Below are 217,257 nucleotides of genomic sequence, written 5' to 3' on the forward strand. Positions count from 1 at the left end.
GGCAGTCCGCATGGCGCCCCAGGTGTCGTTGCGGTAGGTGGCCACGAGCTCCCGCCCGTCGTCGCTCTCGGCCTCGACGTCCATGTGCCCGGCGGACGAGAACACCTCCCGCTCGGTCCACTCCCCCAGGTCCCGTTCGGACCCGTCGTCGGCCATGGTGGCGTCCGGGCTGAGCACGCCGAAGAACGCGGCCCGGTCGTTGGCGTTGAGCGCGGTGACGAAGGCGCGCACGGCGGGATCGCTGAGCTGCTCGACGGGAATGGTCATGAGACGTGTACTCCTCCGGTAGGGGCTGCTGGACCCCCACCGGTACACCTGAACGCCCCCCGCCGCGTGGACGTTACGCCGCCCGTGGCGCGTCAACAGGCCCCTAGACTGGGCGGAGTCGACCCGTCACTCATGGGCGCCGCCGGAACGGCTGCGCGGGCCGGTCGGCTTCAGGGTGCAGAACAGACTGGGAAGGGTGTGTCGGTGTGACGCGCTACGGGTCTCCGCTTCCGGAGAAGCCCTCGCTCGACGAGCTGGAATCGAAGTGGTCCACGTTCTGGAGCGAGGCGGACGTATACCGCTTCGACCGGCCGGGCAGCCGTGACGCCGTATTCTCCATCGACACCCCGCCGCCCACGGTCAGCGGTTCGCTCCACGTGGGGCACGTCTTCAGCTACACCCACACCGACATCGTGGCGCGCTTCCAGCGGATGCGCGGCAAGCACGTCTTCTACCCCATGGGCTGGGACGACAACGGTCTGCCGACCGAGCGCCGGGTGCAGAACTACTACGGCGTGCGCTGCGACCCCTCGCTGCCGTACGACCCGGACTTCACCGCGCCGACGCCCGTGTCCGAGCGGACCGGCAAGGACAAGAAGGCCCCCGCGGTCAGCATCTCTCGGCAGAACTTCGTCGAGCTGTGCGAGACCCTCACCGCCGAGGACGAGCGCGTCTTCGAGGAGCTCTGGCGCAAGCTGGGGCTCTCCGTCGACTGGTCGATGACCTACACGACCATCGGCAAGGAGGCCCAGCGGGTCTCGCAGGCGGCGTTCCTGCGCCTGCTCGAGCGCGGTGAGGCGTATCAGTCCGAGGCGCCCACCATGTGGGACGTTTCGTTCCAGACCGCGGTCGCCAACGCCGAGGTGGTCGACAAGGAGGCCACCGGCGCGTACCACCGGCTGGCCTTCAAGCACGAGTCCGACAACGGCGTCGAGGACGTCCTGATCGAGACGACCCGCCCCGAACTCCTTCCGGCCTGTGTGGCGCTGGTCGCCCACCCCGAGGACGAGCGGTACAAGCCGCTCTTCGGCAAGGAAGTCGTCTCGCCGCTGTTCGGCGTCCGCGTGCCGGTGGTCGCCCACACGGCCGCCGACCCCGAGAAGGGCAGCGGCATCGCCATGGTCTGCACCTTCGGCGATGTGAACGACGTGTTGTGGTGGCGCGAGTTCCGGCTTCCGACGCGTACCGTCATCGGTCGCAACGGCCGGCTGCTCGCCGTCGACTTCCAGGCGCTGCCGACCGAGGACGCCGAGCGCGCGCAGACGGTCTACGACAAGATCGTCGGCAAGACCGTGCACAGCGCCCGGGAGCTCCTGGTCGAGGAGCTGCGGGCCGACGGCAGCATGATCGGCGACCCGCGCCCGACGACCCGCGCGGTGAAGTTCTTCGAGAAGGGCGACAAGCCCCTGGAGATCGTCAGCAGCCGGCAGTGGTTCATCAAGACCGTCGAGCACCGCAAGGATCTCCTCGGCCGCGGCGCCGAGATCCAGTGGCACCCGCCGCACATGCAGTCGCGCTACAACGACTGGGTCCAGGGCCTCAGCATCGACTGGCTGATCAGCCGCCAGCGCTTCTTCGGCGTGCCCTTCCCGCTCTGGTACGCCCTGGACGACGAGGCGCAGCCGGACTACGACAAGCCGATCGCCCCCGACGAGTCGACGCTGCCCGTCGAACCGTCCAGCGACTGCCCGCCCGGCTACACCGAGGACCAGCGCGGCAAGCCGAACGGCTTCATGGGCGAGCCCGACGTCATGGACACCTGGGCGACCTCCTCGCTCAGCCCCCAGCTGGCGTGCGGCTGGCTCTCCGACCCGGAGCTGTACGCGCAGGTCTTCCCGATGGACCTGCGTCCGCAGGGCCACGACATCATCCGCACCTGGCTGTTCACCACGGTGGTCCGCTCGCAGCTGGAGTCCGGCACGACCCCGTGGAAGCACGCCGCGCTCTCCGGCTGGATCCTCGACCCGGACCGCAAGAAGATGTCCAAGTCCCAGGGGAACGTCGTCACCCCCGGGCACCTGCTGGACGAGTACGGCGCGGACGCGGTCCGGTACTGGGCGGCCAGCGGCCGTCCGGGCACGGACACCGCCTTCGACCCGCAGCAGATGAAGATCGGCCGCCGGCTCGCCGTGAAGCTGCTCAACGCGAGCAGGTTCGTGCTCTCGCTGCCCTCCCCGGGCGCGGGCGCGACGACGACGGAGCCCCTGGACAAGGCGCTGCTCGCGCGGCTGACCGACACCGTGAACACGGCGACGGCCGCCCTGGAGGGCTTCGACTACACCACGGCGCTGGACGAGACCGAGCGGTTCTTCTGGTTCTTCTGCGACAACTACGTCGAGCTGGTCAAGGAGCGCGCGTACGGCAAGGCCGGCGAGGAGGGCGCCGAGTCGGCGAGGATCACGCTGCGCCGCGCCCTGGACGTCGTCACTCGGATGCTCGCGCCCGTGCTCCCGTACGTCACGGAGGAGACGTGGTCGTGGACCCACGACTCCACCGTGCACCAGGCCGCGTGGCCGGCCGTGGAGGAGCTGGCGGAGGGCGCCGGCGGCGGTGCGCCGGAGCTGGCCGAGGTCGCGGCTTCGGCGATCTCCATGATCCGCAAGGCGAAGTCGGCCGCCAAGCTCTCGATGCGCGCCGAGGTGGCCCGCGTCGTGGTGACGGCCCCGGCCGAGGTGCTGGAGAACATCGCCCTGGTGGCCGGTGACCTCAAGGCGGCCGGCAACGTGGCCGAGCTCGAGTCGCGCGCCGAGAACGACGCGGAGCTGTCGGTCGAGGTGGAACTCTCGTAACGACGACGCACAAGGGGTCCCGTCGCGGTGAGCGGCGGGACCCCTTGCGTTGGTCGAGCGGCAGACGAGTCGGGCTGTACGCCGGGTTCTGTCGCCCGGTCTCTTCTCACCTGGGACGCCTCTCGGAGCATCCATCTCGCACCACGTTTTGCCTGTTCCGATGGGTTCCGATCCGTTCCGATGGGGAGCGATAGCGGGTAGACGGGTTCTGATCCGCCCCTCCCCCGACTCTCCCCACCCCCCAGATCCTCCCCACAGACTCCCCCGGAGAAGCCCGCAGCCACTGCGTCTACAGCAGGTCAGGGGCAATCCGGGGGGCGTCGAGGCCCCTGTCTACGCTCATCGCCGCCCCAGCTCGCCAGCCACGTAGGGGAACCCTTTGCGCTCCGCATGATGCCGGCGCTCCTCCTCCATGCCGAGTACGCAGATACCGCACGCCGAGAGTTCGTAGCGTTCCCCTCTCGGCGTGACGATCTCGTCGATGCGTGTCACGAAGGCGTCCGCTGCGCTGCATCGAAAGCAGGCTCCGATCTCCCAGTCGTACAGGGCGAGGATGGCGTCCGGGGTCATGACAGTCTCCGCTGCAGCTGTCGCATGGCGGCCGAGGGCCGCGCTCCTACTCGGGGTGGCCGGCCTGTCGGCACGCACCCTCACATGCCCAACGGATGCAGCTGTCACGTGGTTGCTCATCCTTTCGAGTGAACGCGTGTTCTATTCGGGACGGTACCTCTAGCCCTGCGGCATATGCCAGAGGGCCGCAGGGCTGGGGTGGATGGATCGATTCCGGTCATACCCTTTCGGTCCCGCTTGAACCATGATCATGAAAAGCCGCAAAGTAGCTGCTGACAAACGATCTTGATCGGTCGAGCGTTTTGACCCGTGCCCGCCGACCAGCCCGAATGGATCACCAGCGCCCAGCAGGCGCTCGGGCAGCGAGTCCGCGACGCCCGGGTCTACGCAGACCTCACCCAGGAAGAGCTCGCCGACCTCGCCGGCATCGACCGATCCACGATCCAGCGCATAGAGCGCGGCCAGAACGATGCGAAATTCAGCCATCTCCTTCGAGTCGCGAATGCGTTGAGCATGTCCGCGCGCGACCTGCTGCCCTGACGGCAAACAACGGGAGCAGCCCCGCCCTGCGCCGGGCGCTGTTCCGGGCAGGGCGGGTTCGAGTGCCACGCCACAAGCAGCAAGCGTGGATGGGATGCGCCCACGGTAGACCCGCCCACTGACAGCGCTCACGCTCACGACGCCTCCAGTCCGGCGAGGAGCGCCATGGCAATCCGCTCGGGTTCATCGCCTGCCGCGGCCCGGGTTGCTGTCACGAGGCGGGCGCCGGCAGCCGGCCGCGCGCCCACGACACGCCAGCCCCGCACCTCGTCCCAGAGGGCTGCGGTGTCGTCAGCCCATCGAACGGCGGCGCACAGCACGCTTTCATCAGGGGCGCTGCCCGTACCCGGCGGTGCAGCCCAATAGACCTGAACGCGCTCCGGTGCCGGGCGCCCGGCGGCGATGAGGGCAGCGAGGATGGCGGCGACGTGCGGCGGGGGCGGCTCCTGCTCGGGGTTCACGGCACCCCTTCCTGTCCGCGACGACTCCCGGCCCTAGAATAGAACACGTGTCCGAAGATCTACCTCCTGACTTGCCGAGGCTCCGCACCCTGGAGACCTGGCTCGCCTACTCGCTGCACCGCGTCCAGGCGCGCATCAGCGAGGTCGAGCAACGGGAGGCGGACATGCGACCGCAGCGCCAGCTGCCGGACGGGCCCACGTGGGTGCTGTCCTACCTGCGACAGCGGGGGCAGCCGGTCGCCGACTCCGTGCACGTCGGCGGCTGCAGGATGGCCAGCCACCACACCCGGCCCCTCGACCGCGAGCAGGCGCTGCGGGCCATCACCGCGGAGGGCATCCGGGCGTGCGAGATCTGCCGGCCCGACTCCGAACTCGGCGTCCTGGAGTGAGTAGCGGCACCCTGGAGATATGAGCAGTGCGCCGATAGTCGTGCACCGACCAAGCCCGACCGGCGGCCGTCGAGTCACCGTGGGCGACGAGATCCTCGGGCTCGCCCACAGTGACCGGGACGTGCTCGAGTTCCTCCGCCGCGCCGGCCTGCCCGACGCCGCTGAACTCCTCGACGACCCGCAGTGGGTGGAGTGGCGTGGCAGCCGGGCGCATGTGTGGGACGCGGCTTGAGGCACCCAGTCAGCGGACGCGCGCGTCGCGCCAGGCCTGCCGCAGGCTCGCCGCTGCCTTGCAGTCGAGTCCCCAAGTGCGGCAGTCGGAGCATTCGGCGACGTGGGCGATGAAGTCGCGGTACGCCTGCGCGGCAGCTGCGGCTTTGGCGCGTAGGGCGCGGGCGAGTGGTCCGTCCTCTGCCGCTGCGGTCTGGGGGTTCGTAGAATCCGCCATGGCGACTCCTGCTGTCGTCCGCGCCCCGGGGCCGGTGACACGGCCGCCGGGGTCTTTCTGTTTCCGCAGGGTATCGCCTGTGTGCTATGGCGTGCTACGCATGCCATATCTCGCCTGATGTGCTGTGGCGTGTCAGCGTGGGGAACGTGATCGAGTTTGCTCCTGACCAGCCACGATGGCGTCAAGTGGCCGAGGTGGTCCGGCAGCGGATCACGGACGGCACCTATCCGCCGCGGACGCGAGTGCCGTCGGTGCTCCAGCTGCAGGCCGAGTTCGGGATCGCCGCAGCGACCGGGCAGAAGGTCCATCGCGCCCTCCGTACAGAGGGGCTCATCTACACGGAGCCGGGCCTGGGCTCGTTCGTCGCGAACCGGCCGGCTGACAGACCCCGCGAGTAGCCTGATCCCATGACTGGGGTGGGGCGGTCCGCGGCTGAGGTGAACGAGGAGATCCGGCGCCTGTGGACGTCCGGCGCGCTGGCGGTCGAGGACCGCGGCCGGTACCGCGCGCTCCTGGTGGAGTGGGCCGCAGCCATGGAGGCGGAGCGGCAGCAGGCCGGGCAGCAGCTCGCGGCCTGAGCCTCCACGGGAATGTCAGAGCCGGCGCTTACGATCCGGCTCGTGGCAATCGAACTCTCTGACGATCTGATCCAACTCCAGCGTTCGGCCGTCGAGGCGCAGCGTGAAGCGACCGTCGGCGCGTACAGCGCCGAAGCGTGGAAGCCCTGGCTGGAGGCGGCCGAGAAACTCCATGCCGAGATCACCGCGCACGCCGAGGCGACCGGGCAGAGCCGGTTCGCTGTGGAGGCCGCGCTCAAGAAGGCCGTGCTGCACTCCGAGGCGGACAGCGAGAGCTAGGACCTCGCGCTGACAGGCATGCGGCAGGCATGGCCTGACGCATGGACACTCGCAGTGGCTGTGGGCGCATCCGCCTACTCGAAACCGAGAGCCTTGGCCGCCGCCTTCCTAAATGCTTCGTGAGCCTCGTCTCGGCTGTTGGCCGCGTTGTTGATGGCCTCCATCGTCGTGCCCTCGTCCCCCATGACGTCGGTCATCAGCGCCAACGCCCTGGTGGCTGTGTCACGCAGTTTGTCGGCGGCAAGCCGAGCTTCCGCCGGCCCGCAGATGTCGACTCGGGCGGCTGCAGCACGCAGGTCGTTGACTGCGGCTGCCACCTGATCCATCACCGCGTCCGTGAGTCCATTGACCACAACGCTCAAGTTCACGTCCTGCTCGAGCGCGATGGACCGGTCGGCGACCTCCAGCAGGTGCGTGTACGCGTCGCGTCGCTGTCCTCGGATCCAGTGATCCAGGTTGTCGGCGCGCTGGCTGGCAACCTGCGCGATGGCCGCCTTCGCCGTGAGCCTTGCCCCGAGCACGGCGCCGCCAGCGCCAGCCAATGCACCCGCAACGCCAGCGGCTGCCGCTATCCATTCACTCATTGCCGCATTGTTGCGCAGGCGGGACGGCGGCCCCCAGCGCATAACGTTCCCTTAAGCGCCAGGATTTGAGGTCTCGGGCGGGCCGTCCGCAACCCCTCGCTCGCGTCGCCGGCGGGTCACGTACCGATGCAGGTCTCCGAGGATGACGTCCGTGAGGCTGCGCCCCTCAGCGGCGGCCTCTTGCTTTGCCGCCTGCCAGAGGTCGTCAGGCACGCGGATGTTCCGGAGTGGTGTCTTGCCTGTAGCGGGTCGGGCCACGTCTCCCCCTCGTAGGTGTGGGTACAAAAACTAGCATCCATCTGGGAAGGGAGGTTGACAAGGGTCCACGCTGAAGGCATTCTGTAGGTACAGAAACCAGCGGCTACCAGGGGAGAGCTAAATGCGCATGGGGCAGAAGGTCACCGGTCACATCAACAACCGTGAGTTGGGTCGAGTCGAGTTCACCGGCACCGTCGTCGACATCTACACGACCAACGGTCAGTCCATGGTGACCGTCGCCTGCGCCGACGGCGTCGAGCGCTACGCCCTGGAGGGCAACGTCGAGCTGGTGAAGGAGCCGCCCGCTCCCGAGTGGCGGACACTGAAGGGCGTTGCGACGCCGTTCCTCGTTCAGGCCGAGGCGCAGGAGAACGGCCGCGTCTACCTCGCCCGCGACCGCAAGCAGGTGACCGGGCAGCCGGTCAAGGTCGTCCGTCTGGAGATCAAGGCCAGCTGCCGGTACGGCTACACCGAGACCGGCGCGCGCGTCGACTTCGTTGGCGTCGCCACCAAGGCATGGGTGACCCAGCTGTGACCTCCGCCGAACGCCTCATCGCCCGACTTCGGCATCTCGGCATCGACCTGCCGGAGGGATCCCGACTCGTCCGGGTCTACCCGAGTGAAGCCGCGCGGAACGCGGGGGCCTGGTCCTGGACGGCGCTCGACCGCGATGGGCGGGACCTGCGCATAGGGTCGCAGCACCCCATGGGCGAGCTACTCAGCGCCACCAACCTTGCCGCGGAGACGGCGCAAGTCGGGTTGGACGTTCACATCGTGCCAGCAATGCCGTGCCGCGGCTGCGAGGCGGCGGCGGATACCGAATGCCGGATCTGCCGGCATCCGTTCTGCCGGGACTGCCTTACCGACCACCACCACGAGGGCTACGGAGTGCATGCCGAGTCAAGTTGGTAGACAACAATGCGGCGCCCCACCCAGGTCTAGTGGGTGGGACGCCGCCGCATCAGGGTACGGGAGTAGCTAGTCCTTGCGCAGCAGCGGGTTGTTACGTCGCTTGTCGGCTGGGCGGACGTAGCTGAGTACCTGGGTTGAGTTCTTGCTCCACCGCCCGTGCTCGGCGATGAATGGGACAGGTACACCGCGTTCGGCCGCGTCGGTCGGGCCGCCGGCGCGGAGCCCATGGGCCGTGGTCCGCTCGGCGTCGGTCAGGTTGGCGGCCTTGGCCAGCTTCTTCACGATGACGTTCACCGACTCTCCCGACATGCCGTCGCCGACGTTGCCCCACATGTCGATGCGACGCAGCAGGGGGCCGTCGGTGACGCCGTGCTCCGCCAGGCCCGCAAGGTACGAGCCGACGACCGCGCCCGCGTCGATGTCCGGGGCGACGGCGCGAGGGATGTCGACGTCCTCGCCTTGAGCGTTGGTGTCCGTCTTCGACATGGGGATGAACACGGTGACCCAGTCTTCCGAGACAGTCACCTGGTCGATGGTGCACGCGGCGAGTTCGGAGCGGCGACCCATGAGCCCATAGCCGAGGGCCAGGATGGAGGCGTCACGCCGGCCGCTCAGCGAATCCGTGTCGCACTGTGCGAGAAGGAGGCGGAGCACGTCGAGAGTGACGGCCTTGGCTCGGCGGGGACGCCATCCGTCCCGGGCGCGGTCCTGCCGGTGGACCTTGATGATGTCGCGGGCGGCTCGGGAGTGGGGTTGCCCTTCGAAGCCTGCGCGGAAGTGCGCGGTGCGGATTGCGGACAGGGCTTGGTCGAGGCTGGCGGGCGAGTAGGGCTTGCCAGTCTTCGGTGAGACGGACCGCTTGAGGTGACCGATGAACTCGGCGACGGTCTGGGCAGTCATGGGGAGAGGGGTGCGTCCCTCTTGCTCGCACCAGTCGAGGGCCATGTGCCACCAGCGGGCGTATGCGCGGTCGGTGTTGGCGGCGGTCGCGCGCTTGAGGTCGTTGGCAGTCTCGTTAGAGATCTGATGGTCGCGTTCGACGCGAGATGCGTCGTCGCTGACGATCTCTACGTCTTCAACCGGTACGAGTTCGCTTGCCAAGTTCGCCTCCTTCTCGGTGGTTTGTCCCGAACTAGCGTACTCCTGACTGGTCTTGATATGTGTGGGTTATCGAGAGTCGTGCGGTCCAGCCTGGCGCGAGAGAAGGCCCCCACCGCCAGTGGCGGTGGGGGCGTTGTCATGCGATGCGGGTCAGCCGGATCCACGAGCCAGCCTTCAGGATTGTCGGGGTGAGCGAAGAGACGGACTGAGCCCAGCGGAGCCGCAGCGTTCCCGCGGTCCCGGCGACGCGGAGGACCCCGGCCGGACGGACCGCCGAGCCTGCAGCGACGATGCCGACCCCGGACGAGGTGGCCACGTCCAACCTCGACTGCTTCAGCGAGCCGATGTTGCCTGTGTTCCCCGCGCTGATGCCGGTCTCCGTCCACGACAGCGTCGCACCAGCTGGCACCGACCAGCCGAGGGTGATGTCGGCGGCTGGATCCGCCTCGACGTCCAAGTAGGCGTCGAGGGCGTACACGCCGTTCGCTACCACAGGGAGGGTGAGGTGATCGTCGTCCTGGAGCACGATGCTGCTGGCCACTTGCTCGTCCGCGGTCTTGTACGCAAGCAGGATGTCCGTCGACCGCAGAGCGATCGTGTCCCCCGCGCCCTGTCCCCCGAGCGACGGCTGCGGCCCGGTCGGGCCTTGCTGGCCCTGGATCCCCTGCGGTCCTTGTTCGCCTTGAGGGCCTTGCTCACCCTGTGGGCCCTCCTCGCCTTGTGGACCGGCCGACCCAGTCTCCCCCTGCACGCCCTGCGGACCGGCCGGACCGGCCGGTCCCTCGACCGGGGTGTACCCGACCGCGCCCGGGTCCGCAGCAACGATGTCGGCGATGCTGATCGGCGACCCGTCCCCCGTCGGCAGGGCGAAGTGCCGGGCCCGGATCGGGAGTCCGGTCAGGCGTTCCTCGATCCGCCACAGCCGGCCGGACGTCGGCTCGACCCCGCTGGCGTCGGTCGTCACCAGCGCCTGCGAGAACTCGCCCGCACCGTCGAGCGTGACCTCGACACTGCCCGCGAGAATCTGGTTGCCCGCGGTGTCGGTCCACACAGTCGGGACCGGCGTGAAGGCCACGGTGCCCGTCGCAGCAGCCCCAGTAGCGGGGCTGACGTACAGGCCCGTCACGGTCCTGGTTGTCGGCAACGGCATCTGAGCCTCCTCACACGATGTGGTCGAGGTAGGTGCGGACGCCGTCGGGCATCGGCGGGGCGGGCGGCGGCTCGAGGCCGGCCTGTCTGATGTAGCCGACGAGGGTTCCGACCCAGCGCTGCAGGTAGCCGAGGGCCGCGTCCTGGTCGGCGAGGCGCTCGCGTTGCTTCTCCATGTCCTCTTCGCGCTGGCGGTCCCGCTTCTCCAGCCGCTCGATCGCAGCGCCCTGCTGTGTGGCGATTGCGGTGAAGTCGTCCCGGCGCTCTTGCGGCTTGGTGCGGCGGGCGGAGCGGGCCGCCCACACACCTGCCCCTGCTGTGGCTACCGACACGCCCAACGAGGCCCATGTTTCAGGATTCATAGGGTGGCTCCGCTCTTTTACCGCGGGGCGGCTCGGGCCATCCCGCGACGACGAGGACCGGGACGGTGATTGCGGTCCAGACTGCCGCTGCCACCCAGCCGCGGGGGAACTCGCCGAGCATCCAGGTGACGAGGTAGCTCGCCATCCACGGCACGACCACAAGCGGCAGGGCGAGGAAGGCGGCTGCGTCTCGGCCTGGCGGAGCCCATGCGCAGACGAGGGCGATGACGCCAGCGGCGATCCAGCCGCAGGCCCACACGGTGAGGGGGACGATGTTGAGGAGGACGCTGAGCCCTCGCTGGTCGGCTGCCGGAGTGAGGAGCTGTGCTGTGCCGTACAGCGTCCACACGGCGCCGTAGCAGGTGAGGATCGCCCCGCGGCGGCCGAGCTGGCGCTTGAGCCGCCGCAGGAGTGTGCACCTCACTTACACCCCTGACAGGGGCCGGCTCGCGGGCGTGGGGCTGACCTGGCCGCGGGTGAGGAGGCCGAGGACGGCGAGGACCACGGCGTTGAGGGCGCCGACGGTCTCGGGGCTCACGTTGAAGCCGTAGGCGGCGAGGAGGGCGACGCTCGCGGCGACGACGCCAGTGAATGCTGACGGCGCGATCGGTCGCGTCATGGCGGCGGTGACGGCGGCCAGAACTGCGGAGATGGCGGCGACGATAGCGCCGGCCTGTTCACCGGAGAGACCGACGTTGAAGGTCACGAGCAGGGACAGGGCGGCGCTGATGGTGGCGATGACGAGCGCGGGCTCGCGGCCGAAGATACGCATCGAGGTTCTCCGTTCAGGCTGTCCAGCGCAGGCTGCGCAGGACTCGGTAGGTGATGGTCGCGGGCTTGTCCGCCCAGACTTCGAGCTTCAGCTGCACCCGGTCGGCGAGCTGGCCGGGGCGGGCGATCTGGGCGTCGAGGACGCCGTCGGGGCCGACGGTTCCGAGGTCGATGGCGAGGTCCTGGGAGCCGTGCCCGTCGGGGTACTGGTCGTAGAACCGGCCCTTCACCTGCGTGCCCGGCGTCCCGCCGATCCGCAGGTACGCGGCGACCGAGTAGGCGACTGGGCCCTGCAGCAGCGCGGTGTCGGTGGCCATGGCGACGGTGGTCCAGGTCTTGGCCTTCAGGCCGCTGTCGGTGTCGCTCGACTCGGTGATCACCTTGGGCATGGGGTCGTCCTCCTCGGACGGGGCAGGGGCGGGAGTCTGGCCAGAAGCGCGGGCGACAATCCCGGGGAAGACCAGCTCGCGGAACTGGCGCACTCGGGCGTCACCGGGGCAGTTGGTGCCGTCCTTCGCCCACTCGTCGTGCAGGCGGTGGTAGCCGAACCCGGGGTCATCCCAGGTGCGGCAGATCCGCAGCGGGATGTCGTGGGTCTCGTGCAGCCACACGCCGAGCCGGATCAACTGCTCGATCTGCGCGGGCGTCCACGGGTCCGTGCCCTTGGTGTTGGACGCGGTCTCGATGCTCACCGCGCCGGTCCCGTCCGGCCGCCGGTTCGCCTGGTAGTTGGCGTCCGCGCGGGTCTCGGTCCCGATGAACTGCCCGAGGTCGCCCTCGTACCCGAGCCCGAAGTGGGACTCCAGGTTGGTCGAGTCGCGCCAGTACTCGTAGGTCCGCTTCGCCGTCCACGGGGCGATGATCGAATGCACGATGAACTGCGTCGGCCGGATCGCCGGCTGGGAGTCCGACTCCGGCTGCAGCTCCATCTTCACGGCGCCGGGGTACCAGGCCATGGGCCCTCCAACAGAAAGGCCCCGGCCGGAGGCGCGGGGCGTGCGGGTGGGGCGGGATCAGGCGGGCGGCGGGGCCCAGTGGCGGACGATCAGCTGTCCGTATCCCGGGTCGACGTCGAGGGTGTGGCCCGGCTGCCACGCCGTGGAGTGGGCGTCCGCGCGCATGACCACGACGGGCCGGTGCCCGGGCGGCCAGTCCTCCGGCATCCGGTACAGGGTGCTGATGTGCAGCGGCATGTGGTGCATGTCCGGCGTCACGTTCTCCCCGGAGAACGCGCTGATCCGGGTCCACGGGCCCGCGGTCTTCAGCGGGTTGTCGTAGTCGTAGATCCACAAATGCCACGCGACGCCGATGTTGTAGCCGCAGTTGTTCGTGACTCGCGCGTCCGCGTCGATGTCGAGCGCGTCGCCCGGTTGCACCGGCCCGGTCACTACCCGGTACAGCGTCCGGAAGGACGACGAGGACAGGTCGACGGGGATGTCCGTGGTCTCCAGCGCGCCGAGCGCGAGAGAGCCGCTCGCAGGCTGGAACGGGTCGGTCGCCAGCGCGCCCTGCAGGGTGAGGCCGGCGGTTGTCAGGTACGGCAAGGATGCTCCTTAGAAATACGTGGTTACGACCACCAGGCCGGGGCCGCCGGCGCCGCCGCCGCCCTGCGCACGGGACGGCCCGTTCGCCGCGCCGGAGCCGCCGCCGCCGAAGGAAAAGCCCGTGACGCCGGTGCCATTGGTGGCCACGCCGCGCGCTCCGCCGCCGAGGTGCGCGGACCCACCCTGGCCGCCGAGTGCGCCAGCGGTGCCGCTCTTGAACCCGGCGCCGCCGCCCTGCCCGGCGACCTGGATGTCGCCGGTGAGGGTCTGCGTGGACGAGCCGCCCGCGACCGCAACGGCGGTGCCGTCCGCAGCGGACGCCGCGCCACCGCCGCCGCCGGTCGCGGACACGTGCGCGCCGAACGACGACGTGCCGCCGGTGCCGCCGCCGCCAGCGCCGCCAGTGCCGACGGTCACCGACTCCGACGAGCCCACCGCCGACGCCAGGAGCTTCGACTCGGCGTACCCGCCGCCCTGCCCGCCGCCGCCGCACGACGTCTGCGACGCGATCGTCAGGACCGCGTTGTGGCCGCCGCCCCCGCCGGCCTGCACCTGCACGTGCACCCACTTCGCGCCCGCGGGCTTGTTCCACGTGCCGGAGCTGGTGAAAACCTGCCGGTCCGGCGGGGTGAGCTGCGGGTCGATGGATTCGGCGAGCGTCTCCAGGTGCTCCCAGATCCGGGTATGCCCGGTGGAGTCGGGGTACTCGATGCCGTTCGTGGTCTCGGGCATGGGGGCCTTCCTTATCCTCGGCGCCAGGAGATGGTCAGCGCCCACGCGGCCGACCAGCTGCCCCGGCCCGCGAGCCGGATGTACGGGGTGTCGGAGTCGACGTGGATGGCGAGCCCGCCGCGGGTGCCGTCGACCATCGCCTGCGCCCAGCTGTTCGGGATGACGAACCCGGTCGTCGTCGCGCCGACCGCGAGACTCGGGCCGCTGGTGGTCTCGTTGAGGGTGGGCGCGCCCGCCGGGCGGGTCGCCTGTGTGACGAGGCGGAGGGTCGCGGTGCGGGCGGCGAAGTCGCCGCTGGACAGCCGCCGGAGCTTCACCGTGGCCCGGGTGACGGTCGCCCCGGCGAGGCTGCGTGGCTTGGTGCCGTAGAACGCACACCCCGTCATCCGGCCGAAGTTGCTACCGGAGTAGCGGCCCTGGTAGGTGTCGAAGCTGTTGAGCGGGTCGCCGTCGGAGCGCCAGCCGGAGCGGTACGTGGCCGTAGCCACCGGCGCACACAGCAGTGTCCCCGTCGTGACGGTCGGCTTCGGCGCGGGGGCCGGGTCGCCACTGACGTCGTCGTCGCCACCAGGATCTGGCGGCGTCGGCGCCACGACTGGCGCGGCCGGCGTCGTGCCGATCGCCCAGTACACGCTGCCCATGCGGGCCATCAGGACCATGTTCCCGACGGAGATGGACACGCCGTTCATGACCCGCGTCGTGACGTCGATGCCCGCGACCCGCGCGAGGAATGCACCGCCGGACGGGGCCGTGATCGCCTTCCCCACCAGCGCTCCCTGTCCCGCGAGGGAGACCTTGGTGTCAGCGAAGTCGGGCATCAGAGGACCCTCACCGTCATGGTCATCTCGCCAGGCGAGTACGGCAGCGACAACCGCTCGACCACCGCCAGCGCCCCCGTCAGCCCGGCGCCGGTCACGCTGATCACGTCACCGGGGACCAGGCCCGGGTGGGGAACCATCGTCACGTTCAGCTTCCGGAACGCGGTCCTGCGCAGCCGCAGCAGAGTCGACTCAGCCGCGGCCCGGCACGCTGCCACCGTGCCCAGCAGCGGCGAGTGGTAGAAGTACGGCACCGGCAGCGGCGAGTAGGGGCCGCCGATCCGGTACGGCGACGCCCCGTCGCGGTCATACGCGACGCCCTGCACCTGCGCGCCCGAGCTGTCCTCGCCCTGAGCGACGACGACGTTGAACGCGCCGTCCCGCGTCGTCGCACCCTGCCAGCGGATCACTGTGCCGCCGACACCGTCCGTCAACTCCAGCACCGCAGTGTCGGAATCCGTCAACGGCTCGATCGACAGGTAGCCGTCCTCCGTCACCCGTGCGTCCGCGGGCCAGGAGTTGAGGACTTCGCGGAGTGCGCCCATGCGGTCGGTGTCCCACTGCATGCCCTGTGGCACCGCCCGGTCGGCGAGCGACGACACCACCACCGTCAGCGCAGGCTCGACGAGTTCCTGTGCCACCGACGCAAGCGTGTCCCCGGCCGCCGGCTGGAAGGGGGCCGCCAGCTTCGCCTCGTCGATGAGCTTGAGCAGCCCGTCGGCCTTCACGGTGACGGTCTCTCCGTTGGTGTCAGAGTCGGTGATGAGGAACCAGCCGCGGTTGATCCACTCGGTGTGCTGGCCGACGTCGACGCCGTAGTCGATACGGAGCAGCTGGCCGTAGGCCGCCAGTGGATGGTCCGGCGTGACCGGTTCCCATGACGTACCGCGGTCCTCGCGCGGCACGGTCAGGCTGACGCTCTCCGGCACGGCAAGGGACCGGTCTCGCTCCTCGCCACCGTCCGAGACGGGAATGTCTGCCGTGAGGAGCTCGCCGCCGAGCCAGGCCTCCGCGCGGATCCGCATGGTGGTGTCGCCCTGGACGACGGCGAGCGCCTCGTCGGACATGTCCAGCATCGGTCACGCTCCAAAATCGAAGAGTGCGATGTCGAGGAGCGTGCCGGGCGTGAACGCATCGGCGAGGTCCTGCAGCGTCTCGAAGTTGTCGGCGACGTCGGCGAGGGTGTAGCCAGCGGCCTCGAGCACGTCCGGCCAGGCTTCGGCCTCGACGGTCTCCAGCTGCCAGAACCGGACCTCGTTGTGCCACATGCGCTCCTCGTCGTCGGCGACCACCGCGAGGTACCCGTCGACACCCGACAGCGTCGACTGCTTCCGGATCAGGACCACACCGGACGTCGCCGCGTCGAGAACCGCCTGCAGCGCCTCGCCGTCCTCGTCCGTCTCCGTCCGCACCGTCACCTGCGCCTGCGCACCCGACCGCGGCTTGCCCACCGACACGAGCCGCCCGCCGACGTTGAACACGGTCGCCTCGCGCGTCCGCCGCTTCGACGGCCACGCCTGGATGGTGACCGCGGCGCCGATCCCGCGCACCGCATCGGAGATGACGTCCGCCGTGACCGTCGACGTGATCGCGTCGGAGACGAGCTCCCACTGCCCGCCAGTGCTGTCGGTCAGCGTTGCCACGTAGGTGACCGCCACCCCGAACGGCTGCTCGCCGTCGACACGCAGCAGCACGTCCTCGCCGGTCACGTCCACACCAGACGCCGCCCGCACCGCGGTTCGGTCGGTGTCGACGTCCCGCTCGATCGTCGCCGACACGATGTCCTCAGCCGCCATTCCCGTCAGCGAGACAAGGTTCCGCGGCGGGAACACCGACTGCGCAGCCACGTCGATCTCTGCCGACGCCTCACGGATCCGCAGCACACCGCCCACACCAGTGTGCGACGCGGAAAGAGTTGCCGTGAGCGTCGGAGCCTGCGTGCCAGAGCCGGAGGACACCGACCCCGTGGCGATACCGAGACGCGCCGTGTGACCCGTAGCCACGGCATCGTCAGCCCGCTCGGTCACCGTGCCGAACGTGATCCCGCTCGCGGCGATGCCCTCCGCCGACATCGTCGGGGTGCTCGACCGCAGACCGTAGCCGAGGATGACGAAGTCGCCCGCAGCCCACGGCAGAGCAGCAGCCCCGGCCGCAGAGAACGACGTGTCCGCGCTCGTGTCCTCCCCGGCCGACATGGCCCAGCGCCACCCCGTACCGGCCGACCGAGACAGCACGACGATCCGGCCGGCGATGTGCGAGCCCGTACCACCCGACGGGATCAGGGTGGTCGGAGCCGACTCCGTACCGTCGAGCACCCGGGCAAAGTGCGTGATCCGCCGCGGACCCGTCCCCGACCCGAACGACCCGCCGCCGCCCGACAGCGTGCCCGCCCGCGACCAGCCAGCGGGGACCGTGGGGATCGACTCGTCCGGGTGCCCGGACACCACCGTCAGAACTGCGAGCCGGTCGGCCGTCGCACCGGCCGGGAACGCCGGGCTGATCGTGTCGGCGTGCGAGGACAGGGCCCCGATGCCCACGTAGGAGATCGTCACAGGGCCCTCCCCGTCTTCGCACGCCGTGCCTGCCGCTGCTCGGAATCACGCAGCATCGGACGCACCACACCCCGCACCGCACCAAGGAACTCACCGCTGTCGAGATACAGGTCACCCTCGAACCGACCGCCGCCGGCCTCTACCCCAGGCTGCCCTGCGACTGGGACCATGCGGCCCGCAGTGGGGGCGGCCATCGCCTGAGTCCGGGACGGCAGTGGGACCGGCAGACGCATCGCGTTCAGCGCGTCGAACATGGCCACGCCGTACCGCTGGACCGCGGCCGCCCGCACCACGTATTCGCGGTTCGAGACACGAGCCCGGGCGCCGCTGCCCATTAGGGCGACGATGCTGTCCGACATGGTGCTACCCGGGCCGGTAATGAACCCTCCCTGCGGGAACGCCTGCAACGGGCCGCCGCCCGCGTAGCCAGGGACGAGTCCCCCGCGTGCCGCCCCGCCCAGCTGCGTACCGTGCACGCCCTCCTTGCGGGCCTGCAAGTGCGTGATGACGTAGGTGTGGGCCTTCTTGCCGTCAATGGCGTCCAGCTGGCTGCGGGCCTTCGCCAGCGCCTGCTCCAGCTGGTAGATCTCCGCCCGGACCTGCGCCTTGCGCGCGTCCGGTACCGCAGCCAGCTTCCGCTTGGCGGCCGCGAGCTTGGCCTCCAGGTCGTCCATGTTGCCCTTGAGGCGGGCGGTCTTGTCCGGGGTCTGCAGGATCTGGTCCGCCAGCTGCCTGGCCTGCTCCTTCGTCAGGCCCATCGCCTGCGCCGAGGCGAGCAGTTGCTCGCGGCCGCGGGCGTAGATCCCGTTCACCGTCGACCACGACGCGCCAGACTCCCGCGCGGACGCGGTCGCCTCATCGGTCTTCGCCGCCAGATCGTTCAGCGCCGTCGCAGCGTTCCGCGCCTTCTCCGAGTTCAGGTTCAGCTGGCCGCCGGACATGGTCAACGCACCGGCGTTCTCGCGGGCGGCCTTCGCCGTCGCGTCGATCGCCGCCTCGAACCCGATCATCCCGCCGATGCCCTGACGCTGAACGTCGTTCAGCGCTTGCAGTGACTGCCGCAGCCCGTCGGCACTCGCCTTCTGCGCGTTCAGCTTCTGGCTGGTCGCCAGCGCCTGCTGCCCGAACAAGCCCTGCGACTCGGCGACGAGCTGCTGCTCGAATGCCACATCAGCCAACGACTGCTTGTACCCGTCCAGCTGCGTGCGCAGTTCCTCCGTGGTCAGGCCCTGCGACTCGGCCCGCTTGGCGAGCTGGTCGAAAGCCGCAGCCGCAAGCTGCGCGTTGCCGGACTTGACCATGCTCGCGAGCGCCTCGTCGACGCCTTCGAGGACGCCCTTCCACCGCTTGACCGGTGTGGAGTCCTGCCCCACGAACTGGGTGATGGACTGCTGGATCTGGTTCAGCGAGTCCGGACGGGCCATGCCGCGCAGCGCCTCGTCGAACTCCTTGAAGTCGGAGCTCAGAATCCGGGCGGCCTCGCCGGACAGCTGCCCCGTCCGCCCGAACTGGGCCAGCGATGACGACATCTTGTCCATGTCCGCCGGCGCGGCCTGCCCGATGGACATCAGCTCGGACAGAGCGATGACCAGCAGCCCGATACCGGAACCAATGAGCGCCACCCGGGCGGTACGCGACAGCGACGTGAACGCCGCACCCAGCCCGGCGAGCCCTCCCGATGCGCCGGCCGCCGCGGCCCGCATGGTGAGAATCTGCGCGCCGAACGCGGCCACCGCCGCACGGCCCGCGCCCAGCCCGACTGCAGCCAGCTTCGCCAGCTTCAACGCGATCGCCAGCTGGAACAGGGTCGTCAACGCCCCGGCCGGGACGGCGGCGACCAGCTCGCTCAGGACGTTGACGACCTGCAGCATGCCGACGCCGACGTCCGACCCGGCGCGCAGCACGTTGGCCAGCGCCTCGCCGATGTTCCGCAGCGTCTCCCCGACGACCGGCCCGTTCGCGCGGGCGTAGTTCATGAAGTCGGCGAACCCGGCGCCGATCTCCCCTGTGTCGAGCGTGCGAGCGAGGCGGACGATGTCGTTGTTCACCTCGCGAAGCACACCGGTCGAGAACGCGGTGAACTGCTTGATCACCCGATCGAGGCCGGGCGACTGAATCCCGCCGGCCAGCAGCGTCATCATCCGCTCAAGCTCGGTCGACGTGCCGCGCACCAGCGGGGACAACTTCGGCAGCAGGCCACCGACCGCGCCCAGGCCCTTGATGACCGGCCCGGTCGTGTCCTCCGCGAGGGAGTCCGACCAGTCCTTGTACTCGTCCTTGAACACCGACAGCGCGGCCGCGGCCTCGCGAGTCGCGGGCGGAAGCTTCGCCACCGCCTTGGCGTAGGCAACCTGCGCCTGAACGGCCTCCTCCGACTGCTTGCCGTTCTCGGCGACCGCATCGGTGTACTTCTTCTCCGCCTGCGCGGCCTCGCTCAGCGCCGCGATCTGCGGACCCAGCGCAGCCGCGTACACGCCGACCGCGACACCGGCCGCCGCCGTGGCGGCCACGAGCGGCGCCATCGCCGCCGCGGCAGGGATCGCCGCCGGCGCGAGTGAGATCAGCATGGCGCGCAGCTGCTCGCCGACCTTCCGCGACCGGTCCGCGACGTTCGCCCAGTCCGCCATTGGCCGCGCCGCGTCACCGGTACGCGTGGCCATCAGGCGGGCGGCGTCCGCCGCGTTGACGAACCGTCCCTCGAGGTCGCGGAGCCGGCCGTCGGCGTCGCGGGTCAGGGTGAGGATCGCCCTGTTCGAGCCGTCGGTCGCGTCCTGCATCGTGCTGCGCAGGCGGGTAGCGGAGTCTCCGGCGTGGCCGAGGACGCGGGACAGGTCGTCGCGGCCGTCGAGGACGAAAGTGAGCCGCTCGGCCATCATTCACCCCCTGCTGCTGTGGTGTTGGCGATGTGGTAGTCGAGCCAGTCGGTGAGGACGTCGAAGTCCTCGACTGTCAGCGCGTCGACCTGAGTGGGGGTGATGTGGAGCAGGTGGGCGAACAGCCCTAGGTAGCTGAAGCGTCGGGCGACGATGTCGGGGTCCCGCTGGGCAGGCTCGTCGTCTCCGGGGCCGCCTGGTCTTTTGGGTTCGCGGCGAGTTCTTCAACGGTGCGTCGCGCGTGCTCGGGGTCGAATGCGAGGTTCGGCAGTTCCGTCAGCGCCTCGCGGATCTGCGCGGGAGTGGCGTCCGGGTTGTTGGCCGTGGTGAACGCGATCGCCTGCCGGACGTAGGCGACGACCTCGTCCGGGTCAAGGCGCATCCCCAGCTCGTCGATGCCGGGGTCGAAGTCGTCGTACCGCAGGCTCGGCGCGACGCGCTTCTTGATGACCCAGGCCACCGCGCGGAGATCCTCGAGGTCTTCCTCGCGGATCCCGGCCTCGACCTCGCCCCACTTCCGGGACAGGAGCCGCTGGACGATCGACGCCTCCGACACCCGCAGAGTCCGCGCGTCGAAGTGCTCCGGCTCCCCGTCCTTCGGCACATAGATGATGATCAAACGGGGCTCCTAGGTCAGGGAGTTGCGCACATCGTTGATGACCCGCTCGACCTCAGCCCGCATCCGCGGAGTGTGCTTGTCGACGGTCTTGTTCCACCACAAGGGCGTAGTCCATTGGTTCACCCAGCGGCGCTTGTTCCCGAACACCGGATGCCTGATCCGGCCGTTCGCCGAGTTCATGACCCACGGCATGTTCCGCAGATCCGACGGCAGCGAGGAGCGGTCCACCCAGATCCGGGCGCCCGGGTTGCCGCCGGTACGCACCGACAGGCGGACCGCATCCGCGATCGTCGCCCGCAGCGGACGAGACGTCGACGTCCGCCCGCCACGGCTGCCCGACTTGCGAGGCTCCGAGCGGATCGGCAGCGCCCGGATCGTCTGCTGCATGTCACGGTGCAGCGGCTCACCAGCACGCCGGATCCGGCGCGCGAAGTTCGCCTTCAGCCTGGGGCCACCAGCAGCCCTCAGCCGGCGGGACAGCTCGATCAGCTGCCCCGTGCCGGTGATCCGGACACTGCCAGCCATCAGGCGGGGATGGTGACGTTCTCGGCCGGCTCGCTCGTGACAGCGAACTGGACCTGCACCTGAGCGGCCTCCTCCATCTCGCGGAGCTTCGCCTGCGACAGGACCCGCACGGGGAAGACGTCCATCTTCCGGCCGGCGGTGTCGCCCTCGTCCATCCACACGATGTAGCCGTTGGTGCCGCGGGCGAGGAGGTCGCGGATGTCGGTGCCGGTCTGCGACGCGTACAGCGTCAGCGAGGAGTCGTCAGCACTGATCGCACCGTCGATCTTCGCGTTGAACTTGGAGCCGAGCGTCGGAGTCTCGACGACGGCCGACACGATCTGCCAGCCCTCGACCGCACCCACCTCGACGCTGAGCTCCGTGCCGGCGTTCAGCTCGGACCGGGTCGGAGCGGCCTTGTTCGTGATCGACGGCACCCACGACACGCAGGTCAGGCCACGGCGGTAGTAGCGCACCGACGAGGCGATCGGAGTTGCGGGCATCAGTCACTCTCCTCAGAGACGGCACGCCGGCGCTTGCGGGCGGGCAGATCGGACGTGTCGTCGGCGGGCGCCGGCAGCACAGGGGAAGGGGCGGGAGCGTCCTCCACAGCGACCCACCCGGCGGAGCGGTGGATCGGGACGGCCGCCGTGTCGACGTGGATCTCCTGCGCGTCGGGCAGGTCGGGGTGCCGCATGCGCACGGTCGTCATGACGTCGCCACCCGGACCACGGCGACCGTCACGGAAGTGACGCCGTCGTAGGTGATGGCGCAGCGGCCGGTCGACGGGTTGCGGTACCGGCTGGTGACCGGGATCACCGCCTCGGCTCCGGCCGCCACGACCACGGCCCGGTCCGCCACAGCGAGGTCGCCGTCGACGGTCTCCGGCGTCGCCAGGGTCACCGTGTGCGGGCTGGCGTCCCCGTTGCTGACGACGAGCAGCACACCGGCGCCCGTCGCACAGTCGTCACCGCCGCCGGCAGCAGCGGTGAGCAGGTTGTCGAAACGCAGCCCCGTCAGCGGGACCACGTTCGTAGTGAGCGCGGCCATGTCTCTCCTTAGATGGTCCGGCAGGCGAGGGTGAGCACCAGACGGGTCTGGATCCCCTGGTCGGTCTGCGTCTGGAACAGGCCCGTCGAACCGACAGCGCTTTGCACGCCGGGCAGGCCGATGGTCGGGTCGGCGCGCAGGATCGTCCTGACCACGTCGCCGAGTTCGTACACCCGCACGCGAGCGGCGCGGACGTCGGTGTCGCCGCGGCGTGCGAGCAACGTGATGGGAAGCTGGATCGTCTCCTCGCGAGAGACGCCCAGCCCCGCCCACTCCTCCTCTGCGGCCGCCGCCAGGAACCCACCGCCAGGGTCGCCGTCATAGCCGACGAGGACCCAGTCGTCCAAGTCCTCCTGCGTGATCTCGGGGCCGTCGGTGACACCGACGCCCGAGAGGCCCTCCCCGGTCCGCAGCCGGGCCACCAGGGCGTCGATCAATTCGGGTACACGGGACATCAGCCCACCACCGGAGGAAGCTTGTAGGACGCCAGGAGTTCCAGCACACGGTTCGGAATCGCGTACCCCCACCCGGCAACGGGTTCGTTGACGTCGTAGTCGTCGCCGCCCGCAATCACCGGGCCGCGCGCCGTACCACGCTGCGTCCGCCACAGGTGCTGCAGCATCAGCCGCGCGGCCAGGTTGATCGTCGGCGGGACCTCGGACCGGCCGGCCTGGTACGAGACGCTCAGCGGCCCGTGCAGACGGCCACCGTCTAGGCGGCGCACCGCTCCGGTAGCCGGATCCAGGACGAGGCTCGCAACCTCATACCCGGCACCCGCAGTGAGCACGGGCGTCACGCTGGTCAGTGAGAGCACGGGCGTCTGGTGCAGCACGAGGACCCGCGCGCCAGCGCTGGGTGTCTCGTGCTGCTCGACGACCCCCCGAGCCTCCACGGGCCCGACATGCGCCTCGATTGCCGTCGTGACGCCGTTGATGTACGCCTCCAACTCAACGTCGCTACCGCTGGAGGTGATGTTCAGCTGAGCCTTCGCCTCAGCGAGCGTCAGCAGCGCCACGGCGGCCTCCGATCAGGCGCGCGACGGCGGCATCTTGCGCGGCCAGCCCAGAAGGACCGTCGCACCGTAGATTCCGCCCGTGGCCGGGGACCCAGACGGCGTGATGACGACCCGCAGATACCGCTGGTGGCCCGTGTAGCCGATCTCGTGGATCCGATCGTCGTTGGACGAGGTGATCGCCGGCTCGGACCCCTGCAGGTACTGATCAGCGACGGCAGTCCAGTCCGACCCGTTCGGCGAGTCCTGAACCTCCACCGTGTGCGTCCCGTCAGTCACCGCTCCGGCGTGGATCACGACGAGCGCGGAGCGAAACCCGCCCTCGTCCGTCATGCGGTCCACCGTCGACCCGGTGGTGGCGGTCGCCCGAGGACCAGCCGGCAGGATGCTCGACTTGGCAAGGGCGACGCTGTACAGGCTCGGCCTCACTGGGTGCCTCCCGCATCACTCACGCCCGCAGACTTCCCGTCGGGCTGGACAGCCGCCTTCTTGGGCGAGGCCGCACTCTTCTTGGCGGCCGGCCGGCCCACAGAACGCCTCTCACCCGGCTCGGCAGTCGCCTGCTCCACCCGGGCCTTGCGTTCCGACACGTAGGTCTCGACATCCTCGAAGTTCACCTCGCGGCCCCTAACGATCGGGTCGTTCTCATCCACCAGCTGGCCGGCGGTGACGACCCGGGGCGCGCCGTTCACGACAACCGCGAACGACGCCTTGCATCGCTTGATAGCCATATCTCCTTCTCTCAGCACGAAGGGCCAGAGGATGACCTCTGGCCCTTCTGGCGTTCGTTCGCTACATCACTTCAGGCGGCAGATCCGCGTAGCGCGCAAGGATCTGCCGTGCCCATGCCACCTTGTCCGTGACTCGCTGCCCCGAAGGCTGCGACTTGGACCAGAGCTCCAGGTTCTCGATCCGGTTGTCCGACCTGTCGCCGTTCTTGTGGTGAACGTTCTCGTCAGCGAACAACTCGCGACCAAGGTAGGCCTCTACGACGAGGCGATGCTCGGCGTACCGCTCGCCCTTTCTCAGAGTGTGATAGCGGTAGCCACGCGGGTCAGTTGTCCCACCGCTGAAGTCGCCACAAAGGAGACGAGCCCGGAGTTCCTCCAAGGACCTTTGCGGACGGGGAGGCGCTGAGCCCAACGGATCTCCGTAGAGACGCCATCGTCCCAAGTGGGCGGGGCAGTAGGTGCGAGCATGAGCGGCTGTCTCGCAGCCTTCCACAGAGCAGATGGTGTTCGTCCCATTGGGGGCCCGTCGGTGGCCTGACTCGCCCGCAGCTCCGGTCTTTCGCCAACGTGTGTAGTGCATGGCGCACATGCGGCGCGCCAGCTCGCTCTTCTCGCAACCATCAATCGAACACGGCTCGTTGCCCTTGCGTCCCATGCCTTCAGTTTAGCTAACTGAAGGCATGGGCATTGCCGAATCGACTAGGCAGCAGTCGCGACGTTCAAGAGCCTGAACGCGCCATCCGAGACGGAATCGGCCCCGACGCGGTAGTAGGCGTACCACCCGCGCTGCCCGGTGGGCCGCTGGTTGGCGCCGACCAGGTGCGGGATGAACTCCACCGTCATTCCGACACGGTCGGCGATGACGTAGTTGGAGAAGTCGCCGTACACGGCCAGGTAGTTGTTCGCCGTGGCCGCAGGGTCGAACGTGCCGTCCATGTCCTCCGCCTCGAGGGCCGGACGGCCCAGGAGCTCGGGCGGGACGTCGGCGCCGATGCGCTCCCACATCTGGGCGCCACCGCCGGTGTCGAACTGGCGGATCAGGTTGTAGATGGCCCGGTTCGCCAGCCACGACGCGCCGGCCCGGTAGCGGGCCGGGAGGGCGTTGTCGAGCTTGTAGATGTCCGCTGCGGCGAACGTCTCCGCGGTGGTCGGGGCGACCTCGGACGCGCCGCCGGCGAGGGCGGTGACGATGCCGGTCGGCTGGTTCGAGCCGGAGCCCGTGGTGAACGCGGCGGCCTCGAGGGTGTCCCGGCCGAAGGCGAGCAGGCGGGCGACCTCCTGGGTGACGTTGGCCTCGTCCTCCAGCGCCTCGATGGAGATCGGGACGAAGCCGGCCGCCTTGTGGACCGGGACGGTCGGCTGGGCGAACGTGGTGGCGTCGTCGGAAACCTGGGCTCCCTCCGCGTCCCAGCTCCAGGACACGGCGCCGGAGGAGACGCCGTTCCAGACGTCGCCGGTGGCGACGACCTGGCGGGCGACCTGACGGATCTGGTTGCGGCTGCCGTTGGCAGTGATGATGACCGTCGGGTCGAGCTGGAACGGCACCAGGTAGCCGCCGGCCGAGTCGGTGAGCGACATGGCGCGCTCGAGGGCCCGCTGCTCGTCCGGGGTGATCATGTGGCCCTTGCCGGCCGCGACCTTCGACCAGGCCCGGAGGTACTCGGGGCTGGAGGTGGCCAGGCAGTGGCGGGCGATCCGGCCGTCGCCGTCGTCCCACTTCTCGATGATGTCGGTCGCGGCCGCGCGGACCCGGTCGCTGGCGCCGCCCATCTTCGTGATGGCCGACAGGGCGCGGGCGCGCATCTCGCGGGCGACCTGCCCCTTCGACTGGCCGAAGGTACGCACCTCGGACAGGTCCCACGGGTTGCGGAACCGGCAGTCCTCGACGCTGTCGGGGTTGAGGATCGGGTCGGCGTCGTAGCCATCGCTGCCCACGGCAGTGCCGCCGATCGCGCGAACCGAAGTGGCCGCGGGACGGCGCTCGGTGGACGCGGTCGCCGAGCGGACCCGCTCGAGCGCGGACTTGCGCTCGAGCTGGCGCCGGTGAGCGTCGACCTCGGCGAACTCACGGGTGAGCTCGTCGAACGATGTCTCGTCCTCGGCGGTCAGGTCTTCCTTGTCGCCGAGCCGCTCGAGCTCGGCCTTGATGTCCTGCAGGCGGATGACGGCCTGCTGGTGCGAGAGCTCCATCAGCTCTGCTCCTTCTTTTCGTCGATGAGCGCCAGGCGCTCGCCCATGAGGCCGGTGATCTCGCGGATCTCGTTCCGGAGGGCGGCTGTGCGCGGGGATGGCGACGGGTGCCCATCGGCGGGCGGCGCGTCGGTGGTGCTGGAGGCTGGCGGGTGCTCGCGTTCGAGCGGCGCGCCATGAGGGGTGGTCTCGGTGGCCGGGTGCCCATCGGCGGGCGGCGCGGCCTCGGTGACGGCCCGCGGCGAAGCGGGGCCGCTCATCACGGTCGGGAAGAGGAGTGCGGTCGCGACCTCGCGCCGCAGTTCCGGGTCGTCAGGAACGTGCGGGACCGCGGCATCCCTGGCGAGGGACTGCCGGATCTGGCGGGCCATGTCGTCGCTGCGGACCAGCTCCGTGGCGAGTCCTGCGCTGCGGACACTGACCGCGGTGCCGGCGTAGGCGGGGAAGACCACAGGGCCGAGCTCGCGGCACTTCAGTTCGATGAGCTCTCGCCGGAGCGGTCCACGGTCGCCCGGCATCCACAGTAGGTCGAGAACCTCCTCGGGCTTCACCAGCTTGCCGGCGGCGTCGCGCCACTCTTCGCGGACGACCTCGAACCGGAAGCTCATGCCGTTCACGGAGCCTTCGGCAATGGCGTCCCGGACGGGCTGCATCAGCCAGTTGTCGGTGATCCGGCCCTCGACGTACAGGCCCTGGTCGTCCTCGCGGAGGTCGACGATGGAGCCGATCGGAAGCGACCCGATGAGCGGGTGCCGGCCGTGGTCGAACTGCATGACCGGCGTGGACTCGCGGATCGTCTTGCGGAAGGCACCCTTGCGGATCGTCTCCGTGAACCGGCCCTCCCAGGAGTCGATCTCGGTGTCCTGGCCGAAGACGGCGGCGTAGCCGGTGAGGCTACGTCCGTCTCCCTCGCCCTCGTCGTCGGCTCGCTGGAATGAGAACGGCGCGGACCTTTCCAGGTCGCGCGCCGCGGGATGCTGGGTGCCCATCAGGTCCCCTCCTCAGGTGGTGTGGGCTCGGCAGGCGGCCCGTTACCGCCCGGTTCCTGGAGCTGGACCGAGAAGAGGCCGGAATGCCGCAACAGGGTGGGGTCCTCGGCCTCGACCGCTGCGATGACGGTGTCCGGCAGATAGCCGGCGTCCACGAGCGTGCGGATCGTGCGGGCCTGGATGCCCTGGATCTCGGCCGCGTCCTTGCGGTCCTCGCGCAGGAACGGCACGTCGCGGGCGTCGTACCAGAGCCGCACCTGACCGTTCCCGCCGCCCGGCGGCGCGACGAGCCGCGAAAAGCTGCCCGCTGCGTTCTGCCACAGCGGGTGGATCGTCCCGTCCGCGAACCGGCGCCGCGCCTGGCCGTAGTTGGAGTACGTCGCAGCCTTCAGCCCCTCGGACAGACCGACGATGATCGGCGGCACGCCGGCCGCCGCCGCGATCCGGGTCTCACCGGCACCCTGCACCGAGCTGAAATCGAGCTGCTGGAAGTCCTTGCCGACGACGGTCACATCCGCGCCGCCGCCCAGGTACAGGGTCTTGTAGGCGTTCTCGACGCCCCGGTGGGAGGCGTCCATCTTCGCCTTGAACTTCGCGAACGCCTCCGGTGTCACCTCACGGCTCAAGCTGACCACGAGGTTGGGTGTCGCCGCGTTCTCGAAGAACGTCTTCTTGTGCCTCGACATCAGGTTGTCGTTCGACGACTCCCGGATGACCGGCGTCAGCCACGACATGCCCCGGTACGTCGCCAGCGGATCCGGCGTCGGCGCGAAGTGCGCCACCTCGTCCGCCAGCAGCGGCACCGGCTCCTGCCCCGGCTCCTGGAACAGATAGCCCAGCTTCTTCCACCCGAGCGTCCCCCCGCGCAGCATGCGGCGTTCCAGCACGATCTGCACCCAGTCCGGACGCAGCCGCACCAGCTCGCCCTCGACCCGTGTCCAGTAGCTGTTGCCCGCAAGGTCAGCGTCCTGAATGAGGCGCGCGAGGAGATCCTGCGTCGTACCGCCCACCCACGGCTCCTCCAGCAGCCGCAGATCCGCCGTCCCGAACATCTCCGACGGCCGGCCCCGGTTGATCCGCTGCCACTGGAACCGCGTCGCCGAAAACACCGACTGCCGAGCCACCATGCACGACCACACCACCGGATTCGTCGCGAACAGCATCGCGTACCCCGGCAGATCGCCCGGAGCCTTCTCCGCGGCCTGCCCCGGCTGCGTCTGCGTCATCCCCAGCGGCGACCAGCCGCTGTAGCCCAGCGACTGCTGCAATGCCGCGGCGTAGTCGTCGATCGTCGTGATGTCCCGCTGCCCCTCGGAGGGACGCCGGCGGGAGGCCCGCCACAGGCTCGTCACCAGCGTCCCTCCGTCCTGCCGCCCTCAGCAGGGTCCACATCGGCCAGGAACAGGCACCAGACCGCCAGCACGACGCCCGCGGCCACCAGACCGAACGCCAGGCCCGCAGCCAGGCCCACACCTGCCGCAGCCGTCCAGCCGCCGACGAGGACGCCGACACGGGCCCGCGTCGCACGGCTCACACGAACTCGCCCCATGGCTCGACCTCCTCCTCCGGCTCCTCGATCTCGGCCCCCAGGCCCCACTTCGCCAACGTCGCCGCCACCAGCGGGCTGATATCGACGCTGACGCCTCGCCGGGCCCACGCCCACGCCTCGCCCAACGGGCGCTTCTGCGCGCCCGCCAGAGCCACCGCGAGAGACGGCGGGTCGAGGTGGCTGAGGGACTGGTCCGCGACCGCGTCGTAGAACTGGCCGGTGGCCTGCGCGATCTCCCGCGTCTTCGGCTGCACGACCTCGACCCGCGCCTCAGGGTTCCCGGTGAGCTCCTGCTCGACCGCCGACAGGGCGTCCTGCAGGTCCGGAATCAGCGACCCGGCCGGCCCGCCGCCGTCGACGACCCAGCACCGCGGCCGCCACTTCCTGTGCAGCTCCTTGGCTCGCTCGACGACCCAACCCATGCCGGGCCGGTGCTCGATGACCTCGACGTGCGTGCCGCCCCGCCACGGGCCCGCCACGGCGATAGCCGCATGCGACCGCTCCGGCGTCGCATCGACCGCGAACGCAATCGGGCCCTCCGTCGTCGAGTCCCGGTCCGCCAGCGCCCGCCAGGCGTCCTCACCGATGACCTGCCACGTCTCGGCAGAGTCCGACGGGTACTCGCCCACACCGAGCCGCTCACGGGCGTACAGGGTGTCCCCGAGCGTCAGCCGCCGGTTCAGCGACTTCTCGACCTGCAGCCGATACCCGACCGCCGGGTTCGCCCTCAGCAGCGACTCGACCGACGCCACGTCGTCGTGCTTGTCGCAGCCCTGCACGCACTCGTCGACGTGCGGGTCGATCGACCACTCGAAGTACGCCAGCGTCGGATCCGGCACGCCCGTTTCCGCGGCCGCCAGCGCCCGGCGCCGCAGCCGGCCGAGTTGTACGGACGGCTCACCCAGGCCAGCCGATCCGAGGTACCACAGCTGCGCGTTCTCAACAGCGTCTGTGGTCGGGGCGAGCGCGGCCATGGCGTCGTCGCCGAGGATCATGCACTCGTCGAAGATCACGCAGCTCGCCGTGAAGCCGCGACCGGAGCCGCGGGAGCGGGCGATGTACCGCAGGTGGCGGCCGTCGTGCAGCTCGATGCCTTCGCGGCCCACAGTTTTGTGGTACGCCTTGACGCGTTTGTGCAGGTCGGGGCATCCGCGGACCAGGGACTCGATCCGCTTCTGAGCGTTCATGGCGGTCTTGAACTCGTGGGCCGACAGCAGGATCTCCTGCTCGCCGCCGAGGAACAGGCCCCACAGCACCCTCGCTTCGATGATCGCGCCTTTGCCGTTCTGCCTCGGAAGGTTGACGGCGACGTCCGGCGCGATCCAGTCCCCGACGCTGTTCTCGGACATGGCTACGTTGAGGACGTACTGCTGCCATGGGTCGAGCTTCAGCCCGGCCCGTGCCGCTAGGTTGATGGCCTCCTGGCCTGCCGTGGAGACGGTGCCCGGGGGGACGGTCTCGATCCGCGGTCTCTGTGCGCCGTAGAGCGGCCCGTCAGCCCGACTGCTTGAAGAGCTCGGAGCGGCGGCGCTCACGCTCACGGGTGAACTCATCGACGCTGTCCCCCTTCTCCTGGACGGGCGCGAGACCGCGCAGGCGGATCATGAGGGCGTGCAGCTTGTCGGCGACGTGGGCCTGTGCTGTCGGAGAGTCACCGTCTGCGATCTGGTCGAGCGCGCGGGCGAGCTTCAGCGCGGTTGCCGCGAGGCCCGGAGCGACAGTGGTCACGCCGAGTTTGTCAAGCTCATCTTGGACTTGATCTTCGACCATGATCCACCCCCGTCACCCTGCGTGACGTTACGGAGAGTCACTAATTGGGTTAGATCTTGGACTCGGGTCAAGATCTTTTTTGGCCGCGCAAAAAATCGGGCGAGAAGGGCTTTTGGGTCGCCCGCTCTCCGAATCTCACGATGCCTCAAGGCCCCCCTCCCTAGGGGGTTCGACCGATCCGGATCACGCTTCGCAATGCGTTCGCGTGACGGATTGTGGTGAGTGCGCCGGCGTGTGTCCGTGTGTCACCAGGTCCGTGATGCCTGCGGCATGGTCTGCCTGTGTGCCTGGGGGCGGTGCCGGTACCAGCGGGTGGCGACCCTGCGCATGTCTGGGTCTCGCATGGCGTCGATGCGTTGCATGACGATGTCCTGACCAGGGTCGACGGTCACGATCTGTGCGTCGAGGCGCTTGTACTTGGCCATGGCCTTCGGGCTCGGCATGGTGTGGATGAGGTAGACGTCGAGCTTGTCGCGTAGCTCGAACGCTTCGTGCATGGCCGCGAACCTGGCCTTGTGAGCGACGCGCAGGACCAATGCGTCCTGGTTCCACTGGGGTGCTCCTGGCCCGGTGAGGGCGACGGCGATGCGGTCGAGGTCGATGACGATGTCACGCGCTGTGGCGTGTGCCTGGATCCATGACGTCTTGCCCGCGGCCGGCGGGCCGGTGATGACGTAGAGCACGTCACCACCTCCCCGTCAGCTCAGTGGCAGCGGCGGTGTGAATCGTGGCGGCTTGGTGAGCCCGGCCTCGGCCAGCGCAACGCCCAGGACCTCGGACATGGGGACCTCGACATACTCGGGCGTGAGCGTGGGCTCGGGTGCCCGGCCGAACCACGTCTCGGTCATGTCCTGCCCGTTGACCGTCTCGGCGCGGATCGGGTTGTGGATGGTCTCCACCTCGACCACGGTGATCGGCTGCTCGATGCGGGGCAGCAGGTACTGGCGGACGAGAGCGACGAGGGGGAAGCCGAGGACGGTGTAGTCGATGCCGCGGGCCTCGCAGTAGTCCAGCCAGTCGCCCGGGTCATCGCCGTCGCTGAAGCCCCACTTCGAGAGCAGGCTGCTGCTGAACAGCGTCACGTGCGGTTCGGTCATGGCTACCACCTCCGTGACGACCGTACCGGCTGATGCGGGGCCGCGCGGTTGCCCTTGGCGCTGTTGCACCGTCGGTGTGCTGGGCGGGCGTTGGCGGGGTCGAGGAGCTTGCCGCCGCGTGACAGTGGGACGAGGTGGTCGAGGGTGAACGACAGCGGGTGCCGGGCGTCGAGTTGGTAGCCGATGTTGTGGCCGCACAGCCAGCACGGCAGGCGTTGGGCGCGGAGCTGGTCAACGAGGCGGCGGTAGGGGCGCCCGTTGCGGGGGTTACCGGCCACGGGCGCCACCTCCCGGAGTTACGGTTCCTGCGTCGCCGCGTCTTCGAGGATCTCGTCCTTGTGTGCGGTGAGGACTTCGCCGACGGCCTTGACGTACTGGTCGTTGGTGAGGTGCGCGCACTCGGGGTCCTTGGACGCGTCTTGCGGTTTGCCTTGCTGGTAGTCGTACTCCAGGAGGGCTACGCAGTCCTCGTATGTGTACGTCTTGCTCGGGCTCGGGCTGGGTGCCGTGGTGGCGGGCTTGTCCGCGCTGGCGGTGCTTGCGGAGCTGCTGCAGGCGGTGAGGGCGAGGAGGCCGGCTGCGATGAGAGCGGCGAGGGTGGTGCGTCGCATGGTTACCCCAGGACTGTGCGTGATGAGGGGGTTCATCATGGTCCTGGCGGGCTGGATGCGGGGGCGGAGTGCCCGTTCCGTTACCTATGCGGCCTTGCGTGCGCGCTGGGGTGTGGGGCGGTATGTCGCGGCCCTGGCTTCGACTTCGGGGAGGGCGTACATGGTCCTGTATTCGTGTCCTTGCCCGGAGTACTGGCGCGGGTCGCCTTGGAAGCGGTTGATCTGCCCGCGGCTGGCCCATTTCCGTATGACGGTTTCCGGGACGCCGGTGGCGGCGGAGGCTTCGTGGCCGTAGACGAGATCGTCTGGGTAGAGCTCGACTGCTTCCATCGCGCCCCCTGGAATGCAGAAAGCCCCCGGCGGAAGCTGGGGGCTTGAATTGGCGGCGGGCACACGTGTGTTCCGCTGGGGGCAGTGTGACATACAGGTGATCGTCACGTCCAGGGAAGGCGAATTCGCGCCGTGGCGTGCGGAAGGGGCTCTATGCGGGCTTCTGGTAGACGACACTCTGCCCATGGCTACGGTCTTCTCGGTGCAGGCGGATTCCCGGTCTGAGTGTGTGGCCGCCTTGGAGCGTCTGTGCCGGGATTACGGTCTGGTGCCGGTGATGCGGCCGATGGAGTCGCTGGGTACGGGCCGATGGATGGCTCGGGCTACGCCGAAGGCCCCCGCCACTGTGGGCGAGGGCCGATAGGTGGCGCTCAACTGCTGACCGACTGCCGCTAACAGGCGGCGATGCAGCGGCTGCACAGGTCTCCGACTTGGCCGGCACCTCTCAGATCAGGATGTGGTCGGCTTGTGGGGTCGGCGTCGGGTGTCGGGGTATTCGCTGCTCTTCGGGGCGGTGTTGGGGCGGGATCCCATGTAGGCGAGCCCGCCGGGCTTGGTGGATGCCATTCCGGGGTGCTTCTTGGGCGGCTTGCTGGGGCCGGTGTGGCTCATCTGCGCCTCCTAGACGCCGCGGGTTGCGGCGAGGTCGGCGGCTTGGCCGAGGATGCGGAGCGGGGTGGCGGGTCCGGTCTGGCGGTCGTTCCAGCTGGGCACGGTCTCGGCGTCGGCGAACTCCCGGCGGATGACGTCGAGGAGGAACGCGCACGCGGCCCCTTCGAGGGTCGAGCCCTGGCCGGCTTCGGCGCGAATCGCGGCGACGAGGCACATGCGCCCCTGCTCGTCGCGCTGGCCGGCACACCAGCCGGCTGTGGTGAGCCGGGTGTGGGCGCGCTGCAGGACGGCGGCGATCGGGGTGGTGTGCGGCTGGAGCGGGACGACCGCCGGCGCCGGGACCAGTGCCACATCCGGCAGCTCCACAGGCTGGCTGGGGATGTGTGCGGTGTTGACCTCGAAGGCGACCGCGGCCTGGTCGAGGCGGTGGTCCATCGTGTGGGTGGTGAGGGCGAGTCGCTCGTCGAGGCTGAGCGGGGCGGCCGGCGCGAGGGCCGGGGCGAGGATCGTGCGGGCGAGGGCGGTCATCACCACCACCGGCTCTTCTTGCCCGCGGCGACCGGCTGGCGGCGGCTGGCGCGGTCCTCTTCGAGGGCGCGGTTCATCGCGCGGGTGGCGGCGTTGCCGACCTGCTGATCGGTGGCGACCTGCGGGCCGCGGCCAGCCATGTCGCGGATGCCGGCGGGCAGCTGGGTGTAGACGGTGCGCTCTCGCGACAGGAGGCCGCCGACGCTCTCGACGCCCTGCCCGGACGGGTCGGAGGCGCTGCACACGGTGAGCTGGCCGGAGGCGATGGCGCGCTTGCTGGTGACGATGTACTCGCTGTACAGCTTGTTGGCCTCGTAGCGGGCCAGGTTGCGGGCGATGTTGTGGACGACGTAGAGCCGGTCGCCGGGGCGGACGTCCTTGACGAGGCGCTTGAGGTCGCCGCGGGTGGCGTTGTACTCGGACTTGAGGGCCATGATCAGTTCTCCTTCAGGATGTGGATGTTCTTCACATATAGGGCGTGACTGGGCGCGTGACGGCCCGTGACGTTGCAGGTCAGGGGCTTACGGGTGGGTGTGGTGGGGGCGTGACGCGTCACGGGCAGCAGGCGCCCGTCACGCCCCCGTCACGAGGGGCGTCACGGCTGTGACCTGCGGCGTCACGCCCCCGGTCCGGCGGATTCGCCTCTAATCGGCGGTGTTCTCGCCGGTCAGTTCGATCAGCGTGTCGAGGTAGTAGCCGCGGCCTCCGCGCCACTGCCGGGTCTTCATGTCGATGTCGGGGTTGATGGTCGCGGCCTGGTCGCGCAGGGCCTTCTGGAAGCGGGCGAGGGCCTTGTCGGTGTCCTCGTCCTCCTGCGGCGCCCACGCTTCGGAGGCTGCGGACACGTACTCGTAGATCTCTTCGCTGGTCATCCGCTCGGGGTCGTTGGCGGCGGTGAAGGCGAGGCGGGCGAGCTCGACCGCCTCGGGCAGGGCCGTGCGGGGCTTGACGGTGTGGAGGTCGTCGAAGGTGACACCGGCAGCCTTGAGCGAGTCCTCGTCGATCCAGGGGCGACCGGCGGCTGCGCGGGCAGCAGCGCGGCGCTTGGCCTCGGCGATGTCGAGCGGGATGAACTTGTGGATGAGCGGGTCACGCTGGCCGGCACCCATGATGTACGCCTTGCCCGCGTCGGCAGGGTCTTCGCCTTCGGCAGGGTGGAGCTTGTCGGGCCGCCAACCGTCCGCCCCGGCCCCAGTGCCAAAGACGAGCTGGACGTCCTGCTGACGCGCAGGGCCCATGATCTTCAGCGCGACGCTGTTCGCGACGGCTGCACCGATGGCGTCCTTCGTCGCCTTCTGGGCGGCAAGACCAACGTGGACTCGGCCGGCACGTCCGACTTGCAGGATCGCGATGACGAGAGCCTTGCCCCGCTCCGACAGCTGCGGGTACTCGTCGACCAGCACGAAGATCGCAGGGTGAGTCTTGCTGGGAATCCAGTCTTCGCCCATGCCGAGCTTGATGGTGAGGAGCTTGCGGGCCTTGGCAATCGCCAGGACCCGCTCCAGCACGGCTTCGATCACGTGCATCTGGTCGGCGCCGACGGCCCGGATTCCGACTGCGTCGGCGAGGGCTTCGAGGCCGTTTCCGCCGGCGTCGAGGTCAATGACGACGACGTCCTCGCAGGCGGTGAGGACATCGCCGATGGAGCGCATGGTGACGGACTTGCCGCCGCCGGATTCCGCGATCAAGACGAAGTGCAGGCCCAGGAATGACATCGCGGTGTGCGAGCCGTCCATGCGCATCGCCACCAGGGCCTTGTCGCGCATGCGGCAGCTGTTCGGTGCCCGCTCGGGCAGGGCGGGCATCTTCGCGAACGGGTCGCCCTCGACGAGCCGCAGTACCACGCGGGCCCGGTGGGACCGGAGCGGCTGGCACAGCAGCCCGTCCGCGGGAAGGTCGAGCGGCGTCTCCAGCTCGGCGGCCTTGGCGATGAGGTCGGCGGGGGTGCCCTTCTTCAGGCGGACGTTGATCTCCCAGCCCCAGTCGTAGCGTCGGCCGGCCTCGACCTCGGCGACGGCGATGCCTTCGGAGACGAGGGCGCGACGCACACACTCGGCGGCCTCGGTACGGGTGGTGGCGTCGGCGATCGGGAACGGCTCGCCCTCGGCGGCCAGGATCTCGATGCGGCCCGGGTCGTCCTCGCCTGCGATCATGGCGGGCTGGCCTCGCCAGGCGCCGAAGGTGATGGCGGCCATGCCCATCAGGATGGACGTCCACAGTCCCCCAGCGGCGATGCCGATGCCGGCAGCGGTCCCCGCAGTCGCAGTCCAGGCACCGGACTTGGCGGCGAAGACGAGGCGGTGGTGCTTGTACGCCTCGCGGAGACGGAGCACGTCGCGCTTGGCGTCCTGCTCGCCGCTGGCGTCGCCGCGGGCGGCCTTCACGTTGGCGCGGGCGGTGCGGATCATCTGCGGGTAGTCGTCGCGGTAGGCGTCGATCCACCGTCCGCCGAGCCGCCAGTAGCCGCGGGCGGCCCAGCCGAGGTACAGCCAGTTGTCGGTGGCGTGCTGCCGGGCGAGCTTGGCGCGCTCCCCTGCGGACAGGGCCCACGTCGGTCGGGTGTCGACCGTGGTGCCCTGGTGCTCGACGACCGTGCCCTCGACGGCCGGCTCGGCGTGGTCCTTGACGAGGGTGAGCGGGGGGCGCTCGACGGTCTGCTCGGAGTACGGGGCGGTGGTCACTTCGACTCCTTGGTGGCGGTCGGGCGGGTCTGCTCGAGGGCGGCCTGCTTCTTGGCCACGGCGGTGTACGGGAGGGTGTCGCCCGGTGTGCGGCGGGGCGGCGTGCCCCCGTTGAAGCGGCGCCCGTCAGGGGCGTCAGGGTCCTTCTTCGGGCGGACTTCCTTTTGGGAACTGACCTGCGAGAAGTCACCGATTATCGGAACGTCCGTGGCGACCTTCATGCGGGTTTGCGCAGCCCGGGACTGGGCCTCGATCTCGGGGGTGATGCCGACCACCTTGGAGCCGGTGACGCGGTACCAGGCGTCGGCCCAGATCTGCTCGGTGACGTACAGCGAGCCGCGGGCGGACCGCATCGCGTCGGCGACCTTCCACACGTCGTCGTGCGCCGCCTTGCGGTCGTTGTCGCGTCGCTTCTGCTCCTCCCGGTCACGCGACTCCGCCAGCGCCTTCGCGGCCGTCGCAGCGTGCTCCGCGTCTTCCTTCTCGCGACGCGCTTTCGCCTTGGCGGCGTCCTCGCGGGACTTGGCGCGCCTGGCCGCACGCCGCTCGCGACGGGACGGGATGCCGTCGGCCTTCTGCGCGATGCCGTGCTCGTAGGCCATGAGGACGATCGGCCCGCCGAGGGATGCGATGGCGCCGATGAGGCCGGCGTTGAGGCCGATCGCCGGATCGGTGATGCCGTGCCACAGGTTGATCGTGGCGGCGACCGCAGCACCGAGCATGATGCCGATGCGGTACGGCATGACGTCCCGCCGGTGCGCGACCGCCCACGCCGCTCCGCAAGCAAGAACGAGCGCGAGGCCTTCGAGTAGCGCCGGCGCGGCGACCATGAACGGCCGCTGCTCGTCCCAGAAGGCGAGGAACTGGACCGGGGCGGCGATGACGAGGCCTACGGCGTAGATGCCGCGGGCGCCCCACTTCCACAGGTTCTCGGTCCGCTGCTGTTCCTTGGCGCGAGCAGCTTCTCCGGCCTCGCGCTCCGCCTCGGCCTGCTCGGCCCGCTCCTTCTCTGCGTCCGACTTGGCCTTCTCCGCAGCCTTCTTCGCGAGGTGGGCCTGGTGGTCGGCGCGCTCCTTCTCCAGACGCATGTTGGCGCGCTCGTTGGCGATGCGCTGCTTCTCGGCTTCCTCGGCAGCGAGGGTCTGCTCGGCCTTCGCCTTGCCCTCTGCCTCGACGAGGATGGCCTTGGTCTCGGCTTCGGTGCGGGCCCGGATGGCGTCCGCCTCGGCGAGCGCAACCGGGTCGAACCGCGGCTCGGTCACGGTGCGCCCGTTGACCCTGTCGATGGCGGTGCTCACGGCGATCAGTCCTTTCGGTGTCAGATGTGGGTGCGCTGCGGCGGGACGGTGGCGGTCTTGGCTGCGTGGCCGATCCGCTGCTCGTCGAGGTAGCCGTCGAACAGGACGGCGACGATGGCGAGTCCGACGATGACGAGCCGGGTCAGGACGGGGGCCTCCAGGCCGACCACCCACGCCAGTCCCGCGAAGATCGCGAAGACGCGGAGACGGGTGAGGCCGATCAGCCAGCCGATGCCCATCAGGACCACCGCCACGGTTCGCGTGTGCTCGCGGCGCGGAGGGCGGACTGGCCGATCTGGGTGGCCAGGCCCTGCCAGTCGTCGTCGCGCGGCAGGAGGGGCGCCAAGTCGATCAGGGTGGCGCCGATGTCGGCAGCCGTCCGGGGTTCGACCGTGAAGTAGGCCTCGCCGCGGCGCTGGGACAGGATCGGCTTCAGGGTCCTGCGCTGCCTCCAGGTGGCGGCCTTCTCAAGGCGGGCGAACAGGTTGTCGACGGTGGCGTATGAGCAGGTTCCGTGCGGCGTGCCGCCGTGCGAGATGTTCCAGCCCATGACGGGCTCCCTTCAGGTCAGAAGTGGCGCTTGAGGTTGGACAGCTCGGACTTCGCATTCAGCAGCTCGGTCTCGGCTCGCCGCAGGTCAGCCTTGGCGTCATCCCGGATACGGATGGCCATGTCGCGGCCTTCGTGGTCCTCGCCACGACTGGTCATGCTGCGGACGATGCGATCCCACTTGGCGATCCGCTGCCGGGCGTCATCAGCGGCCTGAGTCGCCGCCCGTTCCCGAAGCACCAGCCCCGCGGCGAGCTCCCGCATGCGGTCGACGTACTCCGGGCTCTTGCTCTTACGGTTGAACAGGCCCATGACGGGCTCCTTCCGGGTTAGCGAAGCTTGCGGGCGAGGGACTCGAGGCGGACGGCCTCACGTTCGTGGGCGGCGACCTTGCGGTTCTCGAACTGGGCCTTCAGCCATCCGCCGACCTTCTCGATGCCGTGGTTGTTACGGATCCCGGCGAGGACGAAGTCGCGGACCCCGGGCCGGCCGAACTGGGCGGCGTGCACCAGCTCATGAACGACGGTCTTGTCGATCTCCCGACTCGGGGTGGCCTGCAGGTCGACCAGGATCAGGACACCGGACGGGCTGAGCGTGGTGTGGGCGAAGCTGGGCGGTGTGTCGAACTTGGATCGGCTGCGGGTCCCGAGGATCTGCTGTTCGGCGGCGACGATGCTGTGGTGGTAGCCGCGGGTGTCGGAGGCGACGATGCGGACGTTGCCCACGGACTCGCCGAGCTTCTTCTCGACGAGCCGTGCGGCCTGGTCGGCGATGGCCTCGACCCGGTCCAGGCCGGATCCGTACCGGGCCCCGAGCTTGTAGGCGGTGACGTTCATCGGACCCTCCAGGTCGGCTGAATCTCGACGGGCTACCACCAGCGGATCTTCCGCCGGTCGGGGCAGCCGTTGCGGGCGTGGTCCTCGCAGGGCTCGCACGGTGTCCTCTGGTCGCCGAGGCCGAGCAGATTGCCGCGGTGGAGCTCGGCGTGCTCCTCGCACTGCGGGCACTTGTCGGCCATGAGTCAGGCTGCGGCGGGCTGGGTGAGGCCGGCGAGCTCGTCGAGGAGCCGCGGGCCGTGCGGGTTGTGGGTGTCGTAGTCGGCGGCGATGGCCTCGACGCGGGCGATCTCGAGGGCGTCGTTGGTGCGGAGGGCGGTCAAGTACTGGCTGATGAGCCGGTTCACGAACTGCATGACGGGTCTCCTTCAGGTCTGTGGGCTGGCTGGGTGGAGTGCCCCGGGCCGGATCCGATCCGGCGGCATCACGCCGGGTCCGGGGCTGGGTGGGTCAGGGGCGAATGTCGGTGACGAGGCCGAGCTCGTTGATGTCGACGGAGGAGCGGCAGTTGCCGCAGGTGAACCGGATGCCGGTGCCGCCGGGGCGACGGGCCTTGTCGCTGCTGCAGCAGACCGGGGCGGCGTCCAGGCCGGCCTCGTCGCCGGGGGTCAGTTCCATGCCGTGGAGAGTGGGCTCGCTCATGAGGTGTCTCCTTCAGGTGGATCAGTGGATTCGGCGGACGGTGACCTGGAGGTCGCGCGGGTCGTTCTCCGCGGCGGCGATACGCCGGTCGAGGTCTTCCTGGCTGTGCACGGTGATCGTGTCGGTCGGCTCGCCGGTGACGATGTTGACCTTCTGGCCGGTGCGGCTGGTGGCGGTGAAAGCCCACTTGGGCATGACAGATCTCCTCGCGGCAGATGCGGGTGTGGATGAGGTGGGGTGACGGGGCCGGCGGGCGGGGGAATGGACTGCCAGCCCCGGCGGCTCTGGGGGTGCGCGTCGGCTAGCGGCCGGAGCTGCGCTTGTTGACCTCGGAGACCTTCTTCGACAGGTCCTCGCGCTCCTGCTCCGTCATCGCGGACGGGCGGACGTGGGAGGCGGCAGCGTGGGCGTCGATGTCGGCCTGCGTCATCGGATACGACCAGACGAAGCTGCCGCCACCGCGCTTCTTGCCGACGGCGATCCCGCGACGCTGCGAGGTCACGGTCTTCTCGACCGTCGGGGCGCTCACTGGGCACCGCCGATGCGGGCAACACGCGCCATCTCACGGATCCGGGCCGCGAACGCCTCAAGGTTGTCGGCGAACCGGTCAGCCTGGTCGGGGCTCATGTGGTAGCCCTCGCCACCATCCTCGACCAGGACGAACGGCTTCCGACGGCCCGGGATCGATGACGTGGGGTCGAGGCCGAGGTAGGCGTAGGTGAACAGGTCGTCCGAGTCGCCCAGGTGGGGCAGCTTGAGGTCGACGTGGTCACTGCTGTGCCAGACATCCTCGATGCAGCCGTTCGAGTCGGCGACGTGGTCGATCGTGCACCACGCGGGGCACTGGATCTGGATCTCCGTACCGGACACGACGGCCGGGACGAAGCGAGTGGCGAGCGGGGTGGGGCTGTTCTCGCGGGAGCGAGTCGATACAGTGGTGCTCATAGGTTGGACTCCTTGGTCAAGAAGGGTCTGAACCTCGCCCCGCTCGGTGTTCCCGCACCAGCGGGGCATTTTCATGCCCTGGCCTTGCGGCCTGGTGAGACCTATAGTTGCAACATGACGCTTCAAATGCAAGCGGTCGCGCACAATGACCGCAGACGAGTCGCCCTGGGTTGCAACCTGGTGTGGGAAACTGCGGAGATGACGGACGAGGAGCGAGCAGCACAGGAAGCTGCCATGCGGGAGCTCGACGACCTGACGGCGGCATTCAGGGCCACCGAGAAGGCGCATGAGCAGGCCAGGCAGGCACTGCGCGCGGCGATCATCGACAAACTGATGACGCGGACGCTCCGCCCCAGCGAGGTTGAGGCGCACACTCCTTACGACCGGGTTCACATCGGCCGGATCGCCCGAGAGGCCGGGGTCCCGCCGTTGCGCACACGCGGCAGCAAGAGCGCCAGCTAGTCGATTCACCATGCCGTTACTGGACCGCTTGAGGGACCTGTGACGGCATGCTGAGACTCGATCACTCACCGTTCACTCACACTCACAGGGGGAAGCGATGTCTGAGCTCGGCCCTGCGGAAGAGTTCGTCGCCGAGCTGAAGAGATGGCGCGACGTTCGAGGCCTGTCGCAATCGGCCCTGTCGCAGCTCGTTGGATACACCCCGTCGTACATCTCGAAGGTCGAGGGCCAACAGCAGCGACCGTCACGCGAGTTCGCCGCCTCGGCAGACGAGGCCCTGCACGCTGGCGGGGCGATCCGGAGGGCCTACCAGGCGTTGCACGCGAAGCCTCGACCTGAAGGCCGGCGAATGCCCACGCCCGACCCGCCGGCGAGTCTGACTGTGGAGCACGAGGACACGTCGCTGCACTACGACGGCCGCGTCTACCGGGCGACTCAGCGGCGCCGCTTGTTCAACGGCGGCTCCGAGCCGATCACCAGCTACCTCATCCGCATCTCCGTCGACCGCTACCCGGGCGACCCGGAGCGCTCGAACGCGCACTACCGCGAGAACCCGCTGACCTGGGAAGAGATCAACCTCAGTGCCAGCGTCGCCGGCGAGCCGCTGAAGTGGCGCGTGCAGCATGACCGAGACGCTTTCAAGGAACTCTGGCTGCTCTTCGAGAACGAGGACGGCCGCTACCCGCTCTACCCTGGCGAGTCGGCATGGCTGGAGTACAGCTACACCGTCGGGTCAGACAAGTGGGGATCTTGGTTCCAGCGTGCGGTTCGCCTGCCGACCCAGCGTCTCAGCGTCCAGCTGGACTTCCCTGCCGAGCTGGAGCCGGCGGTGTGGGGCACCGAGACGACGATGACTGCGACGGGCAACCCCTTTCGGAATCCCATCAGTTCCTCCACGGAGGGCGGACGCCGCGTGTTCTCCTGGAGCACGGATGAACCGCCACTTCATGCCCGATACCGCCTCGAATGGAAGTTCCGGGCCAAGACCCCTCAGGAGCCGAATCTGACCAGTACCGCCGACACGGCCAGCGGACGCATGCAGGCGATCGGGATCGTCCAGGAGGGCGACCCGATCCTCGCGACGCCGGCCCGACTGTTCGCCCTGCCCGATGAGGCCGAGGACGCCCGTCGCGTCGTTGCCGAGCTGAACTCGGCCGCCGACCGGGCCGCAGGGGTGCACCCCTTCGGGAAGGGCATGGGCATCGCCGCCCCGCAGATCGGCATCAACCGCGCCGCTGCGATCATCCGCACGCCCGAGGGTGAGTCGATCACGCTGTTCAACCCTCGGATCATCGAGGAGGCCGGCGGCTTCGACGAGCAGTACGAGGGCTGCCTGTCCTTCTTCGATGTCCGCGGGATGGTGCCGCGCCCGATGTCGATCCACGTCGAGCACACCGACATTGACGGCCAGCAGCACATCACCATCTTCGAGCGCGGCCACGCCCGGCTCGTCGCCCACGAGGTCGACCACCTGCACGGAACGCTGTACCGGTCGAAGATGCGGCCTGGGGTCGAGCCGATCCCCGTGTCGGAGTACCGGGGCACCGGGCAGACGTGGCAGTACGGGAAGACGCCTCAGTGACTGCGGATCCAGGAGTCTCCGTCGCCGTCATCGCCAACGCTGGCCGTGTCCTGATGATCCGGCGCAGGGAGCGCGAGGGACGGCTGCTGTGGGCGTTCCCGGGTGGCGGCATCGAGGCCGGCGAGACCCCGGAGCAGGCCGCGGTACGCGAGACGGCGGAGGAGGTCGACCTCGAGGTGAAGGCTGTCCGGTCCCTCGGCAACCGGGTGCACCCGCAGACCGGCCGGCACATGTCCTACGTGGCATGTGAGGTCGTCGGTGGCGAGGCGCGGGTCGCGGACGAGGAGGAGCTGGCCGAGGTCGCATGGATCCGGCTCGAGGAGATCCCGGACTACGTGCCGTGGGGGCCTTTCGGGCCGGTGCAGGAGTACCTCGACGAGACGCTCGGTGCCTGACGCGCAGCACGAATCGGCCCCTCCCGCCTTCAGGCGGGAGGGGCCGAGCCAGTACTAGGCGGCGGGCAGTTCCTCACCCATGCCGAACTTGTTGGCAAGCCAGTCCATGCCCTTGTGGGTCAGGAACGTCTGCTCGACCATCTTGAAGCCGGCCTGCACGAACTTGACTTCCGCGCGCCTGTTCTGGATGTGCACCTCGTAGGGGATGCGCGGGTTCTGGACCTGGAGGAAGCGGATGTCGTCCTGGCGCAGACGCTCCATGAACTTCGTGCGCCCCATGCCGCCGGTGACCTTGGTGAAGGCCTTGGCCGCGGCATTGAGGTCGATGAGACCCTCGTCGTTGCAGAAGGCGTCCCACTTGCCCGCCTTCGGAGCGGCGACAGCGAGTTCCTTCTTGGTGGCGACGAGCTCGCGGGCAGCGGCGAGGTACTGCTCGGCGAGTACGACGACGCCCTCGGGGCTCGACAGGTCGGGCGCGGCAGGCTGGGCAAGCTCGGCCTCGCGCGCCTTCACCGCGAAGTAAACCTTGGCTGCCGCGATCAGCGGCTTACGGCTGTCCCCCGCGAGTGCGACCTGGTAGGCGCCGAAGCGGGTGAGACGGTAGTCGGCCACGCGCTGCTGCCCCCAGCGGCCACCCTTGATCACTTTATGGGCACCCATAAAGTGATCACGAGAGTCCAGGTCTGTGGTGTCGATCCCTTCGCGGGCCTTGTTGATCACCCGCTCGAACTCCTGCCAGTTGGCGTAGCCCATGACGATCTGGAGATCGCGTGCGGACCAGCGCTCCTGCCCGTTGTGGTCCAGAAGCATGATCTGGTCGAAGGGACTGACCCCCCGGTGGTTGACCGCGGGCAGGGGTGCGTTACTGTTGGGGTGTTGCATGGAGCTGTTACCTCCGTGTTGAGCCTTCATTGGATTCCAGTCCGCCTGAAGGCAGGTTGATATTCGCGTGCGGCATAGGCGTGCCGCACGCCAAGAGCATACCTGCGCTGAACAACTTCCCGGGATTCGGGCACTAGTTGTCGCGCGTCAAGCCCCTCCATCGTTATGGCGATGGAGGGGCTTCGCCGTTCACGCCGCGGCCCGCCTGTCCGCGAGCGGCAACCGCAGCACCTCGCTGTGTCCGTACTCGGTGCGGCATCCCCGGCAGGTTTCGCCGCGCGTGTTGAGCGTGGTCCGGATGACGTTGCCGCAGGGGCATGCGACGGGGATCTTCCGTGGCGGCTTCTCGCCGCCCGTGATGCCGGCCAGCGTGCGCGTGATGTCGCCGACCTCGCGAACGAACTCATCGGCGGCGGGATGCACTTCGGCGCACCAGCGGAGGTTGTAGCGCAGGGTCCGGCATGCGTGGTCGACGCGCTGCTGCAGGGTGCCAGCCTCGTTGAGGTCGGCGTGCCCATAGGTTTCCCAGTCCCGGACCCAGGTCTCGAGGGGGCCGAGAACCTGGCCGCTGGCGGCCTGGAGGCTGACGACGTCGATCCGAAGCGGGATGGGCGCCGTCTTGCTGCCGGACACGGCCGGCCCGCCGCTGTTGCCGCCGCGCTGGAGGTGGTGGGCGAGCTGGGCGTACAGGCCGTGGGGGCCGGGGATGGCGGCCAGGTGCCGGGCGGTCCGGTCTTCGCAGCGGAAGCAGAGTTGGCGGCCCTGCTCGTCGGTGCGGAGTTCGTAGGTGCAGCGGAGGCAGGTCGGGAAGGCGTTCACGGCGTCTCCTTGCGGCGGTGCGGGCTGGGCGGGTCAGGCGGTGGGCTGCTGCGGGTCGAGCGCGTCGAGGAGCTCCTGCAGACGGATGGGGACGTCGCCGTCGTGGCGGAGGTGGTTGGGGTCGATGCCGTGGCGGATGAGGTGGACACGGATCTCGTCGAGGTAGCCGGTGATGGTGCGGCGGGCCTTGTGGGCGAGGTCGAGGCGGGTCTGGAGTCGTTCCGTGTCGGCGACGGCAGGGAGTGTCAGCACGGCGTCGGCGTGCGCGTACCAGGCGTTGCGGGCGTGTTCCCATTCGGTGCCGTCGGCGAGGAAGGCTTTCGATCCGGCGTGTCCGGCGAGCGCTTCCGCGATCTGGTCCCGCAGCGGGGATGAGGCGGGGGTCGGTGTCTGTTCTGTCATGGTCTGCTCCGTTGTGTGGGGCGGCGGTTGGGGTCGCGGCCCGCTACGGGGCCTCTGAGCGCCTCGTAGCGGGCCCGGCGAACTTGGGAGTCGCGATCGGCGTTTCAGGCCCTCACGCGGGCACACAGCCCCTCTGGCGGGGTCGAGTTGAGGTTCACGCCGCCTCCCGGTTCCGGTCGTTGCGGTTCTTCCGCCCGTTCCGGTAGGCGCGTTCCCCGGCCCAACAGCCCTCCTGGCACTGCTTGGGGTCCTCGCCGCGGCGGATGTGCGCCTCGTAGCCGGCGTGGTCGCCGTGACGCTGCGGCCGGCCGTCGAGGATCCCGGCCCGGCAGGCAAGCAGGACCGCGTGGGCGATGTTGCGACCGCCGAGCTTCCGTGTCGCCCGAAAGGCGATCTTGTTGACGCTCTTGGCATGCAGCCCATGGCGGGCGGCGATCACCGCGTAGGTGTCGCCCTGTGCGGCGCCGCGGATGACGGCGAGTTCGTTGTCGGTGAGTTCGGCCATCAAAGGCTCCGGATGACGTTGGTGACTGGCCGGTCGGGTATTTGGTGGCGGGTTGGGGAGCGGCCGTGGTCGGCAGGTACGCGCTTGGCCCAGCGGCGCCGGCGGCGGGTGCCGGCTTTCGCGTCGGCCTCCGCCTCCCAGCCGTCGAGCCACAGCGGCGGTTGCACCGCGGTCACTGGCCGGCCTCGTCGGCCATGCGGCGGAGCAGTCGGACGGTGTCGCGGATGGCGTGCAGGTAGCCGGTGGGTGCGCCCGGGCCCGGGGTGAGTTCAAGGACGATCTTGTCGGCTGCTTCGCGGAGGACGTTGACGCGGTGCTGGCGGGCAATGCCGCGGGCATCGGCCATGGTGAAGCTGGCCCGGTGTTCGGCGAGGACCTCGGCGCGGTAGGCGTCGAGGAGGCGCTTCACCTCGGCACCGACGATCGGGCCGCGCGGCATGAGCGTCTCCAGGTCCTGGCGGGCCGCGGTCTGCTGCTGGGCGGCCGGCTGCCCGGCGGCGGGCTGCTCGTCGATGGCGGCGAGGACGGCGTCGGCGAGTGCCTTGCGGATGCTGAGCGGCAGCCAGGCGTCTTGGTCGAAGAGGACGGGCCCGACGGCGTTGAAGGCGAGCGCGTGGCGCTGGTCGGTCATGGTCTGCTCCTGATCGTGTCTAGGCTGGTGGGGTGGCCGCCCCGCAATGCCCGCGGGGCGGCCGTCTTGCGTCGTGCGGGCAGTCAGGCAGCGGGCGGGTGAGCGAGGAACGCCTGACGGCATCCGTTGCTGCGGCACCGAATGGGTTGGGGCACCTGCTCGGGAATCCACTTCATGTCGTCGTCGAGAACGGACCGGCCGCATTGGGATGCGGTGCCCTCGCGGATCCGCTGTCCGGCCATGTGGACGACCTTGCTGCTGTGGACGTTGGGGCGGTCGTACCAGGACGCGTCACGTCCTGCTGCCCACGGCGCTTCGTCGGTCATGCCGTGTCTCCTGTGTGCGGGTCGGGTGGAACCGGATGACGGTCAGGCGGCGGTGAGTTCGTCGGCGTCGTAGGAGGCGGCAAGGCCGCTCGGGTCGTCGTCGAGGGTTACGCCGTAGCCCCAGCTGGGGCCGAAGGGCTGGCGGGTGATGGTGCCGAGGCTTCCGGCAGGGAGGTCGAGTGCTCCGGGCCAGGCGCCGGGGGCGTTGACGGTGGTACGGACGCGCTGTCCGACGGTGAACTCGGGCTCGGGCATGTGGTTCTCCTTCAGGCGGCGGGGGCGAGTGCAGGTCGGCTCACGTGGATGCCGGTGGCGACAGCGATGGCGTGGGCGGCGAGCAGCGGGGGGACGGCGTCGCCGATCTGGCGGGCGACGCGGGTCTTCGGGCCCTGCCACGGGTAGTCGGCGGGGAACGTCTGCAGCACGCCGGCTTCGGACGGGGTGACCGACCGGGTGCCGGTGTCGTCCTGCCACTTCCATCGCCACACTTCGCCGGTGATCGTCGGCGCGGGTTCGGTGGCGGTGCGGTTGCGGCGGGGTCCGTGGGCGGCGAGGCGGGCGACGGAGTCTCGGCGGGACACGAGGACCGTGTCGGCGGTGACGGCGTCGATGGCGTCGTGCATGGGCACGTGGCGGCCGGCGTGACTCGGGGCGGGGGCGTGGACGGTGCGGGTGCGGGAGGCGAGGAGCACGGCGCGGCGCCGGGACTGCGGGACGCCGTAGTCGGCCGCGTTGAGGACGCCGGTCCAGGTGCTGTAGCCCCAGGCGGTCAGGTGGCGGGCGTATTGCTGCCACAGCGGAAGGACCGCGGGTACCTGCTCCATGGCGACCCACTGGGGGCGCAGGGCGCGGATCCAGCGCATGGGTTCGGCGGCGAGGAGGCTGTCCGGGTTGGCGCACGCGGCGCGGTGGCTGTTGCGGGTGTCGTGGCCGGCGGCGAGGTCGTCGATGGTGGCGGCGACGAGGCTGCGGTCGAGGTGGCCTTCGCGGAGTCCGCCGGGCGACCAGGGCCGGCAGGGCGGGGACGCGATGAGGCCGTCGGTGGCGTCGTAGTCGGCCAGGTTGGCGAGGGTGACGTCGGCCTGGACGGTGCCGTGGCCGGCGGCACGGCGGGTGGCGCAGGCCCAGGGGTCGAGCTCGATGCCGGTCTCGATGAGGCCGAGGGTGCGGAGTCCGGTCGACCAGCCGCCGGGTCCGGCGAAGAGGTCGGTGATCTGCATGTGGTTCTCCTTCCGGTGGTAGTCGAGTGCGAGTTGTCCGGGGATGGCCGGGGTGGGGGTGTCGAGGAGTGCGCGGGTGGCGGTGAGGCGGGCGGTCATGCGGCTTCACCTCGGAGTGCGGCCAGCAGCGCGGCCCGGTTGGCGGCCTGCTGCTGCGGGCTGGTGGGCATGCGATCGGGCCGGTAGTCGTGGACCTTGCCGGTGGGTGCTTCCTCGGCGTACAGCCGCTGCAGGGCACCGGAGGGCGGGAGTTGGAGGGCGCGGCGGACTTCGTTCGCGGTGCCCCGGCCGCACTGGAGGCGGCGGGCGATGGAGGCGTCGGAGTGCCCGGCGCGGACCAGCGCGGCAATGTCGGCGCGGATCTTCACGCGGCGGTCTCCTCAGCCTCCAGGTGCCGGCGGGCGTGGACCTGGTCGCGGAGCGGAATGCCGTCGGTGTGACACGGGAAGCCGGGGGTCACCTGACAGCGGGGGCAGCAGGCGGTGGCCTCGGCCCAGGCGGTACGGCGGGCGGGGTGCGGGTCGGGGAGGGTGCGGCCGGTAGAGCGGACGCGGCACGGCTTGTGCTCGCCGGCACCGCAATGGGGGCAGGCAACGGATCGGGACGGGTGCTGGCCGGCGCGCATGAAGTGGCGGAGCTCTGCGGGCATCGGGGCGTTGGGGCGGATGGTCACTGGTCCTCCTTGGGACGTAGCTGGGTGGTGCCGTGGCAAGCGGTAGTTGTCACTCATCGGGCAGCGCTTCAGCGGCTGCCAGGCTGGCCAGACGGGCCGCGGATGCGGATCGTCGGCTCTCGATCTCGGCCGGGGATTCGAGCAGCGCGGGTCCGCCCTCCGCGACGCGGCTCCGGGCCGCGTGCGGTGTGCGGAGTTCGCGGCGCCGTTCACCGATCTCGACCCGGCACGGCCGGCCCATGGCGGCCTGACACGTCGGGCAGGCGATACCGAGCGGGCCGGGCCTGCGGACCTCGACGACTTCCTCCGCCTGCTGCCCCGGGATGGCCGGCAGCGCCTGGACGACGCCCGAGATGAGCTCGGCTACGGGCCGGCGCTTCAGCTCCATGCCATCCGCGGCCCTCGTGCGCTGATCGCGCAGGGCGGCGAGGTACGCCTGGACGTCGTCGGGGTCGGCATCAGGAACCTCGGCCGGGAGTCCCGGCCCTTGGAAGTCGGTCGCGCGGTTGCCTCGCTGCTGCTTGATCTCAGCGATGATCTCGGCGGGGCTGACGAACGGCTGCCGCTTGGCAACAGCCGCGGCAGCGGCACGGGCGGCATCGAGGCGGTAATCGCCGAGGACGTCGTGCCAGGCGTCGGGGGTGTACTCGTCGAACTTCTGCTGCGGGCAGAGGGCCCGCACGTAGCGAGCCAGCACCACCGTTTCGTCCGGGGTCATGATCCCTCCTGGTTCATGCGGTTCTTGGCCCGCTGCATGGCACGGTCGAAGAGGTCGTTGGTCTCCTGTTGATGCCGGCCGACGGGTCCGCTTTGGCCTACGGCCGCGGGCAGATAGGCGACTCCGTCCTGCCGCTCGGGAGGCTCGAGGGAACGCCACCCCTGGACCCAGGCCGAAGCACCGGCAGGCTGTCCCTTGAGCCGGGACGAGTTGACGGCGTAGGCGACCATCGCGGGGACGCCGACGCGGTCCATGGCTTGGCGGGTGATCTCCCAGCCGGATTCGCGGAGGTCCCAGGCGACGCCTGCGAGACCGGCGTTGGCGATGCTCCGCTTCAGCTCGGCAAGGCGGTCAGGGAAGCCGCTCGGTCTCTCCTCGCTAGCAGCACCAGTACTTCCGTAGGAAGTACTGGGGTGAGGAGTGGCACCGGCATGGATACCCGTGACGGAAGCGTCACGGCGTGACGTACCACTCTGACCTGCACGTTCGTCTGAGCTTTGAGATTTTTCCGAAGCACTTTCGCTTTTTTTCGAGGAGGAATCGAAGGTAAAGTCCTTCGATTCCTCGTCCTTTTGGTCGCTGTTTCCAGCGCCTGCCACTCCCTCGCGGTGCCTCGCCTGGCGGTCCCGCGCCTTCTTCCTTTCCGCCTCATGCCGGGCGCGGGACGTGTTGCGGCCGTCGTCCAGGAAGTCGTGGAAGACGTAGTCGCCTGGAGTTGGGTTGGGGCAGCCCCCGCCGCAGTCGTGGCCGTGCTCGTGCCATAGGCCGGCCTTGACGAGCTTGGCCGCCTGGGGCTTGGTGCCGTAGAGGTCGGCAACAACCCCAGGCACGATGCCGTCGGTCAAGTGCTGGGCCGCGTAGGCACCGCAGCGCAGCCACAGGCCGAGCGCAGCGTTCCCCGCCTTGATCAGCTTCGGGTGGGTGTGAGCCTTGTCGTCAATCCGGAACCAGGGCATCAGCTCTCCAGTGACTTGAGAGCGTGCTCGACGCGTGGCGACCAGCGAGGCAGGTAGTGCGTGATGTTGGGGTCGTTGAAACGGCCGGCGAGAGCGGTCGCAGCCACCACGTCGTCGATGCTGAAGCCGCGGGAGAGGGCGGCGAACGTGGACTGGGCCAGGCGCCCGCTCTCCACTTCGTCAAGGTCGGCAGCCTTGCGGGCGCTACGCCACGTCAGCAGGATCGTCCCCGCTGCTGCCTGCTCTGCCTCCGTCAACTTGTAGTCGTCACGGGCAGACAGGAAGACGGTGATATCCGGCTCCTGTAGAACACCGCCCCACGTGGCAGCTCCGACAATGTCGTCCACGGAATAGCACTCGAAGATTGCGGTCTGTACAGCCAGGTAGAGCTCTCGGAAGCCACCCACTCCGGGCGACCAGGTACGGCTCAGAGCCACTGCTGCCGCGACGTGGATCTCATCGTCTTCGTCGAGGTCGTCCTCACCTTCCGGCTCGGTCGCCTCACCCTGGTTGAGGAGAATCGCTCGCGTGCGCTGCTCAATCCCCTTCAGGGCGCTCCAGCAGCAGCCGGCGAGGTACCGCCACTTGTTGTCCGGGGCGACTGCGGTCCTGCCGACGGTGTAAGCGATGAGTTCGACGATCTTCTCCTGGGGAAGCCCCAGCTCCAGCCAGCGCACCACAGAGGCCTCTGCATCCTGCGGCAGGTGGGGGGCAACTCCGTACCTGGCTGTAACGCTGCGGGTGAATACCTCCATGACCTCGGCGGTCCTGGCTGCCCGGGTAGCGCTGCTGAGGCGCTCCTCTTCCGCGGCCTGCTTCCATGCGACGGACCATCTGACGGTGTCGCGGGCTACGTCGGCGACGGTCGCAGCGTCCGGCGGGACGCTGCTCTTGCCGCTGTTGCAGGGTTCGCAGCTGGTGACGAGGTTGTCGGGGGTGTCGGTGCCGCCGAGAGCCTTCGGAACGACGTGGTCAACTCGGAGAGGCACGCCCGGGGCTGTGGCTCCGCAGTACCGGCAGGTGTGGTTGTCCCTGCGGAGGATCTCGTAGCGGAGGCGCTTGGAGACGGCCATGGGAGGTCTGCTTCCTGACGTAAGGGGTGGGTGGTCTAGGCGGCGGTCTGGCGGCTGCCGGTGAGGCGGTAGCGGCGGTCCGCGGCTGCGTTGGCGGCTCGGCAGACGTCGCAGCTTTCGCCGTTCTGGAGGTGCCGGCGGTACATGCGGGGCTCTCCGCACTTCGGCGGGTCTCGCCGCGGCTTGACGACCGCGGCCGGCTTGCCGGGCTTCCATCCGTTGGCCTTCCAGCCGCTGACGGTGGAACGGTCGGAGCCGATGCGATGGCCGATGTCGGTGACCGAGTGCCCGCGGGCGTCGAGCACCCGAGCGGCGTGAATCTTCTCGGGGACGGTGAGAATGGCGGGCTCGCCGTTCAGGACACGTTCGATGGCGATGTAGTCGAGGTCGTGGGCGCTGTCGTAGGTGTCTGTGGTGGAGGTGTAGAGCCGCTCGCGGGCGCCGGCCCCGACGCGCTTGGCGTTCATCAGGCTGCCTTTCCCATGTCGCGGATGAGGTCGTGGACGTAGGCGCGTGCCATGCCGAGCCGCGCGGCGATCTCGTGCTCGGGGACGTTGCTGGCGGCGAGGTGGGCGATCTCCCGGCGCCGGTGAGCCCCGAGCTGCAGGACGTTCAGGGCGTCGCTGGTCGCTGGCGTGAAGTCCGGGTTGCCGAAGTCCTCGTCGTCCCAGTACTCGGGGCCGGCCCAGCCCTCGGCAGAGGCCCGTTCCCGTACCCGGCTGTTGCCGGGGATGTCGGCCAGCTGCATGTACGCCTCGGCGATGGCGTTGTGGTTGGCGACGGATACGCGTTGGCGAGAACCGCGAACGATGTACTCGACGCTGCGGACCTGCAGGTGAGGGTGCGCGGCGGCGATCGTGTCGGGTGCGTGGCCTGCGGCGTAGAGGGCCTGGCAGCGGCGCGTGCTGGCGAGAGCGGGGACGAAACCGATCGACGCCTGGTGGCACGGTCGGACGGCGAGGATCTTCTCGGCGGTGGTGCGGTGGATGGTGGGGAAGGCGCCGCGGGCGTGGTCTCGGACGGTGCTGGCGTTCACGCCGCTGGCTTCAGCGACCTGGCCCGTGCTCATCCCTGCGGCGTGCAACTTGGCGATGTGGCGGGTGACGGGTTCTGCGGGGATGCTGGCGGGCTGGCCGTTGAGTCGGCTGAGGAGTCGCTTCTGGCCGGCCCTGGTCCATCCGTCGACGCACTTCGTGCAGTGGCACGGCGGGCGGTTGGCGGTGCCCTTGTAGCGGCCCTGTGTGCCGTGCGCGGGGATGCTGCGGGTCACTGTCCTGTCTCCTTTCGCTGCCGGGGAATGGTGGGGAGGGCGTAGATGGCTTCGCAGGTGGCGTGGTCTTCGCGGGCTTCGTGCTTGCGGCGGTTGGCTCGCCAGCGGCGGGCGTCGTCCATGACCTGGTCGGCGGTGCGGACGCGGTGCCGGTAGGCGGCGATGCGGCGGGCGTCGGTGCGGCGGGCCCGGAGGAGGGCCGCGAGACCGACCGCGAGGGCCGCGGCGACAGCGGTGGCGGTCATGCGGCTGCCTGCCTCTGGCTGGCGCGGCCGCGACGCTGCTCGGCTATGACGAGGCCCTTGACGCTCAGGCGCCAGCAGGCGATCCGGTGCCCGTGGGTGGAGCCGAGAGTGGAGGGGACGACCCGCCCGGTGTGCTCGATGACGCCGGCAGTGCGGAGGCTGTTGATGACGGCGCCGAGGAAGCCGTGCGCCAGCTCCGGCAGCACGTCGCGCAAGTCGTTCGCGGACCACTCGTCGTGGCGGGTGCCGTAGTGGAAGACGGCCTGCTCAACGAGGAACCGGTCCCACGAGGACTGGTCGGCGATGTCCTCGAGCAGCAGGTCCTTCTCGGCGGAGGCGAGACGCTCGGCCGGAGTGAGGTGACGGGTCATGGCGGTGGTCCTCTCTGCTGTGGTCTGCTGGGTGGTGGCTCGCCCCGCTTGCCTCGGGGCGAGCCGTGGCGCTACTGGGGGCCGGCTTCGAGCTCGGGCCGCTGCGGGTCTTCGAGGTACTCGGGCGGGACGTCGATGGCGTCTGGCTGCCAGTCGGTGCGGACGGTGCCGTCGTGGGCCAGTGCGCGGGCGAGTTCGGCACTCTTCGGCAGGGCTTTGAAGTGGTTGCGCAGGACGGTCTTCTTGGCCATCTCGTCGTAGTTGTTCCGCCAGGCCGGGCTGTTGCCGGACGGCATCTTCTGGCGGCGCTCTTCGATCTCGGACGGGTACATGACCTTGAAGGTGCGGCCGCCGTTGACCAGCCGGGCGATGGAGTAGTAGGCGACGGCGCGACCGCGGGGACCGTCCTGGCAGGGCCGGTGGACGAGCTTCTCCTCGAGGCCTTCCTCGTGCTCGAAGTGGTCGTTCTCGCGGACGGTCTCGACCTTCACCGACGACGCCATCGGGTGCTGGTAGAAGAGCGTCACCATGCCCTGGTAGCCCAGCTGGAACTCCGCCTGACCCTTGCGCGGGACGATGTACGCCTCCTGCGTCGGCGAGCCGGGTTCGAAGCCGAGCTGCGAGCAGGTCATCAGGGCGCCGAGGAACGACTCCGTGGTGCAACCGGCCAGGTCCGGGTTCTTGCGGATCAGCGTCAGCGCGATGCGGGCAATGCGGTCGGCGTCCATGTGCTTGGGCAGGGCGCGAGCGATCTCGGGCTTCATGCGCTCGATCTGCTGCGCCATGGTCGGCTTGGGCTGCTCGCCGGCCTGCTCGACCTGGCCGACGTTGGCGGCTCGGCGGGCGACGGCGTTGCGGGCGTCGGAGGTCACAGGTTCTCCAGGTGGACGTTGAAGACGCGGGTGGGTTCGCCGCGGTACTGCTCGGCGTCGATATCGGGGTCGGCGGCGAGGGCGGCGTCCTTCCAGTGGATGGAGCCGCGTCGGGGCCGCCACGAGTAGGCGAGTTCGCCGCGGATGTGGACGTCGGTGGCGTTGCCGGCGATGGCCTTGAGGTGGTTCTCGGCTTCGGTGAGGGCGATGTCGGCGGCCTCGGCCTGTTCCTTCGCAGTGGCGCGGATCTTCAGCCACTTCTCGACCTCGGTGGGGTCGGCGACGACGATCTGGTCGACGGGGGTGGCGTGCAGGCGGTCGAGGAGTTCGCCGGTCGCGTGGCTGCCGTCGAGCGGTGGCTGGGTGCCGGTCTGGACCCATCCCCAGAACTCGCTGCCGATGGCGATGAGATCGTCGATGAGCTGCTGGTCGCGGTCGATGCGGTGAACGATGGTGCGCTGTCCGCCGATGAGGGCCGCGGTCCAGGCGTAGCGCCAGCCGGTGACCGCGAGCTGCCACTGCACCTGAACCTGCACCTCGACGGGGGTCTCGTCGATCCAGTCGGGCAGGGCGTAGGAGGAGCGGGTCTTCAGCTCGACGGCGCCCATGTCGCCGGCGGGCTCGACGGTGGCGCGGTCGAGGTTGACGAGCATGTGCGGCAGGCCGGGGTGGCGCAGGGTGCCGGGGTTCTCGATGACCGGGAGGCCGGTGGCCTTGGCGAAGCGGCGGGCGACGACGGGTTCGAGTTCGTGGCCCATCTCGGCGGCCTCGGAGAGGATCGGGTCGTGGCGGCGGGGCACGGTCTCGCCTCGCTTCTTGAGCCAGATCTCCAAGGGGCTGGTGTACGGGTTGAGTCCGCAGATGGCGGCGATGTCGCTGCCGCCGATGCCGGTGGCGCGGACGGCGTGCCACTCGTCGGCCGACGCGTCGGGCCCAAGGACGATCTGCGCACCGGACGGGTAGTTGAGCGTCACGCGGCCACCTCATCGGTGGCGCAGGTGTTGCAGCTGTCGATGCCGCAGCTGACGCTGTGGGCGTGCTCGGTGGGCTGGGTCCACGCGTAGCCGTGGTGGAGGACGACTGCGTACAGGGGGATTGCGTGGTCGCCGTCGCGGAGTCGGAGTTCGGCGAAGGCTGCGTTGTGCTCGGCAGCGAACTGGAGCGCCTCGTCGAGGCTGGGCTGCGGGTGGACGTCGTCCATGCCGAGGATCCAGACAGACCACTCGTCGTCGGCCCAGCCGACGCGAGCGCGGTCCTCTCCGAAGAGGCGGGTGGGATTGGCGTGGCTCACTACGGGCTCCATGAGGGTGTGGAAGGGGAGGCCCCGCGCGGTGCGGCGGTGTGCGGGGCCTGGGTGGAGTGGCTTGACCCGCCGGGCGTTGGCCGGTGTCATCCAGCGGCCGGCGGGTGGCTCAGGCGGCGTAGTGCTCGGGGTGCACGATCCGCATGACCTTGCCGAACGCCTCGTTGAACGAGTCCGTGTCGAGGCCGGCGAACTTCGAGCTCTGCGCCATGGAGCTGATGACGGCGAGCCCGTCGGTGGTGTCGCCCTCGTGGTAGGCCGCGGCCTGCCGGATGTCCTCGTCGGTGTACGTCGACGACAACGGCTCGTAGCGCTCGGGGACGACCGCGCTGGCCTCGTAGCTGATGAGGAACCTCAGCTCGTCCATCCCGGCCATGACGTCCTCGTTGCCGCGGATGTCGTCGGCGCTGCGGGTCCAGTCGGTGAAGTCGGCGATGAGGCGAGCGGTGTGCTCGGCGTGCTGCTGGTCGCGGCAGTAGGCGAGCGCGAGGCCGGAGTGGTGGGCGAGTCGCCACTCGGTTCGGCCGGGGACCTGGTAGGTGATGAGGCCGGGGGCGGTCTCGATGGCATCGGCGGTGGGGCGGGTGCTGATGGTCATGGCGTCTCCTTGAGGCTTGTGCGCCGGGGCGGCGGGGCGGTTCACCGCCGGCCCGGCGAGTCAGGCGGCCTTGGGGGCCGTGATGGGGCGGATGAGGTCGGCCTGGTAGCTGGCGCTGACCTCGGGCAGTCCGTGCGCCTCGATGAGGTGCCGTTCGAGGTCCTCGGTCGGCGTCAGGGTCTTGGCGATGTCGACGTGGTGTGTGCAGTGGGCATCGGGCAGCGCAGGTAGTCGCTCACGCCGCCACCTCCTTGCGGTGCTCGCACTCGCCCATGAGGCATGGCTTGGCCTGCTGGTCCCACTGCTCGCGGGTTACGAGCCGCATAGCCCACCCGTCCCGAATCTCCCGGTCGCGGTCCCGCTGGCGGGCCCGGAACACCTTGTGGGCGTCGTCGGCGGTGAGCGCCTGGTCGCCGTGGCTGCTGCCGCAGACACAGCCGTTGGGGGCGACGTGGATCCAGAAGCACTGGGCCAGGGGAAGGATCTGGCCGTCGAGTTCGACCATGAGCTTCACGCCGCCACCTCCTCCGGCTCGTTGAGGCCGAGGGCCCGGGTGAGGTCCACGTTCTCGGCGCGGAGTTGAGCGTTCTCGTCGCGGAGTCGGACGAGCTCAGGATCGAGCCACTCGAGCTGCCGTTCGGCGATGCGCAGCCTGCCGCGCAGGTCCTGCACCTCGGCGAGGAGTTCGTGCTCGCGGTCGGTCATCGGTGGTCTCCTCAGTTGAGGTGTCGCCCCAGTGCGAGGAGCGCGAGGGATGCTGCGGCAGCGGCGGCGAGGGTCAGCCAGGCGCGGGTCATCGGGTGCCCCGCAGGTCGTCGGGGATGTTGACGAAGCCGGCGAGGATGCTGGCGATGACGTCCGGGTCGGTGACCCAGGCCGGGACCACAGTCCGCGGGGCGAGGTCGGGGCCGGTGCGGAGCTGGTGGCTCGCGGCGGGCGGTATCTCCGGCACCGACAGCAGCGGCGACAGGACATCCACCGTCCGGCGGGTCATGACACGGCCTCGTACACCGGCGTCGGGCCCTGCGGGAACGCCCGCCGGTACCGGTAGCGCGGGCTGGGGCTCTTCGTCTCGGTCCACTCGATCGGACCGTGGCAGCGCCGGTACGGGCTGTGGTACCAGGCCCGGCTCATCGACAACTTGCCGCAGTCCGGGCAGGCGACCTGAGGCCCGATCGGTGCACCGGTCAGGTTGTCGAGGTCGTACCGATCCGGCCGGGACACCTCGATCCCGCCGTCGATGGCCTGCTCGTGGCTGAAGTCGGGGAAGTCGGAGTAGTCCTCGTACTGACGGAGGGCGGCGTCCTCGCTCTCGGCGGAGACCGGGACGAGGTAGACGTTCGTGACCTCGAACCTCACGTAGTACTCGCGCTCGTTCAGGTCCCACCGCTGGTGCCGGGGGACGCCGCGGTCGATGAAGTCGAGGATCTCCTCGGCGTCACCGCTCGGCACAGGCCGCGGGTACTTCCGGCCGCGGGCGTCCTCGTGGGCGCCGGGGTGGCCGAGGTCGCGGACGCAGTCGTAGATGCTGATGGTCTCGCCGTCCTGGAACAGCGGCTCGCCGCACTTCATCGGTCGCCTCCCGCGCGGTTGCGGTTGGAGGTCTCAACCCACTCGGCGATGCCGTCTCGCCACTTCTGCACACCTGCGAGGACGCGGTCAGCGACGATCAACTGCTCCTCGACCGACATGCTTGACGGGAACTGCATCTGCAGCGAGGTGCCGCTCGGGTCGTCCGTGGAGCAGAGCGTCAGGCAGGCGATCGGCGGCTGGTACGAGGCGGCGGTTCCCGTCCTGGTCCAGTACGCGTATGAATGCATCATCAGACACCTCGGGTGTAGTCGCGGCCGGCGAGGTCGGGGTCGATGTCGAGGAACGCGTGCCAGTCCTCGAGGTGGGCGCCGTCCGGGTCAGGGCACGCCTTACGGGCGGTGGCACGGATCTCCGCGATCTGCCGCTCCAGCACGGCCGTCGGCGTGTCCAGGCGCTCGATCGGGTTGACGGTCATCGGGCCACCGCCTTCGGAGTCACCACGAGCCGCGGGTCGTACTTGGCGAGCACCTTGTTCGCGCGGGCCAGCGTGGCGAGGGCCTGCTCGCGGTCCTGCTGGTCCTCGGCGCACAGCGGGCCGCGGAACCGGAGAACCTCACGGACGGCGCTGACGGCGTCGAACTCGGCCTGCAAGACGGGCATCGGGACGGTCGAGCCGATCAGGGCCGCGACTCGGTCGGGGATCGGGACGGGCACCGACGCGGGGTGCTCGTGCGACAATCGGGGCATGAGAAGCCTCTTCTTCCTTCGACTGGTGAGGGGTGGATCTAGGGCGCCGTCGGGCTCTGACACACCGGCGGCGGCCCGCATGCCGCTCTAGGCGGCGGGGGTGAGCCGGCTTTCAGCGGGGCGCATGGAGTGTTCGATGGCCTGGACCGCGGCGTCGAAAGAGGAGAGCGCCTCGCTCTCTCGCTGCTCGTGAAAGTGATCGATCCAGGTGATGCGGGTCGCGAGCCGCGTGCCGATGCGCATGGCGGGCGGGCCTTCTCCGCGCATCCGCCACTTGCGGTACGTGCTGTAGGAGATCCCGAGACGGCTGGCGGTGCCCTTCACAATCCGGCCGTCGTCGTCGCGGTAGTCCTGGGCCCAGACGAAGCCCTCGGGCGGGGGCGGGGTGCTGCGCTTTCGGTTCTCGGACACTGGGTTCCTCTCTTGGCGTGGGGGCCTGGGGTGGCCGGCGGGGCTTTCTAGCCCTCCGGAGCCGTTGCGTTCTGATTCGGAGACGCGGGAGGCGCGAAAAGCACCAGGAGGGCTACGCCGACGGCCTCCGCTATGGCTTGGGCGTCCTCGGCTGCGGCGTCACGCCTCTCGCCGGTCAGCAGGTGACCGATCAGCGAGTGGTGGCGTTGGATCACGGCGCCGAGAGTGCGGGTGGTGTAGGGGACCCCCCTACCGGGGTGTTCCATGCACCACCGAAGGATGTTCTTGTCGCGCAGTTGGTAACGCACATGCACCGTCTCCCGATCGGAACAGCTCGCCTCTCGATGGGAACATCGAAGCACATCCGAATACGACTCGTCTACGGATTGGAACGGCCGGATGTGAAGTTTTCCCCAAGAACCCCCGGCGGTAGCATCAAGCTGTAGACGCTTCGTCTTCGAGGCGAGAAGGTTGTACGGCCTGACCTGCGATTTGCTGGATCAGAACGGATCAGACGAGAGACGGCATCGTGAACGAGACCCGAGGAGAAAGCGGCATGGAGGCGTCAGCCCCCGAGCGGAATCGCACTGCCCCCTCGCACGACATCCCCGAGAACCTCGCCAGGGACATGGACCGTGACGCACTGAGCCAGCTCGTCCGGACCGTCAACGATGACGGCCGCGGAGTCTCCTACCAGGACATGGCCGACAGGGCAGCGACAGCCGGCTTCCCTCTCTCGAAGCCGTACTTCCAGAAGATGGCCACGAACGCAGTCCCGACGGCGCCCACGCCCGACCGACTGCGTGCACTCGCAGCTGCCCTACAGAAGCCGCTCGCTGTCGTGCAGCGCGCCGCGGCGATCCAGTACCTCGACTACCAGGCGACCGAACTCGCCGGCTACGACGACGACATTCGTGTCATCGTGGCGCACCTGGCGGGCATGGAGCGCTCGGAGCGGCGCCGGTGGCAGGCGATGATCGAGGCCGACGAGCGCGCCAAGCGGGATGAGGGCTGACTGGCCCGGGCAGAACGTCTCTGAACACGGATCGAATCGGATTCGCAACAGACCGTTGTAGCCGCAGGTGAGTGCGACTATTTTCGGATCTGACCTCATCCGTCCCAGGGACCTCCCGTTCCCTGAATGCCCCTAGGGGGTGGATCCGTGCTGTCCGTCACCTATGAGCTCGCTGATCTTCCTGAGGACGCGCCCGTGAGAGTCACGGAAGGGCCTGGCTGGATCAGGTTCGAGCTCTCGCAGAGGCTGTTCGTCCCCGAAGGCGTGGCTGCTCTCAACTCGGCCGCGGAGGCGGTCATAGCTGGTGGACAGTGGTTCCAACTGTGGAGAGGTGGGGTGATGTCGCTCAACTCCCCGCCGGAGGAAGGAGTCCCCCATGCCCGGGTACATCGAGGACCGCTGGTTTAGGAAGGGGCCCGCCGACCCTGCCAGTGGCAAGCCGACTCGGCTGAAGACGGCTCGCCATGGGCAGGGGAAGCGGTGGCGTGTCGCCGGCATTCCAGGCGTCCGCGACCGGTCGTTCGAGAAAGAGGCCCAGGCGAAGGCCTGGCTGAAGTCTTCGGCCACCGACGCCAGCCGCGGTACCTTCTACGACCCGCGCGACGGCACCATGCTCCTCGACGAGTACGTCCGGGTGCACTGGTGGCCGCATCTGCGTAAGCCGCCCGGTACGAAGCAGTCGATGCAGCCGCGGGTCTTCCGGCACATCCTTCCTCACATCGGGCACCTGCCGCTGAACAGGATCGGCCACGACGAGATCCGGGCGTGGCTCACCCGAGTTGAGCAGGACATCGACGTCAACACGGTCCGCACCACGTGGCGGCACTTCTCGTCCATCATGCAGGCCGCGCACAAGGCGAAGCGCATCCCGGAGAACCCGTTCCGGGACGAGGATCTCTCACCGCCTTCCGCGCCTCCGTCGAAGGCGAAGGCGTGGACGAAGCACAGAGTCGCGGCCGTGCGTCGCGAACTCCCTGATCGCTACCAGGTGTTGCTCGACCTTGCCGTCGGTGCCGGTCTGCGGCAGGGAGAGTGCTTCGGCTTCTCCCCCGACGACGTGGAGGACGACGACACCATCGCCGTGACGCGTCAGGTGGTCCGGGTGGGCGGCAAGCTCGCGTTCGCGCCTCCGAAGGGCAACAAGACACGCACGGCGCCGTGTCCGCCGGAGCTAGCGCGTGCCATCAAGGCATTTGCCGCGGCGTTCCCGCCGGTCGAGGTGACACTGCCCTGGGTGGACCCCGACAGGCCCAGCCTGGAGTGGGAGAAGCGCCCCACTCGGACAGTACGGCTCCTTGTGACCACGGCACGCACGTCAGGGAAGAGCGGCGGAGCGATGAACCGCACCTACTTCGACGACAAGCTGTGGAAGCCGGCGCTGGCCGCAGCGGAGGTGATTCCGCGCCCTGAGGTCGAGTACGTGCAGGGGAAGGGGAAGAAGCCGTGGCGGCGGGTCTCGTGGGCCATGCCGCGGGAGGACGGCTTCCACGCCACGCGCCACACGTTCGCGAGCATCGTGCTGGCGGAGGGCGAGACGGTCACACAGCTGGCTTCCTGGCTCGGGCACAGCGATCCGGCGTTCACGCTGCGGACCTACGTGCACTTCATGCCGAAGTCAGGGAAGAGGGCACTGACCGCTCTTGGCTCGTGGATGTCCCCGTCGACACCCTCCAGCGAGCCTGGCGACTCCAGCGCCGACGATTCTCCCCAGATTCTCCCCGGCGACTCGGATGAGGCTCCAGAAATGAGCTAAGCCCCTGGTCAGGGGCTTAGGCGGCAGACGAGTCGGGCTGTACGCCGGGTTCTGTCGCCCGGTCGCCTCGCGGCGGCCGGGGAGACGGCCATCCATCTAGGACCGGTGTTGCCACCGGCCTCGTGCGGTCTACCCGCGAACTCGGGCGGGCCGCCCTCGAACGTTCGCGCAGGGCCGTCCGGAGACGACCCCTCTTGACCTTGCTCCAGGTGGGGTTTACCTAGCCGCCTGAGTCACCTCAGGCGCTGGTGGTCTCTTACACCACCGTTTCACCCTTACCGAGGACCGAGGTCCCCGGCGGTCTGCTTTCTGTGGCACTGTCCCGCGGGTCACCCCGGGTGGGCGTTACCCACCACCCTGCCCTGTGGAGCCCGGACGTTCCTCGGGGCGATCCGAAGATCGCCACGCGGCCGTCCGCCCGGCTCGTCTGCCGTGCCGACCATGCTACCCGCCGTCGTGGGCCGGCTTGACCTTGTCGCAGCGTCAGGGTTTGTACTGGGGTCATGCGAATCGGCGAGATCGCCGCGCTCGTCGGGGTCACCCCGCGGGCCGTGCGGCACTACCACCACCTCGGGCTGCTGCCCGAGCCCGTGCGGCGGGCCAACGGGTACCGCCGGTACACCGTGCGCGACGCGGTGCTGCTCGCGCGGATCCGGCGGCTGACCGAACTGGGGCTCGGGCTCGACGAAGTACGGGACGTACTCGCGGACGAGGGCGGACGGGAGCTCGTCGAGGTCCTGGAGGAGCTGGACGAGGACCTGCGCCGGCAGGAGGCCGTGATCCACGAGCGGCGGGAGCGGCTCGCCGGGCTGCTCGTCCAGGCGCGGGAGGGCATCCTGACCGCCGAGGGGCCCGTCTCCCCCGCGCTCGCCTCGCTGTTCCACGACGTCGCCCGGACCGGCGCCGGGCGGCCCGAGTCGCCCATGGCCGCCAAGGACCGGGAGATGCTGACGCTGCTTGAGACCGTCGCCCCCGAGGGCGAGGCGCGGGACCGGCTCATGGAGACCATGCGGCAGCTGGCCGAGGCGCCCGGCGCGGTGGAGCGGGCGCACGAGCTGTACGCGCGGCTCGACGCGCTCGCCGAGGCCGCGCCGGACGACCCCCGGGTCGCCGAGGCCGCGCGGTTCCTCGCCGACACCCTGCCCGACGAGGTCGCCGCCGGGCTCGGGGACGCGGACGTCGTCCCGGCGGACAGCGAGCTGGCCGCCGCGTTCTTCGCCGACCTCGCGCCCGCCCAGGAGGCGGTCGTCCTCCAAGCGCTGCGGCTGGTGCGGGAGCGTGCCCGGTGAGCGGCGTCGTGCGGGTGCTGCGGGGCTTCGCCTACACCGCGCTGCCGTTCGAGGTCGTGCTCGCCGTCTGTCTCGTCGCCGGCGTCCGGATACCCGCCGGGGTGCTGCTCGTCGCCGAAGTCCTGGTGGTGGTGCTGTTCGCCGCCGAGGTCGTCTCGTACGCGCGGCTGCGGCGCGGCGGGCTCTCGGCGCGGGAGGCCCTCGGGATGCTGGTGCCCGAGCCCGTGCTGCGGCTGATCGGGCACGAACTGAGGCTGATGGCGAGCCTCGTGCTCTGGGCGGCCCGCAGGCGGGTCGGGCTGACGGCCGGCGACCGGTCCTTCGCCCACGCCCGCGACCAGGCGGCGCTGATGTACGGCTTCGCCTTCGTCTGCCTCGTGGAGACGGTCGGCATGTCGTACCTGCTCGCCGACCTCCCCGTCGTCCACGCGATCGTCCTTGTGCTCGACGTGTACACGGTGCTGTTCGTGCTCGGTCTGCACGCCGCGTCCGTCACCCGGCCGCACGTCCTGTCCGGCGGCGAGCTGCGGCTGCGGCAGGCCGCCCATGTGGACGTGCGCGTCCCGCTGGACCGGATCGCCTCGGTCCGGCAGGAGTCGCTGTTCACGCACGAGAAGAAGGACGGGGAGCTGAATCTGGCGGTGGGGTCCCAGACTTCGGTCACCATCGAGCTGACCGAGCCCGTCGACGCGCCCCGGCTGCTCGGTGCGCCCCGCCTCGTGAGCATCCTGCGCTTCCACGCGGACGACGCCCGCTCCCTGGCCGCCGCCCTGCGCGAGGCGGTGGCGCGTGACTCCGTCACGCCGGAGCGAACTCCACCTTCGCGTGCGCCGGGTCCGCCTGTGTGAGCCGGACCCGCAGCCAGCGGCCCAGCGGCAGCTCGTCGGCGCCGCCCGCGACGCGGGCGACGACCGCCGGGTCGTCGAGGTGGACGGTGCCGACCGTCGGCTCCTGCTCCTTCACGTCGACCACGTACGCGTCGAAGACCTCCCCGACCCGTCCCTGCAGCAGCGCCGCCTCGACGAGGTCGACGCTCTCCCGCTCCACGGTGTTCGCCCGCCGCGCGCCCGCCGCCATCTCCTCCGGCAGCGCGGCCAGCGCCGCGGCCGCCCACTCCGGGGGCTCCCGGCCCGCGACCGCCGCCACGCACAGCTCGCCCGCGTAACGGTCGACCAGCCGGCGCAGCGGCGCGGTGCAGTGCGTGTACTCGTCCGCGACCGCCGCGTGGAGGGCGGGCGTCGGCAGCCTGCCGTCGGTGAAGACGGTGTAGCCCGCGCCGCGCAGCAGCGTCGTGCAGTCCTGCAGGAACGCGGCGTGGCGCGGGTTGCCCGGGTCGAGGCGGCGGACCACGTCCGCGTACGAGACGTGGTGCGGCCAGTCGACGCCGAGCGCCTTCGCCGAGCGCCGCAGCCGGGCGACCGCGCCGTCGGGGGCGGTCGGCAGGGTGCGCAGGATGCCGGTGCCGGCGGCGGTCATGAGGTCCGCCGCGGCCATGCCGGTCAGCAGGGAGATCTGGGCGTTCCAGGCGTCCGCGGGCAGCGGGGCGCGGTACACCGGCGCGTAGGAGCCGCCTCGTTCGACGATCTCCTGCTCGGGGACGTTGAGGGAGATCCCGCCGCGTTCGGCCTCCAGCGCCTCCCGCAGCCGGCCGATCTCGCGCAGCAGGGCGAGCGGTTCCTCGGCCGTGCCGTCGTCGATCTTCTGCTGGACGCCCGCGTAGTCGAGGCGCGCGCGGCTGCGGACGAGGGCGCGACGTACGTCGGTGGCGACCCGGCGGCCCTCCGCGTCGAGGTCGATCCGCCAGAGCAGGACGGGCACGGTCTGGCCCGGGAGCAGGCTGGCGACTCCTTCGGAGAGGGCGGGCGGGTGGAGCGGGACGCGACCGTCGGGGAAGTAGAGGGTGAGGACACGGCGGTGCGCCTCGGCGTCGATCGCGCCGCCGGGCGCGACGAACGCGGCGACGTCGGCGATGGCGTAGTGCACGCGATAGCCGCCGTCGCCCCGCCGGGTGAGGTGCATGGCCTGGTCGAGGTCGGTCGAGCCGGGCGGGTCGATGGTGAAGAAGGGGAGGTCGGTGGCGTCCTCGGCGGGCAGCCGCGGTTCGCGCGCGGCGGCGTCGGCCTCGGCGAGGACCGCGGGCGGGAACGCGTCGGGGATCGCCAGCTCGGCGCGCAGGGCGCGCAGCGCGGCCCGCAGCGGAGCCTCGGCTGCGCCGGTCACGTGCAGATGGCGGCGGGGCATGGACCGAGCGTATGGCGGGGGGCCTGGCCCGGCACTTTGTAGGCTGGGCGGTCGGGGCCGCACCCCCACCCTCGCGTCTACGAAGGAGAACCACCGTGCTCGTGCTGTTGCCGCCGTCGGAGGGCAAGGCCGCTTCCGGCCGCGGGGCGCCGCTGAAGCCGGAGTCGCTGTCGCTGCCGGGGCTCGCGCAGGCGCGGGCGGCCGTCCTGGACGAGCTGGTCGAGCTGTGCGTGGCCGACGAGGAGAAGGCCCGCGAGGTGCTGGGTCTGAGCGAGGGGCTGCGCGGGGAGCTCGCGAAGAACGCCGGGCTGCGGACGGCGGGCGCGCGGCCGGCCGGGGAGATCTACACGGGCGTGCTGTACGACGCGCTGGGCCTGTCGACGCTGGACGCGGCGGCGCGGAAGCGGGCGCGGGCCTCGCTGCTCGTGTTCTCGGGGCTGTGGGGCGCGGTGCGGGTGGACGACCGGATTCCGTCGTACCGCTGCTCGATGGGAGTGAAGCTGCCGGGGCTCGGCGCGCTGGGCGCGCACTGGCGGGCCCCGATGGCCGCGGTGCTGCCGGAGGCGGCGGGCGACGGCCTGGTCCTGGACCTGCGCTCGTCGGCGTACGCGACGGCGTGGCGGCCCAAGGGCGCGGTGGCGGAGCGCACGGCGACGGTACGCGTCCTCCACGCGCCGACCCGCAAGGTCGTCAGCCACTTCAACAAGGCCACGAAGGGCCGCATCGTCCGCAGCCTCCTGGAGTCGGGCGCCGCCCCGGGCGACCGCACGGAACTGGTGACTGCACTGCGGGATCTGGGGTACGTGGTCCAGGAGGGCGCGAAGGCGGGGGCCCTGGACGTGCTGGTGGACGAGATCCACTGAGGACTCGTTGCGCCCTCCGCAACGATCGTTGCGCCCTGCGCTCGCTCTCGGCAGGATGGGCGCATGATGAGTGTCCTCGACCTTGCCCCCGTCGTGCCCGTCGCCGTGATCGAGGACGCCGCCGACGCCGTGCCGCTGGCCCGTGCGCTGGTGGCGGGCGGGTTGCCCGCCATCGAGGTGACCTTGCGGACGTCGGCCGCGCTGGACGCGATCCGGGCGATCGCCGACGAGGTGCCGGAGGCCGTCGTCGGGGCGGGGACGGTCCTGACCGCGGCGAACGTGTCGAACGCGGACGCGGCCGGTGCGCGGTTCCTGGTGAGCCCCGGCTGGACCGAGGGGCTGCTCGACGCGATGCGGACGTCCGGGCTGCCGTTCCTGCCCGGCGTGTCGACGACCTCCGAGGTCGTGGCGCTGCTGGAGCAGGGCGTGCCGGAGATGAAGTTCTTCCCGGCGGAGGCCGCCGGCGGCGTCCCCTACCTGAAGTCGCTCTCCGGCCCGCTCCCCCAGGCCCGCTTCTGCCCCACGGGAGGCGTCGGCCCGGCCTCCGCGCCCTCCTACCTGGCCCTGCCCAACGTGGGCTGCGTCGGCGGTACGTGGATGCTGCCGCCGGACGCCCTCGCGGCCAAGGACTGGTCCCGCGTGGAGTCCCTGGCCCGCGAGGCCGCGGCGCTGCGGAGCTGAGGCGGCGCCGCGGAGCTGAGGCTCCGGTGCGTCAGCCCCGCAGGTGCGAGGTGTCGTTGAGCAGCCGCACGGACGCGTTGCCGTCCGCGTAGTACGCCACCGCGGACAGCGAGGCGGCGGACAGCTCCATGCGGAACAGGGACTCCGGCGGGGCGCCGAGCGCCAGCCGGACCAGGGTCTTGATCGGCGTGACGTGCGTGACCAGCAGGACCGTGCGGCCCGCGTACGCCGCGGCCAGCCGGTCCCGCGTGGACGACACCCGGCGGGCGACCGTGGCGAAGCTCTCGCCGCCGCCGGTCGGTTCGGCCTTCGGGGAGGCCAGCCAGGCGTCCAGGTCCTCCGGATACCGCTCGCGCACCTCGCCGAAGGTCAGGCCCTCCCACGCGCCGAAGTCCGTCTCGCGCAGGCCCTCCTCGATCCGGACGTCCAGGCCCAGGCGGGCTCCGACGGTCTCGGCGGTCTGGCGGCAGCGCTTCAGCGGCGAGCTGACGATCTCCTGGATCGTGCCGCGCGCGGCGAGCGCCTCGGCCACCGCGTCGGCCTGGCGCAGCCCGGCGGCGGACAGCTCGGGGTCGTTGCCCCCGCTCCCGGAGAAGCGCTTCTCGGGCGTGAGCGCGGTCTCGCCGTGCCGCAGCAGCACGAAGGTCGCGGGCGCGCCCATGTCGGGCCCGGCGCCCCAACCGCGGGCGGGGGCGGGAGTCGCGGCCTCCGCCGCCGTACCGCCGTGCCGTACCGCGTACGCCGCTCCGCCCGCCGCGGCCTCGAAGTCACCGCCGGCGACGGCCTCGCCCGTCAGCGAGGCACGCGCCTGCGCGGCCACCGTCTCGTCCGGCGCGAACAGCGCCTCGTCGGCGGCGGGCGTCCGCGTGACCGACAGCGCGGCCCGCGCCTTCGCCGCGCCGGCCGCCGCGTCTCCGGGCGGGCCGGCCGGGGCGGGCGGCAGGGCCGCCGCGTTGCGGGCCGCGGCCGCGTCGAGGGCGGCCGAGGAGTCCGCCGGACGCCACTGCTCGCCACGCTTGCCCGCGTCCATCGCCTCGTTGGCGAGCCGGTCCGCGTGCTTGTTCTGCTCGCGCGGGATCCACTCGTAGCGCACCCGGCCGGCCGGAAGGACCCGGCCCGCCTCCGCCGCGAGCGGCTTCATGTCCGGGTGCTTGATCTTCCAGCGGCCGGACATCTGCTCGACGACCAGCTTGGAGTCCATCCGGACCAGGATCGAGACGTCGGCCGCGCCGCCGGTCAGCTCGTGTGCCGCCGTCAGACCGGCGATCAGGCCCTTGTACTCGGCGACGTTGTTCGTCGCGACACCGATGTACTCGGCCCGCTCCGCCAGCGTCTCCCCGGTCGCCGCGTCCAGGACCACCGCGCCGTACCCGGCGGGACCCGGGTTGCCCCGGGAGCCGCCGTCCGCCTCGACGATCAGCCGGCGCATTACAGGCCGGACTCCGCCGTGCGGACCAGGATCCGGCGGCAGTTCTCGCAGCGCACCACGGTGTCCGCCGCGGCCGCCCGGACCTCGTTCAGCTCGGTGATGTTCAGCTCGATGTGGCAGCCCTCGCAGCGGCGCTGGTACAGCCGGGCCGCGCCCACGCCGCCCTGCTGCTCGCGCAGCTTCTCGTACAGCTTGATCAGGTCCGCCGGGACGGAGGCGGCGACGAGCTCGCGCTCCTTGCCCACCGACGCGGACTCCGCGTCCAGTTCGGCCTGCGCGGCGTCACGGCGCGCGGTCGCGTCCTCGGTCTTCGCCTGGACGGCCGAGACGCGCTCGGTCAGTTCGGCGACGCGCTCCTGCACACCCTCGCGGCGCTCCATGACCTCCAGGACGATCTCCTCCAGGTCGCCCTGGCGCCTGGCCAGCGAGGTGATCTCCTTCTGGAGGTTCTCGAGGTCCTTCGGCGAGGAGACCGCGCCGGAGTCCAGGCGCTGCTGGTCGCGGGTCGCGCGCTGGCGCACCTGGTCGACGTCCTGCTCCGCCTTGGTCTGCTCGCGGGCGCAGTCGCTCTCCTCGGTCTGCGCGGCGACGAGCAGGTCGCGCAGCTGCGTGAGGTCCTTGGTCAGCGACTCGATCTCGGCGTGCTCGGGCAGCGACTTGCGCTTGTGGGCAAGCTGCTGGAGGCGGACGTCCAGGGCCTGGACGTCGAGGAGACGGATCTGGTCGGCGGGCGCGGCGTTCAGTTGGGGGCTCCAGATGAATCGTGGTGGGAGGACCAGGGGTCGGTGACCGTCTTCGAGACGTGGACGCGCAGGTCCCAGCCGTGGCGGTCGGAGATCTCGTCGAGCTGCGCCGCGGCCTGCTCGCACCAGGGCCACTCGGTGGCCCAGTGGGCGGCGTCGACGAGGCCCAGCGGAGAGTGCTGGGACGCCTCGGACGCCGGGTGGTGGCGCAGGTCGGCGGTGAGGAACGCGTCCACACCGGAGGCCCGCACGACGTCGAAGAGGCTGTCGCCGGAGCCGCCGCTGACGGCGACCCGGCGCAGGATCATGCCGGAGTCTCCGGCGACGCGGATGCCCTGCGCGGTGGCGGGCAGCCGCTTCGCGGCGCGCGCGGCGAACTCGCCGAGCGTCTCGGGGACGTCGAGCTCGCAGATCCGGCCGAGGCCGGTCTCGGGGACGAGCGGGCCGGTGACCCGCAGGTCGAGCGCGCCGGCGAGGGCGTCGGAGACGCCGGGGTCGGCGGTGTCGGCGTTGGTGTGCGCGACGTGCAGGGCGATGTCGTGCTTGATCAGGGTGTGCACGACGCGGCCCTTGAAGTGGGAGGCCGCGACCGTCGTCGTCCCGCGCAGATAGAGCGGGTGGTGCGTGACGATCAGGTCCGCGCCGAGGGAGATCGCCTCGTCGGCGATCGCCTGGACGGGGTCGACGGCGAACAGCACGCGGGAGACCTCGGCGTCGGGGTCTCCGCAGACGGTGCCGACGGCGTCCCACTGCTCGGCCCGCTCGGGGGGCCAGAGGGCGTCGAGCTCGGCGATGACTTCAGACAGACGGGGCACGAGGGAAAGGCTACCTGGCCTGTGCGCCCGGCCGCCCTGGCCTGTGGACGGCGATGCGCGCTGTCCACAGACCGGGTCCTGCTCCTTACTTCACCAGGTGGCCGCGCAGGTCCGCGAGGAGGTTGAGATTGTTGATCGTTCCGATGGATTTGGGGGCGCCCGCGTCCTTCCTCAGGTACGTGGGGATGCCATCGTCCCCCTCGGACGGCGCAGAGCCGACGGGCTTGATCCCGAGCGAAACAACGTTGTCGAGCTCGCCGACGTCGAGGACGACGACCCGCTTCGGGGCGGCCTTCAGCTCCGTCCTGCCCATGGCGTGGGTGAGGGTGCGGGTGAACTGGCCGGGCTCGGCGTCCGTGCCCGGACATGGGGAGTCTCCTCCGTGGGGACGTGCGGGCGGTGCCGGGTACTGCTTCACGGCGGCCCGCACGGGGCGCCGAGGCCCCACTTAGGGTCGCCTTGCCTTGCTCACGCCCCACCAGACCAGCACAGCCGCCCCCTCGCCCTCAGCAGAATCGATTCACGGCCACCCTTATGTGTGAAGTGACCAGGCTCGTGTTGTTCGGCAGGAAGTGCGAAAACTAGCTTCGAAGGCCGGAGGTGACGAGTCGATGACAGCGTGTGCCATCGAGGCGGCCGCGGACGGGGAAGGCGCGGCACGGCCGAGCAAGTTCACGATCACGGCGGACGGCGCCTACGCGGCCCGGCTCGCGGGGAGCGGCGACGCGCTGTACGCGGAGCGCTGGACGCTGGACGGCCCGGAGCCGTACGCGGTGCCGCTGCCGCTCGACCAACCGGAGGACCCGGACGCCCAGGTGCTGCCGCTGGCGGACGGGCGGGTGCTGATCTGCCGGCGCGCCGGGGACCGGCTGACGTTCTCGCTGCTGTACCCGACCGGACCGCGCACCGGCGAACTGTTCCTGGGCGCGGTCGAGTCGGACGCGGAGCTGGTGCTCCTGCCCCCGTCGCCGGACGGGACGTGCGCGTACGCGATGGCCGTCGGCCCGTACACCACGGAGCTGTGGCTGGTGGCGGGCGGGGAGTTCGGCCCGGAGCGGGTGGCGGACATCAAGGGCGCCTGCACGGGCGGCGTTTGGCTGGACCGTACGGGGCGGATGATCGCCCTCGACCGGCGGCTCGACGACGGGCCGCTGAAGGCGGTGGCGGTGGATCTGGAGCGGGGCGGCGAGGTGACACCGCTGCTGCAGATCACGGAGGAGAGCGACGACCGGCTGCTCCTCGCCGACCCGGACAGCGGACTGCTGCTGATCGGCTCCGACGCGCCGTCGCCGGGGCGCGAGCGCCTCGGCTGGGGCGTGCTCGGCAGCACGCGCCCGGTGCGCTTCCCGGACTGCCTGGACCCGGCGGACACGGCGGTGTCCCCGTTCGCGGTGCAGCCGGGCCAGGTCCTGCTGCCGGAGAGCTGTTCGGTGGCGCTGCGGATGGACGCGGGGGCGGGTAGCTGGGTGGGCATGTGGACCCCGACGTCGAAGCGGCTGGCCCAACTGGCCGCACCGGCGGGCTGGCTGGACGGCACGGGGGTCTGGACGCCGCAGGGGACGCTGCGGCTCCCGTACGCGACGGCCGCGGCGCCGTGCGGGGTGGCGGCCCTCGAAGTGCCGCCGGCGCCTCCGGAGCCGGCGCCGGTGGTGGAGCCGTGCCGTCCGGTCCCGTTGCAGCAGGCGCCGCTGCCGGGCGGCAGAACTCCTGACGTGAAGGCTCGTTAGAATCCGCCCCGCAAGACGCAAGCGATCATCACGGGGTGAGTCCCACCATGCAGGAATCCACGCCGGACTCGACCGAGTCCACCCCTCACGGCCGCCACCGCGGCAATCCGTCCGGCCAGGAGGAGCCGGAGTCCGCGCCTCACGGCCGCCACCGCCGCGACGCGGAGGACTGACCACGGCCCCTGGGGCGGGGGGACCTCCCGCCCCAGGCACGCCTAAGACCCCGTCAGGAAGCCGAAGACCCCGTCAGGAATCACCGGAGACCTCGTCAGGAACCGGGCTTCCGCCGCACCTCCGCCAGCTTCACGTCCTCGCCCTCCGGCGCCCCGAACGGCTCGACGCCGACCCCGCTGCCGGACCCGGTGACCTCCAGGGCCGCGTGCCCGCCCATGAACCTCAGGTCGATCCGCACCACGGGCGCGCCCGAACGGTCGGGCATCCGGTGGATCCGCTCCGTCGGGTAGTCCAGGTCCGTCAGCTTCCGCAGCATGGCCGCGTGGTCGGTCGTGCGCTCCTTCCCGAACGCCTCGGTCACCCGCTTCGCGTGCGCGTCGGCCACGCACACCTCCGTGCCGGTCAGCGGCACCTCGACCGCGGGCGCGGGCCGGGCGGAGCCGGTCCGGGCGGGCTCGGGAGCGTCGGAAGGCAGCGGGACGGGGATGTCCCCGTCGGCGTTCGGGGTCCCGGGCGGAGTCTCGCCCGGTCCGTATGCCGGAGGCTGCGGGCCCTCGTAACCGGGCAGGTCCTCGGGTCTGGGCACGCCGCCGCCCTTGTCGGCGGGGGCCTGCGGGTCGCAGTCCTGGAGCGTACGGCCGAGGAGGGCGATGAACCGCAGCTCTGCGGCATCGTCGCCCGACGGGGCGTCGTCGCCCGACGGGGCCTCGGCGCCGGCCGACGCCCGGACGGTGCCGTCCGGGCCCTTCTCGCGGACGGCGCCGCTCTGCGCGGTGCCGCAGGCGGACAGGAGCAGGCAGCCGAGCGCGGCGGCCAGGACGGGCTTCGCAAGGAACTTCGTTCGCATGAAGGAACCTTGCAGCGGCCCGTCCACCGCCCACATGGGTACGGGTACTCAGTTCACCCGTGCTTCAGCCCCAGGATCTCCGCCGCCGCGAACGTCTCCCCGTCAGGCCGGCCGGCGTAGTGCGGGGACAGCAGGGAGTCCAGTTCCTCGTAGGTGAAGGCGGACTTGGCGGTGTCGAACTTGGCCGCCACCTTCGGCCGGTCCACCACGGCCACCATCCCGCCGTGCACGACGAGGAGCTGGCCGTTCACCCCGGACGCCGCCGGGCTCGCCAGGTAGCCGACCAGCGGGGCCACGTGCTCGGGGGACAGCGGGTCCAGCTCGCCCGCCTCCGGCTCCGCGAAGCCGGCGAAGACGTCCTCGGTCATCCTGGTCCGGGCCCGCGGGCAGATGGCGTTGGCGGTCACCCCGTACTTCGCCAGGGCCAGCGCCGTGGACGTCGTCAGGCCGACGATGCCGCCCTTGGCCGCCGCGTAGTTGGGCTGGCCCGCCGAGCCGGCCAGGAACGCCTCCGAGGAGGTGTTGACGATCCGGCCGTAGACGGAGGTCTCCCCCGCCTTGGCCCGGCCGCGCCAGTGCACCGCCGCGAAGTGGGTGGTGTTGAAGTGGCCCTTGAGGTGGACCCGGATCACCGAGTCCCACTCGTCCTCGGTCATCGAGAAGACCATCCGGTCGCGCAGGATGCCCGCGTTGTTGACCAGGACGTCCAGCTTCCCGAACTCGTCCACGGCCAGGTCCACCAGGCCGCGGGCGGTCTCGAAGTCCGCGATGTCGCCGAGGTGGGCGACCGCGCGGCCGCCCACCGCGCGGATCTCCTCCGCGACCTCCTCCGCCGGCGCCGCCGACGCCGTGCCCGAGCCGTCCCGGCCCGGCTGTCCGTAGTCGTTGACGACGACGGCCGCGCCGAGCCGGGCCAGTTCCAGCGCCTCGGCCCGGCCGAGCCCTCGGCCCGCGCCCGTGACGATCGCGCTCAGGCCCTCCAGTGGCAAAGTCACACCCGGCTCCTCAGATCTCGATGCACGTGCGCAGCGCGGCGCCCGTGCGCATCTGGTCGATCGCCTCGTTGATCCCGGAGAGCGGCACCCGGTGGGTGATCAGCGACTCCAGGTCGATCCGGCCGGCCCGCCAGAGCGCGATGGCCCGCTCGTACGAGGTGAGGACGTCCCCGCCGCCGTACATGGACGGCAGGATCCGCTTCTCGTCGAAGAACAGCTCGAACATGTTGAGCTGCAGGTTGTCGTCGAGGGCGCCCGCGCCGACGACGCAGAGCGTGCCGCCGCGCCGGGTGGTGTCGTACGCGGTGCGCGCGGTGGCGGACTTGCCGACCACCTCGAAGACGTAGTCGAAGCCCTCGCCGGCCGTCACCCGCTGCTTGGCGTCCGCCAGCGCGTCCGGCGCGACCGCCTCCGTCGCGCCGAACCGCAGCGCGGCCTCCCGCCGGGACTCGACCGGGTCGACGGCGACGATCTGTGCCGCGCCCTGGAGCTTGGCGCCCTGGATCGCGGAGATGCCGACGCCGCCGCAGCCGATGACCGCGACCGACGAACCGGCGGTCACCTTCGCCGTGTTGATCGCCGCGCCGAGGCCGGTGGTCACCCCGCAGCCGATGAGGGCCGCGATGTCGTAGGGCACGTCGTCGGGGATCGGCACGGCGCAGCCCGCGTCGACGACGACCTCCTCGGTGAAGGTGCCGGTGCCGGCGAAGCCGAACACGTCCCCGCCAGGCCGCTTGAAGTTGGGCACGCCGGCGTTCATGAAGCCCGCCAGGCACAGCTGCGTCTGGCCGCGCTTGCAGGCCGCGCAGACCCGGCAGGCCGGCAGCCAGCAAAGCAGGACCCGGTCGCCGGCGGCGAGTCCGGTGACCCCGTCGCCGATGTCGACGATCTCCCCGGCCCCCTCGTGGCCGGGGACGAACGGCGCCGGCTGCGGCAGCACGCCGCTCATCGCCGACACGTCGGAGTGGCACAGTCCGGTCGCCCTGACCCGGATCCGCACCTTGCCCGGGCCGAAGCCCACGGCCTCGACGTCGTCGAGGACCTCCAGTTTGTCCTGACCGATCTCGTGCAGTACGGCTGCGCGCATGGTGCGGCTCCCCTCAGGAATTCCTCAGGAATGTTCGACGACGGTGTCGGCGAGGACCGGAGCGTCGTCCCGTTCCGCGGCCGTCACGGACACCTGGACGCGGCCCTCCCCGGCCCACATCCGGATACGCAGGGTCTCGCCGGGGAAGACCACTCCGGCGAAACGGGTGCGGTACGAGCGGACGCGCGCGACGTCGCCGTCGAGCAGCGTGTCGACGACGGCCTTGAGCGTCATCCCGTAGGTGCACAGGCCGTGCAGGATCGGCCGGTCGAAGCCGGCCAGCTTGGCGAACTCCGGGTCGGCGTGCAGCGGGTTCCAGTCCCCGGAGAGCCGGTAGAGCAGCGCCTGGTCCTCGCGGACCGGGCGTTCCTCGGTCCGGTCCGGGGCGCGCTCGGGCGGTTCGACGCGGGCGGAGGGGCCGCGGTCGCCGCCCCAGCCGCCCTCGCCGCGGACGAAGATCTGCGCGTCGCTGGTCCACAGCGGGCCGTCCTCGTCGGCGGCCTCGGAGCGCAGCACCAGTACGGCGGCCTTGCCCTTGTCGTACACCGCGGCGACCTTGGAGGTGGACACGGCGCGGCCACGGACCGGGATGGGCCGGTGCAGGGTGATCGTCTGCCCGCCGTGCAGCACGGCGGCGAGGTCGATGTCGATGCCGGGCGCGGACAGGCCGCCGACCACCCCCATTCCTGCGCCGGCGACGGTGGCGAAGCTGGGCAGGACGTGGAGCCGGGACTCGAGGGTGTAGCGGAGCTCGTCGGGGTCGGTGGCGGGGACGCCCGCGCCGAGGCCGAGGTGGTAGAGCTGGACGTCCTTGTGGTCCCAGGCGATCTCGGCGCTGCGGGGTTCGGCGGCGACCGCCTTGGCGGCATCGATGGGCATGTGGATGCTGCTCCTTGGGGGAGTGGAAGACCTCGGCGCGACCGTCCGCACCGTCGGCCGCACCGAGGCCGTACAGGAACCATCTAGAACGCGTTCTAGATCGGTGGAACCCATGTATAGCCGAGGCGCCAGGAGTTGTGAACCCTTCCCGCCCCGACTTGCTGACGCAACGTCAGAAACCGTCCCGGCGGCCCACCCGGGACATTTGTCACCGCCGAGTCCGTACATCCACGCCTGCCCCGCACCGCCCCCCGCTCCGTAGCTTCGTGGTCATGACGAACGAGCCCGCAGACGCCGTCCGGTCCGCAGACGCCGTACGGTCCGCAGACGCCGGACAGCCCGCAGTCGCCTTCGAGGGCGTCACCAAGTCCTTCGGGGCGGTACGCGCCGTCGACGGCGTCGACCTGACGATCCGGCGCGGCGAGACCGTCGCCCTCCTCGGCCGCAACGGCGCCGGGAAGTCCACCTCGATCGGCCTGCTGCTCGGCCTGGACGAGCCCGACGGCGGCCGGGTCCGGCTCTTCGGCGACACCCCCGCGAAGGCCGTCGAGGCCGGCCGGGTCGGCGCGATGCTCCAGGAGGGGCGCGCCGTCCCCCGCGTCACCGTCGGCGAGCTGGTCTCCTTCGTCGCCCGCGCCTACCCCGCGCCGATGCCGGTGGCCGAGGCCCTGGAGCTCGCCGGGCTCACCGAGTTCGCCGGCCGCCGGGTCGACCGGCTCTCCGGCGGCCAGGCCCAGCGCGTCCGCTTCGCCGTCGCCCTCGCCGGCAACCCCGAGCTGATCGTGCTCGACGAGCCGACCGCCGCGCTCGACGTGGAGGCCCGCCAGGTCTTCTGGGACGCGATGCGCGGCTACGCCCGGCTCGGCAACACGGTCCTGTTCTCCACCCACTACCTGGAGGAGGCCGACGCGTACGCCGACCGGATCGTGGTCGTCGACCACGGCCGGGTCCTCGCCGACGGAACCGCCGAGGAACTGAAGCGCCGCACGGGCGGCAACCTGGTCTCGGTCGACCTGGCCGGCCGCCCCTCCGACGGGCTCGAACTGCTCCCCGGGGTGACCTCGGTGGAGATCCGCGGCGACCGGGCCCGGCTGCGGACCGACGACTCCGACGCGACCGTCCGCGCGCTCGCCGCCGCCGACGCGATCCGCGGCCTCGAAGTCTCCCCGCTCTCGCTCAACGACGCCTTCCTGTCCCTGACCTCCGCCCACCAGCGCACCCTGGAGAACGCCCGATGATCGCCTCGTACGTGAAGCTCGAAGTCCGCCGCACGCTGCGCGACACCGGGTTCGCCATCGGCAGCGTGGCCGTGCCGGTGCTGATGTACCTGCTCTTCACCAACCTCGGGGACGACGCCGGCGGCTGGAAGACCGCGTCCATGGTCGGCATGGCCGCGTACGGGGCGCTCAACGCGGCGCTCTCGGTGGGCGGCGGGGTCGCCGAGGACAAGTCGATCGGCTGGCTGCGGCAGCTGCGGATCACGCCGATGACGCCGCGCCAGGTGGTGGCCGGCCGCGCCCTGACCGGCTCGGTGGTCGTCCTGCCCGCCATCGCCGCGGTGCTGGCCGCGGGCGCGCTGGTCAACGGGGTGCGGATGGACGCTTGGCAGTGGCCTGCGGTGGCCGTGGTGCTGTGGCTCGGTTCGCTGCCCTTCACGCTGCTCGGCCTCGGCAACGGCTACCGGCTGACGCCCCAGACCACGGGTGTGGTGAACGTGGCCTGCAACATGGGCCTGGCGATCGTCGGCGGCCTGTGGTTCCCGTCCGAGCTGTTCCCGGGCTGGCTGCGCGCGGTCTCCGGGCTCACCCCGACCAACCGGTTCGCCGAGGTGGGCCGGGCCGTCACGGAGGGCACGGCGCCGGGGCTCGCCGCGACGGCGGTGATCACGATCTGGGCCGTGCTCTTCGGAACGTACGCCGCCTTCTCGTACCGTCGTTCCGCCAGGACGGTCTGAGGCCGAGGGGGACGGGCATGACGCAGCAGAGGACGAAGCGCAGATTCCGGAAGCCGGGACGGGTCCGCCCGCCGGAGGAGCTCGGGCCCCCGAACGGCTTCGCGATGCTGCCGTGGCTGCTGATGGGCATCGGCGCGGTCTCCAACCTGATCCAGGGGAAGAATCCGCACCCGGTCGTGGGGAGCCTCGCCGTCCTGGCCTTCAATTCCCTCTACGTCGCGGTGGTGTTCCGGGCCTTCGACCGGGGCCGGCGGGAGTCCCGCACCACCTGGTGGCTGATCGGCGCGATGGCGGCGGTGACGCTCTTCCTGGCGATCGCCTTCGGCGGCCCGTACCTGCTGTTCTTCCCGCTGCTCGGCCTGGCGGTCGGCTCGGTGACCCGGGGCCGGCGGCTGCCGCAGGTCGCCTTCCCGCTCTGTGCGACCGCGGCGCTGGTCGCGGGGCTGCGGGACGGGTGGGACGCGATCAACGTCGCGTACGGCACGTTCATCTCGACCATGGTGACGGCGGCGGTGCTCGCCCTGTCGGAGACGGTGAAGGAGCTGCGGGCCACCCGGCAGGAGCTGGCCCGGACGGCGGTGGAGAAGGAGCGGCTGCGCTTCTCCCGGGACCTGCACGACCTGCTCGGCCACACGCTGTCGGTGATCGTGGTGAAGTCGGAGGCGGCGCGGCGGCTCGCGCCCCGGGACGTGGACGCGGCGCTGGCGCAGATCGTGGACATCGAGTCGGTGGGCCGGCAGGCGCTGACGGAGATCCGCGAGGCGGTCACCGGCTACCGCGAGGGCAGTCTCGGCACGGAGCTGGACCGGGCCCGGTCCGCGCTGACCGGTGCGGGCATCGAGCCGGTGGTACGGCGGTCGGGGCCGCCGCTGGAGCCGCAGACGGAGGCCCTGTTGAGCTGGGTGGTCCGCGAGTCGGCGACCAACGCGCTGCGGCACAGCGGGGCGACGCGCTGCGAGATCGAGGTGTCCGGCGGCATGGAGAGGGTCCGGCTCACGGTCACCGACAACGGCCGCGGCACGGACGGGGCGACGGAGTCCGGCAACGGACTGACGGGGCTGCGCGAGCGGGTCGCGGCCGCAGGCGGCACTCTTGAGTCGGGACCGGCCGAGAAGGGCGGTTTCCGGGTCGTCGCGGAACTGCCCGTGGAGACCCCCGCGTCGCGAGAGCTGGAGCCGGCCGAATGATCAGAGTGCTGCTCGCCGAGGACCAGGGCATGATGCGCGGCGCGCTGGCGCTGCTGCTCGGCATGGAGCCGGACATCGAGGTGGTCGCCCAGGTGGGCCGGGGCGACGAGATCGTGGACGCGGCGCTGACGAGCCGTCCCGAGGTGGCGCTGCTCGACATCGAACTGCCCGGTTGCAGCGGCCTCGACGCGGCGGCCGAGCTGCGTACGGAGGTCCCGGAGTGCCGGGTCCTGATCCTGACGACCTTCGGCCGGCCGGGCTATCTGCGCCGGGCGATGGAGGCCGGGGCTGCCGGCTTCCTGGTGAAGGACGGCCCGGTGGAGGAACTCGCCGCGTCGATCCGCAAGGTGCTCCGGGGCGAGACGGTCATCGACCCGGCGCTCGCCGCGGCCGCCCTGAGCGCCGGCCCGAACCCGCTGACCGCCCGGGAACGCGACGCGCTGGGTGCGTCGGTGGACGGCGCGACGATCGCCGACATCGCCGCGACGCTGCACCTGTCGGAGTCGACGGTACGGAACTACCTGTCCTCCGCCATCGGCAAGACCGGCACCCGCAACCGCATGGAGGCGGTCCGGGCGGCCCGACAGCAGGGCTGGCTCTGAGCCGCCGATTCCCCGCGCGCCCCGGGCTGGTTTCATGGTCGACCGAGCGTTGATCAGGGGATCGTGGGGGATTGATGAGAGAAACGGCCTCGGTGTTCCAGCCGCTGCGGGAGGACGATCCGCGCCAGGTGGGCGGATACCGCTTCGCCGCGCGGCTCGGCGCGGGCGGCATGGGTCGGGTCTATCTGTCGCACACGCCCGGCGGGCGGCCGGTGGCGATCAAGGTGGTCCGGCCCGAGCTGGCCGACGACCCGGCCCTCCGGAGCCGGTTCCGCCGGGAGATCGGGGCGGCCCGGCGGGTCAAGGGGGCGTACACCGCGGAGCTGATCGACGCCGACGCGGACGGCGTCCTGCCCTGGCTCGCCACGGTGTACGTCCCCGGCTCCTCGCTGGCCGAGGTCGTCGCGCGGCACGGCCCGCTACCGGTGCCCGCCGTGCTGTGGATGCTGGCGGGCGTGGCCGAGGCGCTGCAGGCCATCCACGGTGCGGGGATCGTGCACCGCGACCTGAAGCCGTCGAACGTCCTGCTGGCCGCCGACGGACCGCGGGTGATCGACTTCGGCATCTCGCTGGCCGCCGACGCCACCTCGCACACGACCACGGGCACCGTCCTCGGCACGCCGACGTTCATGGCTCCCGAGCAGGCCTCCGGGGCCGAGGTCACCGCGGCGACCGACGTGTTCGCACTCGGCCAGACGGCGGCGTTCGCAGCGCTCGGCGAGCCGCTGTACGGGCAGGGCTCATCGGCCGGCGTGCTGTACCGCATCGTGCACGACAAGCCCGACCTGTCCCGACTGCCCGAGCAGCTCCGCCCGTTGATCGCCCGCTGCCTGGCCGCCGACCCGGAGGCGCGGGCCACCCCGGCGGAGGTCGTCGACTGGTGCCGGCAGCGGCTGGGCCCGGACGCCGACGCCGGCGGGGGTCCCGCCCTCTGGGAGGAGCTGAGGGGCCCGGAGGCGACGATTCCCGCTCCGGTGCCCCACCCCACCCCGGTGGCCACGCAGGCGCCGTTCGCCCCGCCGTGGCCCGCGCCGCCCACGAGCCCCGGCGAACAGCGGGCTCGCCGACGACGTACGACTCTGATCACGACGGTCGCCGTGACGGCGGCGTTGCTGCTGCTGGCGGGAGTCGTGGGGACGGTCGTGGACGTGACGGGCCGGATCCTCGACCGGCGTGCGGCGGCGTCGTCGACACCCGGTCCCAGGGCGTCCGCCGACGCCCCCGGTCCCGGCCGTTCGGCGTCCGCCGGCTCCGCCTCCCCCGGGGTCTCCCGGCAGACGCCGCCGGACTCCTCGACGAGTACCGAACCGCCGGAGGCCAAGCTCTACCCCGCCTGGTGGCTGGGCATCGAGAACTCGATGGACCTCACCGAGCCGTTCCAGCCGATGGGCCGGGAGGACCGCAAGGGAGACATCCGGCTCCTCTGCGAGGACGGTTGTGCGCTGAAGAGCCGCAGCAGCGTGATGACCCTGCTGCCGGGCAGGCAGCGCGGCTCGTACGCGGCGTGCCGGACCGCCCTCGGCCGCACCACCGTCCACAGCATTCCGCTGGCCCGGGCGTCGAAGGGCAGCGCGATCTGCGTCAAGCACCCTTCCGGGGACATCGCCCTGCTCGTGATCGACGTGACCTCGACGGCGCTGCCGCACCTGGCTTTCATGACCGGGGACATCAGGATCTGGCGGGCCGAGGCCGGCTGACCGGCTACGCCTTGTCGCTCGCTGCGGAGGGCCTCGGCAGCCACAGCAGCATCAGCACCGTCGCCGCGAGGAGGACGCCGGTGGCGGTGCGGAAGGCGAGGGCGTAGCCCTCCGTCAGGGCCTCCGGGCTGGTACGGCCGCCCGTGCGGGACGCGGCGACCGTGGACAGGACGGCGAGGCCCAGGGCGCCGCCCATGGTGCGGGAGGTGTTGACCAGGCCGGAGACGAGGCCGGCCTCGCCGGGGGCGGTGCCGGAGGTGGCGAGAGAGGCGAGCGGGGTGATCACCAGGCCCATGCCCGCCATCATCAGGACGCCGGGGCCGAGGATGGTGGCGAGGAACGAGCCGTCGGCGGTCATGGTCGACTGCCAGCCGAAGCCGGTCGCCGCGACCAGCGCGCCGAGGACGGCGAGACTGCGGGCCCCGATGACCGGCATGAGCCGCGGGGCCAGCTTCGAGCCGACGATGACGGCGACGGAGCTGGGCACCAGGGCGAGCCCGGCCTGGAGCGGGGAGTAGCCGAGGACGCCCTGCGCGTACACCGTCATGAAGAACCACATGCCGAACGACGTCGAACCGACCACCAGCATCGACACGTTGGCCGCCGCGACCGCCCGCGACCGGAAGACCCGCAGCGGCATCAGCGGGGCCGCCGTACGCGCCTCCACGGCGACGAACACCCCCAGCAGCGCCAGCCCGCCGAGCAGCGGCACCAGGGTCGCCGGCGCGCCCCAGCCGGCCTCCTCGGTCTGCACGATGCCGTACGCGACGGCCGCGAGGCCGCCGGTGACGAGCACCGCGCCGGGCAGGTCGAGCCGCCGGCCGCCGCCCGCCAGGCTCTCGGTCAGCCACACCGCCGCTCCGGCCGTCACCAGCACGCCGATCGGCACGTTGATGAGCAGCACCCAGCGCCAGGAGAGCAGGTCCACCAGCACGCCGCCGACGAAACCGCCCGCCGCGCCGCCGGCCGCGCCGACCGCCGTCCAGGTGCCGATGGCCCGGGTCCGCGCGGGCCCGGCGGGCACGGCGGCGGTGACGAGGGTGAGCGTCGCGGGCGCGAGGACGGCCGCTCCGAGGCCCTGGGCGGCCCGCGCGGCCACCAACTGCCAGCCCTCCTGGGCCAGTCCGCCGGCCACCGACGCGACGGTGAACAGTCCGAGCCCGAGCTGGAACATCCGCTTCCGCCCGAACAGGTCCGCGGCCCGCCCGCCGAGCAGCATGAACCCGGCGAAGGCGATCGTGTACGCGTTGAGCACCCACTGCAGGCCGAGCGCCGACAGCCCGAGGTCGGCCCGCATCGACGGCAGCGCCACGTTCACCACGGACACGTCGAGCACGACGAGGAACTGCCCGGCACAGGCGGCCAGGACGACCAGCCAGGCGCGGGGGTCGGGGCGTACGGGGGCGGGCTGCTCGGCGACGGGGGACGCGATGCGCTCGGAGGGGACCATGACCGTCATGGTCGCACTCGCCGACTGCCCCGTACATCGGAACGCGGACCCACTCCGGCCGGGACCAGGGACCTAGGCCGCCCGGCCCGGTGTGACGCTCGCGACACCCCTTTCATGTCACAACACCCCCCTCTCGCGGAGTCTTTGAGGAGAGGCGGCGTCCCCCGGTCTTCCCCCAGTGGGACGCCGCCTCTGCATTCCGCCGTCGGACGGGCGCTACGGCCTGCGCAGCATCGTCACCACGGCCGCGCCGCCGAGTCCGATGTTGTGGGCGAGACCGACCCGGGCGCCGGCGACCTGCCGGTCGGCCGCCTCGCCGCGCAGCTGCCAGACGAGTTCGGCGGCCTGGGCGAGGCCGGTCGCGCCGAGCGGGTGGCCCTTGGAGATCAGTCCGCCGGACGGGTTCACGACCCAGCGGCCGCCGTACGTCGTCGCGCCGGACTCGACGAGCTTGCCGGACGCGCCCTCCTCGCACATGCCGAGCGCCTCGTACGTCAGCAGCTCGTTGACGGAGAAGCAGTCGTGCAGCTCGACGACGTCGACGTCCTCGATGCCGAGCCCGGACGCCTCGTAGACCTGCCGGGCCGCCGCGCGGGACATCGGCCGGCCGACGACGTCGATGCAGGAGCCGGAGGCGAAGGACTCCTCCGTGTCCGTGGTCATGGCCTGGGCCGCGATCTCCACCGCCCGGTCCCGCAGCCCGTGCTGGTCCGCGAACCGCTCGGACACGACGACCGCCGCGGCCGCTCCGTCCGAGGTCGGCGAGCACTGGAGCTTGGTCAGCGGACGGTGGATGGTCTTCGCCGCGAGGATCTCCTCGACCGTGTACACGTCCTGGAACTGGGCGCGCGGATTGGCCGCCGAGTGCCGGTGGTTCTTCGCGCCGACGGCGGCGAGCTGCGCCTCGGTGGTCCCGTACCGGTCCATGTGCTCGCGGGCCGCGTTGCCGAAGATCTGGGCGGTGGGCGGGGTCATCTCGAAGCCGTGGCGCGCGGCCATCACGCCGTAGTGCCGGGCCACCGGCGAGGTCTTGAAGTCGCCGCCGTCCGAGCCCCCGCCCAGCGCGCCCCGGGCCATCTTCTCGAAGCCGAGCGCGAGGACGCAGTCCGCGAGCCCGCCCTCGACGAACTGCCGGGCCATCATCAGCGCGGTCGAGCCGGTCGCGCAGTTGTTGTTGATGTTGTAGACCGGCACGCCCGTGAGCCCCAGTTCGTACGCGGCGCGCTGCCCGGCGGTCGACGCCTGGAAGCAGTACCCCACCGGGACCTGCTGCACCTGCCCGTACGCGACGCCGGCGTCGGCGAGCGCGGCGGTGCCGGCCTCCTTCGCCATGTCCCAGTACTGCCAGTCGCGCGTCTCGGGCTTCGCGAAGTCCGTCATCCCGACGCCGACGATGTACGCCTTGCTCACCATGGTCTCCTTCAGTCCCTGGGCAGGCCGAGAATGCGCTCGGCGACGACGTTCAGCTGGACCTGTGTGGTGCCGCCGGCGATGGTCAGGCAGCGGGACATCAGCAGCCCGTGCACGGCCCGCTCCCCCGCCCCCTCCCGCACCGCGCCCGCCGGACCGAGGAGTTCGAGGGTCAGCTCGGCGAGCTTCTGCTGGTGTCCGGTCTGGACGAGCTTGCGCACGCTGGCCCCCGCGCCCGGCTCCAGGCCGGACACCTGGCGCAGGGTGGTGCGCAGCCCGATGCAGCCGAGCGCGTGCGCCTCGGCGACGAGCGCGCCGATCCGTGCCCGCACGGGTTCCCCAACCTGGTCGGACCGTTCGATCAGCGCTTCGAGCCCGGTGTCGAAGGCGACCTGGTCGGCCATGTGGACCCGCTCGTTGCCGAGGGTGTTGCGGGCGACCCGCCAGCCGTCGTCGACCTCTCCGACGACGGCGTCGGCGGGCAGCGGCGCGTCGTCGAACCAGACCTCGTTGAAGAGCGAGTCCCCGGTGATCTCCTTCAAGGGGCGGATGTCGATGCCTGCCGTGTTCTTCATGTCGACGATGAAGTACGTGAGGCCCTTGTGCTTGGGGGCGTCGGGGTCGGTCCGGGCGAGCAGGATCCCGTAGTCGGCCCATTGGGCGGCGCTCGTCCATACCTTCTGCCCGGTGATCCGCCAGCCGCCGTCCTCGGTCCGCTCGGCGCGGGTGCGCAGCGAGGCGAGGTCGGAGCCGGCGCCGGGCTCGCTGAACAGCTGGCACCACAGCAGGTCGCCGCGGAGGGTCGGGGCGAGGTACCGCTCCTGCTGCGCGGCGGTCCCGTACGCGAGCAGCGAGGGCACGACCCAGGTGGCGATGCCGAGCCCGCTCGGGGTCACACCGGCGGCCGCCAGCTCCTGCTGCACGGCGAGTTGCTGCACCGGCCCGGCCCCGAGCCCGTACGGCGGCGGCAGGTGCGGGGCGGCGAGCCCGGTGGGCGCGAGGGCGCGGCGGGCGGCCTTGGGGTCGAGCCCGCGGGCCGTCTCGACGGCCGTACGGGCCTCGGCCCGGTATGCCTCGGCCTCCTCCGGCAGGTCGAGGCGCAGGGCGCGCCGCGTGCCGGCGGCGGCGAGCGCGACGGCGCGGGCGCGGTGGTCGTCGCCGGCGCCGAGGAGCTGGCGGGCGACGACGGCGCGGCGCAGGTACAGGTGGGCGTCGTGCTCCCAGGTGAAGCCGATGCCGCCGAGGATCTGGATGCAGTCCTTGGCGCAGGTGTACGCGGCGTCCAGCGCGACGGAGGCGGCGAGCGCGGCGGTCAGGGCGCGGGCGTCGTCGGGCGCGCCGTCCGCGGCGAGCGCCGCGTCCCAGGTGAGGGCGCGGGCCTGCTCGACGCGGACGAGCATCTCGGCGCACAGGTGCTTCACGCCCTGGAATTGCCCGATCGGCCGCCCGAACTGCTCGCGCACCTTCGCGTACTCCGCGGCCGTCTCCAGGGCCCGTCCGGCGGTGCCGCAGGCGTCGGCCGCGTGGAGCACGGCGGCGAGGTCGCCGACGAGTCCGGGGCCGATGCGCAGGACGCGGTCCGGGGGCACGGGGACGGAGTCGGCGAGGACCTCGGCGGTCGGGCGGGTCGGGTCGGCGCTGTCGTGGACCCGGACGGCGAGGGCGTCGGCGTCGACGGCCGCCCAGACGGTCCCGTCGGGTCCCTCGGCGGCCAGGATCAGCAGGTCCGCCTGCGCGCCGGCGAGCACGGGCGGGGCGGCGCCGCTGAGCAGGAGGCCGCCGGCCCCGTCGGGTGCGGCGGCGAGCGTGCCGGTGCCGAGCGCGACCGCCGCGGTCCGCCGCCCGGCGGCGAGGTCGGCGACGAGCGCACCGAGCCCGGCGCGGCGCAGCATCTCGGCGGCGAGGACGTGCGGCAGGTACGGGCCGGGCAGCACGGCCCGCCCGGCCTCCTCCAGGACCACGGCGAGGTCGACGAGCGTCCCGCCCCCGCCGCCGTGTTCCTCGGGCAGGTGCACCCCGAGCAGCCCCTGCCCGGCGAGCGCGTCCCAGTGGGCGGGGCGGACGGTGGCGGTGCCGGGGACGTCGAGGTGTTTGCGTACCTCTTCGGCCGGTGCGACCCGGGCGAGCAGGCCGCGGACGGCGCGGGCGAGCTCCCGCTGTTCGTGCGTGATGGCGATGCCCATGGCAGGGCAGACTAGAACACGTTCCAATCTGACGGAAGGTCAGATGCACCGCGAATCCGCGCGGGCGGCCTCAGGTACGGCCGCTCGTCCAGCCGCTCAGAGCGCCGGCGCCCGCACCTGCATCCCGTACCGCGCCCCGATCTCCGCGATCCGCGCGACGTTCGGCGGCCCGTCGGGCATCGGAGGCAGCGTGTTCGACGCAGCGGGCTCGCCCGCCTCGGCGAAGAACTCCTCGAAGCCGCCCGGCTGGTACACGGACAGGATCTTGGTCGTCTCCAGCGGCTCCGGCTGCTCCCAGACGCCCGCCGGAATGTGCACGAAGGACCCCGGGCCCGCCTCCACGACCTCGTCGCCGAGGCGGAAGCGCATCCGTCCCTCCAGGATGTAGATCGTCTCGTTGCAGTCGTGCGTGTGCGGCGGCGGGCCCATGCCCGCGCGCAGCGTCATCTCCATGACGGTCATCGCGCCGCCGGTGTCGGCGGCCCCCACCTTCACCGTGTACAGACCGCCCAGCACCCAGTACGAGCGGCCCTCCCCGGGCTTGTGCGCCACCAGTTTCTCGGCCATGAGGGAGACCTCCTCTCTTCCAGCGTCCGGCGGTGCGCCGGGCCCCGCAACCGCCGGGCCGGGGGCATCAATGTCAGTGCCGCCTGCCAGGATGCGTCCCATGGGCACTTGGGACATCGGACACTTCGACAACGACACGGCGGCGGACTTCTGCGGCGACCTCGACGACCTGCCGCAGCACGAACGCCCCGGGCTGATCCGCGAGCAGTTCCTCGCAGTGACCGGGACGGGCGGGGAGTTCCTCGACTCGGACGACGCGGCGAGGGCCGTCGCCGCCGCGGCGCTCGTGGCCGCGCAGTGCCCGGGCGGCGACCCGGTCACCACGCCCTACAGCCCGGACGAGCCGCTGCCCGAGCTGCCCACGGACCTGCGCCCGCTCGCGATACAGGCCCTGGACCGGGTCTTCGGCCCGGAGTCCGAGCTGGTGGAGCTGTGGGACGAGACGAACAGCGGCGGCCCGTGGCGCGAAGGGGTGCTGCGCCTGCGCGGCGTGATCGCGGCCGCGACGGACCGGCCCTGTGGGATCGTGGACCTGTGACGTCGTTGGAGGACCTCGCCCGCCTGCGCCGGGCCCGTGACCAGATGGACCGCGAGTACGCGTCCCCGCTCGACGTGACCGCGCTCGCCCGTACGGCGCTGATGTCGCCCGGCCATTTCTCCCGCAGCTTCCGCGCGGCCTACGGCGAGACCCCGTACAGCTACCTCATGACCCGCCGCATCGAGCGCGCCAAGGCGCTGCTGCGCCGGGGCGACCTGTCGGTGACGGAGGTCTGCTTCGAGGTCGGCTGTACGTCCCTGGGCTCCTTCAGCTCACGCTTCACCGAACTGGTCGGCGAGACCCCGAGCGCGTACCGGGCCCGCGAACACGAGGACGGCGCGGCGATCCCGGCCTGCGTCGCGAAGGTGTACACCCGACCGGTCAGGAACGGAGAAGCGAAGTCCGCTCCGCGCTCCTAGCGTGGAGCCCATGGACATCAACCTCTCCACCTGCTTCATCACCGTCGACGACCACGACAGGGCGATCCCCTTCTACCGCGACGTCCTCGGCCTGGAGGTCCGCAACGACGTCGGCTTCGAGGGCATGCGCTGGGTCACGGTCGGCTCACCCGCCCAGCCCGACATCGACATCGTGCTCGAGACGCCCGTCGCCGACCCCACCGCCTCCCCCGTCGACCGCGACGCCGTCACGGCCATGGTGGCCAAGGGCCTGATCCGCGGGGTCATCTTCCGCACGGACGACGTCGACGCCACGTTCGAGCGCGTCCGCGCGGCCGGCGCGGACGTCCTCCAGGAGCCCGTCGACCAGCCCTACGGCGTCCGCGACTGCGCCTTCCGCGACCCCGCGGGCAACATGATCCGCTTCAGCCAGCCGCGGAAGGCATGACGCCCGCGTACGTCTCGCAGGCTCTCCGCAGCATGGTGCCCCCTTCGTCCTCGGACGAAGGGGGCACCGGTCGCCACGCCGCCCGCTTACGCGTCGGCGAGGTACCACCACTCCTGGGAAGGCGTCTTGCTGTCGCGGCACGTCCACAGCGTCAGGTAGGCACCGTTGCCCAGGTTGTCGCCCTTGTTCGTGATGCACTTGTCGCTGTAGTAAGCCTTGGCGCGCGGCTCACCCATGTCGCGCCAGTACTCCCTGAACATCTGGGACTCGGCGTACGGGTTGCACGTCCACAACGTCAGGACCGCGCCGTTCGTGGCGTAGTTGTCACCACTCGGCGTCAGACACTTGCCGCTCGCGTTGTGAATGATGCGGTTGTTCTCCCAGCGCCACTCCTGCAGGTAACTGCCCGTGCAGGTCCACGTGGTGACGATGGTGCCGTTGGCGGTGCTGTTGCCCTTCGGCGTGGCGCACATCTGGTACCCCGGACCGTAGAGATGCCCGACAGCGGCTGCGGCACTCGCCGGTGCCGCGGCTCCCACGTGTACCGCCAGCACCGCCGTCATGGCCGTCAAACCGGCAATGATCTTTCGCATTTCCCACCCCTTGTAGTTCAACACGCAAACGAAACGCAGATCCTAGCTGCCGTACGGGCAGGGCGAGTTGACGGCCTCGGCCGCTCGGATCCACGAAGCGCCGTGGACATGCGGGCACGCCGTTACGGTGAAGCCATGCCGAACACTGCTGCGCTTCTCGTCATCGACATGCAGAACGCCCTCATGGCCGTCGCCCACCGCCCCGCCGAGACCGTGGCCACGATCGCCGGCCTCCGCGCGCGGGCGAAGGCGGCCGGCGCCCCGGTGATCACCGTCCAGCACGGCGACGACGAACTGGTCACCGGGACGGACGGCTGGCGGATCGTGCCCGAGCTCGCGCCCGGCAAGGACGAGACGGTCGTTCCGAAGAACAGCGCCGACAGCTTCCTCGACACCCGCCTCGACGAGATCCTCAAGGCGCTCGGCGTCACGGAGGTCGTCGTCACCGGCTTCGCCACCGAGATGTGCGTGGACACGACGTGCCGCTCGGCCCTCGCCCACCGCTACGACCTGGTCCTGGTGGAGGACGGCCACACGACCTCGGTCCGCCCCGACCCGAGCCCCTACGTCCCGGCGGACGAGTCCATCGCCCACCACAACACGATCTTCCGCACGATCAGCTTCCCTGGGCGGCGTATCCGCGTCCTGCCGGCCGCCGAGGTGGACTTCACCGCCTCCTAGCCCCGGCCGAGGGCCCGGCGCAGCCGGCTCCTGACGGGCGGCTCGACGGGGACGAGCTCCTCGGCGTACTCCAGCTCGGCGACGGAGACGCGAAGGACGTAGGAGCTGGTGGACGGCTCCTTCGTCTCGTCGTCCCAGTGGGAACGCAGGATCTCTACGAGCCAGCTCGCCTCGGAGGTGCGGAAGACCCGACGCCCGACCTGGGGAATGGTGTCCGCCGGCCACTCCTTGCCTTCACTGCGGCAGGCCCGGGTCAACTGGGCGGCACGGGCGAGGGCCTGCGCGCGGTCGCCCTCGACGTGGACCGTGCGCACGAGTTCCCAGGCGTCGCCGTACTTCCTGCCCTCGACCAGGACGTACCAGCCCCCACCGCTCACGCGCCGACGCGCCCCTGCGCGGCGGCCTCGACGAACGCCGCGAAGGCGGCGGGGGTGAGGGTGAGGACGGGGCCGCCGGGGTTCTTGGAGTCACGGACGGCGACGTGGGGGGCGAGGTCGGCGACCTCGACGCAGTCGCCGCCGCTGGTGCCGCTGTACGACGACTTACGCCACCGCAGCTCCTGGCTGGTGCCCATAACGTTCCTCCAGTACACGAGCGATCCGTGCCGCCGAATCCTCCTGTGAGAGCGCCGCGGCCTGCAGGCGAGAGTAACCGACGGAACGCTCCCTGATCACTTGGGAATTGGCCGTCATGTGCGGGATGTCATAGACCTCCGCGTAGAACAACTCGGGGTCCGAATCGAAGCGCAGCAGGTTGAACGAACCCATCATCCCCGTGTGTTCACCCACGGAGTACGGCAACACCTGTACGTGCACCCACTGGCGCGACAAAAACCCCAACAGGTGTTGCAGTTGGCCCCGCATCACGCTGCGGCCGCCGACCTCCCGGTGCAACACGGCCTCGTCCAACACCACGCTCAGCACGGGCGGGTGATCACGCTCCAGGATTCGCTGGCGCTCCATCCTCGCGGCCACGAGCTCGTCGGCCCGGTCAGGGGCATCCACTGCAAGGAGGGCGCGTGCGTACTCCTTGGTCTGGAGCAGGCCATAGATCACTTGGGCCTGGAAGGTCGAGATGTAAGCAGCCTTCGCCTCGACCTCCGCGTACGCCTGGAACCAACTCGGCAACTGGCTCCGCAGTACCAGCCCCACCAGCCGGGTGAACGTCCCGCCCGTCAGCAGCGCCGCGTCGACCCGCTCCGAGAACTCCCGCGTCGGGACCTTCCGCGCCGTCTCGATCTGGCCGACGAGCGAGCCCGTGCAGAACAGGATCTTGCCCAGCTGGGGCTGGTTGAGGCCGGCTTCCTCTCTCAGTCTCCTCAGCTCCGCGCCGTAGTAGTCCAGCGGAGAGGCGCTGGGATCCAGGTTCCGGATGTTGGCCAAGGCGAGGTCACCCCCAAGCAGACGCCCGCAGGCGTTGAGTTCGTTCCGTAGCCGAGCGTAACCAAGCGGCCGCACGCTGGTGACATGAATCACGTAATCGAGCCCCCACCGGCGGAGATTGGCGCGAACTATCGGATGGGGTTCACCGTCGGTGAGCATTCGGCGCGCCACATGCGCCGCCTCCTGCGCAGCTTCCTCGCGCACTGGCAGCTGCACCACCTGACCGACGCGGCCGAACTCGCGCTCACCGAGCTCGTCGCGAACGTCGTGCGGCACGTGCCGGACCGGCGGTGCGCGGTGATCGTGCTGCGCGAGCCGTACGGACTGAGAGTGGAGGTCGCGGACGGAGCGCCCGGCGCCGTCGCCGCGAAGGGCGGGGATCCGCTGGACGACGGCGGGCGCGGGTTGCTGCTGGTGGAGGGGGTCACGGACCGGTGGGGCGTGGAGGAGACCGCGGAGGGCAAGCGGGTGTGGTTCGAGTGCGACGCGTAGGGCACGATGGCTGCCCGTACGCCTGTACCGACCAGTAGGAGCCCCCATGCCCGCGCCCGAGACCGCGATCGTCTCCGCCTTCGAGTCGGCGAAGGGCTTCATGCCCGTCACCGAAGGGCTCGCGCTGTACGAGGCGGCGGCCGAGGCCGGGAAGCTGGGGCTGCCGCTCCTTGAGGTCGGGACGTACTGCGGCCGGTCGACGATCCTGGTGGCGGACGCGGCCCGGCAGGCCGGCGTGGTCGCGGTCACCGTGGACCACCACCGGGGCAGCGAGGAGCAGCAGCCCGGGTGGGAGTACCACGACCCGACGGTCGTGGACCCGGAGGTCGGTCTGATGGACACGCTGCCGACGTTCCGCCGCACGCTGCGCAAGGCGGGCCTGGAGGAGCATGTGATCGCGTTGGTCGGCCGTTCGCCGCAGGTGGCGAAGGCCTGGGGCGGCGAGCTGGGCTTCGTGTTCATCGACGGCGGGCACACGGACGAGCACGCCACGAACGACTACGAGGGCTGGGCCCCGAAGGTCGCCGTCGGCGGGCTGCTCGTCATCCACGACGTGTTCCCGAACCCGGAGGACGGCGGCCAGGCCCCGTACCGGATCTATCTGCGGGCGCTCGCGTCGGGGGCGTTCGAGGAGGTCTCGGTGACCGATTCCCTGCGGGTGCTGCGGCGCGTCGGCGAGGGGATCTGACGCGGCGCGGTCGGCACGGGCAATAGAGTCGCCGCGTGCCCCACCACGTCAGGAAGCCCCTTGTCCGCACGGCCGTCGCCGTCGCCTGCGCCCTTGTGGCCGGGTGCGGCGCGACGGCCGAGCCCGACGCGAAGCCCGCCGGGCGGGATGCGTCGAAGCCCGCCGCCTCCCCCTCCGTGAGGCCCGTGAGGCCCGTCACGCCCGTCACGCCCTCCGCGGGGGCGCCGCTCGCCGGGCGGACGATCGTGATCGACCCGGGGCACAATCCGGGTAACTTCCGCCACACCGCCGAGATCAATCAGAAGGTCGACATCGGGACGAATCGCAAGGAATGCGATACGACCGGGACGGCCACCGCCGACGATTACACCGAGGCCGCATTCACCCTCGATGTTTCACACCGTCTGCGTGATCTCCTCAAGGCTCAGGGCGCGACCGTGGTCCTCACCCACGACGCCGACCGCCCTTACGGCCCCTGCATCGACGAGCGGGCCCGGATCGGCAACGAGGCGAAGGCCGACGCCGTGGTCTCCGTGCACGCGGACGGTTCGGCGGCCGGGAACCGCGGTTTTCATGTGATCCTGCCCGCACGGGTGCAGTCGGGGGCCGCGGACACCGCCCCGATCCTCGCTCCGTCGCGTACGCTCGGCGAGCGCATCGCGGCACACTTCGCGCGCGCGACCGGCACTTCGCCCGCCAACTACATCGGATCCGGCACGGGGTTGGACATCCGCGACGATCTCGGCGGGCTCAACCTCTCGACGGTTCCCAAGGTCTTCCTCGAATGCGGCAACATGCGCGATCCGAAGGACGCCGCGTTGCTCGCGAATGCGGCATGGCGCCAGAAAGCGGCGCACGGAATCGCGGAAGGCATCGGGACCTACCTGAAGGGGTAGTTCCCACGGACGATAGATTTCGTCCGGACGACGACGGTGCCACCCCCGCGCCTTGCGCGCCCTCCCGACGAGACGACCCGACGAAGGACTCTTTCACGTGAATATCCGCTCGCTCACCCGAGCCGACGGCGTGGTGATCGGAGCAGCGGTATTGCTGTTCATCGCCTCGTTCCTGAGCGTCAGCAGCTGCACCGGCAGCTTCTGCGCCAATGTGCCCTCGACGTTCTCCTGGGAGATCTCCCCGCTCGGCTGGGGCGCGTTCCTGCTCGGCATCGCCGCCGCGGCGCTCGTGGTCCTGTCGCGCGGCCTGCCGCAGCTGCAGGGGCGCAAGGTCGCGGGCCTGGACCTCGGTCAGGTCGGCGCGTCGTTCGCGGTCGCCTCGGCCTGGACGATGCTGATGTGGGTCTTCGAGTCCGGCAGCCTCGGCCCGGGCCTGATCCTCGGCGCGATCGCCGCCCTGGCGCTCGCCGGGGCCGCGGTCGCCGGTCCGCTGGTGCCGGCCCTGAAGGCGCCGCTCGTCAGCGCGCCGAAGCCGCCGGCCCCGCAGCCGTACGGGATGCAGCCGGGCCACCCCGGCCAGCAGGCCGTCCCGGGCGGCTACGGCTACCCGGGCGCGCAGCAGCACCAGCAGCCGTACGGCGACCCGCACGCGCAGCACGCCCAGCAGGGCCAGCCGTTCGGCGTCCAGCCGGGGCAGCCGCAGCCGGGTCAGCCGCAGCCGCTGCACCAGGACCACTCGCAGGGCGGTCAGCCGCAGCCGCCGGCCGGCGATTTCGCGCCGTTCTGGTTCGCGGTGCCGGCGGCCCGTCCGCTGTACGCCGAGGACGGCTCGCAGGCTCCGGTCGCCGAGCTGGCCCCGGGCACGTGGTACCTCGCGGTCGACCAGCGCGGCGACGCGCTGGTGGCGCAGACGCAGGACGGGCGCCGCGGCGTCCTCCAGGACACGACGGGCATCCAGCGCGGCTGACGCCGGTCACGCTCGCCTCGCAGCGGCCCCTCGCCCTTCCGGGCGGGGGGCCGTTGGCGTACAGTCCCGACGCAGAGCTGACGGATCGTCAGAAAGGCTGCCCGCCATGCGACTCGGACTCGCCCTCGGCTACTGGGGACGCGGCCCCTCCCCCGCGCACCTCGAACTCGCCCGCGAGGCCGAGCGGCTGGGCTACGACTCCGTGTGGACGGCCGAGGCATGGGGCTCCGACGCGTTCACCGCGCTGACCTGGATCGCCGCCCACACCTCCCGCATCAGGCTGGGCACGGCGGTCGCGCAGATGGCCGCCCGGACGCCCACGGCCACCGCGATGCACGCGCTCACCCTGGACCACCTCTCCGGGGGACGGATGCTGCTCGGACTCGGCCTGTCCGGCCCGCAGGTGGTGGAGGGCTGGTACGGCCGGCCCTTCCCCCGCTCCCCGCTGACCGCGACCCGCGAGTACGTGGACGTGATCCGGCAGGTGCTGCGCCGCGAGGGGCCGGTGGCGCTCGACGGACGCTTCCACTCCCACCCGTACGCGGGCGAGGACGGCACCGACCTCGGCAAGCCCCTCAAGCCGATCACCCACCCGCTCCGGCCGGATCTGCCCGTCCTGCTCGGCGCGGAAGGGCCGAAGAACGTCGCCCAGACGCTCAAGATCGCCGACGGCTGGCTCCCGCTGTACTGGTCGCCGACGCGGTACGCGGAGGTGTACGGCGTCGCCGCCTTCCCCGAGGACTTCCTGGTCGCCCCCATGGTCCGGGCGCAGGTCTGCGACGACGTCGCCCGGGGCCTGCTGCCGGTCAAGGCGATGCTCGGCTTCTACATCGGCGGGATGGGCCACGCGGCCCGGAACTTCCATGCGGACCTGATGGGACGCATGGGCTACGAGGCCGAGGCCCGGCACATCCAGGAGCTGTTCGCGGCCGGCCGCCGCGAAGAGGCCGTCCTGGCCGTACCGGACGCCTTCGCCGACGAGATCGCCCTGGTCGGCCCGCGCGAGCGCATCGCCGAACGCCTCGCGGCCTGGCGCGCGGGCCCGGTCACCGACCTGCTGGTCACGGCGCCGGACATGGCGACGCTGCGGGTCCTGGCGGAGCTCAACGAGGGGGGTTGAGAGGGCAGTTGATTCGAGCCCTGCCCCAACTCGCCCCTGCCTCCATACCATTCCGTATGGTACGGTCCGCGCCATGGCAAGCAAACGGGACTGGCTGGAGACCGGGCTCGGCGTGCTGCGGCGGGACGGCGCGCGGGCGCTGACCGTCGAGCGGCTGTGCGACGAACTCGACCTGACCAAGGGCTCCTTCTACCACCACTTCAAGGGCATCACCGGCTTCCGCACCGACCTGCTCGCGCACTACGAGGCCGAGCACACGAGCCGTTTCATCGCCGAGGCGGAGAGCGCCGGCGACTCCGCCCGGCAGCGGCTGCAGCGCCTGCACGACCTCGTCCTCGACACCGGGGACGAGGACGTCGACAGCGCCATCCGCTCCTGGGCGCTGCAGGACCCCGAGGCGCGCACCGTCCAGGAGCGCGTGGACCGCGCCCGCGTCGCCTATCTGCGCGCCCTCTGGCAGGGCCTCGGCGGCCCGGAGGCCGACGTCGGGCCGATGGCCCGGCTGCTGTACCTGGTCCTCGTCGGCGCCCAGCAGGTCGTCCCGCCGGTCACCGCCGCCGAACTGCGCGAGGTCTACGCCCTGGCCCTGCGCCTCGCCCCCCAGGAGGACCCGTCGTGACCCCGCACCCGCTCGCCCGCCGGGTCCCCCGGCTGATCATCGCCGTCGCGCTGCTCCACTTCGTCTGGGGCCTGGTCGCCCAGCCGCACGCCTGGGGCGCGATAGGGCGCGACGGCGTCCTGCGCAGCGTCGTCGACACGGACGCCCGGGACCACTTCCTGCGCGAGTTCAGCGTCTGGTGGATGGTCTCCGGCGTGGCGCTACTCGCCATCGGCACCCTGGCCCGGCACGCCGTCCGCACCACCGGCCGGCTGCCCGCCCAGGTCGGCTGGTACCTGGTGGCCGTGGGCGTACCCCTGTGCGTGCTCTACTTCCCCGTCACGGGCGGCTGGCCCGTGCTCGCCACCGGCCTCCTCGGCCTCGCCGCCGCCCGCCGGCCCGCCGGACCGGACCGGTCGTCCCCGCCGCCCCTCACGGAAGGCGGCACGCTGTGACGACGAACCCGACGCCCGTCCTACCCCCCGCCCGCTGGGCGGTGTGGGCGGCCTGGGCCGCTCCGCTGGGCGTCCTGCCGTCCTCGGTGTGGCGCGTGGCCGTCGGCTTCACGGACGACCACGGCACCGAGGAGATCGTCTACATGATGGTCCTGAGCGCCCTGACGGTCGGGCTCGCCCTTCTCACCGTCGGCCTGGTCCGGAGCTGGGGCGAGACGTTCCCGCGCCTGCTGCCGCTGGTGGGCGGACGCCCGGTGCCGGCCCGCACCGTCGTGCGGATCGCGCGGACCGGCGGCGTGCTGCTCGTCCTCATCACCCTGTACGGCGCCCTCAACAACGCCTTCGGGTTCGTCGAGCGGGGTCACGTGCTCATCGGCCGGGGCACGGCCGGGCGACGGGTCGGCCACTGAGCCGTACGCCTCAGGCCCCGCAGCAGTCCGGTTCCAGGCCCCGGGGCAGCCGTTCGCCGCCGAAGACCGCCACCGTCGCCTCGTCGCCGCCCAGCGCCGCGACCGCGAGCAGCAGGGAGCCGGCGGTCCAGGTGGTGAGCTCCTCCGGCCAGACCGCGCGGTTGCCCTCGAAGACGTACCCCGTCCAGTACATGCCGCCGTCGGCGCGCAGGTGCTGGATCGACTGGAGGATCTCCAGGGCCCGGTCGGACTCGCCCATCGCCCAGAGCGTGAGCGCCAGTTCGCAGCTCTCGCCGCCGGTCACCCACGGGTTGGGCAGCACGCAGCGGACGCCGAGGCCGGGGACCACGAAGTCGTCCCACTGCGCGTCGATCCGGGCCTTGGCCTCCGGGCCGGTCACCGCGCCGCCGAGGACCGGGTAGTACCAGTCCATGGAGTAGCGGGACTTGTCGAGGAAACGCTCGGGGTGACGGCGGATCGCGTGGCCGAGCGCCCCGGCCGCGAGCTCCCAGTCCGGCTGCGGCTCCTCGCGCGCCTCGGCGATGGCGAGGGCGCAGCGCAGCGCCTGGTGGATGGACGAACTGCCGGTGAGCAGCGCGTCGGTGACGGGCGTGCCGTCGGCCTCGCGCTTCCAGCCGATCTGCCCGCCGGGCTGCTGCAGCCCGAGGACGAACTCGACGGCCGCGTACACGGCGGGCCACATGCGGTCGAGGAACGCGTCGTCGCCGGTGGCGAGGTAGTGGTGCCAGACGCCGACGGCAAGGTACGCGACGAAGTTGGACTCGCGGCCGCGGTCGGTGACGTCGTCCGGGTCGCCGTCCTGGTAGGCGGCGTACCAGGACCCGTCGGCGTTCTGGTGGCGGACCAGCCACGCGTACGCGCGGTCCGCGGCGGCGTGTTCGCCGGCGGTGTCCAGCGCCATGGCGGCCTCGGTGTGGTCCCACGGGTCCAGGTGGTGGCCCCGGAACCACGGGATCGCGCCGTCCTCGCGCTGGGCGGCGAGTATCCCGGCCACGGTCTCGGCGGCCTGCTCGGCGGTGAGCACGCCGGGCAGGACGAGGTGCTCGGCGATCCGCTCGGGAGACGTCACGCGTCGGCCTTCGGCAGGTGCGGCTTGGTGGCGTAGACGACGAAGCTCTTGCCGACGACCGGGTTGAGCAGCTGCTCGGCGACCCGGGTCACCGCGGGCTTCTTCATGATGTCCCAGACCAGCAGCTTGTGGTACGCGCGGACCGGCAGCGCCTTGTCGTTGTCCACGCCGAACGCGCACTTCAGCCACCAGTACGGGGAGTGCAGGGCGTGCGCGTGGTGGCTGCCGTAGGGGCGCAGGCCCGCCTGGCGGATCTTGCCGAGCAGCTCGTCGGCCTTGTAGATGCGGATGTGGCCGCCCTCGACCTCGTGGTACTCGTCGGAGAGCGCCCAGCAGACCTTCTCCGGGCCGTAGCGCGGGACGGTGATCGCGATCCGGCCGCCCGGCTTCAGCACCCGGACCATCTCGGCGAGCACGCCCTTGTCGTCCGGGATGTGCTCCATGACCTCGGAGATGATCACGACGTCGAAGGAGTCGTCCGGGAACGGCAGGTTGAGCGCGTCGCCCTCCATCGCGGTGGCGCTCGCCCCGGCCGGAGCCTCGCCGGCCTCCTTCATGGCGGCGAACCACTTGGCGACCTCGCGGATCTCCTCGCCGTTCTGGTCGAGGGCCACCACCTGGGCGCCGCGCCGGTAACACTCGAACGCATGCCGCCCCGCCCCACACCCGAGATCGAGCACACGATCACCGGGGGCGAGCGGAAAACGAGTGAAGTCGACGGTCAGCACGGGGTGCTCCTGCTTTCGGGGTTGAGGGAGGACTGGGGCGTTGTTGTGGGCGTCACCGACGGACTCCGGCACCTTGCCGGGCGATGGCCTCGCGATACAGCTCGGCCGTCCCCTGAGCCGCCCGCGCCCAGGTGAACCGCTCCAGCACCCGCGCCCGCCCGCCCGCACCGAGCCGCGCGCGCAGCGCGGAGTCGCCCAGCACCCGCCCGAGCGCCGCGGCCAGCGCGCCCGCGTCCCCCGGCGCCACGGCGAGGCAGGTCTCGCCGTCGGGCCCCGCGACCTCCGGAATCGCCCCGCCCGTCGTCGCGACGAGCGCGGTCCCCGTGGCCATCGCCTCCGCGGCCGGCAGCGAGAACCCCTCGTACAGCGACGGCACGCACGCGACCTGCGCCGACCGCACGAGGTCGACCAGCTCCGCGTCGGAGATGCCCTTCACGAACCGCACCGCGTCCACGAGCCCGTACCGCTCGATCGCCTGGGCCACCGGCCCGTCCTCGGCGCGCTTGCCGACGACGACGAGGTGCGCGTCCGGGTTCTCGGTGCGCAGCTTCGCGAGCGCCTCGACGAGATGGACCAGGCCCTTGAGCGGGACGTCCGCGCTGGACGTGGTGACGATCCGCCCGGGAACCTCCGCGACGGAGGGGTCGGGCGACCACAGATCCGTGTCCGCGCCGATGTGCACGACGCGGATCCGCTCCGGCCGTACCCCGAGGTGTTCGACGATCTCCTGCTCGGAGGAGCCGGAGACGGTGAGCACGGACGGCAGCCGGCGGGCGACCCGCTTCTGCATCCGCGTGAACGCGTACCAGCGGCGGACGGACGCGCGCCGCTTCCAGCCTTCGGCGGCGTCGAGCTCGAGCTGCCGGTCGACGGTGATCGGGTGGTGGATCGTGGTGACCAGCGGCGCGCCGATCGCGGCGGGGCCGCCGAGGAGCCCGTACCCGAGGGTCTGGTTGTCGTGGACGACGTCGAACGCACCGCGGCGGGCGGCGAGGTGCCGCCGGGCCCGCAGCGAGAAGGTGAGCGGCTCGGGGAAGCCGCCGGTCCACATGGTCGCGACCTCGAGGGCGTCGACCCAGTCCCGGTACTCGTCGCGCTTCGGGGTGCGGAACGGGTCGGGCTGCCGGTACAGGTCGAGGCTGGGCAGTTCGGTCAGGCGGAGGCCGGCGAGGTCCTCGCCCTCGTCGAGCACCGGGTACGGCTGAGAGCCGATGACCTCGACGCTGTGGCCGAGCCGGGCGAGCTCGCGGGAGAGGTGCCGGACGTAGACGCCCTGGCCGCCGCAGAACGGATTGCCCTTGTACGTGAGGAGAGCGATCCGCAACGGACCGTCACCTTCGGTGGCGCCCGGACGGGGGCTTGCCTCTACGGCCTCAGCGGTCACTCGGGGCCCCCTGTCTCACTGCGTTTCGCGGGAGCGTAACCGCTCGCGCTAATCTAGAACAAGTTACAGACTTGATCGTTCTTGATCGTTCAAGGAGCATCGAATCTACCGGCAGGTAGCGCCCCTGTGAGAGCCGGAGCAGGTGATTCGCGCCACGGCGCGAGCGCCGCCATACTGGCGCGAACCTACGCCACGGAACGGGACTCATGACCGCGGAAGACAGACCTGCGTCGCCTCCCCTGACGGAACGCCAGGAGGCCCGCCGCCGCCGTATCCTCCACGCCAGCGCCCAGCTGGCGAGCCGGGGCGGTTTCGACGCCGTGCAGATGCGCGAGGTCGCCGAGGCGGCGGGGGTCGCGCTCGGGACGCTGTACCGCTACTTCCCTTCCAAGATCCATCTGCTGGTCGCGACGATGCAGGACCAGCTGGAGGGCCTGCACACCACGCTGCGCAAGCGGCCCCCGGCCGGCGACGACGCGGCCCAGCGGGTCGCCGAGACCCTGATGCGGGCCTTCCGCGCGCTGCAGCGCGAGCCGCACCTGGCGGACGCGATGGTCAGGGCGCTGACCTTCGCGGACCGCAGCGTGAGCCCCGAGGTGGACACGGTCTCGCGGCAGACGACCGCGATCATCCTGGACGCGATGGGCCTGGAGCACCCGACGCCGCAGCAGCTGTCCGCGGTCCGCGTCATCGAGCACACCTGGCACTCCGCCCTGATCACCTGGCTCTCGGGCCGGGCGTCGATCGCCCAGGTGAAGATCGACATCGAGACGGTCTGCCGGCTCATCGACCTGACGGCGAACGAGCCGGCGCCGCGACCGCGCGGCTGAAGCGGCTGAAACCGAAGCGGTCACGGCGTCCCGGCCTTCTCCGAAAACGGCTCGCCGGCGTCGTACTCCTCCTGCTCCTCCGGCGGGAAGACCTACTCCTCCGGCGGGAAGACCTGTTCCCCGCCGCCGAGCAGCGTGATGGTGATCGCCTCGACGGGACAGCCCTCCGCCGCCGCGAGCACCCTCTCGTCGGCGTCTGCGTCGGCCGCCTGCGGGTGGGACTGACGGGCGGCGTCGAGCCGGAAGCCGTCGGGGGCGTTGTTGATGCACAGGCCCGAGCCGATGCAGACCCGGCGGTCGACCTCGACGTGCCAGCGGTCCCCCATCACGCGCCGCCTTCCGGGGCGTCCGGGGCCTCGTAACCGGCGGGCAGGTGGATCATCTTGTGCTCCAGGTACTCGCCGAGGCCCTCGGGACCGAACTCGCGGCCCAGGCCCGAGTTCTTGTAGCCGCCGAAGGGGCCGAGCATGTCGAGGCTGAAGGTGTTGACGTTGAACGTGCCGGTGCGGACCCGGCGGGCGAAGTCGACGCCGTGCTCGACGTCGGAGGTCCAGACGCTGCCGCTGAGCCCGTACGCGGAGTCGTTCGCGATGCGCAGGGCCTCGGCCTCGTCCCGGTACGGCAGGAGGCAGATGACCGGCCCGAAGATCTCCTCGCGGGCGACGCGCATCGCGTTGTCGACGCCGCCGAGGAGGGTGGGCTCGACGTACCAGCCCCGGTCGAGCCCGGCCGGCCGGCCGCCGCCGGCGAGCACCTTGGCGCCCTCGTCCTGCCCGATGCGGATGTAGTCGAGCGAGCGCTGCTGCTGGCGCTGGGCGACCAGCGGTCCGACCTGGGTGGCCGGGTCGAGCGGATCGCCGACGACCAGCGCGCCGGCCGCGGCCGCGAACGCGTCGGCGAACTCGTCGTACCGGCCCTCGGGGACGAGGATGCGGGTCTGGGCGACGCACGCCTGGCCGTTGTTCATCCAGGCGGCCGGGACGATGCCGGCGACGGCGGTCGCGGCGTCCGCGTCCGGCAGCACCACCGCGGCGGACTTGCCGCCGAGTTCGAGGGTGACCCGGGTGAGGTTGCGCGAGGCGACCTCCATGACGCGCTTGCCGGCGGCGACGGAGCCGGTGAAGGAGACCTTGTCGACGCCGGGGTGCCCGACGAGGTACTCGCTGACCTCCCGGTCGGCGGGCAGGATCGACAGCACGCCCTCCGGCAGCCCGGCCTCGGCCGCGATCTCGCCGAGGATGTACGAGTCGAGCGGCGACTCCGGCGACGGCTTGAGGACCACCGTGCAGCCGGCCAGCAGCGCCGGTCCGAGCTTGGCGGCGGCGGTGAACTGCGGCACGTTCCACGGCACCACGGCGGCGACCACGCCGACCGGCTCGCGCCGCACGAGGAGCGGCCCGAGGACGCCGGAGCGCCGCGACTCGTACGGGAACTCGCGGGCCACGGTGATCGCCGCGTCCCAGACCATCATCGCCCCGAGGGCCTGGGCGAGGACGCTCCAGGAGTAGGGGGAGCCGTTCTGGGCGGAGACGGAGCGGGCGATCTCCTCGTGCCGCACGGCGACGGCGTCCTTGATCCGGCCGACGACCTCGATCCGCTCCTGGAGCGTCATCCGCGGCCAGGGCCCCTCGTCGAAGGCCCGGCGCGCGGCGGCGACGGCCCGGTCCACGTCCGCCTCGGACGCGTGCGGCACCCGCCCGATGACCTGCTCGGTGTGGGGCGAGACGACGTCGATGACGCCGGTGCCGAGCGGGTCGGTCAACGCCCCGCCGATGAACAGCTTTCCGTGCTCCACAAGCTCGGTCATGGCCGATTGCCTCCCGTGAACCCGCCCGGTTCGGATGCTTTCTGACGCTGTTTCAGAACTGATATCAGTTCTAGTTATGGGGAGCAATGGCCGTGCGCCCGGCAGCGTCGTCGAGGATGTTCCGGAGCCGGGCCCGGCACTCCGCGACGAAGGCCGGGAAACTGTCCCGGTAGTACGAGATCCCGCTCGCCGCCACCGCGACCGCCCAGGCCCGCGCCCGGATCCAGGTCGCCTCGTCGAGGCCGAGGGCGTCCCGGTACGCGTGGCGCGCCGCCGCCGGCAGGTCCCAGACGGTGGCGTGCTCGGCGTCGGGGCGGCCGATCGAGAGCCCGCCGAAGTCGATGACCGCGTGCAGCCGGCCGTCCCGGACCAGCAGGTTGGTCGGCTTGAGGTCGCCGTGCAGCCACCCCTGCGGCCCGGACGCCTCGGGCAGCGCGAGCCCGGCGCGCCACATCCCCTCCAGCACGTCCACGTCGAACTCGTCGCCCACCAGGGCCCGGCAGTCCTCGAGGCTCGGGCCGACCCACTCGTCGCAGGGCGCGAGCGGGCCCCCGCGGTACCAGCTCAGGTCGCTCGCCTCCGAGCGCGTCGCGCCCATGAGGTCGGCGCGGTGGAGTTCCCGTACGGCCTCGGCCAGATCGGCGCCGAAGGCCGCCCAGTCCCGGACGGTGTCCGGACCGGCCTCGGCACCGTCGATCCAGCGGTAGACCGACCACGGGAGCGGGAAGCCGGCGGCCGGCGTCCCGGCGTGCACGGGCTCGGGCACGGCCACCCCGAGCAGCGGTGCCAGGCGCGGCAGCCACTCCTGCTCCTTGCGCACGGCGCGCCCGTTGCCGGCGGTCCGCGGCAGCCGGACGAGCAGTTCGTCGCCGAGCCGGTACATGGTGTTGTCGGTTCCCGCGCCCGCGGCGGAGAGCGGCAACGCGGCCCACTCCGGCCGCTGTTCGGCGAGCAGGGAGCGGACGAGGGTCTCGTCGGCGGGGATCTCGTTCTCGTGCAGTGTCACGCGGGGAGTCTGGCGGCCCGGGCCGGGGTGGGCCACCGGGTTTCGGACGCGGAACGTGAGCCATCCCACCCCGACGGCGCTCTGACGATCCGTCAGTTCGGCTCGTTATAGTGGCCCGACGGCCGGGTCGGACCGGTCCCGTGGGGAGAGACGAGGGCGCTCATGACGACGGCCGGACCACAGGTGACCGAACACGGGGGCGGGGTCTGGGGGATACAGGTGCCGATCCCGGACAACCCCCTCGGGCACACGCTCGTGCACGTCCTCGACACGGACCGCGGACCGGTGCTGATCGACACCGGCTGGGACGACCCCGCGTCCTGGGACGAGCTGAGCGGCGGGCTCGCGGCGCTCGGGACGTCCGTCGCCGACGTCCACGGCGTCGTCATCACGCACCACCACCCGGACCACCACGGCCTGTCCGAGCGCGTCCGCGAAGAGTCCGGGGCGTGGATCGCCATGCACGCCGCCGACGCCGACGTCGTACGGCGCACCCGCGCCGCCGAACCCGGCACCTGGCTCGACTATCTCGCGCACAAGCTCGCCGCCGTCGGCGCGCCCGACGAGCACACCGCGCCGCTCCGGGCCGCCCGCGCCTCCGGGCGGCTGCGGACCATGCCGGGGCTCTCCTCCGCGCTCCCCGACCGCGAGATCGTCCCCGGCGAGCTCCTCGACCTCCCCGGCCGCCGCCTGCGCGGCATCTGGACCCCCGGCCACACGCCCGGCCACGTCTGCCTGCACCTGGAGGAGGAGCATCCCGCGCAACTCCCCGGCAACGGCCGGCTGTTCTCCGGCGACCACCTGCTGCCGGGGATCACGCCGCACATCGGCCTCTACGAGGACCCCGACGATGCGACCGTCACGGACCCCCTTGGCGACTACCTCGACTCCCTGGAGCGGATCGGCCGGCTCGGCGTCGCCGAGGTGCTCCCCGCCCACCAGCACGCCTTCGCCGACGCCGGCGGACGGGTGCGGGAACTGCTCGACCACCACGAGGAGCGGCTGACCGGACTGCTCGGTCTCCTCGCCGTCCCCCTCACGCCGTGGCAGCTCGCCGAGCGGATGGAGTGGAACCGGCCGTGGGAGCAGATCCCGTACGGCTCCCGGAACATCGCGGTCAGCGAGGCCGAGGCGCACCTGCGCCGCCTGGTGAAGCTCGGCCGCGCGGAGGCGGTGCCGGGGACGGAGCCGGTGGCGTACCGGGCGGTGTGACGTCAGGCCTTGACGATGCGGACCGCCGACGCCGTGGCGACCACGGGGACCACGCCGAGGGCGAGGAGCAGCACGGGGACGGTGAGCCAGGTGAGCAGCGGCTCGCCGGCGGTCCTGTCGTGGTCGATGCCCTGGTACACGGCCCAGAACCACAGCACGTGCAGGACGAGCGCCGCGCACAGGCCGATCCAGTACACGCCGACCGCCGCCGACCACAGCCGGATCCGGACGACGGGCGCGGTCGACAGCCGTCCCCGGTACCAGTGGAGCCCCGCCATCGCCCCGACGAGGAGCAGCGTCCCCGGGAGCCGCCACGAGTCGCCGAGGGCCCAGCGGTACAGGCCGCCCTGCTGGTCGGCCGGATCCGGCCAGCGCTCGGCCCAGTCCATGAGCTGCACCCCGCCGAGGAGATAGGCGAGCATCGGCAGGAGGAACCACAGCCCCTGCAGCGGCTGCCCCATCCCGGAACGCAGGGCACCGACGGCCTCGTCACGGCTCGGGGACGGCGGGGCGCCGGGGAGCACGGCGGTCGGGGGCGGGAGGTACGCGGGTGAGGTGACCGCGTCGGCGCCGGCCGGCGGGTCGGCGGCCCGTGGGTCGGCGGCCGGTGGGTCGGCGGCCGGAGACCGGGTCGCCGTGTCAGGCTCCGCGAGCCCCGACGCCCGCGCGCTCGCGGGCTCGCTCTCCTCCACCTCCGCCTCGGCGTTGAGGAGTTCCTCCGCCTTCTGTGCGATGGCGGCGACGACGGGCGCCGGGAGCCAGGGGCCGGCGTCCTGCCCGTGCCCCTCCGCGAGGGCGCGCAGGGCGGCGGCGTCCGGGCGGTCGTCGGGGCGCTTGGCCAGGCAGGCCCGTACCGTCTCGCCGTAGGAGCCGTCCAGATCCGCGAGGTCCGGCTCGTGGTGCACCACCCGGTACAGCAGTTCGGCCACCGAGCCGCCCCTGAAAGGCCCGCGCCCGCTCGCCGCGAAGGCGAGCACCGCGCCGAGCGAGAACACGTCCGCGGCGGAGCCGACCGTCCGGCCCTCCGCCTGCTCCGGCGCCATGTAGCCGGGCGAACCGACCACCAGTCCCGTGCCGGTCAGCGCCGTCTCGTCGGCGGAGCGGGCGATGCCGAAGTCGATGAGCAGCGGCCCCGCCTGCGCGAGCAGCACGTTGGACGGTTTGACGTCCCGGTGCACCAGGCCCGCCGCGTGCACCCCCTCCAGCGCCCGCGCGAGCCCGGAAAGCAGCCGCCACCGCGCCGGCTCCGGCAGCGGCCCATGGGTCAGGACGGCGTCGGAGAGCGCGGGGCCCGGCACGTACGCGGTGGCCAGCCAGGGCATGTCCGCCTCCGGGTCGGCGTCGAGCACCGGCACCGTCCCGGCCCCGCGCAGCGACCGCGCCGCCCGGACCTCGCGGGCGAAGCGCGTGCGGAAGCCCCGGTCCCCGGCGATCGCGCCGTGCACGACCTTGAGCGCCACGGTCCGCCCGCCGGGCGAGCGTGCGAGGTAGACGCGGCCCATGCCGCCTTCGCCCAGGCGGTACAGGAGCCGGTACGCGCCGATCCTGCGCGGGTCGTCCCCGGTCAGCCCGGTCAACGCCTGCTGCACGCCACACCCCCGTGAGGATCGCCCGCCGCCCGTGCCCGGACGCCAGTCAGCATGGCACAGCCGCGCCGGCCCGGCACGGGCGCGGACGGGCCCCGGTGTGAGGCCGCTCGCACCCCCTCATCGGGCGGAGTACCTGCCGGTAGAGTGTGCGAGTCGTCCTCATTGCCCGAACGGGGGGAAGCCGGTGCGAATCCGGCACTGACCCGCAGCCGTGAGCCACCGTGAAATCCGTACCCGTTCGGTGGCGAGTCGGAATGCCCCGTCCGGGACGTGACCGCCGGCACCGTCGAGGAGTACGGAGCCGAGCCTGGTGCCCCAAGCGTGCCGGCGCCCGGCCCCCCGCAGGGAGAGGCCCGCCCGCATGTTCACCGTCCGCCGCGCCGCCGCGGCGCTCGCCGCCGCCGCCGTGCTCAGCACCGCAGCCGCCGGGCTCGCCGCCCCCGTCGCGGTCGCCGCGCCCTCCCCCGCTCCGTCCCCGGCGCTCCCGAAGGGCCTGTACGGCACGGGCGACCCCGCGTACGACGGCGTCTGGCGGCAGTCGCTCGCCTTCATCGCCCAGCACTCGGTCGGCATCGAGCCGGCCCGCCCGGCCGTCGACTGGCTGCTGGCCCAGCAGTGCGACAGCGGCGCGTTCGCCTCGTACCGCCCCGACCCGTCGAAGACCTGCGACCCGAAGACGCTGCTCGACACCAACGCCACCGCCGTCGCCCTCCAGGCCCTGGCCGGAACCGAGCGCGAGCCGACCGTCCCGGGCAAGCCGTCCGACCCGGCGACCGTGGCGTACAAGGCGGCCGTGAACTGGCTGAAGGGCGTGCAGAACCCGGACGGCGGCTGGGGCTACAACCCCGGCAGCCCGAGCGACGCCAACTCCACCTCCATCGTCGTCGGCGCGTTCGCCGCGGTCGGCCAGAAGCCCGGCGACGTGACGTCGAAGGCCGGCAAGACGCCGTACGACGCGCTGCTCGGCTTCGCGATCCCGTGCACCGACGCGTCCGGTCCGGGCGCGTTCGCGTACCAGCCGGACAAGACCGGGAAGCTGTACGCCAACGCCGACGCGACCGCCGCCGCGACGCTCGCCGGTCTCGGCAAGGGCATCCTCGCGGGCAACGTGAAGCCGCAGCAGAACCCGAGCTGCGAGGACAAGACCCCGCAGACGGTCGACCGGGCCGCGCTGAACGGCGCGTCCTACCTGGCCGCCGCGCTCGCGAAGACCGGCCACCTCGACGCCCCGCCGATGCCCGGCGCCACGGACACGACGCCGCAGCCGGACTTCGGCAACACCGCGGACGCCGTCGTCGCGCTCGGCGCGTCCGGCCACACCAAGGAGGCGACGGGCGCCCTCGCCTGGCTGGAGCAGAACGCCCCGGCCTGGGCGAAGACGGGCGGCCCGGCCGCGTACGCGCAGCTCGTCCTCGCCGCGAAGGCGATGGGCGCGGACCCGCACAAGTTCGGCGGCACGGACCTGGTGGAAGCCCTCAACGCGACCGGTCCTGCGCCGCAGGGCCCGGAGACGACCGGCAACCACGCGGAGGACGAGGGCGCGTTCAACCTGTGGTGGATCCTCGGCATCGGCACGATCGTCGGCGTCGGGGTCGGCTTCCTGCTGAGCGGTCGCAAGAAGTGAGGCGCGGGGCCCGTGCGACGGGCGTCGTCGCGACGCTGCTGCTGACGCTGTTCTGCGTGGCCGCCGCGCCGGCACAGGCCGCCGGTTACCGCTACTGGTCGTTCTGGGAGAGCGCCGCGGGCAAGTGGACGTACGCCTCGCAGGGTCCGGCGACCGCGCGCCCCGCGGACGGTGCGGTCGACGGCTTCCGCTTCGCGGTCAGCGCCGACTCCTCCGACTCGGCGCAGCCGCGCACGGCCCCCGACTTCGCCGAGATCTGCGCCGGCACGCCGGCGAAGGCGGGCACGAAGCGCGTCGCCGTGGTCGTCGACTTCGGCACGCCCGAGCACGCCCCGGCGGGCGAGACGCCGCCGCGGCAGCGCACGGCCTGCGCGCAGATCGGCGCGGACGGCACGAGCGCGGAGGCGCTGGCGGCGGTGGCGAAGCCGCTGCGGTACAACAGCGAGGCGCTGCTGTGCGGGATCTCGGGCTACCCGAGGACGGGCTGCGGCGAACAGGTGGACGTGGCGAAGGAGAACGCGGCCGAGGAGGGCGCGGCCGAGGACGGCGCGGCGAAGCGCACACCGGAACCGGCCGCGGGCGCGGACGGTTCGGGCGGCCCGTCGCTGGGGATCGTCGCGGGCGCGGCGGCGGTCGTGGCACTGGGCGCGGCCGGCTGGTGGCAGGCGAGCCGCCGCCGTCGCGGCCGCTGACGTACCGACACGTGCTCCCCTCGTGAGAACACTGCGCGCCCCCGAGGCGACCCGCTCCAACGCCCTGCACGCCGGGGCGTGGTGGCTGTGGGCGCTGGGTCTGGCGACGGCCGCCTCGCGCACGACGAACCCGCTGCTGCTCGGACTGATCGTCGCGGTGGCCGGGTACGTGGTGGCGGCGCGGCGCACGGACGCGCCGTGGGCGCGGTCGTACGGGGCGTTCGTGAAGCTGGCGTTGTTCGTGGTGGCCGTGCGGACGCTGTTCACGCTGGTCCTGGGCAGTGCGATCCCGGGCACGACGACGCTGCTGACCCTGCCCGAACTCCCCCTCCCCGAGTGGGCGCAGGGGGTGCGGATCGGAGGCCGGGTCACGGTCGAGGAGCTGGTGTTCTCCCTCTACGAGGGCGCCAAGCTGGCCGCGCTGCTGATCTGCGTGGGCGCGGCGAACGCGCTGGCGAACCCGGCGCGGCTGCTGAAGTCGCTGCCGGGGGCGCTGTACGAGGCGGGGGTCGCGGTGGTGGTGGCGATGACGTTCGCGCCGAACCTGGTGGCGGACGTGACGCGGCTGCGGACGGCGCGACGGCTGCGGGGCCGCACGACGGGGGGCGTGCGGGCGGTGCTGCAGATCGGGCTGCCGGTCCTCGAAGGCGCGCTGGAGCGCTCGATCGCGGTGGCGGCGTCGATGGACGCGCGCGGGTACGGCCGTACGGCGCGGGTGCCGGAGGGCGTGCGGCGGACGACGAACGTGCTGACGCTCGGCGGGCTGCTCGGGGTGTGCGCGGGCACGTACGGCCTGCTGGCGGCGCAGGGCGCGGGCTACGGGCTGCCGCTGCTGTGCGTGGGGCTCGCGGCGGCGGTCGCGGGGCTGCGGCTGGGCGGCCGGCGCGCGGCGCGCAGCCGGTACCGGCCGGACCGGTGGGGGGTGCGGGCGTGGCTGGTCGCCGGGTCGGGCGTGGCGGTGGCCGCGGCGATGATCGCGGCGAACGGCTCCGCGCACGAGGCGCTGCACCCCGGGGTGGTCCCGCTGGTGGCGCCGGAACTGCCGCTGTGGCCGGCGGCGGCGGTACTGGTGGGCTTGGCTCCGGCGTGGCTGGCGCCGGTCCCGGAGGAAAGATCATGATCGACTTCGAGAACGTCGCCGTCACGTACGAGGCGAACACGGCCCCGACGCTGTCCGGGCTCGACCTGACGATCCCGGAAGGCGAACTGGTCCTCCTGGTCGGCGAGTCCGGCACCGGGAAGTCGACGCTCCTGGGCACGGTGTCGGGCCTGGTCCCCCACTTCACCGGCGGCACGCTGACCGGCCGGGTGACGGTGGCGGGCCGGGACACGCGCACGCACCGGCCGCGGGAGCTGGCGGACGTGGTGGGCACGGTCGGCCAGGACCCGCGGGCGCACTTCGTCACGGACACGGTCGAGGACGAGCTGGCGTACGGCATGGAGAGCCTGGGCCTGGCGCCGGGGGTGATGCGCCGCCGTGTGGAGGAGACCCTGGACCTCCTGGGCCTGGCGGAGCTGCGGAACCGGCCGATCGCCACGCTGTCGGGCGGCCAGCAGCAGCGCGTCGCGATCGGCTCCGTCCTCACGACGCACCCGAAGGTCCTCGTCCTGGACGAGCCGACGTCCGCGCTGGACCCGGCCGCGGCGGAGGAGGTCCTCGCGGTCCTGCAGCGCCTGGTGCACGACCTGGGCACGACGGTCCTGATGGCCGAGCACCGCCTGGAGCGCGTGATCCAGTACGCGGACCAGGTCCTCCTCCTGCCGGGCGACGGCGAGCGCCCCCGGTTGGGCGCCCCCGAGGAGATCATGGCGATCTCCCCCGTCCACCCCCCGGTGGTGGCCCTGGCCCGCCTCGCCGACTGGCGCCCCATCCCCCTGACCATCCGCAACGCCCGCCGCCTGTCCACCCCCCTGCGCGAGTCCCTGCGGTCCGCAGGCCCGGCCGGCCCGACGCCGACGGCCCACGGCACCCCACCCCGGACCCCGGGCGGGTCGCAGGCCCAGGACGCCGGGGGCGCGGGCCCCGAGGGCTCCTCCGCCACGTCCCGCCCCCGGCAGGGTTTCGGGAAGGGGTGGGGTGGGGGACTTCTCGCCTTCCGGCGACGAGGGCCGCAGCCACCCGTCACCCCCGCCCCCGGCCCCCACACCCCCCTCGTCGACGTCCGCCGCCTCCACGTCCGCCGCGCCCGCGTCGAGGCGCTGCGGCGCGTCGACCTGACCGTCCGCGCCGGCGAGACCGTCGCGCTCATGGGCCGCAACGGCGCCGGCAAGTCGACCCTGCTCGGGAGCCTCGTCGGCATGGTCGCGCCGACCTCCGGGGACGTCGTCGTCGCAGGTCACACCCCCCACCGCAGCGAACCGCGCGAGCTGATCCGGCATGTGGGCCTGGTCCCCCAGGAGCCGCGCGACCTGCTGTACGCGGACACCGTCGCCGCCGAGTGCGCGGCGGCCGACAGCGACGCGGCCGCCGCCCCCGGCACCTGCCGCGCCCTCGTCACCGCCCTGCTCCCCGGCGTCGCGGACGACACCCATCCCCGCGACCTCTCGGAGGGCCAGCGCCTCGCCCTCGCGCTCGCCGTCGTCCTGACCGCCCGGCCCCCGCTGCTGCTCCTGGACGAGCCGACCCGCGGTCTCGACTACGCCGCGAAGGCCCGCCTGGTCGAGGTCCTGCGCGGGCTGGCGGCCGAGGGCCATGCCATCGTCCTCGCCACGCACGACGTGGAGCTGGCCGCCGAGCTGGCCCACCGGGTGGTGATCCTCGCCGGCGGTGAGGTCGTCGCCGACGGCCCGACCGCCGAGGTCGTGGTCTCCTCGCCCGCCTTCGCCCCGCAGGTCGCCAAGATCCTCGCCCCGGCGCCCTGGCTCACCGTGGCCCAGGTGAGGGAGGCGCTCCGGTGAGCGCCACCACACCCCGGCCCCTCCGGCTCGGGGTCCGCTCCGCCGCCGCGATCGCCCTGATCTCCGCCCTCGGCCTGATGGCCTTCGGCTGGCCGCTCCTCGCCGACGCCGACTCCGCCGTCACCGATCACGCCGCCGACGCCCCGTGGCTCTTCGGCGCGCTGCTCCCGCTCCTCGTCGCCGTCGTCGTCGCGACGGTCTCCGAGTCCGGCATGGACGCGAAGGCCGTCGCCATGCTGGGCGTGCTCGCCGCAGTGGGCGCCGCGCTGCGCCCGCTGGGCGCGGGGACGGCCGGCCTGGAGCCGATGTTCTTCCTGATGGTCCTGAGCGGCCGCGTCCTCGGCCCCGGCTTCGGCTTCGTCCTGGGTTCGGTCACGATGTTCGCCTCCGCGCTGCTCACCGGCGGCGTCGGCCCGTGGATGCCGTTCCAGATGCTCTCGATGGCCTGGTTCGCCATGGGCGCGGGGCTGCTCCCGGCCGGCCCCCGTCTGCGCGGCCGGGCCGAACTGCTGCTCCTCGCCGCCTACGGCTTCCTCGCCTCGTTCGCGTACGGCGCGATCATGAACCTGCAGGGCTGGCCCATCGTGACCGGCGTCGGTTCGGGCGCGTCGTTCGAGCCGGGGGCTCCGGTCCACGAGAACCTGCTGCGCTTCGCGGTCTACTACGTCACGACCTCGCTCGGCTGGGACCTGGGCCGCGCCACTCTTACCGCCGTCCTCACCCTGACCGTCGGCGGAGCGCTCCTGAAGGCCCTGCGCCGGGCGACGAGGCGGGCGAACTTCGAGGCCCAGGTCACATTCGAGGCCCCTGAGAGGGCCCTGCGCGGTGAGGCGCCCCACAGGACCCAGGTCACATTCGACCCGGAGTAGTAGGTCCGACGGGCTCTGCGGACGGCTCTCCCGATACCTGCCGAGACCCCCATATCACCGGCCCATCCGCCACCATTCCGACATTTCACCACCCTTGCGCCCAACCCCCCATCTGCGAACCTTCCTCGTACATGGGGGGCATTGCCAGCCCTTCCCGGCCCTGCTTCTCTGGAGTCGTCGCCGGGCAGCAGCGCACTGAGCGCAGCGCCCCGGACAGGCCACCTCCTCCAGTTCCCGGAGCTCCCGGGCTCTGGTTCCGGCTTGTCCGAAACGCCCGGCGGCAGCCCTTGTCCCCGACGTTAGGTCGCGTTTTGTTCCGCTCCATCGCCACCCGTGCCAACAACCGCAAGAAGACCCTCGCCGTCTCCGCAGCCGTGCTGCTGAGCGCCTCGGGTGCAGTGCTTGGCACGACGGCCTCGGCCTCGGCCGCTCCCGCCGACGCGAAGACGATCGCCAAGAAGATCGTCCCGGCTTCGCAGTTCGCGTCGTTCAGCAAGATCGTGGAGCACGAGTCGGGTTGGAACCCCACCGCCACCAACTCCTCCAGCGGCGCGTACGGCCTGGTCCAGGCCCTGCCGGCGTCCAAGATGTCGTCCGCCGGCTCCGACTGGAAGACGAACCCGGCCACCCAGATCAAGTGGGGCCTGAACTACATGAACGAGCGCTACGGCTCCCCGAACGGCGCCTGGGCGTTCTGGCAGGCCAACGGCTGGTACTAAGAGCCCCGGCTCCCAGCCCTCACCGACGCGACCGCAAGGCCCCGCCTCCCCTCGGAGGCGGGGCCTGCGGCGTCTTCTCCTACGTGCGTCACAGCCGCTGACGGCGTCAGAGCCGCCGAGTGCGTCACAGCCGCTGGATGATCGTTCCCGTCGCCAGCGCCCCGCCCGCGCACATCGTGATCAGCGCGAACTCCTTGTCCCGCCGCTCCAGCTCGTGCAGCGCCGTCGCGATCAGCCGGGCCCCGGTCGCGCCGACCGGGTGCCCGAGGGCGATCGCGCCGCCGTTGACGTTGACCTTCTCCAGGCCGTCCAGGTCCGCGGCGAACTCCTGCGCCCAGCTGAGCACCACGGAGGAGAACGCCTCGTTGATCTCCACGAGGTCGATGTCCCGCAGCGACATCCCCGCCTTGCCCAGCACCGCCCGCGTCGCGTCGATCGGACCGTCCAGGTGGTAGTGCGGGTCCGCCCCGACCAGCGCCTGGGCGACGATCCGGGCGCGCGGCTTCAGCTTCAGGGCGCGGGCCATCCGCTTGGACGCCCACAGGATCGCGGCCGCGCCGTCGGAGATCTGCGAGGAGTTGCCGGCCGTGTGCACGGCGGTCGGCATGACCGGCTTCAGGCGCGCCAGCGCCTCCATCGAGGTGTCCCGCAGTCCCTCGTCCCGGTCGACCAGCCGCCACATGCCCTGCCCGGCGGCCTGCTCCTCCTCCGTGGTCGGCACCTGTACCGCGAAGGTCTCCCGCTTGAAGCGCTCCTCGGACCAGGCGATCGCCGCCCGCTCCTGGGAGAGCAGCCCGAGCGAGTCGACGCGCTCGCGGGTGAGGCCGCGCCGGCGGGCGATGCGCTCGGCGGCCTCGAACTGGTTGGGCAGGTCGACGTTCCACTCGTCGGGGAACGGCTTGCCCGGCCCGTGTTTGGAACCGGAACCCAGCGGCACCCGCGACATGGCCTCGACGCCGCACGAGATGCCGACGTCCACCACCCCCGCAGCGATCATGTTCGCGACCATGTGGCTCGCCTGCTGGGAGGAGCCGCACTGGCAGTCGACGGTCGTGGCGGCGGTCTCGTACGGCAGTCCCATCGCCAGCCACGCGTTGCGCGCCGGGTTCATGGACTGCTCGCCGGCGTGGGTGACGGTGCCGCCGACGATCTGCTCGACACAGTCGGGCTGGATGCCCGTGCGGCCGAGGAGTTCCCGGTAGGTCTCGCCCAGGAGGTAGGCGGGGTGCAGGTTGGCGAGCGCGCCTCCGCGCTTGCCGATGGGGGTGCGTACGGCTTCGACGATGACGGGTTCCGCGGCCATGAGCTCGTCCTCTCCTCGCACTCGCGTGCAGTTCCGTGCGCTCCGGCGGGGCGTCCCGGCGCCTCACCGAGTAACTAGTACGTGTTCTAGTTCTCTGTGCAGTCTTATGACTGCTACCCCGGGTACGCAAGGGTCGTGCACGGCCCTTGCCGCGCCCCTCGGCCCCACCTCCCGCGCCCGACGTGCAGCAACGCGCATAGACCCGCGCCGTCGCACACCAGTCCGCCCCCTCCCCCCGCAACAGTTCCCGCCATGGCTCTTGCCACTTGTAGAACTCGTTACTACCTTTCCGGGCAACTTCTGACGGGCCATCAGACATGGAGGGTGCCCGCGATGCTCTGCCCCCACCTCCCCGAAGGGTTCGACGCCACCGACCCCGACCTGCTCCAGAGCCGTGTCCCCTTCCCGGAGTTCGCGACCCTGCGGCAGACCGCGCCCGTCTGGTGGTGCCCGCAGCCGCGCGGGATCACCGGCTTCGACGACGAGGGGTACTGGGCCGTCACCCGGCACGCCGATGTCAAGTACGTCTCCACACACCCCGAGTTGTTCTCCTCCACCGAGAACACCGCCGTGATCCGCTTCAACGAGCACATCTCCCGGGACCAGATCGACGCCCAGAAGCTGATCATGCTCAACATGGACCCGCCCGAGCACACCCGCGTCCGCCAGATCGTCCAGCGCGGCTTCACCCCCCGGGCGATCCGCACCCTGGAGGCGACCCTGCGCGAGCGCGCCCGCGCGATCGTCGCCGAGGCGAAGCGGAGCGCGGCGGCGGACGGCTCCTTCGACTTCGTCACCCGGGTCGCGGTGGAACTCCCGCTCCAGGCCATCGCCGAGCTCATCGGCGTCCCCCAGGAGGACCGCTCCCGGATCTTCGACTGGTCGAACAAGATGATCGCCTACGACGACCCCGAGTACGCGATCACCGAGGAGATCGGCACCGAGGCCGCCATGGAGCTCATCGGCTACTCGATGAACATGGCCGCGGACCGCAAGAAGTGCCCGGCGCAGGACATCGTGACCCAGCTCGTCGCCGCGGAGGGCCAGGGCAACCTCTCCTCCGACGAGTTCGGCTTCTTCGTGCTGCTGCTCGCGGTGGCCGGGAACGAGACCACGCGCAACGCCATCAGCCACGGCATGCACGCCTTCCTCACCCACCCCGACCAGTGGGAGCTGTTCAAGCGGGAGCGGCCGGCCACCGCCGCCGAGGAAATCGTCCGCTGGGCCACACCCGTGGTCTCCTTCCAGCGCACCGCGACCCAGGACACCGAGCTGGGCGGGCAGAAGATCAAGAGGGGCGACCGGATCGGCCTGTTCTACTCCTCCGCCAACAACGACCCCGAGGTCTTCGGGAACCCCGAGGTCTTCGACATCAGCCGGGACCCCAACCCGCACCTCGGGTTCGGCGGCGGCGGGCCGCACTTCTGCCTGGGCAAGTCGCTCGCGATCCACGAGATCGAGCTGATCTTCAACGCCCTCGCCGACGAACTGCCCGATCTGACCCTTGCGGGCGAGCCGCGCCGGCTGCGCGCGGCCTGGCTCAACGGAATCAAGGAACTCCAGGTCCGCATCCCGACGACCTGAGCGACGAGATCGACTTCGACGGCCCGTGGCCGGAACCGATTGCTCCGATCGGTAGTCTCACACCCCATGATGCGGGGCAGACAAAGAATCCTCACACTGGTGTTCGCGCTCCTGGCGCTGCAGCTCGGCTCGCTGGTCGCTCCGGCGTACGCCTGCGGCTGCGGCGCCATGGTGCCCGGCCGCAACCAGCAGATCGGCGTCGACGAGGAGACCTCGGCGGTGCGTTTCAACGGCCGTACCGAGCAGATCGTCATGCGCTTCACCGTGCGCGGCAACGCCGAACAGGCAGCGTGGATCATGCCGGTGCCCTCCCGGGCCGACGTCGAACTCGGCGATCCACGGCTGTTCGACGACCTCGACTGGCTGACCCGGCCCGAGGAGAAGCACCGGTACTACTTCTGGCCGCGGAGCGGGGACTGGCCGTTCGCGGACGTCGACGGCGCGGGCGCGGCCCCGCTGCCCGGCGATTCCCAAGGCGGCGTCGGCGTGGTGGGGCAGGAACGCCTCGGTCCGTTCGACGTGGCGCGGCTGACCGCCACCGACCCCACGGCACTGAGCGACTGGCTGAAAAAGAACGGTTTCGAACTGTCCGGGGACCTGAAGGACGCGCTGCGGCCGTACGTCGACCTGAAGTGGGAGTACGTCGCCGTCAAGCTCGCCCCCGAGGAGCAGGGGCAGCTGGCCGGCGAGCTCGACCCGCTGAAGATCCGCTTCGCCACGCACGAACTCGTCTACCCGATGCGGCTGTCCAGGCTCGCGAAGACCCCGCAGTCCCTGCGCCTCTTCGTTCTCGCCGACCACCGCATGGAGCCGCAGTCGGACCTGGGCGGCGACAAGCCGGAGGTGGCCTTCGCCGGCCGGATCACGGCCCCGGAGGGCCCCGTGGCGGCGCTCACCGACGGCGAGCCGGCCTACCTGACCGAGATCGAGCACGAGTTCCCCCGACCCGCGAAGATCAACAGCGACCACGTGCTGCGTGTGGCCGATACCGACACCCCGTACCGGAAGGCTTACTACACCAACCGGCTGCTGACCGTCGGCGACGGGATCCCGGTCTGGCTCCTCACGGTGGGCGGCGTGCTCGCCGCGGCGGCCGGAGCAGTCGTGGCGGTACGGGTGCGGCGACGGCGCGCTGAGGTACGTTCGACGGCATGACCCAAGATCAATGGACTGATGTCGACGGCTACTTGACCGACCTGCTCGCTCCGGCCGACGAGGCCCTGACCGCCGCGCTGGACGACAGCACGGCGGCCGGGCTGCCGGCCATCGCGGTGGCCCCCAACCAGGGCAAGCTGCTCAACCTGCTGGCGTCCGTGCAGGGCGCGCGGAACATCCTGGAGATCGGCACCCTCGGCGGCTACAGCACGATCTGGCTGGCCCGGGCGCTGCCCGCGGACGGCCGCATGGTCTCCCTCGAGTACAACCCGGACCACGCCGACGTGGCCCGCGCCAACCTTGCGCGGGCCGGCCTGGACAAGGTCGTCGAGGTCCGCACCGGCGCGGCCCTGGACACCCTGCCGCGGCTGGAGGAGGAGGGCGCGGGCCCGTTCGACCTCACGTTCATCGACGCGGACAAGGTGAACAACCCGCACTACGTCTCCTGGGCCCTGAAGCTCTCCCGCCCGGGCAGCCTGATCATCGTCGACAACGTGGTCCGCGAGGGCCGGGTCGCCACGGCGCACCCGGACGACCCGGCCGTCACCGGCACCCGCGACATGTTCGACCTGGTCTCCCGCGAGCCCCGCCTCGACGCCACCGCCATCCAGACGGTCGGCGTCAAGGGCTACGACGGCCTGCTGATCGCCCGCGTGGTCGCCTAGCCACCCCTCGGGCACACCGGACCGCCGCCGGCGAAGAGCACCGTCCCGCCGGCGGCGGGCGTGGGATACGTTGCCCGCCATGACCGAACTCGGCACCGCTGTCTGGCCGCCCGCCCCGATGAAGACCGAACGGCTCGTGCTCCGCGGGTCCGAGGCCCGGGACCGTGCGGCGTTCATCGAGCTGTTCGCCTCGCCGGAGGTGGGCGCCCACATCGGCGGCCCACGGCCGCGCGACGAGCTCGAACGCGCGGTGCCCGAGGTGCCCGGGCGGCGTCCCGGCCTCTTCGTGATCGAACGCGACGGAGCGATGATCGGCATGATCACGCTCGATCGACGCGACGCGGGGCGTCCGGGTCACGTTCGACCGGACGCCCAGGAGGCCGAACTCGGCTTCATGCTCCTGCCGGAGGCATGGGGGCGCGGGTACGCCGGCGAGGCGTGCGCGGCGGTACTCGACTGGTTCGCGGACGCGCTTCCCGGCGAGCCGGTGGTGCTCTGCACCCGGACCTCCCACGAGCGCGCGCTGCGCCTCGCCGCGAAGCTGGGGTTCACCGAGGTGGAGCGGTTCGAGGAGTACGGCGCCGAGCAGTGGTTCGGCGTGCGGCTCCCGGTCACGCCGACACCCCGCATGGTGTCCTGACCGGTTCCGCACCCTGCCCTCAACAACCCTGTGGACAAGGCGAGTTGAGGGCAGGAAAGCCCTTTGACCGCTTGTGGATCACCTCGTAGCGTGACGCCGACCTGATTGACAGACCCACCCAGGGGGATCACGCAATGCGACGTATGACCAAGGTGACGGTGCAAGGACTGGTGGCCTCGCTCGGGCTGACCACATGCCTGGTGGTGGGCGCCAGCCCGGCCCAGGCGGCCGTCTACGACTGCAGGGCCTCGTTCAACAACGAGGACAACCTGGCCGTCACCCACTGCTACGGGGGCTTCGGCCGGTACCGGGTGAAGGCCACGTGCGCCTCGCCCACGTACCCCTACTCGATCAACATCTACGGTCCCTGGGTGACCCGGGAGTCCGGCCGGCCCGAGGCGCCGTCCTCCCTCGTGGACGGCGACCGGCACAACTGCCACATCACCGGCGCCTCGACGTTCGTCTAGTACGGATCACTCGCCCCCCGGCGCGCTCGACCGCCAGCCCGCGAACAGCGGAAGGGCGCCGGTCGCGTCGAGGACGGCGAAGCCGAAGGGGCGGTCGAAGGCGATGCGTTCGACCCGCCGGAGCTGCGGCGCGGCGGTCCGGCTGCGGGTCATCACGACCGCGGTCGCGGCCGCCGCCTCCACACCCTCCTCGGCGACCCGCACATACGCCTCCTGCGCCGCGTCCGAAACGTACAGCGGCTCCGGGGACAGGCGGGAGAAGTCGGCCCGCTCCCGGTCGGTCGCCTCGGTGACGCCGAGCGCGGCCAGCTGGGCGTGCACGTCGATGACGGTACGGACGGAGAACCGCGGCAGCGCGAGCTCGATGCCCTCGGCGGCGAGCGGCGTACGACGGGCCGGCTCCGCCCAGGCGGCCGGCAGCGCCTCCGCCGGCCCGTCCCGATCCTCGCCCAGCACGAACCGAACCCGCAGGGCGCCGCCCTCCGGCCCCTCGCAGGGCAGCTCCACGACGGTCGCCCCGCCGACCCGCCAGGCCCACGAGGCGGGCAGCAGCCGGTGCATGGTGGGAACGGCGGAGGTGTCGCCGTACCCGTCGGTGAACGGCGCGTCGCAGGTGCGCGCGGGATCGAACCGGGCCTGCCAGACGGCCTTCAGGGCGAGCGCGTTGACAAGGACGAGCGCGGCCCCGGCCCCGATCGTCAGCGGCAGCCGCTCGATCATGCCGTCGGTCGCCGCCCGCACCCACGCGTCGACGGGCTCCTGCCCCTGCAGCACCCCGAACCCGACCCCGGGCAGCGCCTCCCGGTACGCCTCGCGCACCGGCACCCGGCTCCACACCCCGGTCGCCACGGCCACCGCCCCGCTCGCGTCCAGCACCCGCGACACCCCGGTCACCGCCGCGGCGGCCTCCTCGCCCGGCACGCCCACCAGCTCGGCCAGCTCCTTCGCCGTGCCCCCGCCCGCACCGGCCGCCACCGCCCCGAGCGCCAGCCACAGCCCGGCGGGCGAGCACACGAAGTCGTCGTCGCCGAGCCGTGGCAGCCACCGCGAGGCAAGCGCCCGAACGGCGACCGCCGGAAGGGCGGCCTGAGCGGGAGAGGTCTCCGCAGCGGTCATATCCTGCCTTTCATGAGCATCGTGAAGATCAACGTCCTGACCGTCCCCGCCGAGCAGCGCGAGGTCCTGGAGCAGCGGTTCGCCTCGCGGGCCGGCGCCGTGGAGGGCTCCGACGGCTTCGAGTGGTTCGAGCTGCTGCGCCCCGTGGAGGGCACCGACCAGTACCTGGTGTACACCCGCTGGCGCAGTGAGGAGGACTTCCAGAACTGGATGAACGGTTCCATGAAGGCCGCGCACCAGGGCACCGCGGGCGGCGAGGGCGGGGCCGAGCGTCCGAAGCCGGCGGCGACCGGTTCGACCCTGTGGTCCTTCGAGGTCGTCCAGCAGGCCTCCCCCAAGTGACCGTGGCCGCACCGGCGTGGGCGCTGCGCCCGGAGGCGTACGACACGCCGGACGCGACCGCGCTGCGCCGGGACTACTACGACGAGGTGGCGAGCCGGTACTGGAAGCGGCCCGCGACCGGGGCCGAGATCGACGAGGGCCTGACGAACGACGGCGTGGAGCGGCTCGTCCCGCCGACCGGGCAGTTCCTCGTCGGCCGGTACGCGGGCGAGCCGGCGGCCTGCGGCGGGGTGCTGCTCCTTGACTCCGGGCGCGCCGAGCTGACCCGGGTGTTCGTCCGGCCGCCGTTCCGCGGCTCGGGCGCCGCCGGGCTGCTGATGCGCGGCCTGGAGGACGCGGCCCGGGCGCTCGGGGCGCGCCGGATGGTCCTCAACACGCGCCTGGACCTGGTCGAGGCGCGTGCGCTGTACACGAGGCAGGGGTACGCGGAGATCCCGGCGTACTGCGAGGGCCCGTACATGGACATCTGGTACGGCAAGGAGCTCTGACCAGGCCGGCTATGCGCGGTGGTCGCGGGGCGGCTCGGGCGCGGCCGGCCGTTCCGCGTCCGAGCCGCACAGCTCGGCCGTCAGCTCCTCCACCAGCTGAACCAGGTCCGTCGGCCGCTCCGGGCCCCACCAGTCGCCCAGCAGCTCGGCCAGCGACTCCTCGCGCGCCTTCGCCAGCCGGGTCGCGGCCACGACGCCCTCGTCGGTGAGGATCAGCGCCAGGCCCTCCCGGCGCGCGAGCCGGCGCTCCTCCACCTGCCGGGCGGCCTCGGTGATCGCCCGCAGCGGCACCGGCGTGGCATCGGCGAGCCGCGCGGGCTCGACCGCGCCGTGCCGCCGGATGCGCAGCACCAGCCAACTGGCGGCAGGCAGCAGGTCGTACCCGGCCTTCGCGGTGATCTTCTCGTAGACCGCCCTGCGCCCCTCCCGGGAGCCGAGAACGGACAGCGCGCGGGCGCACTCGTCGTACGAGGAGCGCTGTACCGGGTTGGAGGCCAGGGTCTCGCTGGCGTCGGGCGCGGTGACGGAGGCGCGCAGCTTGTCCTCCTTGAGGAACCAGGAGACGACGAAGGCCACCAGGACGACGGGCGCGGCGTACAGGAACACGTCGGTGATGGACGTGGCGTACGCGTGCAGCACGCCGGGCCGCAGCTCGGGCGGGAGTTCGCCGATGACCCGGGGGTCGCCGGAGATCCGGTCGGCGCTGACGCCGGGCGGCAGTTCCTGTCCGGCGAGTGCGGCGTCGAGTTTGGAATCGAGGCGGCCGGTGAAGACCGTGCCGAAGACGGCCACGCCGAAGGACGCGCCGATGGAGCGGAAGAAGGTCGCCCCGGAGGTGGCCACGCCCAGGTCCTCGTAGGGGACGGCGTTCTGCACGACGAGCACGAGCACCTGCATGACCAGGCCGAGTCCCGCGCCGAACACGAAGAACGAGACGCTCATCCGCCAGGTGGAGCTGGTCTCCGTGAGTTCGTTGAGCAGCAGCAGTCCCAGCGCGGTGACGCCGGTGCCGAGGATCGGGAAGACCTTCCAGCGGCCGGTGCGGGAGACGATCTGGCCGGAGCCGGTGGAGGTGATCAGCATGCCGAGCACCATCGGCAGCACGTGCACGCCGGACATGGTCGGGGAGACGCCCTGGACGACCTGGAGGAAGGTCGGCAGATAGGTCATCGCGCCGAACATGGCGAAGCCGACGATGAAGCTGATGACCGCGACGAGCGTGAAGGTCCGGATCCGGAACAGCTTCAGCGGCAGCACGGGTTCGGCGGCGCGCTGCTCCACCCGCACGAACCAGAGCAGCAGCACGGCCCCGAGCACGGCGAGCCCGATGATCTGCGGCGAGCCCCAGGCCCAGGTGGTGCCGCCGAGGGAGGCGACCAGGACGAGGCAGGTGGCGACGGAGGCGATGAGGAAGGTGCCGAGGTAGTCGATGGTGGGCCGGGTGTCGCGGGCCGGGATGTGCAGGGCGGCGGCGATGACGAAGAGGGCGACGACGCCGATCGGCAGGTTGATGTAGAACACCCAGCGCCAGGAGAGGTGTTCGGTGAACAGCCCGCCGAGCAGCGGCCCGAGGACGCTGGTCGTCCCGAAGACCGCGCCGAACAGGCCCTGGTACTTGCCGCGTTCCCGGGGTGACACGAGGTCGCCGACGATGGCCATGGACAGCACCATCAGCCCGCCGCCGCCCAGGCCCTGGATCGCACGGAAGGCGATCAGCTGGAGCATGTCCTGGGCGACGCCGCAAAGGGCGGAGCCGATGAGGAAGATGACGATCGCGCTCTGGAACAGCTTCTTGCGGCCGTACTGGTCGCCCAGCTTGCCCCACAGTGGAGTGCCGGCGGTGGACGCCAGCATGTAGGCGGTGACCACCCAGGACAGGTGCTCCATGCCGCCGAGTTCGCTGACGATGGTCGGCAGGGCGGTGGAGACGATGGTCTGGTCGAGCGCGGCGAGCAGCATGCCGAGCAGCAGCGCGCCGATCGGGATCATGACGCCGCGCCGGCTCCCGGCCTCGTGGGGTGCTCCGCCGCCGAGGGCGGGAGTCCGCAGTTCCTGCACAGGAACCATCCTGGGTGTTCCGTCCCGATACGGCCTGTCGAGCGGCGGTCGCCCGTCGCCCCGTCGTCTGCGGCCTGCATAATCACTGGCAGTTCAAGGGGAGGGAACACAGTGGCCGGATACGCATGTCCTGAATGCGGTAGACCTTCGGGCGAGCAGGGCGGCGGGCCGACGTGCGCCTGCGCCACGGAGGCCTTCGAGCCGTTGCGGATACGCCCGTACGTGAACCTGGAGGCGCCGGACGAGGACGACTCGGCGCATGTGCCGCTGCCGCCCGAGCAGCCGGTCGGCCATCAGGTTTCGGCCACGACCGTACAGCCGGTCGTGGTGCCGCCGGTCATGGCGCCGCTGCCGCCGCAGCCCGCGGCCGCACCGGAGGAGGAGCCGGCCGAACTGACGATGCCGCTGCTGCTCGACCGGGCCGCGTTCGCCGAGGAGCCGGAGCGGGAGCACGGCGGCCGGAAGCGGGGGGTGCTGGTCGCGCTGGTCGCGGCGCTGGCCGTGGCGGGGACCGCGGCCTTCGCCGCCGGGATCCTCGGCGGCGACGAGCCGGTGGACCGGGCCGCGCCCGACGCCACGGCGACCTCGTCGACGGCGAGCATGGTCTCGGAGGCCCCGTCGCCGACCGCGTCGGAGTCCGCGACGGAGTCCGCCTCGCCCTCCGCGTCGGCGTCGCCGACGAAGTCGGCCTCTGCGTCCCCCTCCCCGTCCCGCAAGGCGGCCACCCGGCCGGCCGCGCCGCCGCGGCCCACCGCGAGCTCGTCCGCACCGTCCCGCCCGGCCTCCACGCCGCCGACCGGGGATCCGGAGGACGGCGGCCGCACACTGCGCCACGGCGACTCCGGCCCGGACGTCTCGGAGCTGCAGCGCCGGCTGAAGGAGATCTGGGCGTACAAGGGCCCCGAGAACGGCTACTACGGCGAGCGGGTCGAGGAGGCGGTCGCGGACTTCCAGTCGTACATGGACATCGACGAGGACCCGTGGGGCGTGTACGGCCCGGCGACGCGCGAGGCGCTGGAGGCGGTCACGGAGGGCTGAGCGGGGGGCGGGTGGCGTGGAGGGTCCCCTGTTTTGTATCGTGAAGAAACAAAGTGGTCCCGCCCGTACTCCCTGACCGGCGGGCGGGACCGCTTCGTTCGTCGCACCCGGCTCTCTGGAGACCGCCTCATGCTCACCGCCCGTGCCCTCCTCCTCGACATGGACGGAACCCTCGTCAACTCGGACGCCGTGGTGGAGCGCGTCTGGCGCCGGTGGGCGCTGCGGCACGGGCTCGACCCGGAGGAGGCCCTGAAGGTCGTGCACGGCCGCCAGGGCCACGCCACGATGGCCGCGCTGCTGCCGGACCGCCCGGTCGAGCAGAACCTCGCCGAGAACCGCGAGATGCTCGCCGAGGAGACCGCCGACCTCGACGGCGTCGTCCCCGTCCCCGGCGCCCCCGCCTTCATGGCCGCCCTCGCCGGCCTGCCGCACGCCCTGGTCACCTCCGCCGACGAGGCGCTGGCCCAGGCCCGCATGGGCGCCGCCGGGCTGCCGGTGCCGGAGGTCCGGGTCACCGCGGAGCGCGTGGGCGCCAGCAAGCCCGACCCTGAGGGCTTCCTGAAGGGCGCCGCGGAGCTGGGCGTCGACCCGGCGGACTGCGTGGTCTTCGAGGACTCCGAGGCCGGCATCCGCGCCGGCCGCGCCGCCGGGATGCCGGTGGTGGGCGTGGGCCCGCGCGCTGCGGCCTTCGGACCGGACCTGCACGTGACGGACCTGACGCGGCTGCGCATGGAGCGGGGCGCCGACGGGACGGTACTGCTGAGCGTCGCGGGCTGACCCCGGACGACCCGGATCCCGTAACACGACCGAAGGGGCGCCCCCCGCCTGGGGGGCGCCCCTTCTCGCTCATCAGGTCGCGATGGCCGCGGCCTCAGGGCGCGATCGCCTCGTACAGGCTGAAGCATGCGAGGGCGATCATCAGGCAGGCCGCGATCCGGGTGATCAGCCGGAGCGGCACGTACTTCATCAGCGTCCGGCCGCCCACGATGCCGAGGCCGGCGACCGCCCAGAGCGCGAGGACCGCGCCGATGCCGACGGAGACGGGGTTGTCGTAACGGGCGGCGAGGTTGGCGGTCATGATCTGCGTCAGATCGCCGAACTCGGCGACCAGGATCAGCATGAAGCCCGCGCCGGACACCTTCCAGAAGGACTGGTCGGCCGGGGCCTTGATCTCCTCGTCGTCGCCGTCGTCCTTCTTGAGCAGCAGCATCGCCGCGCCCGCGAGGAACAGCACGCCGACCACGGCCTGCACCAGGCGGTGCGGCAGCAGGGTCAGCACGCTGCCCGCCGCGATCGCGAGGGCGACATGGACGGCGAAGGCGGCGGCGACACCCGCGAAGACGTATGACGCCTTGTAGCGGGTGCCCAGCATCAGCCCGGCGAGGGCGGTCTTGTCGGGCAGCTCGGCGAGGAAGACGACGCCGAAGGCGATCGCCATGATCGTGAAGCTGAGCACGGGCAGGATCCTCAATCGGTAGGGCGCCGCCGCACCGAGAGCTCCGTTTCAGGGGTCGCTTCGGCTCGACGACGCCATGGAACAGACATGGACATCGCGGCCGAAGGTCTCGCTGGCGGGCCTCTGTGACGAGGCCGCCTCCGGGCGCCGGCTGGGGCAAACCCAGCAGTGTGTCGACGGTCCGGCGAAGAGCTACTCCCCTTCTGCTCGCTCAAGCATACGACACCCCCGGCCGCGGCCCCGAGGGCCGAAAGTCCCTTCCCCGCGGCGGGGAGCGGAGTGACCCAGGTCACCACCCCGACGAACCGGACATAGATTCCAGCCAACCCCAAGACGGGGCAGACGAACTGGCGGTACGTCACCGCACCCCTTGATGTGACGTGCCCATGTCGCCACCCTGTTACCCGGCGCACCCCTCGCAGCAACCTCGCGCCGCCACGATGGCCAGGCCGTCCGGTGAACGGCACGGCCAAGGTCCCCCCACCGACAGGGAGTTCGCATGTCCGAGGTCTACGCGCGTCGAGTCGCGCGCCGCATCTCCGTGCTCGCCACCACCGCCGCCCTCACCGTCACCGGCCTCCTGGCCACCGCGCCGACCGCCCAGGCGGCCATGCCCACCCCGGTCAGCGCGGCCACCGCCCGTACCTACCTCGCCTCGCTCACGGTCAAGGCGGAAGGTTCCTCCTCCGGCTACAGCCGGGACCTGTTCCCGCACTGGATCACCCAGTCGGGCGCCTGCAACACCCGTGAGGTCGTCCTCAAGCGCGACGGCGCGAACGTCGTCCAGGACTCCAGCTGCGCCGCGGTCAGCGGCAGCTGGTTCTCCCCCTACGACGGCGCCACCTGGTACGCCGCCTCGGACATCGACATCGACCACATGGTCCCGCTCTCCGAGGCCTGGAAGTCCGGCGCCAACTCCTGGACCACGTCCAAGCGCCAGTCCTTCGCCAACGACCTCACCCGCCCGCAGCTCATCGCGGTCACCGACAACGTCAACCAGTCCAAGGGCGACCAGGACCCGGCCGAGTGGCTGCCCTCCGTCACCTCGTACCGCTGCACGTACGTCCGCGCCTGGGTGCACACGAAGTACTACTGGGGCCTGAGCGTCGACTCGGCGGAGAAGAGCGCCCTGCAGTCCGTCCTGAACGGCTGCTGAGACCCCCTTCAGGAACCCAGAGCCATCCCTCCGTCGTTCCGTCGGCGTCCCTCCATGCGGACGGACGGCGGGGCGACGGAGGGGAGCACTTCATGGCGGCCGGACTCAGACTGGGACCGCTGCTGCGGTACGTCGACGGGGCGGGGGACGGCGACGGGGCGGGGGGTGGCACGGCGACCGTCTGGGTCGAGGCCGACCGCCCCTGCACGGCGCGCGTCCGCTGCGCCGACGGCGCCCAGGGCAGCGCGCGCAGCTTCCAGATCGCCGGGCACCACTACGCCCTCGTCCCGGTGACCGGGCTGACGCCCGGCGTCGCGACCCCGTACGAGGTGCTGCTCGACGACCACCCGGTCTGGCCGCTGCCCGGCTCCACGTTCCCGCCAAGCACCATCCGCGTCCCGGGAGCCTCGACGGGCGCCTCGCCGGACGCCGAGCTGCGGGTGGCGTTCGGGTCCTGCCGCTGGGCGGCGAAGCCCGCCGGCGAGCACGACCCGGTCGGCCCCGACGCCCTGGACACGCTGGCGACGACGCTCGCGCGCACCCTCGCGGCGGATCCGGGCGCGGAGCGGCCCGACGTCCTGCTGCTGCTCGGCGACCAGGTGTACGCGGACGAGACCTCCCCCGCCGTGCGCCGCCGCCTTGCGGCTCGCCGCGACCCCCGGGACCCGCCGGGGACCGAGGTCGCGGACTACGAGGAGTACACCTGGCTGTACGACGAGTCCTGGCGCGACCCCGAGGTGCGCTGGCTGCTCTCCACCGTCCCGAGCTGCATGATCTTCGACGATCACGACGTCGTCGACGACTGGAACACCAGCGCCTCCTGGCTCGTCGGCATGCGGGCCACGCCGTGGTGGCGCGAGCGGATCCTGAGCGGCCTGATGTCGTACTGGGTGTACCAGCACCTGGGCAACCTCTCCCCCGCCGAGCTGGCCGCCGACCCGCTCTACGCCGAGGTGTGCGCGGCCCCGGACGGCACCGAGGCGCTGAGCCGGTTCGCCGCCGAGGCGGACGCCGACCCGGCGCGGGCGAGATGGAGCCACCGTCGGGACTTCGGGCGGACGCGGGTGGTGACGATCGACACCCGCGCGGCCCGGGTCCTCGACGAGGACGGGCGGGCCATGCTCGACCCGGACGAGGCGCGCTGGGTGCGCGAGCAGGTGCTCGACGCGCCGGGCTCGTACGACCACCTGCTCGTCGCGACCTCGCTGCCGTGGCTGCTGCCGCCGCTGATACACGACGCGGAGGCGTGGAGCGCGGCGCTGTGCCGGGGCGGCAGGGGCCGGCGGTGGGCCCGCTTCGGGGAGGACCTGCGGCGGCGCTCGGACCTGGAGCACTGGGCGGCGTTCCCGGCCTCGTTCGACTGGCTGTCGGAGCTGCTGGAGGAGGCGGCGGCGGGCCGGGGGGACGCCCCGTCGACGGTGTGCGTGCTGTCGGGGGACGTCCATCACGCGTACGCGGCGGAGCCGGCGTCCCTCGCCCCGGGGGGAACCCGGCTGGTGCAGCTGACCTGTTCGCCGCTGCACAACGCCATACCGGCCGTGGTGCGGCTCGGGTTCCGCTTCGCCTGGAGCCGGGCGGGGCGGCGGCTGGGGCGGGCGCTGAGGCGTCACGGCCGCGTGGGGAAGCCGTCGTTCGGATGGCGGAGAACCGGAGGTCCGTGGTTCGGGAACCAGTTGATGACACTGACGCTGCGCGGGAGGGCGGCGCGGGTGCGGCTCGACCAGGCGCGGGCGGGCCGGGGGACGGCGAGTGCCCACATGGTGGAAATCTGGAATGTTGAACTTGCAAGCAATGGTCAGGCTTGCCTAACCTGAGGGCCTCGTCGGGTCGTCCCCCCTGATCGAAGGAGTCCCTCCCCCCATGAACGCCCTTGCCTCGCGCCTGAATCAGGCCCAGCCGTACGCGCTCGGCCTGTTCCGCTTCGTCATCGGCCTGCTCTTCGCCTGCCACGGCGCCGCCTCGCTGTTCGGCGTGCTCGGCGGCGCCCAGGGCGGCGGCACCGTCCCGGCCGGCGTCTGGCCGTACTGGTACGCGGCGGTGATCCAGCTGGTCGCGGGTGTCCTGGTGCTGCTCGGCCTGGGCACCCGGATCGCCGCGCTCCTCGCGTCCGGCTCGATGGCCTACGCGTACTTCGTGGTGCACCAGCCGGAGGCCCTGTTCCCGCTGCAGAACGGCGGCGAGTCGTCGGCGATCTTCTGCTGGGCGTTCCTGCTCCTGGTGTTCGCGGGCCCGGGCGCCCTGGCCCTGGACCAGCTGTTCACCAAGCGCGGCACGGCGTCGGACGCGGGCGTGGACGCGGGCTCGGGTGCGGGCTCGGCGAAGGCCTCGGAGCGCGAGGCGGCGACGGTCGCCTGACCGTTTCACAGCAGAACGGGCCGGAATCGCCGCGCGATTCCGGCCCGTTCCGCGTCGCCGTGCGATCACCGCGCGTACGCTCTACGCCTGTGAACCTGCTCGACAGCCTGGCGCCGCTCACCGCGGGCCCGTGGATCTACGCGGCGATCTCCGCGTCCATCCTGCTGGACGTGTTCCTGCCGGTGCTGCCGAGCGGCGTCCTGGTGGTGACGGCGGCGACGGCCGCAGCCGCCGCGGCGACGGTGACCGCCGTCCCGTCCGCCGCGTCCGTGCCCTCCGTGCCCGCCCTGCTGCTGTGCGCGGCCACGGCGTCGGTGCTCGGCGACCTCGGCGCGTACCGCATCGCCCGGCGGGGCGGCCTGGACCGTGTACTGGCGCGTTCGCGCCGCCTGCGCAGCGCGCAGGAACGTCTCGGCAGCGCGCTGGCGCACGGCGGCGGGGCCCTCGTCGTCCTCGCCCGCTTCGTGCCCGCCGGGCGCTCGGTGGTCTCCCTGGCGGCGGGCGCGGCGGGCCGTCCGGTGCAGGACTTCCTGCCCTGGTCCGCCCTGGCGGGCGTGGCCTGGGCGGCGTACAGCGTGGGGCTCGGCTACGCCGGCGGCCAGTGGCTCGGCGCGACCTGGCTGGGCGCGGCGGCCTCCGTCCTGGCGCTGTTCCTCGCCGGGACGCTGGCCGGCTACGTCATACGGCGTCCGGCACCGGCGCAGGCTTCCTGAGCCCGCGCACCTCCAGGTGCTCCAGGAGGGCGCGGGTGGCATCGGCGATCTCGTCGACGGCCCGGTCGAAGACCTCCTGGTTGTGCGCGGCGGGCGCACGGAAGCCGGAGACCTTGCGGACGTACTGGAGGGCGGCGGCCCGGATGTCGTCCTCGGTGGCCTCGTGGGGCAGGACGGGCGGACGGAGCGTCTTGATGCTTCGGCACATGCTTCCAGTGTGCTCCAGGGCGCTGACAACTGCCCCGAGGACCGAACCGGACCCGCTCAGAGAAGGTCGCCCCGGCTACGGGCATTGGCCTCGGCGGCGCGGGCGCGCAACTCCCTCAGCGGCGTCGCGAGTTCCACGTCGGCGGGCTCGGCCTCCCATTCGCAGCCGCCGTGCACCGGGCGGATCAGCAGCCGGCCCGCGACGCTGTCGACGTAGAACCCGACGCGGCCGGTGGCGGCGTCCCGGACGAGGTCGCCGACCTCGGGCAGACCGGGACCGGGGTGGGGGTGGTGCGTCATGGTCCCTCCGTCCTGGCCCGCGCCGTGCGCCCTGGCCTGCGTCGTCGCCTCCGGGGCGCCGGGGGTGCGGATCTCCAGAGATACACCCAGAAAATCTCCGGGACACCTCCCTGTCAACGTTTCTCTAGAGATGTCCCCCGATGGATGGATCGACCGCACACGTCGGCGCACACGCGTGCCCCGAGCCACAGGAGTGCGCCGTAGGGTGTCCCCCGACGAAGGGAGTGGGTCCCCCATGGCTGACCAGGACACTGGCCGCCGGCCCAAGTACCGGCGGATCGCGGACGAGTTGAGGACCTCGATCCAGGAGGGCCGGTACGGGCCCGGCGACCGTCTCCCGGGCGAGAACGACCTCATGGAGGCGTACGACGTGGCCCGGATGACGGCCCGCCAGGCACTCTCGGTGCTCCGGGACGAGGGCCTGGCCGAGGCACGCAAGGGCGCCGGCGTCTTCGTCCGCGCGTTCCGCCCGATCCGGCGGCGCGGCATCCCGAGGCTGGCGCAGGGCCACTGGGGCACGGGCCGCTCCGTATGGTCGGCCGACATCGAGGAACGGGACCTGGTCGTGGACCAGCTGGAGATCGCCGAGGCCCCGGCGCCGACGCGGCTCGCGGAGGCGCTGGGAGTACCGGACGGTTCGCCGCTCTGCGTACGCAGCCGCCGCTTCGTCCTGGACGACAAGCCGGTACTGCTCTCGGTGTCGTACCTCCCGGCATCGGTCGCGTCGGGCACGCCCATCGCGACCCCGGACACCGGCCCCGGCGGCATGTACGCCCGCCTCGCGGAACTGGGCTGCAAGCCCGCGCACTTCCGGGAGGAGATCCGCTGCCGGATGCCGACGGCGGACGAGTCGGAACGCCTGGCGCTGAGCGCGGGCACACCGGTCATCCTGATCTGCCGCACGGCGTTCACCGAGCAGGGTCAGGCGGTCGAGCTCAACGAGATGACGCTGGACTCGGGTTCGTACGTCCTGGAATACGACTTCGACGCATAGGAACGGGCAGGTCACTGCGGGAAGCTCACAGTGAGCAGCTCACCGCGGGAAACTCACCCGTCCCAGTCGGCCGTGAACGGCTTCCTGAGAAACCGGAAACCGCCGTCGTCCTCCCCCTCGACGTACAGCAGCCCCTCGACGCCGGAACTCTCCCCGCCCTGCTCGAAAAACGCGAACAGGGCATTCCTGCTGTACTCGGGAACCAGGTCGGGAATGCCCTTGAAATACTTCTCCGCGTCGACCTCGAGAAGGGCGCACGCCCGACGGAGCAGCCTCGGCCCCGGCGGGGTCCAGTAGAACTTCCCGTTGCAGCTGTAGTGCGCCAGACAGTAGGCGAGCAGCCCGCGCTCGACGGGCTCCGGCTCCTTCAGCCGCACGGCCAGGGAGGCCATCCGGGCTGCGTACATGCCGAACATCCCGACCGCGTTCTTCGCGGTGTAGCGGGCCAGCAGCTCGAACTCCCGCTGATCCGTCAGCGCGGCCAGGGCGGCGTCGACGTCCGAGTCGAGCGGACAGGGCAGCTCGCTCTCCTCGTACGCACGCGCCTTGAAACCCGGCGCGTTCAGCCGCTCCCAGAGGTCCTCAGAAAGCACCCCGAAGCCCCTCCATCCAACCCGCCCCACATCCCCAAGAACCCAAGAACCCTAATGGAGCCGAGGACGACACCCCCACCCGCCCGGTTCCCTTCACGCCGCGAGGGCGGTGAGGTCATACGGGAAAGTGAGTGTGGGCAGGATCGCCGCAGAGACAACTGGTCGTGGGGATCGACGGGTCACCCGTATAGCCGGGGCAGGAGCACAGAAGGCACCGGAACTCCTCCAGCGGCAGCTCCCCACCGGCCTGCGTCACGCGCGCGGCCGCGACCTCGTGGAGCGCCCTCAGCCGCTCGTCCAAGTCGACGAAATCAGCCCGATTCCACGCGTACGCCTGCTTCAGCTCGTCTGAGACTTCCCGTTGAGGGCTCATCACCCCTCCAGACAAAGACCGGATGGCCCTTCCAGTCTCTCCCCGCAGTCACCAGCCCGCAGGCCGAACGCCGGCCGCCCCCGAACATCAAGGCGACCGGGCCCCACTCGCCCGCCGACCTCGGATCAGCTCTGCTGCCGGCTGAATTCGTGCGTGCACCCGCCGGCAGTCATGTCCTTGGTGAAGCAGGCGACGAAGGAACTCGGAGAGCCGTAGAAGGCCAAGCTCATGTCCTCGCAGTCCACGCCGTCGAAGGTGACCTCGCTGTACGGGGCGGGAGACCAGGTTCCCTGTTGCTGTTCGGCGAACCCGGTGCACCCCCAGCCGACGATGTCCTCCTTGTCGAAGCCCGTGGCTGTGAACCTGCCGTCGTCCTTGAACTCGACCGTCGCCCCGGACCAGTCCGTCCACACGCCCGTCAGCCGATCAGCGGAGTCGACGTGGACCGGGTAGTACCCGGAGCAGGAGGCCAGCAGGAAGGTCACCGCACCTCCCCACGCAGCGCCGATGAATGCACGTCGTATCCGCTGATGCCGGCCGGCGGCCATACGGCCCTGCCTCTCGTGTCTCGCGCGCTTCGCGATCATGGACGTGGTTGTCGGAGGCGGATGCCGAAGGCCCCTCGCCATGATCGACGAGGGGCCTTCGTACCGGTGGGCGCGGACGGTTTCGAACCGCCGACATCTGCTTTGTAAGAGCAGCGCTCTACCCCTGAGCTACGCACCCGTGGAATGAGGCAACAGCGTACATGGCTCCCCTGTGTGCCCGGCAAACCGATAGACGGACGGGGCGGGCTCGGGGAGCCGGGTGCTGTGGTTAACCCCACCACGGATGCGGTGGTGGGCCGGATCGAGGGGCGGGGGGCCGGGCCGCTACGTTGACGGGGCAGTCAGAAGCGTCAGACGGGGGACATCGTGACCGCACACCGCATCCGCACACTGCTCGCCGCCGGTGGAGCCGTGTTCGTCGCACTCGGGGTCACCGGGTGCGGCAGCGCCGACTTCGAGGAGGCGCCGGTCGAGCGGAAGAACTTCGCGTTCAAGGGAGACATGCTCACCATCGACTCGGACAACTCGGACCTGAAGCTGGTGCCGGGCGACGTGTCGGAAGTCCGGGTGAGCCGGCAGGTCGGCGGGTGGGTGTTCCTCGGGGAGGGGCCCGAGGCCAGCTGGCGGATGGAGGGCTCGAAGCTGGTGCTGCGCGTGAAGTGCAACGCCGTGGCCAGCAACTGCGGGGCCCGGCACACCGTGACCGTGCCGCGCGGCGTCGCGGTCACGGTGCGGGACGAGAACGGGGACGTCACGGCCTCCGGCTTCACCGCGCCGCTGACGGTGACCAGCGACAACGGCGACGTCCGGGTGCGCGACCAGCGCGGACCGCTTGAGTTGCGCAGCGACAACGGGGACCTGCACCTGGAGAGCGGCACGCCCGGCACCCTCACCGCGGCGAGCGAGAACGGCGACGTCACCCTCGCCGTCCGCACCGCCCCGCAGAAGGTGGACGCGCACGCCGACAACGGCGACGTGGACATACGGCTGCCCGGCGGCGCGCAGTACGCCGTCACGACCTCCAGCGACAACGGGGACGTGAGCGTCGACGTGCCCACCGACGGCGCCAGCGCCCACAAGGTCTCCGCGCGCAGCGAGAACGGAGATGTCGCCGTGCACACGGCGAACTGAACGACCCGTGTGTTCGTCCTTGCCTGGTGGGAGAATGAACCGGGGCAGGGCGGACACGGCACGGGAGAGGGATGTGGCGGCGACCCAGGCGAGGGGCAGTGCGACGAGTGCCGTACTGGGGCTGATGATCGGGGCGCCGTTGCTGGCCGTCGCGATGCTGCCCGCGACGTTCGCGGGCGGAGGCGGCGGCACATCGCGCCGCTGGTTCGGGGGACGTGCCGAGAGCCAGCGGGCGGAGGCCCAGGCGGCGAAGGACGCGGCTGCCGCCGCGTTCTACGAGCTGGACACCGCGCAGCGCGGGCTGCGGATCTCGATCGAGACGATCACCGCCGTGGACGGCTCGCCGGAGGCCCGGCGGGCCGAGGCGGACTTCTCCGCGCTGGGGCAGCGGATCGACGAGGTCAGCCATGCGTACATCACGGCCGTGGACGCCCACGACCTCGACCGCGACGGCCTGGAGGCCTCGGTCGCGGCGCGCGCCAAGGGCGAGCTGAACCGCGCGAAGGACGAGCTGGTCCGGGTCAAGGGCGAGCTCGACCGCTTCGAGCAGAACCTCGCACCGCTCCTGGACAAGGCGGAGACCCAGCTCGCCCGGCTCGCCCCCGCCGTCGAACGGGCCCGTCAGGCACTCCGCGGCGCGGGTGCCGCCCTGGACGGGGTGCGGGAGTCCGGGATGCGGGCCGACGACCTGGCCACCCGGCTCGCCCAGCTCGGGCCCGAGCTGACCCGGCTCAACGAGGGCGCGGGCCGGCACGGCGTGGCCGAGACCCTCCAGCGCGCCGACCGCGTCCTGCGGGACGCCGAGGCGGTACGGGCCGAGGCGGAACGGCTCCCGGCGCGCGCCGCCGAGATCGACCGCCGGCTCGTCTCGCTGCGGACCCGCGCCCAGGCCCTGACCACCCGGGCGGGCGGCGTCGAGCCCGCCCTGAGCGAGCTGCGGCGGCGCTTCGTCGCCGCCTGCTGGCAGGACCTGCAGCACGTGCCCGAGCGGGCCGCCGACCACCTCCGCCAGGCGGAGGCCAAGCTCGGCGAGGCCGCGAAGGCCCGCGAGGAGCAGCGCTGGGCAGACGCCACCAGCCGGCTCAGCACCGTCCGCGCCCTGCTCAACACCACGGACGAGGAGGTCTCCGCCGCCGGGGACCGGCTGCAGCGCCTCAACGCCGTCGCCAAGGACCCCCAGCAGGAGATCGACCGGGCCCGCTTCACCATCCGCGACGCCCAGCGGCTCGCCATGGCCGGCCGCAACACCCCCGACCCGCGTCACGCCCGCCCCCTCGACGAGGCCGTCGCCCGTCTGGACCACGCCATCGCCGCCCTGGAGGGCCGCCACCCCGACTACTGGCACTTCCTCACCGAACTGGAAGCCGTCCGCACCACCGCCGCCCACGTCGTCGAGCTCATCCGCGAGGAACGCGGCGCCGGCCGGGCGTGAGGGGGCCGGCCGCGGGCGCCGGGGGTGAGGGCACGGGCTCCCCGTCCGGAGTCCCGCACCCTCACCTTCGATGATGACGCGGGACGGGCTGCGACGGGCCGCTAGCCTGGTCGGCATGCCTCGTTACGAATACCGCTGCCGGACCTGCGACGACACCTTCGAGCTCAGCCGCCCGATGGCCGAGTCCGGCGACCCCGCCGACTGCCCCTCCGGGCACTCCGACACCGTCAAGCTGCTCTCCGCCGTCGCGGTCGGCGGCTCGGCGAAGTCGGGCCCCGCGCCCGCCGCCGCCGGCTCCGGCGGCGGTTGCTGCGGCGGGGGCTGCTGCGGCTGACCCGCCACCGACCCGCCGACGCGCCCTGACCGCCCGGTCTCCCACCCGCGCCCTCAGCCGCCCAGATACCGCAGCACCGCCAGCACCCGTCTGCTGTACCCCTCCGTCGTCCCCGTCAGCTGCAGCTTGTCGAAGATCGCGTTGATGTGTTTCTCGACGGCGCTCTGCGAGATGTGGAGCCGGCTGGCGAGGGAGGCGTTGGTGTGGCCCTGGGCCATCGCCGCCAGCACGTCTCGCTCGCGGGTCGTGAGTCCGGCGAGCGGGTCGGTGTGCGTGGACCGGGCGAGGAGCCGGCTCACGACCTCCGAGTCGAAGGCCGTCCGGCCCTCCCCCACCCGCTCCAGCGCGTCCAGGAACTCGTCCACCTGCGCCACCCGGTCCTTCAGCAGATACCCGACCGCTCCCGCGTCCGCCACCTCCCCGGTGAGCAGCTCCGTCGCGTATCTCTTCTCCACATACTGCGAGAGGACGAGGACGCCCACGGACGGCCAGCGCCGGCGGATCTCCAGCGCCGCCCGCAGCCCTTCGTCGGTGTGCGTCGGCGGCATCCGCACATCCGCGACGACCACGTCGGGCGGGTCGGCCGCCACCGCCGCCACGAGCTCCACCGCCGTGCCGACGGCCGCCCGCACCTCGTGCCCCTCCTCGACGAGCAGGCGCACGAGCCCCTCCCTCAGCAGCGTCGAGTCCTCCGCCAGCATCACGCGCACGGCAGCTCCGCCCTCACGGCCGTCGGCCGGGCTGTCGACGGTGAACCCGCCGTCCAGCGCCGCCACCCGGCTGGCCAGCCCGGTCAGTCCGCCGCCGCGCGGATCCGCCCCACCGGCCCCGTCGTCCCGCACCCCCACGATCAGGTCTCCTTTCTCGTCGTCGGAGATCGACACCTCTATCCGGTTCGCCCCCGCGTGCTTCACGACGTTGGTGACGCACTCGGAGACGATGAAGTACGCCACCGTCTCCACCTGCTTGTTCAACGGCCGCCCGACCCGGTACGTCAACTGCACCGGCACCGGGCTGCGTTCGGCGACGGACTCCAGCGCGGCCTTCAGCCCTGCCTCGTCCAGGACGGCCGGATGGACGCGCCAGGCCACCTCGCGCAGCTCCACCAGAGCGCGCCGGCTCTCCTCATGGGCCTGGACCAGCAGCTCCGCGGCCAGCTCAGGATCCCGGCTGCGTCTGGCTCTGCCCAGCAGCATCCCCAGCGCCACGAGCCGCTGCTGGACACCGTCGTGCAGATCGCGCTCGATGCGTCGGCGTTCGTCGTGGATGGCGTCCACGACGCCGGAGCGGCTGGCGGCGAGCTGCTCGATCCGGCGCTCCAGCTCGTGCTGGTCGGGCCCGACGAGACGCACCGCCAGGTGCTCCTCGAGCGTGGTGACCCCGAATATCCCCTGCGTGGCGAGGAAGAGCATGAACAGTCCCAGGAAGCCGCTCAGCACCACCTGCCAGGGGTGGTCGATCTCGGTGAACATCCAGCCCACGAGCGCGAAGACGCCGAGGCCCGCCCCGTACGCGCCGACGAGGAGGACGGTGCCGCCGAGGAGTCCGAGCGGCCAGCGCAGCGCGAGATAGCGCAGGACCTGCGCGTCCCCGTCCTCGTGCGCGCCCGCGTATCCGGGCGGCAGCGCCAGGTCGTGGAACCGCTCCAGCCGGCCGGCCTCGAAGCGCACGAACCAGCGGGCCGCGGCGGCCGCCGGGCGCAGCGCCGCGCGCCGGCCGCTCGGCCAGGCGAGCAGCGTGAGCAGCAGGACGCCCGTGAGCACCGCGCACAGCAGCTCGACGACGGCGCTGCCGACTCCGATGCCCAGCCCGACCGCGTTTCTCGCGCACTTCAGAGCCAGTCGTTTCATGATCGCCACGCTAGCGGCGGAGGACGGGAGCGCGTACTGCGGAAAACCGCAGAAAGCTGTGTGGCTTTCCGCAGTCCGCCGACGGGCACGGAATTCGACCATGGACGCATGGAGAAATGGATCAACGGCCTCATGGACACACTCGGCGCACCCGGCGCGGGAATCGCGGTCGCGCTGGAGAACCTCTTTCCCCCTATTCCGAGTGAAGTGATCCTGCCGATGGCGGGGTTCGCCTCGGCGTCCGGCCGGATCGGGCTGCTCGCGGCGTTGTTGTGGACGACGGCCGGTTCGGTCGTGGGCGCGCTCGCGCTGTACGGGGTGGGCGCGCTGCTGGGCCGGGAGCGGACGCTGGGGATAGCCGCCCGGCTGCCGCTGGTGAAGGTGAGCGACATCGAGCGCACGGAGGCGTGGTTCGTCCGGCACGGCGCGAAGGCCGTGTTCCTGGGCCGGATGGTGCCGATCTTCCGCAGTCTGATCTCGGTGCCGGCCGGGGTGGAGCGGATGCCACTGCCACTGTTCCTGGTGCTGACGACGCTGGGCAGCGCGATATGGAACACCGCCTTCGTGCTCGCCGGTCACGCACTGGGCGACAACTGGGAGCAAGTCACCGGTCTTGTCTCGGTGTACTCGAAGGCGGTGCTCGTGGCGGCGGTGGCCGCGGTGCTCTGTTTCGTCGGGATACGTCTGACCGGGTTGGTCAGGCCGGGTCCGGGAGGGCGTCGGCAGCGTCGCTGAGCAGGCCGGGCAGGGAGGCGAGGTGGGTGCGGGCGGTCGTGCCGAAGCGGCGGAGGATCTCTTCGCCGGCCGCGACGCCGCGGTGGGTGAGTGCGTCGAGGTGGGGTGCGGTCCAGTCGGCGTCGGCGAGTTCGCCGTGGCCGGGGCGCCAGGCGCAGTCGGCGGCCTGGAGCAGGTCCGCGTCGAGGAGCGAGTCGCCGGCGGCGAGGGTGAGCGTGGCGCCGGTGCGGCGGGCGACCTCTCGCATGGCGGCGCTCTTGGTGAGCGGCTTGGGGACGGCGTAGATCTTCCGGCCCTGGAGGGAGACGGTCCAGCCGCGTTCGCCGGCCCAGGAGGTGAATTCCTCCAGCCACTCCTCGGGCATCAGCTCGCGTTCCACCACGAGGTAGGCGAAGAGGTCTTCGGCGACGCGGTGCTTGCGCACCCAGGAGGGGTCGGTGGTGTCGGTGAAGCGGGCGCGGATCTCGTCGAGCGGGGCGCATTCGGCATCGAGGCGGCGCAGGACGGAGGCGTGCCAGTCGTGGTCGGTGGCGCCGTCGACGAGGAGGTGGCCGCCGTTGGCGCAGATCGCGTATTGGGGGGTGGGGATGGGCAGACGGATCCGCTGGTACTGCTTGCGGGTGCGGGTCGTCGTCGGGACGAAGTAGGTGTCGGCGGCGAGCTGTTCGAGGAGCTCGGCGGCGCTCTCGGTCAGATAGGACAGGGGCTTGCTCTCGTGGACCTCGACGCAGAGCAGCCGGGGCGCCTGGGCGTCGGGCATGCCGAGGGCCAGCGCGGCGGACGAGTAAATGAGGGTGCGGTCGAGGTCGCTGGCGACGAGGACGGTGGCGGTGGTCACTGGGACACCACCGCCTTGCCGTCGGCGCCTGTCGCACCCCTGGTGAACTGGGGGTGGATCAGGCCGACACAGGTGTAGGGGAGTTCGTCGACCTCTTCGACGGGGACCCCGCGCTGTTCGGCGAGGAGACGGACGTGGTCGAGGTCCGGGCCGGCGTCGCGCTGGGCGAGGATCTTCCAGGGGACGCGGCGCAGCAGGACGCGGGTGGTCTCACCGACGCCGGGCTTGACGAGGTTGACGTCGTGGATGCCGTACTCCTCGCTGATCCGCTCGACGGCGGCCCAGCCCTCCCAGGTGGGGGTGCGGTCGGCGGCGAGGAGTTCCTTGACCTCGGCGTCGACGGAGTCGGCGACCTCGTCGAAGTGGGCGGAGACCGTGTCGAGGAAGTCGTTGGAGACGTCGGCGCCGGCGAGTTCGCGGTAGAACTTGCCGCCGTGGAAGTCGTCCGGGCCGACCAGGTCCGGGCGGAGCACCGTACGGGATATCAGGCCGGAGACAGTGGAGTTGAGGCAGGCGGAGGGGATGAGGAAGTCCTCGCGGGTGCCGTAGGTGCGGACGCAGGAGCCGGGGTCGGCGAGGACGGCGATCTCCGGGTCGAAGCCCTCGAAGTCCTTCAGGGCCTCGGCGAGTTCGCGGGTGATGGCGCCCTTGCCGGTCCAGCCGTCGACGAAGACGACGTCGGCGGGGTCGTGGTGGGCGGCGAGCCAGCGCAGGGCGTTGGCGTCGATGCCGCGGCCGCGGACGATGGAGACGGCGTAGTGGGGCAGGTCGAGGCCGTGGCGGTGCTGGGCCCAGCGGCGCATCAGGACGCCGACGGGGGTGCCGGCGCGGGCGAGGGAGACGAGGACGGGCCGGGCAGACCTCTCGGCGAGGACGGTCTCGGTGACGGTGCCGACGGCGCGGGCGATACGGACGGCGGAGGCGTCCAGGGCCGTGTGGAAGAGCCGCTGGTACTCGGCGCTGGGCTGGTACTCGACGGGGAGGGACTCGGCGTAGTGGGCGCCGCCGCTCTGGATGGCTTCCTCGCGCTCCTCGGTGGGGGCTTCCAGTTCGACGTCGGAGAGGTCCTGCAGCAGCCAGCCGACCTCCTCGGGGGCGTACGAGGAGAAGGCGGGACCGCGCAGCGGCTCGGGCAGCATCGAGGCACCTCGGGGGGTGTAGGAAGGGACGACGGCGAGCACGACGTGCGGGACGTGCGCGCCGAGCCGGGCCAGCAGGCCGTCGGGGCCGTGGAGTTCCGGTGTGTCGGCGGTGGAGTCGACGACGGCGACGACGGCGTCGAAGCCGGCGCCGGCGACGTTGTAGGCGTAGCGGTCGCCCGGGCCGTCGGCGGGCGTGTCGTGGGCGGGGAAGACGAGCCGGGTGCGGATCGCGTAGCCGGGGTCGTCGACGGCGAGGACGGGAGAACGGGTGGTGGTCGAGTAGGAGACGTCGGCCCCGGTCTGCTCCAGCGCGTGGGCGAGGCGGAGCGGGGCGTACATCAGCTCCTCGTTGCCGAGGACGAGGACGCGGGGCGGGCGGCCGCCGGCGGTGGTCGCCGGGGCCAGTGCGGCGGACAGGCGGGTGGCCATGTCCGGCAGGGCGGCCTCCAGGAGGGCCCGGTGGGCGGGGGTGAAGCCGTGCCGGCCGCCGTCGGGGACGCCGGCCGGCCAGCCCAGCTCGACCCGGACGGGCGCGGGGCGGGCGGGGTTCTCGGCAGGGGCGACGGGGACGGTCGGGGTCTCGTGGGCGGCGACCAGCTCCTGGCCCCTGGCGAGGACGCCGTCGGGGAGGCGGACGGTGCCGCGGGCGCCGGTGACGAGGTCGATCCGGGCGCCGACCTCCTCGCCGAAGGCGGTCAGCCGGCCCAGGTCGGCGTCGGAGCGCATGTCGACCAGGGCGACGACCACGTACCGGTCGCGGGGGTGGCGGGCGTGCAGGTCGCGGATGGTGTTGAGGACGGTGTTGCCGGTGGAGAACTCGTCGTCGACGAGGACCAGCGGGCCGGGTCCGGCCAGCAGCTTGGGGTCCTCGGGGAGCAGCAGATGGGAGGTGGCGTGGGAGTGGGACTCCTCGAAGCCGCCGGCGCGGTGCACGCCGGCGACGGGCCGGCGGGTGGAGTGCAGGTACGGGACCTGGCCCAGGCCGTCGGCGACGGAGTGGCCGAGGCCGGTGGCGGTCTCGGCGTAGCCGACGACGACGGCGTCCGCCGCAGCCGGGCCGAGCAGTTCCGCGGCGCGTACGCCGAGGGCGTGCCCGTACCCGTACACGACCGTGGGGCGCTGGGGGACGTGCTTGCCCAGGACGTTCGAGACGAGCAGGTGCGCCCGCTTCGGATTGCGTCTCAGGGCCAGACCGAGGAGGTCCCGCAGCTCACCGTCTCCGACCAGTTCGACGCCCAGTCGCTCGGCGACCCACGTTCCCGTCCACTCCACGTCCTCGTTCACCCTTCGTCAGCCGGCCAGACCGGCGGTCAGCAGCTCCACGAAGCCGACGTCCTCGCGGGCGACGCCGAAGACCTCGGCGCGCAGCAGGGTTCGTTCGGCCCACGCGCGGTGCGGCTTCACTTCGTTCATCTTGTTCGTGTACGCGGAGCGCAGCACGCCGCCGCCGCCCCGTTCGGGCCGCAGGATGTCCTGGGCGTCGCTGAACTCCTCGTGGCTGACCACGGAGAGCGCATGCACCGGCACCACGTGCGACGGGTGGATGCAGGTCTTGCCGAGCAGGCCGTTGGCGCGGTCGAGCTCGATCTCGCGGAGCAGCCCGTCGAGGTCGTGTTCGATGAGCGCGGTGCGCAGTTCCTCGGCCCGCCCCTCCAGGAAGGGGCTGCGCCGCAGCTGCGGCTTGAACATGCGCTCCTGGGCGCGGAAGTACTCCCAGACGGGGCCGGTGATGGTGAAGCCGGTGCCGTCGGAGCGGCCCAGCACATTGACCACGTCGGCGATCACATGGGCCACGAGCTGGACGTCGTAGGCGGTCATGTCGGGCGAGCGGCGCAGTCCGTACGCGGAGCAGAAGTCGGTGACGCCGAGCCGCAGGGCGAGGACCCGGTCGCGGTACTTGTCGACGATCCGGGCGATGCCGGCGAGGGTGTCGGCCCGGGTCTCCAGGTGGAGCAGCTGCGGGGATTCCAGTACGGGCATGGCGAAGAGACGCCGTCCGCAGTCGTTCTCCGCGAGGGTGAGGGCCTCCAGGAAGGCCGCTCCGCGCTCCTCGGTGAACTTGGGCAGCACGAATCCGGAGAGCAGCCGAACGGTTTCTCCGAGCCGGTTCACCAGGTCGGGTATCTGCCGGGGCTCACGGACCCGGATGAACAGCAGCGGCGGTTCCGCGCCATCGGCTGCGCCGGCTGCGGCCAGGTCGGCGAACTGCCGGACGAGGTTGGCCTCGGCGGCCTCCACGTCGTGGTCGTCGATCGAGTCCTCCAGGCAGAGCACCATGGAGACGACGCCGCGCGCGGCCTGTTTGCGCACGTCGTCGGCGAGTTTGGGGCGGGTGGCCGGGCTGTAGAGCGTGGCGCCCAGGGCCACGGCGAGCGTGCGCGCGGGCGAGTCGGCCGTGAACTCGGCCGGCTCCTGATGGAACAGCCCAGCCCGCGACGCGGACGGGATGTGCCCGAAATGACGCATGTATCTCCCCCGACTGGCATCCGTGGCCGTGACGACATGTGGCCGGTAATAGTACGTAGGTGCGGGTGTCAACAGTTCCCCGTGAGCATGAAATCCAGGTAACTCGTCCGTATCCCTCCCCTGCCGTGTGCGTAGTCGCCGCGCCGCGAACAGCCCCCCGCGTTGTCCGAGGGGCAGGCGGGAAGGCAGGATGACGACCATGACGCACGCGATGCTGAAGGGCTCCAACGTCCCTCTCGACACCGCGGCCGTACGGGCCGTGCTCCGCTGGACCCCGGGCCCCGGGGTCCCCGACGTGGATGCCTCCGCCCTGCTGCTCGGCCCGGACGGGCGCGTGCGTACGGACGAGGACTTCGTCTTCTACAACCAGCCGCGCCATCCCTCGGGCCTGGTGCGGCGGCTGCCGAAGAAGCGTGAGGCCGACGGGCTGACCGACACGATCGAGGCCGACCTGGGCGCGCTGGACCCGTCGGTGGACCAGGTGGTGATCGCCGCGTCCTCGGACGGCGGCACGTTCCGCTCGGTGAGCGACCTGCGGATCCTGCTGTACGACGCGGGCTCCGCCGGCCGCGAGCCGCTGGCGCTGTTCGACGTGAAGGCGGAGACCGGCGAGGAGACGGCCGTCATCTGCGGCGAGCTGTACCGCCGCGGCGAGGGCTGGAAGTTCCGTGCGGTGGGGCAGGGCTATCCGACCGGTCTGGTCGGTCTGGCGACCGCGTTCGGCATCTCGGTGGACGAGTCGGCCGAGGAGCCGGTCGCCGGGGGCTCCGTACCGGCTTCCCCGCAGACCGCTCCCGCCCCGGCGCAGGCCGCCCGGGACGCCGACGCGACCGTGGTGCACACCCCGATCCCGCCGCAGCCCGCCACGCCCCCGACGGCTCCCCCGGCTCCGGCCACGGCCCCCGCCTACGGATATCCGCAGCCGGTCACGTCGTCCGCGCCGCCCGGCCCGGCCCCGGAGTTCCGTCTGCCGCCCATGGGACCGCAGTTCGTCCGTCCGTAAGGCCGGCTCGGCGGTCACGCCTCAGGCCTTCGTCTTGTAGCCGCGGCCCCACTGGAGTCCCCAGCCGTACAGCCGGTCCAGTTCGGCCTGGAATCCGTACACGAACTTGACCTCCCGGCGCACGATGAGTTCGTCCTTGACGTTCTCCACTCTGAACACGGCGCAGGAGCGGGCCTGCGGAGCCCGCTCGTCCAGTTCGATCTCGATCCGCGGCCCGTTGCTCGGGTAGAGCGTCATCTTGGCGTGGGTGCGGTCGAAGGCCGGCGTCTGGTCGTAGATGTAGACGAAGAACAGCAGGCGCTTGATCTTGTCCTTGTGGTCGAGGTTGACGTAGATCGTCTCGCCGGAGGGCGAGCCGAACCGGTCGTCGCCGCTGAGCTTCACGTACGGCGCGGCGTTCACGTCGCCGAAGTAGCCGCCGAGCGGCTGGACGACGCCCTTGCTGCCGTCGCTGAGTTCGTAGAGGCAGCCGATGTCCAGGTCGACGTTGACGGCGGCCTGGGTGTGGCCCTGGACGACCTCGGGCTTGAAGAGCTTGGACGGGTTCCGCAGCAGCCGGCCGCTCTGCTTGGAGCGGCCCTCGATGTCCGAGGTGCGCATCCGCCAGGAGAGGTTGACCCTCAGATTGCCGGTGGCGGCGCCCTGCTTGGTCAGTGAGACCGACGGGCGCCGCTTGGTCAGCTCGATCGCGTTGCTCGCGGCGTTGCCCGAGTCGAACTGGGCTGCGCCGCCCCGCCACAGACTGTCCCAGAAGGCCATGCCTCCCACCCCCACCTGTCCCGCCGTGCCCTGCGTGCTGCCGACATGAGCCGCGGGGCGGCCGGGTGCACCGGCCGCCCCGCAGAGAAGCGTTCCTCAGAGTCCGGGGTGTCACACCCCGGACGACACCTCGGTCTTGTCGCCCGGGGCGTCGGCATCCCCCTCGGCCTCCGCCAGCCGCTTGTTGCGGCGCACGGAGGACCAGAAGGACCAGGCGATGAGCGCGACACCGATGAGGCCGGTGACGACCTCGGGGATCTCGTACTGGATGGTCACCAGGAGGAGAACGGCGAGCGCGCCGATGGCGTAGTGGGCGCCGTGCTCCAGGTAGACGTAGTCGTCGAGGGTGCCCTGGCGGACCAGGTAGACCGTGAGCGAACGGACGTACATGGCGCCGACGCCCAGGCCGAGCGCCATCAGGACGATGTCGTTGGTGATGGCGAACGCGCCGATGACACCGTCGAAGGAGAACGACGCGTCGAGGACCTCGAGGTAGAGGAACATGAAGAAGGCGGCCTTGCCGGCCAGCTGGACGGCCGTCACCTTCTTGCCGCTGCGAGCGGCCTCTTCCTCGGCCTCGTGCTCGCGCTCCTCCTCCTCCTCGAGCTTGTTCTCGAAGTAGCCGGAGAGACCGCCGACGACGAGATACGTGATCAGACCGGCGATGCCGGAGATCAGCACCGTCTGGGCCTTGTCGACGTGCGTGCCACCGTGCTGGTGGGCGTGGGTCGCGAAGGTCATGGCGCTGATCATGAGGACGATCAGGGCGATGCAGACCGACAGCATGTCGATCTTGCCGAGCTTGGCCAGCGGCCGCTCGATCCAGCGCAGCCACTGGATGTCGCGGTCCTCGAAGATGAAGTCGAGGAAGATCATCAGGAGGAACATGCCGCCGAAGGCCGCGATCGACGGGTGCGCGTCGGTCACGAGTTCCTGATAGCGGTCGGCGTCGTTGAGCGCGAGGTCGACGGCCTCGATGGGCCCGATCTTGGCGCTGATCGCGACGATCACGACGGGGAAGACCAGTCGCATACCGAAGACGGCGATGAGCACACCGATCGTGAGGAAGATCTTCTGCCAGAAGGCATTCATCTTCTTCAGGATTCCGGCGTTGACCACCGCGTTGTCGAAGGACAGCGAGATCTCGAGGACGCACAGGATCGCAACGATCCCGAACGCCTCCCACCCCCCGTAAAGCACCGCTGCGACCAGACCGAGCGCCGTGACGGCGAACGACCAGCCGAAGGTTTTCAGAACCACTGTCTACCCCATCGTCATAAGTACGCGGCTTTACGAAACGTTGACCCCGAAGTCTAGAGCGATGCCCCGCAGTCCGGACGCGTACCCCTGTCCTACCGCCCTGAACTTCCATTCCCCGTTGTAGCGGTAGAGCTCGCCGAAGATCATCGCAGTCTCGGTGGACGCGTCCTCGGAGAGGTCGTAGCGGGCGAGTTCCTGACCGTCGGCCTGATTGACCACGCGGATGAAGGCATTGCTGACCTGGCCGAAGGTCTGACCGCGGTTGTCGGCCTCGTGGATCGAGACCGGGAAGGTGATCTTGTCGCAGTGCAGCGGAACCTTCGTCAGGTCCACGATGAGCGACTCGTCGTCGCCGTCGCCCTCACCGGTCAGGTTGTCACCGGTGTGCTCCACGGAGCCCTCGGGGCTCCTGAGGTTGTTGTAGAAGATGAAGTACTCATCCCCGAGCACGCGCCCCGACTGGCACAGCAGCGCGCTGGCGTCGAGGTCGAAGTCCGCACCCGTGGTGGAACGTGCGTCCCAGCCGAGGCCGATGAGGACCTGGGTGAGATTGGGTGCGGCCTTGGAGAGGGAGACATTGCCTCCCTTGGCGAGCGTGACGCCCATGACGATGGTCCTCCCCGGTTCGGTGTTCTCTCGCTAGAGGCACGTCCGGCGCCGCACGGAACGTGCGGCGCCGGACGGGTGAAGCTGCTGGCGACTCAGACGTTGACGCCGAAGTCCGCCGCGATGCCGCGCAGGCCGGAGGCGTAGCCCTGGCCGACCGCGCGGAACTTCCACTCGGCACCGTGCCGGTACAGCTCGCCGAAGACCATGGCGGTCTCCGTCGAGGCGTCCTCGGAGAGGTCGTACCGGGCGATCTCGGCGCCGCCGGTCTGGTTCACGACGCGGATGAACGCGTTGCGCACCTGGCCGAAGGACTGCTGACGGTTCTCGGCGTCGTAGATCGACACCGGGAAGACGATCTTCGCAACGTCGGCCGGCACCCCCGCGAGGTTGACCTTGACCTGCTCGTCGTCGCCCTCACCCTCACCCGTGAGGTTGTCACCGGTGTGCTCGACCGAGCCGTCCGCGCTCTTCAGGTTGTTGAAGAAGACGAAGTCCTGGTCGTTGCGGACCTTGCCGGCCTCGCTGACCAGAATGGCGCTGGCGTCCAGGTCGAAGTCCGTACCGGTGGTGGTGCGGATGTCCCAGCCCAGACCGACGGTGATGGCGGTCAGGCCAGGGGCCTCCTTGGTCAGCGAGACGTTGCCGCCCTTGCTGAGGCTGACTCCCACGAGTCCCTCCATTGGTTTCCAGGGGCAGCGCCCCCGTCGTGCGTTGGCAGTCGGATCAACGATTGGATCCTAGTGAGCGGTTCCCGGCACCGGCAGACTTTTACGAGGTGTCGGGCCGCCGGACGCAGGATCCGCAGGGCCGGATGGGCTCAGAGCCGGGCTCAGAGGGTGTCGAGCGCCTTGACGTAGTCGTTCAGGTCGCGGGCGTCCGGAAGGGCGTTGACGACGGTCCAGCGGACCACGCCCTCCTTGTCGATGATGAAGGTGCCGCGCACGGAGCAGCCCTTGTCCTCGTCGAAGACGCCGTAGGCGCGCGAGGCCTCGCCGTGCTTCCAGAAGTCGGAGAGCAGCGGGTACTCCAGGCCCTCCTGCTCGGCGAAGACGCGCAGGGTGTGGATGGAGTCGTTGGAGACGGCGAGCAGCTGGGTGTCGTCGTTCACGAACTTCGGCAGGTTGTCGCGCAGCTCGCACAGTTCGCCGGTGCAGACGCCGGTGAAGGCGAAGGGGTAGAAGAGAAGGACAACGTTCTTCTCACCGCGGAAGTCGGAGAGCTTCACGGTGCGGCCGTGGTTGTCCTTGAGCTCGAAGTCCGGGGCCTTGGTGCCGACCTCGATCGTCATGGCTGACGTTTCCCTTCATTGGGCCGAAGTAGTGAGTCCCCACCCTACGCACGGAGCCCCCGCCGGGTCGGCGGGGGCTCCGGTGCAGCGTGGGGATCAGCGCTTCGGGGCGGCCAGGCGGGTGCCCGACCAGTCCTTGGCGACGCTGATGCTCTTGGTCTGGGAGAGACCAGCTGTCTGCGCGGCATCCTGGATGTCGCTCGGCTCGATGTAGCCGTCGCGGCCGGTCTTCGGGGTCAGCAGCCAGATGTTGCCGCCGTCCTCCAGCAGACCGATGGCGTCCACCAGGGCGTCGGTGAGGTCACCGTCATCGTCGCGGAACCACAGCACGACGGCATCTGCGACGTCGTCGTAGTCCTCGTCCACGAGGTCCTGGCCGATGATGGACTCGATGCCTTCACGGAGATCGTCGGCGACGTCGTCGTCGTAACCGATCTCCTGGACCACCTGTCCGGGCTCGAACCCCAGCCTCGCTGCCGGGTTGGTCCGCTCCTCCGCGTGGTCCGCGGTCGCGCTCACGGCTTGCCTCCTGATCGTTTTCGGGAAAGGTGTTGCGTACCGCGCGCGTGCGCACGGTGTTGGCCGTAGTCCACACGGGCGGGACGGATCGCGCAAGTACCCGGCGAGCGAGACCGTCGAAACGGTGACGTTTGGGGCCGTCTCGCCGCAACTCCGGGGAGCCCGTCCGTACGCTCCGTGATCGCGCTCACACCCTTAGTCCTGTTTTGAATACTTCCGCGGCTTCAGTCTGCCGAACGCAGCGACGAAACGCATGCGCGGCTTGGGCGTAAGGTTGCGATTTGACCGACCGGGCACCCCCTGGGGGTTACCTCTCGGTAGAGATGACGTGTGGACCCCTGGGGTACACGATGGTGGCGGCGCGACAGCTCTCCGTATCCCCGACCGTCACCCGTGGCTCCACCGACAGCGAAGGAACAGCGTGGCTTCCGGATCCGATCGCACCCCGATCATCATTGGCGGCCTGCCCAGCCAGGTCCCGGACTTCGATCCCGAGGAGACCCAGGAGTGGCTCGACTCGCTCGACGCCGCCGTCGACGAGCGCGGCCGTGAGCGGGCCCGCTACCTGATGCTCCGGCTGATCGAGCGGGCCCGCGAGAAGCGCGTGGCCGTGCCCGAGATGCGCAGCACGGACTACGTCAACACCATCGCCACCAGGGACGAGCCCTTCTTCCCGGGCAACGAGGAGATCGAGCGCAAGATCCTCAACGCCACCCGCTGGAACGCCGCGGTGATGGTCTCCCGCGCCCAGCGGCCGGGCATCGGGGTCGGCGGCCACATCGCGACCTTCGCCTCCTCCGCCTCGCTGTACGACGTCGGCTTCAACCACTTCTTCCGGGGCAAGGACGGGGGCGACGGCGGCGACCAGATCTTCTTCCAGGGCCACGCCTCGCCGGGCATCTACGCCCGCGCGTTCCTGCTCGACCGGCTGAACGAGACCCAGCTCGACGCGTTCCGCCAGGAGAAGTCGAAGTTCCCCAACGGCCTGTCCTCGTACCCGCATCCGCGGCTGATGCCGGACTTCTGGGAGTTCCCGACCGTCTCCATGGGCCTCGGTCCGCTGGGCGCGATCTACCAGGCGCGGATGAACCGGTACATGGAGGCCCGCGGCATCGCCGACACCTCCGACTCGCACGTGTGGGCGTTCCTCGGCGACGGCGAGATGGACGAACCGGAGTCGCTGGGCCAGCTGACCCTGGCGGCCCGGGAGGGCCTGGACAACCTGACCTTCGTGGTCAACTGCAACCTGCAGCGGCTCGACGGCCCGGTGCGCGGCAACGGCAAGATCATCCAGGAGCTGGAGTCGGTCTTCCGGGGCGCCGGCTGGAACGTCATCAAGCTGGTCTGGGACCGCTCCTGGGACCCGCTGCTCGCGCAGGACCGCGACGGGGTCCTGGTCAACAGGATGAACACCACGCCGGACGGCCAGTTCCAGACGTACGCGACGGAGACCGGCGCGTACATCCGCGACCACTTCTTCGGCGACGACCACCGGCTGCGGGCCATGGTCGAGAACATGACCGACGACCAGATCCTCCACCTGGGCCGCGGCGGTCACGACCACAAGAAGATCTTCGCGGCGTTCTCCGCGGCCAAGGCGCACAAGGGCCAGCCGACGGTGATCCTCGCCAAGACCATCAAGGGCTGGACCCTCGGCCCGAACTTCGAGGGCCGCAACGCGACCCACCAGATGAAGAAGCTGACGGTCGACGACCTCAAGGGCTTCCGCGACCGGCTGCACATCCCGATCACGGACCAGCAGCTGGAGAGCGGCCTGCCGCCGTACCACCACCCGGGCCGGAACTCCGAAGAGATCCAGTACATGCACGACCGCCGCAAGTCGCTCGGCGGGTACGTGCCCACCCGTGTGGTCCGCTCCAAGCCGCTCACGCTGCCGGACGACAAGACCTACGAGGCGGTCAGGAAGGGCTCCGGCCAGCAGTCGATCGCCACCACCATGGCCTTCGTCCGGCTCCTGAAGGACCTGATGCGGGACAAGGAGATCGGCAAGCGGTTCGTGCTGATCGCGCCGGACGAGTACCGCACGTTCGGCATGGACTCCTTCTTCCCGAGCGCCAAGATCTACAACCCGCTGGGCCAGCAGTACGAGGCCGTGGACCGCGAACTGCTGCTCGCCTACAAGGAGTCCCCCACCGGCCAGATGCTGCACGACGGCATCTCCGAAGCCGGCTGCACCGCCTCGCTGATCGCCGCCGGCTCCGCGTACGCCACCCACGGCGAGCCGCTGATCCCGGTGTACGTCTTCTACTCGATGTTCGGCTTCCAGCGGACCGGCGACCAGTTCTGGCAGATGGCGGACCAGCTGGCGCGCGGCTTCGTGCTGGGCGCCACGGCCGGCCGGACCACGCTGACCGGCGAGGGCCTGCAGCACGCCGACGGCCACTCCCAGCTGCTCGCCTCGACGAACCCGGGCTGCGTCGCGTACGACCCCGCGTTCGGCTTCGAGATCGCGCACATCGTCAAGGACGGTCTGCGCCGTATGTACGGCCCCGACGCCGTGGACGTCTTCTACTACCTGACCGTCTACAACGAGCCGATCCAGCACCCCGCGGAGCCGGCCGACGTGGACGTCGAGGGCATCCTCAAGGGCGTCCACCGCTTCAAGGCGGGCGAGGCCGGCACGGTCCCGGCGCAGATCCTGGCCTCCGGCGTCGCCGTGCCGTGGGCCCTGGAGGCCCAGCGGATCCTCGCCGAGGAGTGGAACGTCCGCGCCGACGTCTGGTCCGCGACCTCGTGGAACGAGCTGCGCCGCGAGGCCGTCGCGGTCGACGAGCACAACCTGCTCCACCCGGACGAGGAGCAGCGCGTCCCGTACGTGACCCGCAAGCTCCAGAACGCCGAGGGCCCGTTCGTGGCCGTCTCCGACTGGATGCGCTCGGTCCCGGACCAGATCGCCCGCTGGGTGCCGGGCCGATACACCTCGCTGGGCGCGGACGGCTTCGGCTTCGCCGACACCCGGGGCGCGGCCCGCCGCTACTTCCACATCGACGCCCAGTCGATCGTGCTGGCGGTGCTGACCGAGCTGGCCCGGGACGGCAAGGTGGACCGCTCGGCCCTGAAGCAGGCCGTGGACCGCTACCAGCTGCTCGACGTGGCGGCCGCGGACCCGGGCGCCGCGGGCGGCGACGCGTAGGCGTTCCGCCGGAAGAGCGGTACCTCACCCGCGGGTACGTCGTGGCTGCCAGCGCACGTCCCCGCGCCCCCCTGGGGCGCGGGGGCGAATGCGCCCCCGTGCGCTGCCTACGATTCCCGGCATGAAGGAACGCTGGGAACGACATACCCAAACCCCGCTGCTGGCGCTGGCGGTGGCCTTCGGCATCGCGTACGCGGTGCCGATCGTCGCGCCGGACGCCGACCGCTGGGTCCACGAGCTGTGCCTGGGCGTGGAGTGGTTCGTCTGGGGCGCCTTCGCCGTCGACTACGCCGTACGCCTGGGTCTCGCGCCCGCCAAGTGGCGGTTCGTACGCGGTCATCCGCTGGATCTCCTCGCGGTGATCCTTCCTCTCGTGCAGCCGCTGCGGCTGCTGCGGGTGGTCTCCACGCTCCTCCTCGTCGGCCGGCGGGCCCGGATGGCCCCGCAGATAACGCTCACCACGTATGTGGCGGGCGCCGTGGTCGGGCTGATGATGTTCGGCTCGCTGGCCGTGCTCCACGTGGAGCGCTCGGCCCCGAACGGCAACATCAAGACGCTGGGCGACGCGGTCTGGTGGTCGTTCACCACGATGACGACCGTCGGGTACGGGGACCACGCCCCGACCACCGGCCTCGGCCGCGTCCTCGCCGTGGGCCTGATGCTCTCCGGCATCGCCCTGCTCGGTGTGGTCACCGCGAACATCGCGGCCTGGTTCATCGCCCGCTTCGAGCGGGACGACGCTCTGGAGCGCCGTCAGACCGCGCTCCTGGAGGCGCTCACGCACGAGGTGCGCGAGCTGCGCGCCGAGGTCGCCCGGCTCCAGGCCCCGCCGACGGCTTCGGCAGCCTCCGTGGCGGCTGCCGAAGCCGTCGCCGGGCCGGCCATCGAGACCTCCGCCCCCGGGGCCTCGGCCTCCGGGACCTCCGCCTCCGGGACCTCCGCCGAAGCTCTGCCGGCCCCTAGCGTTCCCAGATCTTGAAGGCTCTGACCTGGTAGGGGCTCTGCGGCACCCATGTGCCCGTCCCCGGGTACGTCTCGAACTGGCCGGTCTCCGCGCACTCCGCGGACTGGTATGTCGTCACCGGCCGGCCCGTCCGGTTGGCCAGCGCCTGCGCGCTCGTCCCGGCCGGCAGCGGGACACAGCTCTCGATGTCGGTGTCGGCCAGTTCGTGCGTGCTCGCCCGGCCCCTGAAGTCGGCCTTCGGCCACAGGCACAGCTGCCCCGGCGCGCACGCCCCCAGGCTCGGCGCCGCAGGCCGAGCCGTGGCGGGCACGCCCGCCAGCAGGACCGCCAGGCCCATCACGATCACCGGGACGACCACCGCGGCCGCCCCCGTCCTCATCCCCGCCCCTGCCCTCGTACGCGTATTCATCTCGTAGAACCCCCGTTCGCTCGCGTGTCACTCTCCGTAATCAAAATCTTGGAGGCGTCACGCAGCGTTGGGAAGAGGCCACGGCTCACTTCACCCGAATAGGGGAAGGACCCCGCCGGTCGAGCCGGCGGGGTCCTTCGGGCGGGGCGGACGTCAGATGTGGGCCGCGCCCGCACCCGCCTCCGCGTTCTCGCCGCGCTTCGTCAGCATGGCGACGAGCGCCGCGACGACCGCCACGACACCCGCGACGGTGAACGCCAGGCCCATGCCCGACATGAACGTGTCGTGGATGACCTTGCCGATCGAGGCGAGCAGGTCCGGGGTCATCCCCGGCGCCTTCGCCAGCTCCTGCGGCACCATGCCGAACTCGGCGGCCTGCTCCAGACGCGGGTCCGCCGGGACCGGAATGCCCGCGTCCTTCCAGTTCTGCCCGAACACGCTGCCGACCTTGGACGACATCACCGCGCCCAGGACGGCCGTGCCCAGCGCGCCGCCGACCTGCATCGCGGCCTGCTGCAGACCGCCGGCCACGCCGGACAGCTCCAGCGGCGCGTTGCCGACGATGACCTCGGTGGCGCCGACCATGACCGGGGCGAGGCCCAGGCCGAGCAGGGCGAACCAGAGCGACATGGTGAACGTGCCGGTCTCAGGCGTCAGGCTGATCATGCCGAACATCGCGGTCGCGGTGCAGACCATGCCGCCGACCAGCGGGATGCGCGGGCCGAACTTGGTGATCAGCGCGCCCGCCAGCGGCGAGGAGACGATCATCATCGCGGTCAGCGGCAGCAGGTGCAGACCGCTGTCGACCGGGCTCAGCCCCTTCACGCCCTGCAGGTAGAAGGTGACGAAGAACAGGCCGCCCATGAAGGCGAAGGCCATCAGGACCATCAGCACCACACCGGCCGACAGCGGGACCGAGCGGAACATCCCCAGCGGGATGAGCGGCTCCTTGACCTTGGTCTCCCACACCGCGAAGAGCACGAACAGTGCGACCGCGCCGCCCAAGAAGCCCCAGGTGTTGCCGCTGGACCAGCCCCAGGACTCACCGGCCTTGATGATGCCCCAGATGAGGGACCCCATCGCGCCCGAGAGCAGCAGGATGCCGAGCAGGTCGAAGGAGCGCGGCGCGTTCTCCGCGCGGTGGTCCTTCAGGATCACCAGGCCGAAGACGAGGGCGAGCACGCCGACCGGCACGTTGATGAAGAAGACGGACTGCCAGCTGACGTGCTCGACGAGCAGTCCGCCGACGATCGGACCGCCCGCGGTGGACGCGCCGATGACCATGCCCCAGATGCCGATCGCCATGTTGAGCTTCTCGGCGGGGAAGGTGGCGCGCAGCAGGCCCAGCGCGGCCGGCATCAGCAGTGCGCCGAAGAGGCCCTGGAGCACACGGAAGCCGATCACGAATGCGATCGAGTCGGAGAGGCCGATGGCGCCGGAGGCGGCCGCGAAGCCGGCTATGCCGATGAGGAAGGTCTGCCGGTGGCCGAAGCGGTCGCCGAGCTTGCCGGCGGTGATCAGCGCGACGGCGAGGGCCAGGAGATAGCCGTTGGTGATCCACTGGACGTCGGCCATCGACGCCTTGAGATCCTTCTGGATGGCCGGATTGGCGATGGCGACGATGGTGCCGTCCAGCGCGACCATCATCACGCCGACGGCCACGGCGAAGAGCGTCAGCCAGGGGTGACCGCGAAGCCCCTTGGTCTGCGCCGGTGCGGGGCCGGGATCCTGCGGCCGCGGCGCCTTGTCGAGCGTGGTCTGACTAGTCATGCGAGGAGGCTAATGTCAGTCACTGACAATTGACAAAGCAGTTCACACGTCGGTAACTGTCATGTTCCTCACAGGTACGCTGATCCGGTCCAAGTGGCGAAAAGAGGACCATCAAGTGACGTCTACGGGTCCGGTTGCCGGGCTGCGCGAGCGTAAGAAGCGGCGCACCCGCGACGCCCTGTTGCGGGCGGCCCTGGAGTCCTTCACCACCAAGGGCTACGAGCGGACCACCGTGGACGAGATCGCCGACTCCGTCGAGGTCTCCCAGCGCACCTTCTTCCGCTACTTCGCGAGCAAGGAGGACGTGGCCTTCGCGCTCCAGCAGGTCGTCGAGGAGCGCTTCGTGCAGGCGCTGGCGGAACGCCCGGCGGAGGAGGGCCCGTTCGAGGCGATGCGCAACGCGGTCCTGTGCAGCTGGGACCAGATCGGCGAGACGATCGCCGAGGTCGTCCCGGTCGAGCTCTACCTGCGCACGTACCAGTTGATCGAGTCCACACCCGCGCTGCTCGCGGTCCATCTGCGGCGCTCCACCGAGATGGAGGAGAGCATCTCCCGCATGATCGCCGAGCGCGAGGGCCTGGACGCGGACACGGACCCGCGCCCGAGGGTGGCGGTGGCGGCGTTCAGCGGCGTGATGCGCGTGACCGGCCGGCTGTGGGGCCAGGGCTCGGACACCTCGCTGGAGGCGATGCGCGCGCTGACGGAGCGGTACCTGGACCATCTGGGGCCGGCGCTGGCGGAGGACTGGCAGACGCGGGCGGGGGCGTAGCCGGGCGTAGCCAGTACGGCCGGCGGGTCGTAGCGGGCGCGCGGGTCTTGGAGGACGCAAGCGCCGCACACCCGTCCGTACGGGAGCAAGTGTGTACCCACTGTCACCGTAACCGGCGGTATTCCCGTCGAAGATCGTGATCCCCGTCACCCTCCACCCGGCCCCGCGCGGGCGTCTCCTAGGGTGTCCCGCAGTGACTTCCTTCGACTCCTCCCCCACTCTCGCCGTCTGGCGCATGCTCCTCGCGCTGGCCGTGGTGTTCGTGCTCCTCGCGACGACCGGCTGGACGACCATCCGACGTCAGCCCGGGTCGGAGGACCCGCACCCGGCGGCGCTCGCCGCCTGGGCGCACGGTTCCGCCGACGGACGGCGGCTGCCGGACACCGGCTCCCCCGCCCGTACGATCGCCGCGTTCTTCCACGCGATCGGCGCGAAGCGCGGGGCCCGGCTCGCCGAAGAGCACCCCCTGATCGTGGGCAATCTCGACGGCGTACCGGTCACCCTCCGCTACCGCGCGAACCGGCTCTCGCTCAAGCGGGCGCTCGGCGCCGAGCGGCGGCGTCTCGCCGAGCTGCGGCTCAGCCGCGACGGCCGCCGGGACGCGACGCGGCGGGCGCACCGGTTCGCCTCCCTGATGGAGCGGAACCGGCAGATCCTCGCCTTCGACCCGACCGGAACGGGCCGTACCGCCGAGGTCCTCGGCGACCTCGACCGGGCGCGCCGGGTCTCGGTGATCGTGCCGGGCGTCGACACGAACCTGCTCACCTTCCAGCGGACCCAGGGCCGCTACACCGCCCCGGCGGGCATGGCGCGCTCGCTGTACGACGCCGAGCGGCGCACCGCGCCGGGCACGCGGGTCGCCGTCATCGCCTGGGCCGACTACACCTCGCCCGTCGGCGTCGGCATCGACGCGGCGATCGGCCGGCTCGCGGAGAGCGGGGCGGTCCGGCTGGTGCACATGACGGACGCTCTGCCGGGGAGTTCGCGGGTCACGCTGTTCTGCCACAGCTACGGCTCCGTGCTCTGCGGGGTCGCGGCGGGCCGGCTGCCGGAGCGCGTCACGGACGTCGCGGTGGCCGGCAGCCCCGGGATGCGGGTGGACAGCGCGTCCGAACTGGCGACGCGGGCCCGGGTGTGGGCGATGCGGGACGCGGACGACTGGATCCAGCGGGTGCCCAACCTGGAGTTCGGGGGCGTCGGGCACGGGGCGGACCCCGTGGAGCCGGCGTTCGGGGCGCGGCTGCTCTCTGCGGCGGGTGCAAACGGTCACACCGGCTATTTCGAGCCGGGTACGGAGAGCCTCGACAACTTCGCCGAGATAGGCGTCGGGGCGTACCAGGAACTGACCTGTGCGAGCGCCGACAGCGCCTGCAACCGTGGAATCTCCGGCGCGTCCGGCGTCTGACGCGCGTAGAGCGCGGCAGAGGCACGGGAGTTCGGCTGGGTACTCAGAGGGCCGGCAGGGGCGACTCCGGGGCGCATGCGGCATACGATGAGGCGCATGGGTGATGTGCTGGCCGGAATTCATGCCACCTGGGAGTTCGAGACCGACGCCGTGCTCATCCGCTTCGAACGGGGGATCCGTACGCCGAGGCTGCTCCAGGCGCTGGGCGAACGACGTGTGCCGCACGAGGCGTTGAGCGGCGTGACGCTGACGCCGGGCAAGCGCGGGACGGTGGTGCTGCACGCGGTGCCGCGGCCCGGCGCCGATCCTTTGATGGAGGCGGCGGCGGGGCAGCTCAAGGACGGGTGCGATCCGTACCGCCTGGTGCTCCCGGCGGACCGGGAGACGCTCGCGGAGTACTACGCGGACGAGCTGCGTCCGCTGGTCCCGACGGACGCCGCCCCCACGGACGGCTACCTGGTGGCGGCGCCTGAGGGACCCCAGTCCTTCAAGGCGTACGACGGCCGGGCCAGCTTCGACGGGGAGGGCGAGGTCGCCTTCCGCTGGTCGTGGACGGGGGCGTCGTCGGCGAAGTGGAAGGCCGGCGACCAGGCGTTCGAGGTGCGTGACCTCAGCGGGGTGGAGTGGCGCACGCCCGACGTGCTCGACGGCTACCTGCGGCTGGTCCGGCGCGACCGCGACGCCGGTGGGCAGCCGGCGCAGGCCGATCTCGACCCGGCGGCGGTCGTCTTCGGCCTCGGGTACGGCCCGGTCCACGAGTCGCTGCCGTTCGCGGCGGCGGTCCTGGCGGCGATCCGCGAGGCGGGCACGGCGGAGCCGGTCCCGGCGCAGGTGACGGTGGGCGCGCGGCGCGACCCCGCGGACATCGCCGAAAGGATCCGGCACCTGGGCGAACTGCACCGGGCGGGCCTGGTGACGGACGAGGAGTTCACGTCGAAGAAGCGCGAGCTGCTGGCGGAGCTGTAGGGCGGCCAACAGCACCGCCTCCCGGTCCACGGTCCGGGGGACTCGTACGGGAGGGACCCGTACGGCACGGCCGCCGGTACTCGGGACAGCCCGCGCAGCTCGACCTGCGGGGTCCGCCCGAGCCCGTAAGGCGCGGCCTCCAGCCCGCCCCGCCCCCCCGTCATACCCAGGTATCGGTTCCCGGGCCGCTCCCCGGTATGACGCCTGCGGAACGGGGGCGTGCCTAGGGTGGGCGGGTCATGAGTACTGGATCTTCTTCGCCCGGAACCCCGCCCCTCGCCCGGCTGCGGGCCCTCGTGCGGCGGGTCGTGCCCGCGCCCGCGCGGGCGCCGCTGCATGCGCTCGGCGTCGCGCTCGCCACGCCCACGCGGCCGGGCGTGCCGCTGTTCGCGGACGCCTCCTCCGTGTGGGTGCGCCGGCTGCCGTACTTCGTCGCGTGCGTGTTCGTCGCCGTGCTGCTCCCGGTCACCGTGACCGTGCTGACGCAGGAGTACCAGGGGAACGCGGCGGTCGCCGGAGTGCTCGCCACCGCGCAGACCGCGCCGCTGCTGCTCGCCGTGACCCGGCCGCTCCAGGCCTGGTGGATCGTCCTCTCCGCCGACCTCGTCGGTGCCCTCGTGCTGCTCGGGGCCGACGGGACCCCGGGGCAGCAGTGGCCCTGGACTCCGATGGCCGTCGTCGGATATCTCGCTCTGATGCTCGCGGTCGGACTCCGCGAACCCCGCCGGACCCTCATCGGCGTCTGGCTCGTCACCGGCGTGGCCGGCTGGCTCTGCGAGCTGATCGCCCCCAGGTTCAGCGAACCGATCCACGTCGTGCTGTTCGTGCTCAGCGGCGTCGTCCTGCTCCTCACCGGCACGCTGCGGGCACGCGGCGACGCCCAGCGGCGGCTCGTCGAGCAGGAGACCATCAGCGAGGGCGAACGGGCGCGCCGCACGCTCCTCGAGGAGCGCGCCCGGATCGCGCGCGAGCTGCACGACGTCGTCGCCCACCACATGTCCGTGATCACCGTCCAGGCCGACTCGGCGCCGTACCGGATCCCCGGCCTGCCGGACGCCGCACGCGAGGAGTTCGGCTCGATCGCCGCCTCCGCGCGGGAGTCCCTGGCGGAGATGCGGCGGCTGCTGGCCGTGCTGCGCAGCGAGGGCACGGAGGGGGAACGCGCGCCTCAGCCGGGCCTCGACCGCGTGCAGCAGCTGGTCGAGGCGACGGTGCGGGCCGGGGTGCCGACGGAGCTGTCGCTGGCGGCGGAGCTCGGCGACGTACCGCAGGCCGTGGACCTCTCCGCGTACCGCATCGTGCAGGAGGCCCTCGCGAACGTCGTCCGGCACGCGCCGGGCGCGCCCACCCTGGTGTCGGTGCGGCCGGACGAGGACGGCGTGTGGCTGACCGTCCTGGTCGTCAACGGGGCGTCGGAGGAACGGGGTTCGCGCCGTACGCCGGTCGAGGACGGGGGTACCGGGCACGGGCTCGTCGGAATGCGGGAGCGCGTACGGTTGACCGGCGGCACGCTCGACACCGGGCCGCTTCCGGACGGCGGATTCCGGGTGGCGGCACGGCTTCCGCTGAGTACGTCCGCCGCCGCATCGACGAAGGGCTCCACCTCGTGACCATCCGCGTGATCATCGTCGACGACCAGGCCATGGTGCGGGCGGGGTTCGCCGCGCTGCTGTCGGCGCAGGCCGACATCGACGTGGTAGGCGAGGCGCCGGACGGGCGGGCCGGGGTGGAGGTCGCCCGGTCCACGCATCCCGACGTGGTGCTGATGGACGTGCGGATGCCCGAGATGGACGGGCTGACGGCGGCGCGGGAGATCCTGAGCGGCGGTGTAGGCGTCGTGCACCGGCCGCGGGTGCTGATGCTGACGACGTTCGACGTGGACGACTACGTGTACGAGGCGCTGCGCGCCGGGGCGTCGGGCTTCCTGCTGAAGGACGCGCCGCCGGCGGACCTCATCGCGGCGGTCCGGGTGGTCGCGGCGGGCGAGGCGCTGCTGGCGCCGTCGGTCACCCGGCGGCTGATCGCCGACTTCGCCGCGCAGCGGCCGGCCCCGCGACGCGACCGCACCGCGCTCCGCCTCAACGGGCTTACGCCCCGCGAGACGGAGGTCCTTGAACTGATCGCGCGGGGGCTGTCGAACCAGGAGATCGCGCAGCGGCTGGTTCTCGCTGAGCAGACGGTTAAGACGCACATCGGGCGGGTGCTGGCGAAGCTGGACCTGCGGGACCGGGCGCAGGCGGTGATCTTCGCCTACGAGTCGGGGGTGGTGCGCCCCGGGGACGGCGCAGCATGACCCCCGCCTGAGCCTCGCCTGAACCCCGCCTGCCTGCTCGCGGTATGACCCCCGCCCGCCCGGGGGCGGCGCGGTCCGAAGAGCGCGAGCCGAACTCCCCCCACCCCGCACCCGGTTGCGGCGCAGCTCAGAAGGGCTGCCTCCGGTACTCCCCCGGGGGTTAACCCCCCGCCTCCCCTCGGGGCCGCCGGTCGTTCCGGGGGTACCCCGGTATGAGGCACGGCTTGGCTCCGCGGCGTGACGTGCCGGGCCGCGTTCTCTTCCTACCTTCCTCCCGTCAACGGCTGGGACAGGGACAGGAACAGGGAGGGGCTTCGGATGCGGGGAAGTCAGCGGGGGCTGCGGTACAGGAAGACACTGGCCGCCGTCGCGCTCGCGGTCACCGCCGTCGCGGGGACCACCGGGTGGGCCTCGGCGGGGGCGCAGAGCGCCGTCGTGGGGTTGCCCGAGGAGGCTCGGGACGCATGGATGCGGGCCGGGCTGCCGGATCCCGAGACACTGGGTCCGGCGCAGGCCGCCCGGTGGTTCGGGACGTTGAGCGCCGCCGAGCAGCGGCTTCTCGTGCAGCGGCACCCTGCCGTCGTCGGGAATCTCGACGGGGTTCCGCTCGAGCTCCGGTACGCCGCCAACGCCCGCTCCCTGCAAGGGGATCCGCGGTTCTCCGGGCGGCAGGTGCGCCAGGTGCTCTCGTACGACCCGCGCGGGCGGGGCCAGGTCGCCGTCGTCGTCGGGGACCTGCGGCGCGCCGCGCACGTCGCCGTCGTCGTGCCCGGGTCCGACGTCGACGCCGGGCGCAGCGCACCGGTCGTCGCCAAGGCCGAGGCGCTGCACGACGCGGCCGGGGCGGGGACCGCCGTCGTCGCCTGGGTCGGGTACACCACGCCGGTCGGCGTCGGGGTCGACGCCGCCACCGGGGGCCTCGCCGAGGCCGGGGCGGGACGGCTCGTACGGTTCGTGGACGGGCTCGTCGCCGCCGGCGCACCCGAGCCCGCCGTGTTCTGCCACAGCTACGGCTCCGTCGTCTGCGGGCTCGCCGCGCACCGGCTCAAGGCACGGGACGTCGTCGTCCACGGCTCCCCGGGCATGCGCGCCGCCAACGTCGCCGGACTGCGCACCTCCGCCCGCGTCTGGGCCGCCAAGGACCCGGACGACTGGATCTCCAAGGTGCCCAACGTCCGGCTCCTCGGCCTCGGGCACGGCGCCGACCCCACCGCCCCCGAGTTCGGCGCGCGGCCCGTGCCCGCCGACGACGCCCGTGGGCACGACGGGTACTTCGCGCCCGGCACCATGTCCCTGCGCGCCTTCGCCGCCATCGCCCGGGGTGAGGTGCGGTGAGGATCCTCGAGACCGTGCGGGCCGTCGACCGTCGTACGCCCGCCCATCGCGACCGCGCCGTCGACGGCCTGCGCGCCCTCGCGCTGCTCGCCGTCCCCACCGGGCACTGGCTGCTCGGCGGGTTCACGCTCACCGCGGACGGCGCGATCCACAACGCCAGCCCGCTCTCCGCCCTCGGCGGGCTCGCCCCGGTCAGCTGGGTGCTCCAGATGCTCGGGATCTTCTTCCTCGTCGGCGGGTTCGCCTCCGCCCTGTCGTACGCGCGGCACACCGGCCCCGCCCGCGACTGGCTCAGGGGGCGGCTCGCCCGGCTCGGCCGGCCCGTGCTCGGCGTCACGGCCGTCTGGGCCGCGCTGCTGGCGCTGCTGCACTACGGGTTCGCCGTGCCCGAGGGCACCTTGCGGACCGCGTCCACGCTGGTCGTCCAGCCCCTGTGGTTCGTCGGCGTCTACACGGTGATCACCGCGCTCACCCCGTACTGCGTCCGCGTCGCCCGCCGGTTCGGCATCCTGGCCGCGGCCCCGCTGCTGGGGACCGTCGCCGTCGTCGACGCGCTGCGCTACGGGCCGTACGGCGACGCCATGCCGGGCTGGCTGAGCGTCGTCAACATCCTGCCCGGCTGGATGTTCGCGTACCAGCTCGGCGTCGCCTGGGCCGAGGGCCGGGTCGCCCGGCGGCACGCCTGGGGTCTGCTGCTCGGCGGCACGGCCCTGTTCGCCGCGCTGCTGCTCGCCTTCGACTACCCGGCGTCCATGGTCGGCGTGCCCGGCGAGGCCCGCACCAACTCCCACCCGCCGTCGCTGCTGGTGCTGGCGCTCGCCGCCGCACAGAGCGGCGCGGCGATCCTGCTCCGGGACCGGCTGGGACGGCTGCTGCGCCGGCCTCTGCTCTGGGCGCCGGTCGTCGTGATCAACCTGTCCGCGATGACGATCCTGTGCTGGCACCAGACGGCGATGCTCGCCGCCGCGATCCCGGCCTCGTACGGCGGTGAGCTCACCGGCCTGGTCGGCGCGCCGGACACGGCCGGCTGGGTCCTCGCCCGGCTGGCCTGGATGCCGGTGTTCGCCGTGCTGCTCGTCCTCATCGGGCGGTACGCGCGGCGGTTCGAGGCGCCCTGGGCGAACACCGGACCCGCCCTGCGTGCCACGGCGGGAGCCCTGGCCGCCGGGTTCGCGGTGTTCGCCCTGGCGTGAACCGGACGACGTGGACCGGACGACCGGGTTACTCCCGGCCCACCGCCGTGAAGGACATGTCCGGGTACCGGTCGCCCGTCACCTGGGCGGCGATCGGCTCCAGCTGCGCCAGTTCCGTGTCCGTCAGCGTGATCCTCGTGGCCGCCGCGTTCTCCAGCAGCCGGGAGCGCTTGCGGGTGCCGGGGATCGGGACGACCGTGAGGCCGTGCACCCGGGCCCGCTGCTGCACCCAGGCCAGCGCCACCTGCGCCGCCGTCGCCCCGTGGGCCGCCGCGATCTTGTGGACCGGGGCCAGGAGCGCCGCGTTCCGCTCGGCGTTCTCGCCGCTGAAGCGGGGCTGGGCGCGCCGGTAGTCGCCGTCCGAGAGGTCCTTGGTGGCGTCCGCGAACGAGCCGGTCAGGAAGCCGCGCCCGAGCGGGGAGTACGGCACGAACGTCACGCCCAGTTCCGCCGCCGCGCCGACCGCGCTGCGCTCCACGTCCCGGGAGAACAGCGACCACTCCGACTGCAGCGCCGCGATCGGGTGCACGGCGTACGCCTCGCGCAGCTCCGCTCCGGTCACCTCGCTCAGCCCCAGGTGCTTCACCTTCCCCTCCCGCACCAGCTCCGCCATCGCGCCGACGGACTCGGCCAGCGGCACGGCCGGGTCGCGGCGGTGCATGTAGTACAGATCGATGGTTTCGACGCCGAGGCGGCGCAGACTGCCCTCTACCGCCTGCCGGACATAGGCGCGGTCATTGCGGATGCCCCGGGACGTGGGGTCGTCGGTGCGCTCGATGGCGAACTTGGTGGCCAGCGTGATCTCGTCGCGGTGCGCGGCGACGAACGGCGCCAGGAACTCCTCGTTGGCGCCCCGCCCGTACGCGTCGGCCGTGTCGATCAGGGTGACGCCGGCCTCCAGGGCCGCGTCGAGGGTGTCACGGGCCGCGGTCTCGTCCGTGTCACCGTAGAACTCGCTGATGCCCATGGCTCCGAAGCCCTGGACGCCGATCTCCGGGCCGTCCTGGCCGCCGAGCCGGACGGTGTCGATCCTGGTCGTCATGTGGGAGTGCCTCCGCTGAGTTTCCCGTAGTGAGTGATCTTGAAGTCGAGTACGGCGAGCGTGTCCTGGAGCTCGGCGATCCGGTTCAGCACGTCGCGCCGGGTGGACTCGAGCAGCGCCTGCCGTTCGGCGTGCGTGTGCTCGCCCGCGCGCACCAGTTCCGCGTACCGGACCATGTCGGCGACCGGCATCCCGGTCAGCCGCAGCTTGCCGACGAAGGCCAGCCAGTCCAGGTCGCGCCGGGTGAAGCGGCGCTGGCCGGTGTGCGAACGGTCAACGTGCGGCATGAGGCCGATCCGCTCGTACCAGCGCAGGGTGTGCGCGGTGAGGCCGGTCAGGGCCGCCACCTCGCTGATCGTGTAGCGGTCCTTGGCGGCAGGCCCGGTCGTGGTCTCCGTCACGCTCATGACCTCCACGCTAAAACGTTGGAGTGCACTCGAAGCAAATGAGGCAAGTAGGCTCGTCCGCATGCAGAGCCTGGCGTTGATCGAGAACTGGCCCGTTCCCACCGCGGCCGCCGCCGTCGTCCGCGCGGACGGCTCCCTGGCGGGAGCGCACGGAGCGACGGACCGGCGGTTCCCGCTCGCGTCGGTGACCAAGCCGCTGGCCGCGTACGCCGTCCTCGTCGCGTACGAGGAGGGGGCGGTCGACCTCGACGAGCCGGCCGGGCCCGAGGGCGCGACGGTACGGCACCTCCTGGGGCACACCTCGGGGCTCGCCTTCGACGAGAACCGGGTCATGGCCGCGCCGGGCACCCGGCGGATCTACTCCAACACCGGCTTCGAGGTGCTCGGCGACCTGGTCGCCAAGGCCACGGACATCCCGTTCGCGGAGTACCTGCGCCAGGCGGTCCTGGAGCCGCTGGGCATGACGGCGACGTCGCTGGAGGGCTCGCCCGCGAAGGACGGCGTGTCGACGGTCGACGACCTGGTGCGGTTCGCCGCTGAGGTGCAGGCGCCGCGGCTCCTCGACGCGCGCACGGTCCTCGACGCGATGACGGTGACGTACCCGGGCACCACCGGCATCCTGCCGGGCTACGGCCACCAGCGGCCGAACGACTGGGGGCTGGGCTTCGAGATCCGGGACTCCAAGTCGCCGCACTGGACCGGCGCTTCGTCCTCGCCGCGTACGTTCGGCCACTTCGGGCAGTCGGGCACGTTCCTGTGGATCGACCCGGACGCGCGCGCGGCGTGCGTGGCGCTGACCGACCGCGCCTTCGGGCCGTGGGCGATCGAGGCCTGGCCGCCGTTCACGGACGCCGTGCTCGCCGAGCTGCGGGCGTAGCGCCCGGCGGCCGCCCGGTCACTCCAGCTCGCACCGGGTCGCCGGGAGGGGGCCGTCGACGCCGACCACCTCCACCTGCAGGTCCTGCCCGGGCGCCTCGGCGTACCCGGCCGTGCACACCAGCTGGCGTACGGCCACCGGGTCCAGGTCGCCGACGGTCCCCGCGACGCCGACCACGATCACCCGGCGCCCGCCGGAGCGGACCTCGGAGCCGGCGTGCACCTTGCGCTGCTCGGTCAGCCGGGTGGTGGCCCCGGCGGCCCGCTCACGCGCGTCCGGGCCGTTGTACAGGGCCCTGAGCACCACGTCCGTGGCGACGCGGTACTCGGCCCTGTCGCCGCCCAGTCCCACATCGCGGACCACCGGCATCAGCCGGCCGTCCGCGGCGACGAAGAACAGCATCAGCCGGGCGCCCTTCGCCGGCCGTACGGTGACGGGCGCGCCGGCTCCCGCCTCGACGACCTCGGTGTTCTGTATGCCGCAGCCCGCCAGGGCGCACAGCCCGAGCAGGGCGGCCAGTCCCCGGGCCAGTCCCCGCCGTGCGGCCGGTCGCCGGGCGCTCACAGCGGGATCCTGACCGTGAAGACCGCGCCGCCGCCGGGGCGGTCGGCGGCGACGACCTCGCCGCCGTGCAGCAGGACGTTCTCCCGGGTGATCGCCAGGCCCAGGCCGCTGCCGGACGAGCGGCTGCGGGCCGGGTCGCCCTTGTAGAAGCGGTCGAAGACGTGCGGCAGCACGTCCTCCGGGATGCCCGGGCCCCGGTCGGCGACCTCTGTGACGAGCAGGCCCCCGTCCTCGTACACCCGCACCGTCACCGGCGGTGCGCCGTGCTTCAGCGCGTTGCCCACCAGGTTCGCGACGACGACGTCGAAGCGGCGCGGGTCGAGCCGGGCCCGCAGGCCGTCGGCGAGTTCCGTGATCACCTCGGCGGAGTCCTGGTCCGGCCCGGTCCAGCGGCGCTTCTCCAGGGTCTTGCGCACCGCCTCCGCGACGTCGACCTCGTCCGTGTGCAGTTCCGCGGCGCGGGCGTCGAAACGGGAGATCTCCATCAGGTCCTCGACGAGCGCGGCCAGTTTCCCCGTCTCGTTGCTGATCAGACGGACGGCGCGGGCCGTGTCGGAGTCGAGCGCGGCCGCGTCCTCGTCGAGCACCTCGGTGACCGCGAGCATGCCGGCCAGCGGGGTGCGCAGTTCGTGGGAGACGTCCGAGGCGAAGCGGCGGGCCTTCGTCTCGGCGCTGCGGAGTTCGGCGACGGAGCGTTCCAGTTGGGCCGCGGAGGCGTTGAACGTCCGGGCCAGATCGGCGAGTTCGTCGCTGCCCTTGGCGTGGATGCGGGTGTCGAGCCGGCCCCGGCCCATGCTCCGGGCGGCGAGCCGCAGTTCGCGCACCGGGCGCAGCACGCCCCGGGCGGCGAGCAGCGCCGGGATGAGGGCGATGGCGAGGGCGGGCACGGCGCCGTCCCGGGCGGCCAGCACCATGGCCTCGATGTTCGCCTCCTCCGCGCCGAGTTCCATCACCGCGTACAGCACCAGACCGGTGGGGCGGGCCGCCGGGTAGCCGTCGTCCTCGGGGAAGAGGGCGGGGACGGCGATGGTCAGGTACGGCCGGCCGGCCTTGACCACCCGCTGGAAGCTGCCGTGCGTGGCCCCGAGGGCGCGGGCCCGGGCGCGCAGTTCGGGGGTGAGGACGGTCGACTCGGGGCGGTCCGTGGAGGAGACCCGCAGGGTCCCGTACTCGGCGTAGACCCGCCAGGGGTGCGGCTTGCCGTGCTTGGCGATGCGCAGCAGCTCGCCGCGCAGGGTGGCCGGTTCGATCGGGAGCCGGGTGGTCAGGGTCTCCACCTGCTGGCGGAAGGCGGTGACGGCGGTGTCCTGGGTCTGCTCCAGGACGGCGCTGCGGGCGGCGCGGTAGGTGAGTGCGGCGGTGGTGCCGCAGCCGACGGCGGCGACCAGGAGGAACGCGAGGACGAGCCGGGCGCGCAGCCCGAAGGGGCGCAGCCGCAGCGGGCGCCGTCCCGCCGGACGGCCGTCGCGCTCGTCGCCGTCGTCGTCCTGTACGTGCGTCCTCACAGCGGTCCGAAGCGGTAGCCGAAGCCGCGCAGGGTCTGGATGTAGCGCGGGCTGCCGGGCACGTCCTCGATCTTGTTGCGGAGCCGGCGGACGCAGGCGTCCACGAGCCGGGCGTCGCCGTGGTAGCTGTGCTCCCAGACGTGCTCCAGGAGCTGCTGGCGGCTGAAGACCTGCTCGGGCGCGGCGCAGAGGTGGAGCAGCAGCTTCAGTTCGGAGGGCGCGAGGGCGATCCGGACGCCCGCCTTGGCGACGGTGAGGCCGGTGCGGTCGACGGCGAGTTCGCCGTGGAACTCGACGGCCGCCCGCCCGCCGCCGGGCTCCTCGATCCGCCGCAGCACGGCGCGGATGCGGGCCTCGATGACCTCGGTGCGGGCCGGTTTGACGATGTAGTCGTCCGCGCCGGCCTCCAGACCGACGACGACGTCGAAGTCGTCGCCGCGGGCGGTGAGCATGATGATCGGCAGCTGGCTGTCCTCGCGGACCCGCCGGCAGACCTGGACGCCGTTCATGCCGGGCAGCATCAGGTCGAGCAGCACCAGGTCGGGCCGGAACTCGGCGAGCAGCGCCAGGCCCGCCTCGCCGGTCGCGGCGCCGCGCACCTCGTGTCCCCGGCGCCGGAGCCCGAGTTCGACCCCTTCCCGGACGGCGGGGTCGTCTTCTATCAGCAGCACGCGAGGCATCGCAGCAGTATCCCAGGGGTCGGAAGGGTCGGGTCAGCCACGGCGGCGGAGCCCCGTCGCGCGGCGGCGGGCGGCCGCCAGAAGGCCCTGCACCTCGGTCAGGCGCAGCGGGCGGGCGGCCAGGGCGAAGACGGCCACGATCACGAGTGCGCCCACGAGGGCCGCGGCGGCCGGTCCGGCAGGGGCCGTGAGCCTGGCCGCGGCGAGCCCCAGCGCGGCGGCCGGGACGGCGGCGGCCAGCAGCCGTACGAGCGCAGCCGGGGTCCCCGCACCCGTGTCCGCGTCGGCCCCGCGCAGCCGGCGGCGCAGCGCCCAACCCGTCGCCGCCCAGCCGGCCCACAGGGCCAGCGAGTACGCGGCGGCCATGCCGGTGACCGCCCAGTGCGCGGGCAGCAGTGCGTAGGCGGCCCAGGACAGCGCCGCGTTCCCGCCCGCGATCAGCAGGTTCAGCAGGAACGGGGTGCGGGTGTCGCGCAGCGCGTAGAACGCGCGGGTGAGCACGTACTGCCCGGACAGGGCGATAAGGCCGGGGGCGAACGCCATCAGCGTGCCCGCCATCGCGCGGATGTCCTGCGCGTCGGTCCTGCCGTACTGGAAGACGAGGGCGAGCAGCGGCACGGCGAGGGCGAACAGCGCGCAGGCCGCCGGGACGACGGCGGCCGCGCTGGTGCGCAGCGCGTACCCGACGTCCGCGCGCACCTTCGCCAGGTCGCCGTCCGCCGCGGCCGCGCTCATCCGCGGCATCAGCGCGGTCACCAGCGAGACGGTGACGATGCCGTGCGGCACGGCCCACACCAGGTACGCGTTGTTGTACGCGGCGAAGCCGACGCCGCCGTCCACGCCCGCGGCCCCGGCGCGCTGACCGGCCGCGGTCGCGAGCCTGGTGGTCACCCAGTACGCGGCCTGGTTGGTGAGGACGAGCAGCACCAGCCAGCCGGCCGCCCGCAGCGGGGCCGTCAGCCCGCTGCCGCGCCAGTCGAACCGCGGCCGCCAGCGGAACTCGGCGGCGCGCAGCGCGGGGAGCAGCGCCAGTGCCTGTACGGCGATGCCGGCGGTGGTGCCCCAGCCGAGCAGCGCGGTCTCGCGGGCGGAGACCGCGCCGCCGTCCGCGGTCGCCAGGTACAGCGCGAACACCCCGATGACGACGAGGTTGTTGAGCACCGGCGTCCACATCATCGCGCCGAACCGGCCGCGCGCGTTGAGGACCTGGCCGAGCAGCGTGAACAGCCCGAGGAAGAGCACCTGCGGCAGGCAGTAGCGGGCGAAGGCGACCGTCGTGGTGCGCTGTTCGCCGGTGTAGTCGGTGTAGGCGTCGACGATCGCGGGCGCCGCGAGCACCGCGCCCGCGGTGAGCGCGAGCAGCGCGAGGACGCAGACGGTCAGCAGCCGGTCGGTGTACGCGGCGCCGCCGTCCTCGTGCTCCTTCGCGGCCTTGACCAGCTCCGGCACGAACACGGCGTTGAGCGCGCCGCCGAGCAGCAGCATGTACACGATCGTCGGTACGGAGTTGCCGACCGCGTACCCGTCGGCGAGCGCACCGACGCCGAGGGCCGCCGCGACGACGGCCGAGCGGACGAAGCCGGTGGCGCGCGAGACGACCGAACCGGCCGCCATCACCGCGCCGCTGCGCAGCACGGACGCCGCGCGCTTCTCCCCCACGGCGGTCGTCATCGGCGGGCCAGGTACGCCTGGAAGGCGCGGTACAGCGTGTGGTTGGTCGTGCCGTGCAACGGTGTCTCCCACTCCCCCAGCGTCTCGACGACCTGTCCGCCCGTGCCGAGCTTCCAGCGCAGCAGCCCGTGGGCGCGGTCGTCCGGATCGAGGGTGGAGGGTACCCCGCGCATGTCGTGGGCGTCGGCCCCGGCCGCGTGGGCGTCGCACATCATGCGCCACTGCAGGGCGTTGGAGGGGCGGACCTCGCGGCGGTGGTCGGCGGACGCGCCGGTCTGGTACCAGACCCGGCGGCCGACGGTGACCATCGTGTGGGCGGCCAGGATCTCGCCCTGGTGGCGGGCGAGGTAGAGCTTCATCCGGCCCGGTTCCTCGGCGTTGAGGACGGCGTACTGGCGCTCGAAGTACGCGAGGTCGCGGCCGAGCCGGAAGCCGTCGCGGGCTTCGGTGATCCGCAGCAGCCGGTGGAACTCGGGCAGGTCGGCGGCGCTGCCGACGACGATCTCGACGCCCTCCTTGCGGGCCTTGCGGACGTTGCGCCGCCACTCCTGGTTGAGGCCCGCCCACAGTTCGTCCGTGGTGCGGCCGGCCAGCGGCACGCGGTAGACGAAGCGGGGCTGGGCGTCCGCACCGTCCTCGGCGTCGCCGCCGCAGCGGCGCCAGCCGCGGGCGCGGAGGCGTTCGGCGACGGCGGTGCCGAGCGGATCGACCTCGCAGGCGAGCACGTCGGACAGTCGCCGGCCGGGGCCGGTGAGGGTCTTGAGCCGGGCGGCGTTCCAGCGCCGGAAGTCGGGCGTGGGACCGATGCGCACGGCGAACGCGCCGGCCGACCGCAGGTGGCGCAGGAGCGGGGCGAGCCAGTGGTCGAGGTCGGGGTCGGCCCAGTCGGCGACGGGCCCCTCGGGCAGGTAGGCGAAGGACTTGCGGGTGCCGGGGAAGGAGCGCAGCAGGACCAGCGCGGCGCCGGTGAGCCGGCCGTCGTCGGGCCCCCAGCCGAGGAACAGCGGCCGCCAGCCGGTCTTCACGCCGGCCCAGGAGGGGCACTGCAGGAAGCTGGGGCCGTCGGGCCGGGCGGCGCGCGACGCGATGAACGCCCGGTACTCCTGGGCGGTGACCGGGCGGAGCCGGGCCTCTTTCCCGGCCCCGGCTGCGGGGGCCGTCACGAGCAGCGCTGACACAACGGGAGCCTCCTTGTTCCGTCCCCTCGGTGGTGGGGACGCACAGCAGGCTCACAGCCGAATGCGACCGCTCCGCGCGGCGATTGTGACCGGACGATGACCGTATTTCTTCAGCGGCCGTCACATGGGGTTTCGGCTGGTGGGCGCGACTTACTGTCCGGTCATCCCACCTTTTTCGGATGTCGGATCCCGGAGGTTCCGTGATGTCTGCGCACGCTCGAATACGTCTGCGTCCCGCCCTGGCTGCGGTCGCCCTGTGCTCAGTCCTGGCGGCCTGTTCGTCGGGGGCGTCCGGCTCGCCCCGTACGGCGGACAGCCCGGCGGCGGAGGAACCCGCCGCGAAGGTGACCGTGGTGAGCCCGGCGGCCGGCCGGACCGTGACCGTGACGGCGACCGGCGGGACGCTGACCGCGGTGAAGGTCGTCGACGCGAAGGGCGGGGTGCTCGCGGGCCGGATCGCGCCCGGCGGCGCGTCGTGGGTGTCGGAGCGGGTGGCGGCGCCGGGCGTCTCGTACCGCGTGGAGGCGACGGCGCGGACGGCCGGCGGGAAGGCGACGACGTCGCGGTCGACGTTCGACACGGCGGAGGCGGAGAAGGTCAACAAGCTGACCCTGGCCCCCGGCAAGAACACGACCGTCGGCGTCGGCCAGCCCCTGTCGATCGTCTTCGACGGCCCGGTGACCCGGAAGGCCGACGTGGAGCGGCAGTTGAGGGTCACCACCTCGAACGGCACGGAGGGCTCGTGGGGCTGGCTGAAGGACTGGTCCGGCAAGGACCGGGCCGACTGGCGGCCGAAGGAGTACTGGCGGCCCGGCACGAAGGTCACCCTGGAGGCGACGCTCAACGGCGTGGACTCGGGCGGTGGTTGGTTCGTCCGCGACTACAAGACAGGTTTCACCGTCGGTGAGCGGCAGATAGTGAAGGTCGACCTGGACGCGAAGAAGCTGAGGCTGGAGCGGGCCGGCAGGGTCGTCCGGACGATCCCCGTCTCCGGCGGCACCCCCGGCGGCGACAAGCGCTCCTGGCGCGGCACGGCGGTGCTGATGTCCAAGGAGGGCACGATCAACATGAACTCGGAGACGGTCGGCCTCGGCGACGCCTACGACAAGATGGTCGACTACTCGATGCGGCTGACCTGGTCCGGCATGTACGCGCACGCCGCACCGTGGAACGCGCAGTGGTTCGGCGTGGCGAACCGCAGCTCCGGCTGCATCGGCATGAGCACGGCGCAGGCGGCGTCGTTCTACGGCGAGGTCCGGGTCGGCGACCCCTTCGAGATCAAGGGCGGGGACACCAAGGGCACGGTGGCGGAGGGCAACGGCTACGGGGCGTGGAACGTGTCGTGGCCGCAGTGGAAGGCGAAGAGCGCGCTCAGCTGACCGCGCGCCGCGGGTCCTTCATCTCCCAGAGCAGGACCTCGGCGTCGTCCGTCGCCATCAGCGCCAGGTCCCGCGCGTCCGTGACGCGGGCCGCGTCGCCGGGGGCCAGTTCCTCGCCGTCGAGGCGGACGGTGCCGCGCACGACATGGACGTACACGTGGTCGGCGTCCGGCACGGCCGTCCGCTCGCCCGGCTCAAGCCGGCGGACGTGCAGCATCGCGGCGGCCTCCGGCAGGGCGTACGGGGTGGAGTCGGCGATCCCCGGCACAAGCTCGTACGCGGGCTCGCCGCCGGGGTCCAGCGGGGCGAGCCACATCTGCACGAAGGCGAGCGGCACGGCGCCATCGTTGCGCTCCACGTGCCGCACGCCGGCGGCGGAGCTGAGCCGCTGCAGGTCGCCGGCCCGGACGGTGCTCACGTGACCCGCGGAGTCGCGGTGCGTCAGCTCGCCCTCGACGACCCAGGTGACGATCTCGGTATGGCTGTGCGGGTGCTCGTCGAACCCGGCGCCGGGGGCGAGCCGCTCCTCGTTGCAGGCGAGGATCGCGCCGAAGCGGAGGTTGTCGGGGTCGTAGTGGCCCCCGAACGAGAACGCGTGCGCCGTCTCGATCCCGGCGGAGGGGTCGCCGCCGGGGTAACGCTCGCCGGCCCGCTGAATCCGAATCACGGGGCAACGGTATCCCCCGCCGCCGGAGCGGCCGGCGGCCCGCAACGGACGCCCCTGGCCACATCCCGCCCTTCCGATAAGGCACCCTTAGTCCGTGCCTGAACCCACGAACGCCGATCATCCCCACTCCGCGACCCTGAAGCGCCTGGAGCAGTCGTCGGGGCGGCTCGCCGCCCACGCGATCGCCCGCATGGACGAGACGCTGCCGTGGTACCGGGCCATGCCGCCCGAGAACCGGTCGTGGATCGGCCTGGTCGCGCAGGCCGGCATCGCCGCGTTCACCGAGTGGTTCCGGCACCCCGAGACCCCGCAGGCGATCTCCACCGACGTCTTCGGCACCGCGCCCCGCGAGCTGACCCGCGCGATCACGCTGCGCCAGACCGTCGAGATGGTCCGGACGACCATCGAGGTCATGGAGACGGCGATCGAGGAGGTCGCCGCCCCCGGTGACGAGTCCGTGCTGCGCGAAGCGCTGCTGGTGTACGCGCGGGAGATCGCGTTCGCCACGGCGCAGGTCTACGCGCAGGCCGCCGAGGCCCGTGGCGCGTGGGACGCGCGCCTGGAGTCGCTGGTCGTCAACGCGGTGCTGTCCGGCGAGGCCGACGAGGGCGCGGTGTCCCGCGCCGCCGCGCTCGGCTGGAACTCGCCGGAGCATGTGTGCGTCGTCCTCGGCACCGCCCCCGACGGCGACAGCGAGCTGACCGTGGAGGCGATCCGGCGCGCGGCCCGGCACGCCAAGCTGCAGGTCCTGACCGGTGTCCTCGGCGACCGGCTGGTCGTGATCGCCGGCGGCAGCGACAACCCGCTCGGCGTCGCCAAGGCCCTGATCGGCCCGTACGCGGCCGGTCCGGTCGTCGCCGGGCCCGTCGTACCGGACCTGCTGGCCGCGACACGCTCCGCGCAGGCCGCGGCGGCCGGTCTGAAGGCGTGCGGCGCCTGGCAGGACGCGCCGCGCCCGGTGCTCGCGGACGATCTGCTGCCGGAGCGGGCCATCGCCTCCGACCCTGCGGCGCGCGAGCAGTTGGTGGAGGAGATCTACAGACCGCTGGAAGAAGCGGGCTCGGCGCTGCTGGAAACTCTGAGTGTCTATCTGGAGCAGGCGAGCAGCCTGGAGGGCGCGGCACGGATGCTGTTCGTCCACCCGAACACCGTGCGCTACCGGCTTCGACGTGTGACCGACGTCACCGGCTGGTCACCCTCCGATGTCCGTTCCGCGTTCACGCTGCGGATCGCCCTGATCCTGGGGCGTCTGGCCGACGGCGATCCGCAGTCCTAGACTTTTGTCGGACGTCAACAATTCCCCCGACGGTTCTTCGTCCCTGTCCCCACGGGCCACCGGAACCGTCCACAAGAGAGAGTGTGAGGGTGCTCGTACTCGTCGCTCCCGGCCAAGGCGCCCAGACGCCCGGCTTCCTGACTCCCTGGCTCGAACTCCCTGGCGCGGCCGACCGCATCGCGGCCTGGTCGGACGCCATCGGGCTCGACCTCGCCCACTACGGCACCAAGGCGGACGCGGACGAGATCCGCGACACCGCGGTGGCGCAGCCGCTGCTGGTGGCGGCGGGTCTGCTGTCCGCCGAGGCGATCGGCATGCGGCCGAACGCGGTCGCCGGCCACAGCGTCGGTGAGATCACCGCGGCCGCCCTCGCGGACGTCCTCGACGACACCGCCGCGCTCGGATTCGTCCGCACCCGCGGTCTGGCGATGGCCGAGGCCGCCGCCGTCGTGGAGACGGGCATGTCGGCGCTGCTCGGCGGCGACCCTGAAGCAACGCTTCCGCACCTGGAGAAGCTGGGCCTGACGCCCGCCAACGTGAACGGCGCCGGGCAGATCGTCGCCGCGGGCACGCTGGAGCAGCTCGCGGCGCTGGAGGCGGACAAGCCCGAGGGCGTCCGCCGGGTGGTCCCGCTGAAGGTGGCCGGCGCGTTCCACACGCTGCACATGGAGCCCGCGGTGGCGAAGCTGGCCGACGCGGCCCGCGCGCTCACCGTCGCCGACCCGTCCCTGCCGTACGTCTCCAACAAGGACGGCGCTCAGGTCGCCACCGGCGCCGAGGTCGTCTCGCGCCTGGTCGGCCAGGTCGCCAACCCGGTCCGCTGGGACCTGTGCATGGAGACGTTCAAGGCGCTCGGCGTGACGGCCCTGGTCGAGGTGTGCCCGGGCGGCACCCTGACGGGTCTGGCCAAGCGCGCGCTGCCGGGCGTGGAGACCCTCGCCCTGAAGACCCCCGACGACCTCGACGCGGCCCGCACGCTGCTTTCCGAGCACACTGCCTAAGGAGCCGCCCAGCATGTCGAAGATCAAGCCCAGCAAGGGCGCCCCGTACGCCCGCATCCTCGGTGTCGGCGGCTACCGCCCGACCCGTGTGGTGCCGAACGAGGTGATCCTCGAGAAGATCGACTCGTCCGACGAGTGGATCCGCTCCCGCTCCGGCATCACCACCCGCCACTGGGCCTCCCCCGAGGAGACCGTGACCGCGATGTCGGTCGAGGCGGCGGGCAAGGCGATCGCCGACGCCGGGATCACCCCGGAGCAGATCGGCGGCGTGATCGTCTCCACCGTCTCGCACTTCAAGCAGACGCCGGCGGTGGCCACGGAGATCGCGGACAAGATCGGCGCGGTCAAGCCGGCCGCATTCGACATCTCCGCGGGCTGTGCGGGCTTCGGCTACGGGCTGACCCTGGCCAAGGGCATGATCGTCGAGGGCTCGTCGGAGTACGTGCTCGTCATCGGCGTCGAGCGGCTCAGCGACCTGACGGACCTGGAGGACCGCGCGACCGCGTTCCTCTTCGGCGACGGCGCCGGCGCCGTGGTCGTGGGCCCCGCGAACGAGCCGGGCATCGGCCCGACCGTCTGGGGCTCCGAGGGCGACAAGTCCGAGACCATCAAGCAGACCGTGCCGTGGACGGACTACCGTTCCGGTGAGGTCGAGAAGTTCCCGGCCATCACGCAGGAGGGTCAGGCGGTCTTCCGCTGGGCCGTCTTCGAGATGGCCAAGGTCGCCCAGCAGGCGCTGGACGCCGCCGGCATGTCGGTGGCGGACCTGGACGTCTTCATCCCGCACCAGGCGAACATGCGGATCATCGACTCGATGGTGAAGACGCTGAAGCTGCCGGAGCACGTCACGGTCGCCCGTGACATCGAGACCACCGGCAACACCTCGGCCGCCTCGATCCCGCTCGCTATGGAGCGGCTCCTGGCGACCGGGAAGGCGAAGAGCGGCGACACCGCGCTCGTCATCGGCTTCGGGGCGGGTCTCGTCTACGCCGCGACGGTCGTTACCCTCCCCTAGGCGCCGTCCGGTGCGAACCGGACGGAGCCGCAGCAGTCTGAACAACCTGAACAACACCCAAGGAGCGCCCAGCATGGCCCACACCCAGGAAGAGATCGTCAAGGGTCTCGCCGAGATCGTCAACGAGATCGCCGGCATCCCGACCGAGGACGTCCAGCTGGACAAGTCCTTCACCGACGACCTGGACGTCGACTCGCTGTCCATGGTCGAGGTCGTCGTCGCCGCCGAAGAGCGCTTCGACGTCAAGATCCCCGACGAGGACGTCAAGAACCTCAAGACGGTCGGCGACGCTGCCGACTACATCCTGAAGCACCAGGGCTGATTCGGCCCCTGCTGACTCGGTCAGCCACCCGGCGGTGGCGCCGTATTTCGACCATCACACACGTGGAGAAAGAATTCCTGTGAGCTCGACCAATCGCACCGTGGTCGTCACCGGTATCGGCGCAACCACACCGCTGGGTGGCGACTCGGCCTCGACCTGGGAAGGTCTGCTGGCCGGCCGCTCCGGCGTGAAGCCCCTGGAGGGCGACCGCTACGCCGAGCTGCCCGTCCGGATCGCCGCGCCCGCCGCGGTGGACCCGGAGGAGGTGCTTCCGCGCCCGCTGGCCCGCAAGCTGGACCGCTCGGCGCAGTTCGCGCTGATCGCGGCCCGCGAGGCGTGGGCCGACGCGGGCTACACCGCCCCGGCCGGCGAGGACGAGAAGATCGCTCCCGAGCGACTCGGTTCCGTCATCGCGTCCGGCATCGGCGGTGTCACGACGCTGCTCGACCAGTACGACGTGCTGAAGGAGAAGGGCGTCCGCCGCGTCTCCCCGCACACCGTGCCGATGCTCATGCCGAACGGCCCGTCCGCGAACGTCGGCCTGGAGGTGAACGCCCGGGCGGGCGTGCACACCCCGGTGTCCGCCTGCGCGTCCGGCGCCGAGGCGATCGGCTACGCCGTCGAGATGATCCGTACCGGCCGGGCCGACGTGGTCGTGGCCGGCGGCACCGAGGCGGCGATCCACCCGCTGCCGATCGCGGCCTTCGCCAACATGATGGCGATGTCCAAGAACAACGACGCGCCGACGAAGGCCTCCCGTCCGTACGACACCGGCCGTGACGGCTTCGTGCTCGGCGAGGGCGCGGGCGTCGTGATCCTCGAGTCCGAGGAGCACGCCAAGGCCCGCGGCGCGCGGATCTACTGCGAGGTGCTGGGGCAGGGCCTGTCGGCCGACAGCCACCACATCGCGCAGCCCGAGCCGACCGGCCGGGGCATCGCCTCCGCGATGCAGAACCTGCTGGACTCGACGGACCTCAAGCCGTCCGAGGTCGTCCACCTCAACGCGCACGCCACGTCGACGCCGCAGGGCGACGTCGCCGAGATCAAGGCGCTGCGCAAGGTCCTGGGCGACGACCTGGACCACGTCGCGATCTCCGCGACGAAGTCCATGACCGGCCACCTCCTCGGCGGCGCGGGCGGCATCGAGACCGTCGCGACGGTCCTGGCCCTCCACCACCGCACGGCCCCGCCGACGATCAACATCGACGAGCTGGACGAGGCGGTCGAGGCCGACATCGTCCGCGACGAGCCGCGCGAACTCCCGCAGGGCACGATCGCCGCGATCAACAACTCGTTCGGCTTCGGCGGCCACAACGTGGTGCTGGCGTTCCGGACGGTGTGACCGCGCGGTCCTCTGTGACGCCATGTAGGCCCCCCGGCTCCTGCCGGGGGGCCTTCGGCGTGCTGCGCTGGGGGGAGGGTCAGACGACCTGGTGGAGCCAGCGGACCGGGGCGCCCTCGCCGGCGTAGCGGAAGGGCTCCAGTTCGTCGTCCCAGGGCTTGCCGAGCAGTTTGGCGATCTCCGCCTCGAGTTCGGACTCTCCGCGCGTGGACCGCGCGAGCGCCGCCCGCAGCCGGTCCTCGGGGACGAGGATGTCGCCGTGCAGTCCGGTGACGGCGTGGAAGATGCCGAGGTCGGGGGTGGCGCTGTAGCGCTCGCCCTCGGCGGTCGGGCAGGGCTCGGCGGTGACCTCGAAGCGGAGCATCTGCCAGCCGCGGAGCGCGGAGGCGAGCTTGGCCGCCGTGCCGGTCTCGCCCTGCCAGGAGAACTCGGCTCTCCACGTCCCGGGGGCCGCGGGCTGGCGGATCCAGTCGAGCTGGACCCTCGCACCGAGGACGCCCGCCACCGCCCATTCGACGTGCGGGCACAGCGCGCGCGGTGCGGAGTGCACGTACAGAACTCCACGTGTCGTCACCGGGACCTCCAGTGTGGGACGAGGTTCGCCTTTTCCCAGCGGCCTCAGTAAACAGCATCGGGAGTAAAACGTCACAAACCCCTGAAAAAGGGACAGCATGTGACGTGATGTAATTTACCGGAGCCGGTAGGCAGAGACGCCTCTGGTTCGACGGGGGAAAAACTACCGTGCCGCACCCTCCTTGGGGTGACGTACGGTCGGTCCTGGTGCGGGTGGACACCAAGCTTTCACTCGCCAGGACGCGACGGAGGGGACCGAAAGATGCGCGCGGGGCGACGATTCCACAGGACTGTCGCCGGAGGGGTGGCCGCGCTGCTGTGCGCGGCGACGCTCTCCGGCTGCGGACCGGACGACGGCACGGCGGCCGCCGCCCGCCCCTCCCCGAAGCCCTCCCCCACGCCCGTCTGGGACCGCAGCCCCGCGTCGATCGCGGCCGTCGGCGACTCCATCACCCGAGGCTTCGACGCCTGCCAGATCCTCGCGGACTGCCCCGAGGTCTCCTGGTCCACCGGCACGGACGCCTCCGTCGACAGCCTCGCGCTGCGGCTGCTCGGCCCGACCGGCACGGCCGCCCGCAGCTGGAACCTCGCCCGCAGCGGTGCGCGGATGGCCGAACTGCCGGAGCAGATGGCCCGGGCGGCGGCCGAACGTCCGGAGCTGGTGACGGTGATGGCGGGCGCCAACGACGCCTGCCGGGAGCGCCCCGAGCAGATGACCCCGGTCGCCGACTTCCGGGCCTCGTTCGCCGCCGCGCTGGCCCGGCTGCGGGCCGGTGCGCCGAAGGCGCAGGTGTACGTGTCGAGCGTGCCGGACCTGAAGCGGCTGTGGTCCACCGGCCGGACGAACCCGATGAGCCGTCAGATATGGAAGCTGGGCATCTGCGGCTCGATGCTCTCCGGCGCCGAGGACACCGGTGCCGCCGCGGAGGCGCGCCGGAACCGGGTGCGGGAGCGGGTGGTGGCGTACAACGAGGTGCTGCGCGAGGTCTGCGCGACGGACGCCCGCTGCCGGTACGACGGCGGGGCGGTGTTCGGCTACCCGTTCGGCGACGAGCAGCTCAGCCCCTGGGACTTCTTCCACCCCAGCAAGGACGGCCAGGCGCGGCTCGCCGAGCTGGCGTACCGGCAGGTCACACGGGCGTAGGCCCCGGGGCGGCGTCAGGTTCCGCCCCGGGGCCGGTCCGGTGGGCACGGCGCGGGGCGGTCAGAGCTCCAGCGTCACGGCGAGCCGTTCGTCGGTGAGCGAGTGCGCGGCGACGACCCGGTACGCGCCGGGCACGAACACCCAGCCGCCCTTCTCCTCGTCCCAGATCTCGAAGGCCCGCCGGGGCAGGGCGAGTTCGACGTCCACGGACTGTCCCGCGGCGGCCTCGACGCTCGCGAAGGCGGCCAGCCAGCGCGCCGGGCGCTCGTGGGTGTCGAGGACGGGGGCGAGGTAGAGCTGGACGGTCTCGCGGCCGGTGCGGCTCCCGGTGTTGGTGATCCGGACGCCGGCCCGCTCCGGGCCGGCGTCCAGGGAGTCGTACGACCAGGTGGTGTAGCCGAGGCCGTGACCGAAGGGGTACGCGGGGACGGCGCCGGCCCGGTCCCAGGCCCGGTAGCCGATGAACACGCCCTCGTCGTAGGAGAGTTCGCCGTCGGTCGGGGTGACCCGGGTCACCGGCGCGTCGGCGAGGGCGGCCGGCCAGGTGGTGGGCAGCCGGCCGCCGGGCTCCTCGGCGCCGGTGAGGACGTCGGCGAGCGCCGCGCCGCCCTCCTGGCCGGGGAACCAGGCCAGCAGCACCGCGGCGACGTCGTCGCGCCACGGAAGCTCCACCGGGGAGCCGGCGTTGACCACGACGACCGTGTTCGGGTTGGCCGCGGCGACGGCGCGCACGAGGTCGTCCTGGCGGCCGGGCAGGGCCAGACCGGTGCGGTCGAAGCCCTCGGACTCGACGCGCTCGGTGGTGGCGACGACCACGACGGCGGTGTCGGCGGCGCGGGCCGCCTCGGCCGCTTCGGCGATCAGTTCGTCGGGGTCCCGGCGCGGACCGAGGTGGACGAAGGAGAACATGACCGCGGGGAGCGGGGCGGCGAACTCCTTGGCGAGGGTGTGCAGCAGCGACACCTCGACGGTCTCACCGGCGGTGAGCTCGACCGTGCCGCGCTCGACGGGCGAGCCGAAGAACGCCTCGAACGGGTCGGTCTCCGGTCCCATGTGCTGCACGCCGTCGAACAGGGTCCGCCCGGCGACGGCGAGCCGGTACGCGCCGAGGCCGCGGGTGCCGAAGGCGTGGGCGCCGCTCTCGCGCGGGGTGAACGTGCCGACGACCTCGATGGAGGCGAGCGCCTCGTGGGTGACGCCGGCGGGCAGGTCGTCGCCGATCCACTGCACCTGGCCGCTCGGCAGCGTGCCCTCGCCGAGCACGTTCCCGGCGGCGTCGCGGCAGACGGCGCGCAGGGTGAACCCCTGCCCCGCGGGGGTCAGTTCGTCGCTGGGGTCGGCGCCGACGAAGTACGTCAGGGAGCCCTCGGGCAGGGCCGCGGCGAGCCCGTCGAGCGGGGAGACCACATGGTCGGGGAAGACCTGCGCGGAGCCGCCGCCGAGGACGCGGGCGTCGCGGGCGGCCGCGCCCGACAGGGCGACGGTCGTGCCGGAGGCGAGCGGCAGGGCGGGCTTGCCGTCCGCGTCGCTCTCGTTGCGGACGAGGACGAAGCCGCGGCGGGCGAGCTCGCGGGCCAGCGCGTCGCCGTCGATGCCGGCGGGCGGCTCGGCGACGACCGGCGGCGCGCCTTCGAGGGCGCCGACGCGGGCGGCGAGCCGCAGGACGTTGCGTACGGCCGCGTCGACGGCGGACTCCGCGACCTCGCCGGCCCGCACGGCGGCGGCCAGCGCCTCCCCGTACACGGTCTGCGGGCCGGGCATGGCGATGTCGAGGCCGCCCTCGATGTCGCCGACGGTGGAGCGGGCCGCCATCCAGTCGGAGACGTTGACCCCGTCGAAGCCCCACTCGCCGCGCAGGACCTCGTTCACGAGGTACCGGTGCTCGGTCATCGTGGTGCCGTTGACCTGGTTGTAGGCGGTCATGATGCCCCAGGGGCAGGCGTTCTCGACGATCGCCTCGAAGGGGGCGAGGTACAGCTCGCGCAGCGGGCGCGGGGCGATCCTGTTGTCGACGGTGAAGCGGTCGGTCTCGGCGTCGTTGGCGACGAAGTGCTTCACGGTGGTGCCGACGCCGCCCTCCTGGACGCCCCGGACGTAGCCGGTGGCGACGGCGCCGGTGAGGTACGGGTCCTCGCTGTACGCCTCGAAGTGCCGGCCGCCGAGCGGCGAGCGGTGCAGGTTCACGGTGGGCGCGAGGAGTACGTGAACGCCCTTGCGCCGGGCCTCCTGGGCGAGCAGCCGGCCCGCCCGGCGGGCCAGCTCCGGGTCCCAGGCGGCGGCGAGGGCGGTCGGCGAGGGGAGCGCGACGGACGGGTCGTCGGCGGTCCAGCGGACGCCGCGGACGCCGATCGGGCCGTCCGACATGACCAGGGAGCCGAGGCCGATCTCGGGCAGGGCCGGCAGCGACCACATGTCCCGGCCGGCGAGCAGCCGCGTCCTGGCGTCCAGGTCGAGCCTGCTCAGCGCCGCCTCGACAGCCGCCTCTCTCCGGGCGTCGTCGTCCCGTGCGGTCTCCGCCATGGCCGTACCTCCTCGTTGACGTGTCGGTGGCCGCCATGGTGCACCCGCCTACCGGTAGATCGGTAGGTTACGTGATTGATTCGTTATCTCATGGTGGCGTGGATGGCGTACCTTCCTGTGCGACGAAGCACATCGGGAACACCGGCGAGAGGAGGCCACGGCGATGGCGCGGGCCAGGAGCGAGGAGCGGCGCGGGGACATCGTGCGTGCCGCCCTGGAAGTGATCGCCGAGCGCGGCTACCGGGGCGCGACGCTCGGCTCGGTGGCCGAGCGGGTGGGCCTCACCCAGCAGGGGCTGCTGCACTACTTCCCGACGAAGGAGGCGCTGCTCGTCGCGGTGCTCCAGGAGCGCGACCGCTGGGACACCAGCGGCGGCCGCGACCGCGAGAACTGGCGGCTCGACCTGATCGAGTCGCTGGTCGAGTACAACGCGATGCGGCCGGGCATCGTGCAGACCTTCTCCGCGCTGCTCGGCGAGAGCGTGACGGACGGTCATCCGGCGCGCGAGTTCTTCACCGAGCGGTACGCGCAGGTGCGGGAGAACATGGCGCAGGTGCTGCGGCTGGAGTTCGGCGAGCGCCTCGCCGGCGGCCTGACCCCCGAACAGGCCGCGCCGCTGCTGACGGCGGTGATGGACGGGCTGCAGTACCAGTGGCTGCTCGACCCGGCCTCGGTGGACATGCCGGCGGCGTTCCGCGACTTCGTACGGCTGCTGACGGGCGGCGACGCGACCGGGAGATGATGGGCCCATGATCGTCGCAGCAGCCCAGTTCGCCCCGGTCCCCGGGGACATCGAGGCCAACGTCCGTACCGTCGCCGAGCTGGTGCGGGCGGCCGGGGCCGACGGCGCCCGGCTCGTGGTCCTCGCCGAGCTCGCCCTCACCGGATACGAGCCCAGCCTGATCCACGCCGACCCGGCACTGGCCCTGACCGAGGACGACCTCCGGCTCGAACCGATACGGGAGGCGTGCCGCGCGGCCGGTGCGGCGGCGGTGGTCAACGGGCCGGTGCGGACCGGGGACGGGGAGCGGCCCGGGGTCACCACGCTGGTGTTCGGGCCGGACGGCGCCCTGCTCGCCCGGTACGACAAGCAGCACCTGTACGGCTACGAGCGCGAGGTCTTCACGGCCGGCGACCGGGACGGCCGCTTCGCACTGGACGGCGTCCGGTTCGCCCTCGCCACCTGTTACGACAACCGCTTCCCCGAACTCGCCGAGCGGGCCGCCTCGGACGGCTGCCGGGTGTACCTGGCGAGCTCGGTGCTGGACACGGAGAACGACTCGTTCGAGGCGGTCTACCCGGCGCGCGCCCGGGACTTCGGGCTGTACGTGGTGCTCGGCAACACCCTCGGGACCAACGAGGCGGGCGCGTGCGAGGGCCGCAGCGGCGTCTGGGGCCCGGACGGCGAGCGGCTCGCCGACGCGGGCACGAAGCAGGGGTACGCGACGGCGGAACTGCCCGTGGGCGGGGACGCGTAGGGCTCAGGACGCGGAGGACTCAGGAGGCGTACGGGTCAGGACGCGTACGGGTTGCCGGGGACCGGCCGCTGATTCGGGGCGGCGGTCCCGGCCGGCTCGGCGGCCGGCTCCTGCCCGGGCGTCCCGGTCTCCGGTCCCGGGCCCGACAGCTCGCGGGCCAGCAGCGTCGCGCCGGCCACCGCGCCGGGCATCAGGAGCACCGCGACGAACGGCACCAGGAAGGCCAGGACCAGCGGCACGCCGAAGCCGAGGGCGGCCCTGCGCCGGGCGCGCAGCATCGGCAGCCGTTCCTTGAGCTCGATGCCGCGCCGCTGCAGCGCGACGCTCGTCAGTTCCTGCGCGAGGAAGAAACCCGAGACGCAGAAGCCGATCACCGGCACGACCGTCTGTCCGAGCACCGGGATGAAACCGCAGACGAACAGGAGCACGCCGAAACAGGCCACCCGCAGCAGCATCTTGAGGCTGTCCCGGGCGGAGATCCACAGCTCGCGCCAGAGCGGCAGCTTGGACTGCGGGACCGGGCCGCCCTCGCTGCGTTCGACCGCCTCGGAGAGCGACTCGTAGAACGGCTGGCCGACCAGCAGGGTGACGGCGGTGAAGGTGATCACCGCGAGGAACAGCCCGAAGCCGAAGACCAGCCCGGTCAGGAGGCCGCGGAGGAGGCCCTGCCAGGGCGAGGTCCAGTCGTCGGCGAAGGGCGTGGCCCAGGCCGTCAGGTCGTCGGCCCCGTAACCGAGCCCGACGAGGGCGCCGACGTACAGGAGCAGCGTGACGAGTCCGGGGAGCAGCCCGAAGCCGAACCACCGTCCGTGCCGGAGCACCCACTTCTGGCCGTTCAGCAGGTGACCGAAACCCACCCCGAATTCGCGCATGGGTTCACCCTAAAGGGCGCTCGGAGCGAACGACTCCACGGCCTTGTCGAAGTGGGCGCGGGTCTCCCCGGCGCGGGCGGCGGGACCGGAGACCCAGACGTCGTACAGCCATCCGTTCTCCTCCCAGCACAGGTCGTAGGTGTGCCGGGCGCCCTCGCCCGCGTCGAAGCCGTCCCAGGTGAACTGCCAGAGGACGGCGCTCAGGCCGTGGTGCGTGGTGGGGGTGATCGCGTTGTCGCGGAACCCCGGGTTGTTCTTCGGCCCGGCGGCGTCGGCGGCCCGCATCGACGCCTCCGCCCCGCCGGGCGGGATCGCGCCGGTCTTCACGCCGACCCGGAAGGTCCCGTCGGGCGTGATGTAGAAGGTCCGTACGCCCTGCTCGGAGCGCTCGGCGGCAGCGGGCACGATCAGGCTGAAGCCGCGCTCGTCGACGACCCGCTTGTACCCGGGCGGCACGGCCGTCGATCCGGGGGCGGGCGTGTTGCTCCGCGTGGCGACGGCGGTAGTGGGCGCGGGGGCGGTCACCTGCGCCGTGGCGGTGGCGGTGGTCGTCGCGGTCGCGGCTCCCTTCCCGACCGGGTCGGTACCGGTCCACCGGTCGCCGAGCAGCAGCACCGCGGTGATCGCGCCGGCGCAGGCGGCGACGGCGCCCGCCGCCACGAGGGCCGCCCGCGCGCCCTTGCGGCCGTCCCGCGCATCGGTGCTGTTGGCCGGGGGCGGCGGCGTCGGCGGGGCGACGGCCCGCTGGGTCGGCGTGTACGAGGCCCCGGCCTGCGGCGACGGCTCCGGTGCCGTCCCGGCCGCGACGGCGGCGAGCAGCCGGCGCGCCTCCTCGGCGCCGAGGCGCCGCTGCGGGTCGCGCTCCAGGAGGCCGCTCACCACGGGCAGCAGCGGACCGAGCTTCGGCGACGGCCGGATCTCCTCGAACACGACGGCGTGCAGCACCGCGGCGATGGAGTCCCGGCGGAACGGCGACTCGCCGGCCACCGCCGCGCACAGCAGCACGCCGAGCGACCACAGGTCGGCGGCCGGGTCGGCGGCGGCGCCCTGCATCCGCTCGGGCGCGGTGTACTCGGGGGTGCCGACGAACGCGCCGGTGCCGCTGATGGTGGTCGCCGTGCCGGGGAGGCTGGCGATGCCGAAGTCGGTCAGGACCACGCGTCCGGTGCCGGCCTCGACCAGCACGTTCGCCGGTTTCACGTCGCGGTGCAGCACGCCGTGGGCGTGCGCGGCGCACAGCGCGTCGAGCAGCGCGAGCCCCGCGCGGGCGGCCTCCTCGGGGGACATCGTCCCGCCGGGCCGGGCGAGGCGTTCGGCCAGCGAGCCGCCGTCGACCAGCTCCATCACGATGGCGGGCCGGCCCTCGTGCTCGACGACGTCGTGCACCACGACCACGTGCGGGTGCCTGATCCGGGCGACGGCGCGCGCCTCACGGAGCGCCCGCGCCGGGTCGGCGTCCCCGTCGAGCGTCAGCTCCTTGACGGCGACCGGCCGGCCGAGCAGTTCGTCGGTGGCCCGCCGGACCACGCCCATGCCGCCCCGGCCGAGCGACTCGCCCAGGCGGTATCGCCCGCCGATGACCTTGCCTTCGCCGCCCACCGGCCACTGCTGCTCCGACACCGCTCCCCCGTCCCCCGCAAGATGACGGCCATGATGCCGCAGCGGAACGAAGGGCCGCACCCCGGTCGGTCGGGGTACGGCCCTTCGGGCGTACGGAGCGCGCGCACGGTGACTCGGAACGAGCCCGTGCGCGGCGCTCGGACGGTGGGCTCAGACCGCGAGCTCGACCGTGATGTTGCCGCGGGTCGCCTTGGAGTACGGGCAGACCTGGTGGGCCTTCTCGATCAGGCTCTTCGCGGTCTCGGCGTCCACGTTCGGGATGGTCGCGGAGATCTTGACGATGATGCCGAAGCCGTCGTCGTTCTTGCCGATGCCGACCTCGGCGGTGACCGTCGAGCCCGAGACGTCGGCGTTCTCGTTGCGGGCGACCACACCGAGGGCGCCCTGGAAGCAGGCGCTGTAGCCGGCGGCGAAGAGCTGCTCGGGGTTGGTGCCGGCGCCGGAGCCGCCCATGGCCTTGGGCGGGTTGACGACGACGTCGAGCGTGCCGTCGTCGGTGGCCACCCGGCCGTCGCGCCCGTTCTCGGCGGTGGCGACGGCGGTGTACAGGACGTCGGACTGCGTGATGGACATGCTGTGTTCCCTTTTTCGTTCGCCGCGACTCGCGCCCACGATCGCGACGGCTGAGGGAAGACTAGCGGGTCACCGAGACGATCATCTTTCCGGTGTTCTCGCCGCGGAGCAGGCCGAGGAACGCCTCGACGCCGTTCTCGATGCCCTCGACCGAGGTCTCGCGGTACTTCAGCTCGCCGGAGCGCAGCCAGCCGCCGACCTCCTGGACGAACTGCGGCTGCAGGCCGTAGTGGTCTCCGACGAGGACGCCCTCGAGCCGCAGGCGCTTGCCGATGATCATGGCCATGTTGCGCGGGCCGGGGACCGGCTCGGTGTCGTTGTACTGCGCGATCATGCCGCAGATGGTGGCGCGGCCGTGCACGTTGAGCGCGGAGATCGCGGCCTCGAGGTGCTCGCCGCCGACGTTGTCGAAGTAGACGTCGATGCCGTCCGGGGCGGCCTCGCGGAGCTGGTCCTTGACCGGGCCGTTCCGGTAGTTGAAGGCGGCGTCGAAGCCGAGCTCCTCGACCAGGTACTTCACCTTCTCGTCGGAGCCGGCCGAGCCGATGACCCGGGAGGCGCCCTTCAGCTTCGCCATCTGGCCGACCTGCATGCCGACGGCGCCGGCCGCGCCGGAGACGAAGACCGCGTCGCCCTCCTTGAAGGAGGCGGTCTCGAAGAGGCCGGCGTAGGCGGTCAGGCCGGTCATGCCGAGGACGCCGAGGTAGGCGGAGAGCGGGGCGAGGTCCGGGTCGACCTTGGTGGCGTGCTGGGCGGGCACGTCGGCGTACTCGCGCCAGCCGAGGCCGTGCAGCACGTGGTCTCCGACCGCGAAGCCCTCGGCGTCGGAGGCGATGACCTCGCCGACCGCGCCGCCGTCCATGGGGTGGTCCAGCTTGAACGGCGGGATGTACGACTTCACGTCGTTCATGCGGCCGCGCATGTACGGGTCGACGGAGAAGTGCAGGTTGCGGACCAGGATCCGGCCCTCGGCGGGAGCGGTGACGGGGACCTCGCGCAGCGCGAAGTCCGCCGGGGTCGGCCACCCGTGCGGACGGGCGACGAGGTGCCACTCACGGCTGGTTGCGGGAAGGACGGACATGGGCGGAGCCTCCTGGAAAAGTTTCAGGTACTGAAACAACCATGCTCCTGAATATTTAAGAATGTCAAGTATCTGGGTACGATGAGGCCCATGACCAGCTCACACCCGACCCCGCCCATCGATCCGCTGACCCTCGAAGTCGTCGAGCTCATCGGGACCGTCGTGGCCCGCTACTACGAGGAGTACGAGCAGGCCGCCGCACAGCACGCCCTGACCGGCGCGCAGGCGCGGGTGCTCGGGCTGATCTCGCTGGAGCCGGTGCCGATGCGGAAGATCGCCCGCACGCTCAAGTGCGAGCCGTCGAACATCACCGGGATCGTCGACCGCCTGGAGACGCGCGGGCTCGTGGAGCGCCGCCCCGACCCGGCCGACCGGCGGGTGAAACTGGCCTCGGCCACGGACGAGGGCCGGCGGACGGCGAAGGCGCTGCGCGGGTCGCTGGACTTCGCGCGCGAGCCGCTGGGCCGCCTCAGCGAGTCGGAGCGGACCCTGCTGCGGGACCTGCTGAAGCGGATGCTGGGCGAGGACGTCGCACTGTAGGGCCGATCCGGGCCCCGGGGGCCCCGGCCTACACGCACCACCACAGGAACGGGGTGCAGCTCGGGGACGGGGTCGGGGCCGGCGGGGACGCGGCCGGCGGCTTGCCGTCGGTCGGGGTCTGCTGCGGCGAGCCGGACGCGGAGGGCCCGGGCCGGGGAGTGCCGGACGGCGCCGCCGTGGCGGACGAGGAGGGACTGGGCCGCTGGGTGGGCCGCCCCGCGTCGCGCGAGACACCGTCGCCCTCGCCCGTGCCCGTACCGGCACCCCGGCCGGCGCCCTTCGCCGTGCCGTCGCCGTCGCCGTCGGAGGAGCGCGGGGCCCCGGATGTGGCGGAGACCGGGACGTCCACGGGCGAGGGGTCCTCCTGAGGCCGGCTCGGCGCGGTCGACGGCTCGGCGGGGAGCTCCGTCTCGAGGACGTCCTCCTGCTCCACGGCGGTCGCGTTACCGCCCTCGTCGGAGCGCTCGATCATCTGCACCAGGCCGATGCCGCCGGCCGCGAGGACCAGGCCGATCCCGCCGGCCAGGGCGGCACGGCCGCGGTGCCGTCCGCGGGCCCGGCGGCCCGAACCGCCGGCCGCGCGGCGCGAGCGCGCCCGGCGGGCCGCGGCCCGGCCGGCCGGCGCCTCGGAGCGGTCCGCGGCGGGCGGCTCCAGGGTGTCGAGTTCATGGACGTGCTCCCCGACCGCGAGCGGATCGTCGTCGGCGGGAGCGGGGGCAGGGGCGGGCGCCGGGACTCCTGCGGCGTACCCCGGCCAGGACTGAGCCGCCTGCGGCTGCAGCGGCGCGGGCTGCGGCTGCGGCGGCAGGAAGACCGGCCCGGGCGCGGGCGCGGTCGCCTGGGGGGCGTAGTACCGCAGCTCCTCGAACGGGGTCCCGCACCCGGCACAGGCGAGGGCCCCGTTGAGGTGCCGTCGGCACTGATGGCAATAGTCCATGGGGCCCGCAGGCTAATCGGCCGTCTGATCGCACAGATAGCCGAAAGAGTGAAGGTCCTGTGTGGAAAGCCCAGGCCACCGGCGCGCCGTCGTGTATCTCCCCCTTCGGGCAGGATGACCTGCATGACCCGCACCGAGCAGGCCGCCCCTTTCGGACCGCGCTCCTTCCAACTGGTGCTGTTGCGCCGGATGGCCGACCACCAGCCGGGGCTCGTGGAGGACGCACTGCGCGAACTCGGTGCGACGCGTGGCGAGATGCGCGAGGCGAACCGCGTCTGGCAGGCCTGGGCCCATACCCGCCCGTCACCCGCCGCCGCCCTGCCTGACGCGCTTCGCGCGGCCCCTTTCATTCGGAGCGGCCCCGGCGAGCTGCACCGCTACCGGCAGGCGCTCGGCGAGCCGGCCGCCCGCGCCGCCGTCCCCCGGTTCGGCCCCGGGGCGGAGGTCCTCCAGTGGGACCTGCCGCTCTGGCCGGAGCTGCGCTGGGAGGTCCTGGCGGGCCGGGCGGGCCCGAAGAGCCCGCCGCAGGTGTGGGGCAGCGGCCTGACCCGTACCCCCGGCGTCCCCTCCCCCGAGCTGCGCACCGCCGCCGACCTGCGGCCCTGGGGCTGCACCTTCGGGGAGGTGCGGCGGGCGTTCCCGGACGCGGCGCCGCGCGAGGGCGACGCGCCGACCCGGTCGCGGCTCGACTTCACCGGACCGCAGGACGGGGTCGTGTACACGGCGGAGTTCACCTGGGGGCTGTTCCAGCGGCTGCTGTGACGGACGCGCCCTCGCCAACGCCCTCGCCCTCGCCCGTCGTGTCCGCTTTCCGGACACGCGTACCGGCGGAGTACCCGTACTGACCCTCCGTCAGCCCCCTCCACCCCCGACCGGCGGCTCTCAACGCGCGCCGGGGCCGTCGCGGTCGCACGATGCCAACAGCACCACCACTCGCACACTCGCGCACGCGCTCGCCGCACTCGTGCCAGCACCGCACTCCGGAGGGTCGGTCATGTCCGTCAGTCTCGATCAGTTGCGCCGTTGCCATGTGGCCGTCGACCTGGGAGCCGCCAGGACCCGGGTCTTCGTCAAGGGCGCCGGGCTCGTCGTCGACGAGCCCAGCGTCGCCGCCGTGAACACCAGGACCGGAGCGCTGATCGCCGTCGGCGCGCTGGCCGAGAAGATGACCGGGCGGACGCCCGACTACATCCGGGTGATGCGCCCGGTGTCCGGCGGCACGGTCGTCGACATCGAGATGGCGCAGCGGATGCTGCGTCATCTGCTGGGCGAGAAGCTCCGCCGCCAGCTGCGCCGCAAGCCGCGGCTGCGGGCCGCGGCCTGCACCCCGCACGAGGCCGACCCGCTGGCGCAGCGCGCCACCGTCGAGACCCTCGTCGGGCTCGGCGCGCGCCGGGTCGAGCTGGTCGACACGCTGATCGCGGCGGCCGTGGGCTGCGGCCTGCCGGTGGAGCAGCCCACCGCGACCATGATCATGGTGTGCGGGGCGGCGACGACACAGGTGGCCGTGCTCTCGCTGGGCTCGATCGTCACGGCCGAGCGCATCCCGGTCGGCGGCGACGCGATCGACCACGCGGTCATCCAGCACCTGCGCCACCAGCACGAACTGATGCTGCCCAGCCAGTCGGTGCGCCCGCTCCAGCTCGCCCTGAGCGGCAACGGACTGACCCTGCAGGGCCCGACGTCCACCGAGATCCACGGCCGGGACGTGGCGACCGGGCTCGCCCGCTCGGTGCAGGTCGACACCGCGGCCGTACGGGACGCCATCCACACGCCGCTGACGGCGGTGCTCGACGGCATCGGCAAGATCCTGCGGGACTGCCCGCCGGACCTGGTGGCCGACCTCGCCGACCGCGGGATCATGATGGTCGGCGGCTCCGCGCTGCTGCCGGGCCTGGACCAGATGCTCCGCGACGCCACCGGAATGCCGGTCCACATCGCCGAACGCCCGGACGTCTGCGCCATCCTGGGCCTCGGCTCGATGCTGGAGGGCCGGATCCAGCCGACGGTCCTCGACCCGCTCTCCGAAGCCGAGTGACCCCGGGGCGGCGCGAACCGGAGCTCGGCCTGCGGGCCGCGCTCCAGCACCTCGTGGACACCGCCGCCGGGCTCACGGATGCCCGGTACGCCGCGCTCGGGGTCGTCGACCCCGAGCGCGGTGTGCTCACCGGGCTGGTCACCGCCGGGCTCTCCGACGCCGAACGGGAGCGGATCGGCGCGCTGCCGGACGCCCGGGCCGGGCTGATCGGCGCGCTGATCCGGGACCAGCCGCCGGGCCCGGACGACCCCGCCGCCGGCCCCCGCCCCCTCGGCGTCCCGCCGCACCGCCCGGAGGCGCGCTCGTTCCTCGGCGTCCCGGTCCGGGTCCACACCGAGGTGTTCGGGAACCTGTACCTCGCCGGGAAGCGCGAGGGGACCTTCACCGACCGGGACCTCGCCCTGCTGCGGGTGCTCGCCTCGCAGGCCGGTATCGCGATCGGCAACGCCCGGCTGCACGAGACCGCCCGGCAGCGGGAGCGCTGGATCGAGGGCGCGGCGGCGGTGACCACGGCGCTGCTCGCCGGCGAGCCCGCCGAGGACGCGCTCACCGTCGTGGCCGAGCGGGCGCGGGCGCTCGCCGACGCCTCCGCCGGGGTGGTGCTGCAGCCCACCGCCGAGGGCGGCATGGCGATCGTCGCCGCGTCGACGGTGGACGACCCCGGGGATCTGATCGGCACCACGATCCGGCCCGGCTCCCCGGTCCTGGAGCAACTGCTCGGCGGGGAACCCGTGTTCGTCGAGGACTCGGCGACCGATGCGCGGATGACCACGCATGTGCGGACCCGGTTCGGGCCCTCGATGATGCTGCCGCTGCAGAGCGGCGGGAAGCTGATCGGCACCCTGGCCCTCCCCCGCCGCCGCGGCGGCCGCCCGTACACCGGCGTGGACCGGCTGCTCGCCGCGCAGTTCGCCTCGCAGGCGGCGCTGGCGCTGGTGCTCGCGGACGCGCAGCACAACCGGGAGCGGCTCGCGGTCTACGAGGACCGCGACCGGATCGCCCGTGACCTGCACGATCTCGTCGTCCAGCGGCTGTTCGCGACGGAGATGATGCTGGAGTCGACGCGACGGCGGGCCGAGGAGGCCGCGGAGGAGCCGGTGGAGGAGGGCGTGCTGCTCGGGCGGGCGGTGGACGAACTGGACTCCACGATCCAGGAGGTCCGCACCGCGATCTTCGCGCTGCAGCAGCCGCCGGCGGAGTCGCCCGCGTCGTTCCGGGGGCGGGTGCTGCGGGAGACGGCGGGTGCGGCGACGCTGCTGGGCTTCCAGCCGTCGGTGCATTTCGCCGGGCCGGTGGACACGCTGGTCACCGAGCCGGTCGCGGACCGGCTGCTCGCCGCGCTGCGCACCGCGCTCGCGGCGGCGCACCGCCGCCCCGAGGTCACGGCGATCGAGGTCGTGGTCTCGGCCCCGGCGCGGCCGCCGGAGGGCACGCCGCCGGTCCGGCTGCGGGTGACCGAGACGGGGGCAGAAGCGGGGGCGGAGACCCGTGTCACGACATGGCCGTGAGGGTGAGGAACGTCGCAGTACGCCCGCCGCGCCGTCCGGGCAGAATTCCTCTCGGCATCCCTCCCCCAAGCTCTCGGCTTCGCTCGAGCAGGGGGGGACCCCCACGCGAGGAGGACGACCCTTGAGCGCGCTCTTCCCGGCCCTGGCGGCCGGTTCCGACAGCCGGGGCCGACCCGCCCTGCGCTTCGGCGCCGACGCCCTGACCTACGCCGAACTGGCCGCCGCCGCAGGCGCCGTGGCCGCCCGGATCCGGGACACGGACCGGGTCGCCGTCTGGGCCACGCCCACGGCCTCGACCGCGGTCGCCGTGGTGGGCGCGCTGCTGGCCGGCGTCCCGGCCGTCCCGCTCAACCCCCGCGTCGGGGAAGGCGAGCTGTCGCACATCCTCGGCGACAGCGCCCCGGCCCTCGTCCTCGCCGGCCCGGACGAGCAACTGCCCGCCGGGCTCGCGGGCGTGGAGCGGGTGGACGTGGACGTACGGGCCCGGGGCGCGGCGGTGGACGAACCCGCCGACGCCGAGACCCCGGCGCTCGTCGTCTACACCTCCGGCACCACCGGCCCGCCCAAGGGCGTGGTGCTCTCGCGGCGGGCCGTCGCCGCGTCCCTCGACGCGCTCGCGGAGGCGTGGGCGTGGACGGGCGAGGACGTCCTGGTCCACGCGCTGCCGCTGTTCCATGTGCACGGACTGATCCTGGGCGTCCTCGGGCCGCTGCGCCGCGGCGGCGCGGTGCGGCACCTCGGGTCGTTCTCGACGGCGGGCGTGGCGCGCGAACTCGGGTACGGCGGCGGCACGATGCTGTTCGGCGTGCCCACCATGTACCACCGCGTCGCGGACGCGCTGGACGACGATCCGGCGCTGGTCCGGGCGCTCTCCGCGGCCCGGCTGCTGGTGTCCGGCTCGGCGGCGCTGCCGGTGCACGACCACGAGCGGATCACGGCGGCGACGGGGCGTCAGGTGGTCGAGCGGTACGGGATGACGGAGACGCTCATGCTGTGCAGCGTCCGCCCGGAGGCGGGTCCGCGGCCGGGGTCGGTCGGGCCGCCGCTCGGCGGGGTGGACCTGCGGCTCGTGGAGGACGACGGCACGGTCCTGGACGCGGACGACGGGGAGACGGTCGGCGAGATCCAGGTGCGCGGGCCGAACCTGTTCACCGAGTACCTGAACCGGCCGGACGCGACGGCCGCGGCGTACGACGGGACCTGGTTCCGCACCGGCGACATGGCGGTCCGGGACGCGGACGGTTCGGTGCGGATCGTGGGCCGGCGGGCGACGGACCTCATCAAGAGCGGCGGCTACAAGATCGGCGCGGGCGAGATCGAGAACGCGCTCCTGGACCACCCCGGGGTCCGCGAGGCCGCGGTGACCGGTGAGCCGGACCCGGACCTGGGCGAACGGATCGTCGCGTGGATAGTGCCGGCGGACGCGGGGAAGCCCCCGGCCCAGGAGGAGCTGGCGGCCCATGTCGCGGCCCTCCTGGCCCCGCACAAACGGCCCCGTTCGGTCCGCTACCTGGAGACCCTGCCCCGCAACGACATGGGCAAGGTCCTGAAGAAGGCGCTCGGCCGTGGCTGATCGCCCGTCCGCGCGCGCGGTGATCGCCCTGGTGACGGACGACTTCGAACAGGCCGCGGCGGCCGAAGCCGCAGGGGAGGACTGGACTCCCGAGGAGGAGACGGCGGCGGAACGGCCGGCGGCCGGGGAGGACTGGACGCCGGAGGAGGACTGGACGCCTGAGGAGGACCCGGCCGTACGGCCGCGGGGGCCGGTGAACGGGCCTCTGGAGTGGGCCGGTTACGGCGCCGCGCGGGACGGGGCGGCACGGCGCACGGGCGAGGACGAGTCGGTGCTGTGGGGCACGGCGACGGTCGGCGGGCGGCGGTGTGTGCTGCTGGCCTTCGAGTTCGGCTTCCTCGGCGGCTCGCTGGGGCGCGCCGCGGGCGACCGGCTGGTCGCCGCGTACCGCTCGGCGGCGGAGCGCCGGCTGCCCCTGGTGTCGCTGGTCGCGACGGGCGGGAGCCGGATGCAGGAGGGCATGGTGGCCCTGGCGCAGCTGCAGCGGGTGGCCGCGGCGACGGTCCGGCTCCGCGAGGCCGGCGTCGCCCACGTGGCGGTGCTGCGCGACCCGTCCACCGGCGGCGGCTGGGCCACGCTGGGCGCGGGGGCCGATGTGACCCTCGCCCTCCCGGGCGCCCAGGTCGCCTTCGCGGGCTCCCGCGTCCGCCCGCGCGACGCCGACCCGTCGGCGTACACGGCGGAGGACCAGCACGCCCACGGCCACGTGGACGCCGTGGTCCCGGCGGACCGGCTCCGCGCGTCCCTGTCCCTGTGGCTCCGCCTGCTGAGCCCGGAGACGGACGGCCCCGAGACGGCGACACCGGCGACCGAGCCGCCTGCCGGGCGCTCCCTGCCCGCTCCCCCGCCCCACGCCCTCGGTGACGTGCGGAGCGCGCCCGGCAGCGGGTGGGAGGCCGTGATGCGGGCGCGGGACGGGCGGCGGGCTCGGGCCGGGGCGTATCTCGACGCGTACTTCGAGGTGCGGGCGGCCGTGTCCGGGGACCGGGCCGGCGGGGTGGACCCCGGCGTGGAGTGCGGGTTCGGGGTGCACGACGGGCGGGTCGTGGCGTACGCGGCGCAGGGCGGGACCGCCACCCGGCCCGCCGGGTTCCGGACGGCCGCCCGGCTGATCCGACTGGCCGACCGGCTCGGCGTGCCGGTGCTGACCCTCGTCGACACCCCCGGCGCCGCCAACGACGCCGAGGCGGAGCGGGCGGGCGCGGGCCCCGCCATCGCGGAGGCGTTCGCGGCCCTCGCCGCGGCGCGGGTCCCGGTCACCACCCTGCTGATCGGCGAGGGCGGCTCCGGCGGCGCGCTCGCCCTGGCCGCGCCGGGCAACACGTGGGCCACCCCGGACAGCTACTTCTCCGTCATCGCGCCCGAACTCGCCGTCGCCATCCTCAAGCGGTCGCCGAAGCAGGTCCCGGCGACGGCGGACCAACTCCGACTGCGCCCCCAGGACCTGGTGGAGCTGGGGCTCGCGCGGGGGATCGTCGGACAGCCGGAAGCCCCCTCGGTGTGAGGGGGCTTCCGGTGGCTCTCGAGACGATCAGCCGACGTCGCCCGCGCACGTGCTGAAGTCGCCGCAGACGACGACCGTGTGGTCCACCACGACCACGTCGGGGCCGTCGATCACGTCGGCGTTGTGGGCGAGGGCCGTACCGGAGCCGCCGAGAACGGCGGCGGCGGCCAGGGCGAACGTAGCGATGATCTTGCGCATGGAATCCTCCTGAAGAGCGGGGTTGCTCACTTCGGAGCCTCGTGGGCGCACATGCCGGCGGCAAACGCTCGCCGCTGATGGGGGCACGGGATGACCCGTTCGAGGGGCCTCGGCGCATCTGCCGCCGGTGGTACGAGGACCCCCGCCCGTCAGGGCGTCGGATCCGCCGCGTCGTACCGGCGGAAGTCCCGGGCGTACAGGCCGAGGAGGGTGACGGCGACGACGCACGCGAGCCCGCCGCCCGTGATCGCGACGGCAGGCGAGGTCAGGTCCGCGACCGAGCCGGCCAGGAAGTCACCGAGCCGCGGCCCGCCGGCCACGACCACGATGAACACGCCCTGAAGCCGCCCCCGCATCTCGTCCGGCGCGGCGACCTGCAGCATCGTGCCGCGGAAGATCATCGAGACGGTGTCGGAGTACCCGGCGAGGGCGAGCAGCAGCAGCCCGAGCCAGAGGTTCCGGGTCAGTCCGAAGGCCGCGATGGCGGTGCCCCAGCAGCCGACGGAGATGAGGATCGCCTGCCCGTGGTGCCGGATCCGGCTCTGCCAGCCGGAGATCACGCCGCCCAGCAGCGCGCCCAGCGCCGGCGCGGCCACGAGCAGTCCGGTGACGCGCGCGTCACCGTCGTACCAGAGCGCGGCGACCGCCGGGAACAGCGCCCGCGGATGGGCGAGGATCATCGCGCAGAAGTCCGAGAAGAAGGTCATGCGCAGGTTCGGCCGGGTGGCCAGGAACCGCAGCCCGTCCAGGACGGACGCCCTCCCCCGGCCTTCGGCCCGCTCCGGCAACATGGCCGGCAGCCGCCACATCGCGTACAGCGCGGCGAAGAACGCGACGGCGTCGATGGAGTACGCGGTCTGGTAGCCGCCGAACCCGACGAGCACCCCGCCGAGGGCGGGCCCGGCGAGCGTGCCGAGGGTCATCGTCATCGAGTTGAGCGCCTGCGCGGCGCGCAGCTGTTCGGCCGGCAGCAGCCGCGGGATCATCGAGGACCGGGCGGGTGCGTTGAGCGCGGTGCAGACGGACTGCAGGGCGACGACCGCGTACAGGAACCAGACCCGTTCGAACCCGGCGAACGCCGACGCCGCGAGGGCCGCGGACAGCACGGCGGAGCCGGAGGCGCTGGCGAGGCCCAGCCGGCGGCGGTCGACGGTGTCGGCGACGGCCCCGCCGTAGAGGCCGAAGACGATCAGCGGGACGAGGGAGAACACGCCGACGAGCCCGACCGCGAAGGGCGAGCGGGTGAGGTCGTACACCTGGAGGGAGATCGCCAGGGAGGTCATGCCCTGGCCGACCCAGGAGACCGTGTTGCCGAACCAGAGCCGGCGGTAGTCCGCGGAGGTCCTCAGCGGGGTGAGGTCGGCGAAGAACCGCCGGCGCGGTTCGCCGGACTTCTCCCGCTCCTCCTCACGGCTCTGCTCCGTGGCGCTCACGCGACGTCGTACCGGAGCTCGGGGCGCGCCCAGTGGACGTGCCCGGCGGGCTCGACGGTGCCGGTGCGCAGGGCGCCGGTGCGGAGGTAGAAGTCCTCCGCGGGCGGGTGCGCGACGACCCGTACGGAGCGGAGCCCGGCAGCCCGCGCCTCCTCGCGCATGTGGTCCATCAGCACCCGGCCTATGCCGCGTCCCTGCGCCTCGTCGGCGACGAACGCGAGGTCGAGCTCCGCCTCGTCGACGAGCAGCGCGTAGAAGCCGAGGACCCGGCCGTCCTCGTCGGCGGCGACATGGACGGCGTGCGTCTCGATGTACGTCCCTCCGACCACGTAGCCGTCCACCATTCCGGCGTAGTCGCCCCGGTACGCGCCGGATCTGCGGACGAGCCGGGTCAGACGCCGCGCGTCGTCGGCGGTGGCCCGCCGCAGGGTGATCGAGGACATGGAGCCGAGTATAGGAACGACAGCCGATTCAGGGCCTTACATTTTCTCCGCCCCGCACGCGCCGTCCGCCAGCAGCTCCGGGTCGACCGCGTCGAGGTGGGCGGACAGGGCGTTCAGCCGGTCGCGCAGCTGCCGGATCTCCTCCAGCGGCAGCCCGGTCGCCGCTGCGATCCGGCGCGGGACGCCGAGGGCCTGCTCGCGCAGCGCCAGGCCGGTGTCCGTCGGGCGGGCGGTGACGGAGCGCTCGTCCGCCGCACTGCGCCGGCGCTCCACGTAGCCGGCCGCCTCCAGCCGCTTGAGCAGCGGCGACAGCGTGCCGGAGTCGAGCCGCAGCCGCTCGCCGATGCCCTTCACGGGCAGCTCGCCGTGCTCCCAGAGCACCAGCATCACCAGGTACTGCGGGTAGGTGAGCCCGAGGTCCTTGAGCGCACCGCGGTAGATCCCGTTGAACGCGCGGGTCGCCGCGTGCAGCGAGAAGCAGATCTGGTGGTCGAGACGGAGGAAGTCCTCGTCCCGGACGGTGGCCGACGTCATCTCCATGACCCCAGACTACGTCACATACGCGCCATTGAGTTGTGCACAACTAAATAGTGCGCTATCAATGAGGAGCGACACCGCACCGCCACCCGACTCCGACAAGGGGATCCGCCACATGAACGCGCTGTACACCGCCGTCGCCACCGCCAACGGCCGCGAGGGCCGCGCCGTCAGCTCCGACGGCCACATCGACCTCCCGCTGGCCCACCCCCAGGCCCTCGGCGGCAACGGGCAGGGCACCAACCCCGAGCAGCTCTTCGCCGCCGGCTACGCGGCCTGCTTCGCAAGCGCCATGGGCGTCATCGCCCGCCAGGAGAAGATCGACATCTCCGACGTCTCGGTGACCGCCGAGGTCAGCATCGGCAAGGACGCCGCGGACGACGGCTTCGGTCTCGCCGTCGTGATGCGCGCCGAGTTCCCCGACCACCTCCAGGGCGAGGCGGGGCAGGCGCTGCTGAAGAAGACCCACGCCTTCTGCCCGTACTCCAAGGCCACCCGCGGCAACATCGAGGTCGAACTCGTCGTCGAGTAGGACCCGTTCTGAGCATCCGGACAGGCGAGGACTGAGTACGGTCACTCAGGACCCGGCCACGGCTCCGCGGCCAGACTGGCACCACCGACACCGACCAGCCCTGGAGCCACCGTGACCGCCCCCCGCCGGATCCGCCGCCCGATCCGCCGCCCCCTCGCCGCCGCCCTCGCCGTCGCGGCGGCGACCCTCCTGCTCAGCGGATGCCTCGAGTACGAGGAGGACATCTGCAACAGCGGCGAGTACCCCGTCCTCTCCGTGGGCGGCACGGGTTCGGCCTGCGTCAAGGACGGCAAGGAGCCCGACCCGGGCTGGGCCCGCCACCCCGAGGGCAAGGTGCCGCTGAAGGTCGACGACAAGTGGGACGTCTACTGGCGGACCCACACCCTCGACAAGAACGGCAAGATCATCGACGCCCCGAAGTCCTGACTCCGGCACGACCGAACGCCCCCTGTGCGCTTTCCGCGCACCGGGGGCGTTCGCGCGTGGTGATTCATGTTCGGTCACGGGGGATTCGCCTGCCGTACGACGGGCAGTCATGGGACGGCCGCCGGGCGGTGGTTCGCGGGCGCTCTCCTTGGGGCGCCCGGATCCGGCCCCGCCCGGCGCCGGCACCCGCACCGCGCCGCACCCGCGGTGCACTCCTTCCACTCCCCACCACGGAGGACCACCCCCATGGCCGACCTCAATCGCCGCCGGTTCCTGCAACTGGCGGGCGGCGCCACCGCGTTGACCCTGCTGTCCGACAGCATCGCCCGCGCCGCCGCGATACCGGCGCAGGGATCGACCGGCACCATCCAGGACATCGAGCACATTGTGGTGCTGATGCAGGAGAATCGTTCCTTCGACCACTATTTCGGTGCGATGAAGGGCGTACGGGGCTTCGGCGACCCCCGTCCCGTGACCCTGCCGAGCGGTAAGTCCGTCTGGCACCAGGAGGACAACGGGGGCAAGGTCACCCTGCCCTTCCGGCCCCCCAGCGACGACCTCGGCATGGAGTTCCTGCAGGGTCTGAACCACGACTGGGCCGGCGGACAGAGCGCGTTCAACAAGGGCAAGTACAACAACTGGGTCCCGGCCAAGACCAAGGCCACGATGGCCTACCTCACCCGCGAGGACATCCCGTTCCACTACGGGCTCGCCGACGCGTTCACCATCTGCGACGCGTACCACTGCTCGTTCATCGGCTCGACCGACCCGAACCGCTACTACATGTGGACCGGTCACACCGGCAACGACGGCACGGGCGGCGGCCCGGTCCTCAACAACGCGGAGGCGGGCTACGGCTGGAAGACCTACCCGGAGCGCCTGGAGGCGGCCGGGGTCTCCTGGAAGATCTACCAGGACATCGGCGACGGCCTGGACGCCGCGGGCCACTGGGGCTGGATCGACGACGCCTACCGCGGCAACTACGGCGACAACTCGCTGCTGTACTTCAACACCTACCGGAACGCCCAGCCCGGCAACCCGCTCCACGACAAGGCCCGCACGGGCACGAACGCCAAGAACGGCGACGGCTACTTCGACAACCTGCGCGCGGACGTGCAGGCCGGCCGGCTGCCGCAGATCTCCTGGATCGCCGCGCCCGAGGCGTTCTCGGAGCACTCCAACTGGCCGTCCAACTACGGCGCCTGGTACATCTCGCAGGTCCTCGACGCGCTGACGTCCAACCCGGACGTGTGGGCGCGCACGGCCCTGTTCATCACGTACGACGAGAACGACGGCTTCTTCGACCACGTCGTCCCGCCGTTCGTCCCGGGCGACGCCTCCTGGGGCAAGTCCACCGTCGCGACCTCGCTCGACTGGTTCAACGGCAAGATCGGCTACGTGGCCGGCCCGTACGGCCTCGGGCCGCGTGTCCCGATGCTCGTCGTCTCGCCCTGGTCGACCGGCGGCTACACCTGTTCGGAGACCTTCGACCACACGTCGATCATCCGCTTCATGGAGGCCCGTTTCGGCGTCCACGAGCCGCAGATCTCGCCCTGGCGGCGCGCCGTCTGCGGCGATCTGACCTCGGCCTTCGACTTCTCCCGGACGCAGACCGAGCCGGCCGCGCTGCCCCCGGTCGACGGCTACTACCCGCCGGACCGAAACCGTCACCCCGACTTCCCGGCCACCGCCCCGGCCGTCGGCGCGATGCCCCGCCAGGAGCCGGGCTCCAAGCCCACCCGACCGCTGAAGTACGCCCCCTACGTGGACGGCGCCGCCGACACCGCGGCCGGCACCTTCCGGCTCACGTTCAGCGGCGGCCCGTCCGCGGGCGCCCAGTTCTACGTCACCTCGGCCAACCGCACCGACGTGCCCTGGACGTACACCACCGAGGCGGCGAAGTCGATCGACGACGTCTGGAACACGAAGTGGTCGAAGGGCCTCACCGACCTCACCGTGCACGGCCCCAACGGCTTCCTGCGCCGCTTCCGCTCCCCCGGCAAGACGGCCGTCCCCGAGGTCCGGGCCCGCCACAACGCGGCCACCGGCAACCTGGACCTCACGGTCACCAACGGCACCAACGCGGCGGCCACCGTCACGATCGCCCACGCCTACGCCGGCGGGCCGCAGACGCTCACCGTCGCGAAGGGCGCCACGGTCACCCACACCGTGGACCTGACGGCCTCGTCCCGCTGGTACGACGTGACCGTCACCGCGTCCACCAGCCCGGACTTCCTGCGCCGCCTCGCCGGCCACGTCGAGACGGGCACGGCGGGCGTCTCGGACCCGGGCATCCTCACGTACTGACGCCGACGCTCCGCCTGACGCAGCCCTCTGCCTCGGGCGGCCGAACGAACGGGGGCACCGCGCCGGCGCGGTGCCCCCGCTTCACTCCGGCGGACAATTTCCTTCGCAACAGGCCCACGTGATGGCTCGTCGGCAACAAGTTCGCCCGAACTCGCCAACCGGCTTTCCCTGCACAGTCGATCATGCGTACGGTTGGCACCGGCACGAGAACGAGCAGCGCAACGGGGACAGCACAGCGTGATGAAGGCAGGCGGACAACCGGTGGCCCGGACGACGGCCGCGGTGATGGCGGACTGCCCGAGCGCACCCTTCCACGGCAGCTGCGCCGAACGGCTCATGCGCACGGGCGTTCCCATGGTTCCGCCCCATCGCGCTGACACTCAGCCATGAGTGATGGACCGTCACGCGCTCTCGTCTCTGCCTGTCCGCCGCCCCGCCGGAGCGTCCGGTATCGACCGCGGCCCCACACGCCAACGCTCTGCACAGAGGCTGCGGCACCGTCCTGTGCGAAGGGAAACATGGTCACTCAGTCGAATAAACGGTTCTCTGAAGCCGAGTTGGAGTACGCCCGCGTGAACGACGACCGGGAACGGGCGGTTCACTCGCTCACCCAGCTGCTTCCCACGACCGCGCTGGAAGACGTCCTGCAACGCCTCGGCGTCCGTGACGCCGCTCTGGCCGGCCTGCCGCCTCTCACCGCGGCACTGAGGTTTCAGGACGCGGCCTTGGAACAAGCGAGGTCCGAAGGACTCACGGCCGAGCAGATACGGGAGTTGGCCGCGTCCGCGGCCCACGGCCGCACCCACGACTCGCGCCCGGCGCCCGAACCTCTCTTCGACCGCGCCATCTTCATCTTCGGTCTGCGTCGCGGCGCGAACCACGCGATCTCCGAATGGGTCCGCGGTCACTTCGACGAGTCGGAGGTCCGCTATCTGAACAGCGCCGAGATCTCCCTGTTCGAGACCGACGGCAGGCTCCTGACCGTCGATCGCGACACCTACACCCGGATGGCCATCGAGCCGCACGAGCGCACGCTGATCGTCGGCTACGAGAACCTCGACCCGTCGACGTTCCCCCTCCATCACAACGCGCAGGTGGCACACCGCAGCGATGTCGTGGTGGTGCTCCGGGACTTCCCCAACACGGCCGCCTCCATCGCCCGGCAGGCGCAGAGCGACCCGGCCTGGGCGTACCGCTATCGCATCCGCGACCTTCTGGACCTGTGGAAGCGCTACGCCGGCTACCTCGAAGCCCGCTCCTTCGGCTTCACGTACGTGACCTTCAACGCGTGGTTCAACGACACCGCCGAGCGGCGGCGCATCTCCGAGGCGCTCGGCCTGGAGCACTCCGACCGCGGGCTGAACACGGTCAGCTCCTTCGGCCAGGGAAGCTCGTTCGACGGGCTGCACCATGACGGCCGCGCACAGGACATGGCCGTCCTCAACCGGTGGAAGACGATGCTCGACGACCGTCTGTTCCAGTTCATGCTGCTCGCGGACGAGGAGACACTGGAGATCAACCAGCGGCTGTTCGGCGACTTCCCCCACGACCGGGCCGAGCTCCTGGACCGCTGGAGTGCCGGAGGCCCGGCCCGATGAAGGTTCTCCATGTCATCAAGGAGGTGACCGACGGCGGGGCCAGCATGGGGCTGCTGCGCATGTGCGCCGGCAGCACCGCCGACGTGACTGCCACCGTCGCCTCGCTGATCCCCCCGCAGGCGGAGCACCGGGCCAGGTTCGAAGCCGCCGGCGTGGAGGTGATCGCCGGCGTGGAGGCCGCCCGCACGGCCGCCGCGGCCGCCGACCTCGTGCAGATCGAGTGGTGGAACAACCCCTACGTCAACGACTTCCTGGTCAACACCGATCTGCCGGCCGGCCGGATCCTCCTGCACTCGCGCGGTCACTTCGACGCCCCGTGGATGTGCCCCAGCGCCGAGCTGCTCGCCCGCGTCGACGGGTGCTCGGTCACGGTGCCCAGCGCCGCCGCCAACCCCCGCTTCGAGCACAACCGCGTCCGTGCCGGGCTTCCCCCGGCCCGCTGCGTGTTCTCCGCCGCCGGTCTCAACGCACCGGCCGAGACCGCGCCCCGGCCCCACGAGGACGGTGACGGCCGCATCCGCATCGGCTACCTCGGCACGGTCGAACCGATCAAGATGCACTCCGCGATGCTGGAGATCGCGGCCCAGGTGATCCGGTCCGCGCCGGACGTCGATTTCGAGTTCGCCGGCGACGGCCCGCTCGACGACTACCGCGCCGAGGCCGAACGGCTTGGCATCGGCGACCGCGTGCGGTTCCTCGGGTTCCAGCCCGACCCCGCCGCGTTCCTGAGCCGCCTGGACGTCTTCTGCTACCCGCTCAACCCGTACACGTACGCGACCAGCGAGAAGGCTCTCCAGGAAGCGATGCTGGCCGGACTGCCGTGCGTGGCCTTCCCGGTCGGAGGGGTACGGGACCTGCTCACGCCCGACAGCGCTCTGCTGGTCGACACTCCGCAGCAGTGCGCGGACGCCTGCCTGGAGCTGGCGCGTTCACGGGACTTGCGCCTCATGTACGGCGAGCGGGCCCGGCAGCGGGTCGGCAGCTTCAACGAGCGCCGGGAGTGGCGGGCCGAACTCGCCCTCGCCCGCGCCGAGGTGATGTCCAGGCCGGCCCGCTCCCGGTCCGGTCTCGGGGTGAGGCCGGAGGATCTCTTCGCCTTCTGCACCGACCAGCACGCCTGCCCCACCGCCGAATTGGCCGCCGACCAGCGGGCGGACTTCGCTCGCGTGGCCGTGTTCGTCGAAGACGACTACGCGGCATGGCTCGACGACGCCACGTCCGAAGCCCCCCACCACGCCTCCACCAGCGAAGACGGGATTCCTGCATGAACGACACGGCTTCCGAATACCACGGCATCAAAAGCGTTCCGTACCCTCGGCTGAGTCTGGACGAGTTCCTGACCTGGGGAGCCGACTCCATCATTCGAGCCGATGTTCCCGCGGTCATCGACGTCCTCCCGCCGGCCGAGCCCGGATTCCACCAGGCCGCCGTCCTGGAGAAGCTCGGCGACGCCACCGTGGCCCTGGTCAGGAAGGACCGCAGCAAGGAGAACGAGACGCGGGCCGAGGTCACGAAGATCCCCCTTCGCGACTACTTCGAGAAGGAGCCCTACAAGTCGAACAGGGACGGCACGTATCGCATCGTCTCGAACATCAAGAATTATTCGGACACCATCAACGACCTGCTCGGTTTTGATGCCACGAAGATTTTCAACTATCAGGCTCCGTTGAACCTGGCCAACATCTGGGTCAATTACGGCGGAATGCGCTCCCGCAACCACTTCGACGATCTCGAGAACTTCAACATCCAGCTCGAGGGTCGCAAGCGTTTCGTCGTGATGCCGCCGGGGTTCAAGAACTACTACATCCGTTCGGCGCTGCGCGGCTACGCCAACACCTCGAAGTCCGTCCGGGTCGACAACGCCGACCTCAAGCGCTATCCGCGGCTGGCGGTCGCGCTCTCACAGCGCCGGGACATCGTTCTGGAGCCGGGCCAGATGCTGTACCTCCCCATGGGCTGGTGGCACCAGGTCGACGCGGTCGACCAGCTGAACATCAACATCAACTTCTGGCTGTCCGACCCGAAGATGTTCCGTCGCCCTCTCATGCTGGCCGACTCGCTCTACAAGGCCGCGTTCCGGAAGGTGAACGGCCTCTACAACCTCCAGCCGGAGAAGTCCCCCATGGAAGGCGTGAAGTGACCGGCCCCAAGATGATCCAGCCGACCAACCGATACCGCAACAACGACAAGTCGATCGGTATCGGAAACTCCTTCTGGGACATGTCGGAGCGCAACGGCCTCGCGGGCATCGTCGCCGAACTCCACGACGGCATCATGCGCACCGAGGCGGGTCACGAATTCGTCAACTTCAGCTGTTGCTCCTATCTGGACCTCGACTCCCACCCCCAGGTGATCGAGGGCGCGGTCACGGCGCTGCGCAAGTACGGCGTACTGGACCACTGCATCCCGCGCAGCCGGGTGCAGATTCCGGCCCTGCTGGAGTTGGAGGCGTCGCTCGGCGAACTGTTCTCGGCCGACGCGATCTCCGCCATCTCCGCCAGCGTCGCCAGCGCCGGCCTGCTCCCGCTGATCGCCTCGGGTCATATCGGCGACGGCACCCGGCCGTTGATGATCTTCGACAAGAACTGTCATGTCTCGATGGCCCAGGCCAAGCCCGCCTGTGCGGACGAGACGGAGATCGTCACCGCTCGCCACCACGACCTGGACTTCATCGAGGACCGCTGCAAGGAGTACGGCCAGGTCTGGTACATCTGCGACGGCAGCGACAGCCTGGGCGGGTACGCGCCGGTCAAGGAACTGGCCGATCTGCAGGACCGTTACGGCCTCCAGGTGTACTACGACGATTCGCACTCGGTCTCGGCCTTCGGACCGCGCGGCGTCGGCTACGTACGCTCCACCAGCCCGGCGCTGAACGACCGCACCGTCGTGGTGACGACCCTGAACAAAGCGTTCGGTACGAGCGGCGCGGCCGTCCTCCTCAACGGACACCCGCAGGAGACGCTGCGCATCATCGAGCGTTTCGCCGGGGCCCTCAGCTATTCGCAGCCGCTGAACACCGCGGCGGTCGGCGCCGGCCTCGCATCGGCGGAGATCCACCGGACCGGCGAACTGACGACCCTGCAGCAGCGGTTGCAGGACAAGATCGCCCTCTTCGACGCCCACATCGCGACCGAGCAGTCCGGAAACACCTTCCCGATCCGGCTCGTCCCCATGGACGACGCAACGGTGATCGAGGCCGGCCGTCGGGTGTACGAGGCCGGGTTCTACGTCTCACCGGTGTTCTTCCCCATCGTCGCCCGCGGCACGGCGGGGCTGCGCGTCATGATGCGCGCCGGTCAGACCGACCAGCAGATCCGTGACCTGTGCGCGATTCTCGCCGAGGTCGGCGCCCCGACCGTGTCCACGGCGCAGCCGGGGGTGAGCGAGTGACCACGACGGCACGGGCTGTTCTGCGCAGCATTCTGTACACCCCCGCGCTGTCCCTGGAGAAGGTGCTGACGGCGCAGTCCTACGACGCCGACGTCCACCTGATCGATCTGGAGGACTCGGTGCCCGCCCCCCTCAAACAGGAGGCGCGGAACATCTGCCGGACGGCGCTCGACCGGTCGCCGGCCACGGAGAACCTCGCCGTCCGCATCAACCCGCTGGGGTCGATCGAGTCGGTGCACGACATCGCGTTCCTCACCTCGGGAGCGGCCAGGCCCGGGTTCGTCTTCATGACCATGGTCCGGTTTCCGGCCGAACCGATCCTGCTCCGGGAGACGCTCGCCTCGGCCGGATGGCATCCCGAGATCTTCGTGACCGTCGAGACCGTCGAGGCCGTAAACGCGATCGATGAAATCGCCGCGGCGAGCGACGGGCTGATCCTAGGTTCGGCGGACCTGGCGGCCACGCTGGGCATCGACATCACGTGGGCCGGGCTGCTGGCCGCCCGGCAGGCCATGGCACTCGCCTGCGCCCGGCACGGAACAGCCTGCATCGACACGGGCAACTTCCAGCTCGCGGACCTGTCCGTCCTGCACGAGGAGATCGAGCAGGCCCGCTCCCTCGGCTTCCACGGCAAGGGAACCGTCCACCCCAAGGAACTCGCCGCCATCAACGGGGGCTTCCGGCCGGGAGAGACCGAGATGAAGGAAGCACGGCGGGTGATGGACGGCGTGCGGGCGGCCGGTGACGGGGTGACCCTGATCGACGGGCGGATGATCGGTCCCCCGTTCGTGCGCAGGGCCCGCGAGACCCTGGCCCGGGGAGAGGCATGGGCGGCCCGCTTCGGGCAGCGCCGTCCGCCGGCGCCGGGCCTGTCCACCGACCCCACGCAACGCACCACGAAGGAATCCGAATGACGCTGAGGCACGTCGGAGACAACGAGTACGTCGAAGAGCACGGAGGTGACTACGAGGACTTCGAGCCCGGCATGGTCATCAGGCACTGGCCGGGTCGGACGATCTCCGAGGCCGACAACACCTGGCTCACGCTGCTGCTCATGAACCAGCACCCGCTGCACTTCGACGAGAGCTACGCGGCCGGTACCGCGTACAAGCGGATCCTGGTGAACAGCTCCATCACGCTCGCGCTCGTGGGCGGGATGACCGTCCAGGCGCTGTCGGCCCGCGCCGTGGCCAACCTGGGCTGGGACCGGGTACGCCTGCACGAGCCGGTGTTCGTCGGGGACACCTTGTACGCGACCAGCCGCATCCTGAGCAAGCGGATGTCCAAGTCCCGCCCCGGCCAGGGCATCGTGACGGTGGAGACCACCGGAACGAAGTCGACCAAGGAGACCGTCATCGTCTTCGAGCGGTCCTTCATGGCCTGGTCACGGGACGCACGGCCGGACCGGGTCGACAGCTGACCTGACGCCAGAGGTCTCGTAACCGGCCGTTCCGCCGGTTACGAGACCTCGGTGTTGACGTGATCTCGGTGGTGACGAGGCCTCGGTGGCTACGAGGCCTCGGTGATGGCCTCGTACAGGGCTGCCGCGGCAGCCGTGTCCTCGATCGCCAGACCCACGCCGCGGAACAGCGTGGTCTGGCCGGGGGACGCCGCCGCCTCCCCGTCGAGCAGTGCGCCCAGGTCGTGGAGGCCATCGCCGTCGATCAGACCGTCGGCGATCGCCGACCGGACCTCCCCGGCCTCCTCCAACGCGTCGGCGCGCTGTTCCACCGCGACGAACGCGGTCGCGAGCAGCTGCGGCGCAACCTCGACGGCGTCCTCATGGGTGCCGCCGATGACGTTGAGGTGCGCGCCCTTCGCCACCCAGTCGGCCTCGATCAGCGGGGTCTTGGCGTCGGTCGAGGTCGCCGTACAGATGATCTCCGCGTCACGCACAGCCGTCCGCGGGTCGTCGCACACGGTCACCGTGGCAGGTGCGCCCAGGAGGGCCTGCGCCCATTCGCCCAGAGCCTCCGCGCTCGCCCTGGTGCGGGAGTGGATGCGGACGGAGCGGATCGGACGCACCGCGGCCATGGTGCGCAGCAGTGCCCGGGCCTGTACCCCCGCTCCGATGACGGCGAGGTCGCCGGCATCCGAGGGCGCGCACAGCTCCGTCGCCAGTCCGGCGACGGCTCCCGTGCGGACGGCGGTGAGCGCGGCGCCGTCCAGGAGTGCGGTCACCCGGCCGGTCGTCAGATCGACCAGGGCGACGATCCCGTGGATCAGGGGCAGTCCGCGGCTCGGGTTGTCCGGGGTGAGCGTGGTGATCTTCAGTCCTGCGACACCGCGCTGCTCCCATGCCGCCGGACTGACCAGGAGCTGATTGTGCGGCTCCTGGCCGGTCTGCAGCAGGGTGCGGGGCGCTGTCTGCGCCTGGCCGGTGCGCAGCGAACGGAAAGCCTCGCCCAAGGCGTCGATGACGGGCCGGACCAGCTCGTAGCGCTCCAGCTCCGGCCCGTCGATGATCAGTGGCGCCCAGGCCGCGCTCACATCGCGACCTCTCCGCCGTCGACGGCCATGTCACCGCCGGTCATCCACGACGACTCGGCCGAGGCGAGGAACACCGCCGCACCGGCGAGATCCTCGGGGCGGCCGGGCCGCCCGAGCGGAATGTCCTTGCCCCGCTCCTGCCAGAGTTCGGGGTCGTCCCGCCACTGTGAAGAGTTGGACTTGGTGGCGGTCAGTCCCGGCGAGATGGTGTTGACGCGGATCCCGAAGGGGGCCAGTTCGTAGGCCGCCCCACGGCTCAGCATCGACAGACCCGCCTTGCTGCACTGGTAGCCGGCCATGGCGCTGATGGCCCGAGTGGCGCTGAGCGAGCTGATGTTGATGACGCTTCCCGGGGCGCCGGCGGCGCGCAGCCTTGCGGCGAACGCCTGGGTGGCGAAGAACGGGAACCGCAGGTTGACCGTCATGACCTGGTCGTACTCGTCCGGGGTCAGGTCGAGGAACGCGCTGCGCGTGGCCGTGGCCGCGTTGTTCACCAGGACGTCGACGAGTCCCAGGGCCTGGGTGGCGCCGTCCATCAGACGCGGTACGGCGTCCGGATCTGCGGCGTCGAGCAGCATGTAGTCCGCCCGCACTCCGTGCTCACGGAGCTCGTCACGGGTCGCGCGGGCCGCCGCCTCGTCGCTCAGCGCGGTGAAGAACACGTCACAGCCCTCGCGGGCGAAGGCCGTGGCGATGCCACGGCCGATGCCGTTGGCACCCCCCGTGACGATCGCCCGCTGTCCAGTCAGTCTGCCCATCGGCTGGTCTTCTCCCATCAGATCTTGGGCGGGCACTCGACGTGGCACAGGTCCAGGCCGTTGACCATCACCGTCTGCACGGACTTGGTGATCAGGAGCCGGAACTCGTTGGCCTTGTCGCCCTGCAGGACGGGCGCGCTCGCGTAGTACGAGTTGTAGATGCCCGCGATGTCGAGCAGGTGCCGCACGAGGACGGCCGGGTCGCACGCGTCGGCGGCCTTGGCCACCTTCTCCGGGAACTCGAGAAGACGCAGAATGAGCAGCGCCTCCTGGTCGTTGACGTCGAACGTGGCGATGTCGGCGGCCTGCGGCAGCGGACGGTTGTACTTGCGCAGAATGGCCCGGGCCCGGCAGGCGGTGTAGACCGCGTAGGCGCCGCCGGACTTCTCGAAATCGGTGATGACCGAGTTCAGATCGTCCTTGGCGATGCTGACCGCGGCCTTCATGTCCTTCTTGAGGTCGTTGAAGACCACCGAGCCGACCGCCAGCTGGTGAGCGGCCTGGTCGATCTCCTCCTCGGTCATCCCGCCGCTCTCGGCGGTCTTGGCGCGGAAGTGCTCGACGGACCGTGCCAGCAGTTCGTTCACGCTGGAGACACTGTCGCGGCTGGACAGCTTCTTCCCGGTCGCGGCGTCGACGTAGAAGCCGAAGTAGGTGTGCTTGAAGTCCACCTCACCGGGCTCGACCAGGCCGAGGGCCTCGGCGGCCTGGAACAGCCGGGAGAAGTGGACCCGCTGCTCCTGGCCCACCACGTAGTTGATGTCCGTGGCGTCGAAGATGTCGCGCCGCAGCTTGACCGCGCCCACATCACGGGTGGAGTAGATGCTGCGGCCGTCGGAGCGGCGGACCACCAGTCGCTCGCCGCCGGGCAGCGGCACCACGATCGCGCCCAGGTCCTTCTCCAGCAGGGCCGCCGACTTGGCCTTCACCTCCGGGGTGATGTCCCCGTCCTCGACGGCCCGCTCGAGCTCGGCGACCTCTTCGTCGACCATCTCCTCGGTGAGACGGTAGGCCCGGCCGCTCCGGATCGCCGCGTCCACCACCTCGTTGCCGGCGTCGAGGTAGAAGCTCTCCCCGATGGTGAAGTCGATCTTGATGTCGAGCGCGTCGTAGAAGGTCTGGAAGTCGGCCAGGCTCCACTCCACCATGCGCAGCCAGAGCTCGACCTCCTCCGGATCCCCGACCTCCAGACGGTGGAAGCGGGCGTCGGAGGCGGCGACGAACTCCTCGTACGCCCCGCGCAGGGCGTGCGCCCCGATGACCCCGGGGAAGTAGGTGGCGATGACCGCACGGTCGGACTCGGCGGCGTCGTCCAGATCCACCGCCGCGGCCACGGTCCGCTCCAGGCTGCGCCGGATGGAATAGATGGCCAGCAGCCGCTCGTTGCTGCTCATCTCCTGGGGGAAGTGCGGCTCGAAGCGGCGGAAGCCCTCCAGCATGAAGCCGAATCCGCCGAAGTCGTTGATGTGGTTGATCCGGTAGACCAGCGCACCGGACGCCTCGTAGAGGTTGCCGAGCACGTGACCGATCATGGTCGACCGGAGGTGGCCGGCGTGCAGCACCTTGGCCACGTTGGGCGACGAGTAGTCCACGATCTGCGTGCGGTCGGACCGGCTGTCGTTCTGGCCGTACCGGTCGTCCAGAGCGATGATCGACGCCACGCTGGACAGGTACCAGGCGTCGGTCAGCCGGACGTTGGCGTAGATGCCCTTCTGGCTGACGTCGGCGACGGCGTCGGCCAGCTCGGGGGACTTCAGGGCTTCGACGATCCACGGCACGTGCGTGGCGATGTACTCCTTGGCCCCGCCCTCCTTGAGCAGGCCGGTCAGCCGCACCGCCAAGTCCGCACCGAACCGGGAGCGGTCGAGGATGTCGACCTCCCAGGCCCCCACGTCACGCCCGGATCGCTCGCGCAGTGCCTGCTCGATGCGCGCCTTGATGCCGGCCAGCGGATAGTCCCCGGCAGCCGGAGGCACCGAGGCCTGTCGTCGTTCCTTGATGGCATCGCGGAGGGCTTCCACTTCATGACGAAGGGCTTCGTTCTGCTTGGCCAGCTCGTTCATGGAATCGATTCACGCACCGTAGCAATAGTCGTTTTTCGGGTGGATGACCACGTCGGTCCGCACCGTCGCGGGATGGTCATGTACGGACATCCTCCCGTCGCGGACCGTCCTGGGGGCGGACGGCAACACCGTTCCGCAGTTCCATGACGACATCGACGATGAGGTCTTCCTGCCCCGCGACCGCCTGCCGCCTGCCCAGCTCGAAGAAGACGTCACGCGGGTCGATCCCCTCGCGTCGGGAGATCTCCTGCACCCTTGTTTTGAAGCCCGAGAATACCCCAGCCAGGCCGCTCACCACGCTCTCGGAGCTGATCGTCGGCGGTGCCGGCATCAGCTCCCGTTCGGCCAGGTCGGCCGCGTCCAGCAGCGCGTAGAGGTCGATTCCGGTGGAAAAGCCCATGCGCTCCAGCACCGGCACGACGACCTCGAGCTGGGTGTTGCCGGCTCCGGCGCCGAAGCCCCGGGCGCAGGCGTCGATGATCTCGGCGCCGGCCTCGGCCGCCGCGACCGAGTTCGCCACCGCCATCCCCAGGTTGTTGTGCGCGTGGAAGATCACCGGGACGTCGACGGCCTTGGTGATGGCATGGACACGCTCGGTGACGTCGGGGGGCAGGTAGTGGCCGGATGAGTCGAAGATGCCCACCGCCTGCGCGCCGTAGGCCACCAGGTCCGCGCACTGCTCGGCCAGTTGCGCGGGAGTCGCCATATGACTCATCAGCAGCACGCCGTGCGCCTCCACCCCGGCATCGCGGAGATAGCCCAGGTGACGCTCGGTGACATCGCTCTCGGTGCAGTGGGCGCCGATCCGAACCACGTCGGTTCCGTGCGCCACGGCCTTCTGCAGATCCGCGGTGGTGCCCCAGCCGGGCAGCATGAAGACACCCATGCGGCTGCTCTGCAGAGCCTCCCTGACGACCGAGAGCATCTCGTCGTCGCTGAGCTTGGCCCAGCCGACCTGGAGGGACGAAGCACCCAGACCGTTCCCGTGGCCGACCTCGACCACGGGCACCCCGGCGGCATCGGCTGCCGCCGCATAGCTCCGCAGCTGATCCCGGTCGAGCTGATGGCGCACCGCGTGATGGCCGTCACGCAGGGTGGGGTCGTGGATCAGTATCCGCCGCTGCCCGCCGGCAGCGTCTGCTTCGGGTCGGCTCACAGCGGCTCCTTCGTGGCGCCCACCAGGCGGTCCTGGCTCGCGGCGTACTGCTCGGCGATCAGGATGGCGGCGGAGTTGATGATGTCGAGGTTCCCGGCGTACCGGGGGATCCGGTCTCCGGGCGAGGCCGACACCTCGACCGCGACGAACACCCGGTCGTCGGTCACCGTGCAGGCCTTGACCTCGTACCCGGGTGCGTAGCCGCGCACCTCTTCGGCCGCCTCCCGGACCAGCGCGCGGACCTGCTCGGGCTCGGCGCCCGGGAGCACGGCCGACATGGCGACCCGGAAGGTGGCCGGCGGTCGGGCCGGACTCAGGTTGACGATCGCCTTGACCTCTCGCGCGCCCGTGAAGGTACGGACGGCGTCCTGGGTGGTCGCGATGTACTCGTCCAGGTTCAGACGGGTGGCCCGGCCCACGCTGGGGCTGGCGGCCGTGGTGACCACCTCGACGTACTCGGGCGTGTACCGCTGAGCGAGCGCGTGGAGGATGGGCACGGACGCCTGTCCGCCGCAGCTGATCAGGTTGACGTTGCCGTGCTCGAGAGCGTCGGCCGCGTTCACGGTGGGGATCACCATGTGCCCCACCCTGCTGGGCGTGAGATCGATCAGCAGTGTTCCGAGCGGTTCCAGCCGGGCCCAGTGCTCCGCGTGGGCCGTGGCGTTGGTGGCGTCGAAGACGATGTCGAAAGGTTCCTCCGCCCCCGTCAGCGCGTCGACTCCCTCCGCGGAGGTCGCGCAGCCGAGGGAGGCGGCCTGACGCAGCCCCCTGGCCTCGCTGTTCCGTCCGACCACGAGGCCGCAGCTCAGTGCCGGGGAGCGCTGGATCTTGGTCACGAGGTCGATTCCGATGAGGCCGGCGCCGAGGACGGCCACGTTCAGAACGTCACGCCGAGGCATGTGCAGCAGCCCTTTCCCCGGCCAGCAGCAGCCTCTCCGCAAGGAGGTCGCGGACGATCTCGAGGGCCTCGGCCTGCTGCTCCGCACCCGAGCAGTGCAGCTTGAGCAGATCGCGCAGCGGGGTCGCTCCGTCGGCCGCGGCCAGCAGCAGGAAGACGGACAGCGGGAGCTGCCTGAGCTGTCCGCCGCGCGGGCGGCTCGTCAGGTGGTACTCCGGCCCGTGCTCTCCCACGCTCGCCGACAGCTCCGCGCCCGGGGCACGGACCAGGAGACCGTCCTCGAGCGCTTCGGATGCCAGGGGGGCCGGGGCGACCACACGGTCTTCCAGGACCAGGGCGTCCATCTGCGTGGCGAGCAGTACGTCGATCGCCTGGGCAGGCGTCTCGACGATCGGCTCACCGCGGACGTTCATGCTGGTGTTGACCAGCACCGGTATGCCGGTGCGCTCGCCGAACGCGGTGAGCAGGGCGTGCCAGCGGGGGTTGTGCACGGGGTCGACCGTCTGCACGCGGGCGGAGCCGTCGACGTGAGCCACCGCGCCGAGCCGGTCACGCCACTCCGGACGCACCTTCACCACCCTCAGCATGTAGGGGCTCTCCTTGTCCGGCCCCATGTCGAAGTACTTGTCCGCGACTTCGACGGGAACGATGGGTGCGTAGGGCCGGAACTCCTCGCGGTACTTGATCGAGCGGTTGAGGTGCTCCCACATCTCGCGGTCGAACGGAGCGGCGACGATGGACCGATGGCCCAGGGCACGGGGGCCGAACTCCGAGCCGCCCTCGTACCAGCCGAGCACCTGCCCCTGCACCAGCCGGTCGACGATGTCCTGCTGGTCGAAGCCGCCGACGCGGAGGAATCCGTCCCACGGCTTCAGTGCCGCGTCGACTTCTTCGGCCCCGTAGGACTTGCCGAGGAAGTCATGGGTCAGGGGGGTGCCCTTGGTCTCACCGGTCAGCACGTAGTGGGCCGCGGCCGCGACGCCGAGGGAGACGCCGGCGTCGTGACTGGCCGGCATCGCGTAGAAGCGCCGCACCCCCGACTCGCGGACGATGCGGTGGTTCGCGACGCCGTTGAGCGCCACGCCGCCCGCGTAGGCGAGATCGGCCTCGTCCGTCAGCGTCAGAGCCCGCGAGGCACGCTCGACCAGGGCGACCTCGAGGTCCGCCTGCACGCGCGCGGCGAGGTCGGCGTACTCCATGGCGTTGCCGCGCCGGTTCGCCCGACGCAGCGTCTGCTTCCACTCGCTGGTGAAACGGGAGATGCCGGAGTCGTCCTTGGCGAGCAGGCTCTCGCCGAACCGGGAGGCCTCGCCGTAGGGGGCGAGGCCCATGAGCTTCCCGCCCTCCTGCCAGTCGCCGAAGACGTACTGGGAGACGGATGCGTAGGTCTCGCCGAGCGACGACGAACCGCACATCGGGTGGAACGACGCCGCCATTCCACGGTCCACCAGGCGATAGCCGGAGCGGTCGAACACGTAGGTGGACTCGACGTGATAGGGCGGCCGGGGAACGGGCATGGGCCTGTTCACGTACTCGACGAGCTCGGGACCGCGCAGGAGCAGGTCGTCCGCGCCGATCACGCTCCCTCCGGAGCCGTCCACGACCCAGACGGCCGAACGCTCGAAGGGGCTCGAGAAGAAGGTGGCGAACGCGTGCGCCAGGTGGTGGGAGACGAAGACCGAGCGCTCGCCGGTGGGGTCGAAGAGGTCGAAACCCTCGTCGGCGAAGGGGAAGTTCAGTCCCACCTGACTGGGCACGAGGTTCTGCGTGTTGAACGCGAACAGGTCGACGTCGTCGGGCGTCAGCCCGGCCGCTTCGAGACAGTAGTCCGCAGCGGCACGCGTGTTGAGGTACGGCCGGCCGTCGCGCTTGACGCGGGTGAGCCGTTCCAACTGGATGGCACTGACGACCTCGCCTCCGACCATCAGACACGCCGATGCGTCGTGGCTGCAGGAAATGCCGAGGACGACAGGGCCGTCGTTCTTGATCTTGCTGGACATCATGGAGGGCATGACCGCCTAGGACAGTTGCTGGAGCGGGGCGCGAAGAGGCTGCGTGGAGCCGTAACGTGACGTCTGGCTGTCGCTCTTCGGCTGTGAGTAGTAGTTCACGACGGTGGCGAGCCTGTCGTGGTCGGAACGATTCTGCGCGCTGGCGTGAACGGTCATGACATCCAGGAACAGCGCGTCGCCGGGCTCCATGATGGCCGGACGGACCTGACTCAGGTCCAGCTGCTCCTCGCGCACCTGGTAGTCGTCCAGGTCCTCGTGCGGCAGAAGTTGCTTGTGCGAACCGGGAATGAGCTCCATCCCGCCGCGCTCGGGCGTCGCGGGATCAATGGCGCACCAGAGCGTGATCTGACGCTCGGACATGTCGGCCCAGTAGGCCAGATCCTGGTGCATGGGCTTGCGGCGACCGCTCCTCGCCGGCTTGAAGATGAGCTTCGAGGAGTGCATGTAGATGCTGGGCCCGATCAGGTCCTCGACGTAGTCGAGCACGCGCGTAGAACCGAAGATCTCCCGGAATCCGGGGTCGTTGTCGAAGGGCGCGGGCACCCTGCGGAGCACCGGCGCTTCGTCCTTGTCCTGGTCCCAGGCCGTGGTGTCCTGCGCTGCGGCCAAGGCGTTCGCCTCGGCTGCTCGTCGGTAGTAGTCCTTGATGTACGTGACGTCACCGTGACTCAAGAATGCGGGAATGATGCAGTACCCGTCACGGTTGAACTGCTCCATCTGATCATCTGTTAGGGCCTTGAGCGTCATGCGCTCGAGACTACTTACGCTCGCACATGTGATCAACTGAACTAAAGATAGGGGTCGGTTCACCTCGGCCCGCCGCGAACCGAAGCGGTTGCATCAGCTGACACTGTGTCAAGCACCACACGTCGGCCCAGGTCGGAACGAGTGGCTATACACTGACCGCCGCTCATCAACCGACCAGTGGAGGACGGGTCTTGCGACTGCCGGCTGACACAGTTCCCTCGTCCGGCGCGCCCGCCCACGCTGCGGTCATCTGCGGCGTCGGATACTGGCTACCCCCGCACGTGGTGACCAACGCAGACCTCCGCACCCGGCTGGGCACCACCCACGAGTGGATCCACAGCAGAACCGGCATCTCCTCCCGACACGTGGCTCCCCCTGGCATGGCCACCTCCGATCTGGCCGTGGAGGCCGGCGCCCGGGCTCTTAAGTCGGCCGGCGACGGCGAGGTTCAAGCCCTGGTCCTGGCCACGACGACGCCCGATCGCCCCTGCCCGGCCACGGCCCCTGAGGTCGCTTCGCGGCTGGGGTTGACCGGGATCGCCGCCTTCGACGTCTCCGCGGTCTGCACCGGATTCCTGTACGGGCTGGCCACAGCCTCGGGCCTGATCGCCGCGGGCCTCGCGGAACGCGTGCTGCTCATCGCGGCGGAGACCTTCTCCACCCTTCTCGATCCTGAGGACAAGACCACCGTTCCGATCTTCGGAGACGGCGCCGGCGCCGTGGTGCTGCGCCGCGGGACCAGCGACGAGCCCGGAGCGATCGGGCACGTGGTGCTCGGCAGCGACGGCGAGCGCAGCGACCTGATCACCGTCGAGGCCGGAGGATCCCGTCAGCGGTCGAGCGGCCGGCCGGCCACCCCGGAGCAGGCGTACTTCCGGATGCAGGGACGTGAGGTCTTCCGCCACGCCGTGGAGCGGATGACCATGGCGGCGACGGCTGCCGTGGACGCCGCCGGCTGGCGGCTCGACGACGTCGACCGGCTGATCACGCATCAGGCCAATGCCCGGATCACGTCCGTCATCGCGTCGGAACTGGGCATCCCCCCGGAGCGCCGGGCCCAGAACATCGAGCAGGTGGGCAACACCGCGGCCGCCTCGCTCCCCGTCCTCCTTGCGCAGGAGGCGGCCGACGGCAACCTGGCCCCGGGTGACCGAGTCCTGCTCGCCGCCTTCGGTGGCGGCCTGACCTGGGGCGCCACCACGGTGGTGTGGCCCGAACTGACCTCCGCCCACGGGGCCGACGAGCAGTAGTCCCGCCGCCCCTCCCCCCACACACACATCGAGCCAACAGCCTACGGAGAAGCCGTGTACGACCAGCTCAAGACCATTCTGATCGACGACCTGCACCTGCTGGAGGAAGACATACGGCCGGAGGCCGGCCGTGAGGAGGCCGGGCTGGACTCCCTCGCCATGGTGGAGCTGTCCATGGTGCTCAGCAAGCGGCTCGGCATCGAGATCAGCGACGACGAACTGCTCGAAGCCGCGACGGTCGAGGACCTCGTCAACATGATCGCCGAGCGGAGCGCCCGGGTCTGACCCGCCGAGGGACGAGGATCGATTCGGCCCCGCTCTGCCCCGTCGAGTGTCAGCTCGACGGGGCAGAGTGCTGCGCGGGCGACTCCCTGGCGGTGACGAACGACTCCCCCGCCATCCCGGCCGCGAGGGTCGTGCCGTCGTCCGGGTCGATCAGCAGGAACGAACCGGTGCGGCGCGAGTCGGCGTACGAGTCGACCGGCAGCGGCTCGGCGGTGCGGACCTGCACGCGGCCGATGTCGTTGGCGACCAGCTGCCCGGGCCGCGGCCGCAGGGACAGGTCGTCGAGCGCGAGCCGGGACGGGATGTCCTGAACGACCGCCTTGACCGTGCGGGTGCCGTGCTTGAGGAGCACGCGCCGGCCCACGGTCAGCGGCATGTCGGCGACGTGGCAGACGGTGGCCGCGATGTCCCGCGTGGTCGCGGGCGCGTCGCCGCTCGGCACGATCAGGTCGCCGC

250 protein-coding genes, 1 tRNA gene, 1 other RNA gene, 2 pseudogenes and 1 riboswitch (2 of these 255 only partly in view) are annotated in these 217,257 nt (G+C 71.6%); of the genes and pseudogenes, 99 read left to right on the plus strand and 155 right to left on the minus strand.

Annotated elements, in window-relative coordinates:
* Positions 1-267: the 5' portion of a nuclear transport factor 2 family protein gene (locus ACGFMM_RS01205; RefSeq protein ID WP_393641959.1), read on the minus strand. The gene continues 66 nt to the left of window position 1, outside the view; the window shows 267 of its 333 coding nt (coding positions 1-267); its start codon is at positions 265-267; the stop codon falls past the left edge of the window.
* 206 nt (positions 268-473) lie between these two features.
* Here ACGFMM_RS01205 and valS point away from each other — a divergent pair, with 206 nt between their 5' ends.
* Positions 474-3,056 (plus strand): valine--tRNA ligase, encoded by a 2,583-nt coding sequence (gene valS, locus ACGFMM_RS01210; protein WP_393641961.1) that lies wholly within the window; start codon positions 474-476, stop codon positions 3,054-3,056.
* Between the two features lie 339 nt (positions 3,057-3,395).
* Here valS and ACGFMM_RS01215 read toward each other — a convergent pair whose 3' ends face one another.
* Complete coding sequence (locus ACGFMM_RS01215; protein WP_393641963.1) at positions 3,396-3,626, minus strand: hypothetical protein; 231 nt, start codon at positions 3,624-3,626, stop codon at positions 3,396-3,398.
* A 309-nt stretch (positions 3,627-3,935) separates the two neighbouring features.
* Between ACGFMM_RS01215 and ACGFMM_RS01220 the strand changes: the two genes are divergently transcribed.
* Positions 3,936-4,166: a helix-turn-helix domain-containing protein gene (locus ACGFMM_RS01220; RefSeq protein WP_393641965.1), complete on the plus strand. Its 231-nt coding sequence runs from the start codon at positions 3,936-3,938 to the stop codon at positions 4,164-4,166.
* Positions 4,167-4,300: 134 nt separating this feature from the next.
* Here ACGFMM_RS01220 and ACGFMM_RS01225 read toward each other — a convergent pair whose 3' ends face one another.
* Entirely contained in the window at positions 4,301-4,627 is a 327-nt protein-coding gene (locus tag ACGFMM_RS01225; protein ID WP_393641967.1) for a hypothetical protein, read from the minus strand.
* 47 nt (positions 4,628-4,674) lie between these two features.
* Between ACGFMM_RS01225 and ACGFMM_RS01230 the strand changes: the two genes are divergently transcribed.
* Positions 4,675-5,016, plus strand: coding sequence for a DUF6233 domain-containing protein (locus ACGFMM_RS01230; RefSeq protein WP_393641969.1), 342 nt, complete (start codon positions 4,675-4,677; stop codon positions 5,014-5,016).
* 19 nt (positions 5,017-5,035) lie between these two features.
* Positions 5,036-5,248, plus strand: a complete 213-nt coding sequence (locus ACGFMM_RS01235; protein ID WP_393641970.1) for a hypothetical protein — start codon at positions 5,036-5,038, stop codon at positions 5,246-5,248.
* A gap of 9 nt (positions 5,249-5,257) precedes the next feature.
* Here the strand turns inward: ACGFMM_RS01235 and ACGFMM_RS01240 are convergent, their stop codons facing one another.
* The gene (locus ACGFMM_RS01240) at positions 5,258-5,464 is read right to left on the minus strand and encodes a hypothetical protein (RefSeq protein ID WP_393641972.1); all 207 of its coding nucleotides are present in this window, start codon (positions 5,462-5,464) and stop codon (positions 5,258-5,260) included.
* A gap of 185 nt (positions 5,465-5,649) precedes the next feature.
* Between ACGFMM_RS01240 and ACGFMM_RS01245 the strand changes: the two genes are divergently transcribed.
* The 3 genes from ACGFMM_RS01245 to ACGFMM_RS01255 are packed head-to-tail and all read left to right on the plus strand — an operon-like array spanning position 5,650 to position 6,321.
* On the plus strand, positions 5,650-5,862 hold the full coding sequence (locus ACGFMM_RS01245; protein WP_393641974.1) for a GntR family transcriptional regulator: 213 nt from the start codon (positions 5,650-5,652) through the stop codon (positions 5,860-5,862).
* Between the two features lie 9 nt (positions 5,863-5,871).
* Positions 5,872-6,042 (plus strand): hypothetical protein, encoded by a 171-nt coding sequence (locus ACGFMM_RS01250; RefSeq protein WP_393641976.1) that lies wholly within the window; start codon positions 5,872-5,874, stop codon positions 6,040-6,042.
* Positions 6,043-6,084: 42 nt separating this feature from the next.
* Positions 6,085-6,321, plus strand: a complete 237-nt coding sequence (locus tag ACGFMM_RS01255) for a hypothetical protein (protein ID WP_393641978.1) — start codon at positions 6,085-6,087, stop codon at positions 6,319-6,321.
* A 74-nt stretch (positions 6,322-6,395) separates the two neighbouring features.
* Here ACGFMM_RS01255 and ACGFMM_RS01260 read toward each other — a convergent pair whose 3' ends face one another.
* Complete coding sequence (locus ACGFMM_RS01260) at positions 6,396-6,905, minus strand: hypothetical protein (protein ID WP_393641979.1); 510 nt, start codon at positions 6,903-6,905, stop codon at positions 6,396-6,398.
* A 379-nt stretch (positions 6,906-7,284) separates the two neighbouring features.
* On the opposite strand from ACGFMM_RS01260, the gene ACGFMM_RS01265 reads away from it, so the two are divergent.
* On the plus strand, positions 7,285-7,698 hold the full coding sequence (locus ACGFMM_RS01265) for a hypothetical protein (RefSeq protein WP_393641981.1): 414 nt from the start codon (positions 7,285-7,287) through the stop codon (positions 7,696-7,698).
* 443 nt (positions 7,699-8,141) lie between these two features.
* Here ACGFMM_RS01265 and ACGFMM_RS01270 read toward each other — a convergent pair whose 3' ends face one another.
* The 47 genes from ACGFMM_RS01270 to ACGFMM_RS01500 form a co-directional block, all read right to left on the minus strand.
* Positions 8,142-9,176 carry a tyrosine-type recombinase/integrase gene (locus ACGFMM_RS01270; protein ID WP_393641983.1) on the minus strand — a complete coding sequence of 345 codons (1,035 nt, stop codon included), beginning with the start codon at positions 9,174-9,176 and terminating at the stop codon, positions 8,142-8,144.
* Positions 9,177-9,312: 136 nt separating this feature from the next.
* Positions 9,313-10,302, minus strand: coding sequence for a hypothetical protein (locus ACGFMM_RS01275; protein WP_393641984.1), 990 nt, complete (start codon positions 10,300-10,302; stop codon positions 9,313-9,315).
* Positions 10,303-10,336: 34 nt separating this feature from the next.
* Positions 10,337-10,630 carry a hypothetical protein gene (locus ACGFMM_RS01280; protein WP_393641986.1) on the minus strand — a complete coding sequence of 98 codons (294 nt, stop codon included), beginning with the start codon at positions 10,628-10,630 and terminating at the stop codon, positions 10,337-10,339.
* Positions 10,631-10,676: 46 nt separating this feature from the next.
* Positions 10,677-11,111 (minus strand): hypothetical protein, encoded by a 435-nt coding sequence (locus ACGFMM_RS01285; protein ID WP_393641987.1) that lies wholly within the window; start codon positions 11,109-11,111, stop codon positions 10,677-10,679.
* Positions 11,112-11,459 (minus strand): hypothetical protein, encoded by a 348-nt coding sequence (locus tag ACGFMM_RS01290; RefSeq protein ID WP_393641989.1) that lies wholly within the window; start codon positions 11,457-11,459, stop codon positions 11,112-11,114.
* A 13-nt stretch (positions 11,460-11,472) separates the two neighbouring features.
* Positions 11,473-12,414 carry an N-acetylmuramoyl-L-alanine amidase gene (locus ACGFMM_RS01295; protein ID WP_393641991.1) on the minus strand — a complete coding sequence of 314 codons (942 nt, stop codon included), beginning with the start codon at positions 12,412-12,414 and terminating at the stop codon, positions 11,473-11,475.
* 57 nt (positions 12,415-12,471) lie between these two features.
* Complete coding sequence (locus ACGFMM_RS01300; protein ID WP_393641993.1) at positions 12,472-13,002, minus strand: hypothetical protein; 531 nt, start codon at positions 13,000-13,002, stop codon at positions 12,472-12,474.
* 9 nt (positions 13,003-13,011) lie between these two features.
* Positions 13,012-13,734, minus strand: coding sequence for a hypothetical protein (locus ACGFMM_RS01305; protein WP_393641994.1), 723 nt, complete (start codon positions 13,732-13,734; stop codon positions 13,012-13,014).
* A gap of 11 nt (positions 13,735-13,745) precedes the next feature.
* Positions 13,746-14,552, minus strand: coding sequence for a hypothetical protein (locus tag ACGFMM_RS01310; protein ID WP_393641996.1), 807 nt, complete (start codon positions 14,550-14,552; stop codon positions 13,746-13,748).
* Positions 14,552-15,628, minus strand: coding sequence for a hypothetical protein (locus tag ACGFMM_RS01315; protein ID WP_393641997.1), 1,077 nt, complete (start codon positions 15,626-15,628; stop codon positions 14,552-14,554). The genes ACGFMM_RS01310 and ACGFMM_RS01315 overlap by 1 nt, the downstream gene beginning before the upstream one ends.
* A gap of 3 nt (positions 15,629-15,631) precedes the next feature.
* Positions 15,632-16,867, minus strand: a complete 1,236-nt coding sequence (locus ACGFMM_RS01320; protein WP_393641999.1) for a hypothetical protein — start codon at positions 16,865-16,867, stop codon at positions 15,632-15,634.
* Between the two features lie 233 nt (positions 16,868-17,100).
* Positions 17,101-19,977, minus strand: coding sequence for a hypothetical protein (locus tag ACGFMM_RS01325; RefSeq protein WP_393642001.1), 2,877 nt, complete (start codon positions 19,975-19,977; stop codon positions 17,101-17,103).
* A 127-nt stretch (positions 19,978-20,104) separates the two neighbouring features.
* Positions 20,105-20,596: a hypothetical protein gene (locus ACGFMM_RS01330; protein WP_393642003.1), complete on the minus strand. Its 492-nt coding sequence runs from the start codon at positions 20,594-20,596 to the stop codon at positions 20,105-20,107.
* A gap of 9 nt (positions 20,597-20,605) precedes the next feature.
* The gene (locus ACGFMM_RS01335; protein ID WP_393642005.1) at positions 20,606-21,121 is read right to left on the minus strand and encodes a hypothetical protein; all 516 of its coding nucleotides are present in this window, start codon (positions 21,119-21,121) and stop codon (positions 20,606-20,608) included.
* The gene (locus ACGFMM_RS01340; RefSeq protein WP_393642007.1) at positions 21,121-21,603 is read right to left on the minus strand and encodes a hypothetical protein; all 483 of its coding nucleotides are present in this window, start codon (positions 21,601-21,603) and stop codon (positions 21,121-21,123) included. The genes ACGFMM_RS01335 and ACGFMM_RS01340 overlap by 1 nt, the downstream gene beginning before the upstream one ends.
* On the minus strand, positions 21,603-21,812 hold the full coding sequence (locus ACGFMM_RS01345) for a hypothetical protein (RefSeq protein ID WP_393642009.1): 210 nt from the start codon (positions 21,810-21,812) through the stop codon (positions 21,603-21,605). Before ACGFMM_RS01345 ends, ACGFMM_RS01340 begins: the two co-directional genes overlap by 1 nt.
* A complete protein-coding gene (locus tag ACGFMM_RS01350) occupies positions 21,809-22,150 on the minus strand; it encodes a hypothetical protein (RefSeq protein WP_393642011.1) in 342 nt (113 codons plus the stop codon). The genes ACGFMM_RS01345 and ACGFMM_RS01350 overlap by 4 nt, the downstream gene beginning before the upstream one ends.
* A gap of 8 nt (positions 22,151-22,158) precedes the next feature.
* Complete coding sequence (locus ACGFMM_RS01355) at positions 22,159-22,605, minus strand: hypothetical protein (RefSeq protein ID WP_393642013.1); 447 nt, start codon at positions 22,603-22,605, stop codon at positions 22,159-22,161.
* Positions 22,605-23,165 (minus strand): head-tail connector protein, encoded by a 561-nt coding sequence (locus ACGFMM_RS01360; RefSeq protein WP_393642014.1) that lies wholly within the window; start codon positions 23,163-23,165, stop codon positions 22,605-22,607. The genes ACGFMM_RS01355 and ACGFMM_RS01360 overlap by 1 nt, the downstream gene beginning before the upstream one ends.
* 12 nt (positions 23,166-23,177) lie before the next feature.
* Positions 23,178-23,495 carry a hypothetical protein gene (locus ACGFMM_RS01365; RefSeq protein ID WP_393642016.1) on the minus strand — a complete coding sequence of 106 codons (318 nt, stop codon included), beginning with the start codon at positions 23,493-23,495 and terminating at the stop codon, positions 23,178-23,180.
* 92 nt (positions 23,496-23,587) lie between these two features.
* The gene (locus tag ACGFMM_RS01370; protein ID WP_393642018.1) at positions 23,588-23,893 is read right to left on the minus strand and encodes a hypothetical protein; all 306 of its coding nucleotides are present in this window, start codon (positions 23,891-23,893) and stop codon (positions 23,588-23,590) included.
* Positions 23,894-23,954: 61 nt separating this feature from the next.
* A complete protein-coding gene (locus ACGFMM_RS01375; RefSeq protein WP_393642020.1) occupies positions 23,955-24,548 on the minus strand; it encodes an HNH endonuclease signature motif containing protein in 594 nt (197 codons plus the stop codon).
* Between the two features lie 44 nt (positions 24,549-24,592).
* Positions 24,593-26,083, minus strand: coding sequence for a phage major capsid protein (locus ACGFMM_RS01380; RefSeq protein WP_393642022.1), 1,491 nt, complete (start codon positions 26,081-26,083; stop codon positions 24,593-24,595).
* On the minus strand, positions 26,083-27,072 hold the full coding sequence (locus ACGFMM_RS01385; protein WP_393642023.1) for an HK97 family phage prohead protease: 990 nt from the start codon (positions 27,070-27,072) through the stop codon (positions 26,083-26,085). The genes ACGFMM_RS01380 and ACGFMM_RS01385 overlap by 1 nt, the downstream gene beginning before the upstream one ends.
* A complete protein-coding gene (locus ACGFMM_RS01390; RefSeq protein ID WP_393642024.1) occupies positions 27,072-28,424 on the minus strand; it encodes a phage portal protein in 1,353 nt (450 codons plus the stop codon). Before ACGFMM_RS01390 ends, ACGFMM_RS01385 begins: the two co-directional genes overlap by 1 nt.
* Positions 28,421-28,621 (minus strand): hypothetical protein, encoded by a 201-nt coding sequence (locus tag ACGFMM_RS01395; RefSeq protein ID WP_393642025.1) that lies wholly within the window; start codon positions 28,619-28,621, stop codon positions 28,421-28,423. The genes ACGFMM_RS01390 and ACGFMM_RS01395 overlap by 4 nt, the downstream gene beginning before the upstream one ends.
* Positions 28,603-29,970: a terminase gene (locus tag ACGFMM_RS01400; RefSeq protein ID WP_393642027.1), complete on the minus strand. Its 1,368-nt coding sequence runs from the start codon at positions 29,968-29,970 to the stop codon at positions 28,603-28,605. The genes ACGFMM_RS01395 and ACGFMM_RS01400 overlap by 19 nt, the downstream gene beginning before the upstream one ends.
* A gap of 145 nt (positions 29,971-30,115) precedes the next feature.
* Positions 30,116-30,349 carry a hypothetical protein gene (locus tag ACGFMM_RS01405; RefSeq protein WP_393642028.1) on the minus strand — a complete coding sequence of 78 codons (234 nt, stop codon included), beginning with the start codon at positions 30,347-30,349 and terminating at the stop codon, positions 30,116-30,118.
* Between the two features lie 287 nt (positions 30,350-30,636).
* Positions 30,637-31,074: a hypothetical protein gene (locus tag ACGFMM_RS01410; RefSeq protein WP_393642029.1), complete on the minus strand. Its 438-nt coding sequence runs from the start codon at positions 31,072-31,074 to the stop codon at positions 30,637-30,639.
* Positions 31,075-31,089: 15 nt separating this feature from the next.
* Positions 31,090-31,488: a hypothetical protein gene (locus ACGFMM_RS01415; protein WP_393642030.1), complete on the minus strand. Its 399-nt coding sequence runs from the start codon at positions 31,486-31,488 to the stop codon at positions 31,090-31,092.
* Between the two features lie 2 nt (positions 31,489-31,490).
* Entirely contained in the window at positions 31,491-31,766 is a 276-nt protein-coding gene (locus tag ACGFMM_RS01420) for an HNH endonuclease (RefSeq protein WP_393642031.1), read from the minus strand.
* Positions 31,767-31,784: 18 nt separating this feature from the next.
* A complete protein-coding gene (locus ACGFMM_RS01425; protein WP_393642033.1) occupies positions 31,785-32,099 on the minus strand; it encodes a hypothetical protein in 315 nt (104 codons plus the stop codon).
* A gap of 84 nt (positions 32,100-32,183) precedes the next feature.
* Entirely contained in the window at positions 32,184-32,429 is a 246-nt protein-coding gene (locus ACGFMM_RS01430; RefSeq protein WP_393642035.1) for a hypothetical protein, read from the minus strand.
* Between the two features lie 621 nt (positions 32,430-33,050).
* Positions 33,051-33,569, minus strand: coding sequence for a hypothetical protein (locus ACGFMM_RS01435; protein WP_393642782.1), 519 nt, complete (start codon positions 33,567-33,569; stop codon positions 33,051-33,053).
* A complete protein-coding gene (locus ACGFMM_RS01440; protein ID WP_393642036.1) occupies positions 33,569-34,003 on the minus strand; it encodes a hypothetical protein in 435 nt (144 codons plus the stop codon). The genes ACGFMM_RS01435 and ACGFMM_RS01440 overlap by 1 nt, the downstream gene beginning before the upstream one ends.
* A 210-nt stretch (positions 34,004-34,213) precedes the next feature.
* Entirely contained in the window at positions 34,214-36,250 is a 2,037-nt protein-coding gene (locus ACGFMM_RS01445) for a hypothetical protein (protein ID WP_393642038.1), read from the minus strand.
* A complete protein-coding gene (locus ACGFMM_RS01450) occupies positions 36,247-37,548 on the minus strand; it encodes a hypothetical protein (protein WP_393642040.1) in 1,302 nt (433 codons plus the stop codon). The genes ACGFMM_RS01445 and ACGFMM_RS01450 overlap by 4 nt, the downstream gene beginning before the upstream one ends.
* A gap of 20 nt (positions 37,549-37,568) precedes the next feature.
* Positions 37,569-37,802 carry a hypothetical protein gene (locus ACGFMM_RS01455; protein WP_393642042.1) on the minus strand — a complete coding sequence of 78 codons (234 nt, stop codon included), beginning with the start codon at positions 37,800-37,802 and terminating at the stop codon, positions 37,569-37,571.
* Positions 37,787-38,098: a hypothetical protein gene (locus ACGFMM_RS01460; protein WP_393642044.1), complete on the minus strand. Its 312-nt coding sequence runs from the start codon at positions 38,096-38,098 to the stop codon at positions 37,787-37,789. Before ACGFMM_RS01460 ends, ACGFMM_RS01455 begins: the two co-directional genes overlap by 16 nt.
* A gap of 17 nt (positions 38,099-38,115) precedes the next feature.
* On the minus strand, positions 38,116-38,409 hold the full coding sequence (locus ACGFMM_RS01465; protein ID WP_393642045.1) for a hypothetical protein: 294 nt from the start codon (positions 38,407-38,409) through the stop codon (positions 38,116-38,118).
* Positions 38,410-38,426: 17 nt separating this feature from the next.
* Positions 38,427-38,933 (minus strand): hypothetical protein, encoded by a 507-nt coding sequence (locus ACGFMM_RS01470; protein ID WP_393642047.1) that lies wholly within the window; start codon positions 38,931-38,933, stop codon positions 38,427-38,429.
* 32 nt (positions 38,934-38,965) lie between these two features.
* A complete protein-coding gene (locus ACGFMM_RS01475; RefSeq protein ID WP_393642048.1) occupies positions 38,966-39,115 on the minus strand; it encodes a pRL2-8 in 150 nt (49 codons plus the stop codon).
* 3 nt (positions 39,116-39,118) lie between these two features.
* Positions 39,119-39,289 (minus strand): hypothetical protein, encoded by a 171-nt coding sequence (locus ACGFMM_RS01480; protein WP_393642049.1) that lies wholly within the window; start codon positions 39,287-39,289, stop codon positions 39,119-39,121.
* A 94-nt stretch (positions 39,290-39,383) separates the two neighbouring features.
* A complete protein-coding gene (locus tag ACGFMM_RS01485) occupies positions 39,384-39,575 on the minus strand; it encodes a hypothetical protein (RefSeq protein WP_393642050.1) in 192 nt (63 codons plus the stop codon).
* Between the two features lie 21 nt (positions 39,576-39,596).
* Complete coding sequence (locus ACGFMM_RS01490; protein WP_393642052.1) at positions 39,597-39,770, minus strand: hypothetical protein; 174 nt, start codon at positions 39,768-39,770, stop codon at positions 39,597-39,599.
* Between the two features lie 106 nt (positions 39,771-39,876).
* Entirely contained in the window at positions 39,877-40,104 is a 228-nt protein-coding gene (locus ACGFMM_RS01495) for a hypothetical protein (protein WP_393642054.1), read from the minus strand.
* Positions 40,101-40,520, minus strand: a complete 420-nt coding sequence (locus tag ACGFMM_RS01500) for a DUF6907 domain-containing protein (RefSeq protein ID WP_393642056.1) — start codon at positions 40,518-40,520, stop codon at positions 40,101-40,103. Before ACGFMM_RS01500 ends, ACGFMM_RS01495 begins: the two co-directional genes overlap by 4 nt.
* Positions 40,521-40,532: 12 nt before the next feature.
* Between ACGFMM_RS01500 and ACGFMM_RS01505 the strand changes: the two genes are divergently transcribed.
* The 3 genes from ACGFMM_RS01505 to ACGFMM_RS01515 all read left to right on the plus strand — a co-directional run bounded on the left by ACGFMM_RS01505 (position 40,533) and on the right by ACGFMM_RS01515 (position 42,959).
* Positions 40,533-40,982, plus strand: a complete 450-nt coding sequence (locus ACGFMM_RS01505; RefSeq protein ID WP_393642058.1) for a hypothetical protein — start codon at positions 40,533-40,535, stop codon at positions 40,980-40,982.
* Positions 40,983-41,079: 97 nt separating this feature from the next.
* On the plus strand, positions 41,080-42,564 hold the full coding sequence (locus tag ACGFMM_RS01510; protein ID WP_393642059.1) for a peptide deformylase: 1,485 nt from the start codon (positions 41,080-41,082) through the stop codon (positions 42,562-42,564).
* Positions 42,561-42,959: an NUDIX hydrolase gene (locus ACGFMM_RS01515; protein ID WP_393642061.1), complete on the plus strand. Its 399-nt coding sequence runs from the start codon at positions 42,561-42,563 to the stop codon at positions 42,957-42,959. The genes ACGFMM_RS01510 and ACGFMM_RS01515 overlap by 4 nt, the downstream gene beginning before the upstream one ends.
* Before the next feature lie 54 nt (positions 42,960-43,013).
* On the opposite strand, the gene ACGFMM_RS01520 is transcribed toward ACGFMM_RS01515, so the two are convergent.
* The 29 genes from ACGFMM_RS01520 to ACGFMM_RS01660 all read right to left on the minus strand — a co-directional run bounded on the left by ACGFMM_RS01520 (position 43,014) and on the right by ACGFMM_RS01660 (position 58,514).
* Positions 43,014-43,841, minus strand: a complete 828-nt coding sequence (locus ACGFMM_RS01520) for a phage antirepressor KilAC domain-containing protein (RefSeq protein ID WP_393642063.1) — start codon at positions 43,839-43,841, stop codon at positions 43,014-43,016.
* Between the two features lie 189 nt (positions 43,842-44,030).
* Positions 44,031-44,660: a hypothetical protein gene (locus tag ACGFMM_RS01525; RefSeq protein ID WP_393642065.1), complete on the minus strand. Its 630-nt coding sequence runs from the start codon at positions 44,658-44,660 to the stop codon at positions 44,031-44,033.
* Between the two features lie 33 nt (positions 44,661-44,693).
* Positions 44,694-45,062, minus strand: coding sequence for a hypothetical protein (locus ACGFMM_RS01530; RefSeq protein ID WP_393642067.1), 369 nt, complete (start codon positions 45,060-45,062; stop codon positions 44,694-44,696).
* 154 nt (positions 45,063-45,216) lie between these two features.
* Positions 45,217-45,567, minus strand: coding sequence for a hypothetical protein (locus ACGFMM_RS01535; RefSeq protein WP_393642069.1), 351 nt, complete (start codon positions 45,565-45,567; stop codon positions 45,217-45,219).
* Positions 45,568-45,739: 172 nt separating this feature from the next.
* The gene (locus tag ACGFMM_RS01540) at positions 45,740-46,198 is read right to left on the minus strand and encodes a hypothetical protein (protein WP_393642070.1); all 459 of its coding nucleotides are present in this window, start codon (positions 46,196-46,198) and stop codon (positions 45,740-45,742) included.
* Between the two features lie 83 nt (positions 46,199-46,281).
* Entirely contained in the window at positions 46,282-46,524 is a 243-nt protein-coding gene (locus ACGFMM_RS01545; RefSeq protein ID WP_393642072.1) for a hypothetical protein, read from the minus strand.
* A gap of 42 nt (positions 46,525-46,566) precedes the next feature.
* Complete coding sequence (locus ACGFMM_RS01550) at positions 46,567-46,779, minus strand: hypothetical protein (RefSeq protein ID WP_393642074.1); 213 nt, start codon at positions 46,777-46,779, stop codon at positions 46,567-46,569.
* Between the two features lie 11 nt (positions 46,780-46,790).
* Entirely contained in the window at positions 46,791-47,843 is a 1,053-nt protein-coding gene (locus ACGFMM_RS01555) for a DNA cytosine methyltransferase (protein ID WP_393642076.1), read from the minus strand.
* Positions 47,840-48,112, minus strand: a complete 273-nt coding sequence (locus ACGFMM_RS01560) for a helix-turn-helix domain-containing protein (protein ID WP_393642078.1) — start codon at positions 48,110-48,112, stop codon at positions 47,840-47,842. Before ACGFMM_RS01560 ends, ACGFMM_RS01555 begins: the two co-directional genes overlap by 4 nt.
* Complete coding sequence (locus ACGFMM_RS01565; protein WP_393642080.1) at positions 48,109-48,417, minus strand: hypothetical protein; 309 nt, start codon at positions 48,415-48,417, stop codon at positions 48,109-48,111. Before ACGFMM_RS01565 ends, ACGFMM_RS01560 begins: the two co-directional genes overlap by 4 nt.
* 49 nt (positions 48,418-48,466) lie before the next feature.
* Positions 48,467-49,135, minus strand: coding sequence for a hypothetical protein (locus tag ACGFMM_RS01570; RefSeq protein WP_393642082.1), 669 nt, complete (start codon positions 49,133-49,135; stop codon positions 48,467-48,469).
* Complete coding sequence (locus ACGFMM_RS01575) at positions 49,132-50,091, minus strand: hypothetical protein (RefSeq protein ID WP_393642083.1); 960 nt, start codon at positions 50,089-50,091, stop codon at positions 49,132-49,134. Before ACGFMM_RS01575 ends, ACGFMM_RS01570 begins: the two co-directional genes overlap by 4 nt.
* Positions 50,091-51,164, minus strand: a complete 1,074-nt coding sequence (locus ACGFMM_RS01580) for an HNH endonuclease (RefSeq protein WP_393642085.1) — start codon at positions 51,162-51,164, stop codon at positions 50,091-50,093. Before ACGFMM_RS01580 ends, ACGFMM_RS01575 begins: the two co-directional genes overlap by 1 nt.
* Positions 51,165-51,199: 35 nt before the next feature.
* Positions 51,200-51,631: a hypothetical protein gene (locus tag ACGFMM_RS01585; RefSeq protein ID WP_393642087.1), complete on the minus strand. Its 432-nt coding sequence runs from the start codon at positions 51,629-51,631 to the stop codon at positions 51,200-51,202.
* Positions 51,631-52,434, minus strand: a complete 804-nt coding sequence (locus ACGFMM_RS01590) for a hypothetical protein (RefSeq protein ID WP_393642088.1) — start codon at positions 52,432-52,434, stop codon at positions 51,631-51,633. The genes ACGFMM_RS01585 and ACGFMM_RS01590 overlap by 1 nt, the downstream gene beginning before the upstream one ends.
* On the minus strand, positions 52,431-52,679 hold the full coding sequence (locus ACGFMM_RS01595; protein ID WP_393642090.1) for a hypothetical protein: 249 nt from the start codon (positions 52,677-52,679) through the stop codon (positions 52,431-52,433). Before ACGFMM_RS01595 ends, ACGFMM_RS01590 begins: the two co-directional genes overlap by 4 nt.
* A complete protein-coding gene (locus ACGFMM_RS01600) occupies positions 52,676-53,050 on the minus strand; it encodes a hypothetical protein (RefSeq protein ID WP_393642092.1) in 375 nt (124 codons plus the stop codon). The genes ACGFMM_RS01595 and ACGFMM_RS01600 overlap by 4 nt, the downstream gene beginning before the upstream one ends.
* A 71-nt stretch (positions 53,051-53,121) precedes the next feature.
* On the minus strand, positions 53,122-53,922 hold the full coding sequence (locus tag ACGFMM_RS01605) for a recombinase RecT (RefSeq protein ID WP_393642094.1): 801 nt from the start codon (positions 53,920-53,922) through the stop codon (positions 53,122-53,124).
* Positions 53,919-54,896 carry a YqaJ viral recombinase family protein gene (locus ACGFMM_RS01610; protein ID WP_393642095.1) on the minus strand — a complete coding sequence of 326 codons (978 nt, stop codon included), beginning with the start codon at positions 54,894-54,896 and terminating at the stop codon, positions 53,919-53,921. The genes ACGFMM_RS01605 and ACGFMM_RS01610 overlap by 4 nt, the downstream gene beginning before the upstream one ends.
* Positions 54,893-55,213: a hypothetical protein gene (locus tag ACGFMM_RS01615; protein ID WP_393642097.1), complete on the minus strand. Its 321-nt coding sequence runs from the start codon at positions 55,211-55,213 to the stop codon at positions 54,893-54,895. The genes ACGFMM_RS01610 and ACGFMM_RS01615 overlap by 4 nt, the downstream gene beginning before the upstream one ends.
* A gap of 121 nt (positions 55,214-55,334) precedes the next feature.
* Positions 55,335-55,823, minus strand: coding sequence for a hypothetical protein (locus ACGFMM_RS01620; RefSeq protein ID WP_393642099.1), 489 nt, complete (start codon positions 55,821-55,823; stop codon positions 55,335-55,337).
* 235 nt (positions 55,824-56,058) lie between these two features.
* Positions 56,059-56,337, minus strand: coding sequence for a hypothetical protein (locus ACGFMM_RS01625; protein ID WP_393642100.1), 279 nt, complete (start codon positions 56,335-56,337; stop codon positions 56,059-56,061).
* Entirely contained in the window at positions 56,334-56,528 is a 195-nt protein-coding gene (locus ACGFMM_RS01630; protein WP_393642101.1) for a hypothetical protein, read from the minus strand. The genes ACGFMM_RS01625 and ACGFMM_RS01630 overlap by 4 nt, the downstream gene beginning before the upstream one ends.
* A gap of 88 nt (positions 56,529-56,616) precedes the next feature.
* Positions 56,617-56,817: a hypothetical protein gene (locus tag ACGFMM_RS01635; RefSeq protein ID WP_393642103.1), complete on the minus strand. Its 201-nt coding sequence runs from the start codon at positions 56,815-56,817 to the stop codon at positions 56,617-56,619.
* The gene (locus tag ACGFMM_RS01640) at positions 56,814-57,395 is read right to left on the minus strand and encodes a hypothetical protein (RefSeq protein ID WP_393642104.1); all 582 of its coding nucleotides are present in this window, start codon (positions 57,393-57,395) and stop codon (positions 56,814-56,816) included. Before ACGFMM_RS01640 ends, ACGFMM_RS01635 begins: the two co-directional genes overlap by 4 nt.
* On the minus strand, positions 57,392-57,646 hold the full coding sequence (locus ACGFMM_RS01645) for a hypothetical protein (RefSeq protein ID WP_393642106.1): 255 nt from the start codon (positions 57,644-57,646) through the stop codon (positions 57,392-57,394). Before ACGFMM_RS01645 ends, ACGFMM_RS01640 begins: the two co-directional genes overlap by 4 nt.
* Complete coding sequence (locus ACGFMM_RS01650; RefSeq protein WP_393642107.1) at positions 57,646-57,831, minus strand: hypothetical protein; 186 nt, start codon at positions 57,829-57,831, stop codon at positions 57,646-57,648. Before ACGFMM_RS01650 ends, ACGFMM_RS01645 begins: the two co-directional genes overlap by 1 nt.
* A complete protein-coding gene (locus tag ACGFMM_RS01655) occupies positions 57,828-58,103 on the minus strand; it encodes a hypothetical protein (RefSeq protein ID WP_393642109.1) in 276 nt (91 codons plus the stop codon). Before ACGFMM_RS01655 ends, ACGFMM_RS01650 begins: the two co-directional genes overlap by 4 nt.
* Before the next feature lie 87 nt (positions 58,104-58,190).
* Positions 58,191-58,514, minus strand: a complete 324-nt coding sequence (locus ACGFMM_RS01660) for a hypothetical protein (RefSeq protein ID WP_393642110.1) — start codon at positions 58,512-58,514, stop codon at positions 58,191-58,193.
* 556 nt (positions 58,515-59,070) lie between these two features.
* On the opposite strand from ACGFMM_RS01660, the gene ACGFMM_RS01665 reads away from it, so the two are divergent.
* Together ACGFMM_RS01665 and ACGFMM_RS01670 are read left to right on the plus strand one after the other, a co-directional pair.
* Positions 59,071-59,529 (plus strand): hypothetical protein, encoded by a 459-nt coding sequence (locus ACGFMM_RS01665; RefSeq protein ID WP_393642112.1) that lies wholly within the window; start codon positions 59,071-59,073, stop codon positions 59,527-59,529.
* A gap of 376 nt (positions 59,530-59,905) precedes the next feature.
* A complete protein-coding gene (locus ACGFMM_RS01670) occupies positions 59,906-61,282 on the plus strand; it encodes a tyrosine-type recombinase/integrase (protein WP_393642113.1) in 1,377 nt (458 codons plus the stop codon).
* Between the two features lie 24 nt (positions 61,283-61,306).
* Here ACGFMM_RS01670 and rnpB read toward each other — a convergent pair.
* Positions 61,307-61,708, minus strand: an RNA gene (gene rnpB, locus ACGFMM_RS01675) — RNase P RNA component class A.
* A 77-nt stretch (positions 61,709-61,785) separates the two neighbouring features.
* Here rnpB and ACGFMM_RS01680 point away from each other — a divergent pair.
* Positions 61,786-62,571 (plus strand): MerR family transcriptional regulator, encoded by a 786-nt coding sequence (locus ACGFMM_RS01680; protein ID WP_393642114.1) that lies wholly within the window; start codon positions 61,786-61,788, stop codon positions 62,569-62,571.
* Entirely contained in the window at positions 62,568-63,419 is an 852-nt protein-coding gene (locus ACGFMM_RS01685) for a hypothetical protein (protein ID WP_393642116.1), read from the plus strand. The genes ACGFMM_RS01680 and ACGFMM_RS01685 overlap by 4 nt, the downstream gene beginning before the upstream one ends.
* On the opposite strand, the gene ACGFMM_RS01690 is transcribed toward ACGFMM_RS01685, so the two are convergent.
* Positions 63,370-64,812: an RNB domain-containing ribonuclease gene (locus tag ACGFMM_RS01690; protein ID WP_393642117.1), complete on the minus strand. Its 1,443-nt coding sequence runs from the start codon at positions 64,810-64,812 to the stop codon at positions 63,370-63,372. The genes ACGFMM_RS01685 and ACGFMM_RS01690 overlap by 50 nt on opposite strands.
* Before the next feature lie 95 nt (positions 64,813-64,907).
* Here ACGFMM_RS01690 and yaaA point away from each other — a divergent pair, with 95 nt between their 5' ends.
* The gene (gene yaaA / locus ACGFMM_RS01695) at positions 64,908-65,675 is read left to right on the plus strand and encodes a peroxide stress protein YaaA (RefSeq protein WP_393642119.1); all 768 of its coding nucleotides are present in this window, start codon (positions 64,908-64,910) and stop codon (positions 65,673-65,675) included.
* Between the two features lie 63 nt (positions 65,676-65,738).
* Complete coding sequence (locus tag ACGFMM_RS01700; RefSeq protein WP_393642121.1) at positions 65,739-66,356, plus strand: bifunctional 4-hydroxy-2-oxoglutarate aldolase/2-dehydro-3-deoxy-phosphogluconate aldolase; 618 nt, start codon at positions 65,739-65,741, stop codon at positions 66,354-66,356.
* 31 nt (positions 66,357-66,387) lie between these two features.
* Here the strand turns inward: ACGFMM_RS01700 and ACGFMM_RS01705 are convergent, their stop codons facing one another.
* The 4 genes and pseudogenes from ACGFMM_RS01705 to ACGFMM_RS01720 form a co-directional block, all read right to left on the minus strand.
* Positions 66,388-67,785, minus strand: a complete 1,398-nt coding sequence (locus ACGFMM_RS01705) for a bifunctional RNase H/acid phosphatase (protein ID WP_393642123.1) — start codon at positions 67,783-67,785, stop codon at positions 66,388-66,390.
* The gene (locus ACGFMM_RS01710; protein ID WP_393642784.1) at positions 67,785-68,528 is read right to left on the minus strand and encodes a zinc ribbon domain-containing protein; all 744 of its coding nucleotides are present in this window, start codon (positions 68,526-68,528) and stop codon (positions 67,785-67,787) included. The genes ACGFMM_RS01705 and ACGFMM_RS01710 overlap by 1 nt, the downstream gene beginning before the upstream one ends.
* Entirely contained in the window at positions 68,525-69,343 is an 819-nt protein-coding gene (locus ACGFMM_RS01715) for a Nif3-like dinuclear metal center hexameric protein (protein ID WP_393642124.1), read from the minus strand. Before ACGFMM_RS01715 ends, ACGFMM_RS01710 begins: the two co-directional genes overlap by 4 nt.
* A 91-nt stretch (positions 69,344-69,434) precedes the next feature.
* Positions 69,435-69,704, minus strand: a pseudogene (locus tag ACGFMM_RS01720) (iron-siderophore ABC transporter substrate-binding protein); the annotation flags it as partial.
* Between the two features lie 250 nt (positions 69,705-69,954).
* On the opposite strand from ACGFMM_RS01720, the gene ACGFMM_RS01725 reads away from it, so the two are divergent.
* Both ACGFMM_RS01725 and ACGFMM_RS01730 read left to right on the plus strand, forming a co-directional pair.
* Positions 69,955-71,070: a hypothetical protein gene (locus ACGFMM_RS01725; protein WP_393642126.1), complete on the plus strand. Its 1,116-nt coding sequence runs from the start codon at positions 69,955-69,957 to the stop codon at positions 71,068-71,070.
* Positions 71,071-71,117: 47 nt separating this feature from the next.
* Positions 71,118-71,243, plus strand: a complete 126-nt coding sequence (locus ACGFMM_RS01730; RefSeq protein ID WP_393642127.1) for a hypothetical protein — start codon at positions 71,118-71,120, stop codon at positions 71,241-71,243.
* Positions 71,244-71,338: 95 nt separating this feature from the next.
* Here the strand turns inward: ACGFMM_RS01730 and ACGFMM_RS01735 are convergent, their stop codons facing one another.
* Genes ACGFMM_RS01735 through ACGFMM_RS01750 form a run of 4 tightly spaced genes read right to left on the minus strand, consistent with a single transcriptional unit; the run spans position 71,339 to position 75,052 of the window.
* The gene (locus ACGFMM_RS01735) at positions 71,339-72,091 is read right to left on the minus strand and encodes a hypothetical protein (RefSeq protein WP_393642129.1); all 753 of its coding nucleotides are present in this window, start codon (positions 72,089-72,091) and stop codon (positions 71,339-71,341) included.
* Between the two features lie 53 nt (positions 72,092-72,144).
* Positions 72,145-73,086: a 3-oxoacyl-ACP reductase gene (locus ACGFMM_RS01740; protein WP_393642131.1), complete on the minus strand. Its 942-nt coding sequence runs from the start codon at positions 73,084-73,086 to the stop codon at positions 72,145-72,147.
* Between the two features lie 10 nt (positions 73,087-73,096).
* Positions 73,097-74,173 (minus strand): Zn-dependent alcohol dehydrogenase, encoded by a 1,077-nt coding sequence (locus ACGFMM_RS01745; protein ID WP_393642133.1) that lies wholly within the window; start codon positions 74,171-74,173, stop codon positions 73,097-73,099.
* Positions 74,174-74,197: 24 nt separating this feature from the next.
* Entirely contained in the window at positions 74,198-75,052 is an 855-nt protein-coding gene (locus tag ACGFMM_RS01750) for a MaoC/PaaZ C-terminal domain-containing protein (RefSeq protein WP_393642135.1), read from the minus strand.
* Positions 75,053-75,324: 272 nt separating this feature from the next.
* On the opposite strand from ACGFMM_RS01750, the gene ACGFMM_RS01755 reads away from it, so the two are divergent.
* The 5 genes from ACGFMM_RS01755 to ACGFMM_RS01775 all read left to right on the plus strand — a co-directional run bounded on the left by ACGFMM_RS01755 (position 75,325) and on the right by ACGFMM_RS01775 (position 80,492).
* Positions 75,325-76,290: an ATP-binding cassette domain-containing protein gene (locus tag ACGFMM_RS01755; protein WP_393642137.1), complete on the plus strand. Its 966-nt coding sequence runs from the start codon at positions 75,325-75,327 to the stop codon at positions 76,288-76,290.
* The gene (locus ACGFMM_RS01760) at positions 76,287-77,006 is read left to right on the plus strand and encodes an ABC transporter permease (protein WP_393642138.1); all 720 of its coding nucleotides are present in this window, start codon (positions 76,287-76,289) and stop codon (positions 77,004-77,006) included. Before ACGFMM_RS01755 ends, ACGFMM_RS01760 begins: the two co-directional genes overlap by 4 nt.
* A gap of 17 nt (positions 77,007-77,023) precedes the next feature.
* The gene (locus ACGFMM_RS01765) at positions 77,024-78,193 is read left to right on the plus strand and encodes a sensor histidine kinase (RefSeq protein WP_393642139.1); all 1,170 of its coding nucleotides are present in this window, start codon (positions 77,024-77,026) and stop codon (positions 78,191-78,193) included.
* Positions 78,190-78,795, plus strand: a complete 606-nt coding sequence (locus ACGFMM_RS01770; protein ID WP_393642141.1) for a response regulator — start codon at positions 78,190-78,192, stop codon at positions 78,793-78,795. The genes ACGFMM_RS01765 and ACGFMM_RS01770 overlap by 4 nt, the downstream gene beginning before the upstream one ends.
* A gap of 74 nt (positions 78,796-78,869) precedes the next feature.
* Positions 78,870-80,492, plus strand: coding sequence for a serine/threonine-protein kinase (locus tag ACGFMM_RS01775; protein ID WP_393642143.1), 1,623 nt, complete (start codon positions 78,870-78,872; stop codon positions 80,490-80,492).
* Positions 80,493-80,496: 4 nt separating this feature from the next.
* On the opposite strand, the gene ACGFMM_RS01780 is transcribed toward ACGFMM_RS01775, so the two are convergent.
* The 4 genes from ACGFMM_RS01780 to ACGFMM_RS01795 form a co-directional block, all read right to left on the minus strand.
* Positions 80,497-81,951: an MFS transporter gene (locus ACGFMM_RS01780; RefSeq protein ID WP_393642145.1), complete on the minus strand. Its 1,455-nt coding sequence runs from the start codon at positions 81,949-81,951 to the stop codon at positions 80,497-80,499.
* A 207-nt stretch (positions 81,952-82,158) separates the two neighbouring features.
* Positions 82,159-83,355, minus strand: a complete 1,197-nt coding sequence (locus tag ACGFMM_RS01785) for a lipid-transfer protein (RefSeq protein ID WP_393642147.1) — start codon at positions 83,353-83,355, stop codon at positions 82,159-82,161.
* An 8-nt stretch (positions 83,356-83,363) separates the two neighbouring features.
* A complete protein-coding gene (locus tag ACGFMM_RS01790; RefSeq protein WP_393642149.1) occupies positions 83,364-85,535 on the minus strand; it encodes an acyl-CoA dehydrogenase in 2,172 nt (723 codons plus the stop codon).
* Positions 85,536-85,631: 96 nt separating this feature from the next.
* A complete protein-coding gene (locus ACGFMM_RS01795; RefSeq protein WP_393642151.1) occupies positions 85,632-86,102 on the minus strand; it encodes a quercetin 2,3-dioxygenase in 471 nt (156 codons plus the stop codon).
* Between the two features lie 100 nt (positions 86,103-86,202).
* Here ACGFMM_RS01795 and ACGFMM_RS01800 point away from each other — a divergent pair, with 100 nt between their 5' ends.
* Genes ACGFMM_RS01800 through ACGFMM_RS01810 form a run of 3 tightly spaced genes read left to right on the plus strand, consistent with a single transcriptional unit; the run spans position 86,203 to position 87,486 of the window.
* Positions 86,203-86,640: a DUF4259 domain-containing protein gene (locus ACGFMM_RS01800; RefSeq protein ID WP_393642153.1), complete on the plus strand. Its 438-nt coding sequence runs from the start codon at positions 86,203-86,205 to the stop codon at positions 86,638-86,640.
* On the plus strand, positions 86,637-87,059 hold the full coding sequence (locus ACGFMM_RS01805) for a helix-turn-helix transcriptional regulator (protein ID WP_393642155.1): 423 nt from the start codon (positions 86,637-86,639) through the stop codon (positions 87,057-87,059). Before ACGFMM_RS01800 ends, ACGFMM_RS01805 begins: the two co-directional genes overlap by 4 nt.
* 10 nt (positions 87,060-87,069) lie before the next feature.
* Complete coding sequence (locus ACGFMM_RS01810; protein ID WP_393642157.1) at positions 87,070-87,486, plus strand: VOC family protein; 417 nt, start codon at positions 87,070-87,072, stop codon at positions 87,484-87,486.
* Positions 87,487-87,572: 86 nt separating this feature from the next.
* Here ACGFMM_RS01810 and ACGFMM_RS01815 read toward each other — a convergent pair whose 3' ends face one another.
* Positions 87,573-88,079 carry an RICIN domain-containing protein gene (locus ACGFMM_RS01815; RefSeq protein WP_393642159.1) on the minus strand — a complete coding sequence of 169 codons (507 nt, stop codon included), beginning with the start codon at positions 88,077-88,079 and terminating at the stop codon, positions 87,573-87,575.
* Positions 88,080-88,214: 135 nt separating this feature from the next.
* On the opposite strand from ACGFMM_RS01815, the gene ACGFMM_RS01820 reads away from it, so the two are divergent.
* Positions 88,215-88,760 (plus strand): cysteine hydrolase family protein, encoded by a 546-nt coding sequence (locus ACGFMM_RS01820; RefSeq protein ID WP_393642161.1) that lies wholly within the window; start codon positions 88,215-88,217, stop codon positions 88,758-88,760.
* Here ACGFMM_RS01820 and ACGFMM_RS01825 read toward each other — a convergent pair.
* The 3 genes from ACGFMM_RS01825 to ACGFMM_RS01835 are packed head-to-tail and all read right to left on the minus strand — an operon-like array spanning position 88,757 to position 90,142.
* Positions 88,757-89,137, minus strand: coding sequence for a hypothetical protein (locus ACGFMM_RS01825; RefSeq protein WP_393642163.1), 381 nt, complete (start codon positions 89,135-89,137; stop codon positions 88,757-88,759). The two genes, ACGFMM_RS01820 and ACGFMM_RS01825, sit on opposite strands and share 4 nt — an antisense overlap.
* Entirely contained in the window at positions 89,134-89,334 is a 201-nt protein-coding gene (locus tag ACGFMM_RS01830) for a DUF397 domain-containing protein (RefSeq protein WP_393642164.1), read from the minus strand. Before ACGFMM_RS01830 ends, ACGFMM_RS01825 begins: the two co-directional genes overlap by 4 nt.
* Complete coding sequence (locus ACGFMM_RS01835) at positions 89,303-90,142, minus strand: Scr1 family TA system antitoxin-like transcriptional regulator (RefSeq protein WP_393642165.1); 840 nt, start codon at positions 90,140-90,142, stop codon at positions 89,303-89,305. The genes ACGFMM_RS01830 and ACGFMM_RS01835 overlap by 32 nt, the downstream gene beginning before the upstream one ends.
* An 84-nt stretch (positions 90,143-90,226) precedes the next feature.
* Between ACGFMM_RS01835 and ACGFMM_RS01840 the strand changes: the two genes are divergently transcribed.
* From ACGFMM_RS01840 to ACGFMM_RS01875, 8 genes are all read left to right on the plus strand, one after another.
* Complete coding sequence (locus ACGFMM_RS01840) at positions 90,227-90,634, plus strand: ATP-binding protein (RefSeq protein ID WP_393642167.1); 408 nt, start codon at positions 90,227-90,229, stop codon at positions 90,632-90,634.
* Between the two features lie 46 nt (positions 90,635-90,680).
* The gene (locus ACGFMM_RS01845; RefSeq protein ID WP_393642169.1) at positions 90,681-91,322 is read left to right on the plus strand and encodes a class I SAM-dependent methyltransferase; all 642 of its coding nucleotides are present in this window, start codon (positions 90,681-90,683) and stop codon (positions 91,320-91,322) included.
* A gap of 35 nt (positions 91,323-91,357) precedes the next feature.
* Positions 91,358-92,218 carry an N-acetylmuramoyl-L-alanine amidase gene (locus tag ACGFMM_RS01850; RefSeq protein WP_393642170.1) on the plus strand — a complete coding sequence of 287 codons (861 nt, stop codon included), beginning with the start codon at positions 91,358-91,360 and terminating at the stop codon, positions 92,216-92,218.
* A 97-nt stretch (positions 92,219-92,315) separates the two neighbouring features.
* Positions 92,316-93,185 carry a hypothetical protein gene (locus ACGFMM_RS01855; protein ID WP_393642172.1) on the plus strand — a complete coding sequence of 290 codons (870 nt, stop codon included), beginning with the start codon at positions 92,316-92,318 and terminating at the stop codon, positions 93,183-93,185.
* Positions 93,186-93,291: 106 nt separating this feature from the next.
* The gene (locus ACGFMM_RS01860) at positions 93,292-94,305 is read left to right on the plus strand and encodes an LLM class F420-dependent oxidoreductase (RefSeq protein ID WP_393642174.1); all 1,014 of its coding nucleotides are present in this window, start codon (positions 93,292-93,294) and stop codon (positions 94,303-94,305) included.
* 73 nt (positions 94,306-94,378) lie between these two features.
* Positions 94,379-94,924, plus strand: coding sequence for a TetR/AcrR family transcriptional regulator (locus tag ACGFMM_RS01865; protein ID WP_393642176.1), 546 nt, complete (start codon positions 94,379-94,381; stop codon positions 94,922-94,924).
* Positions 94,921-95,358 (plus strand): DUF6463 family protein, encoded by a 438-nt coding sequence (locus ACGFMM_RS01870; protein WP_393642177.1) that lies wholly within the window; start codon positions 94,921-94,923, stop codon positions 95,356-95,358. The genes ACGFMM_RS01865 and ACGFMM_RS01870 overlap by 4 nt, the downstream gene beginning before the upstream one ends.
* Positions 95,355-95,768 (plus strand): hypothetical protein, encoded by a 414-nt coding sequence (locus ACGFMM_RS01875; protein WP_393642179.1) that lies wholly within the window; start codon positions 95,355-95,357, stop codon positions 95,766-95,768. The genes ACGFMM_RS01870 and ACGFMM_RS01875 overlap by 4 nt, the downstream gene beginning before the upstream one ends.
* 10 nt (positions 95,769-95,778) lie before the next feature.
* Here ACGFMM_RS01875 and ACGFMM_RS01880 read toward each other — a convergent pair whose 3' ends face one another.
* The 3 genes from ACGFMM_RS01880 to ACGFMM_RS01890 are packed head-to-tail and all read right to left on the minus strand — an operon-like array spanning position 95,779 to position 98,970.
* On the minus strand, positions 95,779-96,858 hold the full coding sequence (locus tag ACGFMM_RS01880; RefSeq protein WP_393642181.1) for a prenyltransferase: 1,080 nt from the start codon (positions 96,856-96,858) through the stop codon (positions 95,779-95,781).
* Positions 96,855-97,586 carry a class I SAM-dependent methyltransferase gene (locus ACGFMM_RS01885; RefSeq protein ID WP_393642183.1) on the minus strand — a complete coding sequence of 244 codons (732 nt, stop codon included), beginning with the start codon at positions 97,584-97,586 and terminating at the stop codon, positions 96,855-96,857. Before ACGFMM_RS01885 ends, ACGFMM_RS01880 begins: the two co-directional genes overlap by 4 nt.
* A gap of 52 nt (positions 97,587-97,638) precedes the next feature.
* The gene (locus tag ACGFMM_RS01890) at positions 97,639-98,970 is read right to left on the minus strand and encodes a glycosyltransferase family 4 protein (protein WP_393642185.1); all 1,332 of its coding nucleotides are present in this window, start codon (positions 98,968-98,970) and stop codon (positions 97,639-97,641) included.
* A gap of 206 nt (positions 98,971-99,176) precedes the next feature.
* Between ACGFMM_RS01890 and ACGFMM_RS01895 the strand changes: the two genes are divergently transcribed.
* Complete coding sequence (locus ACGFMM_RS01895) at positions 99,177-99,800, plus strand: TetR family transcriptional regulator (protein WP_393642187.1); 624 nt, start codon at positions 99,177-99,179, stop codon at positions 99,798-99,800.
* Positions 99,801-99,892: 92 nt separating this feature from the next.
* Here the strand turns inward: ACGFMM_RS01895 and ACGFMM_RS01900 are convergent, their stop codons facing one another.
* The 3 genes from ACGFMM_RS01900 to ACGFMM_RS01910 form a co-directional block, all read right to left on the minus strand.
* Positions 99,893-100,126 (minus strand): ferredoxin, encoded by a 234-nt coding sequence (locus tag ACGFMM_RS01900; protein WP_393642188.1) that lies wholly within the window; start codon positions 100,124-100,126, stop codon positions 99,893-99,895.
* Entirely contained in the window at positions 100,126-101,607 is a 1,482-nt protein-coding gene (locus tag ACGFMM_RS01905) for an aldehyde dehydrogenase (protein WP_393642190.1), read from the minus strand. The genes ACGFMM_RS01900 and ACGFMM_RS01905 overlap by 1 nt, the downstream gene beginning before the upstream one ends.
* Positions 101,608-101,677: 70 nt before the next feature.
* Entirely contained in the window at positions 101,678-102,613 is a 936-nt protein-coding gene (locus tag ACGFMM_RS01910; protein ID WP_393642192.1) for an aminoglycoside phosphotransferase family protein, read from the minus strand.
* A 162-nt stretch (positions 102,614-102,775) separates the two neighbouring features.
* Between ACGFMM_RS01910 and ACGFMM_RS01915 the strand changes: the two genes are divergently transcribed.
* A complete protein-coding gene (locus ACGFMM_RS01915) occupies positions 102,776-103,825 on the plus strand; it encodes an MBL fold metallo-hydrolase (protein WP_393642193.1) in 1,050 nt (349 codons plus the stop codon).
* 2 nt (positions 103,826-103,827) lie between these two features.
* Here ACGFMM_RS01915 and ACGFMM_RS01920 read toward each other — a convergent pair whose 3' ends face one another.
* Complete coding sequence (locus tag ACGFMM_RS01920; protein WP_393642194.1) at positions 103,828-105,414, minus strand: serine/threonine-protein kinase; 1,587 nt, start codon at positions 105,412-105,414, stop codon at positions 103,828-103,830.
* 174 nt (positions 105,415-105,588) lie between these two features.
* Positions 105,589-105,674: riboswitch (cobalamin riboswitch) on the plus strand.
* 101 nt (positions 105,675-105,775) lie between these two features.
* Here ACGFMM_RS01920 and ACGFMM_RS01925 point away from each other — a divergent pair.
* The 6 genes from ACGFMM_RS01925 to ACGFMM_RS01950 all read left to right on the plus strand — a co-directional run bounded on the left by ACGFMM_RS01925 (position 105,776) and on the right by ACGFMM_RS01950 (position 112,216).
* On the plus strand, positions 105,776-107,038 hold the full coding sequence (locus tag ACGFMM_RS01925; protein ID WP_393642196.1) for a prenyltransferase/squalene oxidase repeat-containing protein: 1,263 nt from the start codon (positions 105,776-105,778) through the stop codon (positions 107,036-107,038).
* Positions 107,035-107,730 (plus strand): SCO2322 family protein, encoded by a 696-nt coding sequence (locus ACGFMM_RS01930; RefSeq protein WP_393642198.1) that lies wholly within the window; start codon positions 107,035-107,037, stop codon positions 107,728-107,730. Before ACGFMM_RS01925 ends, ACGFMM_RS01930 begins: the two co-directional genes overlap by 4 nt.
* A 22-nt stretch (positions 107,731-107,752) precedes the next feature.
* A complete protein-coding gene (locus ACGFMM_RS01935) occupies positions 107,753-108,850 on the plus strand; it encodes an energy-coupling factor transporter transmembrane protein EcfT (RefSeq protein WP_393642200.1) in 1,098 nt (365 codons plus the stop codon).
* Complete coding sequence (locus ACGFMM_RS01940; protein ID WP_393642201.1) at positions 108,847-110,628, plus strand: ABC transporter ATP-binding protein; 1,782 nt, start codon at positions 108,847-108,849, stop codon at positions 110,626-110,628. Before ACGFMM_RS01935 ends, ACGFMM_RS01940 begins: the two co-directional genes overlap by 4 nt.
* Complete coding sequence (locus ACGFMM_RS01945) at positions 110,625-111,497, plus strand: ECF transporter S component (RefSeq protein ID WP_393642203.1); 873 nt, start codon at positions 110,625-110,627, stop codon at positions 111,495-111,497. The genes ACGFMM_RS01940 and ACGFMM_RS01945 overlap by 4 nt, the downstream gene beginning before the upstream one ends.
* 311 nt (positions 111,498-111,808) lie before the next feature.
* On the plus strand, positions 111,809-112,216 hold the full coding sequence (locus ACGFMM_RS01950; RefSeq protein ID WP_393642205.1) for a transglycosylase SLT domain-containing protein: 408 nt from the start codon (positions 111,809-111,811) through the stop codon (positions 112,214-112,216).
* A 124-nt stretch (positions 112,217-112,340) separates the two neighbouring features.
* Here the strand turns inward: ACGFMM_RS01950 and ACGFMM_RS01955 are convergent, their stop codons facing one another.
* Positions 112,341-113,519 (minus strand): steroid 3-ketoacyl-CoA thiolase, encoded by a 1,179-nt coding sequence (locus ACGFMM_RS01955; RefSeq protein ID WP_393642207.1) that lies wholly within the window; start codon positions 113,517-113,519, stop codon positions 112,341-112,343.
* Between the two features lie 333 nt (positions 113,520-113,852).
* Between ACGFMM_RS01955 and ACGFMM_RS01960 the strand changes: the two genes are divergently transcribed.
* The 5 genes from ACGFMM_RS01960 (at position 113,853) to ACGFMM_RS01980 (ending at position 118,030) form a co-directional block, all read left to right on the plus strand.
* Complete coding sequence (locus ACGFMM_RS01960; RefSeq protein WP_393642209.1) at positions 113,853-115,103, plus strand: cytochrome P450; 1,251 nt, start codon at positions 113,853-113,855, stop codon at positions 115,101-115,103.
* A gap of 69 nt (positions 115,104-115,172) precedes the next feature.
* Positions 115,173-116,258 carry a DUF2330 domain-containing protein gene (locus ACGFMM_RS01965; RefSeq protein ID WP_393642786.1) on the plus strand — a complete coding sequence of 362 codons (1,086 nt, stop codon included), beginning with the start codon at positions 115,173-115,175 and terminating at the stop codon, positions 116,256-116,258.
* A complete protein-coding gene (locus ACGFMM_RS01970; RefSeq protein ID WP_393642210.1) occupies positions 116,255-116,923 on the plus strand; it encodes an O-methyltransferase in 669 nt (222 codons plus the stop codon). Before ACGFMM_RS01965 ends, ACGFMM_RS01970 begins: the two co-directional genes overlap by 4 nt.
* Before the next feature lie 79 nt (positions 116,924-117,002).
* Positions 117,003-117,563, plus strand: coding sequence for a GNAT family N-acetyltransferase (locus tag ACGFMM_RS01975; RefSeq protein ID WP_393642211.1), 561 nt, complete (start codon positions 117,003-117,005; stop codon positions 117,561-117,563).
* Positions 117,564-117,706: 143 nt separating this feature from the next.
* Positions 117,707-118,030: a hypothetical protein gene (locus tag ACGFMM_RS01980; protein ID WP_393642213.1), complete on the plus strand. Its 324-nt coding sequence runs from the start codon at positions 117,707-117,709 to the stop codon at positions 118,028-118,030.
* 6 nt (positions 118,031-118,036) lie between these two features.
* On the opposite strand, the gene ACGFMM_RS01985 is transcribed toward ACGFMM_RS01980, so the two are convergent.
* Complete coding sequence (locus ACGFMM_RS01985; RefSeq protein WP_393642214.1) at positions 118,037-119,146, minus strand: serpin family protein; 1,110 nt, start codon at positions 119,144-119,146, stop codon at positions 118,037-118,039.
* Between the two features lie 12 nt (positions 119,147-119,158).
* On the opposite strand from ACGFMM_RS01985, the gene ACGFMM_RS01990 reads away from it, so the two are divergent.
* Positions 119,159-119,488 carry an antibiotic biosynthesis monooxygenase family protein gene (locus ACGFMM_RS01990; RefSeq protein WP_393642216.1) on the plus strand — a complete coding sequence of 110 codons (330 nt, stop codon included), beginning with the start codon at positions 119,159-119,161 and terminating at the stop codon, positions 119,486-119,488.
* A 2-nt stretch (positions 119,489-119,490) separates the two neighbouring features.
* On the plus strand, positions 119,491-119,976 hold the full coding sequence (locus tag ACGFMM_RS01995; protein ID WP_393642788.1) for a GNAT family N-acetyltransferase: 486 nt from the start codon (positions 119,491-119,493) through the stop codon (positions 119,974-119,976).
* Between the two features lie 9 nt (positions 119,977-119,985).
* Here the strand turns inward: ACGFMM_RS01995 and ACGFMM_RS02000 are convergent, their stop codons facing one another.
* Positions 119,986-122,043, minus strand: a complete 2,058-nt coding sequence (locus ACGFMM_RS02000; RefSeq protein ID WP_393642218.1) for a DHA2 family efflux MFS transporter permease subunit — start codon at positions 122,041-122,043, stop codon at positions 119,986-119,988.
* A gap of 195 nt (positions 122,044-122,238) precedes the next feature.
* Here ACGFMM_RS02000 and ACGFMM_RS02005 point away from each other — a divergent pair, with 195 nt between their 5' ends.
* On the plus strand, positions 122,239-123,072 hold the full coding sequence (locus ACGFMM_RS02005; protein ID WP_393642220.1) for a peptidoglycan-binding protein: 834 nt from the start codon (positions 122,239-122,241) through the stop codon (positions 123,070-123,072).
* A gap of 129 nt (positions 123,073-123,201) precedes the next feature.
* Entirely contained in the window at positions 123,202-123,849 is a 648-nt protein-coding gene (locus ACGFMM_RS02010; RefSeq protein ID WP_393642221.1) for an HAD-IA family hydrolase, read from the plus strand.
* A 94-nt stretch (positions 123,850-123,943) separates the two neighbouring features.
* Here the strand turns inward: ACGFMM_RS02010 and ACGFMM_RS02015 are convergent, their stop codons facing one another.
* Positions 123,944-124,528 (minus strand): TMEM165/GDT1 family protein, encoded by a 585-nt coding sequence (locus ACGFMM_RS02015; RefSeq protein ID WP_393642222.1) that lies wholly within the window; start codon positions 124,526-124,528, stop codon positions 123,944-123,946.
* A 499-nt stretch (positions 124,529-125,027) separates the two neighbouring features.
* Here ACGFMM_RS02015 and ACGFMM_RS02020 point away from each other — a divergent pair, with 499 nt between their 5' ends.
* From ACGFMM_RS02020 to ACGFMM_RS02035, 4 genes are all read left to right on the plus strand, one after another.
* Positions 125,028-125,684 (plus strand): HNH endonuclease family protein, encoded by a 657-nt coding sequence (locus tag ACGFMM_RS02020; RefSeq protein ID WP_393642223.1) that lies wholly within the window; start codon positions 125,028-125,030, stop codon positions 125,682-125,684.
* 92 nt (positions 125,685-125,776) lie between these two features.
* A complete protein-coding gene (locus ACGFMM_RS02025; protein ID WP_393642224.1) occupies positions 125,777-127,498 on the plus strand; it encodes an alkaline phosphatase D family protein in 1,722 nt (573 codons plus the stop codon).
* Between the two features lie 46 nt (positions 127,499-127,544).
* A complete protein-coding gene (locus tag ACGFMM_RS02030) occupies positions 127,545-128,039 on the plus strand; it encodes a DoxX family protein (protein ID WP_393642225.1) in 495 nt (164 codons plus the stop codon).
* 95 nt (positions 128,040-128,134) lie between these two features.
* Positions 128,135-128,752 carry a DedA family protein gene (locus ACGFMM_RS02035; RefSeq protein WP_393642790.1) on the plus strand — a complete coding sequence of 206 codons (618 nt, stop codon included), beginning with the start codon at positions 128,135-128,137 and terminating at the stop codon, positions 128,750-128,752.
* Here ACGFMM_RS02035 and ACGFMM_RS02040 read toward each other — a convergent pair.
* Both ACGFMM_RS02040 and ACGFMM_RS02045 read right to left on the minus strand, forming a co-directional pair.
* Positions 128,718-128,960 carry a DUF2277 domain-containing protein gene (locus ACGFMM_RS02040; RefSeq protein WP_393642227.1) on the minus strand — a complete coding sequence of 81 codons (243 nt, stop codon included), beginning with the start codon at positions 128,958-128,960 and terminating at the stop codon, positions 128,718-128,720. The two genes, ACGFMM_RS02035 and ACGFMM_RS02040, sit on opposite strands and share 35 nt — an antisense overlap.
* A 56-nt stretch (positions 128,961-129,016) precedes the next feature.
* Positions 129,017-129,259 carry a hypothetical protein gene (locus ACGFMM_RS02045; protein ID WP_393642228.1) on the minus strand — a complete coding sequence of 81 codons (243 nt, stop codon included), beginning with the start codon at positions 129,257-129,259 and terminating at the stop codon, positions 129,017-129,019.
* Positions 129,260-129,494: 235 nt separating this feature from the next.
* Between ACGFMM_RS02045 and ACGFMM_RS02050 the strand changes: the two genes are divergently transcribed.
* The gene (locus ACGFMM_RS02050) at positions 129,495-130,253 is read left to right on the plus strand and encodes a GntR family transcriptional regulator (protein WP_393642230.1); all 759 of its coding nucleotides are present in this window, start codon (positions 129,495-129,497) and stop codon (positions 130,251-130,253) included.
* 53 nt (positions 130,254-130,306) lie between these two features.
* On the opposite strand, the gene ACGFMM_RS02055 is transcribed toward ACGFMM_RS02050, so the two are convergent.
* From ACGFMM_RS02055 to ACGFMM_RS02065, 3 genes are all read right to left on the minus strand, one after another.
* Positions 130,307-130,846, minus strand: coding sequence for a hypothetical protein (locus ACGFMM_RS02055; RefSeq protein WP_393642232.1), 540 nt, complete (start codon positions 130,844-130,846; stop codon positions 130,307-130,309).
* Positions 130,847-131,344: 498 nt separating this feature from the next.
* Positions 131,345-131,704, minus strand: coding sequence for a hypothetical protein (locus ACGFMM_RS02060; protein ID WP_393642233.1), 360 nt, complete (start codon positions 131,702-131,704; stop codon positions 131,345-131,347).
* A gap of 169 nt (positions 131,705-131,873) precedes the next feature.
* Positions 131,874-131,945 (minus strand) — tRNA-Val (locus tag ACGFMM_RS02065).
* A 188-nt stretch (positions 131,946-132,133) separates the two neighbouring features.
* On the opposite strand from ACGFMM_RS02065, the gene ACGFMM_RS02070 reads away from it, so the two are divergent.
* The 3 genes from ACGFMM_RS02070 to ACGFMM_RS02080 all read left to right on the plus strand — a co-directional run bounded on the left by ACGFMM_RS02070 (position 132,134) and on the right by ACGFMM_RS02080 (position 134,664).
* Positions 132,134-132,898 carry a DUF4097 domain-containing protein gene (locus ACGFMM_RS02070; RefSeq protein WP_393642235.1) on the plus strand — a complete coding sequence of 255 codons (765 nt, stop codon included), beginning with the start codon at positions 132,134-132,136 and terminating at the stop codon, positions 132,896-132,898.
* 124 nt (positions 132,899-133,022) lie between these two features.
* A complete protein-coding gene (locus ACGFMM_RS02075) occupies positions 133,023-134,330 on the plus strand; it encodes a hypothetical protein (RefSeq protein WP_393642791.1) in 1,308 nt (435 codons plus the stop codon).
* Between the two features lie 115 nt (positions 134,331-134,445).
* Positions 134,446-134,664 (plus strand): zinc ribbon domain-containing protein, encoded by a 219-nt coding sequence (locus tag ACGFMM_RS02080; protein WP_393642237.1) that lies wholly within the window; start codon positions 134,446-134,448, stop codon positions 134,662-134,664.
* Positions 134,665-134,717: 53 nt separating this feature from the next.
* Here ACGFMM_RS02080 and ACGFMM_RS02085 read toward each other — a convergent pair whose 3' ends face one another.
* Both ACGFMM_RS02085 and ACGFMM_RS02090 read right to left on the minus strand, forming a co-directional pair.
* A complete protein-coding gene (locus ACGFMM_RS02085; protein ID WP_393642793.1) occupies positions 134,718-135,374 on the minus strand; it encodes a response regulator in 657 nt (218 codons plus the stop codon).
* A 411-nt stretch (positions 135,375-135,785) separates the two neighbouring features.
* Positions 135,786-136,616, minus strand: a pseudogene (locus ACGFMM_RS02090) (histidine kinase); the annotation flags it as partial.
* Positions 136,617-136,622: 6 nt separating this feature from the next.
* Here ACGFMM_RS02090 and ACGFMM_RS02095 point away from each other — a divergent pair.
* Complete coding sequence (locus tag ACGFMM_RS02095; protein WP_393642238.1) at positions 136,623-137,249, plus strand: DedA family protein; 627 nt, start codon at positions 136,623-136,625, stop codon at positions 137,247-137,249.
* Here ACGFMM_RS02095 and ACGFMM_RS02100 read toward each other — a convergent pair.
* Genes ACGFMM_RS02100 through ACGFMM_RS02110 form a run of 3 tightly spaced genes read right to left on the minus strand, consistent with a single transcriptional unit; the run spans position 137,212 to position 141,695 of the window.
* Positions 137,212-138,087, minus strand: a complete 876-nt coding sequence (locus ACGFMM_RS02100) for an HAD family hydrolase (RefSeq protein WP_393642240.1) — start codon at positions 138,085-138,087, stop codon at positions 137,212-137,214. The genes ACGFMM_RS02095 and ACGFMM_RS02100 overlap by 38 nt on opposite strands.
* Positions 138,084-140,501 carry a phosphoribosyltransferase gene (locus ACGFMM_RS02105; RefSeq protein ID WP_393642242.1) on the minus strand — a complete coding sequence of 806 codons (2,418 nt, stop codon included), beginning with the start codon at positions 140,499-140,501 and terminating at the stop codon, positions 138,084-138,086. The genes ACGFMM_RS02100 and ACGFMM_RS02105 overlap by 4 nt, the downstream gene beginning before the upstream one ends.
* 18 nt (positions 140,502-140,519) lie before the next feature.
* The gene (locus tag ACGFMM_RS02110) at positions 140,520-141,695 is read right to left on the minus strand and encodes an HpcH/HpaI aldolase/citrate lyase family protein (protein WP_393642243.1); all 1,176 of its coding nucleotides are present in this window, start codon (positions 141,693-141,695) and stop codon (positions 140,520-140,522) included.
* Between the two features lie 190 nt (positions 141,696-141,885).
* On the opposite strand from ACGFMM_RS02110, the gene ACGFMM_RS02115 reads away from it, so the two are divergent.
* The gene (locus ACGFMM_RS02115; protein WP_393642245.1) at positions 141,886-142,698 is read left to right on the plus strand and encodes a TerD family protein; all 813 of its coding nucleotides are present in this window, start codon (positions 141,886-141,888) and stop codon (positions 142,696-142,698) included.
* Positions 142,699-142,719: 21 nt separating this feature from the next.
* On the opposite strand, the gene ACGFMM_RS02120 is transcribed toward ACGFMM_RS02115, so the two are convergent.
* From ACGFMM_RS02120 to ACGFMM_RS02145, 6 genes are all read right to left on the minus strand, one after another.
* Entirely contained in the window at positions 142,720-143,457 is a 738-nt protein-coding gene (locus tag ACGFMM_RS02120; protein ID WP_393642247.1) for a Tellurium resistance, read from the minus strand.
* Between the two features lie 111 nt (positions 143,458-143,568).
* Complete coding sequence (locus ACGFMM_RS02125) at positions 143,569-144,717, minus strand: DUF475 domain-containing protein (protein WP_393642249.1); 1,149 nt, start codon at positions 144,715-144,717, stop codon at positions 143,569-143,571.
* 30 nt (positions 144,718-144,747) lie between these two features.
* Entirely contained in the window at positions 144,748-145,323 is a 576-nt protein-coding gene (locus ACGFMM_RS02130; protein WP_393642251.1) for a TerD family protein, read from the minus strand.
* 95 nt (positions 145,324-145,418) lie between these two features.
* Complete coding sequence (locus ACGFMM_RS02135) at positions 145,419-145,994, minus strand: TerD family protein (RefSeq protein WP_393642252.1); 576 nt, start codon at positions 145,992-145,994, stop codon at positions 145,419-145,421.
* 161 nt (positions 145,995-146,155) lie between these two features.
* Positions 146,156-146,614 (minus strand): peroxiredoxin, encoded by a 459-nt coding sequence (locus ACGFMM_RS02140; RefSeq protein ID WP_393642254.1) that lies wholly within the window; start codon positions 146,612-146,614, stop codon positions 146,156-146,158.
* Positions 146,615-146,710: 96 nt separating this feature from the next.
* Positions 146,711-147,133 (minus strand): DUF3052 domain-containing protein, encoded by a 423-nt coding sequence (locus ACGFMM_RS02145; protein WP_393642255.1) that lies wholly within the window; start codon positions 147,131-147,133, stop codon positions 146,711-146,713.
* A 421-nt stretch (positions 147,134-147,554) separates the two neighbouring features.
* Between ACGFMM_RS02145 and aceE the strand changes: the two genes are divergently transcribed.
* Together aceE and ACGFMM_RS02155 are read left to right on the plus strand one after the other, a co-directional pair.
* Positions 147,555-150,287, plus strand: coding sequence for a pyruvate dehydrogenase (acetyl-transferring), homodimeric type (gene aceE, locus ACGFMM_RS02150; RefSeq protein ID WP_393642257.1), 2,733 nt, complete (start codon positions 147,555-147,557; stop codon positions 150,285-150,287).
* Between the two features lie 121 nt (positions 150,288-150,408).
* Positions 150,409-151,266 (plus strand): potassium channel family protein, encoded by an 858-nt coding sequence (locus ACGFMM_RS02155; protein WP_393642259.1) that lies wholly within the window; start codon positions 150,409-150,411, stop codon positions 151,264-151,266.
* Here ACGFMM_RS02155 and ACGFMM_RS02160 read toward each other — a convergent pair.
* Positions 151,247-151,630 carry a peptidase inhibitor family I36 protein gene (locus ACGFMM_RS02160; RefSeq protein WP_393642261.1) on the minus strand — a complete coding sequence of 128 codons (384 nt, stop codon included), beginning with the start codon at positions 151,628-151,630 and terminating at the stop codon, positions 151,247-151,249. The genes ACGFMM_RS02155 and ACGFMM_RS02160 overlap by 20 nt on opposite strands.
* Before the next feature lie 183 nt (positions 151,631-151,813).
* Positions 151,814-153,430, minus strand: coding sequence for an MFS transporter (locus tag ACGFMM_RS02165; protein WP_393642262.1), 1,617 nt, complete (start codon positions 153,428-153,430; stop codon positions 151,814-151,816).
* A gap of 115 nt (positions 153,431-153,545) precedes the next feature.
* On the opposite strand from ACGFMM_RS02165, the gene ACGFMM_RS02170 reads away from it, so the two are divergent.
* The 7 genes from ACGFMM_RS02170 to ACGFMM_RS02200 all read left to right on the plus strand — a co-directional run bounded on the left by ACGFMM_RS02170 (position 153,546) and on the right by ACGFMM_RS02200 (position 161,391).
* Positions 153,546-154,199 (plus strand): TetR/AcrR family transcriptional regulator, encoded by a 654-nt coding sequence (locus ACGFMM_RS02170; protein ID WP_393642264.1) that lies wholly within the window; start codon positions 153,546-153,548, stop codon positions 154,197-154,199.
* A gap of 193 nt (positions 154,200-154,392) precedes the next feature.
* Positions 154,393-155,604, plus strand: coding sequence for an alpha/beta hydrolase (locus ACGFMM_RS02175; protein ID WP_393642266.1), 1,212 nt, complete (start codon positions 154,393-154,395; stop codon positions 155,602-155,604).
* Positions 155,605-155,700: 96 nt separating this feature from the next.
* Positions 155,701-156,570 carry a DUF4429 domain-containing protein gene (locus ACGFMM_RS02180; RefSeq protein ID WP_393642267.1) on the plus strand — a complete coding sequence of 290 codons (870 nt, stop codon included), beginning with the start codon at positions 155,701-155,703 and terminating at the stop codon, positions 156,568-156,570.
* Positions 156,571-156,809: 239 nt separating this feature from the next.
* Entirely contained in the window at positions 156,810-158,180 is a 1,371-nt protein-coding gene (locus ACGFMM_RS02185; RefSeq protein ID WP_393642269.1) for a sensor histidine kinase, read from the plus strand.
* Entirely contained in the window at positions 158,177-158,863 is a 687-nt protein-coding gene (locus ACGFMM_RS02190) for a response regulator (protein ID WP_393642271.1), read from the plus strand. The genes ACGFMM_RS02185 and ACGFMM_RS02190 overlap by 4 nt, the downstream gene beginning before the upstream one ends.
* A gap of 318 nt (positions 158,864-159,181) precedes the next feature.
* Positions 159,182-160,198: an alpha/beta hydrolase gene (locus ACGFMM_RS02195; RefSeq protein WP_393642273.1), complete on the plus strand. Its 1,017-nt coding sequence runs from the start codon at positions 159,182-159,184 to the stop codon at positions 160,196-160,198.
* Positions 160,195-161,391 carry an acyltransferase gene (locus tag ACGFMM_RS02200; RefSeq protein ID WP_393642275.1) on the plus strand — a complete coding sequence of 399 codons (1,197 nt, stop codon included), beginning with the start codon at positions 160,195-160,197 and terminating at the stop codon, positions 161,389-161,391. The genes ACGFMM_RS02195 and ACGFMM_RS02200 overlap by 4 nt, the downstream gene beginning before the upstream one ends.
* A 28-nt stretch (positions 161,392-161,419) precedes the next feature.
* Here the strand turns inward: ACGFMM_RS02200 and ACGFMM_RS02205 are convergent, their stop codons facing one another.
* Together ACGFMM_RS02205 and ACGFMM_RS02210 are read right to left on the minus strand one after the other, a co-directional pair.
* The gene (locus ACGFMM_RS02205) at positions 161,420-162,433 is read right to left on the minus strand and encodes an aldo/keto reductase (protein WP_393642276.1); all 1,014 of its coding nucleotides are present in this window, start codon (positions 162,431-162,433) and stop codon (positions 161,420-161,422) included.
* Positions 162,430-162,840 carry a MerR family transcriptional regulator gene (locus ACGFMM_RS02210; RefSeq protein ID WP_393642278.1) on the minus strand — a complete coding sequence of 137 codons (411 nt, stop codon included), beginning with the start codon at positions 162,838-162,840 and terminating at the stop codon, positions 162,430-162,432. The genes ACGFMM_RS02205 and ACGFMM_RS02210 overlap by 4 nt, the downstream gene beginning before the upstream one ends.
* Before the next feature lie 61 nt (positions 162,841-162,901).
* Between ACGFMM_RS02210 and ACGFMM_RS02215 the strand changes: the two genes are divergently transcribed.
* Entirely contained in the window at positions 162,902-163,717 is an 816-nt protein-coding gene (locus ACGFMM_RS02215) for a serine hydrolase domain-containing protein (RefSeq protein WP_393642279.1), read from the plus strand.
* A gap of 18 nt (positions 163,718-163,735) precedes the next feature.
* Here the strand turns inward: ACGFMM_RS02215 and ACGFMM_RS02220 are convergent, their stop codons facing one another.
* From ACGFMM_RS02220 to ACGFMM_RS02240, 5 genes are read right to left on the minus strand one after another with little or no spacing between them, the layout of a single operon-like run.
* Entirely contained in the window at positions 163,736-164,281 is a 546-nt protein-coding gene (locus ACGFMM_RS02220; protein ID WP_393642281.1) for a hypothetical protein, read from the minus strand.
* Positions 164,278-165,786, minus strand: coding sequence for a sensor histidine kinase (locus ACGFMM_RS02225; RefSeq protein WP_393642283.1), 1,509 nt, complete (start codon positions 165,784-165,786; stop codon positions 164,278-164,280). The genes ACGFMM_RS02220 and ACGFMM_RS02225 overlap by 4 nt, the downstream gene beginning before the upstream one ends.
* Positions 165,783-166,466 carry a response regulator gene (locus tag ACGFMM_RS02230; protein WP_393642285.1) on the minus strand — a complete coding sequence of 228 codons (684 nt, stop codon included), beginning with the start codon at positions 166,464-166,466 and terminating at the stop codon, positions 165,783-165,785. The genes ACGFMM_RS02225 and ACGFMM_RS02230 overlap by 4 nt, the downstream gene beginning before the upstream one ends.
* A gap of 33 nt (positions 166,467-166,499) precedes the next feature.
* The gene (gene murJ, locus ACGFMM_RS02235) at positions 166,500-168,137 is read right to left on the minus strand and encodes a murein biosynthesis integral membrane protein MurJ (RefSeq protein WP_393642286.1); all 1,638 of its coding nucleotides are present in this window, start codon (positions 168,135-168,137) and stop codon (positions 166,500-166,502) included.
* Complete coding sequence (locus ACGFMM_RS02240; protein WP_393642288.1) at positions 168,134-169,315, minus strand: lipid II:glycine glycyltransferase FemX; 1,182 nt, start codon at positions 169,313-169,315, stop codon at positions 168,134-168,136. Before ACGFMM_RS02240 ends, murJ begins: the two co-directional genes overlap by 4 nt.
* A gap of 203 nt (positions 169,316-169,518) precedes the next feature.
* Between ACGFMM_RS02240 and ACGFMM_RS02245 the strand changes: the two genes are divergently transcribed.
* Complete coding sequence (locus ACGFMM_RS02245; protein ID WP_393642290.1) at positions 169,519-170,694, plus strand: Ig-like domain-containing protein; 1,176 nt, start codon at positions 169,519-169,521, stop codon at positions 170,692-170,694.
* On the opposite strand, the gene ACGFMM_RS02250 is transcribed toward ACGFMM_RS02245, so the two are convergent.
* Entirely contained in the window at positions 170,687-171,361 is a 675-nt protein-coding gene (locus ACGFMM_RS02250) for a pirin family protein (RefSeq protein ID WP_393642292.1), read from the minus strand. The genes ACGFMM_RS02245 and ACGFMM_RS02250 overlap by 8 nt on opposite strands.
* Positions 171,362-171,455: 94 nt before the next feature.
* On the opposite strand from ACGFMM_RS02250, the gene fasR reads away from it, so the two are divergent.
* The 5 genes from fasR (at position 171,456) to fabF (ending at position 176,317) form a co-directional block, all read left to right on the plus strand.
* Complete coding sequence (gene fasR, locus ACGFMM_RS02255) at positions 171,456-172,637, plus strand: fatty acid biosynthesis transcriptional regulator FasR (protein WP_393642294.1); 1,182 nt, start codon at positions 171,456-171,458, stop codon at positions 172,635-172,637.
* 89 nt (positions 172,638-172,726) lie between these two features.
* The gene (locus ACGFMM_RS02260; RefSeq protein ID WP_393642296.1) at positions 172,727-173,638 is read left to right on the plus strand and encodes an ACP S-malonyltransferase; all 912 of its coding nucleotides are present in this window, start codon (positions 172,727-172,729) and stop codon (positions 173,636-173,638) included.
* A gap of 13 nt (positions 173,639-173,651) precedes the next feature.
* Positions 173,652-174,653: a ketoacyl-ACP synthase III gene (locus ACGFMM_RS02265; RefSeq protein WP_393642297.1), complete on the plus strand. Its 1,002-nt coding sequence runs from the start codon at positions 173,652-173,654 to the stop codon at positions 174,651-174,653.
* Between the two features lie 73 nt (positions 174,654-174,726).
* On the plus strand, positions 174,727-174,975 hold the full coding sequence (locus tag ACGFMM_RS02270; RefSeq protein ID WP_393642298.1) for an acyl carrier protein: 249 nt from the start codon (positions 174,727-174,729) through the stop codon (positions 174,973-174,975).
* Positions 174,976-175,054: 79 nt separating this feature from the next.
* Positions 175,055-176,317, plus strand: a complete 1,263-nt coding sequence (gene fabF, locus ACGFMM_RS02275; RefSeq protein ID WP_393642300.1) for a beta-ketoacyl-ACP synthase II — start codon at positions 175,055-175,057, stop codon at positions 176,315-176,317.
* Positions 176,318-176,396: 79 nt separating this feature from the next.
* On the opposite strand, the gene ACGFMM_RS02280 is transcribed toward fabF, so the two are convergent.
* Complete coding sequence (locus ACGFMM_RS02280) at positions 176,397-176,891, minus strand: DUF3145 domain-containing protein (RefSeq protein ID WP_393642301.1); 495 nt, start codon at positions 176,889-176,891, stop codon at positions 176,397-176,399.
* Positions 176,892-177,152: 261 nt separating this feature from the next.
* On the opposite strand from ACGFMM_RS02280, the gene ACGFMM_RS02285 reads away from it, so the two are divergent.
* On the plus strand, positions 177,153-178,034 hold the full coding sequence (locus tag ACGFMM_RS02285) for an SGNH/GDSL hydrolase family protein (RefSeq protein ID WP_393642303.1): 882 nt from the start codon (positions 177,153-177,155) through the stop codon (positions 178,032-178,034).
* Between the two features lie 60 nt (positions 178,035-178,094).
* Here the strand turns inward: ACGFMM_RS02285 and ACGFMM_RS02290 are convergent, their stop codons facing one another.
* Positions 178,095-180,554: a glycoside hydrolase family 3 protein gene (locus ACGFMM_RS02290; protein ID WP_393642304.1), complete on the minus strand. Its 2,460-nt coding sequence runs from the start codon at positions 180,552-180,554 to the stop codon at positions 178,095-178,097.
* Positions 180,555-180,717: 163 nt separating this feature from the next.
* Between ACGFMM_RS02290 and ACGFMM_RS02295 the strand changes: the two genes are divergently transcribed.
* Both ACGFMM_RS02295 and ACGFMM_RS02300 read left to right on the plus strand, forming a co-directional pair.
* The gene (locus tag ACGFMM_RS02295) at positions 180,718-181,296 is read left to right on the plus strand and encodes a TetR/AcrR family transcriptional regulator (RefSeq protein ID WP_393642306.1); all 579 of its coding nucleotides are present in this window, start codon (positions 180,718-180,720) and stop codon (positions 181,294-181,296) included.
* Between the two features lie 7 nt (positions 181,297-181,303).
* Positions 181,304-182,032 (plus strand): carbon-nitrogen hydrolase family protein, encoded by a 729-nt coding sequence (locus ACGFMM_RS02300; protein ID WP_393642307.1) that lies wholly within the window; start codon positions 181,304-181,306, stop codon positions 182,030-182,032.
* A 35-nt stretch (positions 182,033-182,067) separates the two neighbouring features.
* Here the strand turns inward: ACGFMM_RS02300 and ACGFMM_RS02305 are convergent, their stop codons facing one another.
* The 4 genes from ACGFMM_RS02305 to ACGFMM_RS02320 all read right to left on the minus strand — a co-directional run bounded on the left by ACGFMM_RS02305 (position 182,068) and on the right by ACGFMM_RS02320 (position 186,178).
* Entirely contained in the window at positions 182,068-182,904 is an 837-nt protein-coding gene (locus ACGFMM_RS02305) for an EI24 domain-containing protein (protein WP_393642308.1), read from the minus strand.
* 9 nt (positions 182,905-182,913) lie between these two features.
* Positions 182,914-184,524: a serine/threonine-protein kinase gene (locus ACGFMM_RS02310; protein WP_393642309.1), complete on the minus strand. Its 1,611-nt coding sequence runs from the start codon at positions 184,522-184,524 to the stop codon at positions 182,914-182,916.
* A 150-nt stretch (positions 184,525-184,674) separates the two neighbouring features.
* Entirely contained in the window at positions 184,675-185,097 is a 423-nt protein-coding gene (locus ACGFMM_RS02315; protein ID WP_393642311.1) for an organic hydroperoxide resistance protein, read from the minus strand.
* Positions 185,098-185,158: 61 nt separating this feature from the next.
* Complete coding sequence (locus tag ACGFMM_RS02320) at positions 185,159-186,178, minus strand: NADP-dependent oxidoreductase (protein ID WP_393642313.1); 1,020 nt, start codon at positions 186,176-186,178, stop codon at positions 185,159-185,161.
* A 90-nt stretch (positions 186,179-186,268) separates the two neighbouring features.
* On the opposite strand from ACGFMM_RS02320, the gene ACGFMM_RS02325 reads away from it, so the two are divergent.
* The gene (locus ACGFMM_RS02325) at positions 186,269-186,718 is read left to right on the plus strand and encodes a MarR family winged helix-turn-helix transcriptional regulator (RefSeq protein ID WP_393642315.1); all 450 of its coding nucleotides are present in this window, start codon (positions 186,269-186,271) and stop codon (positions 186,716-186,718) included.
* A 28-nt stretch (positions 186,719-186,746) separates the two neighbouring features.
* Here ACGFMM_RS02325 and ACGFMM_RS02330 read toward each other — a convergent pair whose 3' ends face one another.
* Positions 186,747-187,655 carry a hypothetical protein gene (locus tag ACGFMM_RS02330; RefSeq protein ID WP_393642316.1) on the minus strand — a complete coding sequence of 303 codons (909 nt, stop codon included), beginning with the start codon at positions 187,653-187,655 and terminating at the stop codon, positions 186,747-186,749.
* Between the two features lie 123 nt (positions 187,656-187,778).
* Between ACGFMM_RS02330 and ACGFMM_RS02335 the strand changes: the two genes are divergently transcribed.
* The 5 genes from ACGFMM_RS02335 to ACGFMM_RS02355 all read left to right on the plus strand — a co-directional run bounded on the left by ACGFMM_RS02335 (position 187,779) and on the right by ACGFMM_RS02355 (position 194,278).
* Positions 187,779-188,417 carry a hypothetical protein gene (locus tag ACGFMM_RS02335; protein ID WP_393642318.1) on the plus strand — a complete coding sequence of 213 codons (639 nt, stop codon included), beginning with the start codon at positions 187,779-187,781 and terminating at the stop codon, positions 188,415-188,417.
* 232 nt (positions 188,418-188,649) lie between these two features.
* Positions 188,650-189,693 (plus strand): rod shape-determining protein, encoded by a 1,044-nt coding sequence (locus ACGFMM_RS02340; RefSeq protein WP_393642320.1) that lies wholly within the window; start codon positions 188,650-188,652, stop codon positions 189,691-189,693.
* Entirely contained in the window at positions 189,690-191,201 is a 1,512-nt protein-coding gene (locus ACGFMM_RS02345; protein ID WP_393642322.1) for a GAF domain-containing protein, read from the plus strand. Before ACGFMM_RS02340 ends, ACGFMM_RS02345 begins: the two co-directional genes overlap by 4 nt.
* Positions 191,202-191,322: 121 nt before the next feature.
* The gene (locus ACGFMM_RS02350) at positions 191,323-192,774 is read left to right on the plus strand and encodes an acyl-CoA synthetase (protein ID WP_393642323.1); all 1,452 of its coding nucleotides are present in this window, start codon (positions 191,323-191,325) and stop codon (positions 192,772-192,774) included.
* The gene (locus tag ACGFMM_RS02355) at positions 192,767-194,278 is read left to right on the plus strand and encodes a carboxyl transferase domain-containing protein (protein WP_393642324.1); all 1,512 of its coding nucleotides are present in this window, start codon (positions 192,767-192,769) and stop codon (positions 194,276-194,278) included. Before ACGFMM_RS02350 ends, ACGFMM_RS02355 begins: the two co-directional genes overlap by 8 nt.
* A 27-nt stretch (positions 194,279-194,305) precedes the next feature.
* On the opposite strand, the gene ACGFMM_RS02360 is transcribed toward ACGFMM_RS02355, so the two are convergent.
* The 4 genes from ACGFMM_RS02360 to ACGFMM_RS02375 all read right to left on the minus strand — a co-directional run bounded on the left by ACGFMM_RS02360 (position 194,306) and on the right by ACGFMM_RS02375 (position 196,892).
* The gene (locus tag ACGFMM_RS02360) at positions 194,306-194,476 is read right to left on the minus strand and encodes a hypothetical protein (protein ID WP_393642326.1); all 171 of its coding nucleotides are present in this window, start codon (positions 194,474-194,476) and stop codon (positions 194,306-194,308) included.
* 149 nt (positions 194,477-194,625) lie between these two features.
* On the minus strand, positions 194,626-195,909 hold the full coding sequence (locus tag ACGFMM_RS02365; RefSeq protein ID WP_393642328.1) for an MFS transporter: 1,284 nt from the start codon (positions 195,907-195,909) through the stop codon (positions 194,626-194,628).
* Positions 195,906-196,352: a GNAT family N-acetyltransferase gene (locus ACGFMM_RS02370; RefSeq protein ID WP_393642329.1), complete on the minus strand. Its 447-nt coding sequence runs from the start codon at positions 196,350-196,352 to the stop codon at positions 195,906-195,908. The genes ACGFMM_RS02365 and ACGFMM_RS02370 overlap by 4 nt, the downstream gene beginning before the upstream one ends.
* Before the next feature lie 36 nt (positions 196,353-196,388).
* Positions 196,389-196,892: a MarR family winged helix-turn-helix transcriptional regulator gene (locus ACGFMM_RS02375; protein WP_393642330.1), complete on the minus strand. Its 504-nt coding sequence runs from the start codon at positions 196,890-196,892 to the stop codon at positions 196,389-196,391.
* A 112-nt stretch (positions 196,893-197,004) separates the two neighbouring features.
* Here ACGFMM_RS02375 and ACGFMM_RS02380 point away from each other — a divergent pair, with 112 nt between their 5' ends.
* From ACGFMM_RS02380 to ACGFMM_RS02420, 9 genes are all read left to right on the plus strand, one after another.
* Positions 197,005-197,421 (plus strand): organic hydroperoxide resistance protein, encoded by a 417-nt coding sequence (locus tag ACGFMM_RS02380; RefSeq protein ID WP_393642331.1) that lies wholly within the window; start codon positions 197,005-197,007, stop codon positions 197,419-197,421.
* 111 nt (positions 197,422-197,532) lie between these two features.
* Entirely contained in the window at positions 197,533-197,847 is a 315-nt protein-coding gene (locus tag ACGFMM_RS02385; RefSeq protein ID WP_393642332.1) for an SCO0607 family lipoprotein, read from the plus strand.
* A gap of 246 nt (positions 197,848-198,093) precedes the next feature.
* Positions 198,094-200,154: a phosphocholine-specific phospholipase C gene (locus ACGFMM_RS02390; protein ID WP_393642333.1), complete on the plus strand. Its 2,061-nt coding sequence runs from the start codon at positions 198,094-198,096 to the stop codon at positions 200,152-200,154.
* A gap of 518 nt (positions 200,155-200,672) precedes the next feature.
* Positions 200,673-201,752, plus strand: coding sequence for a hypothetical protein (locus tag ACGFMM_RS02395; RefSeq protein WP_393642334.1), 1,080 nt, complete (start codon positions 200,673-200,675; stop codon positions 201,750-201,752).
* On the plus strand, positions 201,749-203,020 hold the full coding sequence (locus tag ACGFMM_RS02400; protein WP_393642336.1) for a glycosyltransferase: 1,272 nt from the start codon (positions 201,749-201,751) through the stop codon (positions 203,018-203,020). The genes ACGFMM_RS02395 and ACGFMM_RS02400 overlap by 4 nt, the downstream gene beginning before the upstream one ends.
* Positions 203,017-203,892: a cupin-like domain-containing protein gene (locus ACGFMM_RS02405; RefSeq protein WP_393642338.1), complete on the plus strand. Its 876-nt coding sequence runs from the start codon at positions 203,017-203,019 to the stop codon at positions 203,890-203,892. Before ACGFMM_RS02400 ends, ACGFMM_RS02405 begins: the two co-directional genes overlap by 4 nt.
* The gene (locus ACGFMM_RS02410; protein ID WP_393642339.1) at positions 203,889-205,142 is read left to right on the plus strand and encodes an aminotransferase class I/II-fold pyridoxal phosphate-dependent enzyme; all 1,254 of its coding nucleotides are present in this window, start codon (positions 203,889-203,891) and stop codon (positions 205,140-205,142) included. The genes ACGFMM_RS02405 and ACGFMM_RS02410 overlap by 4 nt, the downstream gene beginning before the upstream one ends.
* Positions 205,139-206,056, plus strand: a complete 918-nt coding sequence (locus ACGFMM_RS02415; protein WP_393642341.1) for an HpcH/HpaI aldolase/citrate lyase family protein — start codon at positions 205,139-205,141, stop codon at positions 206,054-206,056. Before ACGFMM_RS02410 ends, ACGFMM_RS02415 begins: the two co-directional genes overlap by 4 nt.
* Positions 206,053-206,562 carry a MaoC family dehydratase gene (locus ACGFMM_RS02420; RefSeq protein WP_393642342.1) on the plus strand — a complete coding sequence of 170 codons (510 nt, stop codon included), beginning with the start codon at positions 206,053-206,055 and terminating at the stop codon, positions 206,560-206,562. The genes ACGFMM_RS02415 and ACGFMM_RS02420 overlap by 4 nt, the downstream gene beginning before the upstream one ends.
* 89 nt (positions 206,563-206,651) lie before the next feature.
* On the opposite strand, the gene ACGFMM_RS02425 is transcribed toward ACGFMM_RS02420, so the two are convergent.
* From ACGFMM_RS02425 to ACGFMM_RS02455, 7 genes are all read right to left on the minus strand, one after another.
* Positions 206,652-207,632 carry an ornithine cyclodeaminase family protein gene (locus tag ACGFMM_RS02425; protein ID WP_393642343.1) on the minus strand — a complete coding sequence of 327 codons (981 nt, stop codon included), beginning with the start codon at positions 207,630-207,632 and terminating at the stop codon, positions 206,652-206,654.
* Positions 207,629-208,390: an SDR family NAD(P)-dependent oxidoreductase gene (locus ACGFMM_RS02430; RefSeq protein WP_393642345.1), complete on the minus strand. Its 762-nt coding sequence runs from the start codon at positions 208,388-208,390 to the stop codon at positions 207,629-207,631. The genes ACGFMM_RS02425 and ACGFMM_RS02430 overlap by 4 nt, the downstream gene beginning before the upstream one ends.
* 17 nt (positions 208,391-208,407) lie before the next feature.
* The gene (gene argS / locus ACGFMM_RS02435; protein WP_393642346.1) at positions 208,408-210,453 is read right to left on the minus strand and encodes an arginine--tRNA ligase; all 2,046 of its coding nucleotides are present in this window, start codon (positions 210,451-210,453) and stop codon (positions 208,408-208,410) included.
* A 76-nt stretch (positions 210,454-210,529) separates the two neighbouring features.
* Positions 210,530-211,609 carry a 4-hydroxy-2-oxovalerate aldolase gene (dmpG, locus tag ACGFMM_RS02440; protein WP_393642348.1) on the minus strand — a complete coding sequence of 360 codons (1,080 nt, stop codon included), beginning with the start codon at positions 211,607-211,609 and terminating at the stop codon, positions 210,530-210,532.
* Positions 211,606-212,508: an acetaldehyde dehydrogenase (acetylating) gene (locus ACGFMM_RS02445; protein ID WP_393642349.1), complete on the minus strand. Its 903-nt coding sequence runs from the start codon at positions 212,506-212,508 to the stop codon at positions 211,606-211,608. The genes dmpG and ACGFMM_RS02445 overlap by 4 nt, the downstream gene beginning before the upstream one ends.
* The gene (locus ACGFMM_RS02450) at positions 212,495-214,519 is read right to left on the minus strand and encodes a carbamoyltransferase (RefSeq protein WP_393642351.1); all 2,025 of its coding nucleotides are present in this window, start codon (positions 214,517-214,519) and stop codon (positions 212,495-212,497) included. The genes ACGFMM_RS02445 and ACGFMM_RS02450 overlap by 14 nt, the downstream gene beginning before the upstream one ends.
* A 6-nt stretch (positions 214,520-214,525) precedes the next feature.
* On the minus strand, positions 214,526-215,266 hold the full coding sequence (locus tag ACGFMM_RS02455) for a phytanoyl-CoA dioxygenase family protein (protein ID WP_393642352.1): 741 nt from the start codon (positions 215,264-215,266) through the stop codon (positions 214,526-214,528).
* A gap of 197 nt (positions 215,267-215,463) precedes the next feature.
* Between ACGFMM_RS02455 and ACGFMM_RS02460 the strand changes: the two genes are divergently transcribed.
* Positions 215,464-216,516 carry a beta-ketoacyl-ACP synthase III gene (locus ACGFMM_RS02460; RefSeq protein ID WP_393642795.1) on the plus strand — a complete coding sequence of 351 codons (1,053 nt, stop codon included), beginning with the start codon at positions 215,464-215,466 and terminating at the stop codon, positions 216,514-216,516.
* 54 nt (positions 216,517-216,570) lie between these two features.
* Entirely contained in the window at positions 216,571-216,801 is a 231-nt protein-coding gene (locus ACGFMM_RS02465; RefSeq protein WP_393642354.1) for an acyl carrier protein, read from the plus strand.
* Positions 216,802-216,850: 49 nt separating this feature from the next.
* Here ACGFMM_RS02465 and ACGFMM_RS02470 read toward each other — a convergent pair whose 3' ends face one another.
* Positions 216,851-217,257, minus strand: partial view of a sulfate adenylyltransferase subunit 1 gene (locus ACGFMM_RS02470; protein ID WP_393642356.1) — the end only. It continues 931 nt past the right edge of the window; 407 of the gene's 1,338 nt are visible here — the last part of the coding sequence; its start codon lies beyond the right edge, outside the window — the gene reads right to left on this strand; it ends in the stop codon at positions 216,851-216,853.

The sequence above is a fragment of the Streptomyces sp. NPDC048604 genome (genome assembly GCF_043199435.1).
Taxonomy (GTDB): Bacteria; Actinomycetota; Actinomycetes; order Streptomycetales; family Streptomycetaceae; genus Streptomyces.

Coding starts and splice junctions, on each gene's coding strand:
- ACGFMM_RS01975 (WP_393642211.1), top strand. CDS start 117,003: ATGACCGAACTCGGCACCGCTGTCTGGCCGCCCGCCCCGATGAAGACC.
- ACGFMM_RS01785 (WP_393642147.1), bottom strand. CDS start 83,355: ATGGTGAGCAAGGCGTACATCGTCGGCGTCGGGATGACGGACTTCGCG.
- ACGFMM_RS01830 (WP_393642164.1), bottom strand. CDS start 89,334: ATGGGCACCAGCCAGGAGCTGCGGTGGCGTAAGTCGTCGTACAGCGGC.
- ACGFMM_RS01465 (WP_393642045.1), bottom strand. CDS start 38,409: ATGGGCCTGTTCAACCGTAAGAGCAAGAGCCCGGAGTACGTCGACCGC.
- ACGFMM_RS02420 (WP_393642342.1), top strand. CDS start 206,053: ATGACGCTGAGGCACGTCGGAGACAACGAGTACGTCGAAGAGCACGGA.
- ACGFMM_RS02390 (WP_393642333.1), top strand. CDS start 198,094: ATGGCCGACCTCAATCGCCGCCGGTTCCTGCAACTGGCGGGCGGCGCC.
- ACGFMM_RS02160 (WP_393642261.1), bottom strand. CDS start 151,630: ATGAGGACGGGGGCGGCCGCGGTGGTCGTCCCGGTGATCGTGATGGGC.
- ACGFMM_RS01895 (WP_393642187.1), top strand. CDS start 99,177: ATGACCGCGGAAGACAGACCTGCGTCGCCTCCCCTGACGGAACGCCAG.
- murJ (WP_393642286.1), bottom strand. CDS start 168,137: ATGACGACCGCCGTGGGGGAGAAGCGCGCGGCGTCCGTGCTGCGCAGC.
- ACGFMM_RS02405 (WP_393642338.1), top strand. CDS start 203,017: ATGAACGACACGGCTTCCGAATACCACGGCATCAAAAGCGTTCCGTAC.
- ACGFMM_RS02030 (WP_393642225.1), top strand. CDS start 127,545: ATGAACGCCCTTGCCTCGCGCCTGAATCAGGCCCAGCCGTACGCGCTC.
- ACGFMM_RS01635 (WP_393642103.1), bottom strand. CDS start 56,817: ATGACCCGCCGGACGGTGGATGTCCTGTCGCCGCTGCTGTCGGTGCCG.
- ACGFMM_RS01400 (WP_393642027.1), bottom strand. CDS start 29,970: ATGTCCGAGAACAGCGTCGGGGACTGGATCGCGCCGGACGTCGCCGTC.
- ACGFMM_RS01380 (WP_393642022.1), bottom strand. CDS start 26,083: ATGGAGCTCTCGCACCAGCAGGCCGTCATCCGCCTGCAGGACATCAAG.
- ACGFMM_RS01375 (WP_393642020.1), bottom strand. CDS start 24,548: ATGGGACGCAAGGGCAACGAGCCGTGTTCGATTGATGGTTGCGAGAAG.
- ACGFMM_RS02230 (WP_393642285.1), bottom strand. CDS start 166,466: ATGCCTCGCGTGCTGCTGATAGAAGACGACCCCGCCGTCCGGGAAGGG.
- ACGFMM_RS01655 (WP_393642109.1), bottom strand. CDS start 58,103: ATGCCCCGATTGTCGCACGAGCACCCCGCGTCGGTGCCCGTCCCGATC.
- ACGFMM_RS02340 (WP_393642320.1), top strand. CDS start 188,650: ATGTCCGTCAGTCTCGATCAGTTGCGCCGTTGCCATGTGGCCGTCGAC.
- ACGFMM_RS01365 (WP_393642016.1), bottom strand. CDS start 23,495: ATGACGGACGAGGGCGGGTTTCGCTCCGCGCTCGTCGTGATCCACGCC.
- ACGFMM_RS01700 (WP_393642121.1), top strand. CDS start 65,739: ATGATGAGTGTCCTCGACCTTGCCCCCGTCGTGCCCGTCGCCGTGATC.
- ACGFMM_RS02360 (WP_393642326.1), bottom strand. CDS start 194,476: ATGCGCAAGATCATCGCTACGTTCGCCCTGGCCGCCGCCGCCGTTCTC.
- ACGFMM_RS02095 (WP_393642238.1), top strand. CDS start 136,623: ATGGAGAAATGGATCAACGGCCTCATGGACACACTCGGCGCACCCGGC.
- ACGFMM_RS01735 (WP_393642129.1), bottom strand. CDS start 72,091: ATGCGAACGAAGTTCCTTGCGAAGCCCGTCCTGGCCGCCGCGCTCGGC.
- ACGFMM_RS01295 (WP_393641991.1), bottom strand. CDS start 12,414: ATGGCCTGGTACCCCGGCGCCGTGAAGATGGAGCTGCAGCCGGAGTCG.
- ACGFMM_RS02185 (WP_393642269.1), top strand. CDS start 156,810: ATGAGTACTGGATCTTCTTCGCCCGGAACCCCGCCCCTCGCCCGGCTG.
- ACGFMM_RS02205 (WP_393642276.1), bottom strand. CDS start 162,433: ATGACGACCAGGATCGACACCGTCCGGCTCGGCGGCCAGGACGGCCCG.
- ACGFMM_RS02050 (WP_393642230.1), top strand. CDS start 129,495: ATGGCTGACCAGGACACTGGCCGCCGGCCCAAGTACCGGCGGATCGCG.
- ACGFMM_RS01335 (WP_393642005.1), bottom strand. CDS start 21,121: ATGGCTGGCAGTGTCCGGATCACCGGCACGGGGCAGCTGATCGAGCTG.
- ACGFMM_RS01665 (WP_393642112.1), top strand. CDS start 59,071: ATGGAGGCGTCAGCCCCCGAGCGGAATCGCACTGCCCCCTCGCACGAC.
- ACGFMM_RS02430 (WP_393642345.1), bottom strand. CDS start 208,390: ATGGGCAGACTGACTGGACAGCGGGCGATCGTCACGGGGGGTGCCAAC.
- ACGFMM_RS01440 (WP_393642036.1), bottom strand. CDS start 34,003: ATGGCCCTCAAGTCCGAGTACAACGCCACCCGCGGCGACCTCAAGCGC.
- ACGFMM_RS02210 (WP_393642278.1), bottom strand. CDS start 162,840: ATGAGCGTGACGGAGACCACGACCGGGCCTGCCGCCAAGGACCGCTAC.
- ACGFMM_RS01765 (WP_393642139.1), top strand. CDS start 77,024: ATGACGCAGCAGAGGACGAAGCGCAGATTCCGGAAGCCGGGACGGGTC.
- ACGFMM_RS02335 (WP_393642318.1), top strand. CDS start 187,779: ATGACCCGCACCGAGCAGGCCGCCCCTTTCGGACCGCGCTCCTTCCAA.
- ACGFMM_RS01570 (WP_393642082.1), bottom strand. CDS start 49,135: ATGACCCCGGACGAAACGGTGGTGCTGGCTCGCTACGTGCGGGCCCTC.
- ACGFMM_RS02140 (WP_393642254.1), bottom strand. CDS start 146,614: ATGACGATCGAGGTCGGCACCAAGGCCCCGGACTTCGAGCTCAAGGAC.
- ACGFMM_RS01965 (WP_393642786.1), top strand. CDS start 115,173: ATGCGGGGCAGACAAAGAATCCTCACACTGGTGTTCGCGCTCCTGGCG.
- ACGFMM_RS01305 (WP_393641994.1), bottom strand. CDS start 13,734: ATGCCCGAGACCACGAACGGCATCGAGTACCCCGACTCCACCGGGCAT.
- ACGFMM_RS01250 (WP_393641976.1), top strand. CDS start 5,872: ATGACTGGGGTGGGGCGGTCCGCGGCTGAGGTGAACGAGGAGATCCGG.
- ACGFMM_RS01620 (WP_393642099.1), bottom strand. CDS start 55,823: ATGACCATCAGCACCCGCCCCACCGCCGATGCCATCGAGACCGCCCCC.
- ACGFMM_RS02445 (WP_393642349.1), bottom strand. CDS start 212,508: ATGCCTCGGCGTGACGTTCTGAACGTGGCCGTCCTCGGCGCCGGCCTC.
- ACGFMM_RS02270 (WP_393642298.1), top strand. CDS start 174,727: ATGGCCCACACCCAGGAAGAGATCGTCAAGGGTCTCGCCGAGATCGTC.
- ACGFMM_RS02285 (WP_393642303.1), top strand. CDS start 177,153: ATGCGCGCGGGGCGACGATTCCACAGGACTGTCGCCGGAGGGGTGGCC.
- ACGFMM_RS01550 (WP_393642074.1), bottom strand. CDS start 46,779: ATGCCCGAGCCCGAGTTCACCGTCGGACAGCGCGTCCGTACCACCGTC.
- ACGFMM_RS02080 (WP_393642237.1), top strand. CDS start 134,446: ATGCCTCGTTACGAATACCGCTGCCGGACCTGCGACGACACCTTCGAG.
- ACGFMM_RS01960 (WP_393642209.1), top strand. CDS start 113,853: ATGCTCTGCCCCCACCTCCCCGAAGGGTTCGACGCCACCGACCCCGAC.
- ACGFMM_RS01535 (WP_393642069.1), bottom strand. CDS start 45,567: ATGGCCGAACTCACCGACAACGAACTCGCCGTCATCCGCGGCGCCGCA.
- ACGFMM_RS01475 (WP_393642048.1), bottom strand. CDS start 39,115: ATGGCCGACAAGTGCCCGCAGTGCGAGGAGCACGCCGAGCTCCACCGC.
- ACGFMM_RS02300 (WP_393642307.1), top strand. CDS start 181,304: ATGATCGTCGCAGCAGCCCAGTTCGCCCCGGTCCCCGGGGACATCGAG.
- ACGFMM_RS01485 (WP_393642050.1), bottom strand. CDS start 39,575: ATGAGCGAGCCCACTCTCCACGGCATGGAACTGACCCCCGGCGACGAG.
- ACGFMM_RS01645 (WP_393642106.1), bottom strand. CDS start 57,646: ATGATGCATTCATACGCGTACTGGACCAGGACGGGAACCGCCGCCTCG.
- ACGFMM_RS02330 (WP_393642316.1), bottom strand. CDS start 187,655: ATGGACTATTGCCATCAGTGCCGACGGCACCTCAACGGGGCCCTCGCC.
- ACGFMM_RS01500 (WP_393642056.1), bottom strand. CDS start 40,520: ATGAGCACCACTGTATCGACTCGCTCCCGCGAGAACAGCCCCACCCCG.
- ACGFMM_RS02295 (WP_393642306.1), top strand. CDS start 180,718: ATGGCGCGGGCCAGGAGCGAGGAGCGGCGCGGGGACATCGTGCGTGCC.
- ACGFMM_RS01545 (WP_393642072.1), bottom strand. CDS start 46,524: ATGACCGACGAAGCGCCGTGGGCAGCAGGACGTGACGCGTCCTGGTAC.
- ACGFMM_RS01990 (WP_393642216.1), top strand. CDS start 119,159: ATGAGCATCGTGAAGATCAACGTCCTGACCGTCCCCGCCGAGCAGCGC.
- ACGFMM_RS02380 (WP_393642331.1), top strand. CDS start 197,005: ATGAACGCGCTGTACACCGCCGTCGCCACCGCCAACGGCCGCGAGGGC.
- ACGFMM_RS02290 (WP_393642304.1), bottom strand. CDS start 180,554: ATGGCGGAGACCGCACGGGACGACGACGCCCGGAGAGAGGCGGCTGTC.
- ACGFMM_RS02320 (WP_393642313.1), bottom strand. CDS start 186,178: ATGTCCGTCCTTCCCGCAACCAGCCGTGAGTGGCACCTCGTCGCCCGT.
- ACGFMM_RS02450 (WP_393642351.1), bottom strand. CDS start 214,519: ATGCCCTCCATGATGTCCAGCAAGATCAAGAACGACGGCCCTGTCGTC.
- ACGFMM_RS01730 (WP_393642127.1), top strand. CDS start 71,118: ATGCAGGAATCCACGCCGGACTCGACCGAGTCCACCCCTCACGGCCGC.
- ACGFMM_RS01915 (WP_393642193.1), top strand. CDS start 102,776: ATGACGACGGCCGGACCACAGGTGACCGAACACGGGGGCGGGGTCTGG.
- ACGFMM_RS02305 (WP_393642308.1), bottom strand. CDS start 182,904: ATGCGCGAATTCGGGGTGGGTTTCGGTCACCTGCTGAACGGCCAGAAG.
- ACGFMM_RS02000 (WP_393642218.1), bottom strand. CDS start 122,043: ATGGTTCCTGTGCAGGAACTGCGGACTCCCGCCCTCGGCGGCGGAGCA.
- ACGFMM_RS02045 (WP_393642228.1), bottom strand. CDS start 129,259: ATGACGCACCACCCCCACCCCGGTCCCGGTCTGCCCGAGGTCGGCGAC.
- ACGFMM_RS01690 (WP_393642117.1), bottom strand. CDS start 64,812: ATGCCCCGCCGCCATCTGCACGTGACCGGCGCAGCCGAGGCTCCGCTG.
- ACGFMM_RS02020 (WP_393642223.1), top strand. CDS start 125,028: ATGTCCGAGGTCTACGCGCGTCGAGTCGCGCGCCGCATCTCCGTGCTC.
- ACGFMM_RS01425 (WP_393642033.1), bottom strand. CDS start 32,099: ATGCGACGCACCACCCTCGCCGCTCTCATCGCAGCCGGCCTCCTCGCC.
- ACGFMM_RS01460 (WP_393642044.1), bottom strand. CDS start 38,098: ATGGGCTGGAACATCTCGCACGGCGGCACGCCGCACGGAACCTGCTCA.
- ACGFMM_RS01235 (WP_393641970.1), top strand. CDS start 5,036: ATGAGCAGTGCGCCGATAGTCGTGCACCGACCAAGCCCGACCGGCGGC.
- ACGFMM_RS02075 (WP_393642791.1), top strand. CDS start 133,023: ATGATCGGGGCGCCGTTGCTGGCCGTCGCGATGCTGCCCGCGACGTTC.
- ACGFMM_RS01345 (WP_393642009.1), bottom strand. CDS start 21,812: ATGACGACCGTGCGCATGCGGCACCCCGACCTGCCCGACGCGCAGGAG.
- ACGFMM_RS02165 (WP_393642262.1), bottom strand. CDS start 153,430: ATGACTAGTCAGACCACGCTCGACAAGGCGCCGCGGCCGCAGGATCCC.
- ACGFMM_RS01520 (WP_393642063.1), bottom strand. CDS start 43,841: ATGCAACACCCCAACAGTAACGCACCCCTGCCCGCGGTCAACCACCGG.
- ACGFMM_RS01985 (WP_393642214.1), bottom strand. CDS start 119,146: ATGACCGCTGCGGAGACCTCTCCCGCTCAGGCCGCCCTTCCGGCGGTC.
- ACGFMM_RS01815 (WP_393642159.1), bottom strand. CDS start 88,079: ATGCGAAAGATCATTGCCGGTTTGACGGCCATGACGGCGGTGCTGGCG.
- ACGFMM_RS01745 (WP_393642133.1), bottom strand. CDS start 74,173: ATGCGCGCAGCCGTACTGCACGAGATCGGTCAGGACAAACTGGAGGTC.
- ACGFMM_RS01905 (WP_393642190.1), bottom strand. CDS start 101,607: ATGACCGAGCTTGTGGAGCACGGAAAGCTGTTCATCGGCGGGGCGTTG.
- ACGFMM_RS01680 (WP_393642114.1), top strand. CDS start 61,786: ATGCGAATCGGCGAGATCGCCGCGCTCGTCGGGGTCACCCCGCGGGCC.
- ACGFMM_RS01865 (WP_393642176.1), top strand. CDS start 94,379: ATGGCAAGCAAACGGGACTGGCTGGAGACCGGGCTCGGCGTGCTGCGG.
- ACGFMM_RS02215 (WP_393642279.1), top strand. CDS start 162,902: ATGCAGAGCCTGGCGTTGATCGAGAACTGGCCCGTTCCCACCGCGGCC.
- ACGFMM_RS01970 (WP_393642210.1), top strand. CDS start 116,255: ATGACCCAAGATCAATGGACTGATGTCGACGGCTACTTGACCGACCTG.
- ACGFMM_RS01725 (WP_393642126.1), top strand. CDS start 69,955: ATGACAGCGTGTGCCATCGAGGCGGCCGCGGACGGGGAAGGCGCGGCA.
- ACGFMM_RS02155 (WP_393642259.1), top strand. CDS start 150,409: ATGAAGGAACGCTGGGAACGACATACCCAAACCCCGCTGCTGGCGCTG.
- ACGFMM_RS02115 (WP_393642245.1), top strand. CDS start 141,886: ATGACGACCATGACGCACGCGATGCTGAAGGGCTCCAACGTCCCTCTC.
- ACGFMM_RS02370 (WP_393642329.1), bottom strand. CDS start 196,352: ATGTCCTCGATCACCCTGCGGCGGGCCACCGCCGACGACGCGCGGCGT.
- ACGFMM_RS02120 (WP_393642247.1), bottom strand. CDS start 143,457: ATGGCCTTCTGGGACAGTCTGTGGCGGGGCGGCGCAGCCCAGTTCGAC.
- ACGFMM_RS02130 (WP_393642251.1), bottom strand. CDS start 145,323: ATGGGCGTCACGCTCGCCAAGGGAGGCAATGTCTCCCTCTCCAAGGCC.
- ACGFMM_RS01770 (WP_393642141.1), top strand. CDS start 78,190: ATGATCAGAGTGCTGCTCGCCGAGGACCAGGGCATGATGCGCGGCGCG.
- ACGFMM_RS01800 (WP_393642153.1), top strand. CDS start 86,203: ATGGGCACTTGGGACATCGGACACTTCGACAACGACACGGCGGCGGAC.
- ACGFMM_RS02010 (WP_393642221.1), top strand. CDS start 123,202: ATGCTCACCGCCCGTGCCCTCCTCCTCGACATGGACGGAACCCTCGTC.
- ACGFMM_RS02195 (WP_393642273.1), top strand. CDS start 159,182: ATGCGGGGAAGTCAGCGGGGGCTGCGGTACAGGAAGACACTGGCCGCC.
- ACGFMM_RS02315 (WP_393642311.1), bottom strand. CDS start 185,097: ATGTCCATCACGCAGTCCGACGTCCTGTACACCGCCGTCGCCACCGCC.
- ACGFMM_RS01575 (WP_393642083.1), bottom strand. CDS start 50,091: ATGCCCTGGTTCCGGATTGACGACAAGGCTCACACCCACCCGAAGCTG.
- ACGFMM_RS01845 (WP_393642169.1), top strand. CDS start 90,681: ATGCCCGCGCCCGAGACCGCGATCGTCTCCGCCTTCGAGTCGGCGAAG.
- ACGFMM_RS01480 (WP_393642049.1), bottom strand. CDS start 39,289: ATGCAGTTCGTGAACCGGCTCATCAGCCAGTACTTGACCGCCCTCCGC.
- ACGFMM_RS01790 (WP_393642149.1), bottom strand. CDS start 85,535: ATGGGCATCGCCATCACGCACGAACAGCGGGAGCTCGCCCGCGCCGTC.
- ACGFMM_RS01315 (WP_393641997.1), bottom strand. CDS start 15,628: ATGCTGGACATGTCCGACGAGGCGCTCGCCGTCGTCCAGGGCGACACC.
- ACGFMM_RS01705 (WP_393642123.1), bottom strand. CDS start 67,785: ATGCGCCGGCTGATCGTCGAGGCGGACGGCGGCTCCCGGGGCAACCCG.
- ACGFMM_RS01530 (WP_393642067.1), bottom strand. CDS start 45,062: ATGACAGAACAGACACCGACCCCCGCCTCATCCCCGCTGCGGGACCAG.
- ACGFMM_RS01640 (WP_393642104.1), bottom strand. CDS start 57,395: ATGAAGTGCGGCGAGCCGCTGTTCCAGGACGGCGAGACCATCAGCATC.
- ACGFMM_RS01430 (WP_393642035.1), bottom strand. CDS start 32,429: ATGGAAGCAGTCGAGCTCTACCCAGACGATCTCGTCTACGGCCACGAA.
- ACGFMM_RS01435 (WP_393642782.1), bottom strand. CDS start 33,569: ATGACCGCCCTCGCCCGCACGATCCTCGCCCCGGCCCTCGCGCCGGCC.
- ACGFMM_RS02265 (WP_393642297.1), top strand. CDS start 173,652: ATGTCGAAGATCAAGCCCAGCAAGGGCGCCCCGTACGCCCGCATCCTC.
- ACGFMM_RS01775 (WP_393642143.1), top strand. CDS start 78,870: ATGAGAGAAACGGCCTCGGTGTTCCAGCCGCTGCGGGAGGACGATCCG.
- ACGFMM_RS01540 (WP_393642070.1), bottom strand. CDS start 46,198: ATGACCGACCAGCGCCACGCGCTCGCCTTCAACGCCGTCGGGCCCGTC.
- ACGFMM_RS01595 (WP_393642090.1), bottom strand. CDS start 52,679: ATGACCGCCACCGCTGTCGCCGCGGCCCTCGCGGTCGGTCTCGCGGCC.
- ACGFMM_RS02110 (WP_393642243.1), bottom strand. CDS start 141,695: ATGCGTCATTTCGGGCACATCCCGTCCGCGTCGCGGGCTGGGCTGTTC.
- ACGFMM_RS01955 (WP_393642207.1), bottom strand. CDS start 113,519: ATGGCCGCGGAACCCGTCATCGTCGAAGCCGTACGCACCCCCATCGGC.
- ACGFMM_RS01395 (WP_393642025.1), bottom strand. CDS start 28,621: ATGGGGCGAGTTCGTGTGAGCCGTGCGACGCGGGCCCGTGTCGGCGTC.
- ACGFMM_RS02395 (WP_393642334.1), top strand. CDS start 200,673: ATGGTCACTCAGTCGAATAAACGGTTCTCTGAAGCCGAGTTGGAGTAC.
- ACGFMM_RS01670 (WP_393642113.1), top strand. CDS start 59,906: ATGCCCGGGTACATCGAGGACCGCTGGTTTAGGAAGGGGCCCGCCGAC.
- ACGFMM_RS01340 (WP_393642007.1), bottom strand. CDS start 21,603: ATGCCCGCAACTCCGATCGCCTCGTCGGTGCGCTACTACCGCCGTGGC.
- ACGFMM_RS01215 (WP_393641963.1), bottom strand. CDS start 3,626: ATGACCCCGGACGCCATCCTCGCCCTGTACGACTGGGAGATCGGAGCC.
- ACGFMM_RS01470 (WP_393642047.1), bottom strand. CDS start 38,933: ATGAACGTCACCGCCTACAAGCTCGGGGCCCGGTACGGATCCGGCCTG.
- ACGFMM_RS01810 (WP_393642157.1), top strand. CDS start 87,070: ATGGACATCAACCTCTCCACCTGCTTCATCACCGTCGACGACCACGAC.
- ACGFMM_RS01385 (WP_393642023.1), bottom strand. CDS start 27,072: ATGGGCACCCAGCATCCCGCGGCGCGCGACCTGGAAAGGTCCGCGCCG.
- ACGFMM_RS01580 (WP_393642085.1), bottom strand. CDS start 51,164: ATGGCCGTCTCCAAGCGCCTCCGCTACGAGATCCTCCGCAGGGACAAC.
- ACGFMM_RS01795 (WP_393642151.1), bottom strand. CDS start 86,102: ATGGCCGAGAAACTGGTGGCGCACAAGCCCGGGGAGGGCCGCTCGTAC.
- ACGFMM_RS01510 (WP_393642059.1), top strand. CDS start 41,080: ATGTCTGAGCTCGGCCCTGCGGAAGAGTTCGTCGCCGAGCTGAAGAGA.
- argS (WP_393642346.1), bottom strand. CDS start 210,453: ATGAACGAGCTGGCCAAGCAGAACGAAGCCCTTCGTCATGAAGTGGAA.
- ACGFMM_RS01355 (WP_393642013.1), bottom strand. CDS start 22,605: ATGTCCCGTGTACCCGAATTGATCGACGCCCTGGTGGCCCGGCTGCGG.
- ACGFMM_RS02025 (WP_393642224.1), top strand. CDS start 125,777: ATGGCGGCCGGACTCAGACTGGGACCGCTGCTGCGGTACGTCGACGGG.
- ACGFMM_RS01925 (WP_393642196.1), top strand. CDS start 105,776: ATGTTCACCGTCCGCCGCGCCGCCGCGGCGCTCGCCGCCGCCGCCGTG.
- ACGFMM_RS02040 (WP_393642227.1), bottom strand. CDS start 128,960: ATGTGCCGAAGCATCAAGACGCTCCGTCCGCCCGTCCTGCCCCACGAG.
- ACGFMM_RS01860 (WP_393642174.1), top strand. CDS start 93,292: ATGCGACTCGGACTCGCCCTCGGCTACTGGGGACGCGGCCCCTCCCCC.
- ACGFMM_RS01980 (WP_393642213.1), top strand. CDS start 117,707: ATGACCAAGGTGACGGTGCAAGGACTGGTGGCCTCGCTCGGGCTGACC.
- ACGFMM_RS01650 (WP_393642107.1), bottom strand. CDS start 57,831: ATGACCGTCAACCCGATCGAGCGCCTGGACACGCCGACGGCCGTGCTG.
- ACGFMM_RS01310 (WP_393641996.1), bottom strand. CDS start 14,552: ATGCCCGACTTCGCTGACACCAAGGTCTCCCTCGCGGGACAGGGAGCG.
- ACGFMM_RS01900 (WP_393642188.1), bottom strand. CDS start 100,126: ATGGGGGACCGCTGGCACGTCGAGGTCGACCGCCGGGTCTGCATCGGC.
- ACGFMM_RS01240 (WP_393641972.1), bottom strand. CDS start 5,464: ATGGCGGATTCTACGAACCCCCAGACCGCAGCGGCAGAGGACGGACCA.
- ACGFMM_RS01820 (WP_393642161.1), top strand. CDS start 88,215: ATGCCGAACACTGCTGCGCTTCTCGTCATCGACATGCAGAACGCCCTC.
- ACGFMM_RS01325 (WP_393642001.1), bottom strand. CDS start 19,977: ATGGCCGAGCGGCTCACTTTCGTCCTCGACGGCCGCGACGACCTGTCC.
- ACGFMM_RS01265 (WP_393641981.1), top strand. CDS start 7,285: ATGCGCATGGGGCAGAAGGTCACCGGTCACATCAACAACCGTGAGTTG.
- ACGFMM_RS01415 (WP_393642030.1), bottom strand. CDS start 31,488: ATGACCGAACCGCACGTGACGCTGTTCAGCAGCAGCCTGCTCTCGAAG.
- ACGFMM_RS02400 (WP_393642336.1), top strand. CDS start 201,749: ATGAAGGTTCTCCATGTCATCAAGGAGGTGACCGACGGCGGGGCCAGC.
- ACGFMM_RS01600 (WP_393642092.1), bottom strand. CDS start 53,050: ATGACCCGTCACCTCACTCCGGCCGAGCGTCTCGCCTCCGCCGAGAAG.
- ACGFMM_RS01760 (WP_393642138.1), top strand. CDS start 76,287: ATGATCGCCTCGTACGTGAAGCTCGAAGTCCGCCGCACGCTGCGCGAC.
- ACGFMM_RS02455 (WP_393642352.1), bottom strand. CDS start 215,266: ATGACGCTCAAGGCCCTAACAGATGATCAGATGGAGCAGTTCAACCGT.
- ACGFMM_RS01585 (WP_393642087.1), bottom strand. CDS start 51,631: ATGAACGCCAAGCGCGTCGGGGCCGGCGCCCGCGAGCGGCTCTACACC.
- ACGFMM_RS02180 (WP_393642267.1), top strand. CDS start 155,701: ATGGGTGATGTGCTGGCCGGAATTCATGCCACCTGGGAGTTCGAGACC.
- ACGFMM_RS01630 (WP_393642101.1), bottom strand. CDS start 56,528: ATGACCGACCGCGAGCACGAACTCCTCGCCGAGGTGCAGGACCTGCGC.
- ACGFMM_RS01755 (WP_393642137.1), top strand. CDS start 75,325: ATGACGAACGAGCCCGCAGACGCCGTCCGGTCCGCAGACGCCGTACGG.
- ACGFMM_RS02245 (WP_393642290.1), top strand. CDS start 169,519: ATGTCTGCGCACGCTCGAATACGTCTGCGTCCCGCCCTGGCTGCGGTC.
- ACGFMM_RS01780 (WP_393642145.1), bottom strand. CDS start 81,951: ATGACGGTCATGGTCCCCTCCGAGCGCATCGCGTCCCCCGTCGCCGAG.
- ACGFMM_RS01940 (WP_393642201.1), top strand. CDS start 108,847: ATGATCGACTTCGAGAACGTCGCCGTCACGTACGAGGCGAACACGGCC.
- ACGFMM_RS01290 (WP_393641989.1), bottom strand. CDS start 11,459: ATGCGTATCTTCGGCCGCGAGCCCGCGCTCGTCATCGCCACCATCAGC.
- ACGFMM_RS01490 (WP_393642052.1), bottom strand. CDS start 39,770: ATGCCCAAGTGGGCTTTCACCGCCACCAGCCGCACCGGCCAGAAGGTC.
- ACGFMM_RS02375 (WP_393642330.1), bottom strand. CDS start 196,892: ATGGAGATGACGTCGGCCACCGTCCGGGACGAGGACTTCCTCCGTCTC.
- ACGFMM_RS01260 (WP_393641979.1), bottom strand. CDS start 6,905: ATGAGTGAATGGATAGCGGCAGCCGCTGGCGTTGCGGGTGCATTGGCT.
- ACGFMM_RS01370 (WP_393642018.1), bottom strand. CDS start 23,893: ATGGCTATCAAGCGATGCAAGGCGTCGTTCGCGGTTGTCGTGAACGGC.
- ACGFMM_RS01350 (WP_393642011.1), bottom strand. CDS start 22,150: ATGGCCGCGCTCACTACGAACGTGGTCCCGCTGACGGGGCTGCGTTTC.
- ACGFMM_RS01555 (WP_393642076.1), bottom strand. CDS start 47,843: ATGACCGCCCGCCTCACCGCCACCCGCGCACTCCTCGACACCCCCACC.
- ACGFMM_RS01750 (WP_393642135.1), bottom strand. CDS start 75,052: ATGCCCATCGATGCCGCCAAGGCGGTCGCCGCCGAACCCCGCAGCGCC.
- ACGFMM_RS01840 (WP_393642167.1), top strand. CDS start 90,227: ATGAATCACGTAATCGAGCCCCCACCGGCGGAGATTGGCGCGAACTAT.
- ACGFMM_RS02325 (WP_393642315.1), top strand. CDS start 186,269: ATGACCAGCTCACACCCGACCCCGCCCATCGATCCGCTGACCCTCGAA.